The organism is Buchnera aphidicola (Cinara curvipes) (assembly GCF_900698915.1).
Lineage (GTDB): Bacteria > Pseudomonadota > Gammaproteobacteria > Enterobacterales > Enterobacteriaceae > Buchnera_F > Buchnera_F aphidicola_AY.
The window spans coordinates 57672-288357 of sequence record NZ_LR217710.1; the positions used below are offsets into that span (position 1 = coordinate 57672).

Sequence of the window (230686 nt, forward strand, 5' to 3'; positions counted from 1 at the left end):
AATAAATTTCGACAATTTTTTAATTGGTTTAAATAAGGTGAAAATGATGGTTTTTCATAAAAAATTTTTTTTATCTATTATTCCTGTATTTTTATTAGAAAATATATCTAATGATGTAGTGCATAATATAATTTCTAATGGATCTGATATATTAAATCTATCTATCCAATCTTCATTAATATTTACTTTACTTAGCTTTTTTCCTGCTGTTTTGTTAATGATGACGTGTTTTACTCGTATTATTATTGTTTTTAGTTTATTAAGAAGTGCCATAGGAACTCCATATTCTCCTCCTAATCAAGTATTAATTGGATTGTCTTTATTTTTAACACTTTTTATTATGTTTCCAATATTAGATAAAATTTATAATAAAGCAATTATTCCTTTATATAAAAATGAGATTAATATTGATACTGCTGTAGATAATATTACAAAACCTTTATGTCAGTTTATGTTAAAACAAACAAGAAAATCTGATATTTCTGTGTTTTTGGATTTAGCTAAAATTTCTTTATCTAGTAATAAAGATAATATTCCTATTCAAGTTTTATTGCCTGCATTTATAATTAGTGAATTAAAAACTGCTTTTCAAATTGGTTTTATGATTTTTTTACCATTTTTAATTATTGATCTTGTTGTTGCGAGTATTTTGATGTCTTTAGGAATGATGATGGTACCGCCTTCTACTATTTCTTTACCATTAAAATTAATATTATTTGTTTTATCAGATGGTTGGAAATTATTAATATTATCTCTTTCAAAAAGTTTTTTTATATAAATTTTTTAGATTATTAATTATTATGGATGAATATTATGAACCAAGAATTTTTAATTACATTATTTCAGGATTCTATTAAATTTGCTTTATTATTATCTTCACCGTGTCTGCTATCTGCTTTATTAAGCGGTGTTTTGATTAGTATTTTTCAATCATCTGTACAAATTAATGAACCAACATTCTCTTTTATACCAAAAATTATATCAGTATTTTTTTCTTTTATAGTATTTGGACCTTGGATGTTACAATTAACCCTTAATTATATAAAAAATATTTTTCATATAATATCACTTATTAATTAATAACCATGATAAACAATTTATTTTACCACTTTATTCCTGTAGTTACAAGTAAAATTGTATTAATAATGACTCGAATTTTTTCAGTATTAAATTATTCTAAAATATTTAATAATATGCATGTTAATATAACTACAAAAATTATTTTAGTTTATTTAATTAGCAATTTATTAACTCCATTTATCTCTGATTTTCAGTATAGTATTTATACTATAGATTTTTTTGTTGCTTTATTTTATCAAGTATTAATAGGAATTATGATTGGTTTTTTACTTCAGTGTTTATCTGTTTGTATGATTTTTATTGGAGAAATTATTAGTTCTCAAACTGGTTTATCTTTTTCTGTTTTTTTTAATTTAGGTTATAGTTTTTATTCTGTTGTTATATCACGTATATTAAATATTTTTTTTTTATTTTTATTTTTTATATACAACGCTCATCTGAATTTAGTTGTTTTTTTAGTAAAAAGTTTTTATGTATTTCCTTTACATGAGAAATTTGTTGATCAAAGTGTTTTTTTTTCTCTTATAAAATTTTTTAGTAATATTTTTATTAGTGGAATACGAAGTGTTTTACCTATCTTATTTTTTTTTTTAATTTTCTATATAGCATTTATGATGTTTAACCGTTTATCACCTAATTCATCATTATTTTCTTCTTTTTTAATTATTATTTTTATTTGTGGTTTAATTTTATTAAAATATTCTATTTATCATTTATATTTTTTAGGTAAATTTATTATTAAACACTTATTTAATTATTTAAAAGATTATATTGTACAATACCTTTCTAATTAATTATATTTGTTATATATAAATATTTTAAAAATTTTAATTTATTCATATAAATAGTATTTTTTTTATATTGTAAAATAAAATATTTATAAAATATTATTTCTGGAGATCTAAAATAGATCTCCAGTAAAAAATAAAATTATAAGTATTTGATCCTATATTTTAATTATTTTATTTTTTTTTCTTCATATAAATAATGTTTTTTTAATATTGGATCATATTTTTTGAGTTTTAATTTATTAACTTGATTTCTTTTATTTTTAGTAGTAGTGTAATAATGTTTACTTCCGCTTGTAGAAATTAATTTTATTTTAATTCTGTTGCTTTTAGCCATTTTTTTCTCTTTTTATATAATATATTTTTTATATATTTCTGAAATTCCAAATTTATTTATCATCCTTAATCCTTTTGCTGATATTCTTATTCTGACTGATTTTTTTTCCTCAGGAATCCAAAATTTATGATATTGTATATTTAAAGAAAATTTTTTTTTAGTAGCATTCATTGAATGTGAACGATTTTGTCCTAACATTGATTTTTTTTTAGTAATTTGACATATTTTTGACATAGTTATCATCTCATATTTTTTTAAATTATTAATATAAATTAAAATTAAACATTTATTTATTACTATATTATTTTTTTAAATTTTAATAATTTTTTTGAAACTTATTTTTTTTTTTATATCTATCAATTGAATTTTTAATTTCTAATTTTGCTTCTTTTGCGTTTTTCCATCCTTTTATTATTACTGTTTTATTTTTCTCTAATTTTTTATAGTTTTTAAAAAAATGAATAATTTGTTTTTTTAATAAAATAGATAACTGATCTATATCATGAATATTTATATATTCTTGTGTAATTTTTTTGTGTGGAACAGCTATAATTTTCTGATCTTCTCCTGATTCATCCTCCATATTTAATAATCCTATTGGATTACATCGAATTATTGATTTCGGTTGAATAGGGTAAGGAGTAGGTATTAATATATCTAATGGATCTCCATCAAGAGAAAGAGTTTTATTAATAAATCCATAGTTGCAAGGATAAAACATAGTTGTAGGTATAAATCTATCTACATATAACATAAAATAAGATTTATGTAATTCATATTTAACTGGACTAGAATAAGCTGGAATTTCAATAATTCCATATATATCATCAGGAATATTTTTTCCTGCTGGTATTTGAGTAAAATTTTTCATATTTTTGAATGTAATATTTTTTAAACATAAAAATTTACTTTTTAGAATAATAAATTTTTAGTTATAAAAGTTTTTAAGGTAAGTATTATTATTTAATTTTATTTTTATAAATTTATAAAAATAGTATTTGTATATATAGATATTTATTAAAAATAAAAAGTAAATTATATATTATAATGTATAATAAAATTTATTTAAAAAATATATATTTATATTTTTTTATTTTTTATTTATATATATTTAATTAAGGATTTGTAATGTTATCTTCTTATAATATACAACAAGATTTAAATATTTTAATTAGTAATATACAGCAAGCATTATTATATTTAAAGAAAAATGTTTCAAGTGGAATGATTATAATAAAAAAAACATATTCTTTAATTATTTCTAGTAGATATGGAATTATAGATAATATTGAATCATTTAATTATGTTAGTAGTTTAGTAACCATATATAATAATTTTCGTCAATCTTCTGTTTTTTCTAATAAAATATCTTTTTTAGAAATTTGTAAATCGATTGATAGATCTATCAGTATATCTAAATATACAGAAATGGATAAATGTTTTGGATTACCTGATATAAATTTATTATTTGATCATAAAAAAAAAATAAATTTATTTTTTCCTAAATTATTTAATTTAGATGAAATAAAGAATTTAGTAGATTTAACTAATTCTGCAGCTTTAAATTTTGATTCTAAAGTTATTAATATAGAAGGATCAGTTTTTGAATATTCAATTGATATAAATATTTTAGGAAATAGTTTAGGTTGGATAGATTCTTATTTGTCTACATGCAATTATTTATCTAGTCATGTTATTGCACGTTATAAAAATTTTATGGAAAGAGATTTTAGTTATTCAGTATCAAGAGATTTTAATGATTTAGATGATCCTGAAAAAGTAGGTCAAGATAGTGCTAAGAAAAGTATTGCAAGATTAAATTCAAAGAAGATATCTACACAGATTTCTCCTGTTATATTTATTTCTGACATTGCCAATGAATTATTTTCTTATTTAATCGATGCTATTAATGGGTATTCTGTATATAAAAAATCATCTTTTTTATTATGTTATTTAAATAAAAAAATATTTCCTTTTTGGCTAAATATTTTTGAAGATCCTTTTATAAATAAAGGTTTATCATCCCGTTTATTTGATAATGAAGGTGTAGCAACAAAAAAGAGAAAAATTATAGAAAATGGTATTTTAAAAACATGGTTATTAGATACTTATTCATCAAATAAATTAAATATAGAAAATACAGGACATTCTGGAGGAATATATAACTGGATAGTATCTAGCACGCAATTAACTCAATCATTTGATGATATTTTACATACTATGAATCGAGGTGTTTTAATAACAGAATTATTAGGCGATAGTATAAATATAATTACTGGCAATTATTCATTTGGAATTTGTGGTTTTTGGATTGAAGATGGAATAATAAAATATCCTATTCATGGAATTACTATATCTGGTAATCTAATTAATACATGGAATAATATTATATTAATAGCTAATGATATTAATAAAAAAAATAATATTCAATGTTCTTCAGTATTGATTGACAAAATACAAATTTCTGGATATTAATATTTAATCTGAATAAATTTATATATTTAATATATTTTATACTAATGAAGTTGATCTATAAGCCGGGTTCTGTTAAAAACAGTCATTTATCTAGATTAATAATTGCTTATTAATTCTTAGCGGTCTACCCGGAGAGGTTTTATGCGGGTACATTCTCCTACTTGACCTTGCTCCTAGTGGAGTTTACCATGCCAAATTTGTTACCAAATTTTGCGGTGCGCTTTTACCGCACCATTTCACCTTTTCCTATTAAAATATTTTTTATTTATTAATAATAAATATTTTATATTGGTAGTTTATTTTCTGTTGTACTTTTCGTAAGATTTCTCTTCCCAGGTGTTACCTGGCACTATACCCGTTGGAGCCCGGACTTTCCTCTGTTTAATAAATTTAATTATACAGCGACTGTTCAATCAACTTCATTATATTTTTTTTTAATTATATTATTATATAGTATATTTTTATTGAAACCACATATTTTTGCAGTTATTTTTATAGCTGTACTTTTTTTCATTTCTTTTTTTAAGATATTAAAAATATTTAATATTTTAGAAGATAAAATATTATCTTTATTTTTTTTTTTTCCATCAATTAGGATAGTTATTTCTCCTTTTTCCCAATAGATGTTATTTTCTATAATATTAAGTATTTCTTTTACAGTGCCTTTTTTTATATTTTCCCATTTTTTAGTCAATTCTTTTGCAATGACTATTTTTCTTTTTGAACCCATTATTTTTTTTATTAACTTTATTGTATGAATTAACCTTTTTGGTGATTCATATAAAATAATTGTACGTATTTCTTTGCATAAAGAATTTATTTTCTTTTCACATGATTTTTGTTTTTTTGGCAAAAATCCTTCATAACAGAATTGATTAGTTTTTAAACCTGAAGCACTGAGAGCTGTAATTGCTGCACAAGCTCCTGGTAAAGGAACAACTCGAATATTATTATAATACGCATGTTTAACTAATAAATAACCTGGATCGTTAATAACAGGAGTTCCTGCGTTTGAAACAATTGCAATATTTTTACCATTATTTAACATGATAATATATTTATTTTTTTTTTCTTTTTCATTACATGTATTTAATTTTAATAGTTTGTTTTTAATAGAAAAATATTTTAATAAAATAGATGTATGTTTTATGTTTTCAGAAATAATATAATCAACTTTTTTTAAAATATTAATTGATCTATATGTTATATCTAATAAATTTCCAATAGGAGTGGGAACAATATATAATAAACCAATATTATTTTTTTTTTATACATGATATTTAATTTACCCAATTTTATTTATTTTAGTTAATTATAATAGAATTAATTTTTTATTTTTAATAAATTATTTAATATTATTAATATTTTATTTATAATTTATTATATTAACATTTTTATTATATCATATGTTTAATAAACATAATGTATTTCTAAATAATTAATAATATTTTTTTATTTATTAAAATTAAATTATATTTATTTAAATGTAAAAATTTTATTAGTGATTCTATTTATATAAAAAATTTATTTAATATTATTTTTTAGTAAAAAATATTGTTATTTAAGGAGAAGAAATATTGAAAAGAGCGGTAATTACAGGTTTTGGAATTATTTCTAGTATTGGTAGTTTAGAAAAAAAAATTGTTAGATCATTAAAAAATGGTATTTCAGGAATAGTATTTTCTAAGATTATGAAAGAATATGGTTTATATAGTACAGTTTGGGGTGGAATATCTATAAAAAGAATTAAAGAAATACCTAAAAGATTTTTGCGATTTATGAATCTTGCATCTATGTATTCATATATTTCTATGAAAGATGCTATTCAAGATAGCAATTTATATCCTGATATATATATGAAAAATCCTAGAGTAGGTATTATTGTAGGATCAGGAAGTGGAGCTGCTCAATTTTATAGATCAATTTTTCAAATTCATAATAATCGTATTAATAAAATTAGTCCATATTCTGCTATTAAAAATATGTCTTCTTCTATTTCAGCTTGTTTAGGATCTTTTTTTAAGATTTATGGAATTAACTATGCTATTAGTTCAGCTTGTTCAACTTCTGCGAATTGTATTGGACATGCTTATGATTTAATTTCTTCTGGAAAACAAGATATTATTTTCGCTGGAGGAGGAGAAGAATTGAGTGTGGAGTTAGCTTCTCAATTTGATGCTATGAGAATTTTATCTATGAATTTTAATAAAACACCAGAATTTTCTTCTAGAGCATTTGACCAAAATCGTGATGGATTTGTTATTTCTGGTGGTAGCGGTATAATAGTTTTAGAAGAATTAAATTCTGCTTTATTAAGAAAAGCTAATATTTATGCAGAAGTTATTGGTTATGGAACTACTTGTGATGGAGATAGCATAATATATCCTTCCGGAGAAGGTTTTGTACGTTGTATGAATAATGCAATAAAACATATTGATAGTTCTATTGATTATATTAATGCTCACGGTACATCTACTAAAATAGGTGATGTTAAAGAATTAAATGCTATAAAAAAGGTTTTTAAAAAACATGGTATTCCTTATATATCATCTACTAAATCTATTACAGGTCATTCTTTAGGAGCTGCAGGAGTACAAGAAATTATTTATACTATGTTAATGTTAAAATACAATTTTATTGCTCCTAGTATTAATATAAATAATCTAGATTTTTCAGCTTTAAATATGAATGTTGTTCGAAAACCTATAGATAAGGTTATTAATATAGCTATGTCAAATAGTTTTGGTTTTGGCGGAACTAATGTTAGTTTAGTAATAAAAAAATATAATTGATAATAAAGAATATTTTTTTAAATATTATTTAATATTTATTTTAAATTTTTTTATATCATTTCATTTTTATATTAAAAACGATATAATTTACTTATTATAAGTGCTATTTTTTAGTATGATAATAAAAATTATTTTTCATATATTTTATTATTAACGTGTTATAAATATAAATTTTATTTATTAATTTTTAATATTATATGAGTGTATGTATGAATCAATTAGATTATTTAAAAAAATATTCTACTATAGTAGTAGATAGCGGTGACATAGAGTGCATAAAGAAATATCATCCTAGTGATGCAACTACTAATCCAACATTAATTTTAAAAAGTGTTTTATCTAAAAAATATGAATATATTATTGATAATTCTATAAAATATGCAAAAAGTATTAGCAGTTCTATAGATGATCAAGTAAATTATGCAAGTGATATGGTGTCTGTAGGATTTGGTGTAGAAATTTTAAAAAATATTCCAGGATATATATCAACCGAAATTGATGCACGTTTGTCTTTTAATACTGAAAAATGTATTCAAAAATCTATACAAATAATACAATTATATAAAAATTATGGAATTGATGTATCTAGAGTATTAATAAAATTAGCTGCTACTTGGGAATGTATTCAAGCAGCAAGAGAATTAAAAAAAATAGGTATTAAGTGTAATTTAACATTGTTATTTTCTTTTGCTCAAGCTCGTGCCTGTGCAGAATCAGGTGTATTTTTAGTTTCTCCTTTTGTTGGTCGAATTTATGATTGGTATCAAAAATCTTTTATTAATTCTGAGTATTGTTCTGAACTAGATCCAGGTGTAATAGCATTGAAAAAAATCTTTATTTATTATAAAAAATATAGGTATAAAACTATTATTATGGGTGCAAGTTTTCGTAGATTAGAACAAATTTTAGCATTATCTGGATGTGATCGTATTACTATATCTTTAGATTTATTAGAGCAGTTAAAAATGAAAAAAGATAAGTTTTTAAAACAATTAGATGTTAATAAAATTAATACAGTATTAATTAAACCAAGTCCTTTATCAGAGTCTGAATTTAGATTTTTGCATAATCAAGATGCTATGGCTGTTGAAAAATTATCTGAAGGTATTCGACAATTTAGTTCTGATCAAATACGATTAGAAAAATTTTTACTAAATAAATTATAATTTTTAAAAATATTAAAAAACATTTTTAATTTTTTAAAAATTTATTTTATCAAGGAAAGAAATATGTTATCTAGAAGACACTTATCAAATGCAATACGAATTTTAAGTATAGATGCTATTCAAAAAGCACAATCAGGTCATCCTGGAGCTCCTATGGGTATGGCAGATATTGCTGAAGTATTATGGCGTGATTTTTTTAAACATAATCCAAATAACCCTTTATGGTGTGATCGTGATAGATTTATTTTATCTAATGGTCATGCTTCAATGTTATTATATAGTGTTTTGCATCTTTCAGGATATAAAATATCTATAGAAGATATAAAAAATTTTAGACAATGTTTTTCTAAAACACCAGGTCATCCTGAAGTACACTGTACTCCAGGAGTAGAAATTACTACAGGTCCATTAGGTCAGGGGTTAGCTTCTGGTGTAGGAATGGCTATTGCTGAAAAATTATTATCACAATATTTTAATAGAAAAAATTTTAATATTATAAATCATTATACATGGGTTTTTTCTGGAGATGGATGTTTAATGGAAGGAATTTCTCATGAAGTTTGTTCTTTAGCTGGAACATTAGAGTTAGGTAAGTTAATTGTTTTTTATGATAAAAATGGTATTTCTATTGATGGTGAAGTATCTGATTGGTTTACTGATGATACAAAAAAACGTTTTTTATCTTATAATTGGCACGTAATTGAAATTAATGGTCATGATTCAGAGGAAATTATTTATTCTATTAAAATAGCTAAAAAAAATGTTCTTAAACCATCACTTATTATATGTAATACAGTAATTGGATTTGGCTCTCCTAATAAGTCAGGTAAATCAATTTCTCATGGAGCACCTTTAGGTGAAAATGAGGTATTGTTAACTCGTAAACAATTAAATTGGAATTATCCACCTTTCCACATTCCTGAATCTATCTATTCTGCTTGGAGCGCTAAAAAAAAAGGAAAAGAAATAGAATTATCTTGGAATAATTTATTTAAAGAGTATTCTATAAAATATCCAGAATTATCTAAAGAATATATTCGTAGAATGAAAGAAAAATTACCTAATGAATTACAAACTATATTATATAATTTTCTGTTAGAATTAAATACTTCATTAACAAGTATTTCAACACGCGAAGCTTCAAAAAATACGTTAGAGAAATTTGGAAATTTATTACCTGAATTAATTGGTGGGTCTGCTGATTTAGCTCCTAGTAATTTAACTATTTGGTCCGGATCTAAATCTATAAAAAAATGTATTACAGGTAATTATATTCATTATGGTGTAAGAGAATTTGGAATGACATCTATTGCTAATGGAATTTTTCATCACGGATGCTTTATTCCTTATACAGCTACTTTTTTAGTATTTTCAGATTATGCTCGTAATGCTATACGTATGGCTGCATTAATGAAAACTCGACATATTTTTGTTTATACTCATGATTCTATTGGATTAGGAGAAGACGGTCCTACTCATCAACCTATTGAGCATATTTCTACTTTAAGATATATACCAAATTTAAGTGTATGGCGACCTTGTGATTCTTCTGAAACAGCAATTGCTTGGTTTTATGGTATTAATAGAAAATTAGGACCTACAGCTTTAATATTATCTCGTCAAAATGTAAAACAGTTTTTAAGAACAGAAGATCAGATTAAAAATATTTTTAAAGGTGGATATATTTTAAGAGATTATGGTTGTAATATTAACTATATTATTATTGCTACCGGTTCAGAAGTATCTTTAGCTATAAAAGTTGCAAGAGATTTGTATAAATCAGGTTATCATGTTAGAGTTGTATCAATGGTATCTGCTGATTGTTTTGATAGTCAAGATAAAAAATACCGTGAGTTAGTTTTACCTAAAAAAATTATAAATAGAATATCTATTGAAGCGGGAAGTAGTGAATATTGGTATAAGTATGTGGGTATAAATGGTATTCGAATTGGAATTGATACATTTGGAGAATCAGGTCCTGGAGAAAGTTTATTTAAAATTTTTGGTTTTTCAGTAGAAAAAATTGTAGATCAAATTAAAAATCATTTTTTTATTTAATTTTATTGATGATATTTTTTTATATATGATATTATTTTATATATTTAATCAATAATATTTGTTTAAAATTTTAAAATATTTAAGTTATATAAAAAAATATCAGGATTTAATATGTATACTGAAGTTTTAAATTTGACAAAAAAATTAGTTGATATACCATCAATCAGTCCTAAAGATTTAGGTTGTCAAGAAATTTTAATAAAAAGATTAAAATTATTAGGTTTTAATATAGAAAGAATGAATTTTAAAGATACAAATAATTTTTGGGCTTGGAGAGGATATGGTAAAACTATTACTTTTTTAGGACATACAGATGTAGTTCCCGAAGGTGATATTTTTTCTTGGAAAACTTCACCATTTATATCTACTATATCTAATGGTATTCTTTATGGTAGAGGTGCGGTAGATATGAAAGGTTCAATAGCTGCTATGTTAGTAGCTGTAGAGAATTTTATTAAAAACAATCCTAATCATAAGGGTCGAATATCATTTTTAATTACTTCAGATGAAGAGTCTACAGGTAAATATGGAACTAAAAAAGTAGTTTCAATATTAGAAAAGAGAGGAGAAAAATTTAATTATTGTCTTGTTGGAGAACCAACTTGTGAAAATATTTTAGGTGATTGTATAAAAAATGGTCGTAGAGGTTCACTTTCAGCTGATTTAACAATATATGGTGTTCAAGGTCATGTTGCTTATCCTAATTTAGCTTCTAACCCAATTCATTTATCAGCTCCATTTTTAGTAGAATTATCTACTTTATCTTTAGATAAAGGTAATGATTTTTTTGATCCTACTATTATTCAGATTTCAAAAGTATTTTCAGAAAATAATTATACTACTAATATGATTCCAGGAAAATTAAAAGTATTTTTTAATATTAGGTTTAGTTCTTTGATTACTAAAAAAATGATTATAAATAGTATTAAATGTTTACTTCATAAGTACTCAATAAAATATTCTATTTCTTGGATTTGTCATGCTAAACCTTTTATTTCTTTACCTGGTACTTTTTGTAAAATTCTTTCTAACTGTATATATGAGTATACTCATATTATTCCTACTTTTAAAACAAATGGTGGTACTTCTGATGGAAGATTTATTTTTCACTTATCTGATGAAACAGTGGAATTTGGCTTATTAAATTCTACAATTCACAAAGTTAATGAATGTGTAAATTTAGTTGATTTATTAAAATTAAAAAATATTTATTTTAATATTTTAAATAAATTATTTTTATAAATTATATATATGTTTTTAATGTTATTATATATATTATTTTTTATAAAAAACTTTCATGCAATATTTATGCAATGATAATATAAATTTTATCATTGCATAAGATATATATTAGTTTATTTAATTTAATTTAATAAATATAATTTTTATTATAAAATAAATATTATTTTAAGATATTTTTTATAATTTTAAATATAATTTAATATTTTTCTATATATCAAATTTACTTTATATATAATTTTATTGAATTAATTGCTTTTTTGAGAATTTTTTTGTTTTTACTTAATAATGGTGTCATTGGTAATCTTAAAGTATCATATTTTATTAAATTAATGTATCTAGCTGCCCATTTTATGGGAATAGGGTTTGTTTCTTTAAATAAAAGGTGATGCAGATCACTTAATTCTTTATTTATTATTCTTGCTTTTATGAAATTTCCTTTTAAGGCTAGATTACACATTTTTACCATATGATAAGCAGCAATATTAGCTGTAACAGAAATAACCCCATTTCCTCCTAGTTGAATAAAATCTAAAGCAGTTGTATCATCCCCGCTCATTAAAATAAAGTCATTTTTTACAATTTGTTTAATTTGATTTACTCTTGATAAATCTCCTGAAGCATCTTTTAAGCCAATTATATTTTTAAATTGTGATAATTTAGCAATTGTTTTTGGTAATAAATTACATCCTGTACGATTTGGTACATTATATAATATCTGTGGTAAATCAGTACTTTCTGCAATAGATTGAAAATGAAGATATAATCCTTTTTGTGTAGGTCGATTATAGTAAGGTGTGATACTTAAACATCCAGAAATTCCTGATTTTTCTAGTTTTTTAGTTAGTATGATACTTTCTGAAGTTGCATTTGATCCAGTTCCTGCAATGATAGGTATTTTTTCATCTGCAAATTCTAATGTATTCATAATTACATTAGTATGTTCATTTTGATTTAATGTAGCTGATTCTCCTGTTGTTCCTACTGAAACTATTGCATTAGTTTTATTTTTAATATGATACTGAATTATTTTTTTTAAACTTTTTTTACAAAGATTTCCTTTATCATCCATAGGTGTAATTAAAGCAACAATACTTCCTTTAAACATTTTAATAATTCCTTATAAAAAAAATAATATATTTATTTTAATGAGATTATTATTTATGAATAATTAAAAATATTATTTTTAAATTAGTAGATATTTATTTTTTAAAATATTGTTTTGTTTATTAATAAATATTTTAAATATTTTTTAAATAAATATTTTCTTTTTGAATATCATATCTCTTTTTTTAAGAATATACGTTATATATAAAAATATAGTTTAATTCTTAAATTTTTTAATTATAAAAACATTACTTTAATTATAGTTTTGATAAGATAATAAATTATTTTCCGCATTGAGCGCGAAAGCGTAAAGTATGATCCATTAATGTTATTGCCAACATAGCTTCTGCGATTGGAATTGCTCGTATACCTACGCAAGGATCATGCCTACCTTTTGTAATTATAGAGGTTTCTTTTCCAAATTTATTTATTGTTTTTCCGGGTATTTTAATACTAGATGTAGGTTTAAAGGCTGCTTGTACTATAATTTTATCTCCGTTACTAATTCCACCTAAAATTCCTCCTGAATGATTGCTTGAAAATCCATTAGGTAAAATTTCATCTCGATGTATATCCCCGGTTTGTTCTACTACATTAATTCCGTCCCCTATTTCAACAGATTTAGCTGCATTAATACTCATAATTGAGTGAGCAATTTCTGCGTCTAATCGATCAAATACAGGTTCTCCTAAACCAACAGGAACATTTTTTGCAATAACTACAATTTTAGCTCCAATAGAATTCCCAGATCTTTTAAGTTTTTTAATAAACTGAGTTATTTGATTAATTTTTTCAGGATTGCTACAAAAAAATGGATTATTTTTTACTTCTTCCCAGGATTGAAATGGACAATGAATTGGTCCTAATTGTGATAAATATCCTTTAATTTTTATATTATATTTTAATTTTAAATATTTTTTCGCAATTGCTCCCGCAGCTACTCTAATCGCAGTTTCTCTAGCAGACGATCGACCCCCACCTCTATAATCTCTAATACCATATTTTTTATCATACGTAAAATCTGCATGATTAGGTCTATATATATTTTTAATATTTGAATAATCTTGTGATCGAACATCCTTATTTTTTATTTTTATTCCAATGCTAGTTCCGGTAGTTTTTCCCTTAAAAATACCTGAAAATATTTCAACTATATCTTCTTCTCTTCTTTGTGTAGTAAAAGGAGAAAAACCTGGTCTTCTTCTATTTAATTCTTTTTGTATATCACTGTTTTTTATAGAAAAACCAGGAGGTACTCCATCAATAATTCCAGCTAACATAGGTCCATGTGACTCCCCACATGTTGTTACTTTAAATATTTTTCCAATAGTATTACCTGACATATCAACCTCAGTATTAAAAATAATTAAATAGATATTTTAATATATAATTATTATTTTATTATAATATTTTATTTATTTAAAATAAATACATAATTAATTATATTAATATATGTAAATATAGATATTTTATTTTAAAGTAAAAATTATTTTTTATTTTTTGTAAAATATTACATATTTTTATTATAAATTAATAAATATGTTTTTTAAAATTGTATATTTTATCAAAAATTATTTTTATAAATATAATATTTTGTTAAAAAATATTAGAAACTTAAACATTTGGAAAATTTTGATATGAAAAAAAGTAATACGATTAATTTAAATGAAAAAGAAACATTTTTATATTATATGAAAGGAGTTAAAAAAATTATACAAGATAAAATTTGTCATATTAATATTAAAAATAACAATAAGTATCGATTATATAATAAAGATATTTTAACACAAGAAGCACATAGTTATTATTTTAGAGATATTGTAAATGAAAATTCATTTTTATTAACTAATAATCCTGTTTGTTTTGTTAGAAATATGCGTTATAATCTGGATTTAAAAAAATTAAAAAGAGGAGAGTATATACCAGAAATTACTTTAGATTTACATGGAATGAATTTATATCAAGTTAAAAAAGAATTAGGAAAGTTAATTATGATTTGTCATAAAGAGAAATTCTTTTGTGCTAATATTCTTCATGGGTATGGTAGAAAAATATTAAAAAAACAAATTCCATTTTGGTTATCTCAACATCCTGATATATTAGCTTTTCATCAAGCTCCAAAAATATTTGGTCATGATGCAGCTATATTAGTTTTTATAAAAAATAATTATATGTAATATATATAGTATTTTTATATCTATTAAAGATTAATTATTATAAAATGAACTTATAAAAATTATTTTTAATATTGTATTAAAATAAATTTTTTTTATTTATTAAATTATTATAAAAATTATATTATTTATTTTAATATAATATTTTCTAAAAAATAATAATTAATTTTAAATTAATAATAATTTTTATTTTTTTAAAAAAATAATTAATAATTTGTATTTTAGATATTGATATTGAAAATAATTTTTTTAATTATATTAAACATAGTTTAGACAAATATAAATTGATTTAATGTTAATTTTATTTAAAAATAAATATAAAAAATTAATTAAGTTATTATATATTTAAATATATTACTTATCTTAGTAAATATTTATTATTTTAAATATTTTTTATGAAAAGATATATTTATATTTTTATTATATTTAATATTGATAAAAATAAGGTTATGCAATTGAATAAAAATCGTGTGCGTTTAGCTATACAAAAATCAGGTCGGTTAAGTAATGATTCACAAAATTTATTAAAAAATTGTGGTCTCAAAATTAATTTACAAAAATCTAGTCTTATTGCTTTTGCAGAAAATATGCCAATAGATGTTATTTTAGTTAGAGATGATGATATTCCAGGTTTAATTATGGATGGTGTAGTGGAATTAGGAATTATAGGGTCTAATGTTTTAGAAGAAAAATGTTTAACTAGATTATTATCAAAAGAGTCGGTTTCATATACTATTTTACAAAATCTTGATTTTGGTATTTGTCGGTTATCACTTTCTGTTCCTTTAGATATGGAATATTCGGATATATCTTGCTTAAAAAATTGTCGTATTGCAACATCATATCCAAATTTATTAAAACGATATTTTGATAAAAAAAATATTCCTTTTAAACCGTTTGTTTTAAATGGTTCTGTAGAAGTAGCTTATAATTCTGGTTTAGCAGATGTTATATGTGATTTGGTTTCTACAGGAGCTACATTAGATGCTAATGGGTTAAGAGAAGTAGAAACTATTTATAATTCTCGTGCTTGTTTAATTTCTCGTGAAGAGAAATACATGATTCCGGAAAAAAGAAGATTTATTAAAAAATTATTAAATCGAATTCAAGGTGTTATTAAAGCACGAGAGTCTAAATATATTATGTTACATATTGAAAAAGATAAATTAAGTAAAGTAACTGATTTGTTAAAAGGGGTAGAGCAACCAACTATTTTAGAATTATTTGGTAATAAAAATAAAGTAGCTTTACATATGGTTAGCAGCGAAACTGTTTTTTGGGAAACCATGGAACAATTAAAATTATTAGGGGCTAGCTCTATTTTAGTTTTATCTATAGAAAAAATGATGGAATAAAAGAATTATGTTAAATATATATAAAAATATTTTTAATTGGAGTGATTTAACAAAAGAAGAAAAAAAATTTTTATTATTAAGACCTCGTATTATTGCTGATAAAAAAATTAAAAAATCTATCAAAAAAATTATTAGTACTATTAAAAAAAATGGAGATGTTGCTGTACATTCTTATAATTTAAGATTTGATAAAATTAAATTAGATTGTTTTTATGTCTCTCAAGAAAAAATAAATTTATCAGCTAACTTAGTTTCTAAGTCTTTTAAAGATGCTGTTTCAGTTGCAAAAAACAATATTGAAATTTTTCATTCTAAACAAATTTCATCTAATTTATGTGTTGAAACATTTCCAGGAACATATTGTCAGCATATTATAAAACCTATAAATTCAGTAGGTTTATATGTTCCTAAAGGTAAACTACCATTAATTTCTACTGCATTAATGTTATCTATACCAGCTAAATTGGCAAAATGTTCAAATATTGTATTATGTTCCCCTCCACCCGTTAGTAATGAAATATTATATATTGCTAAAATATGTGGAATTAATCAAGTTCTTCAACTAGGTGGGGCTCATGCAATCGCTTCTCTTGCTTTAGGAACTGAAACTATAAAAGCTGTAGATAAGATTTTTGGACCAGGAAATATTTTTGTTACAGAGGCTAAATTACAAATTAGCCGTGATATTCCTGGTGTATCAATAGATATGCCTGCCGGTCCTTCAGAAATATTAATTATATCTGATAAATATTCTAATTCATCATTTATTGCTTCTGATTTATTAGCACAATCTGAACATGGCAGTAATTCACAGGTAGTTTTATTAAGTACAAGTTTAGAATTTGCAAAAAAAGTTGTGGTAGAAATTAAAAAACAATTGTCTTATTTATCTAATAAAGATATTATTTTAAATTCATTAAAAAATAGTAGAATTATTATTTCTACTTCCTTACTTGAATGTTTTGAAATATCAAATTTATATTCTCCTGAGCATTTAATTTTGCATATAAAAAATTCAAAAAAATTTTTATCATATGTTAAAAACGCTGGAGCAGTATTTTTAGGAAAATGGACTCCTGTATCTGCAGGTGATTATATTACTGGAACAAATCATGTTTTACCAACATATGGATATTCTAAAACTTATTCTACTTTACGTATTTCTGATTTTCAAAAAATAATTACAGTTCAAAAAATGACAAAAAAATCTTTAAAAAATTTATCAAAAAGTATTTCAGTATTATCTTTAACAGAAGGAATGGATGCTCATAATAAATCAGTAAGTATTAGAATGAATGTATTAAAAGATAAACAAGTTATTAATGAGTTAAAATAAAATGAAAAAATTAACTCCGAATCATATACATATTTTAAAACCCTATGAATCAGCACGTAGTATTGGTTTAAAGGGTCATGTTTACTTAAATGCAAATGAATCTCCATGGATTAATACAGTTAAATATGAACATAATAATTTAAATCGATATCCAGAATTTCAATCATTTAAATTATTAAAAAAATATTCTCAATATTCTTGTATACCTAATAATCAAATTTTAATTACTAGAGGGGCTGATGAAGGAATTGAATTATTAGTTCGTACTTTTTGTGTATCTGGTAATGATAATATTATGTTTTTCCCCCCTACATATGATATGTATTCTGTAGTAGCTGATATTTTTAATATTAAAAAAATAATAGTACCAGTTTTACCAAATTTTCAATTAGATATAAAAAATATTAAAAAAAAAATTAATAATGTTAAATTAATTTATTTATGTAATCCAAACAATCCTACTGGAAATTTGTTTTTTCGAAAAGATATAATCAGTATTCTTACTATGATTCCTGAAACTACTTTATTAATTATTGATGAAGCTTATATTGATTATTCTATTCAAGATAGTTTTATTTCTGAATTAAGTAGATTTAATAATCTGGTAATTTTGCGAACTTTGTCTAAAGCGTTTGGTTTATCTGGAATTAGATGTGGTTTTATATTATCAAATATAAATATTATTAATATCCTTAAAAAGGTATTAGCTCCATATCCTATTCCTACTCCAGTATCTAATATTGCTATAAAGTCATTAGAATTAAAAAATATTACAAAAGTAAAGAAAAATATTTTACAAATTTTTAAAAATAAATTTTTTTTAATTAATAAAATAAAATCTTTTTCATGTGTAAAAAACATTTTTTTTAGTCAAGCTAATTTTGTTCTTATAAAATTTTATCAATCTAAAAAAGTATTTCAATATTTAATATCAAAAGGGATTATAATTCGTGATCAATCGCATAAGTTAGGTTTAAAAGATTGCTTAAGAATATCAATAGGTACAATAAATGAATGTAAAGATTTAATTAATATTTTATCTATGTTTGAAGGAAAGAAAATATAAGATGAAAAAAAAATTTTTATTTATTGATCGTGACGGTACTTTAATTAGAGAACCAAAAAAAACGTATCAAATCGATTCTATTAGTAAATTTTATTTAGAAAAAGATGTAATCTATTCTTTATTAAGACTTATTGATTTAGATTATCAATTAGTTATGATTACCAATCAAGATGGTTTAGGAAGTAGTTCTTTTCCCATAATAAAATTTAGTAAAATACATAATTTAATGTTAAATATTTTTTCTTCACAAAAAATTTTTTTTAAAAGCGTTTTAATTTGCCCGCACTTTATACACGAAAAATGTAATTGTAGAAAACCAAATACTTCATTAGTTTCATATTGGATTAATAATATTGGATTAGATAGAAAGAATAGTTATGTAATTGGAGATAGAAATACAGATATTCAGTTAGCCCATAATATGGGAATTAAAAGTTTTTTATATCATTCAAAATTTTTTTCTTGGAAAAAAATTGTTAAACAATTAACATATCCTAATAGGGTATCAGAAATTTCTAGAAATACTTTAGAAACAAAAATATTTATTAAAGTTAGTTTAGATTTTCCTATAAAAAACTATATTAATACTGGAATTAGTTTTTTAGATCATATGCTAAATCAAATTAGAATACATAGTGGTATTTTTATGTATATTAATGTTATAGGAGATTTGTATGTTGATGATCATCATACAGTAGAAGATATTGGGATAACTTTAGGGTCTGCATTAAAGCGTGCCCTTGGAAATAAAATAGGATTATCAAGATATGGTTTTACTTTACCTATGGACGAAAGTATTTGTTCATGTTTACTTGATATATCAGGGCGTTCTTTTTTATCTTTTTATGCTATTTTTAAAAATAAATATGTTGGTGATTTAAATGTATGCATGATTGAACATTTTTTTTATTCTTTAAGTCAATCTATGAAGATTACTATTCATTTACATGCTTTTGGAAAAAATGATCATCATTGTGCTGAAAGTTTATTTAAAGCATTTGGTCGTTCTTTAAAACAAGCTATTTATTTAGATGGTCATGATTTACCTACATCAAAAGGTTTATTATAATGTCAATTGTGATTATTAATACAGGATGTTCAAACTTGTATTCTATTCAATGTTCTATACGTCGGTTAGGATATTTGGCTTATGTTACTGATTCAATTTATGAGATTAAAAAGGCTAAAAAAATATTTTTACCTGGTATAGGTACTTCTTCTTCTGTAATAAAATTTTTAAGAGAAAAAAATTTATTATCTTTTATAAAGTGTACACAGCAACCAATTTTAGGTATTTGTTTAGGTATGCAGTTATTAGGAAAATATAGTTACGAAGGAAAAAAATCTATTTTATTAAACAAAGTATCATGTTTGATAAAAAAATTACCAAATATAAATTGTTCAGTTCCACATATTGGCTGGAATACTGTAAATTATACTATAAATCATGAATTATTTAAAAACATTGATAATAATACTCGTTTTTATTTTTTACATAGTTTTTATATGAATGTTAATCAATATACTATTGCTTCTTCTATAAATGGTATTCAATTTTGTTCTGCAATAGCAGTAAAAAATTTTTTTGGAGTTCAATTTCATCCAGAAAAATCAGGAAAACCGGGGGAGCAATTTATTAAAAATTTTTTAGAGATATAAAAATATGATTATTCCATCATTAGATTTTATTAATGGTAAAATTGTTCGTTTGTATCAAGGTGATTATAATAATAAAATACATTATGAAATGGATATTTTTAAACAAATAGATCATTATGTACAACAAGGTGCAACGTATATACATTTAGTTGATTTAGATAGATGTACAAACCCATTAAATCATCAAAAACATATTTTAAAGATTATTTCTCATTATAGTCAAATTGATTTTCAGATAGGTGGTGGAATTCGTTCTGAAAGAGATATTGAAGATTTATTTAATTCCGGTGTTTCAAAAATAGTTATAGGAACATCTGCTATTTTATATCCAGACAATTTTAAATTATGGTTAGATAAATATGGTTGTGCTAATTTCATATTAGCTTTAGACGTAAAAATAAATAATAATAATGAAAATAAGGTTGCAATTAATGGTTGGAAAAATATTACAAAAATTAATTTAGAAAGTGTAATAAATAATTTTATTCCATATGGATTAAAAAATATTTTATGTACTGATATTTCAAGAGATGGAACTTTTTTAGGTCCTAATATAAATTTATATAAAAGTTTAAAAAAAAAATTTCCTAATATTATATTACAATCTTCAGGTGGAATTAGTTCTATTTCTGATTTATATCATTTAAAAAAAAATAATATAGAACATGTTATTATAGGTCGTGCCTTTTTAGAAAAAAAATTTACTTTTTTGGAGGCTCAAAAATGTTGGCAAAAAGAATAATAGCGTGTTTAGATGTTAAAAATGGTATGGTTGTAAAAGGTATTAAATTTTGTAATCATACTGTTATTGGAAAAATAATTGAATTAGTGAAATATTATTCTATATCAGGTATTGATGAATTAGTTTTTTATGATATTTCAGCTTCTCCTGAAAAAAAATTATTAGATATGAAATGGATTACCAGAATTGCTGAATTAATCAATATACCCTTTTCAGTAGCTGGAGGTATTTCTTCTGTAGAAGATGCTAAGCAGGTTTTATCATTAGGTGCTGATAAAATATCTATTAATTCTCCAGCATTGCATAATCCTTTATTAATTAGTAAATTAGCAGATCGTTTTGGAGTTCAATGTGTTGTAGTAGGAATAGATTCATGGTACGATAAAATAAAAAAAAAATATCAAGTTTTTCAATATACTGGAAATGAAAATAAATCTCATCTTACATGCTGGGATACTTTTAATTGGGTAAAAAAAGTACAAAAATTAGGTGCCGGTGAAATTGTTTTAAACACTATGAATACCGATGGAACTAAAGGTGGTTATGATATTGAACAATTAAAAAAAATTCGCGAAATTTGTTCAGTTCCTTTAATTGCTTCTGGTGGAGCTGGTTGTATGAATGATTTTTTAAATGTTTTTTTAATAGCTAAAGTAGATGGTGCTTTAGCAGCTTCTATATTTCATAATAAATTTATTTCTGTTCTTGATTTAAAAAAATTTTTATTTAATAAAGGAGTGATAATTAGATAATGTTAACTTGTAAAAATATAAAATATTTAAATTGGAAAAAATTAAATAATATGATTCCAGCTATTGCTCAACATTATGTTTCTGGAGAAATATTAATGTTTGGATATATGAATCAAGAAGCGCTGAATAATACAATTAAAAAAAGATTATTTACTTTATTTTCTCGTAAAAAAAACAGATTATGGGTAAAAGGAGAATTTTCTAAAAATTTTTTATATGTAAAAAAAATTACAACTGATTGTGATTATGATGTTATTTTAGTTAAGGTAAAACCATCTGGAAATACATGTCATTTAAATAGATTTAGTTGTTTTAAATCTTCTAAACCAATTTATTCTTTTTTAGTAAAGTTACAAAGTGTGATTAAATCAAGAAAAAAAGAATATTCTAAAAAATCTTATATTAGTAATCTATTTTCTTTAGGTAGAAATAGAATTGCACAAAAAGTAGGAGAAGAGTCTATAGAAGTTATTATAGCTTTTTTAGAAAAAAATTCGACTAATATAATTAATGAATCATCTGATTTGTTATTTCATTTATTAATTTTATTACAGTCTGTTAATGTAGATTTTAAATCAATTATTTTAAATTTAAAAGATCGTTCTTATAAATAAGATATTTTTTTAGGATTTAATTAATATTTTTTTAAAATAAATGTATATATTTATATATATATTAACAATATATATTTTAGTGAGGGTATTTATGTTAAACAATGATATAGGAATTATTGGAATGGGTGTTATGGGGAAAAATTTAGCTTTTAATATTGCTAGAAATGGATATTCTGTATCAGTTTTTAATAGATCTCATAACGAAACAATGAAATTTTTATTTAAAAACTCCGTTAATTCATTATTTCCTTTTTCTAATTTAGAAAAATTTATTAACTCTTTAAATAAACCACGTTGTGTGTTATTAATGATTCAATCAGGTTCTCCTATTGATAAAATAATAAATGTTCTTTTACCTTATTTAGATTCTGGTGATTTAATTATTGATGGAGGAAATTCTTTTTATAAAGATACTATTAAACGATTTAATTTTTTACAAAAAAAATCTATTCAGTTCCTCGGGGTTGGAATATCAGGAGGAGAGCTCGGAGCATTACAAGGACCTTCTATTATGCCTGGCGGTAATATAGAATCTTATAAATTAATTGCTCCGATTTTTAAAAAGATTTCAGCTAAATATAACCAAGAAGATTGTGTAAAATATATTGGTCCAAATGGATCTGGGCATTATGTAAAAATGGTTCACAATGGTATTGAATATAGCGATATGCAATTAATTGCAGAAACTTATTCTTTACTAAAAAATTTAGTTGGAATGAATAATACTGATTTGTCATGTATTTTTAAAAAATGGAATGAAGGAGAATTATGTAGTTATTTAATAGAAATTACTGGAAATATTTTATGTAAAAAAGATATGGATGGAAACTTTATTATTGATTCTATTTTAGATGTAGCTTCAGGAAAAGGTACCGGTACCTGGACAGCAAATAGTGCTTTAAAATTACAAGTTCCTTGTTCTATCGTAACAGAGTCTGTTTTTTCACGATACTTATCTTTTTTAAAAGCTAATAGAATGATTGCTTCTACAATATTATCAGGCCCTAAAGTATCCTTAAATAGTAATTTTAATAAAGAAATGTTTATTGAAGATGTTCGTAAAGCATTATATTTAGGTAAAATTATTTCATATGCACAAGGTTTTTTTTTAATGAAGAAAGCTTCTGAACATTATTTTTGGAATTTACAGTTTTCGGATATTGCTAAAATTTTTCGCTCTGGATGTATTATTCGAGCAAATTTTTTAAATGATATTGTAACAGCATTTTCAGAAAATAATAACTTAATTGACTTATTATTTACTCCGGTTTTTCAAGATGTTATTAATCTATATCAACTTTCTTTACGTACCGTTGTTACTGAAGCTATAAATAACGGAATTTCTGTTCCTGTTTTTTCTAATATTTTGTCATACTACGATGCATATCGTACTGTTAATTCAGCTGCTAATCTAATACAAGCTCAAAGAGATTATTTTGGATCTCATACTTATAATAGAATTGATCAATCAGGTTCTTTTCATACTAATTGGTTAGAATAATTGTATTTTTTTTTAAAATATAATATATAATGTATAGATTATTCTGCATGATGAAATATTTTGATAATATAATATTAAAATTTTTTATTTTTATAAAATTTTATTTTAATAAATAATTTTATTTATAATAGAGAAAAATATTTTTTATAAAAAAAATAATTAACTAGTTTATTTTATAGTATTTTTATTTTTTTTATTATTTTATGGTTTATTTTATGAAAAATTTTACTAATACTATTTTAGTAACATGTGCTTTTCCATATTCCAATGGTGATATACATTTAGGACATTTATTAGAACAAATTCAAGCAGATATTTGGGTTAGATATCATCGTATGAGAGGTCGTTCTGTTATTTTTATTTGTTCAGATGATACACACGGAACTGCTATTATGTTAAAAGCAAAAAAAATGAAAATTAGTCCAAAAAAATTAATTTATTGTATGCAAAAAAAACATAAAAATAATTTTTTACAGTTTTCTATTATTCACGATCATTATTCATCTACAGATAGTAAGATTAATAAAAATTTATGTGAAAATATATATCATATAATAAAAAAAAAAAAATTAATTAAAGAAAAATATATAGATCAGTTGTATGATAAAAAACTGAATATGTTTTTATCAGATAGATTTATAAAAGGTACTTGTCCAAAATGTAAATCTATTAATCAGTATGGTGATAATTGTGATTTTTGCGGGGTAAATTATAATGCTATAGAATTATTGAATCCTATTTCAGAATTATCAGGTTCATCTCCTGATATTAGGAATTCTAAACATTTATTTTTTAAATTATCTTATTTTTCACAATTTTTAAAAAAATGGATTAATTCTGGAGTTGTTCAAAAATCTGTATTAAATAAAATAAATGAATGGTTATCTATAGGTTTACGATCTTGGAATATATCTAGAGATAAACCATATTTTGGTTTTAAAATTCCTGGCTTTTCTAATAAATTCTTTTATGTTTGGTTAGATGCTCCTATTGGTTATATTAGTTGTTTTAAAGAATTATGTAATATTAAAAAAAATATTAATTTTAATGAATTTTGGTCTATAAATTCAAAAAATAAATTATATCATTTTATCGGTAAAGATATTATTTATTTTCATAGTTTGTTTTGGCCTTCTATATTAGAAGCGATTAATTATAGAAAACCTACTAAAATATTTGTTCATGGTTATGTTACTTTTAAAGGATTAAAATTATCTAAATCAAAAGGATTAGCAATTTCAGCAAATAAATGGTTATCTTGTTTTGATTCTGATTCTTTAAGATATTATTTTGCTTCAAAATTATCACATACTATTGAAGATATAGATATAAATTTATATGATTATGCATATAAGATTAATTCAGATATTGTGAATAATATAATTAATTTAGCTGCAAGAAACAGTTCTTTTTTAAAAAAGTATTTTTTTAATACATTATCAAATAATATTAAAGAATTAAATTTATATCAACAGTTTATTAATATAACTATATGTATTCAGGATTTATTTGAAGAAAGAAAATTTTCATTAGTAATACAGAAAATTAGATATTTATCTAATCTTGCAAATAAATATATTGATGAAAAAAAACCTTGGTTATTAATAAAAAATATAGATAATAAAAATAAAGTTCATGATATTTGTTCTTTAGGAATAAATTTATTTCGAATAATAATGATTTTTTTAAAGCCTATTATGCCGAAATTAGTATATAAATCTGAATTATTTTTAAATACATCATTATATTGGGATAAAATTAATGAACCGTTATTAAATCATAAAATTAATGATTTTTCATGTTTATATAAACGAATTGAAATTAGTTTTATTGATGATTTTTTAAAATAAATGAAATATTTTAATTTATTAAATTTATCCATAAAATTTTTATATATTCATTATCTATTTTTTTAATATAATTTGTATTAAATATACCAATACCAGATATTAATTGTTCATTATAAAATAATAATGGTATTGTGTTTCTTAACCAGGGCGGTATGTTATTTTTTTGAAATATTTTTTTTATATTATTTTTTTTTTTTATATTATTAAATATATATTCTTTTTTAATATAAAAACGAATATTAATTAACGTATTTTGTGAAGGGAATGTAATTTTGTAACTTTTTTTTTTTTGAAAAAAAATTTTTTTAGATACTAAAAATCCTAAATTTTCTGGTAGTTTTAAAGGTTTATAAATATTATTCCAATATATAATTATATTTTTAATATTAGAATTTGGAGTAATATAGTATATTTTTTCTTTAAATTTTCTTATTTCTCCATTATTAAAAATTATTTTTTTATTATGATAATTTTTGTTTAAAATAATTTCTTGATATACTCTATTTAAAATTTTATAAGTTGGAACACTACCACATTTATTTTTTAACCATTGTTTTAATACGGAATATTTTGCTTCTAATTTTAGATTAGAAAAATTTATTAATGATAATGATCCATCTAAAAACATATTTTTTTTTAAAAAAATTTTAATAAAAAAATTTAATGCTTTTTGATCTTTTTCAAGTATTTTTATACTTTTTATACAATTTTTTAAAAATTCTGGCCATCTTTTGTAGATTTTTAATAAAATTTTGTTTCTTAAGAAATTTCTATCGTATTGAATTAATTTATTAGATTCATCTTCCACCCATTTTATTTTTTTTTTTTTAGCCCAAGATATAATTTTTTTTTTTTGTATAGATATTAATGGACGTACTATTTTGATAGTATTATATTTTGAACTAAATTTTATTCCTGATAACCCATCAATTCCACTTTTTCTTTTTAATTTTAAAAAGAGATTTTCACATTGATCATTAAGATTATGTGCTTGTAATAATATTTCTTTTGGTAATAAATATTTTTTAAAAATTTTAAGTCTTTTTAGTCGAGCATAACCTTCTATACCATATTTATTTTTTTTTGGAATATATATATTCTCAATAATAATTTCTATATTGTGTTTTTTGCAAATATATTCACAATATTTTTGTGCAGCTATAGAATGTGAATATAAGTTATGATTTATATGTATTGCTCGAATTTTTATATTATTTTCTTTTTTATAGATAAGCAATTGGTGTAATAATACAGTTGAATCAACACCTCCACTTAAAGCTAATAAAAATTTTTTTTGTTTAGGATATTTTAAAAATAATTTTTTTATAAACATGATTAATAAATTACATATAATTTTTTACGTTCGGGTGGATTTGAACCACCAGCTTCTACCATGTCATAGTAGCACTCTAACCATTGAGTTACGAACGTATTTATTAGTAATATTTTACTATATAAAAATTAATTTATCAATTAAAAATATATATTTTTATATTATTTTAATTTAGTATTGAAATATAAATAATAATTTTTTTAAAAATAACTATATAATAATTAAATTATATATAGTAATTATAACAGTTTATTCTTATTAATTTTTTAATTTAATAGGTTATTAGAATGGTTAATAAAATTAACATTATGGATTTTTTAGAAAAAAAAAATTTTTTTTCTCAAATTTTTAATAAATTAGATTTGTATAAATATATACAAAATAATAGAATTTTTTTATATTGTGGTTTTGATCCTACAAATAGTAGTTTACATATTGGTCATTTATTGCCAATTTTATGCTTAAAATATTTTCAAAATTTTGGTCATACTCCAATTATTTTGATTGGTGGAGCAACAAGTATAGTCGGAGATCCTAGTTTTAAGGAACGAGAAAGAAAAAAGAACTCATTGGATTTTTTAAAATTTAATCAAATTTGTTTAGAAAAACAGTTATTATTTTTTTTTGATGATAGTAATCATATTAAAAATAAAGCATTAATATTAAATAATTATTCTTGGTTTCAAGACATTTCTATATTGTCTTTTTTAAGAAAAATTGGAATACATTTTTCTATAAATTATATGATTCATAAAAAATCAGTTAAAAAAAGATTACTAAAAGAAAAAACAGGTATGTCGTTTACCGAATTTTCATATAGCTTGATGCAAGCATATGATTTTTCTATTTTATATAAACGATATGGAGTTAAATTACAGATTGGAGGATCTGATCAATGGGGTAATATTTTGTCTGGTATACATTTAATTAAGAAGTTATATAATGATGAAGTATTCGGTGCTACTAATTCATTATTAACAGATACAAGTGGAAAGAAGTTTGGTAAAACTGAAAAAGGTACTACTATATGGTTAGATCCTAAACGAACTAGTCCTTATAAATTTTATCAATTTTGGATTAATATTTCAGATCAAGATATTAATAATTTTATTACATTATTTACTCCTATTGATATAAATATGATAGATATTAAGTTTTGTGACACTAATTACAAAACAAATATTATAAATAAAAAAATCTTTTTAGCAGATTTTTTAACTCATTTTGTACATGGTCAACACGCTTTAACTTCTGTTAAACGTATTATAAATTTTTTATTTAAAGGTGGACCTATTCAGAATATTAAAGAAGAAGATTTTATTCAATTACTTCAAGATGGAATTCCGTCTATTGTTTGTAAAAATTTTTTAGATTTGCCGCATTTATTAGTACTGTCATCATTATCTGTTTCTTTAAATCAGGCTAGAAATATGATAGTTTCTGGAGCTATATGTATAAATGGCGCAGTACAAAATCAAAAAAATTATTTTTTTTCTTCATCAGATTTATTACATAATAAATATACACTATTGTGTAGAGGGAAAAAAAATTATGTTCTTGTTTTTTGGAAAATTTAATTATATATTTTATTTTTTTTAAAATATTTTAAGTTTCAATATTTTTATATATTGAAACTTTCCCCGCAACCACAAGTAGAAATATGATTTTTATTTTTAAATGTAAATGAATAATTTAGTCCTGTTTTAGAAAAATCTATAGTAGTTGTTTCTAATTTTGATATTATATCTTTTGGAATAATAAATTTAATGTTTTTTATTACAAAAATATCATCAGAATTATAAATATTATATGCTAATTTTAGTATATATTTAAATCCAGCGCATCCAGATTTTTTTATTTTTATTTTAATTCCTTTGCTTTTTTTTTCTTGATTTAATAAAAATAATATTTGTTTTGTTGCTTTTTTAGTTATTTTGATTGGTGTTTTTTTTGTATTTTTTTTCATAATTTTCATATTTGAATAAATATATTTGAAGATTATTAATAATATTTTCTATAAAACTATTAATTATATTATTTTTATATGTATCTAGATAATTATTTTATTAAATAAATTTATTATTAAATTATTTAAGTTTTTTATATAAATCTTGTAAATAAATTAACTTTTACTGATTAGAATTATATCTTTTTTATATTATAAAATCATTATTTTTTTTATATTGATGTCAATTTAGTTAATATATTTATTAATTTTTATATAAAAAATTTTAATTATGTATCATAAATTATAATTTAATGTTTTTATTTTTAAAAAATAATTTTGTATAAAAGTAATGATTTTTATGTTATTTTAAGTATTTTAATAGAAAAATATTTTTATATTATTAGTTTAATGATTTAAGAAATATTTTTATATACATAAAATATTTAAAAAAATCTTATTTTTTTATTCTATATATAATTTATTTTTTATTAAAATAATAATATATAATATTATTTAATTTTATTAAATTTCAATTACTGTATTTGAATATGTTATTATATTTTATATAAAATAAATATATTAATTTTATATATGGATTTTTTTAATGAATTTTATTTTTTAGCTATACTAGCTAATATAATATTTTTTTATTTATATATATTTATTTTTTTATAGTTTATTATGAGTAGTTTATATTTACATTTTTATAAAATTATATAGAGAATAAAATGAAAAAAATTGATGAATTAATTAATTTAAAAAAAAATAGTTTGTTAATAACTCCAAAAATTTTATTTGAACGTTACAAAATAACCCCTACAGTTTATAATTTAATTCAGTTGACACGTGATAATATACAGAAAATTTTATCAGGTCAAGATAAAAGATTACTAGTTATTATAGGTCCGTGTTCTATACATGATCCTATAGCAGCAATAGAATATGCTAAAAGAATAAAGACATTACGTAATAAATATTCTTCTTATTTAGAAATTGTTATGAGAACATATTTTGAAAAACCTCGTACAGTATTAGGTTGGACAGGTTTAATATCTGATCCATATTTAGATGGTAGTTTTAATGTAAATGATGGATTAGCAATAGCAAGAAAATTATTATTAAAAATTAATAAATTAGGTGTTCCAACTGCAACAGAATTTTTAGATTCTACAGTAAGTCAATTTATTTTTGATTTAATTAGTTGGGGGGCAATTGGGGCTCGTACTACTGAAAGTCAAGTGCATAGAGAGCTTGCTTCTTATTTACCATGTCCTATAGGTTTTAAAAATGGAACTGATGGCAATATTTCTATTGCAATTGATGCAATTCGTTCTGCAAAAGCAAGTCATTTATTTTTATCTCCAGATAAATATGGAAGAACTGTAATTCATCGCACACAAGGGAATCATTATGCGCATATTATAATGCGTGGTGGAAAATTACCCAATTATCATAAATCAGATATTGATTTTGCAGTTCAAGAATTAAAAAAATTTGATTTACCTGATAATTTAATAGTTGATTTTAGTCATGCCAATTCGTTAAAAGATTATAAAAGACAGTTAAATGTATCCACATCAGTTGCACGTCAAATTTATAATAAATCTACTTCTATCTCTGGAGTTATGATCGAAAGTTTTTTAAAAGAAGGTTCACAAAAAATATGTAATATAAAAGAATTAGTATTTGGTCAATCTATTACTGATTCTTGTTTAGGCTGGGAAGAAAGTGTTGCTATATTAGAACAATTATCTGAATCTATTAAGGTTCGTTTTTAAATTTTTTATAAATATAAAAAATATTTATTTTTATATTAGAATATGAATTTTATTTAATATAATTTTTTTTAAGGATTAAATATGCAGGTTGTTACAACATGCGATGGAATTAAAAAGATATATAAAAGCCCTGTTACTTTAAAAAAAATTTTTAAAGATGTATATCCAAAACATTTATCACATTTTATTGCTGGATTTATAGATAATAAATTAGTTGATTTAAATACATTAGTATATCATGATTCATCAATTATAATGATTGATGAAAACAATAAAATGTTTTTACAAATGGTAAAACGTTCTTGTATGCAATTATTAAATCGTATATTAAAATCTATGTGGCCAAATGTAAAAATAGCAGGTGGATGTATAACTGAATCTGGTTTTTATTGTGATATAGATATGTTATATATTTTAACAAAACAAGATTTAAATAGTATTTCTATAAATATGTTAGAAAAAGCTTCTAATTCATATGAAATATATACAAAAACCATTTTTAAAAAAGATTTTTTAAAATTATTAAAAAAAAAAAATGAGATTTATCAAATTAGTATTATTAATAAACAATCAGTTAATGAAAATAGTATTAATATTTGTTATCATGAAGATTATTGTGAATTTTCTAAACAACCTCAAGTATTTAATATTAAGTTTTGTAAATACTTTTTATTAAAAGATATTTCAGGAGCATATTGGAATAATAAAAAAGAAAATAAAATGTTACAAAGGATTCATGTTATCGTTCAAGTTTCAAAAAGACGGTTAATAGAGTTTGTTTCGAAAGAAAAAGAATTAGAAAAACGTGATCATCGTAAAATTGCAAAATTTTTAAATTTATATCATATTCAAAAAGAGTCTCCTGGTATGATATTTTGGCATGAAAATGGATATATTATTTTCAAACAATTAGAAAGTTTTATTCGTGATAAGTTAATTAAAAATAATTATATAGAAGTAAAGAGTCCTGTTATTTTAGATAAAAAACTTTGGAAAAAAAGTGGTCACTGGAAATATTATAATTCATCTATTTTTGTTACAAAATCTGAAAACAGAGAATATTGTATAAAACCCATGAATTGTCCAGCTCATGTTCAAATTTTTAAATATGGTTTAAAATCTTATAAAGATTTACCAATACGCATGTCTGAGTTTGGTAGTTGCCATAGAAAAGAATCTTCAGGTTCTTTACATGGATTAATGCGTGTACGTGGTTTTACTCAAGATGATGCACATATTTTTTGTACTAAAAAACAAATTAAATTAGAATTAAATAATTGTATTAATTTATTATTTGATTTATATAATACATTTGGTTTTAAAAAAATTACTATAAAATTTTCAACTCGTCCAGAAAAAAGAATTGGTAGTGATGATATTTGGGATCAAGCAGAAAATGATTTAGAATCCGTTTTAAAAGATCACGGATTATCTTTTCAATATCAATTAGGTGAAGGAGCATTTTATGGTCCTAAAATTGAAATTGCCTTAGAGGATTCTTTGCAGAGAATATGGCAATGTGGAACTATTCAATTAGATTTTTATTTATCTAAAAAATTAAATGCCTTCTATATAAATAGAGATAATTTTAAAAAATATCCTATTATTATTCATAGAGCTTTTTTAGGTTCTATAGAAAGATTTATAGGTATTTTAATTGAAGAATATAATGGAAGTTTACCTATATGGTTATGTCCAATTCAAGTAGTTATTATAAATATCTCTACTATACATATCTCTTATGTAGAAAAAATAATGAAATTATTTTTATCTTATAAAATAAGGGCTATTTCAGATATTACATCTAACAGTATTAGTTTTAAAATTCGTAATTATATTAATAAAAAAATACCATATATTATAATATGTGGAGATAGAGAAGTAAAAAATAATGATATAACAATAAGAAATAGGTTTTCTAATAAACTATATCAACAAAATATTAATATTTTTATTGAAAATATTATTAATAATATTAAAAATTATAGTATACATGATATCAATATGGAGGGCTAGAGTATAAAAGTCGGAAAAAAAAATCAATTATCCCGTCCCCATCGTATTAATAAAGAAATTATTTCTTCTAAAGTAAGATTAATGGGTTTAGACGGTGAACAACTAGGAATTACTAGTCTTTATAAAGCATTAGAACAAGCTAAAGTATATGGATTTGATTTAGTTGAAATTAGTCCTAATTCTATACCCCCGGTATGTCGTATTATGAATTATGGTAAATTTTTGTATGAAAAAAGTAAAGCTCTTAAAAAACAGAAAAAGAGACAAAAGATAGTTCAAATGAAAGAAATAAAATTTAGACCAAGTACAGATAAAGGAGATTATGAAGTTAAATTAAGAAGTTTAATACGATTTTTAAAAGATAGTCATAAAGTAAAAATTACTCTTAGGTTTAGAGGTCGGGAAATGGCCCATCAAAGTATTGGGGTTAACATGTTAAATCGATTAAAAAATGATTTATCTATTTTAGCAAATGTTGAATCATTTCCAAGAAGAATCGAAGGCAGGCAAATGGTAATGATTTTATCTCCGAAGAAATAAATTTATTTATATAATTTATTTTATTTAATTTTTAATATAAGATATTTTTTTATTTTGGAATATTTATGCCTAAAATTAAAACTTTACGCAGTGCTTCAAAAAGGTTTAAAAAAACTGCTTCTGGTCAATTTAAGCGAAAACAAGCAAATTTACGTCATATTTTAACGAAAAAAAATACTAATTATAAACGTCATCTTCGCAAAAAGGTTATTATTTCATCATCAGATCGAAGTAAAATTTCTTTTTTTCTTCCTTATATTTAATTTTTAATAAAAATTTTATGTACTTGATAACTTATAAAGGAGATTTTTAATGGCACGTGTAAAAAGAGGTGTTACAGCACACGCTCGTCATAAAAAAGTAATTAAATTAGCAAAAGGTTATTATGGGGCGCGTTCTAGAGTGTATCGTGTTGCAAATCAAGCTGTTATTAAAGCAGGGCAGTATGCTTATAGAGATAGACGTAATAAAAAAAGGAATTTTAGAAAATTATGGATTATTAGAATAAATGCAGCTGCTCAAAATTATAATTTATCATATAGTCAATTTATACATGGTTTAAAAATATCATCAATTAATATTAATCGAAAAATATTAGCAGAAACAGCGGTTTTTGATAGAGATACATTTGGTTTATTAATAGATTATTCAAAAAAAGCTTTAATTAATTAATAAATTAACAAAATTTTTATAAACTTTATTTGAGGGAGTAACCAATCTCCCTATGTATATGAAAAATATTTATTAAAAATATATTTATATTATAATTTTAGTATGTTGGTATAAACGTGAAATTAAAAAAAGAAATTCATCAATCTTTAAAAAAAATTTTTAAATTAGCAATTTTAGAAATGAAAGAAATAGATAATATTAACTCATTAAATAATTTTCAATCTAAGTATTTGGGAAAAAATAGTGTTATATCTTTTTATTTTAATAAATTAATTAAATTAAATATTTCTGAGCGTATACAATGTAGTGTTATTTTGAATGATTTTAAAAAAAATATTAAAAATAAAATTAATAATAAAAAAAAAAAAATACATAGAGATATATTAAAAGAAAAAAAAAATAAATCTTTTTTTGATTATTCTTTACCTGGTAGAAAATTTGAACGTGGTAGTTTGCATCCCATTACTATAGTTATTAATGAAATGAAAAAAATTTTTAATCACTTGGGTTTTTTAACATATTATGGTCCAGAATTAGAAGATGTATATTATAATTTTGATTCTTTAAATATACCAAATAATCATCCGTCAAGAAGTATAAATGATACTTTTTGGTTTAATTCTAATCATATTTTACGTACTCAAACGTCTAGTATGCAAGTGAGAATTTTAGAAAAATATTCTTATCCAATAAGAGCTATTTTTCCTGGAAAAGTATATCGCCGTGATTATGATCATACACATACTCCTATGTTTCATCAAATTGAAGGTTTAATAGTAGATAAATCAATTTCTTTTTCAAATTTAAAATGGATTTTAGAAAATTTTATTACACAAATTTTGAAAAAAGATGTTAAATTACGTTTTCGAAGTTCATATTTTCCTTTTACTTGTCCTTCAGCAGAAATGGATATTCAAGATAAATATGGAAATTGGTTAGAAATTTTAGGTTGTGGAATGGTTCATCCTAATGTTTTAAAAAACTGTAAAATTGATCATAATGTTTATTCAGCTTGCGCGTTTGGTGTTGGTATAGAAAGAATTGCTATGTTAAAATATTCAGTATCTGACATTCGTTATTTTTTTGAAAACGATATACGATTTTTAAAACAGTTTGTTTAATAGAGATTATTACAAATGAAGTTTGGTGAAGAATGGTTACATAAATGGATTAATTTGTCTATTTCAAGTAAAAAGATATGTAGACAATTAACAGATTTTGGTTGTGAGGCAGAGTTCATTAAAGAAAATAAGATTCTTTTTTTAAATACAGTTATAGGTCAAATTATTTCAAAAAAAATATATAATATAAATAAAAAATTAATTGTATATACAGTATGTATTGATAAAAATAAAAATGTTCTTATTATATATAAAGAAACTAAGTATTTATTAATTGGAACTAAAGTTCCAGTTATTTTATCTAAAAAATTTTTAAAAAAAAATATTGATAAATTTCTTTTTGATTTTAATGAAAATATTTTAAGTAATAGGTTAGGTTCTTATAGTAAATTAAACATAGAAAAAAATAATCATAATATTATTATTCTAGAAGATACAGCTAAAATAGGATCAAATTTTAATGATTATTTTTATAAAAATACTTGTATAATTAAATTATCTATACCTTTTAACCGTATAGATTTACGTTCTATTTGGGGTATATCTAGAGAAATTGCAATATTAAACAATTTACCTTTACCTAAATTAGTATATAAATCTTCTTTAGATCAAAAAAAACTTTTTTCATGTAATTTTAATGTTAATATTCAAATTAATAATATTCAATATATTTTTTGTGAATTATACTCAATAAAATTAAAATCTGTTTTACCTTTCTGGATGCAAGATCGATTAAGAAGATCTTGTATGTTAACTAATAATATTATAACAAATATTCTGAATTATATATTTATTGAAACTGGACATTGGTTTCATGTTTTTGATTTAGATAAACTGAATAAAAATTTATTTATAAAATGTATAGAAAAAAAAGAAATAATTAAAGATATATATAATAATGATTTTTCTTTGTTAGAAGGTACTATTGTTTTATCAGATAACAAAAATATTTTATCTTTTGAAGATATGGAATATTCTAACTATGCAACTATGGATTTTTCTACTAAAAATTTATTTCTAGGTTCTATTTGTTTTGATTATCAATTTTTACAAAAGAGAAATGTATTAATTCCTATAATAAATAGACAATTAGATTATTCAAAATATAATATATATCCTAATATACAAAAAAATATTTTTAAATACACTCAAAAATTAATAATTGATATATGCAGAGGGAATGCTTCAGAATATAAAAAATATAATATGAATAATAATAGTTTTATTTCAAATATATTTTTATTGACAATTAATAAATTAAATAAAATTTCTGGAGTTATTTTTACTAAAAAAGATGTAATCTCTATTTTAGATAATGGTTATTTTTCATTTTATGAAAAAAATGATATTTTTTTTGTTACCCCCCCATACTGGCGTTCTGATATTATTATTATTGAAGATTTAATTAGTGAAATTATTCGTATTTATGATTATAAGAATATTAAATCAGTACCACCTAAAGAATATATAAATAATTTTCTAGATAAGAAAGAAAAAGTATCATTATCACGAATTAAATTATTTCTCTCAGATCGTGGATATTTTGAAATTATTTCTTATAGTTTTGTAAATCCTATGATACAAAAACATTTTTTATCAAAATTTGATGTACTAAAAATTAAAAATCCTATTTCTAATGATATGTCTGAAATGAGATTATCTTTGTGGATTGGTTTAATAAATTGTATTTCTTATAATCAAAAACGCCAACAAGAATCTATCCGTATCTTTGAGACTGGATCATGTTTTTGTCTTGTAAAAAAAAATAATGATAAAATTGTTCAAAATGAGTATTTATCTGCAGCAATTAGCGGAGTTATTAGTCGTCGTGAATGGTATTTAAAAGATAGAAAATTTGATTTTTATGATTTAAAAGGTGATCTTGAATCTATTTTGAATATTTGCGGAAAGTTAGATTATATAGAATTTGTTTCAGAAAATTATGTTGGTCTATGTGCGGATAAAAGTGCTGGTATTTATTTATCTGGTGAATTAATTGGTCGAATTGGAGTATTAGATATTACTTTTCATAATATTTTTAATTTAAAAGATCCTATTATTTTATTTGAAATTATGTGGAAAAAAATTTGTAGTAAAAATCCTATTAATGTAAAATATATATCTATTTTACCGAGTAGTAAAAGAGATATTTCTATAATTGTTTCAAAAAATATTTTGACTAAAAGTATTCTTGATATATGTTACAAAAATATTAGTATAAAAAAAACTAATATACATATATATGATGTATATTTTGGATTAAATATACCTCCTAAAAAAAAGAGTGTATCTATTTGTTTTGTTTTTAATAGTATTAAAAATACACTTAAAGAATCTGATATTAATTTAAATATTTCTCAATGTATTATTGCCTTAAAAGATAAATTAGGAGCAACTTTAAGAGAATAAATTTATGGTATTAACCAAAGCAGAAATTTCAGATTATTTATTTAATAATCTAGAATTAAGTAAACAAGATATAAAAAATTTAGTAGAAATTTTTTTTGAAGAAGTACGTAAGTCACTGGAAATTGGAGAAGAAGTCAAGTTATCGGGTTTTGGTAATTTTTATCTAAGAGATAAAAAACAAAGGCCCGGAAGAAATCCAAAGACTGGTGAAAATGTTTCTATTTCAGCTCGAAGAGTAGTAGTTTTTAAACCAGGACAAAAGTTAAGAAATAGAGTAGAGTCATTAAAATATGTAAAGATAAAAAATAATATTACTTAAATCTATTTTTATAGAAATAGATTTTTTAAGTTTATTAAAACTTTTATTTAATATTAATTTTATTTTTAAAATCATATTAATAGTTAATATATAATTATATATAATGAATGTTTAATATTTTTTTAAAAAATATAAAACATTTTATAAATTATAAGTAAGAATTATACTGTATTTATTTAATAATTTTCTATAAATTAATAAAAATTATTTAGTTTAATTGTTTTAAATATTATTTATTAAAAATATTTATACTATTAAAAAGTAAATGAATTAATAAATTTACTAAAATTAATATAATAAAAATTATTAATACAGTATAATATTTCATTATATATATTTTATATTGTCATATTTAAATATTTATGTATTTCTTAAAATATTAATAAATTGTTAATTTATAAATAAGAAAAGTTAGTTATATATAAAAATATTTTCTTTATTTTTTTTAATATAAATATTCGATATGATCGTATTTCAATATTTTTATCGTATATAAAAGAATTTTCAAAAAATTCTTCTATAGGTTGACATAATTTTTGAATATTTTTTAATAAAAGTAAATAATTTATTTGCTCTTTTGTATTAAATTTTTTTTGAATAAAATTAATTGATTGAATAAGTTTGTTTTCGTATTGTGTAAAATTTTTTATACATTTTAAGGTTAATGGATTAACTTTAATTATTTTCATTGTATCTATTTTTTTATAGAGAATATTATTAATTCTTTTATATATTTTTAAAATATTTTCCATATTATTGTTTTTTTTAAATTTTGTTAATGCTTTTATACGTACATCTATTTCAACAAGATTTACTAATTTTAAAGATAAAACAGAAAGGATAATATTTTTATTGTGTTTTTTTATATATAAAGACATATATTTAGAAAATATAAATTGTAAAATTGATTTTTGTATTATTTTTTTTTGTTTTATATTTTTGTATAAATTAATTGATTTTTTAATTAATTTTTTTAAATTAATATTTATTTTTTTTTTAATTATTATTCTTATAATTCCTATTGCTGCTCTACGCAATGCAAATGGATCTTTATTATTTTTAGGATATTTTCCAATACTAAAAATTCCAGTTATACTGTCAATTTTATCTGCAATACTTATTGCGCATGATATTTTTTTAGTAGGTAAACTTGACTGAGAAAACGTAGGTAAATAATGTTCTTTAATTGGTATGGCTACATCTTTTTTTTCTTTATCTTGTAAAGCATAATGCATACCAATAATACCTTGAAGAGCTGTGCATTCTGTTATTATATGTGTTGTTAGGTCACACTTAGATAAAATGGCAGATTTTTTTGTTAAATTTAAATTAGAATTTATGATTTTTGCAATATATTTACTTAATTTTTTTATTCTTAATGTTTTATCATACATAGATCCAAGTTTTTTTTGAAAGGAAATATTTTTTAGCAAAATTAATCTTTCAGAGAATTTTATGTTTTGATCTTTTTTTATAAAAAAATCAATATTACTTAGTTTAGAGTATAAAACTTGTTCATTTTCTTTAATTATCTTTTTTGAGTTTATTGTTTTGATATTACTTATAAAAATAAAATAATTAGTAATTTTTCTTGTTTTAATATTATATAAAGGAAAATATTTTTGATTACATTCCATAGTATAGACTAGTATTTCTATAGGAATTTTTAAATATTTTTTTTTAAATTGACCTATATGAGCTATTGGCCATTCTGTAGATATGGCTATTTCTTCTAATAACTTATTATTAATAGTAACTAATTTATTGATTTTTTTAGATAAATTTATTATTTGATCAAATATTTTTTTTTTTCTTTCTTCATAACTAATGAGTATATATTTTTTTTCAAATAATTCAGTAGTATATTGATTTGCATTGCTAAATATTATTTCTTTTGGAGACATTAGAAAATGTCCATAGGAAATGTTTTTAGAATTAATACCTGGTATATTCAATTGAATAATTTTATCATCTAATAAAACCATTATATTATGTATTGGTCTTGAAAATTTAATGGAATTTTCTTTCCATAGCATAGATTTTTTTAATGGTATTTTTTTTATAGTATTAGGTATAATTTTTTTTAATATTTTTTTTAAAGATAGAGGTTTACTTGTGCTAGTATAAGAAAGATATTTATTTTTGTTAATATAGATTTTTTTAGTATTTTTAATAGAAATTTTATTTAGATCTAACCATTTTTTAGCTATTTTTGTTATTTTATTATTTTCATCAAAAGATTTATTTATTAGAGGTCCTATTTTTCTAATATATTTTAATTTGTTAATATAAGATAAAGAAAAAATTTTTAAAGCTATTTTTTTAGAAGTATAGAATAAAATAATTGATTTATATTTTATTTTATTTTTATTTAGTTCTTTTTTAAAAGAACTATGAAAATATTCTGCTATATTTTTAAGTTCTTTGCTAGGTAAATCTTCTGTTTGTATTTCTATTAATAATATTTTTTGATTCATAATTTATCCTTTATTATAAATACATATATATTGTATAGCAATTTTTTTGATTTTTTTTCTTATTTTTAAAATATAGTCTGTTCGGTCAGTAGTAGATAATATCTTTTTACAATCTAATAAATTAAAGTAATGAATAGCATATAACATTTGTTCATATGCAGGAATAGGTAATGGATTAGGTAATTTAATTAATCTATCCGCCTCTTGAATATGTAATTTAAATAATTTTAATAAATGATTTGTATTAGAAAATTCAAAGTTATAAGAAGAATTTTCCTGTTCATTGTGTAAAAATATATCAGAATATTTTGTTTTTTTTTCTGAATTACTATCCCACAATATGTCATATATATTATTTATATTTTGTATATGCATAGCAATTCTTTCTAATCCATATGTTATTTCGATTGTAGGTTGATTACAATTAATTCCTCCCATTTGTTGAAAATATGTAATCTGTGTGATTTCCATTCCGTTTAACCATATTTCCCATCCTAGACCAGACGCCCCTAATGTAGGATTTTCCCAATTATCTTCTATAAACCTAATATCATTATTATTAATATCAATTCCAGTATTTTTTAAAGAAAGTAAATATAATTTTTGTATATTTTCAGGAAATGGTTTCATAATAACCTGAAATTGATAATAATGTTGTAGTCTATTAGGGCTAGTTGTATATCTTCCATCAGAGGGTCTTCTTGATGGTTGTATATAAGCAATTGATATAGGTTCCTTTTTAAGAACATTAAAAAAGGTATGATGATGAAATGTTCCTGCTCCAACAGATATATCTAGTGGTTGTAAAATTGTACATTTATTTTGATGCCAGAATTTTTTTAACATATAAATCATTTTATAAAATGTATATTCTATTTTTGACATTATTTTTCTTTTTTTAGAAATACTCTTAAAAATTTTTAATATATTTATATAAATTAAAATTTATTAAAGTATTTATATTAATTTTGATAAAATTATTTATTTTTAAATAATTTTATTTGTTTTTTGAATTTTAAAATATTTATTTTAAAAAAATTATATTAATATAAATTAATAGTATATTTATATTAAACTTATATTATTTTTTTTATCTATTCTAATGATTATTATAATCAAAGTAGTATATGTATACTATATTTATTTTTAATAATTATAATATATGTTTTTAAAAGGATTAATTAATTGTGATAAAATATATAGGGGCACATGTTAGTGTGGCTGGAGGATTAGAAAAATCTGTTTTAAGGGCTTTTAAATTAGAAGCAACAGCTTTTTCATTTTTTATTAATAATCCATTAAGATGGAATAAAAAACCTTTAGAAAAAGATACAGTATTTAATTTTCGTAAAGCTTGTAAAAAATATCATTATTCTTCTTCACAAATTTTACCTCATAGTAGTTATTTGATTAATTTAGGTCATCCAAATAAAGAAATGAAGAAAAGATCGTGTCAGTCTTTTATTCAAGAGATTAATTCTTGTTATAAATTAGGTTTAACTATGATAAATGTACACCCTGGTAATCATTTATATAAAATTAATGAAAAACAATGTTTAGAAAACATTTCTAATTCTATAAACTTCATTTTAAGTAAAACTAAAAAGATAATTATTGTTTTAGAGAATACAGCAGGTCAAGGAAGTAGTGTTGGATATTGTTTTGAGCATTTAGCATCTATTATTGATAAAATTGAAGATAAATCTAGAATTGGTGTATGTTTGGATACTTGCCATTTATTTGCTTCAGGATATCAACTTAACAACATTGATTATTTTTTGTATACATTTAATAAATTTAATAATTTAATAGGATTTAAATATTTATTAGGTATTCATATAAATGATTCTAAAGGAAAGTTTAATAGTCGATTAGATCGACATCATAATTTAGGTTTTGGTAAAATAAAAAAGAATGTTTTTTCTCGTATTATACAAGCAACTGAATTTCAAAAAATTCCTATTATTCTAGAAACAAAAAATAGTGATATAAGAAAAGATGAAATTTTTTGGTTAAAGAAAACATCATTATTACATAAAAATAGTATTTTTAGTGTATAAAATATTTTTTTATCTAATATTATATATAATTTAATTAATGAAATTAATTTTATATATCTATAATTTTTATAGAATTATATTATATTTAATATTTATTTGAATTTTTAAAAAAAATTTTAATATTTCATAAGGTTGTATAAATATGATAAAATTTAATGCCGTTTATCGTAATAAATTTGGTACAAATAATAGTCGTTATATACGAAGAATTAATCATCAAATTCCAAGTATAATATATGGTAAACAGTTTTTAGAAAAGGAATTATTAATTTTAATAGAACATGATATAATTTTTAATTTACAAAAAAATGATATTTTTTATTCAAGTGAATTATTAATTTCTTTGGAAAATAAAAAATTTTTTGTTATTGTACAAGATATTCAGCGTCATGTATATAAACCAATATTATTACATATAGATTTTTTATGTATTAAATAATTGCATATATAAATAATTTTTAATATTTTTTTATATAAAATATATTTGACAAATAAAAAAATATTTATTTTAAATAATTTTTTTGTATTTTCTTTATATTTATTAAATATTTTTATCGGCACACATTTTTTATAAATTTAATTTTAATTATTATTTTTATAAAAATTTTTCGTGCCGTTTATTTAGAATAATAAACATTATTTATATATAATAAAAAAATATTATTTTATTTTTTTAAGGTCTTTATAAATAAAAGTATTTGATTTATTAACTTTTTAATAAATATTAGAAAGAAATATTTTACAATTTATTATTTTTATATTATTTTATAAAATTTTTTAAAAAACTTTTTAGGAAAAAAAATGAATGATTTAATATATAAAAAACATATTTCAATTAAAAAGTTCGGGCAAAATTTTTTAATAAATAAAAAAATTATTAACAAAATTATAGAAAAAATAAATTTCATTAAAAATGATAATGTTATTGAAATTGGACCAGGTTTTGGTGCATTGACATTCCCTATCTGTAGTTTTATAAAAAAAATGACAGTTTTAGAGATAGATGAAAATATTGTTTTTTTTTTATTACAAAGTATATATTTTAAAAAAATAAAAGTTATTTTAACTGATGTTATGAAATTTAATTTTATATATTTTTTTTCTGATAAAAAAAATATTTTATATCGTTTTATAGGTAATTTACCATATAATATTTCTTCATGTTTTTTTTTAAGTACTATTAGATATATTCAAAATATTTATGATATGCATTTTATGTTTCAAAAAGAAGTAGCTAATAGATTATTAGCATCTCCGGGAAATAAGGAATATGGTAGATTAAGTGTAATTGCTCAACATTTTTATTACATTAAATCAATTATAAATGTTAATAAATGTAATTTTTTTCCTATACCAAAAGTAGATTCTGTTTTTTTACAATTTATTCCTCGAGAAATATACCCTCAATCTAAAATAGAAAAATATTTTTTTGCTTTAGAATTAATTACTCGTAATGCTTTTCAGCATAGGCGTAAGTTTTTAAATAAAAATTTATCTAAATTATTTTCTAAAAATCAATTATTTTCTTTAGGTATTAATCCTTATGTTCGAGCAGAAAATATTAGAGTATCTCAATATTTTTTATTAGCTAAAGAATTTTTGAAAATACAAAATTAATATAATAACAATATTATTTATTATTTTTAATTAAAAATACATTTTATTTGAATTAAGCTTAAAATATATTTAATAATTGATATATAAATTTTATTTTTCATTTTTTTTAACGTCCTTGTTAATATTAAAATATTAATTATTTATATAATTTTATTTTTATAAATTTTTTAGTTTTTGTAAACATAATATCGGATATTTCCCAATATGTTGAAATGTAGAAATAGTAGCAAAAGCTCCATTTAAAGTAGAATCATAGTGTATTTTATATTTTAGCGCGTTTTGTCGAATTTCACGAGTTTCTTTATTTATTTTATTATCTATTGATGTATTTATTATATAAATATATTTTTTATTTTTAATAAAGTCTTGTATATTAGGTCTTCCTTCGTGTTTTTTATTAACTAATTTAGCATTAATTCCTATAGATTTTAATTTTAAATATGTTCCTAAGGTTGCTTCAATATTGAAATTTAACTTTTCTAATTGTATAGCAATGTTATTTATTGAATTTTTATCTGAATCCTTTACTGATAATAATATCGTTCCTGTTTTTTTAATTTTAATAGATATTCCTAACATAGCTTTATAAAAAGCTAATGAAAATGTTTTACCTATTCCCATTACTTCTCCTGTAGATCTCATTTCAGGACCTAAAAAAGGATTTGCTTCCGGGAATTTATTAAATGGTAAAACTGCTTCTTTAACAGAATAATATTTTGGTTTTATTGTATTTATATATTTTTGTTCTAATAAATTTTTTTGACAAATTACACGCATAGCTATTTTAGCTAATGGAATTCCAATAGCTTTAGAAACAAAAGGAATAGTTCTAGATGCTCTTGGATTTACTTCTAAAACAAATATTTCATTATTTTTAATAGCAAATTGAATATTAATTAAACCTAGTACATGTAATTTAATGGCTAGAATTTTTGTTTGTTTTTTGATTTTTTTTTCTATATTAGAATTTATTGTGTAAACTGGTAATGCGCAAGCAGAGTCTCCTGAATGTATTCCGGCTTGTTCAATATGTTCCATAACTCCACCTATAAAAACTCTTTTTTTATCACATATAGCATCTACATCTACTTCAATAGCATTATCTAAATATTGATCTAATAAAACTGTTTGATTTATTGATTTTTTTTCACGATTTTTGAAATATTGTATTAAATTTTTATCGTTATAAATTATTTCCATTTCTCGGCCACCTAAAACATATGAAGGGCGAATAATAACTGGATATCCAATAAAATTAGATTTTTTTAATGCTTCAGTTATATTATTTGCAGTATCATTTTTAGGTTGTTTTAATTTTAATTTTTGAACTATTTTTTGAAATTTTTTTCTATTTTCAGATATATCAATATATTTAGGTTGAGTTCCTAATATATTAATTCCTTCTTTTTTAAAATATTTAGCTAATTTTAATGGTGTTTGACCTCCATATTGAATAACAATTCCCATTGGTTTTTCTATTCTTACAATTTCTAATATTTCTTCTAATGCAATTGGTTCAAAATACAATCTATGGGAGATATCATAATCTGTAGATACAGTTTCAGGATTGCAGTTAATCATAATTGTTTCATATTTATCTAAATTTAATATTTGAGCTGCATGTACACAACAATAATCAAATTCTATTCCTTGCCCAATTCTATTAGGACCACTGCCAAGTATAATGATTTTCTTTTTATTTTTTGTTGGTAATGATTCACATTCATCTTCCCAAGTAGAATACATATAAGCTGTTTCTGTAGAAAATTCTGCTGAACATGTATCTATACGTTTATATACTGGATGTAATTTTAATTCATATCTTTTTTTACGTATTTCATCTTCTTTTACATTTATTAATTGAGAAATTCTTAAATCTGAAAATCCTTTAGATTTTAAATATTTTAACTTTTTGTAATTTAAATTAGATATTTTTTTTAATTTTATTTGCTCTTCAATTATTATCAAATTCTGTATTTGTTTTAAAAACCATTTATCTATATTTGTAAGTTTATTTACTATTTCTATAGTCCAATTTAATCTAAAAGCTTCTCCAATATACCATAATCTATCTGAACCAGCTTCTTTTAATTCATACTCTATTTTTTTTTTACTTAATAAACAATTTTTTATATTATTTTTATTAAAATTAATATCAAATCCAGTGGATCCAATTTCTAAACTTCTAATTGCTTTTTGTAATGATTCCTGGAAAGTTCGACCTATAGCCATAACCTCTCCAATAGATTTCATTTGTGTAGTTAATCTATCGTTACATCCATGAAATTTCTTGAAATCAAATCTAGGTATTTTAGTGACAATATAGTCAATCGAAGGTTCAAAAGCTGCTGGTGTATTTTTTCCGGTAATATTATTATTAAGTTCATCCAGAGTATAACCTATTGATAGTTTTGTGGAAATTCGAGCAATTGGAAATCCAGTAGCTTTAGAAGCTAATGCAGATGATCTAGATACTCTAGGATTCATTTCAATTACTACCATTTTTCCGTTTTTTGGATTTATTGCAAATTGTACATTTGCTCCTCCATTATTTACTCCTATTTCTTTGAGAATATTAATTGCAGCATTACGCATATTTTGATATTCTTTATCATTTAATGTTTGAGCTGGAGCAACAGTAATAGAATCTCCTGTATGTATACCCATTGGATCTATATTTTCAATAGTACATACTACTATAAAATTTTTAGATTTGTCTTGTATAACTTCTAATTCGTATTCTTTCCATCCAATTAATGATTCATCAATTAATAATTCAGATATTGGTGATAATTCTAAACCATGTATACAAATATTCTGAAACTCTTCATAGTTATATGCAATACCTCCTCCACTACCACCCATCGTGAAAGAAGGTCGAACAATACATGGAAATCCAATAAAATTAATAACTGAGTTTGCTTCTTTTATACTATGAGCAATACCACATCTTGCTGTTTTTAATTTGATTTTTTTCATAGATTTTTCAAATAAAAATCTATTTTCTGCTTTTTGAATAGATTTAATAGTAACTCCTATTAATTCTACCTGATATTTTTTTAAAATACCTTTTTGATGTAGTTGTAGCGCACAATTTAAAGCAGTTTGTCCACCCATAGTCGGTAAAATAGCATCAGGTTTTTCTTTTTTTATGATTTTTTTTATAATATTTACATTGATAGGTTCAATATAGGTAATATCAGCTATTTTTGGATCGGTCATAATAGTAGCTGGATTAGAGTTTATTAAAATTACTTTATATCCCTCTTCTTTTAATGCTGTACAAGCCTGTACACCTGAATAATCAAATTCACATGCTTGACCGATGATAATTGGTCCAGATCCTATAATTAATATAGAGTTTATGTCATTTCTTTTTGGCATATAAATTTTCCTTGTTTATCATATTTTTGATAAAATTATCAAATAGTTTTTGAATATCATGAGTACCTGGGTTAGATTCGGGATGACCTTGAAAACTAAAGGATGGATGATGTTTTAATTTAATTCCTTGAATAGTTTTATCAAATAAAGATATATGTGTAACTAACATACTTTCTTGTATTGTTTTAGGGTCAACAACAAAATTATGATTTTGAGTTGTAATAAATACACGTTTTGTTTGTACATTTTGTACTGGATGATTAGATCCGTGATGTCCGAATTTCATTTTGATAATTTTTGATCCTAAAGACAGCGCTAAGATTTGATGACCCAGACAAATTCCAAAAATAGGAATAGAAAAATTTAATAATTTTTTTATATTTTTTATAGTAATACGATATGATCGCGGATCACCCGGACCATTTGATAATAAAATTCCGGAAGGTTTAAGTGATAGAACAGTATTTACTGATGTATTAAAAGGTATTAATGTAATTTTGCATCCTTTCTTCTCTAAAATATTAAGTATACTTTTTTTTACACCTAAGTCGAATACAACTACATGAAATATTTTTTTTATATATTTATTTTTTGAATTTTCAGTATTCCATTTTTGAATATTTTTTGTTCCTATTGAAGTAATGGAATTATTTTTTTTTATTTTTTTATGTATTTTAATTTTTTTTAAAGCATTTTTTACATCCATGTATTTTTCAGATTGAATACATCCATATTGTGATCCATATTTTCTTAAAATATGTGTTATTTTTCTTGTATCTACATTTGATATTGCAACAATATTTTTATTTTTTATGTACTGTGATAAACTTTTTGTACTATAAAAATTACTATTTTCAGGTGAAATAGATCGAATAATAATTCCGTTAGCATAAATTTTATCAGATTCTTCATCCATTTTATTTGTTCCAACATTACCAATATGTGGACAAGTAAACAAAATTATTTGTTCTGAATAAGAAGGATCAGTTAAAATTTCTTGGTATCCTGTCATAGCTGTATTGAATACTATTTCTCCAATTGTTTCACCTTCTATACCTTCTGTAATACCTTGAAAAATAGTTCCATCTTCTAATATTAAATGTGCTAATTTTTTCAAAATATTTTCCTTATATACAAGTTATTGTATTTAAAATAATATTTTATTAATTTTTAATAAATTTAATTATATTTTGTTTTTTTTATAAATAGATTTTCTTTTTAAGAAATCAGACATTTTAAATAAACCATTTTTTTTCTCATTTATCCATATAGCAGCTTCAATTGCTCCTTTAGCGAATATAGAACGATGAGTAGCTTTATGATTAATTGAAATTTTTTCATATTTATTAGAAAATAAAACTGTATGTTCACCAATAGTATTTCCTTCGCGTATGGTTGAAAAACCAATTTTATTTTTTTTTCTTATCCCGATATTCCCATATCGAGAAAATATAGCTGATTTGTCGAAATCCCAATTCATTGATTTAGATATTATTTTACCTAATTGTAATGCAGTTCCTGAAGGAGCATCTATTTTATTTCTATGATGGGATTCAATAATTTCAATATCAGAATTATTACCTAAAATTGATGAAATATATTTTATTATTTTATGCATAATATTTACACCTATACTAAAATTAGGTGAATATAATATTGGGATTTTTTTAGAAGCTTTTTTTATTTTATTAATTTGAATTTTATTAAAACCGGTTGTTCCGATAATTATTTTTTTTTTATTTTTTACACAATATTCTATCATTTTTAATGTAGCTTTTGGTGTACTAAAATCAATTAGTAGATCAAATATTGTTTTCTTCTTTTCTGTAATTAAATCTTCTAAGGTAGTAAATAATTTTTTTTCATTTAAATAATTACCTTGATTCTTTTCTTGAATAAAAATTTTTTCATTATTTTGAATTAATAAATGAGTTAATTTAATATTTTTTTTTTTTTTAATTTCTTTTGTTAGAATTTTTCCCATTCTACCTAATGCTCCGGATATTGCTATATTAATTATTTTTTTTTTCATTTTTTGGATCCTAGTAAATATATTTTTTAATGGAATAAATAATATAAAAATTAAATATAAATAAAAATTTGATTTAAAAAAATATTTTTATAAATATAAATTTTTATTCTTATATACTGATTATATAAATATTTTTTTAATGTATATAATAATTTTTTATTTTATGATTTTAAAATTATTATAATAAAAAGTATTATATTTTTATAAATTTTATACTAATAATTATTAATAGATATGTATATATTCTAAAATATACTTTTATATAAATTATTTATTATATAAAAAATATTAATGAAATATATATTTGTTTTTTTTTATAAAAAAATATGTTTTTTTGTTTTTTGATTTATATTTGAAATACATCTATAGCAAACTTGCATATTATTATTAATTAATGTATTTTTTTTTGAATAATTCCAACATCTTGGACATTTTATTTTATTACTTTTTTTTATAATAATTTTTAAATTTTTAATATCTTGGCTATGGTAAGCGAATTTTGGAGCAGAAGAATATCTATGTAATCGAGTTTCAGAAACTAAAAAAATGAATTTTAATTCAGTATTTAAGGACAATAATAATCTAAATAATTTTTTATCTACATACAATAATAATTGTATTTCTAATGAACTATTTATATATTTATTTTTTTTTTCTTTTTCAATAAATTTATTTACTTCATTTTTAATAGTAAATATTTTTTTCCAAAATATTGAATTATAAGTAATATTTTCTGGAAGAGGTTTTATTTTTTTAAACCATGTATTTTTAAAAATTGATGATTCTTTTTTATCTTTTAATTGATTCCATGCTTCTTCTGCAGTAAATGATAATATAGGAGATATCCATCGTATAAGAGATTGTAATATATAGAATATTGTTGTTTGACTGCTTCTTCTTTCTATACTATTTCTATGCATAGTGTATTGTCTATCTTTAATAAGTTCTAAATAGCAGGATCCCAGTTCTGTAGAACAAAAATTAATAATTATTTGTACAACTTTATGAAAATTATAATTAGAATAATTTTTTATGATTTTTTTTTGATATTTATATGTTATTTCTAATATCCATCGATCTAATAGTAACATTTTTTTATTTTTTATAATGTGTATTTTACTTTCAAAATCAAAAATATTAGAAAATAAAAATCGTATTGTATTTCTAATTCTTCTATAATGACTTGATATTTGTTCTAATATTTTATTGGAAATGGATATATCATTTGTATAATTTGTATATGCTACCCATAATCTTAATATATCTGCTCCCCATTTTTGAATAATATCTTTTGGTTTTATATTCTTTTCTAAAGATTTTGACATTTTTTGTCCATATTTATTTATGACAAAACCGTGAGTAATAACTGACAGGTAAGGAGCATATTTTTTTGTGATTACTGATGTAATTAATGACGACATAAACCAACCTCGATGTTGATCTGATCCTTCTAAATATAAATCAGCTATATAATTAAATCTATTAATTAAATTATATTTATATATTTTGAGTTGATGATTAGATCCTGACTCAAACCATACATCAAGAACATCATTAACTTTTTCATACATATCCGCATCTTTTTTTAACCATTTTTTCTTTTTTGTTTTCCACCATATCTGAGAACCATATTTTTTAATCTTTTTTTCTACTTTTTTCATTATTAAAATAGTATTTGGATGTAATTTACCTGTATTTTTATGTATAAAAAATGGAATAGGAATACCCCAGGTTCTTTGTCTCGAAATACACCAATCAGGTCTATTTATTAACATTTTTTTCATTTTGTTTCCTCCCCACAAAGGTATCCATGAAACTTTTTTGATTTCTTTTAATATTTTATTTTTTAATGATTCATCAGATATTTTAATAAACCATTGTGGTGTTGTTCTAAAAATAACTGGTTTATTATGACGCCAGCAATGAGGATAACTATGGTTAATTATTTCAGAAAAAAATATTTTTTTATTATTTTGCAATAATTGAATAATTATATTTTCTTTATTAAAAATATGAATATTATTAAGTTTTTTAAAAGTAGGAATATTATAAAAACCGTATGAATTCACTATTTGTAATGGTTTAATTTTATATTTTTTACAGGCTATAAAATCTTCATAACCATGATCTGGTGACATATGTACAGCTCCTGTACCCAATATATCAGATACATGTGTAGATAAAATAATAGGAACATAGATATTAAAAAATGGATGTAAACATTCTAAATTTTCTAATTTTTTTCCTTTTATAAGTCCAATAATTTTCCATTTTTTTATTTTAATTTTATTTATTATGTTTTTTGTTAGTTTTTCTTCACAAATATAATATCTTTTTTTTATTTGTATTATTTGATAATATAAATTTGGATTTACAGCAATTGCTTGGCAGGTAGGTAAGGTCCAGGGAGTAGTAGTAAAAATAATAACTGATATTTTAAAAAGAAATTTTTTTTCTTTTTGTATTTTTTTTTTAAAAAATTTTTTAAATAAATTATAATTTTTTATTTTAAATAAAATATAGATAGATATTGAATTTTTTATTTTATGTTCTATTTCTGCTTCAGCTAAAGATGATTGGCATTTGAAACACCAGTGAATAGGTTTAAGATCTCGATATACATATCCTTTTTTTACAATTTTAGTCAATACATTTATTGTGTTAGCTTGATTTTTATAGTCTATAGTAAGACTTGCATTTTTCCAATCAGCTAGTATCCCAAGTCTGATAAAATCTTTTTTTTGTTGTTGAACTTGCTGTAATACATATTTATGGCATAATTCTCTAAATTTTTCTACATTAGTAGTAGTTATTTTTTCAGCAAATATTTTTTCTACTTTTTGCTCAATAGGTAATCCATGACAGTCCCAACATGGTGTATAAGGAGCAAAAAATCCTGACATACGTTTGAATTTTAAAATTATATCTTTTAATATTTTATTAACTGCATGACCAATATGAATATCTCCATTAGCGTATGGTGGTCCATCATGTAAAAAAAAATATTTATTTTTTTTATTTTTTATAGATAAGTTTTTATATAGTTTATCTTTTTTCCATTTTTTTAATATTTCAATTTCTTTAATAGCTAAATTAGCTTTCATGGGAAATGTTGTTTTTGGTAAGTTTAAAGATTTTTTAATGTTTTTCATGTATTACTCTTAGTAAAATTTTATGTATATTTATAAAAAACGGAAAGATATATAATTAATTATTAATTAGTGCTTCTATATTATAGATAAAATTTTTATAAAAATTAGTATGTATTGAAATTTTAGTTAGTAAATAGTTATTAAATTATTTAATAATTTTAAATTTAAATAATTTATTAAATAAATAAATTATTTTTATATTATTTACTCTAAAAATATAATATATAGTATATTTTTTCTTTAATTATTGATACTATTATCTATAGTATATAGTGTTTAATATTAACATGAATAATTTAATTTTTTATAAAAAAAATATTTTTTATAAGATATTTTAAATAAATTAAAAAAATAATTTTTTTTATTTTTAATTTGGGAGTTATAATTATTTTGGCAAATATAAAATCATCTAAAAAACACTCAATTATATCTGAAAAACGTAGAAAATTGAATATTAGTAAACGTTCTACTATCAAAACGTTTATTAAAAAAGTATATTTTTTTATTAAAATGAAAGATAAAAATAAAGCTTATCAAGCTTTTTATATTTTTCAATCTTTTATTGATAGATATTGTTCAAAAGGTATTTTGCATATTAATAAAGCATCTAGATATAAATCAGTATTAATAAAAAATATTAAATGTATGTAATTTTTTATATTGTAAATTTGTTTACTTTAATAAGTATTGCTTCTATTTTATTTATAGACAGCAATACCCTCTTATTTTTATATTTATTGTGTCAGGTTGTCAAAAAATCTTTTTACACTATCAAAAAATCTTTTTGATTGAGGACTATGATTTTTTCCTTTAAAATCACCAAAACTTTTTCCTAGTTGTGTTAATAGATTTTTTTGAAATGAATTTAAATTTACAGGTGTTTCTACTTTTATTTTACAAAATAAATCTCCAGGATATCCTTTTCTAACTGATTTTATCCCTTTTCCTCGAATTCTAAATAATTTACCTGATTGTGTCTCAGAGGGTATTTTTAGATTTACTCTTCCTTTTAAAGTCGGTATTTCAATCTCCCCTCCTAAAGCTGCGATGACAAAATTTATAGGTATTTCACAGTATAAGTTATTTTCTTCTCTATTAAAAATAGGATGTTTTTTTACTGTAATTTGTATATATAAATCTCCAGATTTTGCTCCATTTTTTCCTGCTTCTCCTTCATTATTTAAACGAATACGGTCATTAGTATCAACACCTGATGGAATTTTAATAGATAAACTTTTAGATTTTTTTATTCTTCCTTGTCCATAACATATTTTACATGGATTTTTTATAATAGTTCCTTCTCCATTACAATTCGGACATGTTTGTTGTACACTGAAAAATCCTTTTCGCATTTGTATTTGACCGTGTCCATTACAATGAGTACAAGTATTTGGTTTAGAACCATAAGCAGAACCTGTTCCATAACATGATTTACATTCTTCTAATGTTGGAATTTTTATTTTTTTTGTGACTCCTTGAACCGCTTCTTCTAGAGAAAGATTAATATTATATTGTAAATCTGATCCTTTTTCTTGTGTATTTTTTCGTTGATTTCCAAAAATATCACCGAAAACATCACCAAATATATCATTTAAATCGGATGTAGAACTAGTAAAACTACTGTGAAAATTCTCTGAATTATTATTTTGTTCAAATGCTGCATGTCCATATTGATCATATGCACTTCTTTTCTTTGAATCACTTAAAATTTCATAAGCTTTTTTAATTTCCTTAAATTTTTCTTCTGCAAGTTTATTATCCGGATTTCTATCTGGATGGTATTTTATAGCAAGTCTTTTATAAGCTCTTTTTATATCTCTTTCATTGGCTGTATTAGAAATATTCAAAATTTTATAATAATCTTGTTGTGTCATAATATTTTTTATCCTGAATTGATATATAAAAATGGGTGTAGATTTAATTTCTACACCCTTTTATCTAGAAAACAGATTAAATACTTAAAATTATTTTTTTAATAAATAAATAGTTTTATTTTTTATTTTTTTCTTTAATTTCTTCAAATTCTGCATCTACTACATCATCATTATTTTTTTCTACATTTTCTTTTTTTTTGTGGTTTTTTTCTTCATTACTTTTTTTTAATAATTCTGTTAGTTTTAAATTAAACTGTAATACTTTTTGTATATTTTTTTCAATTTCTTCTTTATTTTCTCCCTTTAGGGATAAATCTAGTTCTTGTAGAGATTTTTCAATATCTGTTTTAGTATTTAGATCAATTTTTTCTTTACATTCTCTTATTTGTTTTTTTGTATTATGAGAAATTTGATCACCTTGATTTCGAACTTTTATTAATTCTTCAAATTGTAAATCTTTTTCAGAGTTTTCTTGTGCTTCTGAAATCATTTTTTTAATTTCATCATCATTTAATCCTGATGAAGATTGTATAGTAATTTTTTGTTCTTTCCCTGTTGTTTTATCTTTTGCTGAAACATGTAAAATACCATCTGCATCAATATCAAAAGTAACTTCTATTTGTGGAATACCTCTAGGCGCGGGTTGAATTCCATCTAAATTAAATTGTCCAAGTGATTTATTATCAGATGCTCTTTTTCTTTCTCCTTGTAATACATGTATAGTTACTGCAGATTGATTATCTTCTGCTGTAGAAAAAGTTTGACTATGTTTAGTTGGTATAGTAGTATTTTTATTGATTAAAGGAGTCATAACTCCACCCATTGTTTCAATTCCTAATGATAGAGGTGTTACATCTAATAGTAATACGTCTTTTACTGTTCCAGATAATACTCCTCCTTGAACAGCAGCTCCAATAGCTACAGCTTCATCAGGATTGACATCTTTTCTTGGTTTTTTTCCAAAAAAATCTGCTACTTTTTTTTGTACAAGAGGCATACGAGTTTGACCACCTACTAAAATAATATCATGAATATCTGATATTTTTAATTTAGCATCTTTTAATGCAACTTCTAGAGGTTTTATAGATCTAATAATTAAATCTTCAACTAAAGATTCTAATTTTGCTCGTGTTACTTTAATATTTAAATGTTTAGGTCCTGTAGAGTTTGCTGTAATATACGGTAAATTTACATCAGTTTGTTGAGCTGAAGACAACTCTATTTTTGCTTTTTCAGCAGCTTCTTTTAATCGTTGCATTGCTAAAGGATCATTTTTTAAATCAATACCTTGTTCTTTTTGAAATTCTGATACTAAAAAATGTATTAATCGATTATCGAAATCTTCTCCACCTAAATGTGTATCCCCGTTTGTTGATAATACTTCAAATGTTTTTTCTTTATCAACATCATCTATTTCAATAATAGAAATATCGAATGTTCCTCCACCTAAATCATAAACCGCTATTGTTCTATTTCCTTTCCCTTTATCTAGTCCATATGCTAAAGCAGCTGCAGTTGGTTCATTAATAATTCTTTTGACTTGTAACCCAGCTATTTTCCCGGCATCTTTTGTTGCTTGTCTTTGAGCGTCATTAAAATATGCCGGAACTGTAATAACAGCTTCTGTAACTTTTTCTCCTAAATAATCTTCAGCTGTTTTTTTCATTTTTTTAAGAATTTCTGCAGAAATTTGCGGTGGAGCAATATTTTCTTTTTTTATTTTTAACCAAGCATCTCCATTTTTTGATTGGACGATATCATAAGGCATAATTTTTATATCACGTTGTACTTCTTCATCTTGAAACTTTCTTCCCATAAGTCTTTTTATAGCAAAAAGTGTATTTTTTGGATTTGTTATGGATTGTCTTTTTGCTGGTTGGCCGACTAATATTTCGTTTTCTTTAGTATAAGCAATAACAGAGGGAGTTGTACGCTCTCCTTCCGAATTTTCTAATACTTTTGCTTTATTATTATCCATAATAGCTACACAAGAGTTAGTGGTTCCTAAATCTATTCCAATTATTCTTCCCATTATTATATTCCTTGAATATATTATTGTTGATAAATTTTATTTTTATTCTGAAATACTTTTTTAAATTAAATTAATAGTATTTTAAAAAGTATTAAAAATTTTATAAAATAGATAATATTAATTAAATGGGGTCAGTTTATTCAGCATCAAGGGTAAAAAAAAAATATAATTTTTTATTTTAAAAAAATATTAATTATTTATATATAAAATGTAATTGATTTTTTAATTATTACATTACTTAGAGTAAAATTATAACTTTTTTGTTTATAAAATGTTATAATTAATTATATTTACCTATATGAAATATTTATATATGATATTCTATTTCATTTATATAAAGTATTTTTATTAATTATAAATTATAATGTTAAATTAACTTTTTATGAGTTTTGAATATTTATGAAAATAAATTATCAATCTTTATGTTTTTTAGTTTTTATATTTTTTAGTTTTTTTGTATGTTTTTTTATGCTAATAGCAGGTTATATTCTTGGAGGTAGGTCATATTTTCAAAATATACCCCATCCATTTGAATCAGGTATTATTTCACTTGGTGATGCTAGATTAAAAATACCTATTAAATTTTCATTAATTGCTATTTTTTTTGTTATTTTTGATATAGAAGCATTATATTTATATATTTGGTCTATATGTGTACGAGAATCTGGTTGGATAGGTTTTATTGGTATTTGTTTTTTTATTTTTTCTTTATTATTAACATTATATTTTTTGTTTAAAAATAATATATTAGAATGGATAGTATCAAAATAATTGAATATATATATTTTTATCAATAAAATAATATATATAAAAATTTTTAAATTTTTTTTAAATTTTATTTTTAAAAAAATTTTTTAAATAAAATTTAGTAATATTTTTAATTATTTCAGGATATTAATAATGAAATATACTTTAACACGTGTAAATACAAATAATGACATTTTTGAAAAATATCCATTAAATATTACAGAATCAGTTTCTGATCCTATTGAAGCACAAGTAAAGCATAATATCTTTTTTGGAACACTTTCTAAATTTATTCATAAAATTGTAAATTGGGGTCGAAAAAATTCTTTATGGCCATATAATTTTGGTTTGTCATGTTGTTATGTAGAAATGGTAAGTTCATTTACTTCAGTTCACGATATTTCTCGTTTTGGTTCTGAAGTATTACGTGCATCTCCAAGACAAGCTGATTTTATGGTAATTGCTGGTACACCATTTATTAAGATGGCTCCTGTAATACAGAGATTGTATGATCAAATGTTAGAGCCTAAATGGGTTATTTCTATGGGTGCCTGCGCAAATTCTGGAGGAATGTATGATGTTTATTCTGTAGTACAGGGGGTAGATAAATTTCTTCCAGTAGATATTTATATACCTGGTTGTCCTCCTCGACCGGAAGCATACATACATGCGTTAACCTTATTACAAAAATCTATTTCTAAAGAACGTCGCCCATTATCTTGGGTAATTGGTGAACAGGGTATATATAAAGCAAAAATGTTATCTGAAAAGGAAAGAAAAAATAATAAACGAATATCTATTATTAACCTTAACTGTGAAGATAGTTTTTAATTATCAATAAAAATATATATATTTTTTATTTTCTATTAAAGTTTATATTTTATAAATAATTTTATTAGTATTTTTTATTAACTTATTGAGATCAAATTATGTCTGTTATTGATTTACAAAAAAATTTTTTTTTTAGACAGTAAAAATGAAGATTTTTATAAAAAATATCCAATTATTCTTTCTTTATTTAATTTGTTTGGAAAAAAAAATTTTTTTATACAAGATGCTTATGTAAAATGTCCAATTTTATGGATTAATCGTTCAATTTTAATAAAAGTAATTTATTTTTTAAAAAAAAATAATATATGTTCATATGAAATGTTATTTGATTTACACGGTATTGATGAACGTTTACGAAAAAATATTGAGTGTATTCCTTGTTCTGATTTCACAGTATTTTATCATTTTTTGTCAATTACTAATAATAGTGATCTTATTTTAAAAGTTGCTTTATCAAAAAAAAATTTGCAATTACCTACTATTACTTCAATTTTTTCAAATTCAAATTGGTATGAACGTGAAACTTGGGAAATGTTTGGTATAAGATTTATTGGTCACCCACATTTAACTCGACTTTTAATGCCTAAAAATTGGGTAGGATATCCCTTAAGAAAAGATTATCCATCACATGCAACAGAATTAGATAAATTTTTTTTTTCAAAACAAAGAGAAGATTCAGCAATGGAATCTTTACGTTTTTGTCCTGAATCATGGGGTTTAAAGCGTAATAGTAACAGTAAAATAGAATATATGTTTTTAAACTTTGGACCTAATCACCCTTCTTCTCACGGTGCTTTTCGTATAATATTACAATTATATGGAGAGAAAATAATAAATTGTGTTCCTGATATTGGTTTTCATCATCGAGGAGCTGAGAAAATAGCTGAAAGACAGTCTTGGCATAGTTTTATTCCTTATACAGATCGAATAGAATATTTAGGGGGGTGTGTTAATGAAATGCCTTATATATTAGCGGTAGAAACATTAGCTAATATACAAGTACCTGATAGAACGCAAGTTATTAGAATTTTATTATCAGAATTATTTAGAATTAATAGTCATTTATTATTTATTTCTACATTTATTCAGGATGTAGGTAGTATGAGTACAGTATTTTTAGCTTTTACTGATCGTCAAAAAATTTATGATTTAATTGAAAGTATTACAGGCGCACGTATGCATCCAGCTTGGTTTCGAATTGGCGGTCTTGCTAAAGATTTACCTTTAAATTGGAATCATTTATTGAAAGAATTTTTAGACTGGATGCCTAAAAGATTAGATTTTTATGTAAAAGTAGCATTGAAAAATAGAATTTTAATTTCTCGTTCTAAAGGTGTAGCATCTTATGGAAAAGAAGAAGCTTTATCTTGGGGGGTAACCGGAGCAGGTTTAAGAGCGACAGGTGTTGATTTTGATATTAGAAAAAAAAGGCCATATTCTGGTTATCAAAATTTTGACTTTGAGATTCCAATTGGGAATAAAACAAGCGATGCTTACACACGAGTTTTAATTAAGGTTGAAGAAATTAGACAAAGTTTAAAAATATTACAACAATGTTTATTAAATATGCCAAATGGTCCATTTAAATCTGATCACCCATTAACTACTCCTCCAAATAAAAATAAATCTTTATTAAATATTGAGAATTTAATTTCACATTTTTTACAAATGTCTTGGGGTCCTATTATTCCTTTTAATGAAAGTTTTCAAATGATTGAAGCAACAAAAGGAATAAATAGTTACTATTTGATTAGTGACGGGTTACCAACTAGTTATAGAACACGAATTCGTACTCCTAGTTTTGCTCACTTACAGCAAATTCCCTCAGTAATATGTGGACATTTAATATCTGATTTAATAGTTTATCTTGGTAGTATTGATTTCGTTATGTCTGATGTAGATCGATAAATATATCTCATAAATAATGATAGGAAAAAAATAGTGTTTTATTTAAGTCAATCAGAAATTTCTGAAATTTTATTAAAAAAAAAATGTTATGTAAATCCTCGGGCTGCTTGTATTGAAGCATTAAAAATTGTACAAAAAAATAGAAAATGGATTTGTAAAGATGCTATCGTAGCAATTGCAGAGATATTATCTATTTCTGCATGTGATGTAGAAGGAGTCGCAACATTTTACTGTCATATTTTTCGAAAACCCGTGGGAAATCATATTATTCGTTATTGTGATAGTGTTGTATGTTTTATTAATGGTTATCATAATATTGAAAGTGAATTAATATCTAGATTACATATATATCCCGGACAAACAACTCGTGACGGTTGTTTTACACTTCTTCCAACTTGTTGTTTAGGTGCGTGTGATAAAGGGCCTGTTATGCTTATTGATAAAGTTTTGTACACTCACCTAACAGTCAAAGGGATAAAAGATTTATTGGATAAATATAAATGAAATATATATTAAAAAAACCTGAAACGCATCCATTAACTTGGCGTTTAAATAAACCTTATAAAACTATTGAAATAAATGAGTATTGTAATAATCAAGGTTATCAAGCCTTGAAAAAATCTTTAAAAATATTTAGTTCTGAAGATATTATATCTATAATTCAAAAATCAGGTTTAAAAGGAAGAGGAGGAGCAGGATTTCCAACTGGAAATAAATGGAGTTTAATGACAAAAAATAATTTAGAATTAAATAGATATTTGATTTGTAATGCAGATGAAATGGAGCCTGGTACCTATAAGGATAGATTTTTAATAGAATATTTACCTCATCAGTTAATTGAAGGTATGATTATTAGTGCTTTTGCCTTACAGTCTTCTTGTGGATATATTTTTTTACGAGGTGATTATTATTTATCAGAAAAAATTTTAATTAAAGCAATTAATCAAGCATATAAATTTGGTTTTTTAGGTACAAATATATTAAATAGTGATTTTAATTTTGATTTATTTTTGCATACAGGGGCTGGTCGTTATATTTGTGGTGAAGAAACTGCATTAATTAATTCTTTAGAAGGAAGAAGAGCTAATCCACGATTTAAACCCCCTTTTCCAGCTAATCATGGTTTATGGGGCAAACCAACATGTATAAATAATGTTGAAACTTTATCTAATATTCCAGCAATTATTTTATATGGATCAGATTGGTATTTGAGTTTATCTAAAGGTATAGATTCTGGGACTAAATTATTAGGTTTTTCAGGTCGAGTAAAAAAACCAGGTTTATGGGAATTACCATTAGGAATTACTGCTAGAGAAATTTTAGAAGATTATGCTGGTGGTATGAAAAAGAATTTTACTTTAAAGGCTTGGCAACCTGGTGGAGCTGGGACTAGTTTTTTATCTTGTGATGATATTGATATAAAGATGGATTTTACTAATTTACAAAAAATAGGTAGTCGGTTAGGAACTGGAATTGCTATGGCTATTGATAATAAGATTAATATTATTTCTTTATTAGTAAATATTGAAGTATTTTTTTCACGTGAATCATGTGGTTTTTGTACTCCCTGTAGAGAAGGATTACCGTGGATAGTAAAGATATTGAAAAGTTTGGAAAAAAAGAATGGTTATATTAATGATATTTCTATATTAGAAGAATTATGTTTTTACTTAAGTCCTGGAAAAACTTTTTGCGCGCATGCTCCAGGAGCAATATCTCCCTTACAGAGTGCAATAAAATTATTTCGAACTGAATTTGAAAAAGGAATAAATAAATATCAAAAACAAAAAAATAATATTGATATTATTTCTTTATAGAATTAATTTTTTAAAAAAATATTATTATATATTATAAAAGTATAAGATTAATTTTATTTTATGTTATATATTTATATATATTTTACAATAAATGTAACCGGGTGAGTATTTAACAATGGTCAAAATTTATATTGATAAAAAATCTTTTTTTGTTAAAAAATCAGATAACTTATTACAAGCGTGTTTATCTGTCGGAATTAATATTCCTTTTTTTTGTTGGCATCCTGTTTTAGGTAGTATTGGGTCTTGTCGGCAGTGTGCAGTAAAAATTTTTCGTGATGAAACAGATCAATTAGGATCTGTTGTTATGTCCTGTATGTCAGAAATAAGAGAAGGAATTAGAATATCAGTTATAGATTCAGATATTAAAAACTTTCAGAAAAGTATTATTGAATTAATGATGTTAAATCATCCTCATGATTGTCCAGTTTGTTCTGAGGGAGGTAATTGTCATTTACAAGATATGACTGTATTAAATAAACATCATATACGTAGGTATAGATATACAAAACGTATTTTTAAAAATCAATATTTAGGTCCTTTTGTATCACATGTTATGAATAGATGTATTACTTGTTATCGTTGTTCAAGATATTATACTGATTATGCTGGTGGAAAAGATTTTGGAGTTTATGGTTCTAGTAACAAAATCTATTTTGGTCGACTAGAAGATGGTTTGTTAGAAAGTGAGTATTCTGGTAATTTAATTGATATTTGTCCTACAGGTGTATTTACTGATAAAAGTAATATTCAAAATTTTCATCGTAAATGGGATTTACAATATTCTCCTAGTATATGTCATGGTTGTAGTATTGGGTGTAATATTAATTTAGGGGAACGGTTAGGTAAGTTATGTCGTATTGATAATAGATATAATAAAAAAATAAATAAATATTTTTTATGTGATTTAGGTAGATTTGGTTGTAATTATGTAAATTTTACTTCGGTTACTAAACCATTTTTACAAGAAAATAATAAAAAAAAATTTTTAGATTATTCGAATACAATTAAAATTATTACTACTATCTTTCAAAATACTTCTAATTCAATATTAGGTATTGGTTCTTCTAGAGCTAGTATAGAAAGTAATATGGCATTATATAATTTAGTAGGAAAAGAAAATTTTTCCAATGGAATGTTACCAGAATTAGATGAATGTGTACAGTTAATCAAGAACATTGTAAAAGACGGGGGTATACATATACCTTCTATTTCAGAAATTGAAGAATATGATGTAATTCTAATTATAAGTGAAGATATTACACAAACTGCGTCATTAGCTGCTTTATCTGTACGTCAAGCAGTTCGTGGTATTTATTCTCATATATCAAAAAATAATAATATACCATTGTGGCATATTAGCGCAATAAAAAATATTGCTCAAGATCAGCAAAATACTTTATTTATTATCAATGGAAGTGAAACAAAATTGGATGATATCAGTAGTTTGTGTTATTTTGGATCTATAGAACAACAACTATATTTTAGTACTTTAATATTAGATCATCTTAATAATGATATAAATATTAAGAATAAAGATAAAAGAAGTATTTTTATGAAAATTGATTTAATTACTAAAGCACTGTGTAATGCAAAAAAACCATTAATTATTTCAGGTACATCATATAATAATATTGATATTCTTAAAATATCATTTAATATTGCTCAATCTTTACAAAAAAAAGGATTACCAGTTGGTTTAGCATTATTTCCTCCTTCAGCAAATAATATAGGATTATCTTTAATTCCAAGTATCTCTTTAAATGAAATATTTAATATAATTTATTGCAAAAAAGTCGATATTTTAGTCATTTTAGAAAACGATTTATATCGATTATATGAATCAAGTTTTTTGGATAAAATCTTAAAAAAAGTTAATACAATTATTGTATTAGATCATCAAAATAATAGAACAGTAATGCGTTCTAATATTTTTTTACCATGTACAAATTTTTCAGAAAGTTCAGGAAATATTGTTAATTATGAAGCTCGCATACAACGATTTTTTCAAATTAATGATCCTAATTTATATAGAAAAAAATTATGTAAATTAGAAAGTTGGCGTTGGATACAAGCTATTAAGAATAAAATTTATTCATTTTCATCTATTATATCTTTTACAATTGATAAAATGATGAAACTATGTTCTATTTGGAATGCTTTTTTTAAAAAAATAAGTGATTCTTCTCCTTCTGCTTCTTTTAGAATTAAAGGTCAAAAAATAGCAAGATCGCCTATTCGATTTAGTGGTCGAGCAGCTATGTTTACTAACAAAGATATACATGAACAAAAACCTTCTGTAGATTTGGATAGTATGTTTTCTTTTTCAATGGAAGGAAGTTCGCAGACAGAAAATAATTTTTCTTTTTCTCCGTTTTTGTGGTCTCCTAATTGGAATTCTAATCAATCATTTTATAAATCATCTATTAATAATAAGAAATTTAAAAAAATATACGAAGGTATTTTGTTATTTCAGAACCATAAAAAAAAAATTTTTTCAGATTTTCCTATTAAGAAATTTACTATAAATAAAAAAAATAATTTTTCTTTTTTTAAAATTATTCCTTATTATAAATTATTAGGTAGTGAAGAAATGAGTCAAAATTATTTTATTAAAACTGTACATATGAATTTCATTCATGTTAAATTAAATTATTTAGATGCTGATAGATTAAAAATTAAAAATGATGATATATTACAATTTCAAATAAATAATATATTTTTTAGATTTCCGGTACAGTTATCTAAAAATATTAGTTTATCTCATATTGGTTTACCATTAGGATGTAGTGGAATTCCAATTGTTTTTTTTAATAAAATTGCTATAAATTTAACGAAATATAATAAATAAATATTTTATTAAATTAGGTATAATAATATGATAAATAAAATTTTTTTTACTATGTTTTTTGTAATTTTTATTGTTTTTAGTGCAAGCGCTTTAAGTTTGGTAGAAAGAAGAATTTTAGGTCTATTACAAAATAGATATGGACCTAATAGAGTCGGTTGGTTTGGTTGTATGCAACTATGTGCTGATGGTATTAAATTATTATTTAAAGAAGATTGGATTCCTCCTTTTAGTGATAAGGTATTGTTTATTATAGCTCCAATAATTTCTTTCATTTCTTTACTTTTAGTTTTTGCTAGTATCCCTATTACTTCTAATATTATTATTATTAATTTAAATATTGGTTTATTATATTTTTTAATGATGTCATCTTTATCTGTATACGGAATTTTATTAGCGGGTTGGTCTAGTAATAATAAATATGCTTTATTGGGTTCTATTAGATCGGTAGCACAAATGTTAAGTTATGAGGTTTTTTTAGGTTTATCATCTATGGGGACAGTAATTCAATGCGGATCCTTTAATTTAGTTGATATCATTTATTCACAAAAAAAAGTATGGAATGTTATTCCTCAATTTTTTGGTTTTTTGATGTTTTTTATTGCATGTATTGCAGTTTGTCATAGACATCCCTTTGATCAACCTGAATCTGAACAAGAATTAGCTGATGGGTATCATATTGAATATTCTGGAATGAAATTTGGAATGTTTTTTATTGGTGAGTATATTTCTATTATGGCAGTATCTGCTTTAAATGTATGTTTATTTTTTGGTGGTTGGTTTGGTCCGTTTTTTCCTCCTTTTATTTGGTTTTTATTAAAGTTTTTATTATTTGTTTTTTTATTTATTTTATTAAGAGCATCTTTACCTAGACCAAGGTATGACCATGTTATGTTATTTGCATGGAAATTTTGTTTACCTTTATCTCTATTAAATATGATATTTACATCTTTTAGAATTTTAATATAAATATGAGGTTTTTATATGAGTATAAAAGATATTTTTTTTGGTTTTTTGAGTATTATTCGTAGTATGTTAATGTTATTAACTAATATTTTCTCACCTAGAGAAACTCGTTTATATCCAGAACAATCATTAGATTTATCGCTTCGATATAGAGGTCGTATTATTTTAACTCGAGATCCTGACGGTTTGGAACGTTGTGTTGCATGTAATTTATGTTCTGCTGTTTGTCCTGTTAACTGTATTTCATTAAAAAAATCAGAAAATAAAGATGGTCGTTGGTATTCTAAATTTTTTCAGATAAATTTTTCTCGTTGCATTTTTTGTGGTTTGTGTGAAGAAGCTTGTCCTACTGCAGCTATTCAATTAATACCAGATATAGAATTAAGTGATTTTGAAAGAAAAAAATTAATATATAAAAAAAAAGATTTGTTAATTTCCGGTCCAGGGAAATTTTCTAAATATAATTTTTATTCTGTTTCTGGTGTGAAATTTAAAAAAAATTCAAATAATATTGCTTCAGAAAAAATATTAAACTGTGTAGATGTAACATCTTTATTACCATAGGGAAAATTTTTATGGTTGTTATATTTTATTTATTAAGTTTTTTATCTATTTTTTTTTCTTTTCTAATTATGATTAGTAATAATCCGATTTATTCTTTATTATATTTAATTTTATTAATATTTTCTATTTCTGGTATTTTTTTTACCTTAGGTTCTATTTTTTTAGGAACTATAGAGATAATTATTTATGCTGGCGCAATTATGGTTTTATTTATTTTTGTTGTAATGTTAATAAAGAATAATATACGTAATTCAACGATTTTATTGAATCAATCAAATAATTTTTATGACATGTTTTCATATACATGTACTTTTTTTATTTTATTTATTTTATTTATTCAATTTATTAGTGAAAAGAAAAAAATTTTATTTTTTAAAATTTTTTTAATAAAAGATACTGGTATTTTGTTGTTTAGCAAATATATTTTTTTAATAGAATTTATATCGTTATTACTATTATCTTCAGTATTTTTAGTGTATTTTTTTATAAAAAAAATAAATTTTATTTTTAATTCTTAATAAGGAAAATATATAAATTTATGTTGTTATTAAATTATGGGATTTTAATACCTATTGTTTTATTTACAGTTGGAATTTTTTCATTATTAAAACATAAAAATTTAATATTTATATTAATAAGTTTAGAAATATTAACTAATTCAGTAGCATTAGCAATAGTTTTAGTAGGTCATTATTGGAATCAACATGATAGTCAAATCATGTATATATTAATTATTACCGTTGCAGCTATAGAAGCAAGTATAATGTTAGCAATTTTTCTAAAAATATATCAACAGTATAAAACTTTAGATATATGTAAATTAAGTGAGACCTATAAATGAATTTAATTTATTATATTGGAATATTTCCATTATTTAGTTTTTTTTTATTAATTTTTTTACAAAGATTTCTTTTAAAAAAGTTTGTTTCAATAATTAGTATATTTTCTATAGTAATGTCTTTTTTTTTATTTTTATATGTTATATATGATTATATTAATATGTATAGTAAATCAAAAGTTTTTTTTATTCCTTTATTACATTGGATAACTATAAATAATTATAGAATTGAGTTAAATTTTATAGTAGATTTTTTTTCTTTGTCTATGTTGGGAACGGTAATATTGATTAGTTTTTGTGTGTATTTATATTCTTTATGGTATATGAACGATTCTTTAGAATATACTAAATATTTTATATATATGAATTTATTTATCTCTTTTATGATGTTTTTTATTTTAACTAGTAATTTAGTTACTATGTTTTGTATTTGGGAGTTAGTAGGAATTTGTTCATATTTATTAATAGGTTTTTATTTTAAAAAAGAAAAAAATGGATATTTTGCTATTAAATCTTTTTTAATGACTCGATTAGGTGACATATTTTTTTTAATTGCTATATTTTTAATTTTATTAAATTTTAAAACTACAGATTTTTTTATATTGAAATATCTTACTAAAGAAATTATGTTTTTAAATTATCATACTAGTTATTTGTTTTGGATTTCCTTTTGTTTATTTATTGCTTCGATAGGAAAATCCGCTCAAATACCATTGTATACATGGTTGATAGGCGCTATGGTTGGTCCAACACCTGCATCAGCTTTAATTCATGCTGCTACCATGGTTACTATGGGAGTCTATTTAATTATTCGAGTTCATTTTTTGTTTTTTTTTAATGTTCATATAACATATATACTTTCTATAATTGGGTGTTGCACACTTTTAATATCCAGTTTTTCTGCTATTTTTGAAACAAATATTAAACGTATTTTAGCTTTTTCTACTATTAGTCAAATAGGTTATATGTTTTTGGCGTTAGGTTTTAAAAATATTAAAGGTGCTTTTTTACATTTATTATGTCATGCTTTTTTTAAATCATTACTATTTTTATCAGCAGGATCTATTATAAAGCATACAAATAATGAGCAAAATATTTTAAAAATGGGTAGTTTATATAATAAAATACCTTTTATATATATAACTTTTTTTACTGGTATGATTTCTTTAATATCATTTCCGTTTATAACTTCCAGTTTTTATAGCAAAGGGGATATATTACTAAATATTTTTAATAAACAGGAAAATTTATTTTTATTTTGTTCTTTTTTAGGTATTTTTTTTACTTCTATTTATTCATGTAGAATGTTTTTTTTTATTTTTCATGGAGAGAATCAACCTAATTTTATTTCTATTGAAAAAAATTTTTTTCATGATATATCTTTATTTATTTTGTGTTTAGGTTGCACTCCTATTACATGGTATATCATTTCTAATATATTCCATAAAACTGTTTATATACCACTGGATATTAGTTTAAATGAAAATTATTTATATATAGAATATATTTCTTTTAGTATTTCAATTTTAGGTTTTGTTATTTTTTATTTAAGTAGATATTTTATTTTAAGAAAAAATTATTTAGAAATTATATTTTATCCTGTATATTATTTAGTTTCAAATAATTGGTTTTTTGATATTTTTTATTTTTATGTATTTATAAAACCATATTATTGGATATCAAATTATTTAAATAGTAAAAAATTTTTTTATATAGAAAAGTTTTTTTTAAAAGTAATTTATTTTTTTAAAAGTAAATTATTTAGTATTAAACATATAGATATTATTTACCATATTAGATGGTATATTTTTTGTTTGACTATAGTTTTATTAATTATTTTTATTAATAAAAATAATTATATGTAAAATCTTTATTTTTAATAGTATTAATGAATTTTTTATATTTATATATATTAATATATAGTAAGGATAATATATTTTATGATTCTTTTAGTTTTTATTTTTGTTCCATTAATCGGAGCATTATTATCTTTTTTAACGTGTTTTTTAAATAAAAAATTACCTCGTTATATAGCTTTTTTTTCTATGTTTATTTGTTTATTAGTTTCAATATTTTTCTTTTATTCTAATATAAATTCTAATTCTGATATTTTAGTAAATACATTTATTTTTTCATTTTATAAAATATGGATCCCAAGATATGGAATTTCTTTTTATTTAGGTGTAGATAAATTATCATTGATTATGATTTTTTTAACTTCTTTAATTAGTGTGTGTTCAGTGTCTTGTGAGTGGAATATTTTAAACAAAGATATTGGATTATTTTATTGTTATTTACAATTTGTTGTTTTAGGTATGTTTGGTATATTTTTATCTTTGGATATGTTACTATTTTTTTTCTTTTGGGAAATAATATTAATACCTATGTATTTTTTAATTATTTTTTGGAATCATTCTTGTGAAAGTAAGAGTAGAATTTTTTATATTTCTCGGAAATTTTTTATATATTCTCAATTATCTGGTTTTACTTTGCTTTTTTCTATTTTAAATTTAGCTTGTATTTATCATAGTTATTCAGGAATTTGGACATTTAATTATTTTATATTAAAAAATACAACAATGTCTTTATATATGGAAATTTTTTTAATGTTTAGCTTTTTATTATCTTTTTTAATAAAAATTCCATTATTTCCTTTTGATGATTGGCTACCAGATACTCAAGAAATTATTTCTCCTTCAGGTTCTGTTGATTTAGTTGGTTTTTTATTAAAACCAGCAATATACGGATTATTAAGATTTCATTTAATTTTATTTCCTCGTACATCTCATATATTTTCTTTAATTTTTGTTAGTTTAGGTTTATTTTCAATGTTATATGGTTCTATAATGGCTTTTTCTCAAACAAATATAAAAAGATTGTTATCTTATTCTTCAATTTCCAATATGGGTATAATTTTTGCTGCTTTATATAGTGAGAATGTATTTTCCTATCAAGGTGCTATTTTATATTTTTTATCTTATATTCTTTCTACTGCAGCATTATTAATAATTTTCGGAAAGATATTTTCTCATATTAAAACTCAAAATATTTTATATATGCGTGGACTATGGTCTTGTATGTATTTTATTCCTTCTTTTTTTTTATTTTTTTCTTTTGCGAATTTAGGTATTCCTTTAACAAGTAATTTTAGTGGTAAATTTATGATGTTATTTGGTATTTTTTCTTTTCATCCTATTTTAGGTTATTTATTTATTTTATTTTCATTTTTATCTTCTATTTATTCTATTATGTTAATACAGCGTGTATGCTATGGGTCTAATATGCATATTATTTTAAAAAATGAATTAAATATTTTCAATTTGATAACTTTAATTATTTTCACATGTTTTCTTATTTTTATAGGATTATATCCTAGAATTTTTTTTCATTTTTCCTATGAAATTTCAGATCAGTTATATAGATATTACACATCTTTTTTTAATAAATAGGTAATAACATTATGATTAGACTATTTTATAGTATTATTCCAATATTACCAATTTTAATATTAATTTCTTCTATTTTAATAATTTTATTTATTTCTTTTTATAAAAAGAAAACATATTTAGGATATATAGTTATTATTTTTAGTATTTTTTTTAGTTTAATTTCTATTATTTATTCAAAATATTTTATGTTAGAGTATTTTTCTGAATTAATTAAAATTGATAAATATTCTTATTTTTTTATATTTATGTTATTGATTTCTAGTTTTTATACTTGTATATTTTCGTATACTTGGTTTTTATATGGTAATTATCATTCAATAGAATTTTATTTTTTTGTTCTTTTGTCTACTTTAGGTGGAATTTTAGTTGCTTTATCTAATCATGTTTCTACTTTATTTGTTGGTGTAGAATTATTATTCTTACCATTATTAGGAATTTTAATGTTTTTTCCTAAATCAGGGAATAATCTATTATTAATTGTTATATATATGATAATGTCAATTTTTTCATCTTCTTTTTTATTATTAGGATGTTCTTTTATATATTTTATTTCTGGTAGATTGTGTTTTTCTTTTCTTTCACAAATGTTTATATATTATCCGTCTATTATTTTTGGAAGCATTATTTTATTTGGTTTTTGTATAATATTGTTATCTCTTTTTTTTAAGTTATCAATATTTCCTTTACATACATGGTCTCCAGATATATATCAAAATACTAATTCATGTTCATTGATCTATTTTTCTACTGTTACAAAAATTTCTATATTTTCATTTTTAATACATTTTTTTTATTGTATCCCGTATATATATAACATTAAATTATTATATTTTATATTATATTATGTTTCTATATTTTCTATTTTTTTTGGTAATTTAGTTTCTATTTTTCAGAATAAAGTACAAAGATTAATAGGATATTTATCTATTTCTAATCTTGGTTTTTTGTTAATGTTGTTGTTGATGTATTCTTCGAAGGAAGATATATTTATTATTAGACAAATACATTTTTATTTATTTGGTTATATATTAGGGTTAATTGGTTTTTTTAGTATTAAAAGTATTATTGATTTTAATATTTTTTCTAAAAAAATTTATTTGATTAAAGATAATTCATTAAGAGGATTATTTTGGTATGATCCTATTTTAGGCATTATTATGTCTATGATTTTATTATCTTTATCTGGATTTCCTTTAACTTTAGGTTTTTGGGGGAAATTTTTTATATTAAAAAATTTAATTCAAAGAAGATTTTTTATTACAGTTATTATAATGATTATAAGTAGCATTATAGGAATGCAGAGTTATTTGAGTATTATTTATAATTTGTATTATAAATCTTCAATATTATATAATAAAAATATTAAATATAATTTTTATATACCAATTATTCAAAAATTTTTTATTTTATTTATTGGATTGATTTTTACAATTTTAGGTTTATTTCCTCAAATTATTTTTAATATTCTATAATATATATTTTTTATAGTAAAAAGATATTTTTTTTCTAAAAAGAATTTATTCAAAATATTATAATTTTATTGTTAATAAAAAATATTTTATTATTAATTTAATTAGTAGTATATTTAATATTTATCAATATATATCATATATATAATTATATATTTATTATAATATAATGTTGAAATTTTTTCCAACATTATATTATATAAGTAAATATTTTTTATTTTTAAATTATAAATATAATAATAAAATTATTATTTTAAATTTAATATTTTTAATTATAAAAAAATAGATTATTTAATAAATAAATTAATATTATTTAATCTGAAAAAGATTTTTTTTAATCATCAAACATTTCTGAAATTGATTCTTCTCTATTAATTCTTCTAATTGCTTCTGCTAACATATTAGATACTGATAATATGCGTATATTTTTTAATCTTTTTATTTCTTTTGATAAAGGAATTGTATCACAAATTATTATTTCATCTATATTTGCTTTTTTGATGTTTTGATTTGCTTTACCTGAAAAAATTGGATGAGTAGCATATACATAAATTCGACGAGCTCCATTTTTTCTTAATGTTTTTGCTGCTTGATATAATGTTGTTCCGGTATCTATAATATCGTCAATTAAAATACAATCTCTATTTTTTATTTGTCCAATAATATTCATTACTTTAGGTATTTTAGAAGTTGGTCGACGTTTATCAATAATTGCCATATCAGAGTCATTTAGTAGTTTTGCAATTTCTCTTGTTCTCATTATTCCACCTATATCAGGCGAAACAAATACAGGATTTAAAAAATTAATTTTTAATAAATCTTTTAAAAAAATTTTGCTACTAAACATATTATCTACTGGAACGTCAAAAAAACCTTGAATTTGTTCTGAATGTAAGTCTATAGTTAAAATTCGATCAACTCCTACGGTAGATAAAAAATCAGCGATAACTCTTGCAGTAATCGGTACTCTAGATGATCGAATTCTTCTATCTTGTCTTGCATATCCGAAGTATGGCATTACAGCTGTAATACGTCCTGCAGAAGCTCTTCTTAAAGCATCAACCATAATAATTAATTCCATCAAATTATCATTAGTAGGTAAACATGTAGATTGTATTAGAAAAACATCACACCCTCTAATATTTTCGTTAATCTGTACATTAATTTCTCCATCACTAAATTTACTTACAGAAGCATTTCCTAATCGTATTTTTAAATGATTAGCAATTTTTTTTGATAAACTTGGAGTAGAATTTCCAGAAAATAATTTAACGTTTTCCATTTTAATCCTATTTAAAAAGTATGTATTAAATTTTATTAGAAATTTATTTTTTATAATATTATTTTTTAATAAATTAGAATATTTTTTAAAAAATGTTTCTTTAAGAATATCTATTTTTATTAAATAGATTATTCTTATTATATATATTTAATCATATTATGATATGATTAATTATATATTGATATATATTTATTTTATTTTACTCTTATATTTCTATATTAAATAGGTTTATTTTTATGAAAAAATCAATAATTATAAAATTACAAAATTTAATGAAAAGATATACAGAATTAGAGTCTTTATTATCACATAATTATTCAACATTTAATAAAGAAGAGTTTTCTAAATTATCTAAAGAAAAATCAGAATTATTTAAATTACATGAGTCATTTCTTTTATGGTTATCAATAAAATCAGAAATAAAAAATACTCGGTTATTATTAGATGATCCTGTTATTGCTAAATTAGCTGAAGAAGAATTGTATGAATTATTAAATAAAAAAAAAGAGATTGAAAGAAAAATTAAATTATTATTATTACCTATTGATCCTTATGACAAAAACAGTTGTTTTATTGAAATTCGAGCTGCTACTGGAGGACAGGAAGCTGCTATTTTTTCTGGAGAATTATGTAAGATGTATATGAGATATGCTGATTTAAAATCTTGGAAAGTAAGTATTATTAATATGCATGAAGGAGAAATTGGGGGATATAAAGAAATTATTTTAAAAGTAATTGGCGTAGGAGCTTGTGGAAGATTAAAATTTGAATCAGGTGGTCATAGAGTACAACGCGTTCCACAAACAGAATCACAAGGTAGAATACATACCTCATCATGTACTGTAGCAATTATGCCTGAAGTTCCTAAATCAAAAAAAATAATTTTAAATGTTTCTGATTTAAAAATCGATACATTTCGTTCTTCTGGAGCTGGGGGTCAGCATGTTAATACAACTGATTCTGCTGTTCGTATTACTCATATTCCTACGGGAAATGTTGTCGAATGTCAAGATGAAAGATCTCAACATAAAAATAAAGAAAAAGCTTTATCTGTATTATCAGCTAAAATTTATTCTGAAAATAATGCAAAAAAAGCACTAGAAAATTCAGTAATGAGAAGAAATTTATTGGGAACTGGATCTAGATCAGATAGAAATAGAACATATAATTTTCCTCAAAATCGAGTAACAGATCATCGAATTAATTTAACAGTATATCGTTTAAATGAAATTATTTTAGGTAAATTAGATTTATTAATAGAACCTTTACTACAAGAACATCAAGCAGATTTATTATTAACAATAGAATAAAAACTGGTGTATAATAATGAATATTATAGAATGGTTATCGTATTCTGAAAAAAAATTATGTAATAGTAAAACATCTAAATTAGATTCAGAAATATTGTTATGTTTTGTATTAAAATATTCAAAGATAGAATTATTTTATAATAAAAAAAAAAAAATAAAAAAAAATGATTTATTAATTTTAAATAATTTATTATATAGAAGAAAATTAAAAGAACCTATTGCTTATCTTATAAAAAAAAAAGAATTTTGGTCTTTATCTTTTTTTGTTTCTCCTTTTGTATTAATCCCTAGACCAGATACTGAAATTCTTGTAGAACAGGTTTTATTAAAAATTTCTTTAAAAAAAAATACTATTTTAGATCTAGGTACTGGTTGTGGTGCAATCGCTTTATCATTAGCTTCAAAATATTCTAAATGTAATATTATTGGAGTAGATAATAGTTTAGATGCATTAAAAGTAGCTCGTTATAATTCTAAAAAATTAAATATTAAAAATGTTGATTTTATTTATAGTAACTGGTTTTCAAATGTTCCTTTAAAAAAATTTCATATTATTGTTTGTAATCCTCCATATTTATCTATAAAAGATTTCTATAATTCTTCTGATCTTTTTTTTGAACCTTATTCTGCTTTAGTGTCTGGAAAAAATGGAATAGAGTGTATACAATATATTATAAGAAACGCTTTTCATTATTTTGTTTCTACAGGTTGGTTATATATTGAACATTGTTATAAACAAGTAAAAATAGTAAGAAAACTCTTTAAAAACAATTTTTTTATAAAAATATCTTCTATAAAAGATTATTCTAATCGTAATAGAGTAACTTTTGGTTTCTTAAATACAAAAATTTAATTTTATAAAAATTTTGTTTTATATATCATTTTAATTTTTTACATTTATTTAGGATAATATATGATAAATTTAAATAATATTGATTTTTCTACAACATCTTTGTTTGAGATTATGGTTAAACTTATGGTAAAAATTCGTTGTGATTTTCAAGAAAAAATCATAATGAAAATATGTAAAAATAAAGTTCAAGAATCTTTATTATTTATTTCTGAAAAATTAACAGAAACAGAAAAATTAGAAAAATTATTATTTATTTTTTATAAAAAATGGAACTTTGGTTGTACAGTTAAAATACATAAATTATCTGATATGTTATGGTTAGATAAAATGATCTTATCTAATCAAGGAAATTCTTTTTCTTTAGGAATATTTTTTATGTATATTGCTAGTCAACTGAATTTATCAATTATTCCTATAATATTTCCAACACAATTAATTATAAAATTTAAAAATTTAGAAGAAAAATTATTATATATTGATCCTGTTAATGGAGATATACTTAATAAACATATTTTACAATCCTGGTTAAAAGGTAATATTAGCCCTTCAGCTGAATTAAGTGATAATCATTTAAAAGAATCTAATTCATCAGTTATTGCACAGAAAATATTAGATATGCTAAAAATAGCTTTAATTGAAGAACAAAATATAGAATTAGCTTTAAATGTAAGTAATATTTTGTTAACATTAAAACCTAAAGATCCATATGAAATTCGAGACAGAGGACTAATTTTCTCTCAATTAAATTGTTATCGTGCAGCTATTTCAGATTTATTATATTTTGTTGAGCAACGCCCAGAAGATCCAGTTAGTGACATTATTAAAATGCAAATTCATTCAATTGAACAAAAAAAAATTACTTTTCATTAAAAATATTTTTTTTATTTACTAAATGATATTTTTATTAATTTTACTTTTTAATGATTTTTTATTTTTTTTAAATAATTGTTTTGTATAAAAAGAGATATATTATGACAAAAGAATTGATTTTAGTTCTGAATTGTGGAAGTTCTTCAGTCAAATTTTCTATTATTGATCCTATTAAAGAAGTTACTTATATTGATGGAATAGTAGAAACTGTAAACAGTGTTACATCTTTAATAATAAAGAATTTTATAAAAAATAAAAAATTATTTAAAAAATTTGATAAAGTAGAATCATATAAGAAGTTAATTATATTGATTTTTGATATATTAATTGATCAATATAAAAATTATTTAAATAATGTAATTGGTATTGGTCATAGGGTTGTTCATGGAGGAGAGTATTTAAAAAAATCTATGATTATTAATTCTTTTATTTTATCAAAAATTCAAGAATCATCTATCTTTGCTCCTTTACATAATCCTTTTCATTTACTAGCTATTAATGTAGCATTAAAAAAAATATTAAAATTAAAAAATTTTAATGTGGCAGTTTTTGATACTGCATTTCATCATACTTTACCTAAAGAATCATTCTTGTATGCTATTCCTTATCATTTTTATACTGATTATTCTATTCGTAGATACGGTGCTCATGGAATTAATCATTTTTATATAACTAAACAATCTTCTATTTTTTTAAAAAAACCTATTTTTAAATTAAATATTATTAGTTGTCATTTAGGTAGCGGTTCTTCTATAACTGCTATAGTAAATGGTAAATCAGTAGATACATCTATGGGTTTAACTCCACTAGAAGGGTTAGTTATGGGAACTCGATGTGGAGATATTGATCCATCTATTATTTTTTATATGGTTAAAAAATTAGGAATTTCTATTGATAAAGTACAAAAGATATTAACTGAAAATTCAGGAGTTTTAGGAATTAGTTCTATTTCTAATGATTTTAGAAAACTAGAAGAAAAATATAATATTAATAAAAAAGCAAAATTATCAATTGATATATTTTGTCGTCGTGTTTCTAAATATATTTGTGGATATTCTTCATTAATGTGTGGACGATTAGATGCTATTATATTTACAGGTGGAATTGGAGAAAATTCTAGTTTAATTCGTTATAAAATAATAAATAAATTATCTTTAATAGGTTGTTTTTTAGATATAGATAAGAATTTAAAAAATAACAAAAAAATTATGTTTATAAATTCTATTAAAAGTATACCGATACTGGTTATACCGGCTAATGAAAATCAAATTATAGCTAAAGAAACTTATGATTTAGTAAAAAAATCAATTTTATAAAAGCGGAATATTAAAATTATTTTTTTAAAAATAATTTTTTTATATTATAAATCGATATTTTTTTAAACCTTATTTTTAATAAATATTTTATGAAAAATTATTCAGAAAATTTTAAATTGTTTTTACAAAGAAAAGCTAGTTCAAATATCAAGAAAATTATTTTTCCGGAAGGTAATAATATTAAAATTATTAAATCTGCATCTATAAGTAGTAAACTAAAAATAGCAAAGTGTATTTTATTAGGAAATAATAAATATATTAAAGATATAGCAATAAAAAATAATTTTCTTTTACATAAAAATATTAAAATAATTAACCCAAATAGTATCAGAAAATGTTATGTTGATCAATTATTTAAATTAAGAAAAGATAAAGGAATTACTAGTTATTCAGATGCTTATCGTTTATTAGATAGTAATATTATTTTATCTCTTATGATGCTTTATCAAGGTGATGTAGATGGTGTAGTAGCGGGAATCTCACATTCAACAGCTGATATTATTAGACCTACTTTTCAATTAATACAAAATAATTGTAGAGATCCATTTGTTTCTTCGGTTTTTTTGATGTTATTTCCTAAAAAAGTATTAGTATATGGTGATTGTGCAATTAATCGATATCCGGATTCAAAAATGTTAGCTAAAATTGCAATACAGTCTTCTCAAACAGCGGATTCTCTTGGTATTACACCTAAAGTAGCTATGCTTTCGTACTCTACTGGTACTTCAGGATCAGGTATTTCTGTGGATAAAATAAAAGATTCTATAGATATAGTTAAAAGTACTTATCCAAAACTATTAATTGATGGTCCTATACAATATGACGCTGCTGTTTCTAAAAAAATAGCACATATAAAATTACCATATTCAAAAGTAGCAGGTAAAGCTACAGTATTAATTTTTCCAGATTTAAATTCTGGAAATATTACATATAAAGCAGTACAAAGATCATCAGGAATTATATCTATCGGACCTATTTTACAAGGTTTATGTAAACCAGTTAATGATTTATCTAGAGGTGCAACAGTAGATGATATTATTTATACTACTGCTATGACTGCCATTCAGTCTTTTTAGAATATTTTAAATGATATTATAGTAATTAAAAATATATAATGATGATTTATTTTCATAAAATTACTATAATAAATAATTTTTTTATTTGATGTAGTAATTTTATGATTCTAACGGATTATACGATAATTTTTGTAAACCAACTACTTTTTCTTTTTTAGTTGTTCTAATTAATATAACTCCTTGTGTATTTCTTTTTAAGATTGCTATTTCAGAAACTCTAATTCTTACAAGAGTTCCAGCATCTGTTATCATCATTATTTGATTATTTTGATTAACCTGTATAGCACCTATTACTACTCCATTTTTTTGGGTAACTCGAATTGAAATAACACCTTTAGTAGCACGAGATTTAATAGGAAATTGGTTTATTTTTGTTCTTTTTCCATACCCATTTTCAGTTACTATTAGTATATCATCTTTTTTATTTGGAACTAATAAAGATACTAGTCGATCATTATTAATAATTTTAATTCCACATATACCAGCAGCAGTACGCCCCATTTTTCTTATAGTTTTTTCAGAAAATTGTACTACTTTTCCTTTAGAGGTAAATATTAATATATTATTTTTTCCGTTAGTTAATGAAACTCCTATTAGCTCATCATTTTTTCGTAAATTAATCGCAATAATTCCTGAATTTCTTGGTTTTTGAAATTGATTTAATGGTGTTTTTTTTACAAAACCTAAAGCTGTAGCCATAAATATATTTATAGATGATTTATATTGAGAAATAGGTAAAATTGCAGTAATTCTTTCTTTTTGCATAAGAGGTAATAAATTAATAATTGGACGTCCTCGTGCATGCCTGCTAGTTTCAGGTAATTGGTATACTTTCATCCAATATAATATACCTCTACTAGAAAAACATAAAATCGTATCATGTGAGTTTGCTACTAATAAATTTGCTATATGATCTTTTTCTTTAGTTTTAGCAGCTGATTTTCCTTTTCCTCCTCTTCTTTGTGCATTATAATCAGAAATTGGTTGATATTTTACATATCCTGAATATGATAATGTTACTACTACGCTTTCTTTTACTATTATATCTTCCATATTAATTTCTGACACTTTTTTAATTATTTTAGTTTTTCTATGATCTGAAAATTGTTTTTTTATTTCTATTAATTCATTTTTAATGATAATTTTTAATTCTTTTGAATTAGAAAGTATTTTTTTTAAATATAAATTTTTTTTATTTAAATCTTTATTTTCCTGATAAATTTTATTTTTTTCTAAACTGGTAAGTTTATTTAATTTTATATCTAAAATAGAATGTGCTTGTTTTGTACTAAAATTAAAATTTATATAATTATCTTTTAAATTGTTTTTAATTTTTATAGTAGTTTTTTTTCTCCAATTAATTTTTTTTAGATTTTTTATTGCTTTTTTATTGTTTTTTGAGCTTTTTATAACTTTAATAATCTTATCAATATTATCTAATGCTACAGAAAATCCTTCTAAAAGATGTATTCTTTTTGTGTATTTTTTTAATTTAAAAATACACTTTCTAGTAATAATATTTTTTCTATGTTTAATAAATTCATTTATTATATTTTTTAAACTCATTTTTTTCGGTTGTCCAGATGATGACAACGCTACCATATTGATACCAAAAGATGTTTGTAGAGATGTTAGTGTATATAGTTGATTAAGAACAACTTTAGTAATAAAATCTTTTTTTATTTCAATTACTATTCTCATACCATCTTTGTCTGATTCATCGCGTATATTTGAGATACCATTAATTTTTTTTTCTTTTACTAAAATAGCTATTTTTTCAATTAATTTTGATTTATTAACTTGATAAGGTAATTCATAGATAACAAGTGATTCTTTTTTATTTTTTTTATTTATCTCTATTAAATATCTAGATCTAATTGATATTTTTCCTTTTCCTGTACGGTAAGCTTCTTGAATACCAATTTTTCCATAGATTATACCTGCTGTAGGAAAATCTGGACCTGGTATGTATACCATAAGTTTTTTTAAAGAAATACTTGGATTATCTAAATATGCTATACATCCATTAATTACTTCTTTTAAGTTATGCGGAGGAATGTTTGTAGCCATTCCTACAGCAATACCAGAAGAACCATTAATTAATAAATTAGGAATTTTAGTAGGTAAAATTTCTGGTATTTTTTCTGTGCCGTCATAATTTAAAACAAAATTTATTGTATTTTTTTTTAAATCACTCAACATTTCATGTGCTATTTTAGACATACGTATTTCAGTATATCTCATAGCTGCAGCAGAATCTCCATCAATGGATCCAAAATTACCTTGTCCATCAATTAGTGTATATCTCAAGGAAAATGGTTGAGCCATTCGTACAATAGCATCATATACTGCAGAATCTCCATGAGGGTGATATTTACCTATTACATCTCCTACAATTCTAGCAGATTTTTTATAAGGTTTATTCCATTTATTACCTAATATATTCATAGCAAATAATATTCTTCGATGAACTGGTTTTAATCCATCTCTTACATCAGGTAAAGCTCGGCCTATTATTACAGACATAGCATAATCAAGATAAGATCTTTTTAACTCTTCTTCAATACTGACCTGTTTGATTTCTAGTGCAATGTCTTTCATAGATTTGTGATCTCAATAATATAATTTTATATTTAATATTTATTATTTAAATCATATTTAATGATTTAATAATTAGTTTTTGTGTTTTTATTAAAAAAAATAGATAGTTTTATTTATTTAATATATAAATTAATATTAATTATTTATAATATTTTTATATTTTTTTATATATTAAATATATACAATGATAGAAAGGAACCATTATATATATTATAATTTTTTTATTTTTAAATGAAATAAATATTTTTAGTTAAATATAAATATAACTATCTTTATATTTTAAAAATATATTTTTTACAAAAAATTATATTTTTTGAAAATTTTTAGATAAATATTTATTTATTCCTTTTGGTGTTGCTTGAATTGCGTCTTTCCCTGGAACCCAGTTGGCTGGACAAACTTCACCAAATTTTTCATAAAATTGAAGTGCATCAATTATTCGTATTATTTCTTTAATATTACGTCCGATTGGAAGATCATTAATAGATTGATGTCTAATAATATTATTGTTATCTATTAAAAATGATGCTCTTAATGCTATTTTTAATTCGTGATGTTCTATTCCATATGATTTTTGTATGTTTCTTTTTATATCTGATATCATAGGAAATTTTATTAAACCAATTCCACCTGAATCTGGTAATGTATTTCTCCATGCATTATGTACATATACTGAATCAATAGATACACCTACAATATATACTTCTCTATTTTTAAATTCATTATATAAGTTATTAAATGCTATTAATTCTGAAGGGCATACAAAAGTAAAATCCATAGGCCAAAAAAATAAAATAGTTTTTTTTCCTTTTGAATATTTTTTTAGATTAAAATTATTAATTATTTGACCGTCCGGTAAAACAGCAGGTGCAATAAAATTAGGAGCTTGTTGAGATACTAGAATCATATTTATTTTTACCTCGATTAAATAGAATAAAATTATATTTATAATTAAGTATTCATAATTTATTTATGATATATTATATTATATCATATTTTTTATTATTATATTTTTATTTAAAAAAATGTTTTTTTATTCATATTTTTATATAATAATTAAATAAAATTATTTTTTTATATGACAATATATTTAAATTAATTCTATTTTTAATTAGAAAAAATAGTAATTTTTATTTTTTAATCTTAATAAAGGTATATTATAATGATAATTAATAAGAATATTTCATGGTCTAATTTATTTTCTATAGAAAAAAAAAAACATATTTTATTAATTTGTTTAATGAAATTAAATATATACAAAAACATACTATAGTTTATCCTCCTAAGAAAATGATTTTTAATTCCTTTTTAATGACACCTTTATTAAGTGTTAAAGTTGTAATTTTAGGTCAAGATCCTTATTGTCATGTAGGTCAAGCTCATGGATTATCATTTTCTGTTCCTAATAAAATTCCAACTCCACCTTCTTTAAAAAATATTTTTAAAGAATTACAAAATGATTTTTTATTTCATAAAAATAAAATGTTTAATTGTTTAGAACCTTGGGCAAAACAAGGAGTTTTATTATTAAATTCAATATTAACTGTTTCAGATAGTGTTCCTGGTTCTCATAGGAGAATAGGGTGGGAAATTTTTACTGATCAAGTAATTAAATTTATTAACAAGTTTTGTACGGGAGTAGTATTTTTACTATGGGGTTCTTTTTCTTTTTCTAAATATAATCTTATTAATCAAAAAAAACATTTTATATTAAAAGCCCCGCATCCATCACCATTATCATGTTCTCGAGGTTTTTTTGGATGCAGACATTTTTCAAAAACAAATAAATTATTAAAACATCAAAAAAAACAACCAATTAATTGGTTTAAAAATATGATATATTAAATTATCTATTTTTTATAGATAGATTTTTAATCCTATATCTATATAGTCTATATTGTAACAATTGCTTTTTTAATAATTTTATTTTTAAAAATATATCCATTTTTTTTAATGTTTTTAATTGTTGAATTATTTGATAGATTATTATTTATATTTTTATCTTGTAACGTATGTATATTATGATTAAATGCTATATTGACTTGATCTATTTTTTTTATACGCCATATTTTTAAATTTTTTTCAAATATATTTTTTGTTAATTGTATACCTTCTATTATTGTATTTTGTGTTAAATTTGAATTTTGAGATATTTTTATTAATTTGTCAATTTTATCAATAATAGGAACAATAGATTTTAAAAAATTTTTAATTTGATTATTTTTAATTAAATCAATTTTTTTTTTATTATTTTTTTTTATATTATTTATATCAGCATAATATTTTAATTTTTTTTTTTTTTTTTTTTTTATTAAAGAAGAAATTTTTTCTTCTATTTTTTTAAATTTTTTTATTTTTTTTTCTTGTTTTTTATCTTTAATATTTTTTTCTATTTCTTTATTTTTATAATCTTTAATTTTTTTTTTTTGCATTTTTTTCTCTATTAAATTGGTTTAATTAAAAAAAATAATTAAATTTAATTATTTTTTTTAAACAAAATAATTAAAAAATTTAAATTATTAAAATAATTTCTTTTTATTGAAAAAATATATAAATAATTATATTTTATTTATATTTTTTTTCATATGATATATATTTAATTGAATTTTTTATTAGATATTTTTGGAGCTGGCGGGATTCGAACCCGCGTCCAAAATAACTGAGATTATTGCTCTACATGTTTAGTTTATTTTTTTTATTAAATAATACTTAATAAACAAAGTATTATTTTTTATCTTGATTTTAAATATCACTATATTCTTTCAAGATTAATCGAATATAGTTATCTCTTTTTATATAACCTTTCAAAATATATCTATTCTATTTAAAGAGAAGAAAAATAGATTAGAAAGAAAGGGCTTTATCTAGTTTTTTAAGCTGCTAAAGCGTAAGTTTTATTTTTTGCTTTTGTTTTAAATTGGTTTTTTATCGAGGCAAACCAACCCTCGACATGCAACAAAAATTTTTGTATATTTTGTCAAATCCATAATCAGCCCCATATATAAATTATATTATAATAGATTTGTTTAATTTAAACAATATTATATATATTTTTTTTATTAATTTAATTTTATTATTATAAAATAAAAATATATTTTTTTATTTTATTTTTTGATATATTTTTAACTTTAAAGAGTGATTTTAAAAATGATAGATATTTTTAATAAAATAGAAAAACAATTACAGGAAAATAGTATTGTTATATATATGAAAGGTTCACCTGAGCACCCAAGTTGCGGTTTTTCAGCTCGAGCAGTACGAGCATTATCATATTGTACTTCTGATTTTTTTTACGTTGATGTTTTACAAAATGATGATATTCGTATAGCTTTACCTAAATATTCAAAATGGCCTACTTTTCCTCAGTTGTGGGTTAATAAAAATTTGATTGGAGGGTGTGATATTATTTTAGAAATGTTTCGTAGTGGAGAATTATTAAATTTAGTTCAAAACTGTAAGAATAATATAAAATCTAGTATATAATTTTCAATAATATTAAATATATTGTATGTTTATATCTCATCATTTCTTTTTCGATGAGATATATTTGGAGGCCATCCCCCGATTCTTTTCCATCTATTCACGATTTCGCAAAAAAGATATGCTGTTTGCATAGTGTCATATAAGGCGGAGTGTGCTTGCACAGTATCAAATGGAATTCCTGCAATTTTGCACGCTTTTGCCAGAACAGTTTGTCCAAAAATTAAACCGCTAAGTGTAGCAGTATCAAAGGTAGTAAATGAATGAAAAGGATTTTTTTTTGTTTTTGTTCTTTTAGCAGCAGCCATTAAAAAATTATGATCAAAATTTGCATTATGTGCTACTAATATTCCTTTTTTGCATTTATGGATACTGATTTTTTTTTTTACTAATTCAAATATATATTCTAACGCATTTTTTTCACTAATTGCTCCTCTAAGAGGATTAAATGGATCAATTTTATTAAATGCTACAGATTCTGCTTTTATAACAGAACCTTGAAAAGGTATAATATGAAAATGTAAAGTTTCATCTATTTGCAACCAACCAAATTCATTCATTTTTAATGTTACAGCAGCAATTTCTAATAAAGCATCTGTTTTTGCATTAAATCCTGCACTTTCTATATCTAGAACAACAGGATAAAATCCTCTAAATCGATTATTTAGAGTAACTCGTAAATTTTGCTTTATATACATATGAATCTCAATTTCAGTATTTAGTGTAATAAATTAGTTTTTTTATATAAGATCATAATCATTTTTTTAAAATAATCTAACATATTTAAATAAAATGATTTTTTGTATATATGTTATTATAATTTTATTTTATATTTGAAATTTAAAATTTTATACAAAAGTATAAATTCTATTTTTTATAATTGAAATTTATTTAACAAAAATATTAATATTTATTTTTAGTAAATAAAAAGTTTTCTTTTAGTAAAATATTAAAATTGACTTTTAAATATTTTTTATTATAAATGCAATTTATATTATCATAATATAAAAATTAATTATTTTTTATTTTATAAAATTTTATGAAAATTATATAAATAAATTTTATATTCTTTTTATAAAAATAAATTTTTTAATCATAAAAATTATATAATTATATTATATATATAATATAATTTTATTTTTTTATTGATAAATTATACAAGTATTTTTTTATTAATCAAAATCACATTTTAAAGTAGGTTTTTTTTGAAAAAAATAAAAATGATTGTAGGTTTAGGAAATTCTTTTCATAAATATTATGAAACAAGACATAATGTTGGTTTTTGGTTTATTAACATGTTATCTGATTTTTATAAAAGTTCATTGAAATTAAAAAAAAGATTTTTAGGATTTATATCTTCTATTAAATTAAAAAATAATAAAATTTATTTATTACGACCAAATCTTTTTATGAATTTAAATGGTAATTCTGTATATGCTTTATCATCTTTTTATAAAATTAAGTTATCTGAAATTTTAATAGTACGAGATGAATTAGATTTACTTCCTGGGGTATTAAAAATAAAAATAGGTACATCTTATAATGGTCATAATGGAGTTAAAAGTATTATTGATATTTTTAAAAATAAAAGTACTTTTATGCAATTAAATATTGGTATTGGTCGACCAAAATTAAAAAAAAATGTATCAAATTTTGTTTTAAATAATCCTAGTATTATAGAAAAAAAAATGATTATAAAAGCAATTTTTGAATTTATTTTTTTGACTAAAGATAATATCTACAAAAAAGATTTTTTAAAAAATAAAAAAATTGTTTTAAACAAATAAAGTTATTTTTAATTAATAAGATTTTTTATTTCATAGGTGTGAATTATTGTGGTATATAAATTTGGTATTATAGGTTTACCTAATGTAGGAAAATCAGCATTATTTAATAAGATAACAAAATTAAATATTCCATCAAAAAATTTTCCTTTTTGTACTATTAATCCTAATATAGGTATTGTATCAGTATTTGATACTAGATTAGAAAAAATTGCCAATTGTGTATTATCAAAAAATATTGTTCCTAGTATTATTACTTTAATTGATATTGCAGGTTTGGTAAAAGGAGCCTCTAAAGGAGAAGGTTTAGGGAATAAATTTTTAGAAAAAATTAGAGAATGTAATGCTCTTATACATGTTATACGTTATTTTAAAGATACCAATATAATTCATATATATAATGAAATTGATCCAGTTCGAGATATTGATATTATTAATACAGAATTAATGTTATCTGACTTAGATTTATGTGAAAAGATTATTAAAAGAAATTCATTAGCTAAATTTACAAAAGATATTAATCAAAAAGTAATATTAAATTTAATAAATCGTTGTATTTGTCAACTACAAGCCGGATTAGCTTTAAGAGATGTTATATTTACTAAAGATGAACTTAAAAAATTAAAACAATATCAGTTTTTAACCTTAAAACCTGTAATTTATATTGTAAATACAGAATACAATATAGATATGAATTTTTTTTTAGATAAATTTTTTAAAAATAAAAATATTAATAAATCAATCATTTTTTCTATAATATTAAAGGAAAATAATAATATTAAGTTAAATTATGTTGATAATGATTTGTCTAAAAAAAATATGTTATATATTGATTTTATTGATTGTAAAAAAATTATTAAAAAATTATGTGATATTCTACAATTAGAAACATTTTTTACGGCAGGTTCTAAGGAAGTTAGATCTTGGCTTTTTAAGAAAGGAAAAACAGCAATACAAACAGCTAAATTAATTCATACTGATTTTTCTAAAGGATTTATTAGAGCTCAAATAACTTCATATAACGATTTAATAAAATATTGTAGCATGAATGAAATTAGAAAATTAGGAAAAATACGTAGTGAAGGAAAAAAATATGTTGTGCAAGATGGTGATATTATAAATTTTTTATTTAATATATAAATTATAATGATATTTACTCTATTATTATTTAGAGAGGTGTATATATTCCTCTCTAAATTTTAAGATTTATTAAATATTTTTTAATAAAAATTTTTTTAATTTTAAAAAATCTGGTTTCATACTATGTGAAAAATTTTTTAAATTTACTCTAGAATGTAAAGAGTTTGGTAATTTTAATTTTATATTTAATATTTCTTCTACAGTATTTTGAAATTTAGATGGATGAGCAGTTCCTAAAAATAAACCAAAATCTGTTTTTTGAATATGTTTTTTTAATACTTTGTACGCTATAGCTGCATGTGGCTCTGATGTATATCCAATTTTATATAATTCTTGTATTGTTTTTATAGTTTCTGCATCAGATACACTTTCAGATTTTAAATTATTTAAATTCCATTTTTTTCTTTTGAATAACTCTTCTACTCTAGGCCAATTATTTGGTTGACTAATATCCATAGCATTTGAAATAGTTGACACTGTACTCTTTGGTTTCCATTGTCCACTTTTTAGAAATCTAGGTACAGTATCATTGGAATTAGTAGCAGCAATAAAAGATTTAATTGGTAATCCTAATGATTTAGCAATTAATCCCGCTGTTAAATTACCAAAGTTTCCGCAAGGAATAGATATAACTATATTATTATGATATTTAGATGGAATTAATGCAAATGCTTCAAAATAATAACATATTTGAGCTAACAATCTACTAATATTAATTGAATTAGCTGAATTTAAACCAATCTTTTTTTTTAATTTTTTATCGTTAAAAGATTGTTTTACTAAATATTGACAATCATCAAAACTTCCATCAATAGCAATTGTATGTATATTTTTTCCTAATGTGCAGAATAATATTTCTTGTAACTTACTGACTCTACCTTTAGGATATAAAATAACAACTCGAATATTATTCATACGATAAAATGCATGAGCAACTGCAGCACCAGTGTCTCCTGAAGTAGCAGTTAGTATTGTCATGATAGAATTTTTATTTTTCCAATATGAAAGCATTTGAGCCATAAATCTAGCTCCAAAATCTTTAAAAGCTAATGTTGGTCCGTGAAATAATTCTAAACATGAAATGTTTTTAGTAACAGGTACAATAATTGGTTTGGTAAAAGAAAAGGCTATTTTAATTTGTTTTTTTAAATCTTTTAATGATATTTCATCTGAAATAAAATGTGATAATATATGTGTACTACGATCGATAAAATTCATTTTTATTAAATTTTCTAATACTTTAGTATTAAATTTTGGTAAATATTTTGGAAAAAATAATCCTTGTTTTTTTCCCAAACCATACTTAATAGCATTTAAGAAATTTACTTCTTCATTATTATCTTTTAAATTATATAATTTCATTTTAGATCCTTATTTTTCTAGCACCTAACTGATCAATTTTACAAATATATACAAATCCTTTTTTATTTTTAATATAATTTTTTTCTAACCATTTTTTTACTTTATTTGCAATAGAAAAATTTAGACATATTGAAAATAAAGTAGGTCCAGAACCTGAAATATTACATGTTGAAGCACCTAACTTAGTTACTGCATCTTTTATTTTTAAAAAATTAGGTATTAACGGAATTCGATAAGGCTCAGCAATAGTATCTATCATAACTCGAATTGCTAATTCTGATTTTTTAGTATATAAAGCATGTATAAAAGTAGATAAATTTCGACTATTTTTTATACATTTTTCTTTATCATATGTTAGTGGTAAAATATTTCTTGCGGTAGAAGTAGATAATGTAACACCGGGCCATGCAATTACCCAAAGCCAATTATCAAATATAGGAAGTTTTTGTGTGAGATGATTTTTATCATCTGTAATTAATTGTAAACCACCTAAATAACATGGTGCAACATTATCATAATGCACACTACCTGATATATTTCCTTCTAATTTTCCCATAATATCTATTAATTCTTTTTTGTTAAGATTTGTTTTATAGAATTGATTTAAAGCTAGTACACTAGCTACTATAGATGAAGCGCTAGATCCCAAACCAGAACCAATTGGCATATTTTTTTCGAGTGTAATAGATATTTGTATTTTTTTTTTTATTATTTCATTAAACCAGTTCCATGCTTGCCATATAATATTTTTTTTTATATCTTTTGGTAATTGATCAGAAAAATTTCCATGACAGTTGAATTGAAAAGTATTTGATGATTGTATCGATATACAGTCACCCAGTAAAGTGCCATCTATTGGAATAATAGCTGCTCCTAAAATATCAAAACCAACACCAACATTTCCAATAGAAGCGGGAGCATAAATTTTTATCATTATTTTAAACTCTTAATATTATAATACAATACGCAATAAATCAGAAAAAATACCTGATGCGGTTACACTATTTCCAGCCCCGTAACCACGTAGTATTAAAGGAATTGGTTGATAATATTTTGTATAAAAAACAAATATATTTTCTCCATTTTTGATATAAAATAATGGATTTTTATTATTTACAGATTTTATTTTTACGCTACATTGACCATCGTTTTTTATAGTACCAATAAATCTTAATACTTTTTTTTCTTTTTTAGCTTTTTTTACTTTTTTAATAAATAAATTATCTATTTTTTTTAATTTAGACAAAAAAACTTTTTTATTATCTATTTTTTTTAAATAATCAGGTAAAATTTTTTCTATTTTAACATCAGAAAGTTCTAAAGAATATCCAAATTCCCTTGAGAGAATTAATAATTTTCTAGCTATATCAATTCCTGATAGATCATCTTTTGGATTTGGTTCTGTAAATCCTAATTTTTTAGCATTTTTTGTAGCTTCTGATAATGTTTTATTATTATCTAGCTCTCCAAATATATATGACATTGAACCAGAAAGAATTCCTTGAAATTTAATTAAACGGTCACCTGAATCTATTAAATTTTTTAAATTTTGAATAACTGGTAAACCTGCTCCAACGTGTGTTTCATAAAAAAATTTTTTATTATATCTATTAGATGTATTTCTTATTTTTATATATTCAGATAATTTTGATGAATTAGATTTTTTATTAGCTGTAATAATATGAAATCCAGATTTCATAATTAAATTATATTGATTAGCAATATTTTGACTTGATGTACAATCTATAAAAATAGGAATTAAATAACCGTTTTTTTTTGCTAAATTTAAAATATTTTTTAAATAAAAAACCCTGGTAGAGTTTTTAAATTTATTAATCCATTTCTTTTGTTTAATATTTTTTTTATTTATGATATATTTTTTAGAGTTTGCAATAAGATTAATATTTATTTGAATAAATTTTTTTTTCAATATTTTACGTTGAGCGAAAATTATTTTTAGTAGTTCTAATCCAACTCCCCCAATACCAATTAAGAAAATATTTATTGGTACTATTTTATTGATAATTAAATTATGAATGTTTTTTATTATTTTAATAATATTTATATCTTTTAATACTATTGATAATGATATATTTGATATATTATGTGATATAAATAATATTTTATTATTAAAACTATCTATAATTGAACAGATTTTTTTTAAAATTATAGTGTTATTTTTTGTAATATTACTACTAATTATAGAAATAATACTCAGTTTTTTTAATAAAATAATTGGTTTTAATATTTTTTTTTGTATTTCTATGCTAAAAATTTTTTCTAATTCATTTTTAATATTAATCGAATAATTTTTTTGAAAATAAAAACTAATTCTGTTATCTGATAGAGATTGTTTATATAAATATGTAATAATATTATTAGAGGATAAATACTTTAATAGTTTATATGATATTTTTTCTATATTATAATTTTTTGATATAAATATATTTATTAAAATAATTTTATTTAAATATGTAATTCCTTTAATTTTTTTATCATTTTTTTTATTTTTATTACTAATAATAGTTCCCGGGTGTTGTATATTATTTGTATTTTTAATAATGCATGGTATATTATATTTTTTTAAAGGTTTTATAGAAGCAGGATGAATTACTTTGGCTCCCAAATAAGCTAATTCTAGTGTTTCTTGATATGTTATTTCTGATAATAAACGGGCATTTGATATTATATTAGGATCTCCTGTATATATTCCATTTACATCAGTCCAAATTTCACAAGTATGAGAGTTTGTGCATATAGATAAAATTGTTGCAGAGTAATCAGACCCATTTCTTCCTAAAACAACAAGTTCTTTTAATTTATTTCCAGCTATAAATCCTGGCATAAGAACAACATTTACATTTGAAAAATTTAATTTTTGAAAACGTTTTTTTGACTTATTTATATTTACGATAGCATTAAGATAATTATCAGTTGCTGCTACTAATTTAACTGGATTAATTATCATAATTTTATTTTTTTTTATTTTTAATAATTCACTCATTAATTGTATAGAAAGAATTTCTCCTATACTAATTATTTTTGCGTATATATTATCTGGACATTTTTCTAATGATTGAATATTAGAAAATTTATCATATAGTTTTTTATATTGTATAATTATTTTTTTTTGTATCTTCTTTTTAGGATATTTGTTTTCTAATAAATGTATGCTTTTTATTAAATTAAAGAAAAAATTTTTAATAATATTTAGTTTTTTTAGAGGAATAGCGTTTTTTTCTATACACTTTTTAATAGCGTTTTCTAATTTATTTGTAATAGTAGCAGGAGCTGATAATACTACAGATATTTGATTATTTTTTATTTGATCAGTAATAATTGAAGATACTTGTATAAATTTTTCTGCATTTGCAAGTGATGTACCTCCAAATTTTAACGTTTTCATAAATGTAATCTCTTATTAAAAAAATTATTTAGATTTATTTTGTTTTTGATAGTATTAAATACTATATATAAAATATATTGATTAATAGTATATATTTATTAGAACATATATATAATTTTGATTTTATTTTTATGAATGATATGAAAAATTTTTAGAATATAAATATTTTTATTTATAAATATAATATTTATCATATAAAGATATTTTTAGGTAAACTAATAAATTATATCATATTATTAATATTTTTTTTTTTATTATTTTTTTGTAAATCATTAAAAATTAAAATTATATTTTTATTATAAAATGTATTTTTTTTAAAATAAAATATTTTATATATATAAAATGTATTTCTTTTAATTTTATATATTTACAAAGATTTAATTCTAACTAATATTTATATTATAAATATATATTTATCAATATATTTTTTAAAAAATTTTAATAGTATGATTATACTATAATTTTTATAGATTCTATTCATCTATGTATAAATATAATAATATATATTATTATTTTTTTTAAAAAAAAGTTTTTTTTTTATTCCAAAAAAATAAAATTTTTTTTAGTTCAATTTTATTTTCTATTTTTGATCGTAGTGTAGTTAATTCTAAAGCTTGAAAAAAATTATTATTTTGAATGATTTTTTTAATTTCATATTTTTTTTTCATTTCTATATCTTTTTGTAAATTCCATATTTTTTTAATAATTAAAATAATATTTTTAGGAATGCCTAATAGAACTGAATATTTTTTTAAAATATAATTTACAGAAATAAAATATGCTTTAGAATATTTTAATTTTTTAGTATTTAATAATATTTGTATTTTTTCTATTAGTGGATACCATAATAATGTAGCAAATAAGAAGGATGGATAACATATAGGTTTTTTATTAATAATAGAATCTATTTTTTTTAAACATTTTATAATAATATTCTTTAAAAATATTGTATTTTTTTTACTAAGAGTATGAAATAAAAATGGTAGAAGAGGATATACTAAAGAATATTTTCTTAATCTTATGTAGGTTAAATAACCATACCCAAAACAAAATAATTTTATAGATTCACTAAATAATCGTGCAGGTGGTATATTTTTTAGTAAATTTGATAATTTAATTATTGGTTCTGCAGTTTTTTTATCTATATGCATATGTAATCTTACAGAAAAACGAATTACTCTTAACATACGTACAGGATCTTCTCTATATCTTGTTTCAGCATCGCCTATTAATCGTATTATTTTTAATTTTATATCTTTTATACCTCCAACATAATCTCTAATTCCAAAATCTTTTATACTATAATATAACGCATTAATTGTTAAATCTCTTCTATATACATCTTCTTCTATTTTTCCAAAAGTATTATCAAATAATAACATACCATTGTTTATTTTTTTAGAATTACTGCATAATTTATTATTTTCTATATTATTATTTTTAGCTCTAAATGTTGATACTTCTATAATTTCACTTTTAAATATTAAGTGAGCAATAATAAATCGTCTTCCTATTAATCGACAATTTTTAAATAATTTCCTAATTTCATTTGGTTTAGCGTTAGTAGCAATGTCAAAATCTTTAGGTTTTTTTCCTAATAATAAATCTCTAACTCCTCCTCCTACTAAATATGCTTCATAACCTGATTTATTTAATCTATATAATACTTTTATAGAATTTTTACTAATTTTTTTTTGAGATATATTATGATTTTTTTTTATAATATGATTCATATGTTAATATCTACTTTATTTTTATGTTTTTATATAGTTTTTTGAAATTAGTATAATTTAAATAAATGAAAAATAAATTTTATTTTCTATATCATATATAACATATATAATGTATATATATGAGATATATAATTTATTTTAATAATTTAGAATTTTTTAAATTATATACATAAATTAAATTTTTATAAAATATTTATTATTTAAAATTTTTAATTAAATTTATTTTAATAAATATTAATGTTCAAAAATATATTATATTTTTATAAAAATAATATTTAGTAGATATTTTATATATAATGTACTTTTTAGTGTATATAAAATTTTTTATTTTATTTTTTAATTTTTAATTTAAATAAAGAAAGAATATATATTTAAATATTTGAAATGTATTTTATTAAAGAATTATTTTTAAATTTAAAATTTTCTTTTTTATATGTAGAAAATGCCATATTTTGGCATCTAATGTCAAGTAACATTGATATAATAAAAATTATTTATATAAATAGAAAATATATAAATAATATTTATATATAATCTGTTTATATTTTTATATCACGTTTATTAAATTATATATTTAGGAAAAGTAAATGAAGTTTGTTTTTGGTATAGAATATGATGGAAGTATGTATTATGGTTGGCAAAAACAAAGATCTGTATTAACTTTACAGGGATGTGTAGAAACAGCTTTTTCAAAAATTGCTGATCATCAAGTAGATATAGTTTGTGCGGGAAGAACTGATCGTGGTGTACATGCTATTAAACAGATTGCTCATTTTAGTACTAATACTATACGTAGTAATAACGTTTGGTTAAAAGGTGTAAATTCTTTGTTACCATATGATATAAAAGTTTTATGGATAAAAGAAGTTTCATCTAATTTTAATGCTAGATTTTCTGCTATATCTCGTTCTTATAGATATATTATTTTAAATAAAAATAGACAATCTAGTTTTATGACAAAATATTATTTTTATGTAAAAGATGTATTAGATATACAAAAAATGCAATATAGTTCTAGTTTTTTACTTGGTCAACATGATTTTACTTCTTTTAAAAGTAGTGGATGTCAATCTTTATCTCCTAATAGGAAAATAATTTCCTTATTAGTATATAATATAAATGATTTTGTAATTATTGATATTACTGCTAATTCTTTTTTATATCATATGGTGAGAAATATAGTAGGTTGTTTAATTTCTATAGGATTATCTAAACATAGTGTTAATTGGACTAAAATAATTTTACATAATAAAGATATAAATAAAATTTATTCTACTGTTCCACCGCATGGACTATATTTTTTATCTGCTTCATATCCTAATTATTATTCAATATATTAGAAATATTTTAATTAAATATATAAATTTTTTTATACTTTTATTTGTAAAAATTATTTTAATTTTTTTAAATATGATTAATAATTTTTATTATTCATTATTAAAATTAATAATATATAATTTTTATTATTTAATTTTTTATTAAATTTAATTAAACGAATATATTGTATTTTTATTAAAAAAATTTATTTTTATTTTAAAATAAATATTTTATATAAAAATTTATTTTACTTATATAATAATAATATATTATATCATATAATAATATAATGGATAGTTTAATTAATTAAAAATTTTTAAATAAATAAACTTTAAATATTTTTATAAATAAAAAAAATTTTCTTTATATTATTTAATATAATTTTATTCACAATCATATTGTGAACAATATATAATATAATTTTATTTTTTATTTTTATGAAAATTTTCAATAAATTAATATTTTTATGAAAATATTTTCTTTAATTTTATATAAACTTTTTACATTTTGTATTAGCAAAATATGAGATTTTAGTATGTTAGGTAAACTAATTAATAATTTTTTTCTTAGCCGAAATGAACGTGTTTTAAGAAATTTAAATGATCTTGTTATTAAAATAAATAGTTTAGAAAAAGATCTATTAAATTTATCAGATCATGAATTAAAAAAAAAAACATATGAATTTAAATTACGATTAAAAAATGGAGATACAATAGATTCATTACTTCCTGAGGCTTTTTCTGTAATTCGTGAATCTAGTAAAAGAATTTTTGGTATGCGACATTTTGATGTACAAATCTTAGGTGGGATTATTTTACATAAAAAATGTATTGCCGAAATGCGCACAGGAGAAGGAAAAACGCTGACCGCTACATTACCCGCATATTTAAATGCACTTTTAGGTAAAGGGGTGCATATAGTTACAATGAACGATTATCTTGCAAAAAGAGACGCAAATAAAAATCGTATTTTATTTGAGTTTTTAGGCTTGAGTGTTGGTATAAATATTTCAGGTATGTCACAAGAAGATAAAAGAAAAGCATATTTAGCTGATATTACATACGGTACAAATCATGAATATGGTTTTGATTATTTACGTGACAATATGGTTTTTTGTAATACACAGAAAGTTCAAAGAAAATTATATTTTGCTTTAGTTGATGAGGTTGATTCTATTTTAATTGATGAAGCTCGTACACCATTAGTAATTTCAGGATCTATAGAAAATAGTAGTTCTTTATATAATCGTATTAATTCTCTTATTATATATTTAGTACCAAAAAATAAAAAACACTGTAATAAAATTTGTAAAATGGGTGATTTTTATATAGATTATAAACAACGTCAAGTTTATTTGACTGAAATCGGATTAGTCAAGGTAGAAAAATTATTAGTAAAATATAATTTTATATCAAAAAAAGAATTATTATATTTACCTGAAAACATTTTTTTTATTCATCATATACTTTTAGCATTAAAAGCACATTATCTTTTTTTAAAAGATATAGATTATATTATTCAAAATAAAAAAATAATTATTGTTGATGAACATACTGGAAGAATTATGTCAAGTAGACGCTGGTCTGACGGATTACATCAAGCAATAGAAGCAAAAGAAAATGTTTTTATACAGAATGATAATCAAACTTTAGCTACTATAACCTTACAAAATTATTTTCGTTTGTATGTTAAATTATCAGGAATGACTGGTACAGCTGCAACAGAAGCTGTTGAATTTAATTCAATTTATAAATTAGATACGGTAGTTATTCCAACAAATAAACCAATGATTCGAAAAGATATGCCAGATTTAGTGTATCTTTCTAAACAAGATAAAATTAATGCAATTATTTCTGATATACGTAGTTGTGTTCGTCGAAAACAGCCTGTATTAGTTGGAACAGTTTCTATTGAAAAATCTGAACAAATTTCTAAATTATTAAGTCAACTAAATATAAAACATAATGTTTTAAATGCTAAAATTCATTCTCAAGAAGCTCTTATTATATCTAAAGCAGGAGAACCCGGAGCTGTTACTATCGCTACTAATATGGCTGGAAGAGGAACGGATATTGTATTGGGAGGTATTTTAATAGATAATAGTAATAAGAGAAGATATTTATCTCAAAAAAATAGTTTTGTTTCAAAATTATGGAGAGATAAAAATAGATTAGTTGTTGAATCAGGAGGATTACATATTATTGGTACAGAAAGACATGAATCTCGTAGGATTGATAATCAATTAAGAGGAAGATCTGGTAGGCAAGGTGATCCAGGTTCATCAAGATTTTATTTATCACTAGATGATTCTTTAATGCGTCTTTTTGCTTCAAAAAGAGTTATTTATTTTATGAAAACTATTGGCATGAAAGAAGGTCAATCTATTGAACACTCTTGGTTAAGTAAATCTATTGAACAAGCACAAAAAAAAGTAGAAAATCAAAATTTTGATTCTAGAAAACAATTATTAGAATATGACGATATTATTAATGAGCAACGTTCAGTAATATATAATGAAAGAAATAAATTAATTAATAAATCTAGTATTCATGATTATATTTTGTGTATTTTAAAAGATCGTATATATTGTTGTATTAGACAATATATTTCAGGAAATTCAATTAATCTTGATAGTTTTTTTTCTTTAGAGCAAGAATTAAAAAATAATTTTTATTTTATTAAATCAATAAATAAATTTTTAGAACATGATACTACTTTATATGAAAATGTTGATAAATTAATTGATTTAATTGTTACTACAATACAATTTAGTTACAATAATAATACATCTAGTGTTTTAAAAAAATATTCAAATATGATTGAAAAGTCAGTAATGTTACAAATATTAGATATTTTTTGGACAGAACACTTAAATGCAGTAGATTCATTAAGACAGAGTGTTTATTTAAGGGGGTATGCTCAACAAGATCCACAACAAGAATATAAAAGAGAATCATTTTTTATGTTTCAATCAATGTTAGAATCAATAAAAAATAATGTAATTAAAACATTAATTAAAATTTTTTTTATAGAATTTGAAAAAGAGAAAAATATATATTTAAATTTTATTGATAATAAAGATTTTGATTCATTCCATTTATTAATTAGAAAATCTATCGAGATTATATAATTATAAAAAATATTTTTATTATTATTGAATGTAATTAGATTACATTAATTATAATTTATAAATTTATATTTTATTTAAAAAATATTGAATAAATTGAATGATATAATAAAAATATTAGAAGTGAATTTTTTCATAAGGTTAATGATAATTTTTTTAAAAAATATATTTAATTATATATAATATATATTATATAACATTTTTTAAATAAATAATTTGTATTTATAAAAATTAGATTTTTTAAATGTTAAATGTTTAATACTTTTAAAGGTTAGAAAAGTATGTCAAAAAATATTTTTAAAGATATTGATCCAACTGAAACTAAAGAATGGATAGATTCTATTAATTCAGTAATTAAAAGAGATGGTATTAACAGGGTTACTTTTTTAATAAATAAAATTTTAAAATTACATATATTAAAAAATACTCATTTTTTAAAAAAAAATAATTTAGATTATATTAATACAATTCATGTAAATGATGAATATAAATATCCAGGTGATATTAAGTTAGAAAAAAAAATTTGTTCAGTTGTACGTTGGAATGCAATAATGATGGTTTTACGTGCTTCTCGAAAAAATCTAGATTTAGGTGGACATATTTCCTCTTTTCAATCTTCGGCTATGATTTATGAGGTTTGTTTTAATCATTTTTTTCGTGCTTGTAATAATTATGATGGTGGTGATTTAGTTTATTTTCAAGGACATATATCCCCAGGTATTTATTCTAGAGCATTTTTAGAAGACCGTTTAACGGAAAAACAAATGGATAGTTTTAGACAAGAAACTAGTGGAAAAGGATTATCGTCTTATCCTCATCCTAAATTAATGCCAAATTTTTGGCAATTTCCAACAGTTTCTATGGGTTTAAGTGCTATCTCAGCAATTTATCAAGCAAAATTTTTAAAATATTTAAATAATAGGAATTTAAAAAATACTTCAAAACAAACTGTTTATGTATTTTTAGGTGATGGAGAAATGGATGAACCAGAATCTAAAGGAGCTATTACTATAGCGGCTCGAGAAAAATTAGATAATTTAATTTTTGTTATTAATTGTAACTTACAACGTTTAGATGGACCTGTAAATGGTAATGGAAAAATTATTAATGAATTAAGTGATATTTTTTCTGGAGCTGGGTGGTATGTTATTAAAGTAATTTGGGGAGGTAAATGGGATGTCTTGTTAGACAAAGATTATTCTGGTCATTTAAAAAAATTAATGAATGAAACTGTAGATGGAGATTATCAAACTTTTAAGTCAAAAAACGGTGCATATATTAGAAAACATTTTTTTGGTAAATATAAAGAAACAAAAAAATTAGTAGAAGATATGACAGATGATGATATTTGGGAGTTAAATAGAGGGGGACATGATTTTAAAAAATTGTATTCTGCTTTTTATTTAGCTAAATCTATAACAGATAAACCGGTAGTTATTTTAATACATACAGTTAAAGGTTATGGTTTAGGTAATATTGCAGAAGGTAAAAATATTGCTCATCAGATAAAAAATTTAAATATTAAAGATGTTCAGCATTTAAAAAAACAATTAAATATTAAATTAGATTCGATTTCTATAGAAAAATTATCATATATAAAATTTGCTTCTAACTCTCCAGAATTTTTATATATACACAAACAAAGAAAAAAGTTAAAAGGTTATCTTCCCGTACGTTTAAAAAATTTTTCTGAATTATTAACTATTCCAAAGTTAAATGATTTTAATGCTCTACTAGAAAAACAAATAAGACCTATTTCTACTACAATTACTTTTGTTCGAATATTAAATATTCTTTTAAAAAATATTGATTTAAAGAATAGAATTGTACCTATTATAGCAGATGAAGCGCGTACATTTGGTATGGAGGGTTTATTTCGTCAAATTGGTATATATAATTATAAAGGACAAAAATATACTCCAGCTGATAAAGATCAAATTTTTTATTATAGGGAAGAGTCTAATGGTCAAATTTTGCAAGAAGGTATTAATGAATTAGGAGCTTGTGCTTCTTGGTTATCTGCTGCTACATCGTATAGTACTAATAATTTTCCTATGATACCTTTTTATATTTATTATTCTATGTTTGGTTTTCAAAGAATAGGAGATTTTTTATGGTCATGCGGTGATCAACAAGCTAGAGGTTTTTTAATTGGAGCAACTTCTGGTAGAAGTACATTAAATGGAGAAGGTTTACAACATGCCGACGGACATAGTCATGTTTTATCTTTAACTATACCTAATTGTATTTCTTATGATCCTACATATAGCTATGAGTTAGCAATAATCATACAATCAGGTTTAAAGCGTATGTATGGAAAAAAACAAGAAAATATTTTTTATTATATTACTACTATGAATGAAAATTATAAAATGCCAAAAATGCCTGAAAATGTAGTAGAAGGTGTTTGTAAAGGAATTTATAAATTAAAAAGATATAAAGGTAAAAAAGGTCATGTTCAATTATTAGGATCTGGATCTATTTTGCGCTGTATTAGAAAAGCTGCTAAAATATTATTTTTAGAATACCAAATTGGTTCTGATGTATATAGTGTAACTTCATTTACTGAAATTGCAAGGAACGGTCAAGATTGTGTACGTTGGAATATGTTAAATCCGCTAAAGAAAAAGAAAAAACCATATATTTCTTCGATTATGAATTTTTCTCCTGTTATTGCAGCAACTGATTATATGAAAATTTTTGCAGAACAGATTCGAGCATATATTCCTTCAAATATATTTAGGGTATTAGGATCAGACGGATATGGTAGATCAGATAGTCGCAAGAAATTACGTGATTTTTTTGAAATTAATGAATCTTTTATTGTTATTGCAGCGTTAGATGCTTTGATTGAACAAGGAAATATAGACTCAGTGATACTTGATCAAGCTTTAAATAAATTAAATATTGTTTCAAATAAACTTAATCCACGTTTAGCATAAAGAGGTGATATAGTGGACATAGAAGTCTGTGTTCCAGATATTGGAGTAGATTGTGTTGAAGTAGTTGAAATTTTTGTTAAAAAGGGAGAAACGGTAGAAAAAGAAAGCAGTCTTATTTCTGTTGAGGGCCATAAATCTGTATTAGAAATACCCTCTCCTTTTTCTGGAGTTATTAAAAAAATATTTATTAAAGTAGGAGATAAATTATTAATTAATCAATTAATTTTAGTTTTAGATAGTCTTAATCAAAGCAATATTTTAAAAAAAAATAACACTAATAAATCTAATAGAGATGATATAGATACTTTTAATTTATTAAGAAATAATGAATTATTAAATTTAAAAAATAATGATAATAAATCTATTAAATATACCTCAGCTTCTCCTAATGTTCGTCGTTTTGCAAGGGAATTAAATATAAATTTATCAAATATTAAAGGTAGTGGAAGAAAAGGTAGAATTATTTGGGAGGATGTACATAAATATAATTTATTAAAAAATAATAGTTTTCAAAATAAGAGTGATATTAAAAAAAATTCTATAAATAATATAAATAATCAAAATAAACATGAAAATTTAACGTCTATTCAAAGAATTTCTGGAAATAATTTATTAAATAATTGGAAAAATATTCCACATGTTACTCAATTTGATGAAACAGATATTACTGATCTAGAAAATTTTAGAAAGTTATATAATTCTCATATTTCTCAGAGTAATATTTGTAAAAAAATTTCACTTTTATCTTTTTTAGTAAAATCTGTTACATATGCTTTAATAAAATATCCAAGATTAAATAGTGTTTTAGATTCTAGTAAAAAAAGTATTATTTTAAAAAAAGATATTAATATTGGTATAGCTGTAGATACAAAAGATGGTTTATTAGTTCCAGTTTTAAAAAATTTAAAATATAAAAGTATTAGTGAAATATCTATTGATATAAATAATTTTGTAAAAAAAGCTAAAAATAATCAATTAAAAATCTCTGAAATGAGTGGAGGAAGTTTTACTATTTCAAGTTTAGGAGGAATTGGTGGTACTGGTTTTACTCCTATAATTAATGCTCCTGAGGTAGGGATACTAGGTGTTTCTAAAGCTATTTTAAAACCAATATGGAATCAAAAAAAATTTTATCCTCGTTTAATGCTTCCTTTTTCTTTATCATATGATCATCGCGTAATTGATGGTGCAGAAGGTGTTCATTTTACAACTTTTCTAGGTTATATTTTATCTGATATTAGAAATTTATTGATTTAGTTTTGAAATTATATTAATTTTTTGTTTTTTTTAATGTAAATTTTATTTATATTAAAAAATTTTATTTTTTATTAACAGAAGAGTATTTTTATGAAAAAAAAAATTTGTGTTAATGTAGTAGTAATTGGTGGTGGACCTGCTGGATATTCAGCTTCATTTCGATGTTCTGATTTAGGATTATCTACTATAATTATAGAAAAATATGGAATTTTAGGTGGAACTTGTTTAAATGTAGGTTGTATTCCATCAAAATCATTATTGCATTTAACTAATTTAATAAAAGAAATAAAAGAATTTTCAAAATATGGTATTAATATAGGAAATAATGATCCATTGGATGTATCTCAGATTATGAAGTGGAAAAATAATATTATTTTTAAATTAAATTCAGGTCTGGAAAGTATGGCTAAATATAGAAAAGTAGATATATTGCCTGGAATTGCAAAGTTTTTAAGTAAAAATGAATTAGAAGTTGTACATAATAATTCTATTTATAATATTCATTTTGATTATGCAGTTATTGCTTCAGGATCTAGTCCAATAAAATTAAAAAATATAGATTATAAAGATAAACGTATTTGGAATTCTACTCAAGCTCTAAATTTTAAAATAATCCCTAAAAATTTATTAATTGTTGGATCAGGAATTATTGGTTTAGAAATGGCTTCTATTTTTAGTTCTTTTGGAACTAAAGTAGATTTAATTGATAATTCTGAAAGATTTTTTCCTATGATTGATAGAGATATGAGCGATATATTTCTTCAATATACAAAAAAATATTTTAATATATATTTAAATACTTCATTAATTAATCTAAAATCTAGTATAAATGGTATTACTATAAATACTAAGGAAAAAAATAATTTATTGATTGATAAAATATATGATAATGTATTAATCTCGATAGGTAGAAAAGCTAATACGCATTATTTAGATTTATCTTCTGTTGGGATTAAAACAAATGATTTTGGTTTTATTATAGTAGATAATCAACTACGAACAAATATATCAAATATTTTTGCTATTGGTGATGTTTCAGGACCCCCTATGCTTGCACATAAAGGAATATATGAAGCACATATAGTAGCTGAAGTTATTTCAGGTAAAAAATATTTTTTTGATCCTAAAGTTATCCCGTCTGTTGCTTATTGTGATCCTGAAATTTCTTGGACTGGAATAATGGAAGAACAAGCAAATTTACAAGGAATTAATTGCCGATCAGCTATTGTACCTTGGAAATTTTCCGGTAAAGCAATAAGTTCTAATTGTTCTGATAAAGGTATTACAAAGTTAATTGTTGATTCTGATAGTAATAGAATTATAGGAGGAATAATTATTGGTAGACATGCCGGAGAACTATTATCTGAAATTAGTTTATCTATTGAAATGGGATGTGATATAGAAGATTTAGCTTTAACTATTCATTCTCATCCAACATTATCTGAATCCATTAATATAGCTGCTCAATTATTCAATGGTACAGCAACAGATATGATCAATAAAAAATAAATATTAATTTTATTGATTAAAAATATAAATAAATGTAATACTTAAATAAAAAAAATAGATATATGTAATTTAATGAATTTTTATATTATATTTTTTGTAATATTTAATTTTTTTCTACTCTATTAGATAATAATTTCTGCTCTTTTTTAAAGAGCAGGTTATTTTCCTGCTCTGTTCTAGTGGTCGGATTAAATAAAAGATGTATTTTTTCAGTACATGATTTATTTTTTTTAGATAAATTTAATATTTATTTTTATAAATTTTTATATGCTAAATGATAATCCGCATCCGCAGGTTGTTTGAGCGTTTGGGTTAATAACTATGAATTTTGATCCTGCTAAATTTTCTATATAATCTATTTTTCCACCATTTAAATATTGAAAACTAATTGGATCAATAATAATTTCTATACCAGATTGTACAATATGTATATCGTCATTTTTAATAAATTTTTCTAATTCAAACCCATATTGAAAACCACTACATCCACCTCCAGTTATATATATACGTAATTTTAGTTGTAAATTTTTTTTTATAATTAAAAGTTTTTTAATTCTATTTATAGCTTTAATAGTTATATTTAATGGGTATGTTGACATGTTTATGTAAACTCTATTTTTTATTAATTTATCAACAAAATTTTTAAATAAAAATTTAATTAATATTATTAAAAATAATTTTTATTTTTTAAATATTATTAAAAATAATTTATCAATAAAATTATAGTTAATAATTTATATATAATTTTTTACACTATGTTTTTTTGATATATTTTATTAAAAATATTTTTTTTATTTAATTTTTTTTTCTCAAAAATGCAGGAATATCTAAAAAATTTTTTTCATATTTTTTAATTGGTGTTACATTATGTGATGTATTTTTTTTTATATTTTTTGTAACTCTATTTCTTTGTATTGATTGATTTCTATAGTCAATAAGTAATTCTTTAGAAGACTTGTTCCTCATAAAAGATATTTCAGAACGTTTTTCCATACCTATTCCAGTAGCTACTACTGTTACTCGTAAAGAGTGATCCATTTGTGGGTCTAATGATGTTCCAATAACAACAGTAGCATTATCAGAAGAAAATGCTCTAATGGTATTTCCTACAGTTTCAAATTCATCTAATCTTAAATCAAAACCTGCTGTAATATTTACTAATACTCCTCTAGCTCCTGAAAGATCAATATCTTCTAATAATGGGCTTGATATAGCGATTTCAGATGCTTCTTCTGCTCTATTTTCACCTGAAGCAGATCCTGTTCCCATCATAGCATATCCCATTTCTGACATAACAGTTCTTACATCTGCAAAATCAACATTCATTAAACCTGGTCTAGTAATAAGTTCCGCTATTCCTTGTACTGCACCTTTTAGTACATCATTTGCAGCTCCAAAGGCATCTAATAATGATATTCCTCGTGTTAATACTTTTAATAATTTATCATTTGGGATTGTAATTAAAGAATCAACATATTTTGATAATTCATTTAATCCTTGTTCAGCAAAATTCATTCTTTTTTTACCTTCAAAACTGAAAGGCTTAGTTACCACAGCTACAGTTAATATACCTAATTCTTTAGCTACTTCAGCTACTACTGGTGCAGCACCTGTCCCTGTTCCTCCTCCCATACCAGCTGCTATAAATACCATATCTGCTCCATCTAATGCAGATTTTAATGTTTCTTTATCTTCTTCAGCTGAATTTTTTCCTACATCTGGATTTGCTCCGGCTCCTAGTCCTTTAGTTATATTATTTCCAATTTGTATTGTTTGTCCTACTGCTATTTTCCTTAATGCTTGCGCATCTGTATTTATAGCAAAAAATTCGACTCCTTCTATTTTTTCACGAACCATATGTTCAACCGCATTACTTCCTCCTCCACCAACACCAATAACTTTAATAACTGCGTCATTACTTAATTCAGAAGGCTCAAACATAAAAAACTCCATAAAATAGAAATAATTATAATCATAATATAATTGGATTAACTAATAATTATCTTGTTAACCAATCTTTCATTTGGTTAAGTAAATATTTTAAAAACCCATGTTTTTTTTTATTTTGTGAATAACATTGTTGATGTTTTTTTCCATAATATAATAAGCCAACAATTGTTGAATATTCAGGTTTAGAAAGATATTTTGGTATTTTAGACATATTACAAGGTTTTTTAATTTTTATATTACTATTAAATATTCTTTTTGCGCATTGTGATAAAGATTTAATTTTTGAAGAACCGCCAGTTAATACTATATTAGATAGTATTTGATTATTAATATTTTTAATATTATTTTTTGAATATAATTTTAATATTTCATTTTTTACTAGATTAAATAATTCAATACATCTTGGTTCGATGACTTCAACTAGTGAATGATAATAGCAATTAATTATTTTTTCTCCTTTTTGGTTAAAAATTTCTAAATTTTTACATGTAATTGAAATATCTTCTATAGCATATCCATATTTTTTTTTTATAAATTCTGCATCAGAATAGGGTAAAGAAAAAGCATAAGCAATATCACGAGTAATAGTATTACCAGCATACGGAATGACAAAATTATGATATAATGATCCTTTTATATACATACAAACATTCATATTTTCACCTCCTATATCTATTAAACAAACATTAGCATTTTTTTCTTCTTCAGTTAAAACTGAAAAACTAGATGCTAGTCCTGTAAATATAGTTTTTCTTACATAAATCCCACATTTTTTAATAGCTTTTATAATATTTTTTTTTATGTTTTTATTACATGTGATTAAATGTATATTTGCTTGTATTCGTATACCTGATAATCCAATTGGATTTTTTATTCCGGACTGTTTATCTATAGAAAATTCTTGTGGAATAATGTGTAAAATATTATGATCATTGTTTATTTTAACAGATTTAGCTATTTTTATAACAGCATCTATATCTTTTTTTGTCACTTCTTTTTTTTTAATAGGTATAATTCCAATTTCATTTTGACAATGAATTTCTTCATGTGATATAGTTAAATATACAGAATAAATTTTATATTTAGCCATTACTTCTGCTTCATGAATAGATTTATTAATACATTCTATTAGTAATTCTAAATTATTAATTTTTCCTTTTTCTATTCCTAAAGCATTACATTCACCAAAACCAATTATATCAATTATACCATCTTGAAGAATTTCTCCTATTGAAACAATTATTTTTGTTGTTCCTATTTCCAATCCGACAATTACATTTTTTTTTGTTGAAAGGTTCATTTTATTTAACTACACTAGAGTTTTATAATAATATTTTTTTATTTTGATTTATTTATATAAATTTATATAGTTTTATATATTGATTTTTTTGAAATATTATAAAAAAATATAGACTTTATTTGTTTTATTAAATATATATTTTTATATTTAAATAGATATTATAATGTTATTTATTGTTAAAATGAAATATATAATAGTATTGATTTACATAATTTTTTTATTTTTTAATTTTTAAACAAGAGATTAGAAAATTTAATATTATTAATAATATTTTATAATTAATTTTTAGAATGTGAAAAAATGTAAAAATTTATTTTTGTTTAAATGTATTAAGTAGTTTGATTATTGTTTGTTGATTGAGTGGTATATTTTATATATGATTTTATATATTTTTTAGTTGTACGTTTATACAATAACTTTTACTCTTTAAAATTATGTAAAAATTAGATTAATTATATTTGATAATAATATTTTTTATTAATTTTTATAATTTAATTATATAAATTTTTAAAATAAAAATATATTTTAATTGATTTATTAAATAGATTAATTTTTAATTTATTTAGTTAATTATTTGATTTTTTATAAATATATAATATAAAAATTATTATTTAATTTTTAAAAAATTTTTTATTTTTATATTTAAAAATTTTTTTTTAAGATAATATTTATATATTTTATAATTTTTTTTACTTTTTTTTCTTTTTCTGATATTAAAATTATATCATATTTATTAGTTTGAGAAAAAATAAATTGTATAGCTTTTTCTATATTATAGAAAATAAAAAATTTATTTTTTTTATAACTACCTCTTATGATATCTTTTATAATTAAATTTTTTTTTTTGTACTGTATATGATTATTTATAAATATTACAAAATCAGAAAATTGTTCTACAATATTTCCTATAATTTTTCTTTCGCTAATATCTCTTATTTCCTCATATCCTAAAATACACCAAATTTTTTCATAATTATAATTTTTTAATGAATTTAATATACGATATAATATTTGAGGTGAATGAATATTATTTATAATAAATAATGGACTATTATTTTTTTGAATTTTTTCCATTTTTCTATTTATAGGATTTAGGAATTGACTACTTTTTATTAAAATATTTAAAGAATAATTTGCTAAAAGTAGATTTGCTAAAGCTAAAAGTATATTATTGACGTTAAAATCACTTAATAGTGAACTTTTTAAATTTCCTGACCCCCATGTTGAATTAAATAAAATTGTTGTATGTGATGTATTATATATAATTTTTGTTGCATTGATCCAATATTTTGTATTAAATATATTATCTGTTTTTAATGTTGTTATAGAAATAATTTTTTTGTTTTTAAGATTTTTTATCCAAAAATGTGTTATATTTTCATCTCCATTTAAAATAATTGTTTTTATTTTTTTTCTATTTAAAAAAGAAAATTTTATTTTTTCTTTTTGAAACATATTTTTTTGACCGTCTAAATTATTATAATTTAAAGTTGTACAAATTACTGATTCAAATTGTAAATGAGATATTTGTTTTTTAATTAAAAGATTAGAAGATAACTCTATAATAGAAGTGTTTATTTTTTTTTTTACTAAATAATATAATTTTTTTTGAATTGAATTATTTAGATCTTTATTATATATATTATATTTTGATTTATGGATTTTTTTTTCTAAATTTTTAACTATGCCAATTTTTTTATTAATCAACTGTTCCCACTGTGCAATTAAATTAGTTACAGTAGTTTTTCCATACGTTCCAATAATCCCAATGAGTTTTAATTTTTTTTGTGGATAATTAAAAAATCTTTCATATATTTTATGAATGTATTGATTTAATTTTTTAAAGTAAATAATTAGTGTATGAAATTGTGTTGATATACATAATCCGTGTTTATTTTTTTTAGTTTCATATAAAATTACATTTGCTTTATGTTTAATTGCTTTTATGATATATTTTTTTTTTGATTTTTTTTTTTCTTGCAATATTATAAATAAATCACCGATTTTTATTTTTGAGATATATAATTTAATATTACAAATTTTTTTGTGTGGAATATTATTAACCCAAGGATTTAATAATTCTTGAATGTTATCTATTTTTTTTATCATGGTTAAATATTCTTTAATAGTTTTATATAGTATTATATATGGTTTTTATTATAAAATTTTTATATATTAAATAATAAATTTTATATTTAGTAAAATATATTATTAATTTTTTATTAAATTACTAATTTATATATACATTTATACTTATTTTTTTGTTTAGAAAATTTTTCAAAAAAAAGATTTATTTTTGAAAAAGTTTTAATCTGTTTTATATTATAAAATTTCTGCAATTCTTAGAATTGCACTACGTGATCTAGGATTTTTTTTTACTTCTTCTTTACTAGGTTTGATTTTTTTTATGATTTTTATTTTTTTTTTATTATTATATTTTTTAATTTGTTTCTCAGTTATTGGTAATCCTTTTGGAATATATTTTATATTACTGTTTTTTTTGAAAAAATTTTTAATAATTCTACTTTCTATTGAGTGAAAACTAATAATAACTAATCTAGATTTTTTTTTTAGTATTTTTAATGAAATATTTAATATTTTTTTTAATTCATCTATTTCTTTATTAATATAAATACGTATAGCTTGAAATGTACGAGTAGCTGGATGTTTGTATTTGTCTTTTTTTGGTATAGATTTTTTAATAATTTCTACTAAATCTAGTGTTCTCATAATAACGTTTTTTTTGTTTCTATCTACAATAGAAAAAGAAATTTTTTTTGCATATTTTTCTTCTCCAAAATTTCTTAAAACATATTCAATTTCTTTTTGATTTGTTTCTTTTAACCATCTCCATGCAGGTATACCAATTTTATTATTCATTCGCATATCTAATGGTCCGTCTTTCATAAATGAAAAACCTCTTTTAGCTGTATTTATTTGTACAGAGGAAACTCCTAGATCTAATAAAATACCATTAATACATTTTTTATAGTTATTTTTATTTAAGTATTTTTTTATATCAGAAAAATTTCCATAATTAAGAGAAAATCTTTTATCCGTTATTTTTTTTCCTTTTTTTACTGCATAAGGATCTCGATCAATAGCATATAGCTTACCTAAATTACCTAAATTTTTTAATATTTCTAGAGAATGTCCACCACACCCAAATGTTCCATCAATATATGTGCCGTTTTTTTTTATTTTTAAAGAATTAATTGCTTCTTTGAGTAATACTGGTATATGAATCATAATTTATTTGATTTCTAAATTCGTGATTATACATTCTCTATAGCATTATTTTTTAAAAAATAAAAATATTTTTTTAAATATTAAATAGAAAATGTATAAATAGTTATGAAGAGTTTTCTTATAGTTAAATATTTTAATTAATTTAATATATTTATATTGATTATTAATGACAATTTATATTAATTACTCCAGATCGAGAAGATTCTATAATTATAAATGATTTTTTTGCGATATTTATAAATGAATCAATAATATGATTAGTTCCTGTAATTTGAATGATATATTTTTCTGAAAAACAATCAATAATATTACCTTGATAAATTTCTATTAATTGATTCATTTTATGAAGATTGTCAAAATCTTTTATTTGGATTTTTATTAATAAAATTTCTCTTTCTATATAATTTTTATTGGTTATTTCTATAACATTATAGACATCAATTAATTTTTGTAATTGTTTTTCAATTTGTTCGATAGTTTTTTTATTTCCAAAAGTTTGGATAGTTAATTTTGATACTTTTCTATCTTCAGTAGGCGCTACAGTTAAACTATCAATGTTATAACCTCTTTGTGAAAAGAGTCCTATTACCCTAGATAATGCTCCTGATTCATTTTCTAATAAAATTGATAAAATTCGACGCATAATTAAATTTATCCTGTTTTCTCTAATATCATTTCGTTCATTCCGCCATTTTTTATTTGCATAGGGTAAATATGTTCATTTGGATCAATATGTACATCTACAAATACTAAAGAACCTGACTGAACTTTTTTTATAGCAGTTTTTAATTTTTTTATTATTTCATTTGGTTTTTTGATTGTTAAGCCTATATGTCCATATGATTTAGTTAATGCTATAAAATTAGGTAGTGATTTCATATATGACTGAGAATGTCTTCCAGAATAGATAATATCTTGCCATTGTTTAACCATCCCTAAAGATTTATTATTTAAATTTATTATTAATACTGCAAGATTATATTGTTTTGCAGTAGATAATTCTTGTATATTCATTTGTATACTACCATCTCCTGTTATACAAATTACTAATTCCTTAGGATAAGCAATTTTAACTCCTAAAGCAGCTGGTAGTCCAAATCCCATAGTTCCTAATCCTCCTGAATTAATCCAGTGACGAGGTTTATTAAATATATAATGTAATGCGGTAAACATTTGGTGTTGTCCTACATCTGATGTTACATAAGCATTTCCTTTTGTTAATTTATATAATGTTTTAATTAAAATTTGAGGTTTGATCATTTTTTCTTTTTCATTATAATGGATTTTTTTTATTTTTCTCCATTTATCAATTCTTTTCCACCATTTATGTAGGTATGATTTAGAGCGATTTAATATTTTATTTTTATTAATTATTTTTAACATTTTTCTTAGTATTTTTTTTGCATCTCCAATAATTGGAATATCTGCTATAATCGTTTTTGAAATAGAAGTAGGATCAATATCAATATGTATAATTTTAGCATAAGGACAGTATTTTTTTACATTATTAGTTGTTCTATCATCAAATCTTACTCCAATTGCTAATATTGTATCGGAGTAATGCATTGCCATATTAGCTTCATAAGTTCCATGCATCCCTAACATAGATAAGTTTTGTAAATGACTACCAGGGAAAGATCCTAATGACATAAGAGACATAGTAACAGGAATATTAAGGATAGTTGCTAAAGTAAATAATTCAGAATGACTATTTGAATTAATAACACCACCTCCAGCATAAATTACTGGTTTTTTAGATTTTATTAAAATATTTAATGCGGTTTCAATATATTTAAAATTAGTTTTTTTTTCAGGTATATAAGATTTAATATAAATATTATTAGGCCAAATATATTTTTTTTTTATTTCTTGGTTTAGAATATTTTTTGGTAAATCAATTACTATAGGTCCGGGTCTTCCACTTGATGCTAATAAATATGATTTTTTAAAAATTAAAGGGATATCTTCAGTTTTTTTAACTAAAAAACTATGTTTAACAATTGGTCTAGAAATACCCATCATATCGCATTCTTGAAATGCATCAAATCCAATTAAATCAGAAGATACTTGTCCTGAAATTATAATTAATGGTATTGAATCCATATAAGCTGTTGCAATTCCTGTAATTGCGTTTGTTGCTCCTGGTCCAGAAGTTACTAATACTACTCCAATTTTTCCAGTACATCTTGCATATCCATCAGCCATATGAGTGGCTCCTTGCTCATGTCTTACTAATATATGTTTTATTTTTTTTTTACCTATAGTAAATATAGCATCATATATATCTAATACTGCCCCTCCAGGATAACCAAATATTATATTGATTTTTAAATCTATTAATGATTGTATAACCATTTCAGCGCCTGATAATAATTTCATTTTTTAATAATCCTTATATAAAATTAGTTTTTATTTAAAAAATAAAATTTATAATGGTATTGAATAAGATACTAAATAAAAAATTAATTTTTAAATATAAAAATTATACTACAATTATATTTTTTAAAATAACATCCACTTAATTTAGTGGATATTATTTATTGATAATTTTCTTATATAATATATAATTTATTTTATATATTACGTAGCAAGGTGTTTATTTCTGTTTTTTCTAATGTTTTTTTATCAACTTTTTTAACGATTATAGCGCAATATAACTGGATATTATTCTTATTGGATGGTAGTGTTCCAGGAACAACTACTGATCCAGAAGGAACTCGCCCATAAAATATTTCTCCTGTTTCTCGATCATAAATTTTAGTACTTTGGCCAATATAAACTCCCATAGAAATTACTGAATTTTTTTCTATAATTACTCCTTCAACAATTTCAGAACGAGCTCCAATAAAACAGTTATTTTCTATAATTGTTGGATTGTTTTGTAAGGGTTCTAATACACCTCCTATTCCAACACCACCTGATAAGTGTACATTAGAACCAATTTGTGCACATGACCCAACTGTTGCCCAGGTATCAATCATAGTATTTTTTCCAATATATGCTCCTATATTGATAAAACTAGGCATTACTATTACATTTTTATCAATAAATGATCCAAATCTAATTACTGCATTAGGAACTATTCGTACAGAATCTTTAATAAATTTTAATTTATTATAATCTTTATATTTTAAGGGTATTTTATCATAAAAAACATTATTTGATGTTTCTATAATTTTATTATTATTAGAATATAAATATAATAGTACACATTTTTTTATCCATTGATGTGTAATCCATTTATTATTAATTTTTTCTGCAATCCTAATTTTACCAGAGTTTAAGAGTGAGATTGTATTTCTAATATCTTTTTTTTCCTTCTGTGTAATTATGTATTTTTTTTCTTGTGTTTTTTTTTTGAATATTTTTTCTATTTTATTTTTTATTTTTATCATATTATTTAATAACCTATTATTTTTTATATATATTTTTATATGTTAATAAAAATTTTTGGTATTTTTTCTTTTTTTTGGTGTGTTATTATTTCACATCCATTTTTAGTTACTAAAATAGTATGTTCATATTGTGCAGAAAATCCACCATCTTTTGTTTTTATTGTCCAACCATCATTCATACACTTTACATATGATGATTGTGTATTTACCATAGGTTCTATAGTAAAAGTCATTCCTTGTTTCATTCTTATATTATTTTTTTTATTATAAAAATGTAAAATATGTGGAAATTCATGAAATTTTTTTCCTATACCATGTCCACAATATTCTTTTACAACTGAAAATTTATTTTTTTCTATATATTTTTGAATAATTTTTCCAATATTATTTATTTTATTGTTTGGTTTTATACATTTTAATGATAAATAAAGACTTTTTCTTGTTTTTTTACATAATATTTTATTTTTTTTATCTACTTCTCCTACAAAAAACATTTTTGATGCATCAGTATAGTAATCATTTTTAATAACCGATACATCTATATTAACTATATCACCGTTTTTTAAGAACAGTTTTTTATTAGGAATTCCATGACAAACTACATCATTTATTGATATACATATAGATTTAGGAAAATTATTATAACCTAAACATGCAGGTATAGCTTTTTTTTTAAGAGTTATATAATCATGACAAATTTGATTTATATCTTCTGTTGAAATATCAGGTATTATATATGGTTTGATCATTTCTAATACATTAGCTGTTATTTTTCCTGATATTCTCATTTGTTTAATGTCAAATTTATTTTTTATTTTTTTTTTCATAAGTATATATTTTTTTTATTTTATTTATAAATTATTTTATAGGATAAACTTTATATGTTTTATATTGAATAGTATTTTAATAAAAATTTTTATTTTTAAAAATGTAAAAAAACGCTTTAATGAATATTAATATATTATGATATAATGTATAGATATTAAAAATAATATAGAATTAAATATTTTTTTAGTAAAAAATATTTTTTATAAAATGAATTTTTATTTATACTAATTATTTTATATATAAAAATATTTTTTTTACTACTAATATAGTTTTATTTTATTATGGATGATATTTTTATATTAACATATTTTTTTTTTATTTGAAAAATTATAGGAGTATGATTATGAATATTAATTTAATGAAAAATATGATTAAAGCCGGTGTCCATTTTGGACATCAAACACGATATTGGAATCCAAAAATGAAACCTTTCATTTTTGGTATAAAAAATAAAGTACATATTATTAATTTAGAAAAAACATTGCCATTATTTAAATTAGCAATTATAGCTTTAAAAAAAATCATTCATAATAATGGAAAAATTTTATTTGTAGGTACTAAACCTGCAGCTAGTTTAGCTATAAAATCAATTGCTTTATCATGTCATCAGTTCTATGTAAATCATCGTTGGTTAGGTGGAATGTTAACTAATTGGAAAACAGTTAGACAGTCTATCAGCAAATTAAAAGATTTAGAAAGACAATCAACTGATGGTACTTTTGATAAATTAACAAAAAAAGAGGTTTTATTACGTATTAGACTATTAAATAAATTAGAAAATAGTTTAGGTGGAATTAAAAATATGGGTAGTTTACCGGATGCAATTTTTATTATTGATACTACTCATGAACATATAGCAATTCAAGAAGCTAATCATTTAGGAATACCTATATTTGCTATTGTTGATACTAATTCTAGTCCTGAAGGCGTAAATTACATTATACCTGGAAATGATGATGCTATTCGATCAATTAATTTATATTTAAGTATATTATCTGATTCTTTATCAAAATGTTATCGAGTAAAAAAAGAATCTAATATTTTAAAAAAAAGATTACAAGAACAATAATTAAATTATTTCATATGCAATTATAATAATATTAACTGTTGGTAATATACAATGAAAATTTCAATGCAACAAATAAAAGAATTAAGGATTAAAACAGGGTCAGGATTTATGGAGTGTAAAACTGCTTTACAGAAATCTAATGGAGATATTAAAAAGGCAATTGATTATTTAAGAACATTAGGATTATATATAGCGGGTGAAAAAATATTACGTAAAACAAAATTTGGTCGTATTTTTTTATATAAAGATAAAAATTATGGTGTTCTTTTAGAATTAAATTCAGAAACAGATTTTGTATCAAATAATGATGAATTTAAAAATTTAGGACAAGAAATTGTTAATTATGCAGGTATAAATAAAATTTTTAGTTTAAAATCTTTAAATAATGTTTTTAATCTAAAAAAAATTTCTTTCATTTCTAAAGTTCGTGAAAATATAGTTATACGTAGAATACAGCATCTTACTGGAGGTGATTACATTGACTCGTATATTCATCTAGGGAAAATTGGAGTTATTATATCTGGTAAAATTTTATTAAAGTCAATAAATAGATATAAAGAATATTTTAAAAATATATCTATGCATATCGCTGCTTCTTGTCCCTTATATTTATCGGATCAAGATATTCCTAAAGAGATCTTAAAAAGAGAAAAAAATATTCAGGAAAATATTGCAAAAAAAACTGGAAAAAATTCTCATGTATTAAAATCTATTGTAAATGGACGTATGAACAAATTTAAGGATAAAATTACATTATTACGTCAAAATTTTATTTTGGATCCTAAAACAAAAATAAGTGATTTTTTAAGTAGAAATTCTATTTTTATTAATTCTTTTGTGCGTTTTCAAGTAGGAGAGCATTTATAAATTATTATTTATATTTAATAATATAAATGTTTTATTTAAATTTATTATAAAATGTTTTTATATTACTTAACAGTAAAAATATAATATAGGTATTTATAATTTATTATGAAAAAAAAAATTAAATATAATCGAATTTTATTGAAAATTAGTGGAGAATTCTTAAAAGGAAATCATGAATGTAGTATAAATGTTGTATTTATTGAAAAATTAATTATACAAATAAAAAAATTACTAAAATTAGGTATTCAAATTGGATTAGTAATTGGAGGGGGGAATTTATTTAGAGGGTCTGATTTAGAAAAAATTGGAATGAGAAGAACAATATCAGATCAAATTGGAATGTTATCAACTGTAATTAATGGTTTATCTATATATGAATTATTGTATAAGAATAACATTAAAACTAGAATTTTTTCATCTTCTAATTTAGAAGGAGTTTGTGAGCGTTATAGATTAGATGAAGTTAATAAAGCTTTAGATGATGGTTATATTGTTATTTTTTGTTTTGGTCTTGGTATTCCATTTTTTACTACTGATTCTGCTGCTTGTATATATGGAATTGAAATAAAAGCAGATATTTTTTTAAAAGGTACAAAAGTAAATGGAGTTTATTCATCTGATCCATTTATTAATCCGCTTGCTACACTGTATAAAAAACTAAAATACAAAGAAGTTTTACAAAAAAAAATAAAAGTTATGGATGATACATCATTAATTTTAGCTCAGGAACATAAATTACCAATTATAGTTTTCAATATGTATAATCCTGTAATTTTATATGATTTAATAATAGGTAAAGATGGAATTGGAACTTTAATTTCAATATAAAATATTAATAATTTTTTTATATTAGTGAGAGAATAATACTATGATAAATACAATACAAGAAAAAGTTTATATTAGAATGAATAAATGTTTTCTTTTATTTCAAAATGATTTAAATAAAATTCGCACAAATCATGTTACTACTTCATTATTAGATGATATTTTTATAGATTATTATGGTACATCTACACCTTTAAATCAGTTATCTAGTATAACTATTGAAAATTACAATACATTAAAGATTACACTTTTTGATATTTCTATAAAAAATATTGTTGAAAAATCTATTATGAATTCTAAATTAGGATTAAATCCAATTTCTTCTGATTCTTGTATTAGAGTTCCCGTACCAAAAATAACGGAATCAAGAAGAAAAGATTTAATTAAAGTTATTAGAAATGATACAGAAAATGCTCGTATATTTATTAGAAATATAAGACGAGAGGCAAATGATCATATTAAATCTTTATTAAAGAAAAAAGAAATAACTCAAGATTTAGAGAAAGAAGCTAAACAAAATATTCAAAAAAATACAAATTTATTTATTAAAAAAATAAATTCTATTTTAGCAATGAAAGAAAAAGAATTATTAACAATTTGATCAAGTTACATATAATAAATTTTGATAATAAAATTCTTTATATTTAAAATTATAAAATTTATTAATTAATATACTTAAATATTTTATATAGGAATATAGTAAAAAATGTTATTTAAAAAAATTTTTTTTATATATTTTTTATTTTTTTCTTTATCTGTTTCTGCAACTAAAATAAATAATATTAGATATATTACAATACACGGGGTTCAAAATATATCTCCTGATAATATTATAAAAATTTTTTCATCTAATTCATTTAATAGTGATAAATCAATTAATATATCTGATAAAATTAAATATTTATTTGATACAAATATTTTTAATAAAATTAGCGCATCAAAGTTTAGAGATACATTAATTATTTTAGTAAAAGAATTTCCGTTCATTAGTAAGATTAGTATTTGTGGTAATAAAAATATTTCAGACCAGTATTTTACTGCATTGCTTAAAAAATTTAATCTACAAGAAAGAAAATATTTTAATACTGTTAACTTTAAGAATTTTTTTTATTTTTTAAGAAAAAAATATGAAGAAAAAGGATATTTTAATGTTCGCTGTAAAGTAATTAAAATACAATTACCTAATAATAAATTGCATTTAAAAATTGTGATTCAAGAAGGATCTGTATCATCTGTATCAAATATTTTTATTGAAGGTAATAATTATTTTTCAAAAAAAAGTTTATTAAAACATGCATCTACATATAACGATAGTCTTTTGTGGAATTTTTTTTTATATCATACATATGATAGTTTTAAATTTAAAAAATCATTACATGATTTATATAATTTTTATATAAATAACGGATACTATGATTTTAGAATTAATAAAATAAAAAAATATTTATCTAAAAATAGAAAAAATATTTATATAAAAATTAATCTTTATGAAGGAAAACAATATAAGATTAAAAAAATTTTTATGAATAAATTTAGTGAATTATACAATTATAAAAAAACATATAAAATTGTTCATAGTTTGTTAAATACTTATTATAATAAACATACTGTTAATCATATAAAAAAAAAAGTTAAGGATAATTTTTTAAAATTAGGATTATTAAATTGTGATGTTTTTTTTCATTTTGATATTGATAAAAAAGATAAAAGAGTATTTTTGTATTTTTTAACTGATTTTAAAGAAACATATTTTATTAACAAAATTTTTTATACAGGTAATACTAATATACAAAATAATTTTATAAATAGTTTTATTAGTAAAGGTAAAGATAATTTTTTTGACATTAATGTTGTTAAAAATTATTGTGGAAATTTATTTGATACTGGTTTATTTCATAAAATAAAAGTACTTGTAAATAAACAAGTAGGTAGTAAAAATTTATTAAATATTTATCTCTTTTTTATAGAAAATAAAAATACTAGAGATGTAAATATCTCTACTAACGTTGAAAAAGAAAGAGGGCTGTTATTACGATTGCTTTTTATTGAAAAAAATTTAATTGGAACTGGAACCGAATTATATGTTAAAATTTTAAAAAATTTCTCTGATACAAATATAAATATTTGTTCAATAAAACGATTAGGGTTATTAAAAAATTTTTTTTTAAAATCAGATGCTTTTTTAAATTCTTTTAAGAAAAAGTATTTTGACTCAAATAGTCATATTAATAAAATATATGGTTTTTATACGTCTATATATACACCATTTATTAAAAATAAAAAATTTTCTATTTCTTGTGGTTATGAAAAAATACAAGTATTAAATAATATTTTACATGTTTCTTTATTAGAATATTTATTATCACTTCCAAAAGATTTTTTTTTAAATTATAAAACAAATAATTTTTTTATTAATGATTTTTTTATTAAATATATGTTTGATTTCAACAATATAAAAGAAAAAGATTTTCTTAAAATGGGTATACATGCAAAATTTTTAGGTAAATTAATATTACCTTTTTCTAATAATTTTTATCATAAAATTTTTTTTAGTTTAAATCAGTATCTTCCGTTAGAAAGTGTATATAATATTATGTTACATAATTATATAGAGTTTGGTTCTGGTTTTGCGATAGGTAAATATATTATACCATTTTATGAAAATTATAAATTTTATAAAAAAAAATTAAAAAGTGGTTTTAATGATAACTCTATTGGTCCTACAGCAATATATTATAAAAATAATATTGATAAACATTTTAATGATAAAGAAAAAGTAAAATCAAATTTTTTTCCTTCTACTGAATTTATAGGTGGGGATATGATGTTGCATGCTAATACTGAATTGTTATTTCCACCTTTTAAAATATCAAAAAAATTTTTAAAATCATTTCAAAGTGGAATATTTATAGATGCAGTTAATATTTGGAATACTAAATGGAAAAATAGAACTTTTTTATATTCTATTAAAAATTCTTTAAAATTTAGTGATCCCGGTCAAGTTCATTTATCTCTTGGGACGTTTTTTCATCTTGATTCTTTTTTTGGTCCTATAACTTTTACATTTGCTCTTCCTTTATATCCATATAATATTTATAATCATTGTGTAAATAGATTTAGTGTTGATTTAAAATAACTTTACATTGGTAGAAAATTTTTTATAAATTTTTTTATATAAGAGATATAATTATGAAAGATACGAAAGATTTAAAATATATTTTAAATATAAATGATATTTTAAAAATTTTACCACACCGTTTTCCTTTTTTATTAATTGATAAAATATTGGATTATAAAAAGAAAAAATATATACATACTTTAAAAAATATTACTGCTAATGATTTTTTTTTTTTTGGTCACTTTCCAGAAAAATTTATTTTTCCTGGTGTTTTGATTATAGAATCAATTGCTCAGTCTAGTAGCATTCTTCTTTTTTATTATAAAAGTAATATTAAAAAAAGTAAAAAAACATGTTGTTTAACTGGAGTAAATAATACTACTTTTATTCATCCGGTATATCCAGGTGATCAAATGGTTGTAGAAGTATTTTTTAAAAGAAAATTATTAGAAGTTTATTTTTTTTATGGAGTTGTATTAGTAAATAATATTATAGTATGTAAATCTACTATTTCATTATCTTTTTTATAATGGTTATTTTTTATAAAATTGAATATTTATATAATTTATATATTTATCCAAAATTAAAACTATTAGAATTTTAAATATTTATTTGAATAATTATTTATTAATATTTGATTTTGAATTAAAATATATTCTAACTAAATAATTAATTTTAATAAAATTATTGAATATATCAATTATGTTATGAAATATATATTTTTTTATATTTATATTTTTACTAAAATTGTAATATACAATTATTTCATTTAAATATTTATTTTATATTTAATTTTTATTATTATTTTTAGGTTAAACAAATACGTGAAAAATTTTGTACATATTAGAGTGCATAGTGATTATTCTATGATAGATGGAATTATTAAACCAGAAAAGTTAATAGAATATGCTAAAAAAATAAATATGCAATCATTAGGAATATCTGATTTAAATAATTTGCACGGGGTTATTAAATTTTATTCTTCTGCTTTTAAAGTAGGTATTAAACCTATTATTGGTGTCGATATTATTGTTTTGTCAAATATTATTACTGATTGTAAATTTAATTTAACTTTATTAGCTAAAAATAATTATGGTTATAAAAATATTATTGAATTATTATCTGAATCATATCAATTAGGATATGATGATAATTCTGGATTAATAATAAATATGGATAATTTATTGAAATTTAGAAAAGGTTTATTAATTCTGTCAGGAGGGATGAAAGGAGATATTGGTCAATGTATATTTAATAATGATATAAATTCATTAAATCACTGTATTTTATTTTATAAAAAATATTTTCCAAATAATTATTATTTAGAAATTTCTCGATTAGGTAAAATTAGAGAAGAAGAATATATTGAATATATTAAATATATTTCTTATAGGTATTCTTTACCCGTTATTGCTACTAATGAAGTTGTTTTTTTAAAAAGAAATGACTTTAAAGTTCACAAAATAAAAGTAGCTATTTACAAAAAAAAAACTATTACTGATCCAAAATTTGTATACGAATACACTGAAAATCAATTTTTAAAAAGTCAAGATGATATGATTAATATGTTTTATGATTTTCCTGAATCAATTATAAATAGTGTTGAACTTTCAAAACGTTGTAATGTAATTATACCTTCTGGATCTTATTTTTTACCGGTATTTCCTACAGGATCTGTGGATCTTTATCAGTTTTTTGTAAAAAAAGCTAAAAAGGGATTAAATTTGCGTTTAATAAGTATATTTCCTGATAAATCTCAAAGATTAATTAAAAAAAAAATATATTTTTCTAGATTAAATTATGAATTGTATATTATAAAAAAAATGGGATTTATTAGTTATTTTCTTATTGTAATGGAATTTATTCAATGGGCTAAAAATAATGATATACCAGTAGGTCCTGGTAGAGGTTCTGGTTCTGGTTCTTTAGTATCTTTTTCTTTGAATATTACAGAAATAGATCCTTTACAATTTGATTTATTATTTGAGCGTTTTTTAAATCCTGATCGTGTCTCTTTACCGGATTTTGATGTTGATTTTTGTATGGAAAAAAGAGATTTAGTAATTGATCATGTTTCAGAAAAATATGGTCGTAATTCTGTTTCTCAAATTATTACTTTTGGAACAATGGCAGCCAAAGCAGTTATTAGAGATGTGGGTAGGGTTCTTGGTTATCCTTATGGTTTAATAAATAAAATTTCTAAATTAATTCCTCTAGATCCTAAAATGAATTTAAAAAAAGCGTTTTCTATTCAAAAAGAATTAATGGATTTATATAATCATAATAATGATATTAAAATATTAATTGATATAGCTAAGAAATTAGAAGGAGTAACACGTAATGTAGGAAAACATGCAGGAGGTGTTGTTATTTCTCCTACAAAAATTTCTGATTTTGTACCTATATTATGTGATTCTAAGGGAGAAAATCAAATTACACAGTTTGATAAGAATGATCTTGAATTTATAGGTTTAGTTAAATTTGATTTTTTAGGTTTAAAAACATTAACTATGATTCAAATGATTATTAAAACTATTAATACACAAAATAAATATAAAAAAAAAAAGTTTATTCTTAATCAAATAAATCTAAAAGATAAAAAAAGTTTTTTATTATTAAATAAATCTGAAACAATATCTGTATTTCAATTAGAATCTATAGGAATGAGAAATTTGATTAAACGGTTACAACCTTCTTCTTTTGAAGATATTGTTGCTCTTGTTGCTTTATATCGTCCCGGTCCTTTACAATCAGGTATGGTAGATAATTTTATAAATCGTAAACATGGAAAAGAAACAATTTCATATCCAGATTATAGATGGCAACATAAGTTATTAAAACCTATATTAAAATCAACATATGGTATAATTTTATATCAAGAGCAAGTTATGAAAATTTCTCAGGTTTTATCTAAATTTACTCCTAGCGAAGCAGATATTTTAAGAAGAGCTATGGCAAAAAAAGATCCTATAGAAATGAATAATCAACGTAATTTGTTTCAATTAGGTGCTTCAAAAAATTCCATTTGTTTAAATTTATCAAAAAAGATTTTTAATTTACTAGAAAAATTTTCTGCTTATGGTTTTAATAAATCACATTCAGTTACTTATGCATTATTAGCTTATCAAACGTTATGGTTAAAGGCAAATTATTCTTCTGAATTTATGGCTTCTGCTATGACTTTAGATATGATGAATACTAATAAAATAATTAATTTAATTCATGATGCTCGTAGAATGAAATTAATTATTATTCCTCCAAATGTAAATATTAGTAATTATCATTTTACTGTTAATAAAAATAAAGAAATAGTATATGGTTTAGGGGCAATAAAAGGATTAGGAAAGTCATCTATTGATATTATTCTTAGTGAAAGAAAAAAAAATAATAATTCATTTGCTAATTTTTTAGATTTTTGTATGTGTTTACATTTAAAAAAAATAACACGACATGTTTTTGAAATCTTAGTTATGTCAGGAGCATGTGACTGTTTTAATATATGTCGTATTACATTATTTAATCATATTGAATATTCAATAAAAATTGTTAAACAAAAAGTTTTATCTATTTATTCACAACAAAATGATTTATTCAAATTGAATGATTTTATATTAAAGAGAGTATTATTAAAAAATAATCATAAAAAAAAAATAGTAAATAAAATAAATTTTTACAATTTTGTTTCAAAAATATTAAAATGGGAGAGAAAAGTTTTAGGTTTTTATCTTACAGTTCACCCTGTTAAAAATTTTTTAAAAGAAATGTATTATTATACTGGCGGAATAAGATTATATGATTGTATATTACAAAACAAAAATAGTGATATTATACTTTCAGGTATGATTTTTTCTATTAAATTAGCATTTACTAAAAATAAAGATAAATTTTATATTATTACTTTAGAAGATTCATATAGTCGTTTAGATGTTTTTTTCTTTGATAATTCTAATAATTTATTAGATCAAGAATATTATAAAAAAAATATGATTATTATAATTATAGGAAAATTATCATTTGATTCTTTTAGTAATAGATCAAGGGTATTAGTAAATAAAATATATAACATTGAAAAATTCCGAGCTAAGAAAATGCATACTATAAAGGTGTATATTAAAAACAATTATATAAATAATAAAAATATATTTGATTATTTATATAATTATTTAACAAATAAAGTTAATAAAGGAACAGTTTTTTTAAAATTCATTCAACCTGAAAAACATAATATACAACATAATTTGTTTAGTATAAAATATATGATATATCCTGACAATAATTTTTTAAATTATTTAAAAGTATTTAAAAAAAATATAATAATTAAATTAAATTTTTTTAAGTAAATATTCAATATAAAAAATTTTATTAAATATTTTTAAAAATTTTTTATATATAATAATTAATAATTATTTATTTAAATATATTTTTATATGTATTTTATTAGAGTTAATAAAAATTATTTTATTTTATTGTCTATAAATTCGATTATATCAGAAATAAGAATTCTTTTTTTGGAATAATTTTTTCTTGAATAAAATTCAATTTCTTTAGATTGTATTGTTTTATGACTAATAATAATTCCATATGGAATACCAATTAAATTCATATCAGCAAACATTTTTCCTAAATTTTCTTTTCTATTATCAAATAAAACATCAATTTTTCTATTTATTAATTTTTTATAGATTAATTTTGCTATTTTTTTTATTTCATGATTTTTATGCATATTAATTGGAATAATAAATATTTGAAAAGGAGCTATACATTTAGGCCAGATAATTCCATCTTTATCACAATTTTGTTCTATAATTGATGATATAATTCTATTAATTCCTATTCCATAACAACCCATATTTAGTAATTTTTTATTATTATATTGATCTTGAATTATAAAATTTATGTTCTTAGAATATTTTTTTCCAATTTGAAAAATATGACCAATTTCTATACTATTTTTTTTTTTTAATATTTCTTTTTTTGTATTATAATAAAAAATTTTATTAATATTTTTTATATTAATAATTTTATTAAAAAAAATTTTTTTATTCCAAAGAATAGGTATAAAATTTAAATTTGATGGATTTTTTTTTAATATAAAATATGGCATATTTATTATTTTAGAATCTGCTAAAATAAATATTTTTTTATCAAAATAAAACTTTTTATCATTAGTTAATTTATGCAATAAAGTTATTTTTTTAGATTTTATAAATTTTAAAGGATATTCTAATACATTTATATTTTGTAAATCTTTTATATTTAAAGGATCATTTTTACGCATTAATAATACAGCTAAATTATATTTTAATTGATTTGTTTTTGTTTTTATTAAATAAATTTTTATTTTATTTTTTTGAATATTAAATTGGTTATTATGTACTGCATAGTTAGATTTTTCAGAAAAAATAATTTTATCTTCTCCAGTATTAGATATAGCATGAAATTCATGTGATATAGATCCTCCCATAATTTTTGAATTTGTTCTAACAATTTTAAAATTTAATTTTAATTTTTTAAATATTTTTATATAAATTTTTTTCATTTGTTCATATGTTTTTTTTAATGATTTTTTATTAATATGAAAAGAATAAGCATCCTTCATAAGAAATTCTATAGATCTTATTATTCCAAATCTTGGTCTGATTTCATCTCTAAATTTTTTTTGTATTTGATAGAAAACAATAGGTAATTGTTTATATGATTGAATTTCTTGAGAAAAAATATAATTTATAGCTTCTTCATTAGTAGGACTTAATATACATTTTTTTTTTCTACGATCTATAATATTAATTAACTCTTCTCCATACAATTTAGTTCTTCCGCTTTGATCCCATAATTTTTTTGGTTGTATAATAGGTATACAGATTTCCATATATCCATATTGATCCATTATATTTGAAATTATATTTATAATTTTTTTTATAATTCTCTGTCCTGTCGGTAACCATGTATATATTCCTGTAGACAACATACGAATCATTCCAGATCTTAACATTAATTGATGACTTATAGAGTCCGTTTGTTTTGGTTTTTCTTTAATGGTTGAAAGTAAATATTTTGTAGTATACATATATGGTATCCAGAATATAAAATAGATAATTAAATTTTATTTATAGTAAAATATATAGATTAATTAAATTTTTATTTGATATAAAGTTATTAATAAGCAATTATTATTTAATATATTTTTTTTAACTAGATATTATTTTATAAATTTTATATAAAATTAATCATAAAAATAATTTTATTATTTTATAATTATAAAAATATATGATAATTAAAAAAATACCTTTAATACAGTATATAATATAATTTATTTTTATAAATTATAAATATAATTTTTTTATTCTTCCTTGTTATTATTTAGATTTTGTATTTAAATTATTGAATAAATAAAATATTATTTTTTTATATTTTAGGGTATATTAATTTTTAATATAATTTATAAAAAAAATAATTTAATTTTATTTTAAAGTAAATAAATATAATTATTTTATTAATAAATTTTTCATAAAAAATAATCAATAGATTTTTAAATAGGTATAATTTATGAATTATAACTTAAATGAAGATAAAACTGAAGATGCAACTCCGTATAAAATTGAAAAATATAAAAAAAACGGAGAAATAAAATATTCATACGATTTAAATTCTTTTTTTATACTATTATTTTTTTTCTTTTTTATATTTATAAATAAAAAAATAATTTTTTTATATTTTTTGAAATTATTTATATCTAGTTTAACTTTTCAAAATAATACAATTGATAAATATCAAAAATTATTTATTTTTTTATTACAACATATAAAAATTTTTATTTTATTTTTTTCAATATTATTTTCTGGAATATTTTTTATATTAATTTTTTCACCTATTTTAATTTATGGGGAAATAGTAAGAATAAAATTTATTAAATTTAATTTAAATTTTATAGACATTGTAAATAATTTTAAAAAAAAAAAATTTCAAATATAATTACTGATTTTTTTTTAATTTTATTTAAATTAATATTAATTATTTTAATTTCTTTTTATTATATATGGGATAATTTTTCAAAAATAAATCAAATTCATTCTTATTCATTATTAAAAAGTATATTCTATGGTTTTTATTTTGTTTTTAAGTTTATTCGTATTTTAATTTTATTTATTTTTTTTATAGCTGTTATAGACTCAATTTTACAATATTTTCAATATTTAAATAATTTACGTATGACAATTCAAGAAGTAAAAGATGAATATAAAGAATTAGAAGGAAATCCTTTAATCAAACAAAAAATTCGAATATTAACTCAACAGTTATCAAAAAAATATTCTGTTTTTAAGTTAAAGAAATCCGATGTAATTATTTTTGATTCTTTAAATTGTGCTGTTGCAATACATTATGATATAAAAAATATGTCTTTGCCTAAAGTTCTATTTAAAGGAACAGGATTTTTATCTATAAAAATTATAGAAATTGCAAAAAAGAATAATATCCCTGTATTTATTTCTAGTTATTTAGCTATATATTTATATAATAATTCTTCTATTGGAGATTATGTTCCTAGTAATTTATACATATCTATAGCAAAAATTTTAGCATGGGCTTGGCAATTAAAATATTGGAAAAAATATGGAGGTATATATCCAGTTAAGCCTATTATATTTTTTGATAATTAATAAATTATCTTTAGGAGAAAAATTGTTGATAAATAAAATATTTTTTTTATTTCATAGTTTTAAAAAAATTAATAATATTATATTAAGTTCTTTATTTGCTCCATTACTAATATTAATTATTTTATGTATGTTTATTTTGCCTCTTCCTTCTTTTATTTTAGATTTATTTTTTACTTTAAATATTGCTATTTCTATAATTGTTTTGATTGTTGCTCTATTTACTACAAAAACTTTAGATTTTTCTTCTTTTCCTTCTGTAATATTATTTTCAACATTATTACGTTTGTCATTAAATATTGCTTCTACACGAATTATTTTATTGAATGGTCATCTTGGTTCTTTTTCTGCTGGACGTGTTATTGAATCATTTGGTTTTTTTTTAATTAGCGGAAATTTTTTTATTGGTATTATTATTTTTATTATTTTAGTTATTATAAATTTTTTAGTAATTACTAAAGGTTCTGGAAGAATTGCAGAAGTTGGAGCTAGATTTATTTTAGATGCAATGCCAGGAAAACAAATGGCTATAGATGCTGATTTAAATGCTGGTATTATTTCTGAAAAAGAAGCAAGAAAAAGACGAATAAATGTACATAGAGAAGCTGATTTTTATGGTTCTATGGATGGAGCAAGTAAATTTATTCGAGGAGATGCTATTGCTGGAATTATAATAATGATAGTAAATATTGTGGGTGGTTTAATAATAGGAATTTCTCAACATAATATGGTTTTTTTACAAGCAGCTAAAATATATAGCGTTTTGACTATTGGGGATGGTTTAGTTGCTCAAATTCCTTCTTTAATTATATCTATTGCTTCAGGTGTTATTTTAACTCGAGTTGGTTCTGAAAAAATTAGTATTAGTGAACAAATAATTAGTCAAGTGTTTAATAATTCTCAAGTAATTTTTTTTAGTGGAGTTATTTTTTTTATATTTAGTTTAATTCCTGGTATGCCAAATTTTATTTTTTTATTTTTTACAATTAATTTATTTATATTATCATGGTATATATATAGTCAAAAGTGTATCAAAAAAAATTTTTATAAAAAATCTGTTTCTCAAGAAAGAAAAATATTAAATTTAACTTGGAATGATATTCAATTTGAATCTTTAATTACTCTAGAGTTAAGTTCTATTTTTTTAGAACCTACTTATAAAAATAAATATAGTAATTTATTACAAGATTTATATCAATTAAGAAAAAATATTGCTCAGGATTTTGGTTTTTTACTACCCGAAATTAACTTAGTTCATAATTATAAGTTAGAAAGTGGAATATATAAAATATTAATAAAAGGAGTAGAAATTAGTTCCAGTCAAGTTTATTTAGATAAATTTTTAGTTATAAATAAATCTGATAATGTTATTAAAATTCCAGGTATAAAAGTAATAGAGCCTGTTTTTAACCTTCCTTCATTATGGATTGATTCGAATTTTAAAAAAGATATTTTAAAAAATAAATTAGTAATTATTGACCCTATTACTGTTATTATTACACATTTTGATAAAATTCTTAGAAAAAAATTACATGAGTTATTTGGTTTTCAAGAAACTCAGCAATTAATAGATCGTATATCACAAAATTATCCAAAATTAATTGATTATTTAATACCTAAAATAATTTCAGTAACTATTTTGCAGGGTATTTTACAGAATTTATTAAAAGATGATATATCAATTAAAGATATTAGAACTATTTTAGAAACTTTAATAAAACACGGTTCTAGTTTAAAAAATGATATAGAAAAATTAACTGATATTATTCGTATTTCATTACGAAATTTTATTACTCAAAAGTTTTTTTTAAAAGATAAAAATATTAATGTCATTGGTTTAAGCTCTAATATTGAAAAAATATTACTAAAATTTGTTAATGATAAAGCTCATGTTTTAGAACCTACTTTTTCTGAAAAACTAATTAAACAAACTCGATTATCTGTTTCTTTTCAAAAAAAAGATAATTTACCAATTGTATTATTAGTTCTACCTGAATTGCGTGTTCTTTTATCAAAATTGTTTGTTCTTAATATTCCTGAGTTAACAGTATTATCATTTTTAGAAATTTCTGAAGATCGGTTTATAAAATTTACTCATATTATTGGTAAATAAAAAAGATTAGTTTTGTAAAAATAAAATTTTTTACATTATTTGTACTGTATTTATTCCTAACAAATATAAACCTTGTTTAATAATTCTAGCTGTTAAAATAGATAATTTTATTCTACTTATCTTAATGTGTTTCTCTTTTACGAATAAAATAGGACAATTTTCATAAAATTTTGAAAATTTTCCAGCTATATCGTATAAATAGTTACACATTAAATGAGGAGTTCCTTTTTTTTCTAAAATAAATATAATTTCTTCAAATTGCAAAATCGTTAATATTAATTGTCTTTCAAAAATAGTAAATATTTTTATATGATATAAATTAATATTAAAATCTGATTTATTATTTTTAATAATTGATTGAATGCGGGTGTATGCATATTGTATATAAGGAGCTGTATTCCCATTTAATGATAGTATTTGATTCCAATCAAATTGATAATCAGATAATCTATTTTTAGATAAATCAAAATATTTTATAGCACCTATACCAATATTTTCTGATATTTTTTTTATTTCATTTTCACTAATATTTTTGTTTTTTTTACTAACTAGTTTTTTTGCTTTTAAAATACTTTTATCTAATAAATCTATTAATTTAATTGTTTTTCCTTTACGCGTTTTAAAAGGTTTATTATTTTTACACAAAATCATTCCAAAAGAATGGTGTTCTAATAATGTTTTTTCTGGTACATATTTTGCTTTTTTAGCTATATTCCATACTTGTAATAAATGTTGCTTTTGTCTACTGTCAGTATAGTAAATAATTCGATCAGCTTTTAATACATTACATCTATATTTTATACAAGCAAGATCTGTAGTAGTATATAAGAATGCTCCATCTTTTTTTTGTATAATCACCCCCATGTTTTTACCTAATCGATTTTTAAATTCTTTTAAATACACTATAACTGATCCATTATAATTAACTGCTATTTTTTTATTTTTTAAATCAGAAATAATTTCTGGTAACATATAATTATAAAAACTTTCTCCTCTAATATCACTATTTTTAAGTAAAACATTAAGTTTTTTATATATTAAATTATTTTTTTTTATAGTTAATTTAACTAATCTATTCCATATTTTTATACATTCTTTATCTTTATTTTGTAGTTTTACTACATTTTTTTTTGTTTCTTTTATAAAATTTTGGTCTTTTTTATAGCATGAATATGCTTTTTTATAAAATTTTTCAAAGTTATAAATAGATTTATATGATTTTAATTTTAATTGAGTGATTAATATTCCAAACTGTATTCCCCAATCACCAATATGATTTTGTCTAATAACTTTATTACCTAAAAATTTCATTACTCGAGCTGTTACATCTCCTAATATAGTAGACCTTAAATGTCCAACATGCATTTCTTTTGCCATATTTGGTGAAGAATAGTCAATAACTACTATTTTTTTTCTTTTTATAGGAATATTAAAATTTTTTGAATTATACATTTTATTTATATATTTACATAACCAATTATTTCTTAATTTTATATTAATAAATCCCTGTTTAGGGGCAAATATTTTTTTAAATATATTATATTTTTTCATATAATTAGAAATTTTTATTGATAATTCATGTGGAGATAATGATATTTTTTTTTTAAATTTAATAATTCCATTTATTTGATAATCAATTTCGTTATTTTTTGTGTTTTTTCGTATAATAGGATCAAAATTTTTAGGAACTCCATATCTTATACATATTTTTTTTATTTTTTTTGTTAAAAATGTTTGAATATTCATATATTTACCTTTTTAATTATAAAATATTAATTTATATATATTTTTAATATAATAGTTGTAAATTTTATAAAAATTATTATATAATAATTAATTAAAGTTGTAAAAATATATATATTTTTATTTAATTTTTAAATATAAATAATATTTGTAAATAATTTTTTTAGTATAAAAACAATTTTTATAAGAATTAAATTAATTAATTAATAATATAAATTATTAATAATATAATAATTTTTTTGATAAATTTAAAAAAATATGTTGACTTTTTTTTAAAAAACGATAATATAGATCTTGTAATAAAAATGTTCTTTAAAAAAATATTTCAGAAAATTTATGTGGGCACATGAAAATTAAATATTCAGATACAAATTATTCATTATTAATTTTAATTAAAAAAAATTAATTTTGTAATAAAAAGGTTATACGTAAATGAAGAGTTTGATCATGGCTCAGATTGAACGCTGGCGGCAAGCCTAACACATGCAAGTCGTGCGGCATCGGGAAAATATTTATATTTTTGCCGGCGAGCGGCGAACGGGTGAGTAATATCTGGGGATCTACCTAAATGAGGGGGACAACCACTGGAAACGGTGGCTAATACCGCGTAATGTTGAGAAACTAAAGTGGGGGATCTTTGTTTTTAATTAAAAAGACCTCGCGCGTTTAGATGAACCCAGATGAGATTAGCTTGATGGTAAGGTAAAGGCTTACCATGGCAACGATCTCTAGCTGGTCTGAGAGGATGACCAGCCACACTGGAACTGAGACACGGTCCAGACTCCTACGGGAGGCAGCAGTGGGGAATATTGCACAATGGGCGAAAGCCTGATGCAGCTATGCCGCGTGTATGAAGAAGGCCTTCGGGTTGTAAAGTACTTTCGTCAGGAAAGAAAGTGATAATGCTAATATCATTATTAATTGACGTTACCTGAAAAAGAAGCACCGGCTAACTCCGTGCCAGCAGCCGCGGTAATACGGGGGGTGCGAGCGTTAATCAGAATTACTGGGCGTAAAGAGCGCGTAGGCGGTTATTTAAGTCAGATGTGAAATCCCTGGGCTTAACCTAGGAACTGCATTTGAAACTGAATAACTAGAGTTTCGTAGAGGGAGGTAGAATTCTAGGTGTAGCGGTGAAATGCGTAGATATCTGGAGGAATACCTGTGGCGAAAGCGACCTCCTGGACGAAAACTGACGCTGAGGTGCGAAAGCATGGGGAGCAAACAGGATTAGATACCCTGGTAGTCCATGCTGTAAACGATGTCGACTTAGAGGTTGTATCCGTAGAGAAATGACTTCTGAAGCTAACGCATTAAGTTGACCGCCTGGGGAGTACGGTCGCAAGGCTAAAACTCAAATGAATTGACGGGGGCCCGCACAAGCGGTGGAGCATGTGGTTTAATTCGATGCAACGCGAAGAACCTTACCTGGTCTTGACATCCATAGAATTTTATAGAAATATAAAAGTGCTTTCGAGAACTATGAGACAGGTGCTGCATGGCTGTCGTCAGCTCGTGTTGTGAAATGTTGGGTTAAGTCCCGCAACGAGCGCAACCCTTATCTTTTGTTACCATCGGTTCGGCCGGGGACTCAAGAGAGACTGCCGGTTATAAACCGGAGGAAGGTGGGGACGACGTCAAGTCATCATGGCCCTTACGACCAGGGCTACACACGTGCTACAATGGTACATACAAAGAGAAGCAGCTCTGTAAAGATAAGCAAACCTCATAAAGTGTATCGTAGTCCGGACTGGAGTCTGCAACTCGACTCCACGAAGTCGGAATCGCTAGTAATCGTGAATCAGAATGTCACGGTGAATACGTTCCCGGGCCTTGTACACACCGCCCGTCACACCATGGGAGTGAGTTGCAAAAGAAGCAGGTTTCCTAACCGTATTTTCGGAGGGCGCCTACCACTTTGTGGTTCATAACTGGGGTGAAGTCGTAACAAGGTAACCGTAGGGGAACCTGCGGTTGGATCACCTCCTTAAAATAAAAAATATTTAATTGGATTGTGCCCACATAAATTTTTTGATTTATAGTAAAACAGGCTTGTAGCTCAGCCGGTTAGAGCACACCCCTGATAAGGGTGAGGTCGGTGGTTCAAATCCACTCAGGCCTACCATTTAAAAAAAAAGGGGCTATAGCTCAGCTGGGAGAGCGCCTGCTTTGCACGCAGGAGGTCAGCGGTTCAATCCCGCTTAGCTCCAGTATTTTTTATTTCACTTCTATTAATTTCATTTTTTTATTTTATAAATAATTTTTTACTTTAAAAATTTTAATAACTTAATGTTTTTATAAATTATATATAAAATTCACCTTAATTAATCTATTTTAAATTCTTTTAAATATGAGTTATATACGTAAAGATAGAAAGGTAATTTTAGATATAGAAACAACTGGTATGAACAGACACGGTTGTTTATATCTTAATCATAAAATTATTGAAATAGGTATAATTGAAGTAATTAATAGACATTATACTGGAAAATATCTACATTTTTATTTAAATCCTAATAGAAAAATTGATAAAGAAGCATATAAAATTCATGGAATTTCTGAAAATTTTTTATTAAACCAACCAACTTTTAAAGAAAAATACATAGATATTTTAAAATTTATAAAAAAATCAGAAATTATAGTACATAATGCAATATTTGATATTAGTTTTTTAGATTATGAATTTAGAAATTTAAATTGCGGAATTCAAAAAATTAGTAAATTTTGTACTATTACAGATACTTTATTAATTGCAAGAAAAATATTTCCTGGAAAAAAAAATAGTTTAGATGCTTTATGTAAAAGATATAAAATAATTAATATTAATAGAGAATTACATAGTGCATTATTAGATGCCAAAATATTAATGAAATTATATTTATATATGACAAGTAAACAAGAAAAAATTAAATTTAGTTTAAAAAATTTATATTCAATAAATTTACCTTTTTTAAAAAAAAGCGCAGTATTTCAACCATTAAAAATTTTATTTGCAAATAATTTAGAAAATAAAAAACATAAAAAATATATAAATATAATTAAAAAAAATTTTTCAAATTAATAATTATTTATTTTTTTTTCTTGACTATCATAATAAATAAATATAAAATTTATATTTTAATAAATTAAATATTGGTGCGGTAGTTCAGTTGGTTAGAATATCGGCCTGTCACGCCGGGGGTCACGGGTTCGAATCCCGTCCGCACCGTAAAATTATTTTTTTTATAAATAATATTTTTTTATGTTAAAAATTTGGAAATATAATTATGAATTGTAATGATATTATTAGTAATTCATCTTCAAATGTAAAAAATAATACTTTATTAAACAAAGATATAGTAATTGATAAAAAATCATTAAAAAAAAGTAAATTAAAATTATTAAATTTGAAACAAGATATTTTAAATACATCTATTATTTATAAAGACAAAGTATTAAAAATTAAAAAAAGATTACAAAAAAAAATTTATAATACATATAATTTTTTTTTAGAAAAAGATTTTTTATTAGTTTTACCTATTATTGATAGTATTGAAGCTACTATTAATGTATTAGATAATTCTAATGATAATAATTCTACAATTTATATAGTATTAAAAGATATTCAAAAAAAATTTTTATATGTATTTAAAAAATATGGTGTTTCAATTATTAATTCTATTAATATACCCTTTAATCCTGATTTTCATCAAGCAATATCAATTGATTTTTCGGGAAAATATAAAAATAATTTTATTTCATCTATTATTCAAAAAGGATACTCATTAAATAATAGATTATTAAGACCCGCTTTAGTATCCGTATCACAAATTAAAAAAAATTAAAATCTATATTATTATTAATATTTTTTATAAATTTTATATTATTAATTACAATATTAAATATTTATTTATATAAGGAAAAATATTTGAATATTAGTAGAAAAAAAAAAATAATAAAAAAAAAACATTTTTAAATAAAAAAGCTAAATATAATTTTCATATAAAAAAAACTATTATTTCTGGAATTGTTTTAGAAGGATGGGAAGTAAAATCAATTAGATCAGGTTTTGTTCAAATTACTGAAGGGCATATTTATATTAAAAAAAATGAAGCTTATTTAAGTGGAGTATATTTTCAACCGTTATTAAATACATCTGATTCTATTAGTTGTCAATCAAATCGTATTAGAAAATTATTATTAAAAAAAAAAGAAATTCATAATTTGTCTGTTTACAGTAAAAGAAAAGGATATACAATTATCCCTATAAAATTATTTTGGAGTAGATCTTGGTGTAAAATTAAAATAGGAATTGCAAAAGGTAAATCTATTCAAGATAAAAGATTAGATAAAAAAAATAATTCATGGAAAATTGAACAATCTACTATATTTAAACGTATATCTATAAATAAAATAGAATAATAGTAGATATTTTTATGAAACAGGATTTTATTATAATGAAATTAATAGATAATTATTGGATGAAAATAGCATTAAATCAAGCATATAAGGGAGAAAAAAGAGGGGAAATTCCAATTGGTTCTGTTTTAGTAAAAAATAATTATCTTATTAGTTCATCTTATAATTCTTGTGTTTCTTTATTTGATGCTAGTGCTCATTCTGAAATTTTAGTTATTAGAAAAGGAGGAAAGAAATTAAAAAATTATAGATTATATAATACTGTTTTATATGTAACACATGAACCTTGTTTTATGTGTTCTGCAGCTATTATAAATTCTAGAATACGTAGAGTTGTATATGGCTCTTATAGTACAAAGAAACATGATTTTTCATACTTTATGAATTTATTATATATTAATAATATTAAGCATCATATAAGAGATATTAAATCTGGTGTTCTATTATATGAATGCTCAAATTTATTAAAAAATTTTTTTAAAAAAAAAAGATAAATTAAATTTATATTAAAAATGATTATTTTTTTTATTTATTTTTCTAGTATAACAATAGATTGTACATATTTACGAGAATCAGTAATGCTTAAAAAAATTTTTTTAGTTTTTAATTTTTTTAAAATTATACCAGCATAACCAAATATATTTAACTTTGGTTTACCATATATATTATTTATAATTTCACAATTTTTTAAAAACATTTTTTTATATATCCCAATTCCAATTGCTTTAGCTGCTGCTTCTTTAGCTGTAAATCTTGTAGCTAAAAATTTATCTTTATAATATGTATTTTTGTATTCATATAATTCTTTTTCTGATAAAATTTTATTAGGTATTTTAATACCATAACGAAAAATTAATTTTTTAAATCGTTTAATATTTATTAAATCTATTCCAATACTTATTATTGACATTTTATTTCCTATTAAAATACAAAAAATTTACTTTATTTTTACATGAATATTTAAATATATTTTTTTTTTAAATAATTTTTCTATTTTATATTGTGATTGTATTTTACACTTTTTTATTTTTATTCCCTTTTTTCCTATAATAATTTTTTTATGTCGTATATTTTTAATAAAAATAAAACTTGAAATAATATATTTATTTTTTATATTTTTGTAAAAATCTGTAATAAATATAGTAAATGAATATACTAATTCTTGATTTAGAAGGTTAATTAATGTTTCTCTTATTATTTCAGAAACTAAAAATTTTTTTTTGCAAGTAGTTTTCTTATTATCTAAATATTTATGATTTGATATTGGTATTTTTTTTTTTATATAAATTAATAAATTTTTTAAATATATATTTTTTTTTGCTGAAATTAAAAAAATTTCTTTATTGAAAATTAATTTATTAATTTTAGAAATAAATGGTAATAATAATGTTTTATTATATATAAGATCAATTTTATTAATTACCATTATATAATTATTATTATTTTTTTGAATATATTTTAAAAGTCTATCTTCTTCTTGAGTCCAAACAAAACTATTAATTAAAAAAATTATTATATTTGTTTCATTTATAAGATTAAAAGTATCTCTTAATTTTTTTTTTTCAATTTTATTAAAATAGTTATTTTTTAATCCAGGAGAGTCAATTAATTCAAATTGTATTAAATTATTAGTATAAATTCCAGTTATATGAGTTTGAGTAGTATTTTTTTTATGTGATATAATTGAAACATTTGATTTTATTAATTGATTTAATAAGGTAGATTTACCTACATTAGTTCGACCTACTATAAGTACTTTTCCAAAAAAAGTATTTTTTTTCATAAATATTTCATTCTACCTCTAATCTAATTAATGCATTTTGAGCTGCATCTTGTTCAGCTTTTCTACGACTAGCTCCAATTCCAATTAAAATTTCTGATAATCCATTTATTTTGCAATAAATAGTAAAAATTTGATTATGTGCAGCTCCATAAATTTGTCCTACATGATATATTGGTAATGGAAAATGTTTTGATTGTAAAAATTCTTGTAATCTAGTTTTTGGATCTTTTTTTGTTCCAATAGGGTTCATTTTTTTAAAACGTTTTTTATACCATTGTAAAATTATTCGTTCTACAGTATAAATATTACTATCTAAAAATATACTAGCTATTATAGCTTCTATAGCATTAGCTAATATAGATTCACGTTTAAATCCTCCACTTTTTTTTTCTCCTTGCCCTAATTTAAGATAACTACCCAAGGAAAATTCAGATGCAATTTCTGCTAATGTATTTCCTCTAACTAATGTAGCTCTCATTCTACTCATTCCTCCTTCATTTACTTTAGGAAAATGGTGATATAGTGCTTTTGCTATAATAAAACTAAGAATAGAATCCCCTAAAAATTCTAATCTTTCATTATGTTTTTTACTAGCACTTCTGTGGGTTAGAGCGTGTTTTAATAAAGATATATTAGTAAACTTATATCCAATAAATTTTTGTATTTTTTTTATAACCATCGGCTTCATATTACACCAGTTAAAAATTAAAATAATTAATGTGTTTGTCTTAAAAAAATATTGTTAAATTTAATATTTATTAAGTATAATAACTTTATTGAATTTTTTTAAAAATTCTCTCAAAACGTATTATATTCAACCATTTTTTACTTTTATAATTTATACTAAACCATATATATTTTGCTTTTCCCAATATATTTTCTTTTTTAACTAACCCCCATAATCTGCTATCTGCGCTTTTATCTCTATTATCTCCTATAACAAAGTATTGATCTTGAGGGATTATCCATGTCCATTTTTTTTGATTTTTATTTTTTTTATTATATAAATATAAATAATTTTTTATACCATGAGATATCATTATATCATGCACATGATTTTTAAATATTTCTTTATATTTTTCATTTATTAATGAGCGATATGTATGAGTCTGTTTATTATAAAAATTTTTATTATTTTTAATTTGATTAAAAATAATATGTTTAATTTCTTTTTTTTTGTTAAAAATAACAGAATATCTATTATTAATTTTATTAATAATATATATTTTTTTTGTAAAAGGATGATAGAAAACTATGTCTCCAGGTAAACCAATAATACGTTTAATATATTTTAAATTTTTATTTTTTGAATATTTAAACACAACAACATCATTTCTTTTGGGTTTATAATTATTAAATTTAATTTTTTTATTTAAATTGTTTATATTATAAAAAAGTTTTTGAACTAATATATAATCACCTTCTAATAAAGATGGCTTCATTGAATCTGAATAAATAGAAAAAGATTGATAAAAAAATAGCCGTATACCAAAAATAAAAAATATAATAAAAAAATATTGTAATAATTCTATTAATAATTTTTTTATGTTTTTTTTTTTATATCTTTTTTATAAATATAATTATACAAATTATTTATATAATTAAATATACAAAAAAAAATTAATATACTAGTTGTAAAAATGAATATATATTTTATTAAAAACTTCATATATGTTTAAAATCCTATTTTAATAGTTAATCAATTTGTAATATAGAAAAAAATATTTCTTGAGGAATTTTTACATTTCCAATAACTTTCATTCTTTTTTTTCCTTTTTTTTGTTTTTGTAATAATTTTTTTTTGCGACTAATATCGCCCCCATAACATTTTGATAATACATTTTTTCTAAGTTGTTTAACATTAGCTCTAGAAATAATATTATTTTCAATAGCAGCTTGAATAGGTACATTAAATTGATGTCTTGGTATTATTTTTTTAATTTTTTCTATTATATTTTTAGCAATACGAATAGAGTTTTTTCTATGACAAATAGATGATAATGCATCAATTTTCATAGAATTAATTAAAATATCAATTTTAACTAAATCACTTTTTCTAAAACCAATAGAATTATATTCTAATGAAGCATATCCACTAGAAATAGATTTTAATTTATCAAAAAAATTTGAAATTACTTCTGATAATGGAATTTCATATTGAATAACGGTTTTTTTATTATGATATATTAAGTTTTTTTGTATTCCTCTTTTTTTAATACATAAATTAATAATTTCTCCAATATATTTAGTAGGTGTTAAAATATTACAAAAAGCTATTGGTTCTCTAATTTCATAAATTAAATTGGTATTAGGAAATTTTACTGGATTATCTAAATAAATTATTTTTTTACTTTTTATTAAAATAACTTCATATACAACAGTTGGTGCAGTTAAAATAATCTCTATATTATATTCCCGCTCTAGTCTTGATTGAACAATTTCCATGTGTAATATTCCTAAAAACCCACATCTAAATCCAAATCCTAATGCTTGTGAATTTTCAGGCTCATAAAATAAAGAAGAGTCATTTAATTGAAGTTTATTTAGAGCTTCTTTAAATTGATTATATTGATTAGTTTTTATTGGAAACAAACCAGCATATATTTTTGGTTTAATTTTTTGAAAACCTGATATTAAATTAGTAGAAGGATTTTTAAATGATGTAATAGTTTCACCAACTAGTATAGAATGAATATCTTTAATTCCGCATATCACCCATCCTACTTCTCCGCAAGATAACATTGGTTTTAAAATTCTTTTTGGTGTAAAAATACCTAATTGTTCTACTTGATATACTTTTTGAGTTCTTAAAATAAGTATTTTATCTTTTATTTTTATAAAACCATTCTTTATACGTACCAATGATACTACACCTAAATACTTGTCAAACCAAGAATCAATTACTAAAGCTTGTAAGGGATTATTAATATTTCCTTTTGGAGAAGGAATAACCGTTATAATTTTTTCTAATAATTCAGGTATTCCTTGACCTGTTTTTGCAGAACATAAAACAATATCCTTTGTTGAAATTCCAATAATATCTCTTATATCTTGACATACTTGTTTTGGTCTGGCATTAGGTAAATCAATTTTATTTAAAATTGGTAAAATTGATAAATTCATTTTTAAAGCGCTAAGACAATTTGCAACTGTTTGGGCTTGTACACTTTGAGCTGCATCTATTATTAATAAAGCTCCTTCACATGCTGATAGTGCACGTGAAACTTCATAAGCGAAATTAACATGTCCCGGTGTATCAATAAAATTTAAATAAAAATTTTTTCCTTTTTTTGAAGTATAATTAATTGTCACACTTTGTGCTTTAATCGTAATGCCACGCTCACGTTCTAAATCCATAGTATCTAAAACTTGATCCGACATTTCTCTTTTAGACAAACCTCCACAAATCTGTATTAATCGATCAGATAAAGTAGATTTCCCATGATCTATATGGGCAATAATAGAAAAATTTCTTATATATTTCATCATATAACTAGTGTACCATTTGTTTTAATTTTGATCTAATAAATTTTATTATTAAAAAATGTTTGATATATATTTAAAAATTTTTAATAAAAACTTTTTATAATTATATATAATTAATTATATATATTATATATAATTAATTATATATAATTATAAAAATTTTTATCTATTTTATATAATTTATTTATTTAAAACAAAAGTGATATTTTATATAATAAAATAAATTATATAAATTTTAAAAACTTTTAAAATTATTAATTAATTTATATTTATGAAATAAAAATTAAATATAATTATTTATATAGTGAAAAAAAATGAAAAAAAAAAAAGTTATTTTAGCTATGTCAGGAGGAGTTGATTCTTCTGTTTCAGCTTGGTTATTATTAAAAAAGGGATATGATGTAGAAGGTTTATTTATGAAAAATTGGGATGAAAATGATTCTCATGATTATTGTTCTGCTAAAATTGATTTAATTGATGCAAAATCCGTTTGTAAAAAATTAGGTATTTTTTTACATAAAATTAATTTTTCTACAGAATATTGGAAAAAAGTATTTAAAAAATTTATTTCAGGATATAAAAAGGGACATACACCAAACCCAGATATTTTATGCAACAAATTTATAAAATTTAATGTTTGTTTAAATTTTGTATTTAAATATTTGAAAGCAGATTATTTTTCTACTGGACATTATGCTTCTATTAAAAAAATAAAAAATAAATTTTATTTATATAAAGCAATAGATTTAGAAAAAGATCAAAGTTATTTTTTGTATACTTTAACATCAAAAATTTTATCTAAAATTTTTTTTCCATTGTCTCAAATAAAAAAATATCAAACACGTATAATAGCTAAAAAAATAAAATTACCTGTTTATAAAAAAAAAGACTCAACTGGAATTTGTTTTATTCAACCTAAAAAATTTAATTTATTTTTAAATCGTTATATTCCTTATAAAACAGGAAGAATATTAACTATGTCAGGAGAATTTATTGGATTACATATAGGTTATGAATATTATACTATCGGCCAAAGAAAAGGATTAAAAATTGGCGGTAAAAAAAATAAAAATATGTATCCTTGGTATGTAGTAAAAAAAGACATAGATTCTAATATTATTAGAGTAGTTCAAGGAAAAGGTAATCCTTATTTATTATCATACGGATTTTTAACAAATAAAATTCATTGGATTAATGATAAACCAAATTTATTAAACTTTAAATGTACGGTACAAATTAGATATAGATATAATCCTATTATTTGTCAAATTAATTTTGATAAAAAAAATAATTATATAGAAGTACTATTTAATGAACCGAATTTATGCATTACAATAGGACAATCAGCAGTATTTTATTATCATGATTTATGTCTTGGGGGTGCTATTATAAAAAAAAATATACCATATTTACCATAATCTTAAATTAATATTTATCTAAAAATATATAAAATTAAAAAATTAATAATAAATAAAAAAATTCCAAAAAATTATAATAATTGATTTTTTTTAATTAATTTAACTAATATTTATTTATTTAATTATAATTTATATAATATAGGTGTTATAATATATGTCTTTTTTAAAAAATAAAAAAATTTTAATTTTTGGTGTTAAAAATTGTTTTTCGATTGCTTGGGGAATAGCTATATCCATGTATAAACAAAAAGCTAAATTAGCATTTGTTTATCATAACATAAAATCAAAAAAAAAAATAATGCCACTTGCAAAAAAAGTAAAATCTAAAATTATTCTACAATGTGATATTAATTCGGATAACTCAATAAAAAAATTATTTATAAAATTATTTGATATATGGGGTATGTTTGATGGAATTGTACATTCAATAGCTTATGTTCCTAGAATTCAATTAAATAAAGATTTTATTAAAATAATTAATCGTAAAGATTTTTTAAATGCTTTTGAAACTAATACTTTTAGTTTGATAGCAATTATTAAAGTAGCTGTAAAATTTTTAAATAAAAAAGCTTCTATTTTAACTTTAACCTATATTGGTTCTATTAAATTTATACCATATTATAATATTATGGGTATTACAAAAGCTGCATTAGAATCAAGTATACGATATTTATCTGTTTCTATGGGAAAAAAAAATATACGAGTTAATGCAATTTCTTCTGGATCTATTAAAACTACAGCATCGTATATAATAAAAAATTTTCATAAAATAATTAGTACAGATAAAAATTATTCACCTTTAAATAGAAATGTTACTATTAAAGAGATTGGAAATGTAGCTGCTTTTTTATGTTCTGATTTATCTAGTGGTATTACAGGACAAGTTATATATGTAGATGTTGGAAGAAATATTATGTAGTAGATTACTATAAATAATTTACTATTTTAATAGTATTATAATTATTTGTTTTTTTAATATAGTTAATATAAATTAAATATTTTTTTTAATTAAAAAAATAAAAAATTTATCTATTTAAGTTTTTATAATAAAATATATAAAGTATTTACTTAGATTTATTTTTTTCAATAAAAATAAAATTATTAGGTTATTATATTATGTTTCAAAATAATTCTTTACTTATACAATTAAAAAATAAATTACATAAGAAAAAACCTAGAGTTGAAGGAATCGTAAAAAGTACTAGTAAAGGTTTTGGATTTTTAGAAGTTGATTCTAAAAAAACATATTTTATCCCTTCTAAAAATATGAAAAAAGTTATTCATGGAGATAAAATAATAGCTTTAATTGAAAAAGAAAATGATAAAGAAATTGTATATCCAGAAAAATTAATAGAACCTTTTTTAAAAAGATTTATAGGTTCTATATACAAAAAAAACAATTGTATTTATATACAATCAAATTATCCATATGTACGAAATACAACATTTTATAGATATAAAACTTCAGTACAAAGATCATGGAAAAACGGAGATTGGGTAATAGCGGAATTAAAAAAACATAGTTTACGTGATAATAATTATTTTAGTATAAAAATTATAAAATTTATATCTGAAAAAAACAATCCATTATTACCATGGTATGTTATATTAACAAGGCATAATTTGGAAAAAAAATCACCGATAGTTAATTTTTTAAGTTTAACATCACATATTATTGAAAATAATAATAGAATAGATTTAACATACTTAGATTTTATTACTATAGACAGTTATAATACTAAAGATATTGATGATGCTCTTTTTGTAGAAAAAACAGAAAATGATAAATTTATCTTAACGGTAGCAATTGCAGATCCTACAGAATATATATTAGAAGATACAGAGATAGATAATATAGCTAAAAAACGAATGTTTACTAATTATTTGCCTGGATTAAATATATCTATGTTGCCAAAAGAATTATCTGAAAATATTTGTTCTCTACAACCTTTTTTAAAAAGACCAGTATTAGCATGTCGAATAATTATTGATAATAGTGGTCATATTATAATGAAAAAAACAGAATTTTTTTTAGCATGGATTAAATCAAAAAGTAAATTATCATATGAAAAAGTATCAGATTGGTTAGAAAAAAAAGGGAACTGGAGACCTGATAATGAAAAAATTGAACAGCAAATATTATTATTAAAAAAAATATATATAATTCGTAATTTTTGGAGAAAAAAAAACGCTTTAGTATTTAAAGATCGTTTAGAATATCGATTTAATATATCTAAAGAATGGGAAATATTAAATATTTCTATAGAAAAGAGGAGAATTGCACATAAAATTATTGAAGAATCTATGATTACAGCTAATATTTGTGCAGCTAATTTTTTAGATAAAAAATTAGGTTTTGGTTTATATAATACACATTCTGGTTTTAATATATTTAATGCTAAAAATGTTATTGAATTTTTAAAACAGTATAATATTTTTTATAAAGTAGAAGAAATCATGACTTTATCTGGTTTTTGTAAATTAAGAAGATCATTAGATGAATTATGTAATGAGTATGTTAATTATAGAATTTATCGATTTCAATCTTTTGGAGAAATAAGCATTTTTTCTAAACCTCATTTTTCTTTAGGTTTAACATCTTATGCTACTTGGACTTCTCCGATTAGAAAATATAGTGATATGATTAATCATAGATTAATTAAATCTGTAATAAATAAAAAAAATAATATTATGCCACCTGATAATATTTTATTATCACATATTATTGATCGTAAAAGAAAAACACGTATGGCAGTTAGAGAAATAGAAGAATGGTTATACATAAAATTTTTTTATAAACAAAATCTTCATAACACATATTATCAAGCAGATATTATTGACATTTTAAAAGGAGGTATACGTGCTCGTTTATTGAAAAATGGTGCTTTTATTTTCATTCCTGCTTCATACATACATAATGTGCGTAATGAATTGGTTTTTTATCCAGAATTAGGAGTTATATATATAAAAAATAAAATTCATTATAAAGTATCAGATAATATAATAGTACATTCTTTAATTATAAATAATGATACTAGAACAATTATTGCATCTCTTGTTAATTAAAATCAATTAAAATATAACTACATATATTTTATTTAATATTTATAAATATTAAATAAATTACTAATTATAAATTAATAATAAAATTTATATAAAATTTTTCAAATTTTAAATCGATTCATTTAATTTTTTTTATAGACTATTTAGTAGTATAAATATAATTTGTATTATACTAATATTTTTGTTTATAAGAAATGTATAAAATTATAAAAAAATAAATTAGGCAGTTAACTCTAATATATTTAAATTTTTACTATTCTTTATAAATTCTTTATTTATTTTTAATAATATATTAATTTTATTCAGAATATCTATTCTTTATAAAAATAAGAAATTAATAAAGTAAAAAATTAATAATAATATTTTTATTTTGATTATATAGATTATGAAAAAAGATAATGCCTATAATTTATATATTAATTTTATACTATTATTATAAAAAAAATCTATTATTTTTATAATATTTAATTAAAATATTTAGATATATTTTTACAATATAATTATACATTTCAAATTTATTTAACTTTTATATAAAAAAATGAATATTATTATACGAGATTTAGGTTTATGTCACTGGATTGATATAGAAAAAAGTATGATGGAATTTACACAACATAGAAATAAAAATACAATTGATGAATTATGGTTTTTAGAACACTATCCAGTCTTTACTTATGGTGCTTCAGAAAAAAAATATTGTTTTTCACATATTAATAATATACCAGTATTTCAATCTATTCGAGGCGGAAAAATTACTTTTCATGGACCAGGTCAACTAATTATATATTTGTTAATTAATTTACAAAGAAAAAAAATTAAATTTTATAAATTAGTACAAAGTGTTGAAATATTAATTATTAAATTATTAAAAAAAATAAAAATATCATCATATACAAGAGATAATTGGCCTGGTGTATATGTTAAAAAAAAAAAAATTTGTTCATTAGGTTTTAGAATTATTAATGGTTGTTCTTTACACGGTTTGGCATTAAATGTAGATATGAATTTAGAACCTTTTAAATATATCAACCCATGTGGAAGTAAAAATATTATAATGACACAGATAAAAGATTTTAATAAAAATATTAGTATACAAAAAATAAAGAAAATTTTTATACATCAATTTTGTATGTTTTTTAATTATAAATTAATATAACATTAATTATTTGTTATATTTTGTATATACATTCAAATATATAATTTGATTAATTTATTTTAATTTATAAATATAAATTAGAGAAAAATAAATATGTTTAAGAAAAAAAAAATAGGTATATCTTATAAAAAAGAAAAAGATATACATATTATACCTACAATATTATCTTCTAACAAATTTACATCTGCTTTAAAAAAACCTCATTGGTTAAAAATTAGATTACCTTCTAATTTATATAAAATTAATAAAATTAAAAATATATTAAAAAATAATAAACTTCATTCTGTATGCGAAGAAGCTCATTGTCCAAATTTATCAGAATGTTTTAATAATGGAACTGCAACATTTATGATACTAGGTTCTATATGTACTCGTAAATGTCCTTTTTGTGCAGTAAAAAAAGGAAGAGCTTTAAAAGTAGATATTAATGAACCAAAAAAAATATTTGATGTAATTTTAAAATTAAAATTAAAATATGTTGTTTTAACATCAGTATCTAGAGATGACTTAAAAGATGGTGGAGCGGGGCATTTCTCTAAATGTATTTATACTATTCGAAAAAAAAAGAATATAAAAATAGAAATACTAGTTCCTGATTTTAGGGGAAGAGAAATAATAGCATTAAATAAAATAAATAAATACCCTCCTGATGTATTTAATCATAATATTGAAAATGTTCCTAGATTATATTCAATAGTACGTCCTGGAGCAAATTATATAAAATCTTTAAATTTATTATATGAGTTTAAAAAAATATGTCCTAATATACCTACAAAATCTGGACTAATGTTGGGTTTAGGTGAAAAAAAAAGTGAAGTTATTTCAGTATTAAAAGATTTAAAATCAGTAGGTGTATCTATTATTACAATAGGACAATATATGCAACCCAGTAAAAATCATTTATCAGTACAGAAATATATTACACCTCAAGAATTTATAACTTTTCAAAATATAGCATTATCTTTAGGTTTTTCTAATGTATTTTCTGGTCCTTTAGTAAGATCTTCTTATCACGCTGATCAACAATATTTATCCTGTTAAAAATATTTATAAATACAATATTAAAATTTTATTTATTTTATTTAATAAAAATATTATTTATAAAAATAATTTAATATTAGTAAATAAAAATAATATTTATTTTGAATAAAAATTATTTTTATTTACATAAATTTTTTTAAAATTTATTTATTAAATATAAGAACACCAAACAAAATATAATTTAATTTCTTTTGTTGGTGTTTTTATTTATTGAATATATTTTTTATTTATTTTATTTGATAGTCATTCAAATAAAGAGACATTAGTTTATTAAATTCTAATGTATTTATTACATAAGAAATATTTTTATAAAATACAAATATTTTATTAACAAATTCCCTAGAAAACAATGTATATAAAGCATGTTTAAATATTTCTTTTTTTAATAGATTTATTTTTTCTTTTATAAGATTAATTAATGAATTTTGATCTTGTAACCATAACACATTATAATCTTTAACATTAGCTAATTGTGCAGCTTTTTCAACAGCAGAATCAATATCACCAATTTGATCTATTAATCCTATTTTTTTTGCATCTTTTCCTAACCAAACGCGTCCTTGTGCTATTTCATGAATCTCTTTTATTGTTTTATTTCTTGATTGAGCTACAATTTTAATAAATTTTTCATATCCACGGGAAATTTCTAGATTGATTTTTTTCTTATTTTGACTAGAAAGATCATTAAATATGTTATAACTACTATTATGTTTAGTACTAATTATTTGATTTGTTATACCTATAGATGATAATACTTTTTCTAAAGTAGGTACAATAGAAAAAATACCTATAGATCCAGTTATTGTTGTTTTATGTGCAAAGATATAATTACCAGCTGTAGCAATCCAATAACCTCCTGAAGCACTGGTTTCTCCCATAGAAATTACTAGTGGTTTTTTATGTTTATGTAATTCAATTAATTTTTTTCTTATTATTTCTGAAACTTCAATATTACCCCCCGGGCTATTAATTCTCAATACAACTGCTTTAATATTATTATCATGTTCCGCTATATTTATTTGGTCTATAATACTTTTAACATTCATAGATGAAGATGAATTAGAATTATTTTCAATAACTCCGTTAGCTAATATAATTGCAATTTTATTATAATTTGGAGATATATTGTTTTTATTAATTTTATAATCGTTAATTTCAATTGCTTCATAAGAAGGATTTTTTTCTTTCTTATAAAAGATATCAAGTAAATATTTATTAATACTATTACCATCTACAAGATGGTCTACCAAATTGTTTTTTAGTGCATATTTCGCATAATTATTTTTATTATTTTTTAAATATTTAATTATATAATCAGGATTAGGATATATTTGATTAATTAAAATTTTTCTATTATAAGCTATATCTTGTAAAAATTCTTTCCATTTATACCTTATTAACCTTTGATCTATTTTTTTACTTTCTTTTGATGGAGAATTTCTCAAAAAAGGTTCAACGGCTGATTTATATTTTCCTATTCTAAAAATATGCATATTAATATTGTTCAAATCTAAAAATTTTTTTAAATATAATTTACTAGTAGTAATTCCATTTATCTGAATATTTCCATTTTTTGATAAAAAAATTTTGTTTGAAAAACTTGCTAAATAATATGCACTTTGTGAAAAACTATTACCTATAGTAACAACAGGTTTTTTAGATTCCTTAAATTCATTTATTTTTTTTCCCATATATTTTAAAACAACCTGATTTGCAGAAAAATCATTTTCTATTCTTAACATTAATCCAATAATATTAGGATCATTTTTAGCTTGGTTAATTTTTTCAGCAATTTCAAAAACAGAAGTAACTCTTTCTTTTTGTATTTTTTGATTCCAAAAAGAATAATTAGTTTTTTCTGTTAAAGACTCAAATCCTGTTGTTTCTTCTATTCGATTGTTTAAACTTATTACTAATAGTTTTGGTTTTATTTCCTCTGGTATTGGAGTATAAGTATTTTTTTTAAAATTAAAAGCTATCCAAAATATAAAACCAATCATTAGTAATAATATTGTGTGTGAAAATATTTCTTTTATTATGTTTAATATCTTATTTATACATGTAAATATTTGCATTATAAATTTTAAAATTTTATTCATATTATTAATGAACCCTATTAATTATATTATATTTTTAAAAAATTAAATAATAATAAAAATTATTATAAAAATAAAATATTTTTTAAAAATTTATTTATAAATAAAAATTATTAATTATTTAATAAAAGTTTAAATAAATATATAGCATGAGTTAAATCGTATATAAAATTAATTATAAAAAAATATTTTTAATAATTAGTTTATTAAACTATTTTCTACATTAGATGATATCTATTTTTTATTTTTTTAAACTTTATAAATAACTTTATAAAAAGTGATTATTCTTTTTAACTTAATTTAATTTGTAATGTACAGATATAATTTTTAATTATATTTAATTTTATAAATTATTAATTATTGGTAATACTCTAGATTCACCATATTCATTTACAGCAACATAAACAAATATAGCAGAATTTGTACAATACAAAACATTATAAGAAAAAGGATTTATTCTTTTAACCCAAATCTCTGTTCTAATAGTTATAGAAGTATTACCTATTTTGATACAGTTAGCATAACAATTTACTATATCTCCAGCTAATATTGGTTTTAAAAAATTTATATATTTTATATATACAGTAGAAACCTTTCCTCGAGAAATTTCTTTAGCTAAAATACCACCTCCTATATCCATTTGAGACATAATCCATCCTCCAAAAATGTTTCCATTAACATTTTTATGAGAAGGCATAGCAATTGTTTTTAACATCAAATTTTTATCACAGACAATATTAACATTTTTATTTTTTAACATTTTATTCACTAAATAAGATTTAGAAATTTTTTTTAAAAAAATTTTTATAAAAATTATATTTTTTTAATTATATAAATTTTTAAATTTAATTAAATATATATTTAAAATTAATTTATTTAATATTTTTTAAAATTTTTTAAAATATTATATTTTAAAAAATTAATAATAATTATTTTTTTATATAAAGTATATTGATAATTATTAAAATATTAAAAAATAATTAATTAATAATATTTCTAACTTTAGAACAAATATAAAATCTAAATAAATATATTGTTATATAAGAAAAATATATATTTATAAAAAAATTTAATAAAAAAATATTTACATACATTGGAAAAATAAAAAATAATTTAAAAAATATTAGAGTTAACTTTTTAAATATTAGATTTAATAAAATAATTGGTATAATGATATATATATCATAAAAAAGTATTTTAATACTATATCTTAATGAATAAAAAATATTTTTTTTTTCTATTAAAAATATAATAAGAGATAAAAAAGATAAAAGAGATAACAATACTCTAGGTACTATAGAAATATTAAATTTTGTTTCTATTAATAAAAACTGTAAATATAAAAGAGGTATACATAAAAAAAAAGATTGAAATATCCTTATTATTGTATAATAAATATTTTTTAAAATTGAAGATGAAATAAAATGTATTAAATATAAAATAGAAATAAATAAAAAAAAATTACTAATAGTTAAACAAAGTATTTTTATAAATTTTATATAAAAAATAATTTTTTTTTGATTAATACTCATATTATTAATTATATGTAATAAAGATTCCTTCTTAAAAAAATAACTTTTATATAAAATAGATAATTCAATCATTTTAATACTAAAAATATTTTGTAAAATAATATTTATTAATGAACTTATAATAGAATATACGAATATATTTATTATATTTTTATAAAAGAATTGATATGCATCATACGTTATAATATATATATTCAATAACATATATCCTCCTGTAAAAAATAAACAATGTATGTACATATTAAAAAATAATATTCTTAAGTATTAATTATAATAAGACTATTTATACTAAACATTTTAGCATTTTATTTTTTTTAAAATTTAATATTTTGTTTCTGTTTTAAATTTTTGTACTATTTTAGCTATTTGTGCAAACATTTTTTTTTTATTAGACAAATTATTTTCTATTATTTTAACAATACACGAACCACATATAATACCTTGTACACCACTTTTTATAATATTTTTAACTTGACTAACTTTATAAATTCCAAATCCTTGTATAATTGGGGAAGATTTATATTTTTTTAATTTTTTTATTATATTTATTAATGATTTTTGTGAATGTTCTTTTTGTATTCCAGTAATACCAGGTCTGGATAAAAGATATATATAACTTTTACTTAAAGTGGTAATTTTTTTAAGAAATTTTTTTTTTGCATCAGAAGGGCAAATAAATACTGATGATATATTATTTTCATTTGCTATTTTTCGAAATATATATGATTCCTCTATTGGAAGATCAGCAATTAAAACAGAATCAATTTTATTGAAGTGACATAATGAATAAAAAACTGGTAACTTTTTATAAAAAACAATATTAGCATACGTTAATAATCCAATTGGGATATTAGAATATTTTTTTCTGATCTGATATATAATATCAAAACATTTTTCAACTGTTATGTTGTTATTTAATGCTCTTATATGTGAATTTTGTATGATTATTCCATCAGCTATAGGATCTGAAAATGGAATTCCTAATTCTAATGCATCAGCTCCGTTATTAATTAAAATATCAATAATTTCTAAAGAAATATTTATTGAAGGATCCCCTAATACTATAAATGGAATAAAACAACATTCTTTTTTATAAGATAAATTTTTAAATAAAGATTTATATCTTGATTTCATTTTTTACTCATATTTATTTATTTTATTATTAATAGTATCAAGATCTTTATCACCTCGACCAGACAAATTAACAACAATTGTTTGTTTTTTATTAGGATCGTTATTCATTAATTTTAATGCATATGCAATAGCATGTGATGATTCTAAAGCAGGAATAATTCCTTCCAATTTGGATAATTTTAAAAAAGCATCAACTGCCTCTTTATCAGTAATAGATTTATATTGAACTCTTTTTGTATAATTTAACCAAGCATGTTCAGGTCCCACAGAAGGAAAATCTAAACCAGCTGAAATTGACCAAGATTTTTTAATTTGTCCATCATTATTTTGCATAAGATATGATTTCATTCCAAAATAAATTCCTAATTTTCCAGAATATATAGGAGAACCATGTTTACCAGTATCTAAACCTAAACCAGCGGGTTCTACTCCAATTAATTTTACACTTTTATCATTAATAAATGAAGAAAATATACCAATAGCGTTAGAACCTCCTCCTACACAGGCAATAATAAAATTAGGTAAATTTTTCTTTTTTAATAGAAAATATTTTTTTGTTTCTTGTCCAATAATTTTTTGGTATTCTTTAACAATAGTAGGGTATGGATGAGGTCCAGCTGATGTACCAATCATATAATGAGAATTCGAATAACTATTCGACCAATCCCTCATAGCAGCATTACAAGCATCTTTAAGAGTTGCTGATCCTGATGATACTGATATAACTTCAGCGCCTAATAATTTCATTCTTAATACATTTTGTGATTGTCTCTGAATATCCTTTTCCCCCATATATATTCGACATTTTAAATTTAATAAAGAACAAGCTATAGCAGAAGCAACTCCATGTTGACCGGCTCCAGTTTCTGCAATAACTCTTTTTTTTTTCATCTTTTTAACTAATAATGCTTGTCCTAATACTTGATTTGTTTTATGAGCTCCTCCATGTAATAAATCTTCTCTTTTTAAATAAATCTTAGTATTTGTATTTTTTGTAATATTTTTACATAAAGTTAATGGAGTAGGTCTTCCCGCATAAGATTTTAATAAATGATTTAATTTTTTTTTAAATTTTTTATCTTTTTTTGATTCAACAAATACTTTTTCTAATTCGTTTAGCGCTGGAATTAAAATTTGAGGAACATACATTCCACCGAATTTTCCAAAATAAGGATTTAATATAGTCATATTTTTAATTATTTAGTTAAATAAAGTTTTATTTTTTGGGATAATATCTCAGTATTTTAAATACTGATTTAATTTTATTAGGATCTTTAATTCCTGGTGATATTTCCAATCCAGAATTAAAATCTAATCCACAAAAACCTAACGTAGATGCTAAAAAACTATTTTTTAAATTTAATCCACCTGCTAGCATCATATTAGATACATTAAATTTTTTAATTAAAGTCCAATCAAATGATTTTCCTGATCCTCCTTTTCTATTATCTAATAAATAACGATTAACATTAATAATGTTATTTATTACAGTATATTTATTCATTGAAATAGATTTCCAAATACGTACATGATTAGGTAATAATTTTTTCAACTTTTTAATAAATTCCTGATTTTCTTCTCCATGTAATTGAACTGCATATAAATTAAATTTATTAACTTTTATAAGAATATCTTTATGCTGCTCATTAGAAAAAACACCAACATATCTTAATAAAGAATTTTTAATAATCTTTTTACATTTTTGATCATGAATATATCTAGGAGATTGAGGAATAAAAATTAATCCTCCGTATACACAACCAGATTGTCCCGCTAATTGAGCGTCTTTATTTTTTGTTAAACCACAAATTTTATTATCACCATAAATTAATTTTCGGGTAGAAAATTCTAAATTTTTAGAACGCATTAAATGTGTTCCTATTAAAAAACCATTTACTTTATTACATAAAGAACGAATATCTTTATAACTATTAATACCTGATTCACAAATAATAATTTTATTTTTAGGAATTAATGGTGCTAATATTCTTGTATTATTCTTATTAACAGATAAAGTTTTTAAATTTCTATTATTTATTCCAATAATTGAAGCATTTAATAATAGAGCACGTTTTAGTTCATCAAATGTATGTATTTCTGTTAAAACACCTAAATTCATACTTTTTGCAATATTTGATAATTTAATATAATTTGAATCATCTAAAATAGATAACATTAATAAAATTGCATCTGCTTTATGATAACGCGCGTAATATATTTGATATGGATCAATAAAAAAATCTTTACATAATAATGGTTTTTTTGTTTTATTACGAGCTTTTAATAAATATTTAAAATTACCATGAAAAAATTTTTCTTCTGTTATTATTGAAATAATATCAGCATATTTATTATATATTTTTACTATTTTTGAAATATTAAAATCTTGTTTAATAATACCATGTAATGGTGATGCTTTTTTGCATTCTAATATAAATGATGGATTATTTTTTTTTAATATTTTTTCAAAACAATTTTTTGATTTTTCAATTTTATTATAAAAAGAATTCAAAGGAAAATTATTTTTTTTATATTTAATCCAGTTATGTGTATTTTTTAATATTTTCGAAATAAGATTATTATTCATAATATAATTTAATTAAATAATTTAGATAATTGAAGAACAAAATTATAAATTTTACCTGTATTAATAAAATTTAAAATATTTAATGTATTCTGAGATAGATTATCATATCCTAATACTTTCATTAATAATGCTACATTAATTGCTACTGTTTTTACATATACAGGTTCTCCTTTTCCTTTAAATAATTTTATAGTTTCTATATAATTTTCTACTTCATTTTTATCTAAAATAAAATTTTTAGAATATTCTTTTAAACCAAAATCTTTTGGGGAAAGAATATATTTTATAATTTTGTTATTATTTACTTCTACTATATAAGTATCATCATATAATGTAGCTTCATCTATTCCCCCGCTATTTACAATAATAGCTTTTTTATATTTTAAATTAGACAATATTTTTGCATATATAGACATTAAGTCTTTTTTATATACACCTATTAATGAAAAATGAGGTTTAGAAGGATTTAACAAGGGTCCTAAAATATTAAAAATTGTTTTTGTTTTTAATAAACTACGAATTTTAGATATTTTTTTAAAACTTTTTAAATAAAAATTAGCTAATAAAAAGCAAATATTAAATTTATCTAAACTTTTCATAGATTTATTTGATGATATTTTTAAGTTTATTTTTAATTTTTGTAATAAATTTGCAGATCCAGAATTACTAGATGAATTTATATTACACATTTTTACAATTTTTATACCATAACATGCAGCAACAATTGCACTAACAGTAGATATATTAAAACTATTTTTTTGATCTCCTCCAGTACCAACTATATCAGATATCATATAACTAGGTGTTGGAAAATATTTCATGTGTTGTATAACTGATTTTCTTGCACCTATAATTTCTTCATATGTTTCTGTTCGAGATGCCATAATAGCAAGTATAGCAGATATTTGTATACTATTAAGTTTTTCATTTAAAATATGATTAAATAGTATAAAACTTTCTTGTTTATTTAAGCAAACTCCGTTGTATATTTTTTTTAGAATTTTTTTCATTTTATTTTTATATAAAATTATTTTAATATAATAGGATAATATAAAAATTATTTTTAATAAAAGTTGAGATATAAAATATACTATATAATATGTATTTTATATATACAAATAAATATTTAAGATAAATTTATTTAAAATAATTTTTATATTAACAAAATTTGTATTTTTAAAAATATTAATATTACAAAAATATTTATTATTTTATTTTTTTTATAAAATTAATATTTTATTAAATAATATAAATAATAATTTTATTATCATATTGATAATTTATAAAAATAGTGAAATCTATATAAAAAACATTAAATTACAAAAATATAATATATTTTTATTTTAATAAAATTTTCAATAATTTTATCTATAAAAAATTATTAATCTAATAATTAAAAAATTATTTATTTTAATAAATATAAATATCGTGAATTATATTTATACATAATAACATTTTTTTTATAAAAAAAATATTTATATAATTAAAAATTATTCTGTATAATAAAAATATATATTTATAAATTCCTTTTTTTTAAATAATTAATTATATATTTAATATTATAAATATATATTTGGAAAATGGTATGAAAGAAAAAATTCAAAAAATATTATCTAATTCTGGATTAGGTTCACGTCGTAATATTGAAAAAAAAATATGTAATAAACTTATTAAAGTAAATGGAAAAATTGTATTATTGGGAGAACGTTTTATAAAAAAAGATATTCAATATATTTTGTTAAATAATAAAAAAATTATTTTAAAAAAAGATATAATAAAAATTATTATTTACAATAAACCAATAGGAGAAATATGCACTAATAAAGATCCATATAAAAGAATTACCGTTTTTAATAAATTACCTAAATTATATTATTCTAAATGGATAAGTGTAGGAAGATTAGATATTAATACATCAGGCCTATTATTATTTACAAATTATGGTGAATTAGCATATAGATTAATGCATCCTAGTTATAAAATTAAACGAGAATATCTAGTTAGAATTTTTGGTAAAGTATCAAAAAAAAAAATTTTTATTTTAAAAAAAGGAGTTAGAATAGGTAATTCTATTTCAAGATTTGATGAAATTATTAATTTAAATTATAAAAAAAAAAATCAATGGTTTAAAGTATCATTACTACAAGGAAAAAATAAAGAAGTACGTTTACTATGGTTATCTGTTGGTATAAAAGTTAATCGATTAATTCGTACTCGTTATGGTGAAATAATATTACCAAAAAACCTGAAATCTGGATGTTTTTTAGAATTAAATGCTAATAATAAAAAAAAAATTTTTAATTCAGTAAATTTATAATATATAAAATATGTCTATATATGAAATATATAAAAAAAAGATATTTAATAAACTTTTTGTTATAATAATTATTTAAATTTTTATATAATTTTTTATATATTTATTTTTATTTAAAATAATTAAATATTATAAATAATATTTTTAATTTTTAAATATACTAAAAAATATATTTATTTAGTATAAATATACTAATTATTTGCTAATTTTTTTTAAATATTCATTACTTAATGTTCGTGTTTTTTTTAAGATATATCTTAAAATATTAGCTTGACCAACTAATAGTAGTTTACTAGTAATATAATCATGACCACCAACAAAATCAGTTATTAATGCTCCTGATTCTCTAATATGTAATTCTCCAAAAATAATATGTAAATATTTTTCATTAAATCCAATATAAACATTAATTTTTCCAGAAGATAGATATGCTAAATCTAAAATAGAACACCCTGTTTTTCTTAAAGATATTTTTTCTTTTAAAAGATATTGAGTTAATATCATATATAAATACATATTATTTGTATTTATTTCTTTAAAGTAAAGTGCAGCAATTTTATTATGTATACTACTATTATATTCACAACATCTTGTTCTAACACCGTTTAACTGAGCGCCCTGTCCTTTAATAGCTGTGAATAGATCATTTTTAATAGGATCATAAATTACTGATATATAAGATTGGTTTTTTTCTTTAATAAGTATTGATAAACAAAAATGAGGTATTTTTTTAATAAAATTCATTGTTCCGTTTAAAGGATTAATTAACCACTGATTATTATTCAAAATAATTTTTTTTTTAGAATGTATGTTGATAATAGCATGTTTAGGATACGATTGATATATAATAGAATATATAGTAGAAAAAGTTTTTTCTTTTATTTGTTTTATATAATATAAATTTTTTTTTTTTTCAGAATTATAAGTTATATCTTTTGAGTCATAATTTTGAGTAATAATTTTTCCACCAATTCGAATAGCTCTAATTGCAATATTTAATATTGGGTTCATATAATAATTCTCTTTTATAATATTATTCTATTCATTTCTATAAATATAAATTTTTATAGAAATTGATTTCTTTATAAAAATAAATAATTATTATATACTTATTTTTAATAAATTTAAAAACTTTATTTTTTATTTTAAAATAAAAAAATATTTAATAAAATAAAATGGAAAATAGCAATGTTACAAGAAATTTTTTTAAAAAAAAATCAAAAAAAAAAAATTAATTTACTTGATTTTGATTTAACAAAAATGACAAATTTTTTTTTAAAAATGGGAGAAAAAAAATTTAGAGCAATACAAATGATGGAATGGATTTATAAAAAATATTGCATAAAATTTAATAAAATGAGTAATTTTAGTAATACTTTAAAAAATAAATTAAATTCTACATCTATTATAGTATTACCAAAATATGTTAAAAAAATAAAATCATTAGACGGAACAATCAAATGGAATTTTCTATTTAATACTGAATTTATTGAAACAATATATATTCCAGAAAAAAAACGTGCTACTTTATGTATTTCATCTCAAGTTGGTTGTGTATTAAAATGTGGATTTTGTGCTACAGGTCAATTAGGATATACTCGTAATTTACAAGTATCAGAAATTATTGGTCAAATATGGTTTGTTATAAATAAATTAAATCAGTATAAATTAAAAAATTTAATTTTACCTACAATAACTAATATTGTTATGATGGGTATGGGGGAACCATTATTAAATTTAAAAAATGTTATAATAGCGATAAATATTATATTAAGCAAATACGGTTTTAATTTTTCCAAAAATAAAGTAACACTATCAACTTCTGGTATTGTTCCTGCGATAAATAAAATAGCTGGAAAAATAGATATTTCATTAGCAATTTCTTTACATGCACCTAATAATCATATACGTAATATGATTATGCCTATTAATAAAGTTTATAATATTAATTTATTATTGTTATCCGTTAAAAATTATTTAAGTAAATCTACAGCAAATCGTGGTATAGTTACAATAGAATATGTAATGTTATTAAATATTAATGATAGTTTACATCATGCTAAAGAATTAGTTTGTTTATTAAAAGATATACCATGTAAAATTAATTTAATTCCTTGGAATCCTATTAAAAACTCTCTTTATAAATGTAGCACTTATAATAGAATTATTAACTTTTCTAATTATTTAAAAAATAAAAATTTTATTGTTACTATCAGAAAAAATAGAGGATCTGACATTAATGCTGCTTGCGGACAATTGATTAGTAAATAAAATATTTTTTAAAAAAATCTAAAAAAATAAAAAAATTAACAATTTCAATAAAAGGATATTTTATATTATATGGGAATTAGACATCAATCAATTAGAGGTATGCATGATATTCTTCCTTGTGATACTCACTATCTTAGTATAATTGAGGAAGAGATAAAAAAAATTTTATATAATTATGCATATTTTGAAATTCGATTTCCTGTCGTTGAAAAAACAGAATTATTTGAAAAAGCCATTGGAAATCAAACAGATATAATCAATAAAGAAATGTATAACTTTTATGATAAAAAAAAAAAAAAAATTTCTTTAAGACCTGAAGGAACCGTTAGTTGTATTCGAGCTTGTATACAAAATAATATATTTTACAATTCTAAAATTCAAAAATTATGGTATTACGGTCCTATGTTTCGTTATGAAAGACCTCAAAAAGGACGTTTTAGACAATTTTATCAATTAGGAGTAGAATATTTTGGTTTAAAAAATATTATATCTGATTATGAAATAATTATGTTAACTATAAGTATTTGGAAAAAATTAAATTTATTAAAATATCTAAAACTAGAAATTAATTCAATAGGTTGGACAGAAGACAGAAAAAATTTTTCATTAGATTTAAAAAAATTTTTTAAAAAAAATAAATTTAAATTAAATCAATATGAAAAAAATTTATTATATATAAATCCTATTCGAATTTTAGATAGTAAAAATGATAATACAATTAAATTATTAAAATCAGCTCCATTATTAAATAATTATCTAAATTTATATTCATATAATCGTTTTAAAAAATTATGTGATCTATTAAATCAATCAAAAGTAGATTATATTGTTAATAATCAGTTAGTTAGAGGATTGGATTATTATAATGATACTGTATTTGAATGGAAATCAGACTTATTAGGCGCACAAAATACTGTTTGTGCTGGAGGAAGATATGATGCTTTAATAAAATATTTGGGAGGAAAAGATAATCCAGCAATTGGTTTAGCTTTTGGAATAGACAGATTATTAATTTTAAAAAAATTATTTAACCCTATTCCTTGCAACAACATTTTTATTGATATTAATATTATTTTTTTAGAATCAATATATTCTGTATTTGCAATATACATATCTCAAAAATTACGTTTAATTTGGCCTCAACTAAAAATTAATACCTATTTAAAAACTTTCAAAAAGAAAAAATTTTTTAGTATATCTAAACAAATAAAATCAAAATTTTTATTAATTTTAAATTCAAATAGTTTAAATATAAATAAAGTATTAATTAAAAATATTTTTAATAAAACTAAAAAAAATATATCAATTAATCGTATTTTTCAAAATCCATGTATATTTCTTAAATAAAAAACATATTTAATTATATTAATTAATATATATAAAATAATCTATTAATTAAATATTTTTAAAAAAATTTTAAATATTTTTAATATTTAATTACTTAAAATAAGTAGATTACATATATGATAAATAAAAAAATGAAAAAATTTGATCCAAAAATTTGGAATTTAATTAATGATGAAAAAAATAGACAAGAATTATGTATTAATTTAATTGCTTCAGAAAACTATGCTAGTAATTCTATATTAGAAGCTCAGGGTTCTTGTTTGACAAATAAATACGCAGAAGGATATATTGGCAATCGTTTTTATGATGGATGTAATATTATTGATAAAATAGAAAGTATTGCTATTAATAGAGCAAAAAAATTATTTTGTGTAGAATATGCTAATGTACAACCTCATTCAGGTTCTCAAGCTAATTTTGCTGTTTTTCAAGCATTATTAAAACCAAATGATGTTATTTTAGGAATGAATTTAAATCATGGAGGACACTTAACTCACGGATCTTCTGTAAATTTTTCAGGAAAAATATACAAATCATATTCATACGGGGTTGATAGATTTGGTGAAATAGATTATAAACAATTTAAATATTTATCTTTTTTACATCATCCTAAAATTATTATTGGTGGATTCTCAGCATATTCAGGTATATGTGACTGGAAATATATGAGAAAAATTGCAGATAAAGTAAATGCTTATTTTTTTGTAGATATTTCACATATTGTTGGTTTAATTATTTCTGGTTTATATCCTAATCCAATTAAATATGCTCATGTAATCAGTACTACTACACATAAAACTTTAGGAGGTCCTAGAGGTGGATTAATTTTATCAAACTGTGGAAATAAAGAATTATATTCAAAATTAAATTCCTCAGTATTTCCTGGTACTCAAGGAGGTCCTTTAATGCATGTTATTGCAGCAAAAGCAATTGCATTTAAAGAAGCTTTAAGTTCAAAATTTACAAAATTACAAAAAAATATTTTAAATTATGCTAAAATAATGGTGAAAATATTTTTAAAAAAAAATTTTTTAGTTATATCTAGAAAAACGGAAAATCATTTATTATTAATTGATTTATCTAATAAAAAAATAACAGGAAGAGAAGCAAGTAATTTACTTGCTCGTGCGGGAATTATTGTTAATAAAAATTCTATTCCAAATGATACACAAACACCATTTATTACATCTGGTATTCGTATTGGAACTCCAGCAATAGTTAAGCGTAATATTAAGATAAATGATGTTATTCGTATAACTCACTGGATATGTGATATTTTAGATAATCCAGAAAATTTAAACCAAATAAGAAAAATACGAAAAAAAATAAAAATAATATGTAAAAATAATCCAATATACACCATATAAAATATATTTATATTAGTTTTAAAAATAAATAATTTAATAAAAATATTTTATGTTACATATAACATGTAACATAATTTTATTATGTAAATTTTATTTATAAAAATATAATATATATTTTATTGTTTTAAATAATTAAATAATATTTTTTTTTAATAAACTTTTATTATAATTATTAATAATTATTCAATTATTATCCATAAAGGATTTTTACCTATTGATTGTATTTTACTGTAAATCAGATAACCTGTATCTAAATTAATATTATAAATTCTCATATTATTAGAAATCTCTCCAACTACAATTAATATTCTTCCATCTTTACTAATATTAAATGAACGAGGTTGCAATTCAGTTTGGTAAGTATGAATGTATAATAAAGTACCTGTATTACAATTAATATTAAATAAAGAAATAATACTATTTGAACGATCACATGCATATAAATATTTTCCATTAGGATGAATATGAATATCTGAAGCCCAGGGTATACTTATATAAGGTTTTAATATTAATGAGATCGACTGAATCAATTTTAATTTAAATATTGTATTATAAATTATCCAAACATCAATAGTTCCATTAAATTCATTAACAGAATACATATAATCATTTAAAGGATGAAAAGTAATATGTCTAGGACCGCTGTTTTTTTTAGTTAAAATAATATTTTTTAAAATCAAATTAATTTTATTTTTTTTATTATAAATAATTGTATAAATATAAATTTTATTTGCTTTTAAAGATGTTACAAATATTAAATTATATCTATAATGCATTTTAATAAAATGACAACCATAAATTTTTTTAAAAATATAAATATTTTTTTTAATATATCCGAATTGATTAATTAAAAATACATAAAATTCATTACCGTGATATGAAGCACAAAATAATATATTTTTATTTTGATTAAATGAAATATAATTAGGTGTATTACATATAGAAACTTCATGAATTTTATTAATTTTATTGTTAGAATATATTTTATATGTAATAATTTTATTATTTTCTTTTTCACCTACATATAATAATTTATTTTTTTTATTATATTTTAATGGTTGCGGTATACCATCTGAAGAAATAATTTTTATTTTAGATAAAATATTATTTTTCTTTAATATCCAGTATTCAATATGTTTATTAATAGAACATGATATAAAAATATTTTTTCTCATATTTTTTCCAGTTAAATATTTTTTAATTAAAAATTTATATTTAAAAATATTTTAATCATTTAAATAAAAATAATAAAATTATAGTTAATAAATATAACTATTTCATTTTTATTAATAAAACACCATTTAAATATGTATTTTCGTTTTATAAAAAAATAATTTTTTTTATAACTAATCTCTTTTTTCTATAATTAACTGTAAAAAATTTTTAATCCAAATTAATAAATCTTTATCATTTATAAATAATTTATAAAAATATAGTTTATTTTTTAATATTTTCCATCTTTTAGGTTTTTTTATAATTTCTCTATATAACCAATTAGTATTTAAAATATTTTTTTTACAAAATACTATACATATTTTTTTAATATGAAATTGAATTTTTTTAATTCCAATTCTTTCAGAAAGAATTTTAATTTTTGTTAATAAAAATAAATTTTTTACATATCTTGGTAATTTACCAAATAAGTTATTTATTTCATTTTTTATTTTTTTCAATTCTTTATTTTTTTTTATACATGAAAGTTTTTTATAATACATTAACCTAGTATTAATATTATTAATATAATTTTCAGGTAAAATTGCGGATACATTTAATTTTAAATCTACAGAAGTATATTGAGAACTTAATTCTTTAAATGGAGTTTTATTTTTATTTTTTAGAATTAAATGAATAGCTTGATTTAAAAATTTTTTATATAATTTAATTCCGATAGTATTTATATGACCACTTTGATTTTCTCCTAATAATTCACCAACTCCTCTAATTTCTGAATCATACGTAGATAATGTAAAACCAGATCCTAAAGTTGTAAAAGATTCTATAAGATTTAATCTTTTTTCTGCCTTTTTATTAATTTTTGTTTTATTTGATATAAAAAAAAATGCATATGCTTGCTTTTCAGATCTACCGATACGACCACGTAACTGGTGTAATTGTGATAATCCAAACTTATCAGCATGTTCTATAATCATAGTATTTACATTACTAATATTAATACCAGTATCTATAATAGTAGTACATAATAATATATCAAATTTTTTATTTAAAAAATCATACATAATTTTGTATAAATCATTACTATGAATTTTTCCATGACTAATCTGGATTTTTGCTTCTGGTATTAAACTAGATAAATATTGTTTTTTTTCTTCTATATTCTTAATCATATTATATATGTAATATACTTGTCCCCCTCGATTTAATTCTTTTAAAATAACTTTTCTAATAGTTTGAGGATTAAAATAATTTACATAAGTCTTTATTTTTAAACGTTTTTTTGGAGGTGTAGATATAATAGACATGTCCCTAATACCTAAACAAGACATATTGAGTGTTCTGGGAATAGGAGTTGCAGTTAAAGTTAATACATCTATATTAATATACAGTTCTTTTATTTTTTCTTTATGATGTACACCAAAACGATGTTCTTCATCAATAATAAGTAATCCTAAATTTTTCCAAATTAAATATTTTGATAAAATTTTATGAGTACCAATTAAAATATTTATTAATCCTTGTTTTATTTTTTTTTTTATTAATTTTTCTTTTTTACTTGATGTAAAACGAGAATATGTATCAATTTTATATTTATATTCAGAAAATCTATTTTTAAAAGTATCATAATGTTGTTGTGCTAATAGTGTAGTAGGAACTAATAAAGCAACTTGTTTATTATTATCTAAAGCTATAAAAGCTGCTCTCATAGCTACTTCTGTTTTACCAAAACCTACATCTCCGCATAATAGCCGATCCATTGGAGTTGGTTTTTTCATATCATGGATAATTTCTTTAACAGATTTTTTTTGATCATCAGTTATTGCATATAAACATTGATCACAAAAATTTTTATATTTAAAAGAATTTTTTTTAAAAGAAAATCCTTTTTTTAAAGATCTATGAGATTTTGTATTGATTAATTGAACTGCTGTATCATAAATCTTTTTTTTTATTTTTTTACATTCTGTTAACCATTTTTTATTACCTAAAGTATTCAGAGAAACATCTAAAATATTTGGATGAATATATGAAGTAATTAAATTCAAAGATGTTACAGGTACATATAATTTAACTTGATTAGCGTACATTATTACAAAATATTCTGTTATAATACCTTTATTATTTAAAGTAGATAAACCAATATATTTTCCAATACCATATTTTATATGTATAACTAATTGATTTTTTTGAAATATTTTTTTTTTTAAAATTAATTTAGAAAAATTATTTTTTTCTATTTTTTTTTCTATTTTTTTTTTCATTAAAGAAATACATTCCGTTATTTTTTAAATAAAAAGTAATAACATGATTGTTATTACATATTGTATAAATGCATGTTTATAAAATAAATTTTATTAAAAGTATTTATATTTAAATAAATAATACTATTTTTTACGTGAGATAATAAATTTTTTTATAATTTTATTTATAAAAAAGTTAAATAAATTATATATATTATATATAAATTCTTATTTACATAAAATACTGTATTTTATATAATTCTATTATATATTTTAACCTTTATATATTATTAAATTTTTATTTAAATAAAATTGTTTTATAAAAAATATTAATAATTTTAATATTTTTATATTTATTTATTTAATAAATATATTTTTTATTAAAATTTTATTTTATAAATATAAAAAATAATATTAAATTTAAAATTATATTTTATTTATTTTTAATAAATTCAAGATATTCTCATAAAAAAATTGAATTCTTTATAATCAAATTAATTTTTATTATATTATTAAAATTACTGTTAATAAAAGAAATAATTTTTATTTATATAAAAATATTCTTAATAATATATTTATTTGATATATTTTTATATAATATTAAAACTTTAATAATTATATTAAAAATAAACTTTAAAATTATTTGGTAATAATTTATATGAAAATTAAAATTGCTATAAATGGTTTTGGTCGTATTGGTCGAATGATTTTTAGAATTGCGCAAAGTAAACCAAATATAGAAGTTGTTGCAATAAATGACTTATCAGATGCAAAATATATAGCATATATGTTGAAATTTGATTCAACTCATGGTTTATTTAAAGGTTCTATTAAAGAAAAAGATAATTTATTAATTATAAATGATAAAAAAATTCATATCTTTTCAGAAAAAAAACCTGAAAACATTGATTGGAAATCTCTAAATATTGATGTTGTTATTGAATCAACTGGTATATTTTTAACAACCGAATCTGCTTTTAAACATATAATTTCTGGAGCAAAGAAAGTTGTATTAACAGGACCTTCAAAAGACGATACACCTATGTTTGTAAAAGGAGTTAATTTTAGTAAATACAATGGACAAAAAATTGTTTCAAATGCATCTTGTACAACAAATTGTTTAGCGCCCCTAGCAAAAATTATAAATGATGAATTTGAAATTATTGAAGGATTAATGACTACTGTACATGCTACAACAGCAACTCAAAAAACTGTAGATGGAGTATCATTAAAAGATTGGAGAGGTGGAAGAAGTGCATTACAAAATATCATACCAGCTTCTACTGGAGCAGCAAAAGCAGTTGGTAAAATACTTCCTGAATTAAATAATAAAATTACTGGAATTGCATTTAGAGTGCCAGTTGCTAATGTATCTGTAGTAGATTTCACCGTAAGAGTTAATAAAAAAGTAAAATACAGAGATATATGTTCTATTATTAAACTTGCTTCTGAAACATACATGAAAGATATTATCGGTTATACAAATGAAGAAGTAGTATCTAGCGATTTCAACGGATCACATTTAACATCAATATTTGATGAAAAAGCTGGTTTATCACTAAATAATAATTTTTTTAAGTTAATATCATGGTATGATAATGAAGTAGGTTATTCTAATAAAGTTCTAGACTTAGCGGAGTGGATTTCATCATGATAAATTCATATTTATTTTATAAATTTAAAACTATTAAATAATTTTTTTTTGACAGTATTCAAAAGAATACATTTTGATACTGTCAAGAGACATTTTTAATAAATATTAAAAATATATTAAAAAAATATTTAATATAATAATTTTATAATTTAATAAATTGAATTATTTTTAGTTTTAAATTAAATATTTTATAATTTTTTATATAAATTATTTATTTCTGTAAACACTAATTTTAACCATTTATTAACACGCTGTTTAGTTAATTGAGGTTGATTATCCTCATCAATTGTTAAACCAAAAAAATGTGTTTTATTTTTTCTTGCTTTTGAAGATTCAAAATTATAATTTATAATTGGCCACTCACCAACAAAGTGTACATTTTTTTTTTTTAAAATATTGAACATAATTCCAATTGAATCACAAAAATATTCTGAATAATCTTCTTGATCACCACATCCAAATAATGCAATAATTTTATTATTTAAATTTATCTTATTTAACATATTTAAAGAATCTTCCCAATCACATTGTAGTTCACCATAATACCATGTAGATATACCAAAAAATAAAATATTAAAATTTTCTATTTTTTTTAATGAAGTATTAGAAATATCAAATATATCAGATTTATCTATTCCTATTTTTTTATATATAATATAAGAAATTTTTTCAGTATTTCCTGTATCACTTCCATAAAAAATTCCTATTTTTTTCATTAGTTAACCTTTTAATAAGTAAATATTTATTTATAAAAATAAATAATTTTAATAATTTAAAAATATTAATTTAATACTTTTAAAAATAGTTAAAAATCTTTTTTTATAAAAAAATTACTATTTTTTATAAATAGAATTTTTTTTACAAAAATAAAAAAAAATGAAAAATATTTTGTTTATATATTTTATATATTATAATATAATAAATTTTTAAAAATATTTTATTTAAATTTATTTAATATTTTATTAATAATTAAAAATTATTTAATAAAAATATTCTTTCAAATAATAGAATAGTTATTTATTTTTAATAAAAAGTAAAAATTAAATTTTATTTAAATATTATATATTAACAATTTAATAAAATTAAAAAATTATATAAATTTAATTTTATATTAAATTTTAATTTAAATATAAAAAATACAAAATATATATTGTAAGATAATTTTAGTAAATACGAAAAATTTTTATTGTACAATAAAAATATAAAGTTTTTTATATAAAATATATAATCAATTAATTTAATTTATTAAAATAAGAAAACAATAAATTTAAAATTTATAGGTTAAAATATTTATTTTATTAAAAAAATTAATTTACTAAAACAGTAAAAATATTTTATAAAAATATAAACACATAAAAAAAATATAGAGTATTTTAATATGAATAATTTCTTTCTTGAAAAAATAGTTAATAAAAAATTAAATAATGATAAATATAAAAATGATTATTCACCTAATGGCTTGCAAGTAGAAGGAGCATCTGAGATTAAACGTATAGTAACTGGAGTGACTGCCTGTAAAAATCTTTTAAATATGGCTGTAAAATATCATGCGGATGCAGTTATTGTACATCATGGTTATTTTTGGAAAAACCAAGAAAAAAAAATTTTAGGAATGTATAAAAATCGATTAAAAATATTATTATCTAATAATATTAATTTATATAGTTGGCATTTACCTTTAGATCTTCATCCTAAAATAGGTAATAATACTCAATTAGGAAAAATATTGAATATTTCTATTTATGATTATATTTCTCCATATGTTCCAATTGGAAAATTTAAAAAAAAACATACTGTAGAATCATTAAAAAAGGTAATTACAAAAAAACTAAACAGAAAACCATTTCATTATGGAAAAACTGGTCCAAAATATATTCATAATATAGCATGGTGTACAGGAAAAGGACAAAATTTTTTTAATCAAGCTATATCTTCAAATATTGATGCTTATTTAACTGGAGAAGTATCAGAAGAAACAATACATATAGCAGAAGAAAATAATATACATTTTTTTTCATTAGGACACCATGCTACAGAAAAATCAGGAATTTATTTATTAGGTAAATGGTTATCTAAAAAAGATAAAGATTTGAATATTAAATTTATTGATGTTTATAACCCTATTTAATAAAATTAAATATTAATTAATATTTTAATTTATTAATTTTTTAAAAATTTAAATAAAATAAATATGAAAAATAAAAAAAAAATACCCCTCTTTAATAATAACGGATGGTTATATTCAGATAATCAATCATTTTTAGAAAATATTTATAAAAAGTTTTTATCCAATTCTGAAAAGTTAAATAGCTCTTGGAGAAATATATTTAATCAATTATTAGATCAAAAAAATTTTAAATATAAAAATACAAGATTTTATGATCTAAAAAAAAAAAATATTAAATATAATTCAAGTAATTTAAAATATAATAATAATTCTATAATTTCAAAAGAAAAATTATTAAATTTAATAAATGCTTATAGAAATTTTGGACATTATATATCACAATTAAATCCATTAATTTTAAGTAAAACAAAAAATAACATTCCTGAATTATCATATTCATTTTATAAAATAAAAAAAGAAGAATTAAATTCCTTAATACATTTTGATTTTTTGTTTTTTAAAAAAAATATTAATTCTTTTAAAGAAATATATTTATTTTTTAAAAAAAAATATTCCAATTATATTGGATTTGAGTATATGCATATTAATAATATGTATGAAAAAAAATGGTTACAAAAATATATTGAAAATAATGATTTTACAAATTCTATATCTGATATAGATAGAAAAAATATATTAAAAGATTTAATTAAATCTACTACTTTTGAAAAATTTCTTCATACTAAATTTCCCGGAAGTAAAAGATTTTCATTAGAAGGATGTGATGTTTTAATTCCCCTTTTAAAAGAAATCATAACATTTTGTATAAAAAAAAAAACTAAGAAAATATTTTTGGGTATGGCGCATCGAGGAAGATTAAATGTTATGCAAAATGTTTTAAAACATAACGTTTTAAATATGTTTCAAAATCATTCTAAAACATTTAATAATCATAACGGAACAGGTGATGTAAAATATCATTTAGGATTTAAGAAAATAATTAAATTTAAAGAAAAAGAAATTGAAATTAATTTATTAGATAATCCATCTCACTTAGAAATTATTACTCCTGTTGTTATTGGTTGTTGTAAATTTTTTATAGATAAAACAAAAAATAAAGATAATCCTTTACCAATAATTATACACGGTGATGCTGCATTTATTGGTCAAGGAGTTATACAAGAAACATTAAATATGTCTCAAGTTCCAGCATATAATGTTTTTGGAAGTATACATATTATTATAAATAATCAAATTGCTTTTACTACATCTAATTCAAAATATCTTAGAACTAGTACATACTGTACAGATATTGCTAAAATGATTAATTCTCCTATATTTCATGTTAATGCTGATCAACCAGAACTAGTAATTTTTGTTCTTAAATTAGCTTTAAAATTTCGATATTTATTTAAAAAAGATGTTTTTATTGAATTAATTTGTTATAGACGATTAGGTCACAATGAAGTAGATGATCCGTATATCACACAACCAAAAATGTATAATATAATTAATCAACATAAACGTATATGTTATTTATATTTTAATAAAATAATTAATAAAATAAATAATATAAACATTTCATATAAAAAATTATATAAAAATTATATGAATAAATTATCTAATATTTTAAAAAATACTAATAAAAATTCAAAAAATAAAATATTATTAAATAAAAAAAATACTTCATTAAAAAATTTAAATTTTAAAATAATTGATTATAAAAAAATAAAAAAAATAGTCAAATATTTATTTAAATTACCAAATAATTTTATTATGCATCCCCAAGTAAAAAAAATTTTCTATAATAGAAATCAAATGATAAATAATAAAATTCCATTGGATTGGGGTATGGCAGAAAATTTAGTGTATGCCGTTTTAATGTATTATGGTATTACCTGTCGATTAACAGGAGAAGATGTTAGTAGAGGAACTTTTTGTCACAGACATATTTCTATAGTTTGTCAAAAAAATAATATTATATATACTCCTTTGAAAAATTTAAATCATTTAAATGGATTATTTTATGTTTGGGATTCAGTTTTATCAGAAGAATCTGTTTTAGCATTTGAACACGGTTATTCTATGGTATCTAGTAAATTACTAAATATATGGGAAGCACAATTTGGTGATTTTTCAAATGGAGCTCAAATTGTTATTGATCAATTTATAGTTTCAAGTTTACAAAAATGGGGTTATTCTTCACCATTAGTAATTTTATTACCACACGGTTATGAAGGACAGGGACCGGAACATTCTTCAGGAAGATTAGAACGATATTTACAATTATGTGCTCAAAATAATATAAAAATATATATACCAACAACAGTATCTCAAATATACCATGTATTATTAAAAAAAGGAAAAAGTTTATCTAAAAAACCTTTAATTATTTTTACTCCTAAATCATTATTAAGAAATCCACTAACATTTATTTCTATTAAAAAATTATTAATTGAAAAATTCCATAAAATATTAATAACTAAACCAAATAAAGAAAAAAATTTAATATATCGTGTTATTTTTTGTTCAGGAAAAATTTATTATGAATTATTAGATTTTTATAAAAAAAATAAAATTATTGATTCGATAATAATACGTATTGAACAACTATATCCTTTTCCTTTTTTAAAAATAAATAATATTATAAGTCAATTTATTAATATTAAATATTTTATATGGTGTCAAGAAGAACCTATGAATCAAGGTAGTTGGACATATATTTATTTTTATTTTAAAAAATATATTTTAATACATTATAAGAATATAGAATTAAAATATTCTGGTCGTCCAAAATTATCTTCTACTGCTGAAGGAAATTTCCTTAATCACCAAATACAACAAATAAAAATTATAAAATCAGCATTTTCTATGTAAATAAAAAAATAATAAGTGAAATCTATGAAAAAAAATATCGAAATTTTAGCTCCAGATTTACCTGAATCAGTTAATAATGCAGTTATGTTAAAATGGCATAAAAAAATAGGAGATTATATTAAAGAAGATGAACTGATTGCTGAAATTGAAACAGATAAAATTATCTTAGAGATTTCATCTCCTATAAATGGTATTTTAAAATCACAAATGTCATTAGTTGGACAAATAATTAAATCAAAATCAATACTTGGATATATTCAATCAACTAATTTAGAAAAAAATATATCTAATATAAACAACGAATTTAAAAAAAATAATAATTCTCAATTTTTTTTTACACCTACAATGCGTAGATTAATTTCATATAATGAAATAGATAAAAAGAAAATCAAAGGTATTAAAATAAATGGAAAAATTACTAAAAAAAATTTTATCATTGAGAAAATAAACAAAAAAAATAAAAAAATATCTAAAAAAAAAATAGATCAAAAAAAATTATTTAATAAAAAAAATGTCGATGAACGTAGTTATACTAGAATTTCTATGAATCCATTAAGAAAAAAAATTTCTGAAAGATTATTATTAACAAAACAAAAAACAGCAATGTTAACTACTTTTAATGAAGTGAATATGAAACCTATTATTTCATTAAGAAATAAATATAAAGATATTTTTGAAAAAAAATATGAATCTAAATTAGGTTATATGTCTTTTTATGTCAAAGCAGTTACTCAAGCATTAAAACAGTTTCCAGAAATAAATGCATCAATTGATGGAACTGATATTATCTATCATAATTATTATGATATAAATATTGCAGTATCAACTTCTAGAGGGTTAATAACTCCTATTTTAAAAAATACTAACTTTTTATCTATGTTTGAAATTGAAAAAAAAATAAAATCTTTTTCTATTTTAGGTCAAACTGGTAAAATAAAATTAGAAGATTTAGAATCTGGTACATTTACTATTACTAATGGAGGTGTATTTGGTTCATTAATGTCAACTCCTATTATTAATTATCCGCAAGTAGCAATTTTAGGTATGCATCATATTAAAAATAGACCGGTAGTAATATGTAATAAAATTAAAATACTACCTATGATGTATTTAGCTTTATCATATGATCATCAATTAATTGATGGAAAACAAGCAATACAATTTTTAAATTATATAAAAGATATTATAGAAGATTTTTCACGTATTATTATTAATATATAAATATTAATATTATAATTTTATAAAATTTATATATTGCTTTTAATAAAGTAAAAATATTACTATATATTAAATATATATAATTAGAATTATTAAAAATAAATAATTTATAAAAAATTAACTATTTATTAATTATTTAATTTATATTATTTATATATACATATAGTTATAAAAATAATAAAATATTTATTATATTAATAATATATATATACACTATAATGTAATATTAAATTTATAAAAGTAAAAATCATTATAAATAATAAAAACATAGGTAATTTATGAATATAAAAAAAATAATTTTAATGCGACACGGGGAAAGTAAATGGAATCAATTAAATAAATTTACAGGATGGAAAGATATAAAATTATCTAAAAGAGGAAAAAAAGAAGCACGAGATGCAGCAAAATTATTAAAAAAAAATAATTTTTCTTTTGATATTGCTTTTACATCTCTCTTACAAAGAGCTATAAAAACTACTTATATAATTTTAAGTTATTTAAATTGTATGTGGATACCAGTACATAAATCATGGAAATTAAATGAACGTAATTATGGATCCTTAGAAGGATTAAATAAAGAAGAAACAATAAAAAAATATGGAAAAAAACAAGTACAGTTATGGAGACGTAGCTTTAAAATTTTCCCCCCAAGTTTAAATATTAAAGATTTTAATAATTTAAAATCTGATCAAAAATATAAAAAATTAAAAGAAAATGAAATACCAACTTCTGAGAGTTTAGAAAAAACATTTAATCGAGTTATTCCTTTTTGGAAATCAAAAATTATTCCGCAATTAAATAAAAATAAAAATATTATTATAATAGCACATGGTAACTCACTACGTGCATTAATAAAGTATTTAAATAAAATTAATGATACTGATATTACAAATTTAGATATTTCTACAGGTTCTCCTATTATATATGAATTTTCTAGTGAAAATAAACCAATAAGATATTATTATTTATAAAATATTTTTTAAAATAAATTTTTTATAATTTACATAAAAATTTAAATTATAAATAATCTTATTATATAGATCTATTTTAACAGACATATTAAAAATATAACTATTTTTTTATATATTTTTGATTTCTGTAAATAATATATTCTTCATATATTATTAAATATTAATAATTTTTATATTATTAAAACATATATAAAAATTAAGGTTATATAATTATTATGATTAAAAAAATAGGAGTATTAACAAGCGGGGGTGATTCTCCCGGGATGAACGCAGCAATTCGATCTATAGTATATACAGCTTTAAATAATAATTTAGAAGTCATAGGAGTTCATAATGGTTTCTTAGGATTATATAAAAATACAATGATACCTTTATATTATAATGATGTCTCTAATTTAATTAATAAAGGTGGAACATTTCTGGGTTCTTCAAGATTTTCAGAATTTAAATTAGAAAAAATAAGACTTGAAGCTATAAATAATATTTTTAAAAGAAAAATTGATGTTTTAATTATTATTGGTGGTGATGGATCGTATATAGGAGCTAAATTCTTAACAGAAATGGGTGTTCCATGTATTGGAATACCAGGAACTATAGATAATGATGTTTCAGGAACGGATTATACTATAGGGTACTTTACTGCTTTAGAAACAATAGTGAATGCAATTGATAAATTAAGAGATACTACTTCTTCACATCAAAGAATTTCAATAATAGAAATTATGGGTCGTTACTGTGGAGATTTAACTTTATCTGCCTCTATAGCTGGGGGTTGTGAATTCATCATTATTCCAGAAATTACTTATAAAAAAGAATTGTTATTATTGGAAATACAAAAAAGTATTAAAAAGGGAAATAAACATGCCATTATAGCAGTTACCGAAAATATATGCGATGTAAATAAATTAGCAAAATATATTCAAAAAAAAACCAATCAAGAAACACGAGCAACAATACTTGGATATATTCAAAGAGGAGGAATTCCAATTGCATATGACAGAATTCTAGCATCACGAATGGGAATATATGCAGTGCAACTGTTATTAGAAGGAAAAAAAGGAAAATGTATTGGAATTATAAATAATAAAATTGTTCATCACGATATTAGTTATGCTTTATTAAATATGAAAAAATCTTTTGAATACAATTTATTAAACGTAATAAAAAATTGTAATAATTAAATTTTTATTTTACAAATTATAGCAGTATAATAAGTGCCGGTACACCGGCGCTTAAATATAATTTATTTTTATATAAATAATTAAAAATAATTATTTTTTAAAAATTTATTTTAAATAAAAAAAATTATATTTTTCATTTATTTTTCAATATAAAATACACATAATATTATGTATTATATATTTGCTATTTCTATAATTTTAGTAAATTCTTTTAATTTTAAAGAAGCTCCTCCTATTAAAAATCCATCGACATCTTTTTGAATAATTAATTTTTTTGCATTTTTTCTAGTAACAGAACCTCCGTACTGAATAAAAAAATTTTTAATTTTATGATTAATTTTACTTTTTATATAATTACGTATAAAATGAGAAATATATTGAACATCTTTATATTTAGCTGAATTTTTAGAACCAATTGCCCAAATAGGCTCATAGGCAATAATAGAATTATCAAATGCATAAGAGCCGCACATATCAAATATTATATCAATTTGTTTTGTACATATTTCTTTAGTTTTTTTATTTATTTTTTCTTCTTGTGTTTCTCCTATACATAAAATAGGAATTAATTTTTTTTCCTTTAAAGTATGAAATTTTTTTGCAATAATTATATTACTTTCTTGATGATTAAATCGTCTTTCTGAATGACCAATAATAACATATTTAACCCCTATGTCTTTTAGCATGCAAGAAGAAATTTCTCCTGTAAATGGACCCAAAATATGATTATCAACATTTTGAGATCCTAAAAAAAAATTTCTATCATTAGATGAAAAAATTTTTTGAATTAAGTAAATATATACAATCGGAGGTGTTATTATTACCGTGCATTTCTTATAATATCTAATTAAAAATTTATTCAATAGTTTAAAAAAATTTCTAATAAAAACTTTATTACCATTTAATTTCCAGTTACCTATAATAATTGGTTTAATCATTTTATTAATTACCTTTTTCAAGCAACTATTGGAGTATAATATACTCTAATAATTGCTAAATTATAAAAAATATTTATTAAAAATATTATAATATATACAAGAATTTTAATAAATTTAATTATTTTTGTACATATGATTTATTCGATCTCTTAATTGTTTACCTGGTTTAAAGTGCGGAACATACTTTCCCTTTAAATAAACTTGTTCACCTGTTTTTGGATTTCTACCCATTCTAGCGAACCGATAATGTAAAGAAAAACTACCAAAACCTCTAATTTCAATTCTATTACCTTTTTCTAAAGATAAAGACATGTATTCTAAAATATTTTTCACGATATATTCAATATTTTTTGCTGGAATATATTTTTTTTTTTCAGTAATTCTTTCAAATAACTCTGATTTTTTCATATATCCTCTAAATAAAACTGTTAAATATTTTAATCTTTTAATAATTTTTTTTAATTTATTGCTTTTTCAAATGCTTTTGTCATAGTATTATCAATTTTTTTAGTATCAGTTGAATTTTCTTCTAATAATTTTTTTTTTATATTTTTATTATGTATATCTTCTGTAATAGATAAATAGATAATCCTATTTTTTTTATCAAATCCTAAAATTTGTGTTAATAAATTTTTTCCTATAGAAATCTGTGATATATATTTTTGACGATAATTAGAAGGTATGTCAATTAATTTTAAACAACCTTGAATTCCTTTTTCTATATTAAACAAAATAGCTTTTTCTTCAATCGATTTAATTAAACTATTAATTATAGTATTTTTTTTATTTTTTAAAATATATTTATGAAAAGGATCTTCTTTTAATTGTTTAATTCCTAAAGATATACGTTCTCTATCAGGGTCTACTTGTAGAACTATTGCTTCTATATTTTCTCCCTTCTTATATTTTTTTACTACTTTTTCTCCAGTAACTGACCAAGATAAATCAGATAAATGCACCAAACCATCTATTCCTCCTTCTAATCCTATAAAAATTCCAAAATCAGTAATTGATTTTATTTTTCCTTCTACTTTCGAACCTTTCTTATTATTCTCGAAAAATTTTTTCCAAGGATTAATTTTACATTGCTTAATTCCTAAAGAAATTCTTCTTTTTTCTTCATCAATATTTAAAATAGATACACTTATTTTTTCTCCAGAAACAACTACTTTAGATGGATGAATATTTTTATTAGTCCAATCCATTTCTGACACATGTACTAAACCTTCTACTCCTTCTTCTATTTCTACAAAACAACCATAATCAGTTAAATTTGTCACATATCCTGTATGCTTACTTCCTTCCGGATAACGTTTAGAAAGATTTTTCCACGGATCAATACTTAATTGTTTTAAACCAAGTGATACTCGTATTTTTTCTTCATCAAATTTTAATATTTTAACTTTAATTTGGTCTCCAATTTTGACTACTTCGCTTGGATGTTTAACTCTTCTCCAAGCCATATCTGTGATATGTAATAATCCATCTACACCACCTAAATCAATAAAAGCTCCATAATCTGTTAAATTTTTTACTATTCCCTGAATAATATTATCTTCTTGTAAATTTTTTAATAATTGATCACGTTCTGCACTATTTTCTGATTCAATAACAGCTTTTCGTGAAACAACAACATTATTTCTTTTTTTATCTAATTTAATAACCTTAAATTCTAGTTTTTTTCCTTCAAGGTGTAGTGTTTCTCTAACAGGACGAATATCTACTAAAGATCCAGGTAAAAAAGCTCTTATTTCATTTAATTCAACAGTAAAACCACCTTTTACTTTTCCATTAATAATACCAATTACATTTAATAATTCTTTATGAGCTTGTTCCAATTTTATCCATGATTCATGTCTTTTTGCTTTTTCACGTGATAAAATAGTTTCTCCGAAACCATCTTCAATCGCATCTAAAGAAACGTCTACAATATCACCTATTTTTACTTCTATATTTCCTTTTGAATTTTTAAATTGTTCTATAGGAATAGAAGATTCTGATTTTAATCCAGCATCTACTAAAACTATATCATTATCTATAGATATTATAGTTCCTTGAATAATAGAACCTGGACGTGTTTCTACTTCCTTTAATGATTCTTCAAATAACTCTGCAAAAGATATAGTCATATAAAATAATCTATCAGTATAAAATTATAAATGTTTAAAACTAAAATATTACAATATATTAAACATAAATAATATAGTCAATAAAAACCATTTATATTTTAAAATGGGGCGTAATAACAAAATATGTAAGTAATGATATGCTGTCTATTTAAAAATTAATTAATGTATAATTAACTATTTTTATAAAAAATCTTTAATATAAAAAATATCATAAGATTATTCTAAAAAAACTTCTTTTTAAAAAAAAAGATATCTGTTTTTTCAAATAATTTTTATATAAAATAATATCCAATTATCTTTAAAAATATTTATAAAAACAATTATATACAAATATATATACAAATATATAAATTTTAAAAATATTATTAAATAAAAATATTTAAATTTTTTATTTATTTAGAAATTTAAAAAAATAAATTTATATAATTAAATAATAAAGAAATTTTAAAATAATACTTATTATTTTTTATAATATTTTTATATAAACTAAAAATGGTTATTAATTATTAAAATAATTTTATATATTAATTTAATAATGACAAATTGAATAAAATTTTTCAAAAAACAAAGGAAAAGTTTTATTTACACATGCTGGATTTAATAAAGTTATAGGTACTCCAGACAAAGAAACTAAAGAAAAACACATAGCTATTCGATGATCATTGTATGTATTTATTGTAGCATGTAAAAATTTTTTTACTGGATGAATTATTATAAAATCAGCTCCTTCTTGAACTTGAGCTCCAATTTTTTTTAATTCAGTAGTCATTGCATATAAACGATCTGTTTCTTTAACTCTCCAGTTATATATATTCTTAACATGTACAAATGTATTAGAAAACAAACCTAACATTGCAATTGTCATAGCTGCATCTGGAATGTGATTACAATCTATTGTAATACCAAATAAATTATTTTTCTTACAAATTAAAGAATTTTTATTCCAAATTATAGAAGCTCCCATTTTCTTTAAAATATTAACAAAATCTATATCCCCTTGTATACTATCTTTTTTTATACCATTTATTTTAACAGAACCTCCTTTTATTGCAGCGGCTGCTAAAAAATAGGTAGCTGAGGAAATATCACTTTCTATAAAATACTCTCCGGGAGAAATATATTTTTGATTTCCTTTAATATAAAAATATTTATAATTATCTAAAACATCTACTATAATTCCAAATTTTTTCATTAAATTAATAGTTAAATCAATATATGGTTTAGATACTAAATTACCTTCTACAATAATTTTTGTATCTAATTGAGCTAAAGGAACTGCCATTAATAAAGAACTTAAAAATTGACTTGATATAGTTCCATTAACAGTTATTTCTCCCCCCAAAAAACCCCCTTTTATATACACAGGAAAATACTCTCTTTTATTTAAATAACTTATATTTGCTCCTCCTTTTTGTAAAGAATCTACTAAATGAAAAATTGGTCTTTCTTTCATTCTATCATCACCAGTTAAAATTATTTTATTTTTTTTTAAGGATAGAACTGCTAATAATGGCCGAATAGCAGTCCCTGCGTTACCTAAAAATAATGTAATTTTTTTTTTTGAAAATAAAGGACCAGAAACACCTTTTATTTCACATGTTGATTTACTTTTATTTAAAAAAAATGATATACCTAATTTTGATAATGCATTTAACATATGATTAACATCATCACTATATAATAAATTTTTCAAAATTGTATTTCCGGTAGATAATGCAGATAATAGCAATACTCGATTCGAAATACTTTTTGAACCAGGTAAATTTAATTCACCATTAATATATTTTACTGGTTTTAAAGTTAAACTCTTTTTCATAATAAATATTATCCTCTAATAAATAAATCTTTATATATTTTATAAAAGTATTTTTTTAACCAAATTTTTTTTCAAAAAATTTCATGAATTTAATAAGAGATTTTACTCCTTGAATAGGCATAGCATTATAAATAGATGCTCTAATTCCTCCTATAATAGAATGACCTTTTAGTCCAAATAATCCATATTTTTCAGATTGTTTAAGAAATATATTTGTTAAGTTTTTTTCTTGTAAATGAAATGTAACATTCATACGTGACTGATTAGGTGGTGATATATAATTTTTATAAAAATCAGTAGAATCTAAATATTTATATAAAATTTTTGCTTTTTGTTTATTAATTTTTTCTATAATATTTAAACCTCCTAAATTTTTTATCCATTTAAATACTAATCCTGAAACATACCATGAAAATACACTAGGTGTATTTATCATAGATTTAGATTTTATTAATAAATTATAATTTAAAATAGAAGGAATTTTGTTATTTAAATTAAATAATAAATCATTACGAATAATTACAACTGTAATACCAGCCGGACCAATGTTTTTTTGAGCACAAGCATATATAATACCATACTTTTTTATATCAATTTTACGTGATAAAATAGTAGAAGAAAAATCTCCTACTATAATTTTATTATAAAATTCCGGTTCTTCAAAAATCTCTATTCCTTCAATTGTTTCATTTGGACAATAATGCAAATATGTATTTTTAGATGAAATTTTCCAATATTTAGCAGATTGAATACATATTTTTTTATTGTTTGTTAATTTTCGAACATTAATAATATTCGGTCTACAATATTTTTTTGCTTCTTCTGCGGCAGATAAAGACCAATATCCACTATTAATATAATCTGGTTGTATAAATTTTTTAATAAAATTTAATGGTATAGCAGAAAATTGCCCTCTAGCTCCACCGTGACAAAATAAAATATTATAATTTTCAGGTATATTTAATATATTTCGAAAATTTTTTTCAATTTGTATTGTTTTTTCTATAAAACTTTGACTACGATGACTAACTTCAAGAATTGAAAAATTAGAATTATTCCAATTAAGAAAATTTTTTTTTATTTTTAATAAAACTGATTGAGGGAGAATAGCTGGACCTGGATTAAAATTATATATTATAGACATATTTTTCACCAATATTATTTTTATTTTTTTTAAACATTCTAAATAAAATCTAAATTTTTTATTTTTATTAAAAAAAAAGATTTTTATTTAAATGGTTTTAAAAATTTTATACCATCCATATATGGATATTGTAATACTTTTGGTACAGCTATTTTACCATTTGAACATTGAAAATTCTCTAAAATAGCAGCTAAAGTTCTTCCGACCGCTAATCCAGAACCATTAAGAGTATGTAAAAAACAATTTTTCTTCTTTTTATAATCTTTATATCTAGCATTTATTCTTCTAGATTGAAAATCTCCGGTTAAAGAACATGAAGATACCTCTCGATATAATTTTTGTTCTGGAAACCATACTTCTAAATCGTATGTTTTTTGAGAAGAAAAACCTAATTCTCCAGTACAAAGTAATATTTTTCTATATGGTAATTTTAATAACTGTAATATTTTTTCTGCATGTCTTGTTAATATTTCTAGTGTTTCCTCAGATTTTTTAGGATGTACAATTTGTATAATTTCAACTTTATCAAACTGACGATTTCTAATTAATCCTTTAACATTTTTTCCATAAGTATTAACTTCTGCTCGAAAACAAGAACTCAGAGCTGTAAATTTTAAAGGTAATTCATTAGGTAAAATTATTTTATTTCGTACTAAATTAATTAAAGGTACTTCTGATGTAGGTATTAAAAATAAATTATTATATTTATTTTTTTGATAATTGTTGTGCATAGAATATGTATGAAATAAATCTTTTTTAAATTTAGGTAATTGTCCTGTACCATACATAGATTGTTCTTTAACAATATAAGGTACATATACTTCCTCATATCCATGTAATTTAGTTTGTACATCTAACATAAATTGACCTAAAGCACGATGTAATTGAGCAACAGATCCTTTTATTATCGTATATCCTGATCCTGAAATAACAGAAGCTGTTTTCCAGTCTAATCCTTTCAATTTATTTCCAATTTCTATATGATTCATAATAGAAAAATTATATTTTTTTTTTTTTCCCCAATGATAAATTTCTTTATTATTTTTATCTCCTGTACCGACAGGTATATCTTTATATGGTATATTGGGAACAACACTTAACATTTTATATATTTTTTTTTTAACTTTTTCTAGTTTTTTTTTTAAACATTCAATAAAATTACGAGAATAAATAAGTTGATTTTTAAAAATATCAATTTCATGATAAATACTTTTTCTATATAATAGATGTTTAGATAATCTTTTATGTTCTGATATTTTTATTTCACTATTTATTTGTAATTTTTTGCGTTTTTGCTCTAAATTTTTAAATTTAGCTACATCTAATAAAAAATTTCTTTTTTTTAATTGCTCTTTAAAAAAAGAGTAGTTTTTTTTAATTTTGTTAAAATTTAACATAGCACCTAGATCTTTTAACCTGTAAATTTTTAAGAAAAATATAAGTATTTATTAGGCATATATTTTAAGTATAAAAATTATTTAATTAATTAAATTAATAAATAAAATATATTTTTTAATTTTTTATAATAAAAATTTAAATAAATATTTAATAAAAATAAATATATATAATATATAATTTTTATAATTACAAAAATATCGAAATAATAAAATTATATCATATAATAATAATTCTATTATTATACACAAATACTAATTTTATTATATTAACTATTTTTATTTAAAAATATTTTAAATAAAAACATATTTTTAAAAATAGGTATATTATGAAAAAAACAGAAAATACAAATGTACAATTAATTATTATAGGATCTGGTCCAGCCGGATATACAGCTGCAATTTATTCTGCTAGAGCTAATATTGACACTATATTAATAACTGGCCCAAAACCTGGAGGACAATTAATACAAACTAATGAAATAGAAAATTGGCCAGGTGATTATAATAATCTTAGTGGAATTAAATTAATGGATCGTATGTTAAATCATGTAAAAAAATTTTCTATTAATATTAAAGATGATATTATTAAATCTGTAAATTTTAAAAAATACCCATTTGAATTATATGGAGAAGAAAACACTTATTTAAGTAAATCTATTATTATAGCAACCGGATCTTCTACAAAATTATTAAATATTCCTGCAGAAAATATATATATGGGTAAAGGAATTTCAACTTGTGCAATATGTGACGGATTTTTTTATAAAAATCAAAATGTAGCAGTTGTAGGAGGTGGAAATTCAGCTCTTGAAGAAACAATATATTTATCAAATATTGCTCAAAAAATACATTTAATTCATCGTCGTGATCAATTTCGAGCAGATAAAATATTAATTAATCGATTGTATAATCAAATAAAAAATAATAATAATATTATAATTCACTTTAATTCTTATATTATAGATATATTAGGAAATAATAAAACAGTGAATAAAATTCAAATTTATTCTAAAACTGAAAGAAAAGAATATCTAATTGATTTATCTGGTTTATTTATTGCTGTTGGTCATGTTCCAAATTCTAAAATATTTTCTAAATATATTGACATTGAAAATAATTATGTAAAAATTGGTTATAATAATTTAATGAAAACTCAAACTAGTATACCAGGTATATTTGCTGCTGGTGATATATCAGATAATATTTATAGACAAGCTATAACAGCTTCTGCAAGTGGATGTATGGCAGCAATAGATGTAGAAAAATATTTAAGTATTAATAAACATAATTAAATATATTTTTAAAATTAATTTAAGGAGCGTAAATGAAAGAAAAAAGTATAGAAATGCAAGGAGTTGTAATAGATACTTTACCAAATACTATGTTTAAAGTTGAATTAGAAAATAAACATATTATTATTGCTCATATATCAGGAAAAATGAGAAAAAATTACATAAGAATTTTAACAGGTGACAAAGTTACTTTAGAAATAACACCGTATGATCTTAGTAAAGGTAGAATTATTTTTAGAAGTAGATAAATTATCTATATAATTTTAATTTTATACAATATAAATAAAATATATTTTTATATAAATTGTATATTATAATAATATTATTTTTTATTATTAAATTTAATATCTATATATAAAATTATATTTTTATAAAAATATAATTTTTTTTATAAATTAAAAAAAATTAGGATTATTATGCGTACAAAATATTGTGGGGAAATAAAATTAAAAGATGTCAATAATATAATTACAATCTGCGGGTGGGTTAACAAAAAAAGATTATTAAAAAACATAATTTTTATTGATATTAGAGATATAACTGGGATTGTACAAGTTGTTTTTAATAAAAACTATAATTCTTGTTTTGATTTAGCTTTAACTTTAAAAAATGATTTTTGTGTACAGATTAAAGGGATGGTTGCTATAAAAAAGTTAAAAAAATCACGAAAAGAACAAAGAATAGAAAAAACAATTGAAATTAATGCATTTAAATTAAAAATTTTTAATGGTACATTACCTATTCCTTTAGATTATAATAAAATAAATAAAGAAGATATACGATTTAAATTCCGTTATTTAGATTTACGTCGCAGTAAAATGTTAAGAAATATAAAAATAAGAAGTGACATTACTACATTAATTAGAAAATTTTTCATAAATAAAAATTTTTTAGAAATTGAAACTCCTATTCTTACTAAATCTACTCCAGAAGGAGCTTCAGACTATTTGGTTAATAGTCGCTTATATCCTGGAAAATATTATGCTCTACCACAATCCCCTCAATTATTTAAACAATTATTAATGATATCAGGAATAGATCGATATTATCAAATTGCAAAATGTTTTCGAGATGAAGATTTAAGATCAGATCGACAACCAGAATTTACACAAATAGATATTGAAATAGCTTTTAAAAAAACAAAATTTTTACAAAACTTAATAAATAAGTTAATATCTAAACTATGGTTATCTATAAAAGAAGTCAAATTAAGAAAAATTAAGAAAATGAGCTATAATGAAAGTTTATTTAAATATGGAACAGATAAACCAGATTTAAGAAATCCTATTCAATTTATCGAATTAAGTAATTTATTTTTAGATGAACATTATAAATATTTATTTCCTTGGTTAATAGATAATAAAATAAATAGAATTATCGCTATTAAAATTTCAAATGGAATAAAACTTATTTCTAATAAAAAAATAAATATCTACAAAAAATTTTCAGAAAAATTAAAAGCAAATCAATTTATATGCATTAAAGTTATTGATATAAAAAATTACATTATAAATGTTCATCAAATTATTAATATTAAAATAAAAAAAAATATATTAAAAAAAATATTTTTTAGCACTTCTGTAGATAATGGAGATTTATTATTTATAATAGCAGAAAAAATAAATCTAGCAAATAAGATATTAAGTGAATTAAGGTTAAAAATAGGAATTGATTTTGAAATAACAGATTTAAAAAAAATATGTCCTATTTGGATTACAGATTTTCCTTTATTTAAAAGAGATAAAAAAAATAATTTAAAATCTATTCATCATCCATTCACAGCTCCTAAAAATAATATTAAAGATATTTTCTCTATTGATCCATTAAAAATTATATCTAGCGCATTTGATTTAGTTATTAATGGTTATGAAATAGGAGGAGGTTCTGAAAGAATAAATAATAAAGAAATGCAAAATCAAATTTTTAATTTACTTAAAATTAAAAAAAGCACACAAAAAGAAAAATTTGGTTTTTTTCTTAAAGCGTTACAATATGGTACTCCACCTCATTCTGGTTTAGCTTTAGGTTTAGATCGTTTAACTATGTTATTAACAGAAAGTAATACTATTACAGATGTAATAGCATTTCCAAAAACTAATTCTGCAACTTGTTTAATGACAGGAGCTCCTTGCTAATAATCAGGTAATTAAAAAAAGATAAAAAAAATTATAATCTTTTATTATTTTTATATAAAAATGTAAAATATATTTATTTTTTTAAAAAGTGTTTTATTTAAAAATGAGGATACATGGCTGGACATAGTAAATGGGCAAATACAAAACATAGAAAAAATGCTCAGGATATAAAAAAAAGTAAAATTTTTACTAAAATAATAAGAGAAATTACACTTTCTAGTAAAAAATATGGATCAGATATAAATAAAAATTTTAAATTAAGAACTATTTTAGAAAAAGCACATACATTTAATGTAAGTAAAAAATTAATAAAACAAGCTTTAATAAGAGGTGAAGGAGGAAATAAAAAAAATATTTTTCATACAATGAAATATGCAGGATATGGTCCAAATGGAATTGTAATTATTATACACTGTAATACTGATAACAGTAACAGAACAGTGTCAAAAATAAGAAATATATTTTCTTTATATAAAGGAAAACTAACAAAATATAATAATATTAAATATTTATTTAATTTCTTTTATATAATAAAAGTTAATATTAATATACATAATAAAAATATTATTTATAATCTTATAGATGAAAACAAAATTATATTCTCTAAAAAAAAAAATACAGATTATATAAATCTTACTATAAAAATAAAAAAATTTAAAGAAATAAAAAATATTTTTTTATCTCATTCTATTATATTTAGAAATATAAATATATTTATTACTCCTAAAGTAATTCGTTATATTGATCTTATTAATAAAGAAAAAATAATTAATATGATTAATTCATTAAAAAAATTAAAAGAAACTATTTATATAGCTCATAATATAAATTTATAAAAAAAATTTAATATTATTATATTAATTAATTTTTAATTTTAATTTTGTACAAAAGTATTTATAAAATTAATTATAAATATTTTACATATTACTTTTATATAAAATTATTTTTAAAAAATATATTTTTATTTTTCTTAATATAGACTATTAACTGAATTGACTATATATGATAAACAATTTAATTTTTTATTTAAATTTATTAATATCATAAAATTTTTTTTAAAGCATTATTTTTATAATAAAAATTATTTTTTTAAAAAGATTATCTTAAATTTTATAAAAAAATATTTTTTTAATATAAAATATTATATATGTTTAGTTATATTTTTATATTTAATAAAATAAATTTGTTTAATCATATTTAGTCAAAACAAAAATTATATAGTTTTTATCATAAGTATAAAAATATTTTTATTTTACATTTAAAATTTTATAAGAATTAACTAATTGAAAATTACGTTTTTTATTGTTTTTTATCACAACAATTGTATTATTTTTTTTTAATAATTTCTTATCTTTAAGTAATTGTATTATAGTATTAGTATCATATTTATTTTTTAATACATTATCTAGATATATTGGAACGACACCTCTATATAATGTTGACAAACGAAGTTTTCTGAAAGAATCAGATATATAAAAAATAGGTAAACCTGATGTGATTCTTGAAGCCAATAATGCAATTTTATTAGATGTTAATATAATAAGAATAGCAGAAACATTTTTTAAATGATTGGCTGAATACATTGCTGACATAGATATTGTTTCAGCTATATTATCAAATTTTTCATTTAGACGATGTTTAGAAATATTTACACATGGTAATTTTTCAGCACCTATACAGATTTTTGACATAGTTTGAACAGTAATTTCAGGAAAATCACCTGATGCTGTTTCTGCTGATAACATAACTGCATCTGTTCCATCTAAAACAGAATTAGCTACATCCATAACTTCAGCTCGTGTTGGAAATGGATTGAAAATCATAGATTCCATCATTTGAGTAGCTGTTATAGCTATCCGGTTTAATTTTCTTGTCATTTTAATTAATTTTTTTTGTATTCCTATTAATTGATGATCGCCAATTTCAACTCCTAAATCACCTCTAGCGATCATAATTGCGTCAGATTCCAAAATAATATCTTTCATTATTTGATCGGAAGATATTGCTTCTGCACGTTCAATTTTAGCAATAATTTTTGCTTTACTTCCAGCTTTTCTTAAAAGTAATCGAGCTTTTTGTAAATCTAAAGCAGATCTTGGGAAAGATACAGCTAAATAATCTACATTAATCATAGCTGCTAATTTTATATCTTCTTTATCTTTTTTAGTTAAAGCAGATGCTGACAACCCTCCTCCAAGTTTATTTAAACCTTTGTTATCTGATAAATATCCACCTATAATTATTTTTGTAAAAACTTTTGTATTGTTTGTTTTTATAACTTTTAATTGTATTTTTCCATCATCTAATAATAGAATATCATTACAGAATACTTCATTTGGAAGATTAGTATAATTAATACCTACTGAATTTTTATCTCCCTTATTTTTAGGTATATTTAAATCTAATAAAAAATTATCTCCATTTTTTAAAAAAACTTTTTTTTCTTTAAAACTAGAAATACGTATTTTAGGACCTTGTAAATCACCTATTAATGCTATAGAACAATTTAATTCTTTTTCTATTAATCGAATTTTATTAACTCGATTAATATGATCTTGAGCTATACCATGAGAAAAATTTAATCTTAATACATTTACACCTGATTTTATAATTTTTCTTAAAATATTTTTATTATCTGTTGAAGGACCTAGAGTAGAAATAATTTTTGTTCTTCTAATAGAATTCATTATATATTAATCCTGTTTATAGTTATATTTAATATTTAAAAAAATAATTAACTTTACTTATTTTTTAATATAAAGATTATTTTAATTAATTTTAAAAAAAAACACTTTAATTATATTTATTATAAATATAATAATTTATTATTTTTTTTATTTTATAAAATTTATTATATATAATTAGTTTTTTATTAAAAAATAAAATATAATTAATTATAAATGAAAAAAACAAAATATATATATTTATATTTAAAAATATTTTATTTTTATTATGATTATTTTTACTTAAAAAAATATAATTTTTTTGTATAAAAAATAATTTATATAATAATTATATATATTCTTATATATAATATAATAAGGTACCATATGATATTAAAAATAATACCGCAAGATTTAATAATTTTTGGAACAACGGGTGATTTAGCTCAAAGAAAATTATTTCCAGCTTTATATCGTTTAGAAAAAAAAAAAAAATTAACAACTAACATGCGAATTATTGGAATAAGTAGATCTCAAATTAAAAAAAAAGAATATAAAAATATAATATATGAATCTTTAAAAAAATTTTTAAATGAAAATATAAAATTATCTACATGGAATAAGTTTGAAAAACGTCTTTTTTTTTGTAAAATAGATGTTAATAAAATTTATGATTTTAAAAAATTAATTAATTTTTTTCAAAAAAAAAAACACTGTTTAATTAATTATTTTGCAGTATCTTCAAATATATTTATTAATATTTGTAAAGGATTAGATTCTATCCAATTAAATACAAAAACATCTAAAATTATTATAGAAAAACCTATCGGTAATTCTTTAAAAACATTCAATATTATTGATACATCTATTAAAAAATATTTTTCTGAAAAACAAATATTTCGTATTGATCATTATTTAGGAAAAGAAACTATACTTAATCTTATCTCATTAAAATTCGCTAATCCATGGTTTAAAAATATACTAAATAATAAAAATATTGACCATATTCAAATCACTATATCTGAAAGTTTAGGAATAGAAAAAAGATGGGATTATTTTAATAAAACCGGACAAATAATAGATATGGTGCAAAATCATATACTACAAATTATTTCAATTTTTTCTATGAATACTCCTAAATCATTAAATAAGAAACACATTCAAAAAGAAAAAATAAAAATTTTAAAATCTTTGAGTCATATTAATAACAAAAATATATATAATAATATTTCACTAGGACAATATTCTGAAGGAAAAATCAATAATAATATTATTAAACCATATTTACAAGAAAAAGGAGCAAGTAAAGATAGTTTAACTGAAACATTTGTTGCTATAAAATTATATATAAATAATACACAGTGGAAAAATATTCCATTTTATATACGTACAGGAAAGAGGTTACCTAAGAAATGTTCAAAAATTGTTATTTTTTTTAAAGAAATAAAAAATAATATTTTTTATACAAAAGAACTAAATGCTATACCAAATAGTTTAACAATAACTTTACAACCAGAATTTGGAATAAAAATAAAATTTTTCAATAAAATACCAGAATTAAATTCAAAATTTAAATTAAAACCCTGTGAAATGTTTTTAAATTATAATAAGATTTTTAAAAATTATTCTATACCTGAAGAATATGATCGATTACTATTAGATAGTATACAAGGAAACCCGTTTTTATTTGTTCATGAAAAGGAAATTATATATTCCTGGAAATGGATAGACCCTATAATACAAGCATATAAAAAAAATCCATCATTATTAGAATTTTATCCATCTGGTACCTGGGGTCCAAAATCATCAAATGATTTACTATGGTATGATAAAAGAGTATGGGATAATGATTAATTGTCATTTATAAAATTAAATATAAGGATATATTTTTTATAAAAATTAAATTTATTTAAACAAAAATAATAAAAAATTATTTTAATGTTTAATTTTTTTAAAATATTGTTAATATTTATTTATTTTAAAAATAAAAAATTATTTTTAGTATCAAGAAAAAATTTATTAAAAAAATATTTATTTATATTAAAAATAGTTTTTATTTAAAATTTAAAAAAATTAAAATTCAATTTTTAAATAAAGTAAATATATAAAACGTTTTATATAAAATATATACTTATATTATTATAAATATAATTTTATTAATAAAATTAACATTATATTTTAATTATTTTAAAATTAAATAATTAAATTAATTATATACTAAATATAAGTTAAAATATTGTATATATTGTTTAATAAAATTGAATTTTTTTTTGGAGTATCCTTTCATGTATTTTTTTTTAGATCTATCTGTTTGGTCAAATCTATTTACTTTAATATTTTTAGAGATAATTTTAGATGTTAATAATATAATTCTTATTTCTATTTTATCTAAAAAATTACCTTTTAATCAATATAATCAGGTTAGAAATATTGGTTTAATACTAGCTTTTTTTATAAGATTTGGTTTATTAATGATAACATCATTTTTAATAAATTTAACAAAAACAATTGTAATAAATAAATTTTTTATTTTTTCTATAAAAAAAATAATTTTATTAACTAGTAGTATATTTTTGTGTATAAAAATAATTTTTGAATTATTTAATCAGATAAATATTGAAACTAAAAAGAAAAAACAAAAAAATACAAAATCAAGATTTTGGTATATAGTTGCTCAAATTATTATATTAAACATGATTTTATCAATTAACTCTATAATAACCGCTATAGGAATAATACAAAATTTATTGGTAATAAAAACAATAATAATATCTACAATATTAATAATATTTTTATCTAATTTATTTATTAAATTTATTAATTTAAAAAAAAAAATAATTATTCTATATTTAGTTTTTTTATTAATAATTAGTTTAAATCTAATTTTAGAATCATTAGGATTTTATATTCCCAAAAAGTATTTATATGTGTCTATTGGGTTTTCTTTATTTATTGAAATTATAAATCAGATAAGAAAAAAAAATATAATTAAACATAAAGAAAAAAAACTAATAAGAAAAAAAATATATAACAAAATATATAGTATTTTTACTACTAAAAAAGAACATAAAATAAACAAAAAAAAATATTCATCTTTAATTCAAGAAAAAAATAAAATTTGTAAATATATAAATAATAAAAAAAATATAAAAGAAATAAAAAATAATGAAATAAAAATACTTATTAATATGTTAAAATTTAATAATAATAAAATTAAAAATATTATAATTCCAAAAGAAAAAATTATATGGATAGATATTACAAAAGATTACAACAATATTAAAAATAAATTACTAAATACTTCACATAAAAAAATACTAGTATGTGAAAACGAATTAAATGAAATTATAGGAGTTGTATCAAAAAAAAAATTACTCCAAGCAATAAATAATAATGAAGATATATATAATTTTTCTATTAAATATCCACCATTTATTATTCCAGAAACAATTACAACAATTAATTTATTAAATATTTTACGTTATTGTAAAAATAATAGTGTTATTATTAGTAATGAATTTGGTATAATAAAAGGATTAATTAAACCTATAGATATATTTAATATTATAGCCGGTAAATTTTTAAATAAAAAAAATACACCAAAAATAATTATTAATAATAATAACTGGATAGTACATGGTACTGTATATTTAAATAATTTAAAAAAAATATTAAATATTAATATTTTTAAAAAACATCATGACTGTATTTCAATAGCTGATTTTTTAATAAAAAAAAATAAAAATATTCCAAAAACAGGAACTATAATTTCCAGTAAATCTTACAATTTTTATATCATAAAATCTAATTTGTATCAAATACATCTAATAAAAATTACTAAAAATAAAAAAAAACAGAATAATATATAATAAAGTATTAAGGAATTATATTAAATATGAATTTTACTAAAACAATTTTAGCTTTAGATACAACATTATATTCTTGTTCTGTATCATTACTACATAAAAAAAAAATATATAGTTTATTTAAAAGTAGCTTTAAAAAACACGAAATATATATACTTAATATGATTAAAAAAATTTTAAAAAAAGCTAATACTACTTTAAAAAAAATAGATTTTATTGCTTGTACAATAGGACCTGGTAGTTTTACTGGAATTAGAATTTCTATTGGAATATCACAAACAATATCAATTATTTATAAAATTCCAATTATTGGTTTTTCTACATTACAAATTTTATCAGAACAAAGCTGGAACATTAACAAAATAAATCGTGTTTTAATTGCTATTCAAATTTCTAAAAATCAAATTTTTTGGGCAAAATATTTAAAAAATAAAATAGGTTTATGGGTTGGGATACATACAGAAAGGTTATATAATAATATGGGTAATATTAAAAAAATAATAAAAAATTACAAAGGGATTTGGTCTACTATTGGATTTAAAATAAAAATAAATTGTTTTAAAAAATCTACTAAATGGTTTAATACTCATATTAAAACTCCTCACTCTAAAGATATTATCTCCTATTCTATAAAATATTTACAATATAATAAAAAATATAAAATAATGCAAATATATCCGAGATATTTATCCCCTATATATTAAATATATTTATCATTCAATTTTTTATTTTTTATTTTAAATTTGGTATATTTACTTCTAAAATAAATATATCTTTATTATTTTTTTCTATTTGAATTAATATTTCATTAGGTTTAATTTTTATATATTTTGAAATTACCAATAATAAATCATTTTTTAATTGTGGAAAATAATCTGGCTCTTTTAAATTTTTTTTTTGTTTTTTTATTATTATCTGTAATCTTTTTTTGGCTAAGTTAGCTGTATACTTTCTTTTTGATGAAAATAAATCTAATATAATCATATTTATCTCCTAAATAACCATTGTAAAAAACTTTTCTTTTTTTCTGAAAAAAATCTTAATGGTATATTTATTCCTAATAATCTTTGAACTGTATCTGAATATGCTTGCCCGGCAATAGAAATTTTATCTAATATTACAGATAATCCTTGATTAGAAGATTTTAATACAGATGGGTCTTCTGGAATAACTCCAATTAAAGGTATTTGAAGTATATCTAAAACATCATCCATACTTAACATATCACCTTTTGTTACTTTTTGTGGATTATATCTAGTTAATAATAAATATTCTTTAACTGGTGAATCATTATTTTCAGCTCTTTTTGATTTAGAAGATATAATTCCTAAAATTCGATCAGCATCTCTTATAGAAGAAATTTCTGGATTAGTTACAATTATTGCTTCATCGGCAAAATAAAGAGAAAGAATAGCTCCTGATTCAATACCAGCTGGGGAATCACAAATAATAAAATCAAAGTTCATATCTAAAAGAGTTTGTAAAATACGTTCTACTCCAGATTTTGTTAAAGAATCTTTATCTCGTGTTTGAGAAGCTGGAAGTAAAAATAAATTTTTAGTACGCCTATCTCTGATTAATGCCTGATGAATAGAAGCCTCTCCTTTAACTACATTAATAAAATCATATACTACACGACGTTCACAACCCATAATTAAATCTAAATTTCTTAATCCTATATCAAAATCAATAACTACAGTTTTCTTTCCATTTAAAGCTAAACCAGTTGCAATAGAGGCGCTTGAAGTGGTTTTTCCTACACCACCCTTACCTGAAGTAATAGTAATAATTTTAGACATATAGTTAATACCTTTATAATATCATATATAAGAATATTTAAATTAAATTTTTTATGCACAAAATATGATTTATTAAACTAATTTCAACACTTTTTCCTAAAAATTTTAATGGTATTTGTTCAATTGTTAAATATTCTCCAGCAATAGATATTAATTCTGCAAATAAATGTGTACAAAAAATTTTTCTGGTAATATCTCCATTAGCTCCAGCTAACACTCTTCCCCTCATTACACCGTATATATGAACATGACCATCTGAAATTAATTCAGCCCCTGAACTAACATTATTAGTAATTATCAAATCAGTATTAGGTAAATATATTCTTTGCCCGGAACGTACTAATTTATTAAAAACATAATTTTTTTGATTCTTTATATCATAATAAGATGAATTTATATATTTATTTTGATTATTATTAGTATAATTTTTATTTTTATAAATTTTTGATTTAATTTGTTTTTGTATAGAAAAAATAGGTAATCCAGACTTTGAAATTATTTTTTCTGTATGTTTATTTTTACAACCTGTGATACCAATTAAAAATAAACCAATAGATAAAATAAAACTTTTAATATTCATCCAATCAAATTTATATGATAATTTTTCTATATTTAATATAATAGGTATATTTTTAAAAAAAGAAGGAGATTCTTGAATTTTCTCAATTAAAAAATCTTTAAAATAACTAAATTTTATATTTTTTACATTAATTACTAAAATAGTAAAATTATTTTTTTTAAAAGTAACTAACTGATGTTTCATATATTTTAACCTGATATATAAATAATATTCATTATATAATAATCATTATAATAAATAAAATAAATTTTAATATATAAATAAAATTAAATATTATATACTAAATGTAGTTTCATATATTCCCATATTATAGATATGAATATATTTAATAATAAATATATATGATATTTTTTAAAAATATATATTTATTTAAAAATAAAATTATCAATCATTATTAATATTTTTACTATTATATCTATTAAAGAAAAACAAGACTATGTACTCTCAATTATTATCTTTATCTAAAGAATATCAATTATTAATAAAAAATATTCAATTATTCAAAAATAAATCTACAATTTTATCTGGAATAATACCATATCAATTATTTAACACAAAATTTTTTAAAAATTTTATTATATATACTCAATATTATAATTTATATAAAATAAAAAATAAAAAAATAAATAAAAATATTATTTTAAATAATTTCTATTATCAAAATAAACTCAATACATACCAACAACTAATTTATTTTTGGGTTAAAAATAAACAAGAAGTTAAATTTCAACTAACATATTTATTATCATTTATTTCAAATAGCTGTTGTATATATATAATAGGTAAAAATAAAAGTGGAATTAATAGTATTAATAAAATATTTAATAATTATTTAATATTTAAAAAAATAGATTATGCACGTAATTGCTGTTTATATAAAGGATATATTAAAAATAAACCAAAATTTTCATTAAAAATATTTATAAATATTTATACATGGAATAATATAATTATTAAAAGTCTACCAGGAGTATTTGGATATAAAAAAATAGATGAAGGAACTAAATTATTAATATCAACTTTTAAAAATAACATTAAAGGAAAAGTATTAGATATAGGATGTGGAACAGGAATATTAAGTATAGCTTTAGCTAAAAAAAATCCTAAATTAGATTTAACATTAATAGATAATTATAATTCCGCTATTTGGTGTAGTAAAAATAATTTAATTAATAATAAAATAAAAGGAAAGGTATTTTTTAGTGATATTTATTCTCAAATAAAAGAAAAATATAATTTAATTATATCTAATCCTCCTATACATAATAATTTAAATATAAATTTAAGTGTAATAAAAAAAATAATAAAAAATGCAAAAAAATATTTAATAAAAAATGGAGAATTAAGAATCATAATACAATCTTTTATATCTCTAAATACATTTTTAAAAAAAAGATATTTAAATTATAAAATAATTTTAAAAAAAAAACATTATACAGTATTTAAATTTACATTATGAATTATATTCATACCCGGGGCGGGACTTGAACCCGCAAGGCCATTAAAAGCCGAGGGATTTTAAGTCCCTTGTGTCTACCGATTTCACCACCCGGGCATATTTTTTTATTCTAGGCGCGTTCTGGAATTGAACCAGATTCTTTGGATTTGCAATCCAATGCATTACCAATCTGCCAACGCGCCTATAAATATATTATATTTTATATGGAGGAAGAGGGATTCGAACTCTCGGATAATTTCTCATCGGCGGTTTTCAAGACCGCTGCCTTAAACCACTCGGCCATTCCTCCTCATAAAAACTTAATAAATATATTATACTAAGAAATAAAAAAAGTAAAGCTTTTCAAAAAAAAACGTTTTTAATTAAATAAATTTAAAAATTTATATATTTTATTAAAAAAATATAATTAAATAAAAATAATAATATATTTTTATTTAGTGGTAGATATAAAATTATCTTAATTTGATTAATCTATTAATTAATAGAAAATGTTAATTAGTAATTTTTTTATTATGTATAACATTATTATCTGTATTAAATTTTTTGTTTGTTAATGTATCAATTTTTGTAATAACAAAATTTTTTCTTAATAAATCTTTTTTCATTAAATATTTATGTATTATTAGAGCTCTTTTTAGAGATAATATTTTATTAATATTTTTTCTTCCTATTATTCCAATATGATCCGTAATTATTAAAATTACTTTATTTTGTTCTTCTTGATTTAGTGTTTTTTTAAAATTTTCTAAAATACGAAATGCTTCAGCAGATAATATAGGGTTATTAACATAACGTTCCATATGATCTTTTAAGTCTTCATTTTTTATAATATTTATATTTTTTTGTAAAAATATTTGTCCATTATATTTCTGAAAATTATTTAAATTAGGACATAGTTTCCATGAAACACCAGCATTTATATTATTTAATATTTTATTAAAATTATTAAAATTTATTTTTTTAAAACTATTATGCAGATTAATATTTAAATTACCTTGTAAATAATTATTAAATAAACACTCTAAACCAATAGAAAAAAGTGGAGATAATTGTTTATATTTTGATAAAATAAAAATATCTGATAAATTTTTACTATTAATTTCAGTTGTTAATTTAGCTCCTATTTTTGTATATAGATTAATATTTTTTCTAATAGGATATATAATATTAGCGGCATATTCTATGCTAGAAAAATATATATCAATTGTATTTTTTTTAAAATCTTTAACTATATTTTCTAATATGTTTGAATTTAATTGAAAATTAATATAAGGATTTAATTGATATTTTGTAAAAATATTTGGATTTAATGCCATAAATCCATTTATAATATGACGATAATTATTATAAGATAAATTCTTATATTTATAAAATATTTTTTTAGGATTAAATGAATTTAATTGAATTCCAAAATCCCATTTTTTTACTTTAGAAATAGGTTTTGCATGTACAGTTGAAAAAAAACTAGATATTAGTAATGTAAAAATAATAAAAATTTTTTTCATATATATTCCTTCATTATTAAAATTAATAATCTCTATTTATTTTTTAAGAATATTATTTTTAAAAACAATTATTAGATAAAATTAATATAGTTAAATATTACTTGCTATAAATTATAACTATAATATTTTTAATTAATAAAAAAAATAATATTTTATGTTAAAATTATTTTTTAAATATATAAACTATATAATATTTAAATTTTATAAATTTTTATTACTATTAAATGTGTTATATAAAAAAATATAAAATTAATTTTTATAAAATTTTTATATACTTTAATCTTCATAATAAAACTGTTTAATAGTAATATTATTAAACCACAATGATATTATATAAATAAAACTACCAAAAACACAAACACTAAAAATACGTAACATTCTAATAAACATATTACCTACATACCAAGTAGATATAAAATAAGATAAAAAAAGCAAAGAAATTGACATAATTACAGTTGATAATAATATTTTTTTAAAAAAGATACACCAACCTGGTTGAGGAAAAAAAATTTTTTTTTTGTATAAAATAAAAAATAATAATATAGCATTAATCCAAGCAGATATACTTCCAGACAAAGCTAAACTAGATTGATTTAAAAAAAAAATAAAAAACAAATTTAATATTTGTGTAATTAATAAGGTTAGAAAAGATATTTTCATAGGTATGATAACATCTTTTATTGCATAAAAAGCTGTTGATAAAACTTTTACTATTATTAAAGCAATAATACCTAAGGCATAACATAAAAGAATTTTTTGTGTAATTAAAGTATCTATATTTGTAAAATTACCATATTGAAATAAAGAAATAACAAATGGTTTTGATAAAAAAATTAATAATGAAGTACAAGGCAAAGATAAAAGTAATGAGATACGTAAACTCCAATCTAGTAACCTAGAATAACTTTTAGTATTTTTTAATGTATAATACTTAATTAATTTTGGAAAAATCAAAGTACTAATAGAAGAACCTAATATACCTACCGGTAATTCAGTAAGCCTATCAGCATAATATAGCCATGATATAGAACCAGAATTAAATAAAGAAGCTATAATACTATTGATAATTAAAGATATTTGTCCTATAGATACTCCCAACAGTGATGGTATAAGTTTATATAATACTTTCTTCAAACCAATATTATTAAAATTAATACTAGGTAACACTAATATTTTTTTTATACTTAAAAATGGTAATTGATAAATTGTTTGTAAAAAACCTCCAAATATTACTCCCCAACCTAAAAATAAAATTTGTGGATATAAATAAACATCTTTAAAATAAATACTAAATATAGTAAATAAAATTATACAAATATTTAATAAAATTGGTGAAAATAAAGGAATTAAAAAAACACCATATATATATAGAATAGATGAAAAAAATGAAGATAAAGATGCAAAAATAATATATGGAAAAATAATTTTAAAAAGTTTAATAGCTAGATTTAATTTAACAGTATCTTTTAAAAAACCAGGCGACATTATAATAACAATTATATTAGGAAAAAGTATACTAATAAACATTATTATCGTTAACAAAATTGTTAATAAACCAAATATACATGAAATAAAATCTTTTGTTAAAGAATGTTTATAATTTATTTTATATTCTGATAATACTGGTATAAAAGCTTGAGAAACTACTCCTTCTGTAAAAATTCTACGTAATAAATTAGGTATCTTAAAAATTGAAAAAAAAACATCAGTTTCAAGAGATGCACCAAAAGTATATGCAATTAAAAAATCTCGTACAAAACATAAAAAACGACCACTAGCAGTAACTAGACTCATTGATGCTAAAGATTTCAAAAGATTCATTTTGTGTAACCTTAGCTCTTATATTTTATATAATGATTTTAATATTAATTAATACAATTTAATATTGTATTACATTTAATTAATTTTATTTTATTAATGTAGAAGTAATAAAAATATAATTTTCATAAAAATATTTTTTAAAATATATAATTATAAATTACATTATACCGTTATTCATATGATTTAAATAAATATTTTTTTAAAACAATTAAAAAAATATCATAAAAATTACTCTACTTAATAAAAAAAAATATTTATTCTTTATAAATATTTTTTATAAATATATCATTATAATAATATATATAAAAATAATTTTTAAAAAATAATATAATAAATACTTTATTATAAATTTTATTATTATATAATATAATAAATATATTTAATGAATTATTTATAAAAAATAATATATTTTATAGAATAAATAAATTAATCAAATTTATTGAATATTAAATTTTTAAATAAATTAAATATAAATCATAACATAATATAAAAAAGTATAAATCTAAAAAAATTTATTAAAATAATAAATGATTAATTATATAAAAAAAGATTATAAATTATATAAAAGTTTTTTTATTTTAAAATAAATACTTTATTATTTTAATAAAAAATATGATAAAATAAATTTTCAAAGTAATTATTAAAAAGAAATTAAATAGTTATCAATTATTATTAAAATATATTTTAAAAAATTTTTTAAAATAAGATCTTTGAAATATTAATAATAAAAAATATTTATATTTTTATAAAGTGAGGTTATATATGAACAATACTATACATCCAATTATTACATTTACTGATATACATCTACTTCCAGATAATACTGAAATAAAAAAAAAAACAGATACTGTCAAAACAGATTTACAAATAAAAAATGTATATAATATTAAAATAAATTCTGATAATAAAAAAATAATAAAAAAACAAGATATAGCATCAGATACTATTCACATTAAACCATTACAAGAAAATAAAACTATAAAAGAAAATGATAATCCAGAAATAGGTTTTTTCTCTATTTTAGATGATGAAGGATGTGAAGGATTTTTAATAGAAGGACGTATAAGAATAAATAAAAATCGTGAAGTAACAATGGATGGTTATCCTTTATTAAATATTAAAGATACAGTTATTAAAGTACCAGAAAATAAAAAAATACTTGTTAAATCTGAAGGTTTAATTGTAATAAAAGAAAATGATGATCAAAAAACAAATAAACCGACAGTGTTAGGACAATTAAAATTTATTTCATTAAATAAAAATGATGTTATAGCACGTAAATATAATAAAGTATATGATTTAAATGATTTAGGTTTAGAAAAATACAAACAAAATGAATTAGATATTAAATATCAATTTTTATCTAACAAAGAAATACTTGAAAATAATGAAAAAGCCACCAGGAGTTTAATTAAAAAAATAAATTTAATTAGATCTTATGAATTTAATTCATTACCAAAATTAAAGAAAAATTAAATAATATAAAAAATATAATTATATTCTTTAAAGATAAAAAATTACATAATTTTTAATTATATTAAATTTATTAATTATATTTTAATAAAATCTATATTTTATTTTTCATAAAATAAATTAGAAACTAGTCATATACTAGTTTCTATATTTTTAGGTATAGAAAAATATATTACATATTTATTGTATTAAATATAAATTTAATTATAAAAAAGTAATTATTTTTATTTATAAAACAGAAAAATAAATAAAAAATTCTTCTTCTAAAATAGAAATATATTTATGTTATTAAAGGTAACATAATTAATGTTAAAATCATTTTATAAGATACTTAAAAGTATTATACTTATAATACTAATAATTTCTATTATAAATAATAATGTCTTTTCATGTAAGAAAATAATAAATAAAAAAATTTTTTTAAAACCCATTCAGATAATTAAAAAAAAACAAAAAAAAAAAAAATAATTATTCATCTTGGTTTACAAATTATAAAAATTATAAAATCGGAGATAATATTACTATTTTCTTTAATGAAAAAAATAATATTAATTATAATATAAAAAAGTATATAATTAGAAAATCATATTATATATATAATTTTAAATTGTTTATTATTAAAAAAATAAATACATATATTGGAAATATAGAAAAAATAAAGAAATTAATTAATAAAAAAAAATTTTATATAAAAAAAAATATAAATTTAAAATTATCAGTTAGAGTAGTGGCAATATTAAAAAATAAATATTTAAAAATTTTAGGTGAAAAAAATTTTTTTATTAATAATCATATAGAAAAAATAAAATTCTATGGAATAATTAATCCTAAAAAAATTAATTTAAATAATTCAATAAATTCTTCTAAAATTTCTAATTTTAAAATTAAATATTCAAATCAAAATTTCAAAAAAAACATTTTTTTTTACTTAAAAAAAATATTTTATTTTTTAAAATTAAATATATATACTATTTAATTGTAGTATATATACTATATATAATTAAAATTATATGAAAATTATACCAAAATTTAAATATATAATTATTATTCTTTATATTTTATTAAATAATAAATCTTTAATATCTGCAAAAAAAATTTATAATTTAATAAATATTGTAGGAATTCAAGATACTCAACTTATTGGATATGGTCTAGTGGTTGGTTTAAATGGTACAGGCGATACAACCGCTCAAATTCCCTTTACATATCAATCATTAAATAATATGTTAATAAAATTTGGAATTTATACTAAAAATAGTCAAAATATACAAACAAAAAATACAGCTGCAGTTATAGTAACTACTACTATATCACCATTAAATTATATTGGACAAAAAATTGATATTACAGTTTCTTCCATTGGAAATGCCAGTAATTTAAATGGAGGAACATTAATAATGACTCCATTAATGGGTATAGATAAGAAAACTTATGCTATTGCTCAAGGTAATATACCAACGGATTTGCAAGAAAAAAGAATGTACTTTAAAAAAAGTAGTAAAGATTTATTAAATAGAAAGAAAATAATTCATGGAGCAATTATTAAAAAATCTACTTCTAATAAATTTGATAAATATCATCGTGGAATTATAATTTTAAAATCTATAAGAAATAATTGGTCTTTATTAAAAAATATACGTGATACTATTAATATGTATTATTATAATATTGCAACTATTATTGATTTTAATACTATACAATTAAATGTACCAAAAAATAAAATTTTACAAAATAAAATTTTATTTCATATATTTAATATAGACATAACATCTAAAAAAAATATACATAAAAAAAAATATAATATATAATTATATATATTTATTAAAATATCTTATATATAAGAAAACTATATGAATAATAAAGAATTATTAAAAAAATCAATTATAATACAAAAAAATATGTCAGGTCAAAGAATTGATAATTTTTTATTTAAAAATTTTAAAAAATTACCAAAAAGTATGATATATCGTAGCATAAGAATAGGAAAAATAAAAATAAATAAAAAAAAAACAAAACCATTTTATAAACTTAAAATAAACGATTGTATTACAACATATTCTATTAAAATAGATGTAAAAAAAAAAAAATTCATTTAAAAAAATCAATAATTAATTTATTTCTAAAAAACATATTGCTTGAAGACAAGTATTTAATTATTTTTAACAAACCATATGGATTTGCAGTGCATGGAGGTAGTGGAATTAATTATGGAGTAATAGAAATATTTCGAAAGATTCGCCAGGAATTAACATTTTTAGAACTCGTACATCGCATTGATAAGGATACTTCTGGTATACTAATTCTTGCAAAAAAACGTTCTATTTTAAAAAAAATGCATGAAAATTTACGTAAAAAAAAAATATATAAAGAATATTTAGCATTAATACATGGCCATTGGTCTAATAAAAATAAAATAATTAATTTACCTTTATTAAAAAGAAAAGATGTTACAAAAAAAAAAAAAGTATATGTACATGAAAATGGAAAACCTTCACAAACAAAATTTAAAGTAAAAAAATATTTTAATAATACTACTTTAATATCAGTTATACCTGTTACCGGAAGAACTCATCAAATTAGGGTACATACTTCACAATTCGGACACCCTATTGTTTTTGATAAAAAATACGGAAATATAAAACAAGAAAAAAAATATATATTAAAAAGAAATAACAGATTATTACTACATTCATATAAAATTTCTTTTATCCATCCAAAAGAAAAAACAAAAATTTTTATAACAGCTCCATTAGACAAAAAGTTTAAATATTGCTTGAAATATTTTTCAAAAAAATAATTTTTTTTTAAAAATTAAGGAAAAAAAATGGCAGTACAAAAAAGTAAACCAAGTAGATCAAAAAGAGGAATGAGAAGATCTCATGATCATATATCAGAAAATCAGTTATCTATAGATAAAACATCAAAAGAAATACATGTTCGTCATCATGTAACACATAATGGATATTATAAAGGAAAAAAAACTTTTTTATTTAATAAAAGATATGAAAAAACATTAAATAAATCATAAAAACTAAAAATTATATAAAAATTATATTTTTGTATAAAAAATATTTTTCTTAAAATATTTTTATAACTATAAACATTTAAAATTATTAAATTAAAATTATATATATAATAAAAATATTTTTCTATATACTATGTAAGTAGTAGTGTATAGAATAAAAGAGGTTAAATTATATTTTATGAAAAATTTTTCAGTAATTTTTCCTGGATATGGATTATATAATATAGAATTTTTAAAGTTATTTTCAAAAAAATATCATATAGTTCGAAAAACATTTAAAGAAGCATCTGATATACTAAACTATAATGTATATAATAGTTTTTTTAAAAAAAAAAATAATTTTACTTTTCATAATAAAAATATATATTTACTAACATTTATTTCTTCAGTAGCTATATATAGAATTTTAGAAAAAAAAATAAACATTCAACCAAATATAATGTCTGGACATAGTATAGGTCAATATTCTGCTTTAGTTTGTAATAAAAATATCTTATTTGAAGAAGCAATTAATATTATTAAAATACGTAATAAAATTATGTTAGAAGCGGTAAAAAATACTCGAGTATTAACATTAGTAGTTCTTGGATTAAGTTATAATCTTATTAAAAAAACTTGTTTATTAATTTCTAATAAAAAAAAAGTATTTATTTCTATTATTAACTCAAAAAAACAAATAGTTATTACTGGAAATTATTCCACAGTATATTCTGCCGGTTTAATATTTAAAAAAAAGTTTTATGCCAAAATAATTCGATTACCAATGTCAATTGCATCTCATTGTTTATTAATGAAAAATTATAAAGAACAATTTTCTTATTATTTAAAAAAAATAAAAATATTTACAGGTAAATATCCTGTAATTAGTAATCATAATGCAAAAATTATTTTATCTAAAAAAGAAATATATTCTTCATTAATAAAACAAATATATAAAAAAGTACAATGGAATAAAAGCATAAAAAAAATTATCTCTATGGGAATAAATATTTTTATCGAAGTAGGACCAGGTAATATATTAACTAATTTAAATAAAGAAAATAAAAATATATCTTCTTACTCAACAAATGAGTATAAAAAATTGTTATTAGTTATGGATATAATAAAAAAATTATGAAAAAAAAAATAGCTTTAGTAACCGGAGCTAATAGAGGGATTGGAGAAAAAATTTCAATAGAATTAATATCATTAAATATATTTGTAATTGGTACTTCTACTACAAAAAAAGGAGTGGAAATAATTAAAAAAAATTTACAAAATAATGGAACTGGAATATTAATAAACTTTTTAAAAATTTCTACAATTAAAAAAAAAATTAAAAAATTAATTAATGAGTTTAAAAAAATCGATATATTTATACATAATTCAGGAATTATAAATGATAAATTATTAATTACAATGAAAAATTCAGAATGGAATAATGTAATTAATATTAATTTATCCTCTATATTTTATATAACAAAAATAATTTTAATACCAATGATTAAACAAAAATATGGAAGAATAATTATAATTAGTTCACTGGTTAGTCATATGGGACAAGTAGGACAAACGAATTACGCAGCATCAAAAGCCGGTTTAATTGGTTTCTCAAAATCTTTAGCTTTAGAAGTAGCATCAAAAGGGATTACAGTTAACTTAGTTTCTCCAGGATATATAATTACAGATATGACAAAAAAAATTTTATCTTTTAATAAAAAAAAAATACTAAAAAAAATACCAATGGGAATTTTTGGAAAAACAAAAGATATTGCTTATGTTGTATCTTTTTTATCATCAGAAAAATCTTCATATATTACAGGTCAAAATATTCATGTAAATGGAGGAATGTATATCGACCTTGCTACATAAAAAATATTTATAAAAATTTTTTACTATTAAAAATAATCACCGAGATATAAATATGAATAATATTATTGAACGTATAAAGAAAATAATTAAAAAACAATTTCAAACAAAAGAAAAAAATATTTCATTAAATAATGAGTTAAAAAAAGATTTTAATATGGATTCATTAGATTTTATAGAATTGATCATGTTATTAGAAGAAGAATTTAAAATTGAATTATTTGATATAGAGATAGAAAAAATTAAAACTATAAAAGATATTAAAAAATATATCATAAAAAAAATTAAAAAATAAAAATAGAAAATTTACCAATGAAAAATTATCCCTGGTTAGTTAGTGAATATAAAAAAATAGTAAAAAAATATTATAATAATAAACTACACCCTATAATTTTAATTCAATCACATATTGGTTTTGGAGTTTCACGATTAATTTTTAATATTTCTCAATGGATTCTTTGTTCAAATAAAAAAAAAGAGAAAAGCTGTAAAAGATGTTTATCTTGTATCTTAATAAATAAAAAAAAACATCCTGATTTTTATAATTCTAACTATATTTCACAAAATAAATATATTGGAATAAATATTACTCGTACTATTATAAATAATATTTATCAAACCTCACAACAAGGAGGAGCAAAAATTATTTGGTTTTCATCCATTAATAGACTTACTACAGAAGCACAAAATTCTTTATTAAAAATTTTAGAAGAACCTCCAGAAAATACTATATTTTTTTTAAACACAAGTAATATAAAAACAGTTCTTAGTACTATTAAAAGTAGATCTACAATTTATTATATAAATTTGCCTAAAGAAAAAGAAAACTTAATTTGGCTAAAAAAAAAAAATAAAATTTATACTTCTATTCAACTATTAACAGCTTTAAGAATAAATAATAATGCACCTATAATTACACACAAATTTTTAAACAGTAAAAAATTAAATGAAAGAAATATATTTATGATAGCAATAAATAAATATATGATTGATAAAAAATATATTAATTTATTAAAAATAATATTAAATTATAAAAAAAAAAAAATAATTATATGGATTTGTTATCTAATTCTAGATGTTATAAAATATATTGTGTGCAATAAATATAAAATTCAAAATTTGGATCAAATTAAATTAATAAAAAAAATAGCAAAAAAAAATAATTTTAACATATTAATCAAACATTTAAAATCTTGGATTCAATGTAAAAAAATATTATCTAGTTCATATCATATTGATAAAAAATTAATACTTACAGAACAAATTCTATTGTTAGCTAATGATATATTAAATATATAATATATATATAATTTAAATAATATATAAGGAAAAAAAATGTTTTTAATTGATACTCATTGTCATATTAATCATATAGACAATATTAAAAAAAACTGTAATATAGACAATATTTTAAAAAAAGCTTATAAAAAAAATGTTAGATTATTTTTATCTATTTCAACTTCTATTCAAGATTTTTATCATATATTTCAACATACTTATTTTTATAAAAATATTTTTTTATCTTGTGGCTTACATCCAAATTATGATCATCATAAAAATGATTTAAAAAATATAGAATTAATATCTAAGTATAATAAAGTTATTGCTATTGGTGAAACTGGATTAGATTTTTATAGATCAAAAAAAAAAGAAAGACAAATTGATCTTTTTCAACATCATATCTATATATCTCAAAAAACTAAAAAACCTATTATTATTCATAATAGAAATGCAGATAAAGAAATAATAAGTATCTTAAACTCTCATAAGAACCAATTATATTCAGGAATAATACATTCATTTACAGGAACAATAGATTTTGCAAGGCAATTATTAGATATCGGATTTTATATTTCATTTTCTGGAATAATTACATTTAAAAAATCACATAATTTAAGATCCATTTTAAAATTTATACCTTTAAATAGATTATTTATAGAAACAGATTCACCTTATTTATCTCCTGAACCATATAGAGGCAAAATAAATCAACCATATTTATTATGGTACATTGCTAAATTAGTTCAAAAATGTTTAAAAATAGATTTTTTAACATTTACTGAAATATTAAAAAAAAATTTCTTTACATTATTTAAAATAAAAAATAATATAGATATAAAAACATAATTAAAAAGATATTAAAGAATAATTTTTATATAATTTTAATAAATATAAAAAATTTTGTTTATACAAATTTATATCTTAATATTTATATTTTTTTACTATAAAATATAAAAAATATTTAAAAATCTGCATGTCCTATAGTTCTAGGAAATGGAATTGATTCTCGAATATTTTTAATCCCAGTAATAAATAATATTAACCGCTCTAAACCTAAACCAAAACCAGAATGAGGAACTGTTCCATATTTTCTTAAATCTTTATACCAATCATAATTTTTTTTATTTAATCCCATTTCTATCATTCTGTTCTCTAAATAATCTATTCTATCTTCTCTCTCTGAACCACCTATAATTTCACCAACTTGAGGAATTAATATATCAAATGCAGATACTGTTTTTTTATCTTTATTCATACGCATATAAAAAGCTTTTAATAATTTTGGATAATTTCTTATAATCACAGGAGCTTTAAAATAATTATTTACTAAATATTTTTCATGATGAGAAGATAAATCTTCTCCCCATAAGATTTTCTCATTAATATTATGATTATTTTTTAATAAAATATTAATAGCTTCATTATATTCAATATTAACAAAATTAATATTTAAGAAATTATTTAAACGAAAAATAATATTTTTATCAATTTTTTTTTGTAAAAATAATAATTCAGAAATACAGTTATCTAAAATAAAGTTAATCGAATTTTTTAATAATTTTTCTGCAAAAATAGATATATCATTAATACCTGAAAAAGCTTTTTCTACTTCTAACATCCAAAATTCTGTTAAGTGTTTTTTAGTATTAGAATTTTCCGCCCTAAAAGTAGGCCCTAAAGAGTAGACCTTAGACAAAGCGCAAGCATAAGCTTCTAAAGTTAATTGACCAGATACAGTTAAAAATACTTTTTTTCCAAAAAAATAATTTTCTTTATTAGTGTTTTTTTTAATATTAACTTTATTATTAATATCTAACATAGATACTTGAAACATTGATCCAGAACCCTCTGTATCAATACTAGTAATAATAGGAGTTGATACCCATAAATAACCATTATTATCTAAAAACTCATTTAAAGATTGAAAAACTGCACTTCTAATTCTTGCAATAACACTAATTAAACTAGTACGAGGACGTAAATGACAAAAATATCTAATATATTCAGTTGTATGTTTTTTAGCTGACATAGGATATAAATCAGGACGATCTACCCATCCTATTATTTTAATATTGTTAGCTTGAATTTCATAAGTTTGTAAATCACTAGGAGATAGTATTAAATTACCAGATACTATTACTGAACAACCAATAGTTAATTTAATAATCTCTGTAGAATAATTAAATAAAGATTTTTTAGCAATTACTTGAATAAAACGCGTAGATGAACCATCATATATAGTTAAAAAAGATATTCCTATTTTTGATATTCTTTTACTTCTTATCCATCCACTAATAGTAATTTCTTTATTTAAATAATTATTTTTTGTATAAATTTCTAATATAGAAATTTTTTTCATAACTATTTCCTAATATATAAAATATAAATATTTAAAATTTAATATTATAAATAAAAAATTACTTATATTACTGAAAATAAATTTATCTAAATAAAAAATTTTTTTATATAAAAATATAAATTTATTATATATAAAAAATATTTAAAAATAAATTCACTAATAAGTGATTTCTATTTCTTTATATAAATACAATTATTTTTTTTTATTAAAATAATATCATATTTATAATTTATTTTTACAATTTAAACAACAACATGAATTTAATTTTACAGAACATACTTTACATTGAATAAATAAACGATGACAAAAATTATTTAAACAATTTATATGTATACGATCTGTATATTCTTTACAATTAATACATTGGGAAAATACATCATTAGTAATTTTTTCTGATAAACGATTATCAAAAACAAAAATTTTTCCTTGAAAATAATTAGGAAGATTATATTTTTTTACTTGTTTAATATAACTCAAAATTCCACCATAAATGTGGTATATTTTAGAAAAACCTTTATTCTTTAATAAAGCGGTAGCTTTTTCACAACGTACTCCTCCTGTACAATACAAAACAATTTTTTTATTTTTATACAATTCTAAAAATTTAGGCAATTTTTCTAATTGTTCTCGAAATGTTCGAGATGGAACAGTTAATGAATTATAAAAACGCCCAATTTCATATTCATAACTATTTCTCATATCAACAAAAATAAAATTTTTATTAAAAAAATATTTATTTACTAAAAAAGCATTCAAATAAATTCCAATTTTATTACGTGAAAAATAAAAATTTTTAATTTCACTGGAAACAATTTGTTTTTTAATTTTTATTTTTAAATTCCAAAATGCCATTTTTTTATTTTCAATTGTGTAATTAATATACATTCTTCTTGTTTTAGAATGAATTCTTTTAAAGAAATGTTTAATATATTTATATTTATTAGAAGGAATACTAATTGTACCATTAATTCCTTCTTTTGAAATATAAATACGACCTAAAATATTTTTATTTTCTAAATTTAGTTTAAGAAAAAAAAGTAATTTTTTAGGATTTAAAATAAAAAAATATTTGTAAAAAGATAAAACAACCCGTTTATTATATAAATAATGTGAATAAATATTTTTTAAATTATTATGTGAAACTGTTTTTTTTATTTTATACATAGATAATATATTCTTTTAGTAAAAAAATAATAACTATAAAATAGATAACTCTAATTTAACAAATAAATTAAATATAATTTAATAAAAATAATTTACAGATAAACAATTTTTTTATTTAGGTTAATATTTTTTTTAATAAGATTTTTTTTTGATTATTAATTTTTTTTAAAATATCAAAATTATTTTTTAATAAAGATTTTTTTTCTAAAATAAAACATGAAGGTGCATTCATTAAAATTTTTTTATTTAATAAAAAATAATTTATTTTATGAATTTCCCTTTCAAGTAAAAGAATTTTTTTATCTAAGCGCTGTAATTCAATCTTAATATCAAAACACGAATCAACAGAAATAAATATTTCCACACCATCAATAATACGCATTATTACAGAAGATAAATTTAATGGTGATTGAATTTCAACTATACATTTTAAATAAGCAATTTTTTTTAAAATTACATTATTTTCCTGTAAAAAAATTTTCTTATATAAAGAAATATTTTTATAATAAACTTTTAATAATCTTGTATATTCTACTTTAGAATCTACTCTAATAGAACGTAAAATAGAAATAACTTTTTGAAACCAATTCATAAATTTAGTAATATATACATTTTTTAAATTTTTATTGTATTGAGGTATGGTATTTAAAATTATTATAGGGTGAAATATTTTATTTAATTTCTGTAAAATACTCCAAATATATATAGTAATAAATGGCATTACAGGATGTACTAATAAAAGAATTTTACTTAAAATAAAAAATAAAGATATTTTAACTGAATTAATTTCATATAATGAACCATATTGTAATATTGGTTTTATCATTTCTAAATATTGATCACAAAATTTATTCCATATAAATTTATATAATAAAGTTGATAATTGATCAAATCGAAATAATTTTAAAAAATAATGATATTTTTTAATAACTTTATTTAATTCAATATAAATCCATTGATTTAATAATAATGAAGAAATATTTTTTTTCTTAAATACAGTTTTATCAATATTTTTTATTACAAAGCGACTAGCATGCCAAATTTTATTACAAAAATTTTGATATCCTTTTAAACGATTCATATTCCAGTTAATATTTCTACTTGTAGATGCTATAGATAAAAAAGTAAATCTCAAGGAATCAGCGCTATGAGTTAAAATTCCTTTTGGAAATTTATTTATAGTATTTTTTTTAACTAAGTTTATTTGTTTAGAATTTATTAAATTTTTCGTTCTTTTTTCTATTAATTTTTCTAAACTAATTCCATCAATCATATCTAATGGATCTAAAACATTTCCATAAGATTTTGACATTTTTTGACCTTGTTCATCTCGTATTAAACCAGTAATATATATATATTTAAAAGGAATTTGTGAATTACCTAATTTATCTTTTATAATATACATAGTCATCATAATCATACGAGCAATCCAAAAAAAAATAATGTCAAAACCACAGACTAAAACGTTTGTTGGATGAAACATATTTATTTTTTTAATATCTAAAGGCCATCCTAAACCAGCAAATGTCCACAAACTAGAAGAAAACCAAGTGTCTAATACATCAGAATCTTGTGTAAGAGGAACATCTTTTTTCAAAGAATATTCTTTTCGAATTGATTCCTCATTTTCACCTACATAAATATTATTAAATGAATCATACCAAACTGGAATTCTGTGCCCCCATAGTAGTTGACGAGATATACACCAATCCTGAATATTATTCATCCAAGATAAATACATATTTTTGTATTGCTTAGGAATGAAAATAATTTTATTTTCTTTTACAGCTTTAATTGCTTCTATAGATAGTATTTTAGTACTTAAATACCACTGATTAGTAAGCATAGGTTCTAAAATTACACCACTTCGATCTCCATATGGAATATTAATTTTATAAGAAATAACTCGACTTAAAAAACCTTCTTTTTTTAAAGTAAATAAAATATTCTTTCGAGCAGTAAATCGATCTAAATTTTGTAAATTTTTTGGAATAAAATCATTAAATATTTTTTTTTTCTTTCCTTTATAATTAAAAATATTTAATTTCTTTAATATTTTACCATCTTTAGTAAAAATATTAATCATAGGTAATTTATTACATTGACCAATATCATAATCATTAAAATCATGTGCAGGAGTTACTTTCATACATCCAGTTCCTTTGGATATATCAATAGATTTGTTACTAATAATAGGAATAGATCGATTTAATATAGGAACATTAACAAAACAACCAATATATTTGGTATATCTTTTATCATCAGGATGCACAGCTAAAGCTGTATCTCCTAATAATGTTTCAGGTCTAGTAGTAGCTACAGTAATATATTTTTTATTATTATTATCATGACTTTCTGTAAAAAAATATTTAATATACCACATTTTATTTTTATGTATTTGATTTTCTACTTCTAAATCAGAAATTACTGTCTGAAATTTTGGATCCCAATATACCAATTTTTTACGCCTATAAATTAACCCATCTTTATATAAAGTAATAAAAACATCTTTTACTGCTTGTGAAAAATTAGAGTCTAATGTAAATCGAACATCTTTCCAATTAATTAGATGACCTAAACGTTTAATTTGATTGAACATAACTAATTCAGACTTTTTTTTCCAATCAAAAATTTTTTTTATAAATTCTTCTCGGGAATATGAATTTTTATTTTTACCTTCTTTCATTAATAAATAACGTTCAACTACCATTTGTGTAGCAATACCAGCATGATCTGTACCCATTTGTAATAATGTATTTTTTCCAGACATACGATGATATCGTATTAATGTGTCCATTATAGTCTGCTGAAAAGCATGACCCATATGTAAATAACCGGTTATATTTGGTGGTGGAACCATAATACAAAAATTATCATTTTTTAAAAAACTATTATTATGAAAAAAAATTTTATTTTTTTTACAATATTTTTGTATCTTTTTTTCTATTAAATGAAAATTATAATTTTTATCCATAGTTTTCTGCGATTATGTGTATATTTTTATTTAAAATAATATAATAAAAATTATACTGTAATTTTAAAATAATAATTAAAATATATTTATTAAAAAAATATATATATTAAAATATAATTATTTATATAATTAAAATTAATATAAATGAAATAATAAAAAAAATTTTTTTAATATAAAAATTAAATTATTTTTCAATAAAATTTTCACTTATATACATATATAAATATATATTGTAAAATAAAATTTCATTATTATCAATTAAATAAAAAAATTTTTAATAAAATATATTATATATAATATATATTATAAATATAAAAAATATTTTTATAATAATTTAAAAATTTTTCATATAAAAATTAAATATCATTAATAAAAAGACTTAAATTTTAATATATAAGAAAAATATCATGAAAACATTATATAAAAAAAGTTTATTAAGATTATCTGATTATACAAATAAAGAAATTATTTATTTAATAAAACTATCAAAATTTTTAAAAAAACAAAAATACAATAAAAAAGAAAATAAATATATAAAAGGAAAAAATATAGTATTAATATTTGAAAAAGAATCAACAAGAACCAGATGTGCATTTGAAATAGCAGCTTATGATCAAGGAGCAAATATTACATATTTAGGACCTAATGATACACATATCGGATACAAGGAATCTATTCAAGATTCAGCAAAAGTATTAGGAAAAATGTACGATGCAATACAATATAGAGGTCATAATGATAAAATTATCAAAGATTTTAAAAAATATTCTAAAATACCTGTTTGGAATGGTTTAACTGATACATTTCATCCAACTCAAATTCTAGCTGACTTACTTACTATTCAAGAAATTAATCCTAAAAAACCGTTAAAAGAAATTAAATGCGCATATGTTGGAGATGCTCAAAATAACATAGCAAATTCATTATTAGAAGCAGCTAATATTATAGGATTAAAAATGAATATTGTGGCTCCTAAAATATATTGGCCTAAAAAAAAATTCCTATTTAAAAAAATAAAATATATAAAAAAAAATAAAAATATAATATGCACTGAAAATATAAAAGAAGGAGTTAAAAACGTTGATTTTATCTATACAGATGTATGGGTATCAATGGGAGAAAAAAAAAATATATGGGAAAAAAAAATAAAAGAATTATATCCATATCAAATTAATAAAAAAATGCTAAATATGACAAATAATAAAAATATAAAAATACTACACTGTTTACCAGCATTTCATGATAAAAAATCTATATTAGGATATGAAATACATAATAAATTTCATATTAAAGATGGATTAGAAATTACTAATGATATATTTAATTCCAATATAAATCTTAGTTTTAAACAATCAGAAAATAGATTACATACTATAAAAGCTTTACTTGTATCTTGTTTATCAAAAAAATCTTTTTTTTAAAAAATTATTTAAAAGTATAAATATAATTGATGGAATTATTATGTTAAAAGAAAAAAATATATCAAATAAAATATTTGGACCATATTCACCTATTTTTCAAATAAATAATTTATTTTTTATTTCTGGACAAATTCCAGTAGATAAAAACACAGGAATAATACCGAAAAAAATACACGAACAAATAGATTTAATATTAATGAATATTTATTTTTTATTAAAAGATTATAAATTGAAAATAAGAAATATTGTTAAAACAACTATATTTACAACAAAAATGGATAAATTAAAAGAAATTAATTTATCCTATAAAAAATTTTTTGATAAATACACAGATAAATATCCTGCTCGATCATGTATAGGTGTATCAGAATTACCTAAAAAGGTAAGTGTAGAAATTGAAGCGATAGCATCAACATAATATATTTATGCCACTAAGTGGCATAAAATTTAATAATAAAAAATATTGTATATTTTATATTACAATCATCTATATTAAATTTTATTATTTTATATAATAAATATTATTTCTTAATATTATATCTTTTTTTTTTTGAATATACATTAGAAAAAAGTACAGGTTTAATTTTAATTGGTTTATTTAAAATACGAGTATTCAATAAACGTACTAATAAACGTTTAGAATATTGTTTAGGTAATTCGATAGTAGAATAATTTGAAAACAATCTAATATTACCAATTAAACGACTGTTAATATCCCCTTCATTAGCAATAGCTCCTACTATATGACGAACTTCTATTTTATCATTACGACCTACTTCTATACGATAAAGAATCATATCTTCTAATTTTTTATTATTTTTAATAAATCGGTTATTTGTAAATTTTTTATTATAACCAAATCTCCCCTTATTATATGGTGACAAAAGATTATTTTTTCTAAAAGATAAAAAAGAATAATTTTTTTCAGGCGGAATAATTAATGGACGATCACCTTGAGCTAATTTTAATAAAGCAGCTGATAATTTTTCAAAATCCCAACCTTCTTTTAAATTTAACTGTAATAATAATTTTCTATATAAATCTAAATCATTACTATTTAATTGATTTTGTATTTTTTCTGAAATAATTTTTAATCTATGTTTTACTAGTAATTCAGGTTTAGGTAATTCCACTTCTGGAATAGAATGTTTTATTATTCTTTCAATATTATAAAGTAATCTTCGTTCACGATATTCTACAAATAATAATGCTCGACCTGTTCTACCCGCTCTACCAGTTCGACCAATACGATGAACATATGATTCGGCATCCATAGGAATATCATAATTAATAACAAAACTAATTCTATCAACATCTAATCCTCGAGCTGCAACATCAGTAGCAATTAATATATCTAATTTTCCTGTTTTTAAACGTTCTAATGTTTGCTCTCTTAATAATTGATTCATATCACCATTTAATGCAGCACTATTATATCCATTTTTTTCTAAAGCTTCAGATACTTCTACTGTAGCATTTTTTGTACGAACAAAAATAATGGTAGCAGAAAAATCTTCTACTTCTAAAAACCGAATTAAAGCATCAGTTTTTTTACCACGTACTATCCAATAACTTTGTTGTATATCAGGACGAGTAATTCCAGTAGACTGTATTTTAACTTCCTTTGGAGAGTCCATAAATCGTCTAGATATCCTACGAATAATATTAGGCATTGTTGCTGAAAATAAAGCAGTTTGATGTTTCTTGGGAATTTTTGACATAATAGTTTCTACATCTTCTATAAAACCCATACGTAACATTTCATCTGCTTCATCTAAAACTAGGCTACTTAAATTAGTTAAATTTAATGTTCCTCTTTTTAAATGATCTAATAATCGACCTGGCGTTCCAACAATAATTTGAGGTCCTTTTCTTAAAGCTTGTAATTGAATTTCATATCTCTGACCACCATATAAAGCTAGTACTTGTATTCCAATAACATATTTAGAAAAATCAGAAAAAGCTTTAGCTACTTGAATTGCTAATTCTCGAGTAGGAACTAAAATTAAAATTTGAGGAGACCTTAAAGAAATTTTTATATTATTTAATAATGGTAATGCAAATGCGGCTGTTTTTCCGCTACCAGTTTGTGCCATTCCTAATACATCTTTTCCTGATAATAAATAAGGAATACAAATAGATTGAATAGGAGATGGTTTAATATATCCTAAAGATTCAAGAGATTTTAATAAAAAAGAATTAAGTCCAAAAACGGAAAAAGAATGATGAATTTGAGTCATGTAGAGTATAAGCCTCTTATGTTACAAAAATGGCCAGTATACTACATAACTCATTATGAGAATTTCTATCTATTTTCATTAAAGAGTATGAACCGGCTAAATTGAATATATATAGTTTTTTTAAAAAAAATAATAAATAATTTTAACAAAAAAATTACAAATTAAAATATTTAATATTTTTGAATGAATTAATATAATATTTATTGTACAATAAAAATATATAATAAGATAGTATACACTATATAAAATATCAATTGTGTATATATTATAAATTATTTTATTTTTCATTAATATTTTTCATACTTAATCTAATACGACCTTGTCGATCTACTTCTAATACTTTTACAGAAATAATTTGATCAATTTTTAAATAATTAACTACTTTATCTACTCTTTTATTTGAAATTTGAGAAATATGTATTAAACCTTCCTTACCTAAACCAATAGATACAAAAGCACCAAAATCAAGAATACGAGTTACTTTTCCTAAATAAACTTTTCCAATTTTAATATCTTCAGTAATTTCCTTAATTCTACGAATAGCACTTTTAGCTTTTTTTCCAATAGTTGCTGATATTTTTACTACTCCATCATCTTTAATTTCAATAACAGTTCCAGTTTCTTCTGTTAACATTCTAATTATAGAACCACCTTTACCAATTACATCTTTGATTTTCTCAGGATTAATTTTTATTGTATAAATTCTAGGAGCAAATTTTGAAATATCACTTCTAGGGATTTGTAAAGTTGTTTCCATAATATCTAAAATTTTTAATCTTGCTAATCTTGCTTTATACAAAGAGTCTTTGATAATACTAATTGTAATACCAGAAATTTTTATATCCATTTGTAAAGCAGTAATACCTACTCTACTACCTGAAACTTTAAAATCCATGTCACCTAAATAATCTTCATCTCCTAAAATATCTGATAAAATCACATAAGAATTATTTTCTTTTATTAAACCCATAGCAATTCCAGCAATTGCTGATTTAATAGGAACTCCAGCATCCATTAAAGCTAAAGATGCACCACATACAGAAGCCATTGAAGAAGAACCATTTGATTCTGTAATTTCAGAAACTAAACGAATTGTATAAGGAAATTCTTCAATATTAGGCATTACAGCTAAAAAACTACGTTTAGCTAATTTTCCATGACCTATTTCTCTCCTTTTAGGTGATCCAACAATTCCAATTTCACCTACAGAATATGGAGGAAAATTATAATGAAATAAAAAATTATCAGTTCTGTCTCCTAAAAGATCATCTAAATTTTGTGCATCTCTAGATGTTCCTAAAGTAGCAGATACTAAAGCCTGTGTCTCACCTCTAGTAAATAAAGCAGATCCATGAACTCTAGGAAGTACACCTGTTCTTACATCAATATGTCTAATTATATCATTTTCTCTACCATCAATTCTTAATTTTCCTCTTAAAATACGTTTTCGTACAATATTACGTTCTAATAAACATATATTTTCTTCAATTTTAGCTGTTATTAACGTATTATCATTATTTAATAAATCTATAATCAATTTTTGTCTAATATCACTTAATTTTTTTAATCTCTCTTTTTTTGTAAAAATATGATACGCTTGATTAATATCTTTCTTAATTTTTTTAGAAATTAAATTATATAATGTTTTATCTGGTTTAGATAAAATAGAATTAGTATTTGGAATTTTATTTGCTTTTTTAGAAAATAAATAAATATTATCAATTAATGATTTTTGATTTTCGTGTCCAAATAAAATAGCATTTAAAATCTCCTCTTCAGACAATATATTAGCTTCAGCTTCTACCATAAAAATAGTATCTTTAGTGCCTGAAATTACTAAATCTAAAAAACTCTTTTTAATTTCCTCTGTAGAAGGATTTAATATATATTTATTATTTATTAATCCAACACGTGCTGCACCTATAGGACCTATAAAAGGTAAACCCGATAAACATAAAACCGCAGAAGAACCTATAATAGAAATTATATCCGGATTTATTTGAGGATTTACTGAAATGACTGTTACAATAATTTGTACTTCATTTAAAAAATCCTTAGGAAATAAAGGACGTATAGGTCTATCAATTAATCTAGAAATTAAAATCTCGTTTTCACTAGGTCTACCTTCGCGACGAAAAAAACCTCCAGGAATTCTACCGGCAGCATAAGTACGCTCTTGATAGTTTACAATTAAAGGAAAAAATTTTTGTCCTGTTGACACCGAAGTATCACTAACTATAGTGACTAAAACAGTTGTATCATCCATACTAGCTAAAACTGCAGCGGTAGCTTGTCGAGCTATCACTCCAGTTTCTAAAATAATAGAATGATTACCATATTTAAATTTATGTGTGATTGGTTTTAACAAAATTAACATCCTTAAAAAATGATTTAAAAAAATATTTATATTTTATTAAAAATAATTTATCATATTAATAATTCAAAAAAATATTTTTATCTCTAATAAATATAAAAATATAAAGAAAAGAGCTATTAAAGCCCCCTTCTATATATAGAATTATACTCTATTTACTATTATATTTTAATGTTATATAATAACAATTATTTAATATTTTAATGACGTAAACCTAAATCTTTAATTAAATATAGATAATGTTTATGTTTTTTAGATTTTATATAATCTAATAATTTTCTACGATGAGCAACCATGTTTAATAATCCTTTACGACCACAATGATCATCTTTATTAATAGAAAAATGTTTTTGTAAATGATTTATTTTTCTAGTTAATAATGCAACTTGAACTGAAGAATTTCCACTATTACTATATAATTTTCCATATTTTATAATTAAATCTTTTGTTTCTAATTTATTTTTTGACATATATACACCTCATATACTTTTTTATTAAATATAATAATATTATAGTTTTTTATAAAAATTATAATTAATTACATAAAATACATTCTGGCTTTAATAATCCTGATGTATTTACTTGCCCAATTCCTAAAAATACATTATTTAGTTTGTTAAAAACCCGAACTAAACCAGTATTAAAAGGTAAAATTAATAAAATACATTTATTTTTCTGAAAATCTTTAGCATCTTTTTCAAATAGTTTTACTTGAGGATATTTTAAAAAAACTGAACTAATAGGTAATAAAAACGTACGTAATATATTAAAAATACATAATTTGTATTTTTTTTGTATATATCTTTTATTAATAAAAAATAAATCAGATAATTTAATTAATTGTGATGAATGATAAGGACCTACTCTTAAACGACGTAAAAAAATTACATGTGCCCCACAATTTAATTTTCTTCCGATATCATATACTAAACTACGAATATATGTTCCCTTAGAACATACAACTGTAAATTCTAAAAAACAATTAATAAATTTAATAAAATTTAATTGATAAATCATTAATTTTCTTTTATGACGAGGAATTGTAATACCTATCCGAGCATATTTATATAATGGTATTCCATTATATTTAATAGCTGAAAACATAGGTGGAATTTGTTGAATTTCTCCAATAAAATTTTTTAGAATTTCAGTTATATCATTAATATTAATACATACTGATTGAGTCTTTAATACTTCTCCAGATAAATCTCCAGTAGTAGTAATTTCCCCTAATTTTGCTATTACATGATATTTTTTTACTGAATCAGTTAAATATTTTGAAAATTTTGTTGCCTTACCAAATAAAATAGGTAACATACCAGTAGCTAGAGGATCTAATGAACCTGAATAACCTGCTTTTTTAGCAAAAAAAATTCTTTTTATTTGTTGTAATATACAATTAGAAGAAACTCCTTTTGGTTTATCTAGCAACAATACTCCAGTATTGTTCATACTGTTTATATAATCCATTTTAAACTCATATTTATATTACTTGAATACTAAATTATTAATTAGTTCAATATACGATTACTAATTAATTTTGAAATAAAAATCCCATTAATGAAAGAAACATCATGAATAAAGCATAATTTCGGAACAATACGTAAATATATATTCTTATTAAGGAGTGACCTAATAAATCCCTCTGCTTTCTGCAATATACTTAATATTAATTCAATATATTTTTTATTTTTATACTGTAAAAAAGTAATAAATATCTTAGCATAACTTAAATCTGATGATAACTTTACTTCTGAAATTGTTATTAATGAATTAATTCTTGGATCTTTTAAACGAAATTGAATAATTGTAGCAATTTCTTTATGTAAACTACGTTCTAATCGCATAGATCGACTAAAGTTTTTTAACATATTATTTCCTATTAATAATGACAATATTTTTTATGTATAACATTATTAATTTATTTATTTAATTACTTGAAAAACCTCAATAATGTCACCGACATGAATATCATTATAATTTTTTACTCCAATACCACATTCAGTTCCACTGCGAACTTCTATAACATCCTCTTTAAAACGACGTAATGATTCTAATTCTCCTTCATAGATAACAATATTGTCTCTTAATACTCTTATTGGGTTAGTTTTTTTAATAATACCTTCTATAACCATACACCCGGAAACTAATCCAAATTTAGGAGATTTAAATATATTTCTTACTTCTGCTAAACCAATAATTTTTTGTTTATGTGTCGGAATTAACAAACCAGACATAATTTTTTTAATATCATCAATTAAATCATATATTATAGAATAATATCGAATATCTAAATGTTCTAATTCTATAATTTTTTTCGCAGAAACATTAGCTCTTATATTAAAACCTATTAGTATAGCTGAAGTAGTAATACTTAAATTTACATCAGTTTCTGTAATAGCTCCTACACCAGACATTATAATATTAATTTTAATAATTTTATCAGATAATAATCTTAATGAATCTAATATTGCTTCTAAAGAACCTTGAACATCTGCTTTTAAAATAATATTTAAATCTGATATTTTTTTTGTATTAATTTTAGTAAACAAATTATCTATATCAGTCTTTTTTTGATTAAAAAATTTTTTTTCTTTAATTTTTGTTTTTCTATAAATAGAAACTGCCTTAGCTTTTTTTTCATTATGAACAACTGTTAATATATCTCCTATATTTGGAACTCCGGATAAACCTAATATTTCTACTGGTATAGAAGGGCTAGCTGATGAAATTTTTTGATGAGATTCATCTCTAAGTAATTTTATTTTTCCATATTCTGTTCCACAAATGATAATATCATTTAAATGTAAAGTTCCTTCTTTTATTAATACTGTAGCTATAGGTCCACATTTTATATCTAAAAAAGATTCAATTACTACACCTGAAGCTGCTCCATTATATACTGATTTTAATTCTAACATTTCAGACTGAAGTAAAATTACAGATAACAATTCATCAACTCCAAAACCTGTTTTTGCTGAAACTAATACAAATATATTTTCTCCACCAAATTCCTCAGAAATAATAGAATATTTAACTAAATCTTTTTTAATTTTTTCTAAATAAGCGTTAGTTTTATCAATTTTATTAATAGCTACTATAATTGGAACATTCGCATTTTTTGCATGTTGAATTGCTTCTATAGTTTGAGGCATTACACCATCATCTGCAGCAACTACTAACACAACTATATCAGTAATTTTAGTTCCTCGCGCTCTCATAGCAGTAAAAGCAGAATGACCTGGAGTATCTAAAAAAGTAATAATTCCATGAGGTGTATTTACATGATAAGCACCAATATGCTGAGTAATACCACCTAATTCTTTTGAAACTACTTTAGTAGATCGAATATAATCTAATAAAGATGTTTTTCCATGATCTACATGTCCCATTATAGTAACGATAGGAGGTCTTATTTTTTTTATTAAATTATCTAAATTACGATTTTTCATTAAAGATATTTCTAATTCATTATCATAATGAATAAGAACTTTATAACCCATTTCCTCTGCTACTAATTGAGCTGTATCTTTATCTAATACTTGATTAATCGTAGCTGAAAAACCTAAGCTTAATAACTTTTTAATAACTTCAAAACTTTTAACTGACATTTTATTAGATAATTCTAATACAGAAATATCATTAATAATGATAACTGGCTTATTAAAATTTTTGGAAGGTTTATTAAACTTTTGGTGTAATATAGAATTTTTTATTATATGTGCTTTATTTTTTTTTTTATAATTTAAAAAACGTTTATCAGATATTTTTGAAGAAAAAGAAACACTTTTTTTATTATTTTTATTATTACCAGACAATTTAATCGATTTATTATTAATATAACTTTTTTTTATTTTTTTAGAATCTTGATTATTTCGTATATTTTTTTTATTTTTATGTATTACAATATCAGAATCTAATTGTTTATTTTTTAAAATATTTTTTTTATTTAATGAATTAAAACTAGATGTTTTCTTCTTTATTTTTTTTTTAAATTCAGTGCTAATATTTTTCTTATTTCTATTTTGAAAAGAAATATCTGATTTAATAAATTTAGAATGTACTAAATTTGTTGGTTTTTTTTTATTATTTGATAATTTTTTTTTCTTATCTTTATTTAATAACTGATTATTATTTTTATGTCTTATTTTTTTCAATTTCACTGGTAAAATTATCTCTTTTATTTTAAGTGTAAATTCAATTAAAGATTAATATTATTAAAAATTTTATTAAAATAATATATCAAAAAATATATTTAATAAATACTATTTTTTATTCAATTATTTAATATATATAAAAAACATATTTATTTAAATATATTTAAATTACTATTTTTTTAAAAAATTATTTGATATAATCTATATTTTATGATTCTTAATAAAAAAAATTATTTTATTAAAAGTTTTATATATTTTTATTTAAAAAATATTACTAAATTTTTTAAAAATAATTTTATTTTTTTAAAAAATTTGTTATTATAAATACTATTATATTTTATTTTATTTATTTTCATTAAACCAACAAATATTTCGTGCTTCCATTATTAATTGACCTGCTTGTATAGTTGTTAATATAGAAATATCATTTAAATCATCAATACTTTTTTCAGCTAAATGTTCTAAAGTATATATTTTTTTTTCTATTAATTTTTGAATTACAATTTCATTGATGTTTTTTAAACAAGATAGTTCTGAATTTGAATAATTCTTATAAAACATTTTTACTAATTTTTCTTGATCATTTTTTAAAATTAGTGTTGCTTTTCTTTTTATTTTGAGAATAATATTATTTTTAATTCCTTTGATTGATAATAATTGACGTATAGATGCATCAGCAATTGATTGTATAGAAGAAAATCCTGAATGAAATAATAGTGAGATATCATTTTTAGTAAGTTGAAGTTGATTTTTAAAAATATAAAAAAAATCTTTTTTTTCTAATTTGTTATCTTTTATTAAAGTATCTGAAGTCATAATGTTTAATTCCCATCCAGTTAACTGAGATGCTAAACGAACATTTTGTCCATTTCTTCCGATTGCTTGAGCTAAATTATATTCTTCAACAGATACATTAATAGTATGATTATAATCATCTAAAATAATTGACGATACATCAGCAGGAGCCATAGAATTAATAACAAATTTTTCTGGGTTATGATCCCATAAAATTATATCAATTCTTTCTCCTCCTAATTCACTAGAAACTGCTTGAACTCTAGCTCCACGAATTCCAACACAAGCACCCACGGGATCAATTCTACTATCATATGTCATAACAGCTATTTTTGATCTTGAACCAGGATCTCTAGCAATAGCTTTTATTTCTATTAATTTTTCTCCTATTTCAGGAACTTCAATGCGAAATAATTCAATTAACATATCTAATCTTGATCTACTAATAAATAGTTGTATACCTCTAGATTCACAAGAAATATTGTATAACACACCTCGTACTCTATCATTAATTCTAAAATTTTCTCTTGGTAGCATATCTTCACGCATAATTATACCTTCAATATTATTACCAATATCCAAAATAATGTAATCTCGATTAATTTTTTTAACGATTCCTATAATAATCCGACCTTTTTTTTTATAAAACTGACTAATAATAATTTCTCTTTCCGCTTCTTTTACTTTTTGTATAATAACCTGTTTAGCTATTTGAGTTGCAATACGATCAAAAGTTACAGAATTAATACAATCTTCTATATAATCATTTAATTTTATAGTATTATTTTCAAATCGAGCTGCTTCTAATGTAATTTCTTTTGTTGGATTAAATACAGTATTTACTACTAACCATCTTCGATATGTATTAAAACTACCATCATTACGATTTATGCACACTCTAACATTTATATCTTGATTATATTTTTTTTTCGTAGCAATTGATAAAGCGCTTTCTAAAGCTTCAAAAATTTTCTCTCTAGGAATAGACTTTTCATGAGAAACAACATCTACTACAGATAATATTTCTTTGTTCATATCAATTATCCTTAAATTTAAATGGATATATTCAACTAAATAAATAATTCAAAGAAAAAGAAATTTTGTTAATCAAAATAAAAAAAATGATATTTTATATATAAAATTATTTTTTAAATATGCTAAATTTTTTATAATAGATATTTTCTAATGAAAAATTTTTATTTATTAAATAGTTGTAATAAAAAACCCCGAAAATTTCGGGGTTGAAATATTAAATTTCCATTTTAATAAAAATATATTTAATATAAAAAATTAAAAAAAGAAAGAAAAAAGAAACATAATTTATACCGAAGACGGGAATTGAACCCGTACACTTATTTAAAATTAAGTACTACCCCCTCAAGATAGCGTGTCTACCAATTTCACCACTTCGGTTAAGATCTTTATATTATTATTATAGTATAAATATTTTAATAAATAAGTATAATTATAAAAATAAAATAATTCATATGAATAATTATATATTTAAACTATATTGAGTCCAATAATTAAATTTACATAAAATTAAACTTATTACAAAAAATAAAATTAATAATACTATTATTGTATATGTCATTACATAACCTTTCGAATGTTCAGTAAATAACTGAGAGGAATAATCACTGACATTAGAAGATAAATTACTTCCAGAACTAAATTGAAATATAATAAGAGAAATTAATATAAAGGAAATAAAAACAAAAATTATCAATAAAAACAAATGCATATAAAACACCATATATTATTTTAATACTTAAAATATAATTTATATAAAATATTTATATAATTAATTATCATTAATTTAAATCTATAAAAATTTTATATATTAAAAAATAGTATATACTAATTAAAATAGTATATAAATAATTTTTATATACTTTTAAAATATTAAAATAAATTTTAAATCTAATTATAATAATATATATTTAATTTACTTATATAAAAATTTTATTTTTTTAATATGAGTTTATTATAATTAATAATTTTACAAAAAGAAAAAAAATTATTATGTATATATTTTTCTATAAAAAAATAAAGTTAAATTTTACAAAAAATTAAATAATTTTTTATAAAAATATTTATATAAATAAATATCTATTTAAAATATAAATATTTAATAAAATATATAAACTTTATTTTTTAATAAATATTAAATGATTTATCCAAGAATATATATAAAATTATTTTTTTAAAATAAAAAATATATATATTTTATAAACGATTAATTTATTAATGATATCTATTATAAAAATAGATATCATTAAATTAATGATAATAATATTTTTAATAATTATAAATTTTATATAAATTATTTTTAAAAATAATTATAAATAATAATATTTATATTTTTACAAGAAAAATAATTATTACTATATAAAATCGATTAATTTTTAAAAAAAATAAAAAAATTTTCTTTCTATGAAAATAATTTTTAACGTAAATGCCATCCGTCTGGTACACGAACTGGTTTTCTAGACATTAAATCATCAATTTGTAAAGAATCTAATGTTTCATATTTCATTAAAGCGTCTTTCATAGCATGTAAAATATCTATATTTTCATCTAAAATTTTCTTTGCTCTTTTATAATTAATTTTAATTAGTAATTTTATTTCCTCATCAATTATTTGAGCTGTTTTATCCGAAATATATTTATTTTTTTCTATAGTCTGACCCAAAAATACTTCTTTTTCTTCTTCTACGTATGATAAAGGTCCTAATTTTTCTGAAAAACCCCATCGTGTAACCATATTTCTTGCTAAACTAGTAGCTAACTTAATATCACCATAAGAACCAGTTGAAACTTTATTAAAACCATAAATAATTTCTTCAGCTAAACGTCCACCATATAAAGTAGATATTTTACTTTCTAATTTTTGACGACTTAAAATGCGTGTATCAGATGAGGGTAAAAATAATGTTAAGCCTAAAGCATCTCCTCTAGGAATAATTGTAACCTTATGTACAGGATCATGATTAGGAGCTAATCTACCAATGATTACATGACCTGATTCATGATATGCGGTAGATTCTCGTTGAAATTCTGTTATTATAATAGATTTTTTCTCAGAACCCATTATAATCTTATCTCTAGATTTTTCAAAATCTAGCATGCTAACTACAGCTTTATTAAATCTAGCAGCTAATAATGCTGCTTCATTAACTAAATTAGCTAGATCTGCTCCTGAAAAACCAGGAGTACTTCGAGCTATAATAATTGGAATTACATCATTAGAAACAAGAATTCTTCGTATATGAATTTTCAATATTTCTTCTCTTCCCTTAATGTCTGGTAAAGAAACTGTAACTTGTCGATCAAACCTACCAGGTCTTAAGAGAGCAGGATCGAGAACATCTGGGCGATTAGTAGCTGCAATTAATATAATTCCTTTATTACCTCCAAAACCATCCATTTCTACTAATATTTGATTCAATGTTTGGTCTCTTTCACTATGACTATTATTTGCATGTACACTTCTACTTCTTCCAACAGCATCAATTTCATCAATAAAAATTATACAAGGTGCACATTTTCTTGCATTTTCAAACATATTTCTAACTCTAGAAGCGCCAACACCAACAAACATTTCTACAAAATCAGAACCTGATATTGCAAAAAAGGGAACATTAGCTTCACCAGCGATTGCTTTAGCTAATAATGTCTTTCCGGTTCCGGGAGGACCTGACATTAATATCCCTCTAGGAATCTTTCCACCGAGTCTTTTAAATCTCTTTGGTTCTTTCAAATACTCAACTAATTCAGATACATCTTCTTTTGCTTCTTCGCATCCAGCAATATCTGAAAAAGTAGTTTTAACTTTATTTTTC

The 230686-nt window shown here is 21.0% G+C and carries 184 protein-coding genes, 8 tRNA genes, 1 rRNA gene, 2 other RNA genes and 2 pseudogenes (2 of these 197 only partly in view); 114 read left to right on the top strand and 83 right to left on the bottom strand.

Translation table 11 applies throughout. The annotated features are described in order from the left end of the window. The 4 genes from BUCICURV3402_RS00260 to BUCICURV3402_RS00275 form a co-directional block, all read left to right on the top strand. Positions 1–36: the 3' portion of a flagellar biosynthetic protein FliO gene (locus BUCICURV3402_RS00260; RefSeq protein WP_154029116.1), read on the top strand. It extends 369 nt beyond the left edge of the window; the window shows 36 of its 405 coding nt (coding positions 370–405); its start codon lies beyond the left edge, outside the window; its stop codon occupies positions 34–36. A gap of 7 nt (positions 37–43) precedes the next feature. Next, positions 44–778, top strand: a complete 735-nt coding sequence (fliP, locus tag BUCICURV3402_RS00265; protein WP_430809721.1) for a flagellar type III secretion system pore protein FliP — start codon at positions 44–46, stop codon at positions 776–778. A gap of 35 nt (positions 779–813) precedes the next feature. Next, positions 814–1080: a flagellar biosynthetic protein FliQ gene (locus BUCICURV3402_RS00270; RefSeq protein ID WP_154029117.1), complete on the top strand. Its 267-nt coding sequence runs from the start codon at positions 814–816 to the stop codon at positions 1078–1080. A 65-nt stretch (positions 1081–1145) separates the two neighbouring features. Then, complete coding sequence (locus BUCICURV3402_RS00275) at positions 1146–1874, top strand: flagellar biosynthetic protein FliR (RefSeq protein ID WP_172598543.1); 729 nt, start codon at positions 1146–1148, stop codon at positions 1872–1874. Positions 1875–2037: 163 nt separating this feature from the next. Here the strand turns inward: BUCICURV3402_RS00275 and rpmG are convergent, their stop codons facing one another. The 3 genes from rpmG to ppa form a co-directional block, all read right to left on the bottom strand. After that, complete coding sequence (rpmG, locus tag BUCICURV3402_RS00280; protein WP_154029119.1) at positions 2038–2205, bottom strand: 50S ribosomal protein L33; 168 nt, start codon at positions 2203–2205, stop codon at positions 2038–2040. Between the two features lie 12 nt (positions 2206–2217). After that, entirely contained in the window at positions 2218–2439 is a 222-nt protein-coding gene (gene rpmB / locus BUCICURV3402_RS00285; RefSeq protein ID WP_154029120.1) for a 50S ribosomal protein L28, read from the bottom strand. An 82-nt stretch (positions 2440–2521) separates the two neighbouring features. Then, on the bottom strand, positions 2522–3076 hold the full coding sequence (gene ppa / locus BUCICURV3402_RS00290) for an inorganic diphosphatase (protein ID WP_154029121.1): 555 nt from the start codon (positions 3074–3076) through the stop codon (positions 2522–2524). A gap of 257 nt (positions 3077–3333) precedes the next feature. Between ppa and BUCICURV3402_RS00295 the strand changes: the two genes are divergently transcribed. Further along, a complete protein-coding gene (locus BUCICURV3402_RS00295) occupies positions 3334–4680 on the top strand; it encodes a metallopeptidase TldD-related protein (RefSeq protein WP_154029122.1) in 1347 nt (448 codons plus the stop codon). 42 nt (positions 4681–4722) lie between these two features. Here BUCICURV3402_RS00295 and rnpB read toward each other — a convergent pair. After that, positions 4723–5101, bottom strand: an RNA gene (rnpB, locus tag BUCICURV3402_RS00300) — RNase P RNA component class A. Continuing rightward, positions 5090–5935: a 16S rRNA (cytidine(1402)-2'-O)-methyltransferase gene (gene rsmI / locus BUCICURV3402_RS00305; protein WP_154029123.1), complete on the bottom strand. Its 846-nt coding sequence runs from the start codon at positions 5933–5935 to the stop codon at positions 5090–5092. Before rsmI ends, rnpB begins: the two co-directional genes overlap by 12 nt. Positions 5936–6257: 322 nt before the next feature. On the opposite strand from rsmI, the gene BUCICURV3402_RS00310 reads away from it, so the two are divergent. The 4 genes from BUCICURV3402_RS00310 to dapE all read left to right on the top strand — a co-directional run bounded on the left by BUCICURV3402_RS00310 (position 6258) and on the right by dapE (position 11938). Continuing rightward, positions 6258–7472 (top strand): beta-ketoacyl synthase N-terminal-like domain-containing protein, encoded by a 1215-nt coding sequence (locus BUCICURV3402_RS00310; protein ID WP_154029124.1) that lies wholly within the window; start codon positions 6258–6260, stop codon positions 7470–7472. Between the two features lie 209 nt (positions 7473–7681). Continuing rightward, positions 7682–8638, top strand: a complete 957-nt coding sequence (gene tal / locus BUCICURV3402_RS00315; RefSeq protein WP_154029125.1) for a transaldolase — start codon at positions 7682–7684, stop codon at positions 8636–8638. Positions 8639–8701: 63 nt separating this feature from the next. Beyond that, positions 8702–10696 (top strand): transketolase, encoded by a 1995-nt coding sequence (gene tkt, locus BUCICURV3402_RS00320; RefSeq protein WP_154029126.1) that lies wholly within the window; start codon positions 8702–8704, stop codon positions 10694–10696. A gap of 111 nt (positions 10697–10807) precedes the next feature. Continuing rightward, positions 10808–11938, top strand: coding sequence for a succinyl-diaminopimelate desuccinylase (dapE, locus tag BUCICURV3402_RS00325; protein WP_154029127.1), 1131 nt, complete (start codon positions 10808–10810; stop codon positions 11936–11938). Positions 11939–12158: 220 nt separating this feature from the next. Here dapE and dapA read toward each other — a convergent pair whose 3' ends face one another. After that, entirely contained in the window at positions 12159–13043 is an 885-nt protein-coding gene (gene dapA, locus BUCICURV3402_RS00330) for a 4-hydroxy-tetrahydrodipicolinate synthase (protein WP_154029128.1), read from the bottom strand. Between the two features lie 280 nt (positions 13044–13323). Next, positions 13324–14385 carry a chorismate synthase gene (gene aroC, locus BUCICURV3402_RS00335; protein ID WP_154029129.1) on the bottom strand — a complete coding sequence of 354 codons (1062 nt, stop codon included), beginning with the start codon at positions 14383–14385 and terminating at the stop codon, positions 13324–13326. Between the two features lie 294 nt (positions 14386–14679). Here aroC and smrB point away from each other — a divergent pair, with 294 nt between their 5' ends. The 11 genes from smrB (at position 14680) to metG (ending at position 26091) form a co-directional block, all read left to right on the top strand. Then, positions 14680–15219 (top strand): endonuclease SmrB, encoded by a 540-nt coding sequence (gene smrB, locus BUCICURV3402_RS00340; protein WP_154029130.1) that lies wholly within the window; start codon positions 14680–14682, stop codon positions 15217–15219. A 446-nt stretch (positions 15220–15665) separates the two neighbouring features. Continuing rightward, positions 15666–16571, top strand: a complete 906-nt coding sequence (gene hisG / locus BUCICURV3402_RS00345) for an ATP phosphoribosyltransferase (RefSeq protein ID WP_154029131.1) — start codon at positions 15666–15668, stop codon at positions 16569–16571. 7 nt (positions 16572–16578) lie between these two features. Further along, entirely contained in the window at positions 16579–17907 is a 1329-nt protein-coding gene (gene hisD / locus BUCICURV3402_RS00350) for a histidinol dehydrogenase (protein WP_154029132.1), read from the top strand. A 1-nt stretch (position 17908) separates the two neighbouring features. Then, complete coding sequence (hisC, locus tag BUCICURV3402_RS00355) at positions 17909–18973, top strand: histidinol-phosphate transaminase (protein WP_154029133.1); 1065 nt, start codon at positions 17909–17911, stop codon at positions 18971–18973. Between the two features lies 1 nt (position 18974). Beyond that, positions 18975–20042 (top strand): bifunctional histidinol-phosphatase/imidazoleglycerol-phosphate dehydratase HisB, encoded by a 1068-nt coding sequence (gene hisB / locus BUCICURV3402_RS00360; RefSeq protein WP_154029134.1) that lies wholly within the window; start codon positions 18975–18977, stop codon positions 20040–20042. Then, positions 20042–20632, top strand: a complete 591-nt coding sequence (gene hisH, locus BUCICURV3402_RS00365; protein ID WP_154029135.1) for an imidazole glycerol phosphate synthase subunit HisH — start codon at positions 20042–20044, stop codon at positions 20630–20632. The genes hisB and hisH overlap by 1 nt, the downstream gene beginning before the upstream one ends. A gap of 4 nt (positions 20633–20636) precedes the next feature. Further along, positions 20637–21374 (top strand): 1-(5-phosphoribosyl)-5-[(5-phosphoribosylamino)methylideneamino] imidazole-4-carboxamide isomerase, encoded by a 738-nt coding sequence (locus tag BUCICURV3402_RS00370; protein ID WP_154029136.1) that lies wholly within the window; start codon positions 20637–20639, stop codon positions 21372–21374. Then, on the top strand, positions 21356–22126 hold the full coding sequence (gene hisF, locus BUCICURV3402_RS00375; RefSeq protein WP_154029137.1) for an imidazole glycerol phosphate synthase subunit HisF: 771 nt from the start codon (positions 21356–21358) through the stop codon (positions 22124–22126). The genes BUCICURV3402_RS00370 and hisF overlap by 19 nt, the downstream gene beginning before the upstream one ends. Next, positions 22126–22740 (top strand): bifunctional phosphoribosyl-AMP cyclohydrolase/phosphoribosyl-ATP diphosphatase HisIE, encoded by a 615-nt coding sequence (gene hisIE, locus BUCICURV3402_RS00380; RefSeq protein WP_154029138.1) that lies wholly within the window; start codon positions 22126–22128, stop codon positions 22738–22740. The genes hisF and hisIE overlap by 1 nt, the downstream gene beginning before the upstream one ends. A gap of 91 nt (positions 22741–22831) precedes the next feature. Beyond that, positions 22832–24241 (top strand): decarboxylating NADP(+)-dependent phosphogluconate dehydrogenase, encoded by a 1410-nt coding sequence (gene gnd, locus BUCICURV3402_RS00385; RefSeq protein WP_154029139.1) that lies wholly within the window; start codon positions 22832–22834, stop codon positions 24239–24241. A 215-nt stretch (positions 24242–24456) separates the two neighbouring features. Next, complete coding sequence (gene metG / locus BUCICURV3402_RS00390) at positions 24457–26091, top strand: methionine--tRNA ligase (RefSeq protein WP_154029140.1); 1635 nt, start codon at positions 24457–24459, stop codon at positions 26089–26091. Positions 26092–26101: 10 nt separating this feature from the next. Here metG and tilS read toward each other — a convergent pair whose 3' ends face one another. Beyond that, a complete protein-coding gene (gene tilS, locus BUCICURV3402_RS00395; RefSeq protein ID WP_154029141.1) occupies positions 26102–27424 on the bottom strand; it encodes a tRNA lysidine(34) synthetase TilS in 1323 nt (440 codons plus the stop codon). Positions 27425–27449: 25 nt separating this feature from the next. Then, positions 27450–27522 (bottom strand) — tRNA-Val (locus BUCICURV3402_RS00400). A 189-nt stretch (positions 27523–27711) separates the two neighbouring features. Between BUCICURV3402_RS00400 and tyrS the strand changes: the two genes are divergently transcribed. Then, positions 27712–29001, top strand: coding sequence for a tyrosine--tRNA ligase (gene tyrS, locus BUCICURV3402_RS00405; RefSeq protein WP_154029142.1), 1290 nt, complete (start codon positions 27712–27714; stop codon positions 28999–29001). Between the two features lie 44 nt (positions 29002–29045). Here the strand turns inward: tyrS and BUCICURV3402_RS00410 are convergent, their stop codons facing one another. Then, complete coding sequence (locus BUCICURV3402_RS00410; RefSeq protein ID WP_232036843.1) at positions 29046–29390, bottom strand: HesB/IscA family protein; 345 nt, start codon at positions 29388–29390, stop codon at positions 29046–29048. Between the two features lie 710 nt (positions 29391–30100). On the opposite strand from BUCICURV3402_RS00410, the gene BUCICURV3402_RS00415 reads away from it, so the two are divergent. The 8 genes from BUCICURV3402_RS00415 (at position 30101) to BUCICURV3402_RS00450 (ending at position 38227) form a co-directional block, all read left to right on the top strand. Next, a complete protein-coding gene (locus BUCICURV3402_RS00415) occupies positions 30101–31150 on the top strand; it encodes a 3-deoxy-7-phosphoheptulonate synthase (protein WP_154029144.1) in 1050 nt (349 codons plus the stop codon). Positions 31151–31231: 81 nt separating this feature from the next. Beyond that, on the top strand, positions 31232–33166 hold the full coding sequence (gene thrS, locus BUCICURV3402_RS00420; RefSeq protein WP_154029145.1) for a threonine--tRNA ligase: 1935 nt from the start codon (positions 31232–31234) through the stop codon (positions 33164–33166). 3 nt (positions 33167–33169) lie between these two features. After that, positions 33170–33706 carry a translation initiation factor IF-3 gene (gene infC / locus BUCICURV3402_RS00425; RefSeq protein ID WP_154029146.1) on the top strand — a complete coding sequence of 179 codons (537 nt, stop codon included), beginning with the start codon at positions 33170–33172 and terminating at the stop codon, positions 33704–33706. A gap of 65 nt (positions 33707–33771) precedes the next feature. Beyond that, a complete protein-coding gene (rpmI, locus tag BUCICURV3402_RS00430) occupies positions 33772–33969 on the top strand; it encodes a 50S ribosomal protein L35 (RefSeq protein ID WP_154029147.1) in 198 nt (65 codons plus the stop codon). A 49-nt stretch (positions 33970–34018) separates the two neighbouring features. After that, on the top strand, positions 34019–34378 hold the full coding sequence (gene rplT / locus BUCICURV3402_RS00435) for a 50S ribosomal protein L20 (protein ID WP_154029148.1): 360 nt from the start codon (positions 34019–34021) through the stop codon (positions 34376–34378). Between the two features lie 116 nt (positions 34379–34494). Continuing rightward, entirely contained in the window at positions 34495–35499 is a 1005-nt protein-coding gene (gene pheS, locus BUCICURV3402_RS00440) for a phenylalanine--tRNA ligase subunit alpha (RefSeq protein ID WP_430809736.1), read from the top strand. A gap of 15 nt (positions 35500–35514) precedes the next feature. Further along, positions 35515–37908 carry a phenylalanine--tRNA ligase subunit beta gene (pheT, locus tag BUCICURV3402_RS00445; protein ID WP_154029149.1) on the top strand — a complete coding sequence of 798 codons (2394 nt, stop codon included), beginning with the start codon at positions 35515–35517 and terminating at the stop codon, positions 37906–37908. 4 nt (positions 37909–37912) lie between these two features. Then, positions 37913–38227: an integration host factor subunit alpha gene (locus tag BUCICURV3402_RS00450; protein ID WP_154029150.1), complete on the top strand. Its 315-nt coding sequence runs from the start codon at positions 37913–37915 to the stop codon at positions 38225–38227. Between the two features lie 395 nt (positions 38228–38622). On the opposite strand, the gene glyS is transcribed toward BUCICURV3402_RS00450, so the two are convergent. Both glyS and BUCICURV3402_RS00460 read right to left on the bottom strand, forming a co-directional pair. Further along, positions 38623–40704 (bottom strand): glycine--tRNA ligase subunit beta, encoded by a 2082-nt coding sequence (glyS, locus tag BUCICURV3402_RS00455; protein WP_154029151.1) that lies wholly within the window; start codon positions 40702–40704, stop codon positions 38623–38625. Between the two features lie 3 nt (positions 40705–40707). After that, positions 40708–41589 carry a glycine--tRNA ligase subunit alpha gene (locus BUCICURV3402_RS00460; RefSeq protein WP_154029152.1) on the bottom strand — a complete coding sequence of 294 codons (882 nt, stop codon included), beginning with the start codon at positions 41587–41589 and terminating at the stop codon, positions 40708–40710. A 305-nt stretch (positions 41590–41894) separates the two neighbouring features. Between BUCICURV3402_RS00460 and nfo the strand changes: the two genes are divergently transcribed. The 3 genes from nfo (at position 41895) to rsmA (ending at position 44381) form a co-directional block, all read left to right on the top strand. Next, positions 41895–42764, top strand: a complete 870-nt coding sequence (gene nfo / locus BUCICURV3402_RS00465) for a deoxyribonuclease IV (protein WP_154029432.1) — start codon at positions 41895–41897, stop codon at positions 42762–42764. A 142-nt stretch (positions 42765–42906) separates the two neighbouring features. Then, positions 42907–43203: a 50S ribosomal protein L25 gene (gene rplY, locus BUCICURV3402_RS00470; RefSeq protein WP_154029153.1), complete on the top strand. Its 297-nt coding sequence runs from the start codon at positions 42907–42909 to the stop codon at positions 43201–43203. 362 nt (positions 43204–43565) lie between these two features. Further along, entirely contained in the window at positions 43566–44381 is an 816-nt protein-coding gene (gene rsmA, locus BUCICURV3402_RS00475; protein WP_154029154.1) for a 16S rRNA (adenine(1518)-N(6)/adenine(1519)-N(6))-dimethyltransferase RsmA, read from the top strand. A gap of 156 nt (positions 44382–44537) precedes the next feature. Here rsmA and carB read toward each other — a convergent pair whose 3' ends face one another. The 4 genes from carB to ileS form a co-directional block, all read right to left on the bottom strand. Then, complete coding sequence (gene carB / locus BUCICURV3402_RS00480) at positions 44538–47765, bottom strand: carbamoyl-phosphate synthase large subunit (RefSeq protein ID WP_154029155.1); 3228 nt, start codon at positions 47763–47765, stop codon at positions 44538–44540. Continuing rightward, positions 47749–48882, bottom strand: a complete 1134-nt coding sequence (gene carA / locus BUCICURV3402_RS00485) for a glutamine-hydrolyzing carbamoyl-phosphate synthase small subunit (protein WP_154029156.1) — start codon at positions 48880–48882, stop codon at positions 47749–47751. Before carA ends, carB begins: the two co-directional genes overlap by 17 nt. A 66-nt stretch (positions 48883–48948) precedes the next feature. Next, the gene (gene dapB / locus BUCICURV3402_RS00490; RefSeq protein ID WP_154029157.1) at positions 48949–49797 is read right to left on the bottom strand and encodes a 4-hydroxy-tetrahydrodipicolinate reductase; all 849 of its coding nucleotides are present in this window, start codon (positions 49795–49797) and stop codon (positions 48949–48951) included. Between the two features lie 314 nt (positions 49798–50111). Beyond that, the gene (gene ileS / locus BUCICURV3402_RS00495; RefSeq protein ID WP_154029158.1) at positions 50112–52949 is read right to left on the bottom strand and encodes an isoleucine--tRNA ligase; all 2838 of its coding nucleotides are present in this window, start codon (positions 52947–52949) and stop codon (positions 50112–50114) included. A gap of 390 nt (positions 52950–53339) precedes the next feature. On the opposite strand from ileS, the gene rpsT reads away from it, so the two are divergent. Continuing rightward, the gene (gene rpsT, locus BUCICURV3402_RS00500) at positions 53340–53600 is read left to right on the top strand and encodes a 30S ribosomal protein S20 (protein WP_154029159.1); all 261 of its coding nucleotides are present in this window, start codon (positions 53340–53342) and stop codon (positions 53598–53600) included. An 83-nt stretch (positions 53601–53683) separates the two neighbouring features. Here rpsT and dnaJ read toward each other — a convergent pair whose 3' ends face one another. Then, positions 53684–54823 carry a molecular chaperone DnaJ gene (gene dnaJ / locus BUCICURV3402_RS00505; protein WP_154029160.1) on the bottom strand — a complete coding sequence of 380 codons (1140 nt, stop codon included), beginning with the start codon at positions 54821–54823 and terminating at the stop codon, positions 53684–53686. Between the two features lie 115 nt (positions 54824–54938). Beyond that, positions 54939–56855 carry a molecular chaperone DnaK gene (dnaK, locus tag BUCICURV3402_RS00510; RefSeq protein WP_154029161.1) on the bottom strand — a complete coding sequence of 639 codons (1917 nt, stop codon included), beginning with the start codon at positions 56853–56855 and terminating at the stop codon, positions 54939–54941. 399 nt (positions 56856–57254) lie between these two features. On the opposite strand from dnaK, the gene ndhC reads away from it, so the two are divergent. The 13 genes from ndhC to BUCICURV3402_RS00575 all read left to right on the top strand — a co-directional run bounded on the left by ndhC (position 57255) and on the right by BUCICURV3402_RS00575 (position 72295). Beyond that, the gene (ndhC, locus tag BUCICURV3402_RS00515; RefSeq protein ID WP_154029162.1) at positions 57255–57626 is read left to right on the top strand and encodes an NADH-quinone oxidoreductase subunit A; all 372 of its coding nucleotides are present in this window, start codon (positions 57255–57257) and stop codon (positions 57624–57626) included. Positions 57627–57755: 129 nt separating this feature from the next. Beyond that, positions 57756–58433 (top strand): NuoB/complex I 20 kDa subunit family protein, encoded by a 678-nt coding sequence (locus tag BUCICURV3402_RS00520; RefSeq protein ID WP_154029163.1) that lies wholly within the window; start codon positions 57756–57758, stop codon positions 58431–58433. A 108-nt stretch (positions 58434–58541) separates the two neighbouring features. Next, positions 58542–60341, top strand: coding sequence for an NADH-quinone oxidoreductase subunit C/D (gene nuoC, locus BUCICURV3402_RS00525; RefSeq protein WP_172598544.1), 1800 nt, complete (start codon positions 58542–58544; stop codon positions 60339–60341). Between the two features lie 9 nt (positions 60342–60350). After that, complete coding sequence (gene nuoE, locus BUCICURV3402_RS00530; RefSeq protein WP_430809856.1) at positions 60351–60845, top strand: NADH-quinone oxidoreductase subunit NuoE; 495 nt, start codon at positions 60351–60353, stop codon at positions 60843–60845. Continuing rightward, positions 60842–62158: an NADH-quinone oxidoreductase subunit NuoF gene (nuoF, locus tag BUCICURV3402_RS00535; protein ID WP_154029165.1), complete on the top strand. Its 1317-nt coding sequence runs from the start codon at positions 60842–60844 to the stop codon at positions 62156–62158. The genes nuoE and nuoF overlap by 4 nt, the downstream gene beginning before the upstream one ends. A 115-nt stretch (positions 62159–62273) precedes the next feature. Next, positions 62274–65009, top strand: coding sequence for an NADH-quinone oxidoreductase subunit NuoG (gene nuoG, locus BUCICURV3402_RS00540; RefSeq protein WP_154029166.1), 2736 nt, complete (start codon positions 62274–62276; stop codon positions 65007–65009). Positions 65010–65036: 27 nt separating this feature from the next. Further along, positions 65037–65975, top strand: a complete 939-nt coding sequence (gene nuoH / locus BUCICURV3402_RS00545) for an NADH-quinone oxidoreductase subunit NuoH (RefSeq protein ID WP_154029167.1) — start codon at positions 65037–65039, stop codon at positions 65973–65975. A 15-nt stretch (positions 65976–65990) separates the two neighbouring features. Beyond that, on the top strand, positions 65991–66536 hold the full coding sequence (gene nuoI / locus BUCICURV3402_RS00550; RefSeq protein WP_154029168.1) for an NADH-quinone oxidoreductase subunit NuoI: 546 nt from the start codon (positions 65991–65993) through the stop codon (positions 66534–66536). 11 nt (positions 66537–66547) lie between these two features. Continuing rightward, positions 66548–67054: an NADH-quinone oxidoreductase subunit J family protein gene (locus BUCICURV3402_RS00555; protein WP_154029169.1), complete on the top strand. Its 507-nt coding sequence runs from the start codon at positions 66548–66550 to the stop codon at positions 67052–67054. A 20-nt stretch (positions 67055–67074) separates the two neighbouring features. Continuing rightward, a complete protein-coding gene (nuoK, locus tag BUCICURV3402_RS00560; RefSeq protein WP_154029170.1) occupies positions 67075–67377 on the top strand; it encodes an NADH-quinone oxidoreductase subunit NuoK in 303 nt (100 codons plus the stop codon). Then, on the top strand, positions 67374–69239 hold the full coding sequence (locus tag BUCICURV3402_RS00565) for an NADH-quinone oxidoreductase subunit L (RefSeq protein WP_154029171.1): 1866 nt from the start codon (positions 67374–67376) through the stop codon (positions 69237–69239). Before nuoK ends, BUCICURV3402_RS00565 begins: the two co-directional genes overlap by 4 nt. Positions 69240–69314: 75 nt before the next feature. Next, positions 69315–70823 (top strand): complex I subunit 4 family protein, encoded by a 1509-nt coding sequence (locus BUCICURV3402_RS00570; RefSeq protein WP_154029172.1) that lies wholly within the window; start codon positions 69315–69317, stop codon positions 70821–70823. An 11-nt stretch (positions 70824–70834) separates the two neighbouring features. Then, on the top strand, positions 70835–72295 hold the full coding sequence (locus BUCICURV3402_RS00575) for an NADH-quinone oxidoreductase subunit N (protein ID WP_154029173.1): 1461 nt from the start codon (positions 70835–70837) through the stop codon (positions 72293–72295). A gap of 331 nt (positions 72296–72626) precedes the next feature. On the opposite strand, the gene BUCICURV3402_RS00580 is transcribed toward BUCICURV3402_RS00575, so the two are convergent. Then, positions 72627–73574, bottom strand: coding sequence for a ribose-phosphate pyrophosphokinase (locus BUCICURV3402_RS00580; protein ID WP_154029174.1), 948 nt, complete (start codon positions 73572–73574; stop codon positions 72627–72629). Positions 73575–73810: 236 nt separating this feature from the next. Here BUCICURV3402_RS00580 and prfA point away from each other — a divergent pair, with 236 nt between their 5' ends. The 5 genes from prfA (at position 73811) to pta (ending at position 78999) form a co-directional block, all read left to right on the top strand. Then, the gene (gene prfA, locus BUCICURV3402_RS00585) at positions 73811–74884 is read left to right on the top strand and encodes a peptide chain release factor 1 (RefSeq protein WP_154029175.1); all 1074 of its coding nucleotides are present in this window, start codon (positions 73811–73813) and stop codon (positions 74882–74884) included. A gap of 16 nt (positions 74885–74900) precedes the next feature. Continuing rightward, on the top strand, positions 74901–75737 hold the full coding sequence (gene prmC, locus BUCICURV3402_RS00590) for a peptide chain release factor N(5)-glutamine methyltransferase (RefSeq protein ID WP_154029176.1): 837 nt from the start codon (positions 74901–74903) through the stop codon (positions 75735–75737). 60 nt (positions 75738–75797) lie between these two features. After that, positions 75798–76607 (top strand): tetratricopeptide repeat protein, encoded by an 810-nt coding sequence (locus tag BUCICURV3402_RS00595; RefSeq protein WP_154029177.1) that lies wholly within the window; start codon positions 75798–75800, stop codon positions 76605–76607. Positions 76608–76708: 101 nt separating this feature from the next. After that, positions 76709–77923, top strand: a complete 1215-nt coding sequence (locus tag BUCICURV3402_RS00600) for an acetate/propionate family kinase (protein WP_154029178.1) — start codon at positions 76709–76711, stop codon at positions 77921–77923. Between the two features lie 89 nt (positions 77924–78012). Continuing rightward, complete coding sequence (gene pta, locus BUCICURV3402_RS00605; protein WP_154029179.1) at positions 78013–78999, top strand: phosphate acetyltransferase; 987 nt, start codon at positions 78013–78015, stop codon at positions 78997–78999. Between the two features lie 99 nt (positions 79000–79098). On the opposite strand, the gene gyrA is transcribed toward pta, so the two are convergent. Together gyrA and BUCICURV3402_RS00615 are read right to left on the bottom strand one after the other, a co-directional pair. Further along, on the bottom strand, positions 79099–81600 hold the full coding sequence (gene gyrA / locus BUCICURV3402_RS00610; RefSeq protein WP_154029180.1) for a DNA topoisomerase (ATP-hydrolyzing) subunit A: 2502 nt from the start codon (positions 81598–81600) through the stop codon (positions 79099–79101). Positions 81601–81904: 304 nt separating this feature from the next. Then, positions 81905–82507, bottom strand: a complete 603-nt coding sequence (locus BUCICURV3402_RS00615; protein WP_154029181.1) for a peroxiredoxin — start codon at positions 82505–82507, stop codon at positions 81905–81907. Positions 82508–82762: 255 nt separating this feature from the next. Between BUCICURV3402_RS00615 and ung the strand changes: the two are divergent. Beyond that, positions 82763–83445: pseudogene (gene ung / locus BUCICURV3402_RS00620) on the top strand (uracil-DNA glycosylase). A gap of 47 nt (positions 83446–83492) precedes the next feature. On the opposite strand, the gene grpE reads toward ung, so the two are convergent. Next, positions 83493–84032 (bottom strand): nucleotide exchange factor GrpE, encoded by a 540-nt coding sequence (gene grpE, locus BUCICURV3402_RS00625; RefSeq protein WP_154029183.1) that lies wholly within the window; start codon positions 84030–84032, stop codon positions 83493–83495. Between the two features lie 188 nt (positions 84033–84220). After that, positions 84221–84597, bottom strand: a transfer-messenger RNA (tmRNA) gene (ssrA, locus tag BUCICURV3402_RS00630). A 153-nt stretch (positions 84598–84750) separates the two neighbouring features. Here ssrA and grxD point away from each other — a divergent pair. Further along, complete coding sequence (grxD, locus tag BUCICURV3402_RS00635) at positions 84751–85083, top strand: Grx4 family monothiol glutaredoxin (protein ID WP_172598551.1); 333 nt, start codon at positions 84751–84753, stop codon at positions 85081–85083. A gap of 29 nt (positions 85084–85112) precedes the next feature. Here the strand turns inward: grxD and rnt are convergent, their stop codons facing one another. Further along, positions 85113–85778: a ribonuclease T gene (rnt, locus tag BUCICURV3402_RS00640; RefSeq protein ID WP_154029185.1), complete on the bottom strand. Its 666-nt coding sequence runs from the start codon at positions 85776–85778 to the stop codon at positions 85113–85115. 507 nt (positions 85779–86285) lie between these two features. Between rnt and pth the strand changes: the two genes are divergently transcribed. Both pth and ychF read left to right on the top strand, forming a co-directional pair. Next, entirely contained in the window at positions 86286–86867 is a 582-nt protein-coding gene (gene pth / locus BUCICURV3402_RS00645; RefSeq protein WP_154029186.1) for an aminoacyl-tRNA hydrolase, read from the top strand. A gap of 48 nt (positions 86868–86915) precedes the next feature. Further along, entirely contained in the window at positions 86916–88004 is a 1089-nt protein-coding gene (gene ychF, locus BUCICURV3402_RS00650; RefSeq protein ID WP_154029187.1) for a redox-regulated ATPase YchF, read from the top strand. A 69-nt stretch (positions 88005–88073) separates the two neighbouring features. On the opposite strand, the gene thrC is transcribed toward ychF, so the two are convergent. The 4 genes from thrC to pcnB all read right to left on the bottom strand — a co-directional run bounded on the left by thrC (position 88074) and on the right by pcnB (position 94505). After that, positions 88074–89366, bottom strand: coding sequence for a threonine synthase (gene thrC, locus BUCICURV3402_RS00655; RefSeq protein ID WP_154029188.1), 1293 nt, complete (start codon positions 89364–89366; stop codon positions 88074–88076). 1 nt (position 89367) lies between these two features. Then, positions 89368–90300, bottom strand: a complete 933-nt coding sequence (gene thrB, locus BUCICURV3402_RS00660) for a homoserine kinase (RefSeq protein ID WP_154029189.1) — start codon at positions 90298–90300, stop codon at positions 89368–89370. Positions 90301–90318: 18 nt separating this feature from the next. Next, positions 90319–92772, bottom strand: a complete 2454-nt coding sequence (gene thrA / locus BUCICURV3402_RS00665; protein WP_154029190.1) for a bifunctional aspartate kinase/homoserine dehydrogenase I — start codon at positions 92770–92772, stop codon at positions 90319–90321. Between the two features lie 518 nt (positions 92773–93290). Further along, positions 93291–94505 (bottom strand): polynucleotide adenylyltransferase PcnB, encoded by a 1215-nt coding sequence (pcnB, locus tag BUCICURV3402_RS00670; RefSeq protein WP_154029191.1) that lies wholly within the window; start codon positions 94503–94505, stop codon positions 93291–93293. 587 nt (positions 94506–95092) lie between these two features. Here pcnB and truA point away from each other — a divergent pair. The 5 genes from truA (at position 95093) to lpdA (ending at position 104657) form a co-directional block, all read left to right on the top strand. Next, positions 95093–95845 (top strand): tRNA pseudouridine(38-40) synthase TruA, encoded by a 753-nt coding sequence (gene truA / locus BUCICURV3402_RS00675; RefSeq protein WP_154029192.1) that lies wholly within the window; start codon positions 95093–95095, stop codon positions 95843–95845. Positions 95846–96357: 512 nt separating this feature from the next. Further along, the gene (gene secA, locus BUCICURV3402_RS00680) at positions 96358–98952 is read left to right on the top strand and encodes a preprotein translocase subunit SecA (protein ID WP_154029193.1); all 2595 of its coding nucleotides are present in this window, start codon (positions 96358–96360) and stop codon (positions 98950–98952) included. A gap of 278 nt (positions 98953–99230) precedes the next feature. Next, positions 99231–101891: a pyruvate dehydrogenase (acetyl-transferring), homodimeric type gene (gene aceE, locus BUCICURV3402_RS00685; protein WP_154029194.1), complete on the top strand. Its 2661-nt coding sequence runs from the start codon at positions 99231–99233 to the stop codon at positions 101889–101891. A gap of 12 nt (positions 101892–101903) precedes the next feature. Then, the gene (locus BUCICURV3402_RS00690; RefSeq protein ID WP_154029195.1) at positions 101904–103148 is read left to right on the top strand and encodes a 2-oxo acid dehydrogenase subunit E2; all 1245 of its coding nucleotides are present in this window, start codon (positions 101904–101906) and stop codon (positions 103146–103148) included. 90 nt (positions 103149–103238) lie between these two features. Then, positions 103239–104657 (top strand): dihydrolipoyl dehydrogenase, encoded by a 1419-nt coding sequence (gene lpdA, locus BUCICURV3402_RS00695; protein ID WP_154029196.1) that lies wholly within the window; start codon positions 103239–103241, stop codon positions 104655–104657. A 263-nt stretch (positions 104658–104920) separates the two neighbouring features. Here lpdA and erpA read toward each other — a convergent pair whose 3' ends face one another. The 9 genes from erpA to map all read right to left on the bottom strand — a co-directional run bounded on the left by erpA (position 104921) and on the right by map (position 115378). Then, positions 104921–105256 (bottom strand): iron-sulfur cluster insertion protein ErpA, encoded by a 336-nt coding sequence (erpA, locus tag BUCICURV3402_RS00700; protein ID WP_154029197.1) that lies wholly within the window; start codon positions 105254–105256, stop codon positions 104921–104923. Between the two features lie 196 nt (positions 105257–105452). Then, the gene (gene ftsZ / locus BUCICURV3402_RS00705; RefSeq protein WP_154029198.1) at positions 105453–106598 is read right to left on the bottom strand and encodes a cell division protein FtsZ; all 1146 of its coding nucleotides are present in this window, start codon (positions 106596–106598) and stop codon (positions 105453–105455) included. A 58-nt stretch (positions 106599–106656) separates the two neighbouring features. Further along, positions 106657–107907 (bottom strand): cell division protein FtsA, encoded by a 1251-nt coding sequence (ftsA, locus tag BUCICURV3402_RS00710; protein ID WP_154029199.1) that lies wholly within the window; start codon positions 107905–107907, stop codon positions 106657–106659. Between the two features lie 642 nt (positions 107908–108549). Further along, on the bottom strand, positions 108550–110016 hold the full coding sequence (locus BUCICURV3402_RS00715; protein ID WP_154029200.1) for a Mur ligase family protein: 1467 nt from the start codon (positions 110014–110016) through the stop codon (positions 108550–108552). Positions 110017–110229: 213 nt separating this feature from the next. Beyond that, positions 110230–111156: a 16S rRNA (cytosine(1402)-N(4))-methyltransferase RsmH gene (rsmH, locus tag BUCICURV3402_RS00720; RefSeq protein ID WP_154029201.1), complete on the bottom strand. Its 927-nt coding sequence runs from the start codon at positions 111154–111156 to the stop codon at positions 110230–110232. Positions 111157–111319: 163 nt separating this feature from the next. Beyond that, the gene (ilvN, locus tag BUCICURV3402_RS00725; protein ID WP_154029202.1) at positions 111320–111799 is read right to left on the bottom strand and encodes an acetolactate synthase small subunit; all 480 of its coding nucleotides are present in this window, start codon (positions 111797–111799) and stop codon (positions 111320–111322) included. Between the two features lie 8 nt (positions 111800–111807). Then, positions 111808–113535 (bottom strand): biosynthetic-type acetolactate synthase large subunit, encoded by a 1728-nt coding sequence (gene ilvB / locus BUCICURV3402_RS00730; RefSeq protein ID WP_154029203.1) that lies wholly within the window; start codon positions 113533–113535, stop codon positions 111808–111810. A 194-nt stretch (positions 113536–113729) separates the two neighbouring features. After that, positions 113730–114551 carry a 2,3,4,5-tetrahydropyridine-2,6-dicarboxylate N-succinyltransferase gene (gene dapD, locus BUCICURV3402_RS00735; protein WP_154029204.1) on the bottom strand — a complete coding sequence of 274 codons (822 nt, stop codon included), beginning with the start codon at positions 114549–114551 and terminating at the stop codon, positions 113730–113732. Positions 114552–114586: 35 nt separating this feature from the next. Further along, entirely contained in the window at positions 114587–115378 is a 792-nt protein-coding gene (gene map / locus BUCICURV3402_RS00740; protein WP_154029205.1) for a type I methionyl aminopeptidase, read from the bottom strand. Positions 115379–115722: 344 nt separating this feature from the next. On the opposite strand from map, the gene rpsB reads away from it, so the two are divergent. From rpsB to dnaE, 7 genes are all read left to right on the top strand, one after another. Further along, positions 115723–116448, top strand: a complete 726-nt coding sequence (gene rpsB / locus BUCICURV3402_RS00745) for a 30S ribosomal protein S2 (protein ID WP_154029206.1) — start codon at positions 115723–115725, stop codon at positions 116446–116448. A gap of 51 nt (positions 116449–116499) precedes the next feature. Next, entirely contained in the window at positions 116500–117315 is an 816-nt protein-coding gene (gene tsf / locus BUCICURV3402_RS00750) for a translation elongation factor Ts (RefSeq protein ID WP_154029207.1), read from the top strand. Positions 117316–117420: 105 nt separating this feature from the next. Continuing rightward, entirely contained in the window at positions 117421–118143 is a 723-nt protein-coding gene (gene pyrH / locus BUCICURV3402_RS00755) for a UMP kinase (RefSeq protein ID WP_154029208.1), read from the top strand. Positions 118144–118183: 40 nt separating this feature from the next. Continuing rightward, positions 118184–118741, top strand: a complete 558-nt coding sequence (gene frr, locus BUCICURV3402_RS00760) for a ribosome recycling factor (RefSeq protein ID WP_154029209.1) — start codon at positions 118184–118186, stop codon at positions 118739–118741. 105 nt (positions 118742–118846) lie between these two features. Then, positions 118847–121276 (top strand): outer membrane protein assembly factor BamA, encoded by a 2430-nt coding sequence (gene bamA / locus BUCICURV3402_RS00765; RefSeq protein WP_154029210.1) that lies wholly within the window; start codon positions 118847–118849, stop codon positions 121274–121276. A gap of 53 nt (positions 121277–121329) precedes the next feature. Then, complete coding sequence (gene fabZ / locus BUCICURV3402_RS00770) at positions 121330–121788, top strand: 3-hydroxyacyl-ACP dehydratase FabZ (RefSeq protein WP_154029211.1); 459 nt, start codon at positions 121330–121332, stop codon at positions 121786–121788. 294 nt (positions 121789–122082) lie between these two features. Next, positions 122083–125598, top strand: coding sequence for a DNA polymerase III subunit alpha (gene dnaE / locus BUCICURV3402_RS00775; protein ID WP_232036844.1), 3516 nt, complete (start codon positions 122083–122085; stop codon positions 125596–125598). Between the two features lie 113 nt (positions 125599–125711). Here dnaE and proS read toward each other — a convergent pair whose 3' ends face one another. Next, a complete protein-coding gene (proS, locus tag BUCICURV3402_RS00780; RefSeq protein ID WP_154029212.1) occupies positions 125712–127325 on the bottom strand; it encodes a proline--tRNA ligase in 1614 nt (537 codons plus the stop codon). 479 nt (positions 127326–127804) lie between these two features. Here proS and BUCICURV3402_RS02110 point away from each other — a divergent pair, with 479 nt between their 5' ends. Genes BUCICURV3402_RS02110 through BUCICURV3402_RS00795 form a run of 3 tightly spaced genes read left to right on the top strand, consistent with a single transcriptional unit; the run spans position 127805 to position 131026 of the window. Further along, positions 127805–128230 carry an EscU/YscU/HrcU family type III secretion system export apparatus switch protein gene (locus BUCICURV3402_RS02110; protein ID WP_154029213.1) on the top strand — a complete coding sequence of 142 codons (426 nt, stop codon included), beginning with the start codon at positions 127805–127807 and terminating at the stop codon, positions 128228–128230. Further along, entirely contained in the window at positions 128230–128916 is a 687-nt protein-coding gene (locus BUCICURV3402_RS02115) for an EscU/YscU/HrcU family type III secretion system export apparatus switch protein (RefSeq protein ID WP_269471972.1), read from the top strand. Before BUCICURV3402_RS02110 ends, BUCICURV3402_RS02115 begins: the two co-directional genes overlap by 1 nt. A 25-nt stretch (positions 128917–128941) precedes the next feature. Then, a complete protein-coding gene (locus BUCICURV3402_RS00795; protein ID WP_232036845.1) occupies positions 128942–131026 on the top strand; it encodes a flagellar biosynthesis protein FlhA in 2085 nt (694 codons plus the stop codon). Between the two features lie 30 nt (positions 131027–131056). Here BUCICURV3402_RS00795 and argS read toward each other — a convergent pair whose 3' ends face one another. Further along, entirely contained in the window at positions 131057–132772 is a 1716-nt protein-coding gene (argS, locus tag BUCICURV3402_RS00800) for an arginine--tRNA ligase (protein WP_154029216.1), read from the bottom strand. Positions 132773–133198: 426 nt separating this feature from the next. Here argS and BUCICURV3402_RS00805 point away from each other — a divergent pair. From BUCICURV3402_RS00805 to tadA, 8 genes are all read left to right on the top strand, one after another. Next, positions 133199–134759: ribosomal RNA gene (locus BUCICURV3402_RS00805) — 16S ribosomal RNA — on the top strand. A gap of 58 nt (positions 134760–134817) precedes the next feature. Next, positions 134818–134894 (top strand) — tRNA-Ile (locus BUCICURV3402_RS00810). A 12-nt stretch (positions 134895–134906) separates the two neighbouring features. Continuing rightward, positions 134907–134979, top strand: a tRNA-Ala gene (locus BUCICURV3402_RS00815). Positions 134980–135119: 140 nt separating this feature from the next. Next, entirely contained in the window at positions 135120–135830 is a 711-nt protein-coding gene (gene dnaQ / locus BUCICURV3402_RS00820; protein ID WP_154029217.1) for a DNA polymerase III subunit epsilon, read from the top strand. A gap of 73 nt (positions 135831–135903) precedes the next feature. Next, positions 135904–135977 (top strand) — tRNA-Asp (locus tag BUCICURV3402_RS00825). 58 nt (positions 135978–136035) lie between these two features. Next, positions 136036–136593, top strand: coding sequence for a nucleotide exchange factor GrpE (locus tag BUCICURV3402_RS00830; RefSeq protein ID WP_154029218.1), 558 nt, complete (start codon positions 136036–136038; stop codon positions 136591–136593). Between the two features lie 157 nt (positions 136594–136750). Then, positions 136751–137170 carry an SsrA-binding protein SmpB gene (smpB, locus tag BUCICURV3402_RS00835; RefSeq protein WP_232036857.1) on the top strand — a complete coding sequence of 140 codons (420 nt, stop codon included), beginning with the start codon at positions 136751–136753 and terminating at the stop codon, positions 137168–137170. A 35-nt stretch (positions 137171–137205) separates the two neighbouring features. Continuing rightward, a complete protein-coding gene (gene tadA / locus BUCICURV3402_RS00840; protein WP_154029219.1) occupies positions 137206–137661 on the top strand; it encodes a tRNA adenosine(34) deaminase TadA in 456 nt (151 codons plus the stop codon). Positions 137662–137696: 35 nt separating this feature from the next. Here tadA and acpS read toward each other — a convergent pair whose 3' ends face one another. The 5 genes from acpS to lepA all read right to left on the bottom strand — a co-directional run bounded on the left by acpS (position 137697) and on the right by lepA (position 142436). After that, positions 137697–138077 carry a holo-ACP synthase gene (gene acpS / locus BUCICURV3402_RS00845; protein ID WP_154029220.1) on the bottom strand — a complete coding sequence of 127 codons (381 nt, stop codon included), beginning with the start codon at positions 138075–138077 and terminating at the stop codon, positions 137697–137699. A gap of 27 nt (positions 138078–138104) precedes the next feature. Continuing rightward, a complete protein-coding gene (gene era, locus BUCICURV3402_RS00850) occupies positions 138105–138950 on the bottom strand; it encodes a GTPase Era (protein ID WP_154029221.1) in 846 nt (281 codons plus the stop codon). A gap of 7 nt (positions 138951–138957) precedes the next feature. Next, entirely contained in the window at positions 138958–139638 is a 681-nt protein-coding gene (gene rnc / locus BUCICURV3402_RS00855; RefSeq protein ID WP_154029222.1) for a ribonuclease III, read from the bottom strand. An 85-nt stretch (positions 139639–139723) separates the two neighbouring features. Then, on the bottom strand, positions 139724–140497 hold the full coding sequence (gene lepB / locus BUCICURV3402_RS00860; protein ID WP_154029223.1) for a signal peptidase I: 774 nt from the start codon (positions 140495–140497) through the stop codon (positions 139724–139726). A 148-nt stretch (positions 140498–140645) separates the two neighbouring features. Continuing rightward, complete coding sequence (gene lepA, locus BUCICURV3402_RS00865; RefSeq protein ID WP_154029224.1) at positions 140646–142436, bottom strand: translation elongation factor 4; 1791 nt, start codon at positions 142434–142436, stop codon at positions 140646–140648. Between the two features lie 314 nt (positions 142437–142750). On the opposite strand from lepA, the gene mnmA reads away from it, so the two are divergent. The 5 genes from mnmA (at position 142751) to lipA (ending at position 149114) form a co-directional block, all read left to right on the top strand. Further along, positions 142751–143854 (top strand): tRNA 2-thiouridine(34) synthase MnmA, encoded by a 1104-nt coding sequence (gene mnmA / locus BUCICURV3402_RS00870; RefSeq protein ID WP_154029225.1) that lies wholly within the window; start codon positions 142751–142753, stop codon positions 143852–143854. A gap of 154 nt (positions 143855–144008) precedes the next feature. Beyond that, complete coding sequence (locus BUCICURV3402_RS00875) at positions 144009–144773, top strand: enoyl-ACP reductase FabI (RefSeq protein ID WP_154029226.1); 765 nt, start codon at positions 144009–144011, stop codon at positions 144771–144773. A 197-nt stretch (positions 144774–144970) separates the two neighbouring features. Continuing rightward, positions 144971–146920, top strand: a complete 1950-nt coding sequence (locus BUCICURV3402_RS00880; RefSeq protein WP_154029227.1) for an exoribonuclease II — start codon at positions 144971–144973, stop codon at positions 146918–146920. A gap of 535 nt (positions 146921–147455) precedes the next feature. After that, positions 147456–148073 carry a lipoyl(octanoyl) transferase LipB gene (lipB, locus tag BUCICURV3402_RS00885; RefSeq protein ID WP_154029228.1) on the top strand — a complete coding sequence of 206 codons (618 nt, stop codon included), beginning with the start codon at positions 147456–147458 and terminating at the stop codon, positions 148071–148073. Between the two features lie 93 nt (positions 148074–148166). Further along, positions 148167–149114 (top strand): lipoyl synthase, encoded by a 948-nt coding sequence (gene lipA, locus BUCICURV3402_RS00890; RefSeq protein ID WP_154029229.1) that lies wholly within the window; start codon positions 148167–148169, stop codon positions 149112–149114. A 227-nt stretch (positions 149115–149341) separates the two neighbouring features. Here lipA and sppA read toward each other — a convergent pair whose 3' ends face one another. The 7 genes from sppA to trpD all read right to left on the bottom strand — a co-directional run bounded on the left by sppA (position 149342) and on the right by trpD (position 157473). Continuing rightward, positions 149342–151213, bottom strand: a complete 1872-nt coding sequence (gene sppA, locus BUCICURV3402_RS00895; protein WP_154029230.1) for a signal peptide peptidase SppA — start codon at positions 151211–151213, stop codon at positions 149342–149344. Positions 151214–151553: 340 nt separating this feature from the next. Beyond that, positions 151554–151970, bottom strand: coding sequence for a hotdog domain-containing protein (locus BUCICURV3402_RS00900; RefSeq protein WP_154029231.1), 417 nt, complete (start codon positions 151968–151970; stop codon positions 151554–151556). A gap of 220 nt (positions 151971–152190) precedes the next feature. Next, positions 152191–152946, bottom strand: a complete 756-nt coding sequence (locus BUCICURV3402_RS00905) for a YciC family protein (protein WP_172598545.1) — start codon at positions 152944–152946, stop codon at positions 152191–152193. Positions 152947–153063: 117 nt separating this feature from the next. After that, entirely contained in the window at positions 153064–153876 is an 813-nt protein-coding gene (gene trpA, locus BUCICURV3402_RS00910) for a tryptophan synthase subunit alpha (RefSeq protein WP_154029233.1), read from the bottom strand. Between the two features lie 3 nt (positions 153877–153879). Further along, on the bottom strand, positions 153880–155064 hold the full coding sequence (gene trpB / locus BUCICURV3402_RS00915) for a tryptophan synthase subunit beta (RefSeq protein WP_154029234.1): 1185 nt from the start codon (positions 155062–155064) through the stop codon (positions 153880–153882). Positions 155065–155092: 28 nt separating this feature from the next. After that, on the bottom strand, positions 155093–156463 hold the full coding sequence (trpCF, locus tag BUCICURV3402_RS00920; protein WP_154029235.1) for a bifunctional indole-3-glycerol-phosphate synthase TrpC/phosphoribosylanthranilate isomerase TrpF: 1371 nt from the start codon (positions 156461–156463) through the stop codon (positions 155093–155095). Between the two features lie 8 nt (positions 156464–156471). Next, positions 156472–157473 carry an anthranilate phosphoribosyltransferase gene (trpD, locus tag BUCICURV3402_RS00925; RefSeq protein ID WP_154029236.1) on the bottom strand — a complete coding sequence of 334 codons (1002 nt, stop codon included), beginning with the start codon at positions 157471–157473 and terminating at the stop codon, positions 156472–156474. A 575-nt stretch (positions 157474–158048) separates the two neighbouring features. On the opposite strand from trpD, the gene BUCICURV3402_RS00930 reads away from it, so the two are divergent. After that, on the top strand, positions 158049–158780 hold the full coding sequence (locus BUCICURV3402_RS00930) for a pseudouridine synthase (RefSeq protein ID WP_154029237.1): 732 nt from the start codon (positions 158049–158051) through the stop codon (positions 158778–158780). Between the two features lie 192 nt (positions 158781–158972). Here BUCICURV3402_RS00930 and BUCICURV3402_RS00935 read toward each other — a convergent pair whose 3' ends face one another. Further along, positions 158973–159788: an inositol monophosphatase family protein gene (locus BUCICURV3402_RS00935; protein WP_154029238.1), complete on the bottom strand. Its 816-nt coding sequence runs from the start codon at positions 159786–159788 to the stop codon at positions 158973–158975. Between the two features lie 177 nt (positions 159789–159965). Here BUCICURV3402_RS00935 and rlmN point away from each other — a divergent pair, with 177 nt between their 5' ends. The 3 genes from rlmN to glyA all read left to right on the top strand — a co-directional run bounded on the left by rlmN (position 159966) and on the right by glyA (position 163762). After that, on the top strand, positions 159966–161048 hold the full coding sequence (rlmN, locus tag BUCICURV3402_RS00940; protein ID WP_154029239.1) for a 23S rRNA (adenine(2503)-C(2))-methyltransferase RlmN: 1083 nt from the start codon (positions 159966–159968) through the stop codon (positions 161046–161048). 69 nt (positions 161049–161117) lie between these two features. Beyond that, positions 161118–162395, top strand: a complete 1278-nt coding sequence (hisS, locus tag BUCICURV3402_RS00945; RefSeq protein WP_154029240.1) for a histidine--tRNA ligase — start codon at positions 161118–161120, stop codon at positions 162393–162395. Positions 162396–162511: 116 nt separating this feature from the next. Further along, positions 162512–163762: a serine hydroxymethyltransferase gene (gene glyA / locus BUCICURV3402_RS00950; protein ID WP_154029241.1), complete on the top strand. Its 1251-nt coding sequence runs from the start codon at positions 162512–162514 to the stop codon at positions 163760–163762. 179 nt (positions 163763–163941) lie between these two features. On the opposite strand, the gene BUCICURV3402_RS00955 is transcribed toward glyA, so the two are convergent. Beyond that, complete coding sequence (locus tag BUCICURV3402_RS00955; protein WP_154029242.1) at positions 163942–164937, bottom strand: beta-propeller fold lactonase family protein; 996 nt, start codon at positions 164935–164937, stop codon at positions 163942–163944. Between the two features lie 171 nt (positions 164938–165108). Next, the gene (gene mfd, locus BUCICURV3402_RS00960; protein ID WP_154029243.1) at positions 165109–167199 is read right to left on the bottom strand and encodes a transcription-repair coupling factor; all 2091 of its coding nucleotides are present in this window, start codon (positions 167197–167199) and stop codon (positions 165109–165111) included. A 628-nt stretch (positions 167200–167827) separates the two neighbouring features. Between mfd and gap the strand changes: the two genes are divergently transcribed. Beyond that, positions 167828–168832, top strand: coding sequence for a type I glyceraldehyde-3-phosphate dehydrogenase (gap, locus tag BUCICURV3402_RS00965; RefSeq protein WP_232036859.1), 1005 nt, complete (start codon positions 167828–167830; stop codon positions 168830–168832). Between the two features lie 188 nt (positions 168833–169020). On the opposite strand, the gene fldA is transcribed toward gap, so the two are convergent. Then, a complete protein-coding gene (fldA, locus tag BUCICURV3402_RS00970) occupies positions 169021–169548 on the bottom strand; it encodes a flavodoxin FldA (RefSeq protein ID WP_154029245.1) in 528 nt (175 codons plus the stop codon). Positions 169549–170210: 662 nt separating this feature from the next. On the opposite strand from fldA, the gene BUCICURV3402_RS00975 reads away from it, so the two are divergent. The 5 genes from BUCICURV3402_RS00975 to pfkA all read left to right on the top strand — a co-directional run bounded on the left by BUCICURV3402_RS00975 (position 170211) and on the right by pfkA (position 177186). Then, the gene (locus tag BUCICURV3402_RS00975; RefSeq protein ID WP_154029246.1) at positions 170211–170960 is read left to right on the top strand and encodes a Nif3-like dinuclear metal center hexameric protein; all 750 of its coding nucleotides are present in this window, start codon (positions 170211–170213) and stop codon (positions 170958–170960) included. A gap of 63 nt (positions 170961–171023) precedes the next feature. Further along, positions 171024–173816: a 2-oxoglutarate dehydrogenase E1 component gene (locus BUCICURV3402_RS00980; RefSeq protein ID WP_154029247.1), complete on the top strand. Its 2793-nt coding sequence runs from the start codon at positions 171024–171026 to the stop codon at positions 173814–173816. Between the two features lie 24 nt (positions 173817–173840). Then, positions 173841–175037, top strand: coding sequence for a dihydrolipoyllysine-residue succinyltransferase (sucB, locus tag BUCICURV3402_RS00985; RefSeq protein WP_154029248.1), 1197 nt, complete (start codon positions 173841–173843; stop codon positions 175035–175037). 275 nt (positions 175038–175312) lie between these two features. After that, positions 175313–176005, top strand: a complete 693-nt coding sequence (gene gpmA, locus BUCICURV3402_RS00990) for a 2,3-diphosphoglycerate-dependent phosphoglycerate mutase (protein ID WP_154029249.1) — start codon at positions 175313–175315, stop codon at positions 176003–176005. A gap of 215 nt (positions 176006–176220) precedes the next feature. Next, positions 176221–177186: a 6-phosphofructokinase gene (gene pfkA / locus BUCICURV3402_RS00995; protein WP_154029250.1), complete on the top strand. Its 966-nt coding sequence runs from the start codon at positions 176221–176223 to the stop codon at positions 177184–177186. A 173-nt stretch (positions 177187–177359) separates the two neighbouring features. Here the strand turns inward: pfkA and tpiA are convergent, their stop codons facing one another. The 6 genes from tpiA to serS form a co-directional block, all read right to left on the bottom strand. After that, entirely contained in the window at positions 177360–178124 is a 765-nt protein-coding gene (tpiA, locus tag BUCICURV3402_RS01000; RefSeq protein WP_154029251.1) for a triose-phosphate isomerase, read from the bottom strand. A 114-nt stretch (positions 178125–178238) separates the two neighbouring features. Next, positions 178239–178574 (bottom strand): integration host factor subunit beta, encoded by a 336-nt coding sequence (gene ihfB / locus BUCICURV3402_RS01005; protein WP_269471974.1) that lies wholly within the window; start codon positions 178572–178574, stop codon positions 178239–178241. Between the two features lie 8 nt (positions 178575–178582). Beyond that, on the bottom strand, positions 178583–180253 hold the full coding sequence (gene rpsA, locus BUCICURV3402_RS01010) for a 30S ribosomal protein S1 (protein ID WP_154029253.1): 1671 nt from the start codon (positions 180251–180253) through the stop codon (positions 178583–178585). A 529-nt stretch (positions 180254–180782) separates the two neighbouring features. Continuing rightward, a complete protein-coding gene (gene aroA, locus BUCICURV3402_RS01015; protein WP_154029254.1) occupies positions 180783–182069 on the bottom strand; it encodes a 3-phosphoshikimate 1-carboxyvinyltransferase in 1287 nt (428 codons plus the stop codon). 55 nt (positions 182070–182124) lie between these two features. Continuing rightward, positions 182125–183213, bottom strand: coding sequence for a 3-phosphoserine/phosphohydroxythreonine transaminase (gene serC / locus BUCICURV3402_RS01020; RefSeq protein ID WP_154029255.1), 1089 nt, complete (start codon positions 183211–183213; stop codon positions 182125–182127). Positions 183214–183296: 83 nt separating this feature from the next. Beyond that, positions 183297–184610 (bottom strand): serine--tRNA ligase, encoded by a 1314-nt coding sequence (gene serS, locus BUCICURV3402_RS01025; protein WP_154029256.1) that lies wholly within the window; start codon positions 184608–184610, stop codon positions 183297–183299. A 326-nt stretch (positions 184611–184936) separates the two neighbouring features. Here serS and trxB point away from each other — a divergent pair, with 326 nt between their 5' ends. From trxB to BUCICURV3402_RS01045, 4 genes are all read left to right on the top strand, one after another. Continuing rightward, complete coding sequence (gene trxB / locus BUCICURV3402_RS01030; protein ID WP_154029257.1) at positions 184937–185902, top strand: thioredoxin-disulfide reductase; 966 nt, start codon at positions 184937–184939, stop codon at positions 185900–185902. Between the two features lie 32 nt (positions 185903–185934). Continuing rightward, positions 185935–186150 carry a translation initiation factor IF-1 gene (gene infA / locus BUCICURV3402_RS01035; protein ID WP_154029258.1) on the top strand — a complete coding sequence of 72 codons (216 nt, stop codon included), beginning with the start codon at positions 185935–185937 and terminating at the stop codon, positions 186148–186150. Positions 186151–186318: 168 nt separating this feature from the next. Continuing rightward, a complete protein-coding gene (gene aspS / locus BUCICURV3402_RS01040; protein ID WP_154029259.1) occupies positions 186319–188037 on the top strand; it encodes an aspartate--tRNA ligase in 1719 nt (572 codons plus the stop codon). Between the two features lie 113 nt (positions 188038–188150). Continuing rightward, positions 188151–188873: a YebC/PmpR family DNA-binding transcriptional regulator gene (locus BUCICURV3402_RS01045; RefSeq protein WP_154029260.1), complete on the top strand. Its 723-nt coding sequence runs from the start codon at positions 188151–188153 to the stop codon at positions 188871–188873. Between the two features lie 411 nt (positions 188874–189284). On the opposite strand, the gene pyk is transcribed toward BUCICURV3402_RS01045, so the two are convergent. Further along, entirely contained in the window at positions 189285–190724 is a 1440-nt protein-coding gene (pyk, locus tag BUCICURV3402_RS01050; RefSeq protein ID WP_232036846.1) for a pyruvate kinase, read from the bottom strand. 363 nt (positions 190725–191087) lie between these two features. Between pyk and zwf the strand changes: the two genes are divergently transcribed. The 3 genes from zwf to tsaB all read left to right on the top strand — a co-directional run bounded on the left by zwf (position 191088) and on the right by tsaB (position 195270). Further along, positions 191088–192554, top strand: a complete 1467-nt coding sequence (gene zwf, locus BUCICURV3402_RS01055) for a glucose-6-phosphate dehydrogenase (protein WP_154029262.1) — start codon at positions 191088–191090, stop codon at positions 192552–192554. A gap of 431 nt (positions 192555–192985) precedes the next feature. Further along, on the top strand, positions 192986–194569 hold the full coding sequence (locus BUCICURV3402_RS01060; RefSeq protein ID WP_154029263.1) for a TerC family protein: 1584 nt from the start codon (positions 192986–192988) through the stop codon (positions 194567–194569). 26 nt (positions 194570–194595) lie between these two features. After that, positions 194596–195270, top strand: coding sequence for a tRNA (adenosine(37)-N6)-threonylcarbamoyltransferase complex dimerization subunit type 1 TsaB (tsaB, locus tag BUCICURV3402_RS01065; protein ID WP_154029264.1), 675 nt, complete (start codon positions 194596–194598; stop codon positions 195268–195270). Between the two features lie 28 nt (positions 195271–195298). Here tsaB and minE read toward each other — a convergent pair whose 3' ends face one another. Genes minE through minC form a run of 3 tightly spaced genes read right to left on the bottom strand, consistent with a single transcriptional unit; the run spans position 195299 to position 197128 of the window. Further along, the gene (gene minE / locus BUCICURV3402_RS01070) at positions 195299–195550 is read right to left on the bottom strand and encodes a cell division topological specificity factor MinE (RefSeq protein ID WP_154029265.1); all 252 of its coding nucleotides are present in this window, start codon (positions 195548–195550) and stop codon (positions 195299–195301) included. 2 nt (positions 195551–195552) lie between these two features. Continuing rightward, positions 195553–196365 carry a septum site-determining protein MinD gene (gene minD / locus BUCICURV3402_RS01075; RefSeq protein ID WP_154029266.1) on the bottom strand — a complete coding sequence of 271 codons (813 nt, stop codon included), beginning with the start codon at positions 196363–196365 and terminating at the stop codon, positions 195553–195555. Between the two features lie 37 nt (positions 196366–196402). Beyond that, the gene (gene minC, locus BUCICURV3402_RS01080; RefSeq protein WP_154029267.1) at positions 196403–197128 is read right to left on the bottom strand and encodes a septum site-determining protein MinC; all 726 of its coding nucleotides are present in this window, start codon (positions 197126–197128) and stop codon (positions 196403–196405) included. Between the two features lie 253 nt (positions 197129–197381). On the opposite strand from minC, the gene rsmC reads away from it, so the two are divergent. Further along, positions 197382–198404 carry a 16S rRNA (guanine(1207)-N(2))-methyltransferase RsmC gene (gene rsmC, locus BUCICURV3402_RS01085; RefSeq protein WP_154029268.1) on the top strand — a complete coding sequence of 341 codons (1023 nt, stop codon included), beginning with the start codon at positions 197382–197384 and terminating at the stop codon, positions 198402–198404. Positions 198405–198414: 10 nt separating this feature from the next. On the opposite strand, the gene BUCICURV3402_RS01090 is transcribed toward rsmC, so the two are convergent. The 5 genes from BUCICURV3402_RS01090 to murJ all read right to left on the bottom strand — a co-directional run bounded on the left by BUCICURV3402_RS01090 (position 198415) and on the right by murJ (position 201730). After that, positions 198415–198500: transfer RNA gene (locus tag BUCICURV3402_RS01090), tRNA-Leu, on the bottom strand. Positions 198501–198515: 15 nt separating this feature from the next. Next, positions 198516–198586: transfer RNA gene (locus BUCICURV3402_RS01095), tRNA-Cys, on the bottom strand. Between the two features lie 22 nt (positions 198587–198608). Next, positions 198609–198693: transfer RNA gene (locus tag BUCICURV3402_RS01100), tRNA-Ser, on the bottom strand. 202 nt (positions 198694–198895) lie between these two features. After that, the gene (locus BUCICURV3402_RS01105) at positions 198896–199909 is read right to left on the bottom strand and encodes an outer membrane beta-barrel protein (RefSeq protein ID WP_154029269.1); all 1014 of its coding nucleotides are present in this window, start codon (positions 199907–199909) and stop codon (positions 198896–198898) included. Between the two features lie 276 nt (positions 199910–200185). Continuing rightward, positions 200186–201730 carry a murein biosynthesis integral membrane protein MurJ gene (gene murJ, locus BUCICURV3402_RS01110; protein ID WP_154029270.1) on the bottom strand — a complete coding sequence of 515 codons (1545 nt, stop codon included), beginning with the start codon at positions 201728–201730 and terminating at the stop codon, positions 200186–200188. Between the two features lie 762 nt (positions 201731–202492). On the opposite strand from murJ, the gene BUCICURV3402_RS01115 reads away from it, so the two are divergent. The 11 genes and pseudogenes from BUCICURV3402_RS01115 to BUCICURV3402_RS01160 all read left to right on the top strand — a co-directional run bounded on the left by BUCICURV3402_RS01115 (position 202493) and on the right by BUCICURV3402_RS01160 (position 210203). Beyond that, positions 202493–203206, top strand: coding sequence for a hypothetical protein (locus tag BUCICURV3402_RS01115; RefSeq protein WP_154029271.1), 714 nt, complete (start codon positions 202493–202495; stop codon positions 203204–203206). Between the two features lie 469 nt (positions 203207–203675). After that, positions 203676–204179: pseudogene (locus BUCICURV3402_RS01120) on the top strand (flagellar basal body L-ring protein FlgH); the annotation flags it as partial. Positions 204180–204213: 34 nt separating this feature from the next. Continuing rightward, on the top strand, positions 204214–205011 hold the full coding sequence (locus BUCICURV3402_RS01125; protein WP_154029273.1) for a flagellar basal body P-ring protein FlgI: 798 nt from the start codon (positions 204214–204216) through the stop codon (positions 205009–205011). A 42-nt stretch (positions 205012–205053) separates the two neighbouring features. Beyond that, positions 205054–205299 carry a S4 domain-containing protein gene (locus BUCICURV3402_RS02120; protein ID WP_331865019.1) on the top strand — a complete coding sequence of 82 codons (246 nt, stop codon included), beginning with the start codon at positions 205054–205056 and terminating at the stop codon, positions 205297–205299. A gap of 35 nt (positions 205300–205334) precedes the next feature. Further along, complete coding sequence (locus BUCICURV3402_RS01130) at positions 205335–206000, top strand: RluA family pseudouridine synthase (protein ID WP_331865020.1); 666 nt, start codon at positions 205335–205337, stop codon at positions 205998–206000. Positions 206001–206027: 27 nt separating this feature from the next. Continuing rightward, a complete protein-coding gene (rpmF, locus tag BUCICURV3402_RS01135; protein ID WP_154029274.1) occupies positions 206028–206231 on the top strand; it encodes a 50S ribosomal protein L32 in 204 nt (67 codons plus the stop codon). 175 nt (positions 206232–206406) lie between these two features. Beyond that, complete coding sequence (locus BUCICURV3402_RS01140; protein ID WP_154029275.1) at positions 206407–207345, top strand: ACP S-malonyltransferase; 939 nt, start codon at positions 206407–206409, stop codon at positions 207343–207345. After that, entirely contained in the window at positions 207342–208079 is a 738-nt protein-coding gene (gene fabG / locus BUCICURV3402_RS01145; protein ID WP_154029276.1) for a 3-oxoacyl-ACP reductase FabG, read from the top strand. Before BUCICURV3402_RS01140 ends, fabG begins: the two co-directional genes overlap by 4 nt. A 52-nt stretch (positions 208080–208131) precedes the next feature. Beyond that, on the top strand, positions 208132–208371 hold the full coding sequence (gene acpP, locus BUCICURV3402_RS01150) for an acyl carrier protein (RefSeq protein ID WP_154029277.1): 240 nt from the start codon (positions 208132–208134) through the stop codon (positions 208369–208371). A 17-nt stretch (positions 208372–208388) separates the two neighbouring features. Next, a complete protein-coding gene (locus tag BUCICURV3402_RS01155) occupies positions 208389–209375 on the top strand; it encodes a DNA polymerase III subunit delta' C-terminal domain-containing protein (RefSeq protein WP_154029278.1) in 987 nt (328 codons plus the stop codon). 36 nt (positions 209376–209411) lie between these two features. Then, positions 209412–210203, top strand: coding sequence for a TatD family hydrolase (locus BUCICURV3402_RS01160; RefSeq protein ID WP_154029279.1), 792 nt, complete (start codon positions 209412–209414; stop codon positions 210201–210203). A gap of 115 nt (positions 210204–210318) precedes the next feature. On the opposite strand, the gene asnS is transcribed toward BUCICURV3402_RS01160, so the two are convergent. The 3 genes from asnS to BUCICURV3402_RS01175 form a co-directional block, all read right to left on the bottom strand. Continuing rightward, positions 210319–211716 carry an asparagine--tRNA ligase gene (gene asnS / locus BUCICURV3402_RS01165; RefSeq protein WP_154029280.1) on the bottom strand — a complete coding sequence of 466 codons (1398 nt, stop codon included), beginning with the start codon at positions 211714–211716 and terminating at the stop codon, positions 210319–210321. Positions 211717–211938: 222 nt separating this feature from the next. Next, a complete protein-coding gene (locus BUCICURV3402_RS01170; RefSeq protein WP_154029281.1) occupies positions 211939–212880 on the bottom strand; it encodes a rhodanese-related sulfurtransferase in 942 nt (313 codons plus the stop codon). 115 nt (positions 212881–212995) lie between these two features. Further along, a complete protein-coding gene (locus BUCICURV3402_RS01175) occupies positions 212996–215854 on the bottom strand; it encodes a valine--tRNA ligase (protein WP_154029282.1) in 2859 nt (952 codons plus the stop codon). A 407-nt stretch (positions 215855–216261) separates the two neighbouring features. Between BUCICURV3402_RS01175 and argF the strand changes: the two genes are divergently transcribed. Both argF and BUCICURV3402_RS01185 read left to right on the top strand, forming a co-directional pair. After that, positions 216262–217275 carry an ornithine carbamoyltransferase gene (gene argF / locus BUCICURV3402_RS01180; protein WP_154029283.1) on the top strand — a complete coding sequence of 338 codons (1014 nt, stop codon included), beginning with the start codon at positions 216262–216264 and terminating at the stop codon, positions 217273–217275. Between the two features lie 40 nt (positions 217276–217315). Continuing rightward, the gene (locus BUCICURV3402_RS01185; protein WP_154029284.1) at positions 217316–217693 is read left to right on the top strand and encodes a Rid family detoxifying hydrolase; all 378 of its coding nucleotides are present in this window, start codon (positions 217316–217318) and stop codon (positions 217691–217693) included. A 103-nt stretch (positions 217694–217796) separates the two neighbouring features. Here the strand turns inward: BUCICURV3402_RS01185 and BUCICURV3402_RS01190 are convergent, their stop codons facing one another. From BUCICURV3402_RS01190 to ftsH, 10 genes are all read right to left on the bottom strand, one after another. After that, positions 217797–219515 (bottom strand): DEAD/DEAH box helicase, encoded by a 1719-nt coding sequence (locus tag BUCICURV3402_RS01190; protein WP_154029285.1) that lies wholly within the window; start codon positions 219513–219515, stop codon positions 217797–217799. 277 nt (positions 219516–219792) lie between these two features. Further along, positions 219793–221883: a polyribonucleotide nucleotidyltransferase gene (pnp, locus tag BUCICURV3402_RS01195; RefSeq protein WP_154029286.1), complete on the bottom strand. Its 2091-nt coding sequence runs from the start codon at positions 221881–221883 to the stop codon at positions 219793–219795. A 206-nt stretch (positions 221884–222089) separates the two neighbouring features. Continuing rightward, entirely contained in the window at positions 222090–222359 is a 270-nt protein-coding gene (gene rpsO, locus BUCICURV3402_RS01200; RefSeq protein ID WP_154029287.1) for a 30S ribosomal protein S15, read from the bottom strand. Positions 222360–222423: 64 nt separating this feature from the next. After that, entirely contained in the window at positions 222424–223341 is a 918-nt protein-coding gene (truB, locus tag BUCICURV3402_RS01205) for a tRNA pseudouridine(55) synthase TruB (protein WP_232036847.1), read from the bottom strand. A gap of 59 nt (positions 223342–223400) precedes the next feature. Next, positions 223401–223760, bottom strand: coding sequence for a 30S ribosome-binding factor RbfA (rbfA, locus tag BUCICURV3402_RS01210; RefSeq protein WP_154029289.1), 360 nt, complete (start codon positions 223758–223760; stop codon positions 223401–223403). 54 nt (positions 223761–223814) lie between these two features. Further along, entirely contained in the window at positions 223815–225938 is a 2124-nt protein-coding gene (infB, locus tag BUCICURV3402_RS01215; protein WP_232036861.1) for a translation initiation factor IF-2, read from the bottom strand. Between the two features lie 450 nt (positions 225939–226388). Next, the gene (gene nusA, locus BUCICURV3402_RS01220) at positions 226389–227876 is read right to left on the bottom strand and encodes a transcription termination factor NusA (protein WP_154029291.1); all 1488 of its coding nucleotides are present in this window, start codon (positions 227874–227876) and stop codon (positions 226389–226391) included. Positions 227877–228164: 288 nt separating this feature from the next. Beyond that, positions 228165–228254: transfer RNA gene (locus tag BUCICURV3402_RS01225), tRNA-Leu, on the bottom strand. Positions 228255–228336: 82 nt separating this feature from the next. Further along, entirely contained in the window at positions 228337–228585 is a 249-nt protein-coding gene (gene secG, locus BUCICURV3402_RS01230) for a preprotein translocase subunit SecG (RefSeq protein ID WP_172598546.1), read from the bottom strand. Between the two features lie 705 nt (positions 228586–229290). Beyond that, positions 229291–230686 carry the 3' portion of an ATP-dependent zinc metalloprotease FtsH gene (gene ftsH, locus BUCICURV3402_RS01235; RefSeq protein ID WP_269471968.1) on the bottom strand. The gene runs 440 nt beyond the window's last position, so 1396 of the gene's 1836 nt are visible here — the last part of the coding sequence; the start codon falls outside the window, past its right edge; its stop codon occupies positions 229291–229293.

Excerpts from the sequence above, each read along its gene's own strand:
- hisS (WP_154029240.1), top strand. The coding sequence starts at position 161,118 with ATGGGAATTAGACATCAATCAATTAGAGGTATGCATGATATTCTTCCT.
- BUCICURV3402_RS00600 (WP_154029178.1), top strand. The coding sequence starts at position 76,709 with ATGACAAAAGAATTGATTTTAGTTCTGAATTGTGGAAGTTCTTCAGTC.
- minD (WP_154029266.1), bottom strand. The coding sequence starts at position 196,365 with ATGTCTAAAATTATTACTATTACTTCAGGTAAGGGTGGTGTAGGAAAA.
- pyrH (WP_154029208.1), top strand. The coding sequence starts at position 117,421 with ATGAAAAAAAAAATTAAATATAATCGAATTTTATTGAAAATTAGTGGA.
- trpB (WP_154029234.1), bottom strand. The coding sequence starts at position 155,064 with ATGACTATATTAAATCCTTATTTTGGAAAATTCGGTGGAATGTATGTT.
- BUCICURV3402_RS02110 (WP_154029213.1), top strand. The coding sequence starts at position 127,805 with ATGAATTATAACTTAAATGAAGATAAAACTGAAGATGCAACTCCGTAT.
- ilvB (WP_154029203.1), bottom strand. The coding sequence starts at position 113,535 with ATGAAATTATTATCAGGCGCTGAAATGGTTATACAATCATTAATAGAT.
- mnmA (WP_154029225.1), top strand. The coding sequence starts at position 142,751 with ATGAAAAAAAAAAAAGTTATTTTAGCTATGTCAGGAGGAGTTGATTCT.
- rpmI (WP_154029147.1), top strand. The coding sequence starts at position 33,772 with ATGCCTAAAATTAAAACTTTACGCAGTGCTTCAAAAAGGTTTAAAAAA.
- BUCICURV3402_RS00415 (WP_154029144.1), top strand. The coding sequence starts at position 30,101 with ATGAAAAAAATTGATGAATTAATTAATTTAAAAAAAAATAGTTTGTTA.
- rpmB (WP_154029120.1), bottom strand. The coding sequence starts at position 2,439 with ATGTCAAAAATATGTCAAATTACTAAAAAAAAATCAATGTTAGGACAA.
- pcnB (WP_154029191.1), bottom strand. The coding sequence starts at position 94,505 with ATGAATCATATTATAAAAAAAAATCATAATATATCTCAAAAAAAAATT.
- trpD (WP_154029236.1), bottom strand. The coding sequence starts at position 157,473 with ATGAAAAAAATTCTAAAAAAAATATACAACGGAGTTTGCTTAAATAAA.
- rnt (WP_154029185.1), bottom strand. The coding sequence starts at position 85,778 with ATGTATATAAAGCAAAATTTACGAGTTACTCTAAATAATCGATTTAGA.
- BUCICURV3402_RS00460 (WP_154029152.1), bottom strand. The coding sequence starts at position 41,589 with ATGTCAAAAATAGAATATACATTTTATAAAATGATTTATATGTTAAAA.
- BUCICURV3402_RS00565 (WP_154029171.1), top strand. The coding sequence starts at position 67,374 with ATGAATTTAATTTATTATATTGGAATATTTCCATTATTTAGTTTTTTT.
- lepA (WP_154029224.1), bottom strand. The coding sequence starts at position 142,436 with ATGAAATATATAAGAAATTTTTCTATTATTGCCCATATAGATCATGGG.
- erpA (WP_154029197.1), bottom strand. The coding sequence starts at position 105,256 with ATGTCAACATACCCATTAAATATAACTATTAAAGCTATAAATAGAATT.
- pyk (WP_232036846.1), bottom strand. The coding sequence starts at position 190,724 with ATGAATTCTATTAGAAGAACAAAAATTATTTCTACTCTAGGTCCTTCA.
- murJ (WP_154029270.1), bottom strand. The coding sequence starts at position 201,730 with ATGAATCTTTTGAAATCTTTAGCATCAATGAGTCTAGTTACTGCTAGT.
- lpdA (WP_154029196.1), top strand. The coding sequence starts at position 103,239 with ATGAAAAAAAAAATTTGTGTTAATGTAGTAGTAATTGGTGGTGGACCT.
- grpE (WP_154029183.1), bottom strand. The coding sequence starts at position 84,032 with ATGCAAAAAAAAAAAATTAAAGATTATAAAAATAAAGAAATAGAAAAA.
- trxB (WP_154029257.1), top strand. The coding sequence starts at position 184,937 with ATGAAAAAAACAGAAAATACAAATGTACAATTAATTATTATAGGATCT.
- nuoF (WP_154029165.1), top strand. The coding sequence starts at position 60,842 with ATGAAATATATATTAAAAAAACCTGAAACGCATCCATTAACTTGGCGT.
- fliP (WP_430809721.1), top strand. The coding sequence starts at position 44 with ATGATGGTTTTTCATAAAAAATTTTTTTTATCTATTATTCCTGTATTT.
- BUCICURV3402_RS00570 (WP_154029172.1), top strand. The coding sequence starts at position 69,315 with ATGATTCTTTTAGTTTTTATTTTTGTTCCATTAATCGGAGCATTATTA.
- hisIE (WP_154029138.1), top strand. The coding sequence starts at position 22,126 with ATGTTAACTTGTAAAAATATAAAATATTTAAATTGGAAAAAATTAAAT.
- rnc (WP_154029222.1), bottom strand. The coding sequence starts at position 139,638 with ATGAAGCCGATGGTTATAAAAAAAATACAAAAATTTATTGGATATAAG.
- rplY (WP_154029153.1), top strand. The coding sequence starts at position 42,907 with ATGATAAAATTTAATGCCGTTTATCGTAATAAATTTGGTACAAATAAT.
- tilS (WP_154029141.1), bottom strand. The coding sequence starts at position 27,424 with ATGTTTATAAAAAAATTATTTTTAAAATATCCTAAACAAAAAAAATTT.
- bamA (WP_154029210.1), top strand. The coding sequence starts at position 118,847 with ATGTTATTTAAAAAAATTTTTTTTATATATTTTTTATTTTTTTCTTTA.
- dapA (WP_154029128.1), bottom strand. The coding sequence starts at position 13,043 with ATGTTTAAAGGAAGTATTGTTGCTTTAATTACACCTATGGATGATAAA.
- BUCICURV3402_RS01105 (WP_154029269.1), bottom strand. The coding sequence starts at position 199,909 with ATGAAAAAAATTTTTATTATTTTTACATTACTAATATCTAGTTTTTTT.
- BUCICURV3402_RS00520 (WP_154029163.1), top strand. The coding sequence starts at position 57,756 with ATGAAATATACTTTAACACGTGTAAATACAAATAATGACATTTTTGAA.
- BUCICURV3402_RS01060 (WP_154029263.1), top strand. The coding sequence starts at position 192,986 with ATGTATTTTTTTTTAGATCTATCTGTTTGGTCAAATCTATTTACTTTA.
- rpmF (WP_154029274.1), top strand. The coding sequence starts at position 206,028 with ATGGCAGTACAAAAAAGTAAACCAAGTAGATCAAAAAGAGGAATGAGA.
- gpmA (WP_154029249.1), top strand. The coding sequence starts at position 175,313 with ATGAATATAAAAAAAATAATTTTAATGCGACACGGGGAAAGTAAATGG.
- argS (WP_154029216.1), bottom strand. The coding sequence starts at position 132,772 with ATGAATATTCAAACATTTTTAACAAAAAAAATAAAAAAAATATGTATA.
- rpsA (WP_154029253.1), bottom strand. The coding sequence starts at position 180,253 with ATGACTATATCTTTTGCAGAGTTATTTGAAGAATCATTAAAGGAAGTA.
- dnaJ (WP_154029160.1), bottom strand. The coding sequence starts at position 54,823 with ATGACACAACAAGATTATTATAAAATTTTGAATATTTCTAATACAGCC.
- map (WP_154029205.1), bottom strand. The coding sequence starts at position 115,378 with ATGAAAAAAAAAATAAAAAATAAATTTGACATTAAACAAATGAGAATA.
- lipB (WP_154029228.1), top strand. The coding sequence starts at position 147,456 with ATGAATATTATTATACGAGATTTAGGTTTATGTCACTGGATTGATATA.
- BUCICURV3402_RS00935 (WP_154029238.1), bottom strand. The coding sequence starts at position 159,788 with ATGAACCCAATATTAAATATTGCAATTAGAGCTATTCGAATTGGTGGA.
- hisF (WP_154029137.1), top strand. The coding sequence starts at position 21,356 with ATGTTGGCAAAAAGAATAATAGCGTGTTTAGATGTTAAAAATGGTATG.
- BUCICURV3402_RS01045 (WP_154029260.1), top strand. The coding sequence starts at position 188,151 with ATGGCTGGACATAGTAAATGGGCAAATACAAAACATAGAAAAAATGCT.
- aspS (WP_154029259.1), top strand. The coding sequence starts at position 186,319 with ATGCGTACAAAATATTGTGGGGAAATAAAATTAAAAGATGTCAATAAT.
- dapE (WP_154029127.1), top strand. The coding sequence starts at position 10,808 with ATGTATACTGAAGTTTTAAATTTGACAAAAAAATTAGTTGATATACCA.
- BUCICURV3402_RS01185 (WP_154029284.1), top strand. The coding sequence starts at position 217,316 with ATGTTAAAAGAAAAAAATATATCAAATAAAATATTTGGACCATATTCA.
- carB (WP_154029155.1), bottom strand. The coding sequence starts at position 47,765 with ATGCCAAAAAGAAATGACATAAACTCTATATTAATTATAGGATCTGGA.
- BUCICURV3402_RS01190 (WP_154029285.1), bottom strand. The coding sequence starts at position 219,515 with ATGACTCAAATTCATCATTCTTTTTCCGTTTTTGGACTTAATTCTTTT.
- BUCICURV3402_RS00830 (WP_154029218.1), top strand. The coding sequence starts at position 136,036 with ATGAATTGTAATGATATTATTAGTAATTCATCTTCAAATGTAAAAAAT.
- BUCICURV3402_RS01160 (WP_154029279.1), top strand. The coding sequence starts at position 209,412 with ATGTTTTTAATTGATACTCATTGTCATATTAATCATATAGACAATATT.
- gyrA (WP_154029180.1), bottom strand. The coding sequence starts at position 81,600 with ATGAAAGACATTGCACTAGAAATCAAACAGGTCAGTATTGAAGAAGAG.
- BUCICURV3402_RS00450 (WP_154029150.1), top strand. The coding sequence starts at position 37,913 with ATGGTATTAACCAAAGCAGAAATTTCAGATTATTTATTTAATAATCTA.
- BUCICURV3402_RS01155 (WP_154029278.1), top strand. The coding sequence starts at position 208,389 with ATGAAAAATTATCCCTGGTTAGTTAGTGAATATAAAAAAATAGTAAAA.
- rsmH (WP_154029201.1), bottom strand. The coding sequence starts at position 111,156 with ATGATTCATATACCAGTATTACTCAAAGAAGCAATTAATTCTTTAAAA.
- mfd (WP_154029243.1), bottom strand. The coding sequence starts at position 167,199 with ATGAAAAAAAAAATAGAAAAAAAAATAGAAAAAAATAATTTTTCTAAA.
- smrB (WP_154029130.1), top strand. The coding sequence starts at position 14,680 with ATGAAAAAAAGTAATACGATTAATTTAAATGAAAAAGAAACATTTTTA.
- BUCICURV3402_RS01115 (WP_154029271.1), top strand. The coding sequence starts at position 202,493 with ATGAACAATACTATACATCCAATTATTACATTTACTGATATACATCTA.
- rsmA (WP_154029154.1), top strand. The coding sequence starts at position 43,566 with ATGAATGATTTAATATATAAAAAACATATTTCAATTAAAAAGTTCGGG.
- rsmC (WP_154029268.1), top strand. The coding sequence starts at position 197,382 with ATGTACTCTCAATTATTATCTTTATCTAAAGAATATCAATTATTAATA.
- sucB (WP_154029248.1), top strand. The coding sequence starts at position 173,841 with ATGAAAAAAAATATCGAAATTTTAGCTCCAGATTTACCTGAATCAGTT.
- nusA (WP_154029291.1), bottom strand. The coding sequence starts at position 227,876 with ATGAACAAAGAAATATTATCTGTAGTAGATGTTGTTTCTCATGAAAAG.
- BUCICURV3402_RS00295 (WP_154029122.1), top strand. The coding sequence starts at position 3,334 with ATGTTATCTTCTTATAATATACAACAAGATTTAAATATTTTAATTAGT.
- hisC (WP_154029133.1), top strand. The coding sequence starts at position 17,909 with ATGAAAAAATTAACTCCGAATCATATACATATTTTAAAACCCTATGAA.
- rplT (WP_154029148.1), top strand. The coding sequence starts at position 34,019 with ATGGCACGTGTAAAAAGAGGTGTTACAGCACACGCTCGTCATAAAAAA.
- secA (WP_154029193.1), top strand. The coding sequence starts at position 96,358 with ATGTTAGGTAAACTAATTAATAATTTTTTTCTTAGCCGAAATGAACGT.
- prmC (WP_154029176.1), top strand. The coding sequence starts at position 74,901 with ATGAATATTATAGAATGGTTATCGTATTCTGAAAAAAAATTATGTAAT.
- era (WP_154029221.1), bottom strand. The coding sequence starts at position 138,950 with ATGAAAAAAAATACTTTTTTTGGAAAAGTACTTATAGTAGGTCGAACT.
- rpmG (WP_154029119.1), bottom strand. The coding sequence starts at position 2,205 with ATGGCTAAAAGCAACAGAATTAAAATAAAATTAATTTCTACAAGCGGA.
- proS (WP_154029212.1), bottom strand. The coding sequence starts at position 127,325 with ATGTATACTACAAAATATTTACTTTCAACCATTAAAGAAAAACCAAAA.
- fldA (WP_154029245.1), bottom strand. The coding sequence starts at position 169,548 with ATGAAAAAAATAGGAATTTTTTATGGAAGTGATACAGGAAATACTGAA.
- ppa (WP_154029121.1), bottom strand. The coding sequence starts at position 3,076 with ATGAAAAATTTTACTCAAATACCAGCAGGAAAAAATATTCCTGATGAT.
- pheT (WP_154029149.1), top strand. The coding sequence starts at position 35,515 with ATGAAGTTTGGTGAAGAATGGTTACATAAATGGATTAATTTGTCTATT.
- BUCICURV3402_RS00900 (WP_154029231.1), bottom strand. The coding sequence starts at position 151,970 with ATGTTAAAAAATAAAAATGTTAATATTGTCTGTGATAAAAATTTGATG.
- secG (WP_172598546.1), bottom strand. The coding sequence starts at position 228,585 with ATGCATTTGTTTTTATTGATAATTTTTGTTTTTATTTCCTTTATATTA.
- thrC (WP_154029188.1), bottom strand. The coding sequence starts at position 89,366 with ATGAAATTATATAATTTAAAAGATAATAATGAAGAAGTAAATTTCTTA.
- rlmN (WP_154029239.1), top strand. The coding sequence starts at position 159,966 with ATGTTACAAGAAATTTTTTTAAAAAAAAATCAAAAAAAAAAAATTAAT.
- tsaB (WP_154029264.1), top strand. The coding sequence starts at position 194,596 with ATGAATTTTACTAAAACAATTTTAGCTTTAGATACAACATTATATTCT.
- tpiA (WP_154029251.1), bottom strand. The coding sequence starts at position 178,124 with ATGATTAAACCAATTATTATAGGTAACTGGAAATTAAATGGTAATAAA.
- hisH (WP_154029135.1), top strand. The coding sequence starts at position 20,042 with ATGTCAATTGTGATTATTAATACAGGATGTTCAAACTTGTATTCTATT.
- pfkA (WP_154029250.1), top strand. The coding sequence starts at position 176,221 with ATGATTAAAAAAATAGGAGTATTAACAAGCGGGGGTGATTCTCCCGGG.
- tsf (WP_154029207.1), top strand. The coding sequence starts at position 116,500 with ATGAAAATTTCAATGCAACAAATAAAAGAATTAAGGATTAAAACAGGG.
- serC (WP_154029255.1), bottom strand. The coding sequence starts at position 183,213 with ATGTCTATAATATATAATTTTAATCCAGGTCCAGCTATTCTCCCTCAA.
- aroA (WP_154029254.1), bottom strand. The coding sequence starts at position 182,069 with ATGAAAAAGAGTTTAACTTTAAAACCAGTAAAATATATTAATGGTGAA.
- dnaK (WP_154029161.1), bottom strand. The coding sequence starts at position 56,855 with ATGGGAAGAATAATTGGAATAGATTTAGGAACCACTAACTCTTGTGTA.
- gnd (WP_154029139.1), top strand. The coding sequence starts at position 22,832 with ATGTTAAACAATGATATAGGAATTATTGGAATGGGTGTTATGGGGAAA.
- BUCICURV3402_RS00880 (WP_154029227.1), top strand. The coding sequence starts at position 144,971 with ATGTTTCAAAATAATTCTTTACTTATACAATTAAAAAATAAATTACAT.
- ftsA (WP_154029199.1), bottom strand. The coding sequence starts at position 107,907 with ATGAACCTTTCAACAAAAAAAAATGTAATTGTCGGATTGGAAATAGGA.
- aroC (WP_154029129.1), bottom strand. The coding sequence starts at position 14,385 with ATGTCAGGTAATACTATTGGAAAAATATTTAAAGTAACAACATGTGGG.
- hisB (WP_154029134.1), top strand. The coding sequence starts at position 18,975 with ATGAAAAAAAAATTTTTATTTATTGATCGTGACGGTACTTTAATTAGA.
- thrA (WP_154029190.1), bottom strand. The coding sequence starts at position 92,772 with ATGAAAACGTTAAAATTTGGAGGTACATCACTTGCAAATGCAGAAAAA.
- truB (WP_232036847.1), bottom strand. The coding sequence starts at position 223,341 with ATGAACAATACTGGAGTATTGTTGCTAGATAAACCAAAAGGAGTTTCT.
- glyS (WP_154029151.1), bottom strand. The coding sequence starts at position 40,704 with ATGAATCAAAAAATATTATTAATAGAAATACAAACAGAAGATTTACCT.
- truA (WP_154029192.1), top strand. The coding sequence starts at position 95,093 with ATGAAGTTTGTTTTTGGTATAGAATATGATGGAAGTATGTATTATGGT.
- dapD (WP_154029204.1), bottom strand. The coding sequence starts at position 114,551 with ATGATAAAAATAAAAAATAAAATAGAAAAAATATTCAAAAAAAAAACA.
- thrS (WP_154029145.1), top strand. The coding sequence starts at position 31,232 with ATGCAGGTTGTTACAACATGCGATGGAATTAAAAAGATATATAAAAGC.
- minE (WP_154029265.1), bottom strand. The coding sequence starts at position 195,550 with ATGATTATATTAGATTTATTTTCATCAAAAAGAAAGTATACAGCTAAC.
- pta (WP_154029179.1), top strand. The coding sequence starts at position 78,013 with ATGAAAAATTATTCAGAAAATTTTAAATTGTTTTTACAAAGAAAAGCT.
- frr (WP_154029209.1), top strand. The coding sequence starts at position 118,184 with ATGATAAATACAATACAAGAAAAAGTTTATATTAGAATGAATAAATGT.
- ileS (WP_154029158.1), bottom strand. The coding sequence starts at position 52,949 with ATGAAAAACATTAAAAAATCTTTAAACTTACCAAAAACAACATTTCCC.
- nuoI (WP_154029168.1), top strand. The coding sequence starts at position 65,991 with ATGAGTATAAAAGATATTTTTTTTGGTTTTTTGAGTATTATTCGTAGT.
- ilvN (WP_154029202.1), bottom strand. The coding sequence starts at position 111,799 with ATGCGTCGAATTTTATCAATTTTATTAGAAAATGAATCAGGAGCATTA.
- BUCICURV3402_RS02120 (WP_331865019.1), top strand. The coding sequence starts at position 205,054 with ATGAATAATAAAGAATTATTAAAAAAATCAATTATAATACAAAAAAAT.
- trpCF (WP_154029235.1), bottom strand. The coding sequence starts at position 156,463 with ATGAATAATAATCTTATTTCGAAAATATTAAAAAATACACATAACTGG.
- BUCICURV3402_RS00905 (WP_172598545.1), bottom strand. The coding sequence starts at position 152,946 with ATGTTATTGAATATATATATTATAACGTATGATGCATATCAATTCTTT.
- BUCICURV3402_RS00595 (WP_154029177.1), top strand. The coding sequence starts at position 75,798 with ATGATAAATTTAAATAATATTGATTTTTCTACAACATCTTTGTTTGAG.
- trpA (WP_154029233.1), bottom strand. The coding sequence starts at position 153,876 with ATGAAATCAAGATATAAATCTTTATTTAAAAATTTATCTTATAAAAAA.
- metG (WP_154029140.1), top strand. The coding sequence starts at position 24,457 with ATGAAAAATTTTACTAATACTATTTTAGTAACATGTGCTTTTCCATAT.
- rpsB (WP_154029206.1), top strand. The coding sequence starts at position 115,723 with ATGAATATTAATTTAATGAAAAATATGATTAAAGCCGGTGTCCATTTT.
- BUCICURV3402_RS01175 (WP_154029282.1), bottom strand. The coding sequence starts at position 215,854 with ATGGATAAAAATTATAATTTTCATTTAATAGAAAAAAAGATACAAAAA.
- minC (WP_154029267.1), bottom strand. The coding sequence starts at position 197,128 with ATGAAACATCAGTTAGTTACTTTTAAAAAAAATAATTTTACTATTTTA.
- thrB (WP_154029189.1), bottom strand. The coding sequence starts at position 90,300 with ATGATAAAAATTTATGCTCCCGCTTCTATTGGAAATGTTGGTGTTGGT.
- tal (WP_154029125.1), top strand. The coding sequence starts at position 7,682 with ATGAATCAATTAGATTATTTAAAAAAATATTCTACTATAGTAGTAGAT.
- hisG (WP_154029131.1), top strand. The coding sequence starts at position 15,666 with ATGCAATTGAATAAAAATCGTGTGCGTTTAGCTATACAAAAATCAGGT.
- tadA (WP_154029219.1), top strand. The coding sequence starts at position 137,206 with ATGAAATTAATAGATAATTATTGGATGAAAATAGCATTAAATCAAGCA.
- BUCICURV3402_RS00930 (WP_154029237.1), top strand. The coding sequence starts at position 158,049 with ATGAAAGAAAAAATTCAAAAAATATTATCTAATTCTGGATTAGGTTCA.
- BUCICURV3402_RS00615 (WP_154029181.1), bottom strand. The coding sequence starts at position 82,507 with ATGATTCTAGTATCTCAACAAGCTCCTAATTTTATTGCACCTGCTGTT.
- BUCICURV3402_RS00875 (WP_154029226.1), top strand. The coding sequence starts at position 144,009 with ATGTCTTTTTTAAAAAATAAAAAAATTTTAATTTTTGGTGTTAAAAAT.
- dnaQ (WP_154029217.1), top strand. The coding sequence starts at position 135,120 with ATGAGTTATATACGTAAAGATAGAAAGGTAATTTTAGATATAGAAACA.
- BUCICURV3402_RS00370 (WP_154029136.1), top strand. The coding sequence starts at position 20,637 with ATGATTATTCCATCATTAGATTTTATTAATGGTAAAATTGTTCGTTTG.
- rbfA (WP_154029289.1), bottom strand. The coding sequence starts at position 223,760 with ATGTTAAAAAACTTTAGTCGATCTATGCGATTAGAACGTAGTTTACAT.
- serS (WP_154029256.1), bottom strand. The coding sequence starts at position 184,610 with ATGTTAAATTTTAACAAAATTAAAAAAAACTACTCTTTTTTTAAAGAG.
- acpS (WP_154029220.1), bottom strand. The coding sequence starts at position 138,077 with ATGTCAATAATAAGTATTGGAATAGATTTAATAAATATTAAACGATTT.
- zwf (WP_154029262.1), top strand. The coding sequence starts at position 191,088 with ATGATATTAAAAATAATACCGCAAGATTTAATAATTTTTGGAACAACG.
- BUCICURV3402_RS00580 (WP_154029174.1), bottom strand. The coding sequence starts at position 73,574 with ATGGAAAACGTTAAATTATTTTCTGGAAATTCTACTCCAAGTTTATCA.
- BUCICURV3402_RS01140 (WP_154029275.1), top strand. The coding sequence starts at position 206,407 with ATGAAAAATTTTTCAGTAATTTTTCCTGGATATGGATTATATAATATA.
- infA (WP_154029258.1), top strand. The coding sequence starts at position 185,935 with ATGAAAGAAAAAAGTATAGAAATGCAAGGAGTTGTAATAGATACTTTA.
- prfA (WP_154029175.1), top strand. The coding sequence starts at position 73,811 with ATGAAAAAATCAATAATTATAAAATTACAAAATTTAATGAAAAGATAT.
- asnS (WP_154029280.1), bottom strand. The coding sequence starts at position 211,716 with ATGAAAAAAATTTCTATATTAGAAATTTATACAAAAAATAATTATTTA.
- nuoK (WP_154029170.1), top strand. The coding sequence starts at position 67,075 with ATGTTGTTATTAAATTATGGGATTTTAATACCTATTGTTTTATTTACA.
- BUCICURV3402_RS00980 (WP_154029247.1), top strand. The coding sequence starts at position 171,024 with ATGAAAAATAAAAAAAAAATACCCCTCTTTAATAATAACGGATGGTTA.
- BUCICURV3402_RS00270 (WP_154029117.1), top strand. The coding sequence starts at position 814 with ATGAACCAAGAATTTTTAATTACATTATTTCAGGATTCTATTAAATTT.
- BUCICURV3402_RS00955 (WP_154029242.1), bottom strand. The coding sequence starts at position 164,937 with ATGAGAAAAAATATTTTTATATCATGTTCTATTAATAAACATATTGAA.
- sppA (WP_154029230.1), bottom strand. The coding sequence starts at position 151,213 with ATGAATAAAATTTTAAAATTTATAATGCAAATATTTACATGTATAAAT.
- fabZ (WP_154029211.1), top strand. The coding sequence starts at position 121,330 with ATGAAAGATACGAAAGATTTAAAATATATTTTAAATATAAATGATATT.
- tyrS (WP_154029142.1), top strand. The coding sequence starts at position 27,712 with ATGGTTAATAAAATTAACATTATGGATTTTTTAGAAAAAAAAAATTTT.
- BUCICURV3402_RS00715 (WP_154029200.1), bottom strand. The coding sequence starts at position 110,016 with ATGATAAAAAAAATAGATAACATTCAAGAATTATTAAATCCTTGGGTT.
- nuoG (WP_154029166.1), top strand. The coding sequence starts at position 62,274 with ATGGTCAAAATTTATATTGATAAAAAATCTTTTTTTGTTAAAAAATCA.
- aceE (WP_154029194.1), top strand. The coding sequence starts at position 99,231 with ATGTCAAAAAATATTTTTAAAGATATTGATCCAACTGAAACTAAAGAA.
- BUCICURV3402_RS00410 (WP_232036843.1), bottom strand. The coding sequence starts at position 29,390 with ATGAAAAAAAATACAAAAAAAACACCAATCAAAATAACTAAAAAAGCA.
- BUCICURV3402_RS00275 (WP_172598543.1), top strand. The coding sequence starts at position 1,146 with ATGACTCGAATTTTTTCAGTATTAAATTATTCTAAAATATTTAATAAT.
- rpsO (WP_154029287.1), bottom strand. The coding sequence starts at position 222,359 with ATGTCAAAAAATAAATTAGAAACAAAAGATTTAATTATAAAATATGGA.
- glyA (WP_154029241.1), top strand. The coding sequence starts at position 162,512 with ATGATAAATAAAAAAATGAAAAAATTTGATCCAAAAATTTGGAATTTA.
- fabG (WP_154029276.1), top strand. The coding sequence starts at position 207,342 with ATGAAAAAAAAAATAGCTTTAGTAACCGGAGCTAATAGAGGGATTGGA.
- BUCICURV3402_RS01125 (WP_154029273.1), top strand. The coding sequence starts at position 204,214 with ATGAAAATTATACCAAAATTTAAATATATAATTATTATTCTTTATATT.
- tkt (WP_154029126.1), top strand. The coding sequence starts at position 8,702 with ATGTTATCTAGAAGACACTTATCAAATGCAATACGAATTTTAAGTATA.
- lipA (WP_154029229.1), top strand. The coding sequence starts at position 148,167 with ATGTTTAAGAAAAAAAAAATAGGTATATCTTATAAAAAAGAAAAAGAT.
- hisD (WP_154029132.1), top strand. The coding sequence starts at position 16,579 with ATGTTAAATATATATAAAAATATTTTTAATTGGAGTGATTTAACAAAA.
- ftsZ (WP_154029198.1), bottom strand. The coding sequence starts at position 106,598 with ATGTTTGAGCCTTCTGAATTAAGTAATGACGCAGTTATTAAAGTTATT.
- argF (WP_154029283.1), top strand. The coding sequence starts at position 216,262 with ATGAAAACATTATATAAAAAAAGTTTATTAAGATTATCTGATTATACA.
- nuoH (WP_154029167.1), top strand. The coding sequence starts at position 65,037 with ATGATAAATAAAATTTTTTTTACTATGTTTTTTGTAATTTTTATTGTT.
- BUCICURV3402_RS01170 (WP_154029281.1), bottom strand. The coding sequence starts at position 212,880 with ATGTATAAAATAAAAAAAACAGTTTCACATAATAATTTAAAAAATATT.
- BUCICURV3402_RS00975 (WP_154029246.1), top strand. The coding sequence starts at position 170,211 with ATGAATAATTTCTTTCTTGAAAAAATAGTTAATAAAAAATTAAATAAT.
- acpP (WP_154029277.1), top strand. The coding sequence starts at position 208,132 with ATGAATAATATTATTGAACGTATAAAGAAAATAATTAAAAAACAATTT.
- BUCICURV3402_RS00575 (WP_154029173.1), top strand. The coding sequence starts at position 70,835 with ATGATTAGACTATTTTATAGTATTATTCCAATATTACCAATTTTAATA.
- ndhC (WP_154029162.1), top strand. The coding sequence starts at position 57,255 with ATGAAAATAAATTATCAATCTTTATGTTTTTTAGTTTTTATATTTTTT.
- BUCICURV3402_RS00555 (WP_154029169.1), top strand. The coding sequence starts at position 66,548 with ATGGTTGTTATATTTTATTTATTAAGTTTTTTATCTATTTTTTTTTCT.
- dapB (WP_154029157.1), bottom strand. The coding sequence starts at position 49,797 with ATGAAAAAAAAAATAATTAATATAGCAATATCCGGAGCATTAGGTAGA.